At 68.8% G+C, this 226,235-nt stretch carries 216 protein-coding genes, 1 tRNA gene and 3 pseudogenes (2 of these 220 running past the window's edge); 107 read left to right on the forward strand and 113 right to left on the reverse strand.

The genetic code is table 11. The annotated features are described in order from the left end of the window. The 5 genes from sufB to NVV95_RS00785 all read left to right on the forward strand — a co-directional run. A protein-coding gene (sufB, locus tag NVV95_RS00765; RefSeq protein ID WP_259484630.1) for a Fe-S cluster assembly protein SufB crosses the window boundary here: on the forward strand, positions 1-1,315 show its 3' portion. The gene continues 104 nt to the left of window position 1, outside the view; 1,315 of the gene's 1,419 nt are visible here — the last part of the coding sequence; the start codon falls outside the window, past its left edge; its stop codon occupies positions 1,313-1,315. An 80-nt stretch (positions 1,316-1,395) separates the two neighbouring features. Then, on the forward strand, positions 1,396-2,574 hold the full coding sequence (gene sufD, locus NVV95_RS00770) for a Fe-S cluster assembly protein SufD (protein WP_259484631.1): 1,179 nt from the start codon (positions 1,396-1,398) through the stop codon (positions 2,572-2,574). After that, on the forward strand, positions 2,571-2,900 hold the full coding sequence (locus NVV95_RS00775; protein ID WP_259484632.1) for a non-heme iron oxygenase ferredoxin subunit: 330 nt from the start codon (positions 2,571-2,573) through the stop codon (positions 2,898-2,900). Before sufD ends, NVV95_RS00775 begins: the two co-directional genes overlap by 4 nt. A gap of 1 nt (position 2,901) precedes the next feature. Further along, on the forward strand, positions 2,902-3,666 hold the full coding sequence (sufC, locus tag NVV95_RS00780; RefSeq protein ID WP_259484633.1) for a Fe-S cluster assembly ATPase SufC: 765 nt from the start codon (positions 2,902-2,904) through the stop codon (positions 3,664-3,666). Between the two features lie 4 nt (positions 3,667-3,670). Further along, positions 3,671-4,000 carry a metal-sulfur cluster assembly factor gene (locus NVV95_RS00785; protein WP_173180978.1) on the forward strand — a complete coding sequence of 110 codons (330 nt, stop codon included), beginning with the start codon at positions 3,671-3,673 and terminating at the stop codon, positions 3,998-4,000. A 107-nt stretch (positions 4,001-4,107) separates the two neighbouring features. Here the strand turns inward: NVV95_RS00785 and NVV95_RS00790 are convergent, their stop codons facing one another. Further along, positions 4,108-4,692 (reverse strand): biotin transporter BioY, encoded by a 585-nt coding sequence (locus NVV95_RS00790; protein WP_259484634.1) that lies wholly within the window; start codon positions 4,690-4,692, stop codon positions 4,108-4,110. A gap of 69 nt (positions 4,693-4,761) precedes the next feature. Between NVV95_RS00790 and NVV95_RS00795 the strand changes: the two genes are divergently transcribed. Beyond that, positions 4,762-6,360, forward strand: a complete 1,599-nt coding sequence (locus NVV95_RS00795; RefSeq protein WP_259484635.1) for an ABC-F family ATP-binding cassette domain-containing protein — start codon at positions 4,762-4,764, stop codon at positions 6,358-6,360. Positions 6,361-6,376: 16 nt separating this feature from the next. Here NVV95_RS00795 and NVV95_RS00800 read toward each other — a convergent pair whose 3' ends face one another. Genes NVV95_RS00800 through NVV95_RS00810 form a run of 3 tightly spaced genes read right to left on the reverse strand, consistent with a single transcriptional unit; the run spans position 6,377 to position 7,712 of the window. Then, positions 6,377-7,225, reverse strand: a complete 849-nt coding sequence (locus NVV95_RS00800; RefSeq protein ID WP_259484636.1) for an SURF1 family cytochrome oxidase biogenesis protein — start codon at positions 7,223-7,225, stop codon at positions 6,377-6,379. Next, on the reverse strand, positions 7,222-7,428 hold the full coding sequence (locus NVV95_RS00805; RefSeq protein WP_173180972.1) for a hypothetical protein: 207 nt from the start codon (positions 7,426-7,428) through the stop codon (positions 7,222-7,224). The genes NVV95_RS00800 and NVV95_RS00805 overlap by 4 nt, the downstream gene beginning before the upstream one ends. Further along, positions 7,425-7,712 (reverse strand): DUF3099 domain-containing protein, encoded by a 288-nt coding sequence (locus tag NVV95_RS00810; RefSeq protein WP_259484637.1) that lies wholly within the window; start codon positions 7,710-7,712, stop codon positions 7,425-7,427. The genes NVV95_RS00805 and NVV95_RS00810 overlap by 4 nt, the downstream gene beginning before the upstream one ends. A gap of 114 nt (positions 7,713-7,826) precedes the next feature. Between NVV95_RS00810 and NVV95_RS00815 the strand changes: the two genes are divergently transcribed. After that, on the forward strand, positions 7,827-8,549 hold the full coding sequence (locus NVV95_RS00815) for a beta-ketoacyl-ACP reductase (RefSeq protein ID WP_259484638.1): 723 nt from the start codon (positions 7,827-7,829) through the stop codon (positions 8,547-8,549). A 1-nt stretch (position 8,550) separates the two neighbouring features. Continuing rightward, positions 8,551-9,189, forward strand: coding sequence for a phosphoserine phosphatase SerB (serB, locus tag NVV95_RS00820; RefSeq protein ID WP_259484639.1), 639 nt, complete (start codon positions 8,551-8,553; stop codon positions 9,187-9,189). Here serB and glgC read toward each other — a convergent pair. Beyond that, positions 9,186-10,430 (reverse strand): glucose-1-phosphate adenylyltransferase, encoded by a 1,245-nt coding sequence (glgC, locus tag NVV95_RS00825; RefSeq protein ID WP_259484640.1) that lies wholly within the window; start codon positions 10,428-10,430, stop codon positions 9,186-9,188. The two genes, serB and glgC, sit on opposite strands and share 4 nt — an antisense overlap. Positions 10,431-10,478: 48 nt before the next feature. Between glgC and glgA the strand changes: the two genes are divergently transcribed. The 3 genes from glgA (at position 10,479) to NVV95_RS00840 (ending at position 12,835) form a co-directional block, all read left to right on the forward strand. Next, on the forward strand, positions 10,479-11,663 hold the full coding sequence (gene glgA / locus NVV95_RS00830; RefSeq protein ID WP_259484641.1) for a glycogen synthase: 1,185 nt from the start codon (positions 10,479-10,481) through the stop codon (positions 11,661-11,663). A gap of 27 nt (positions 11,664-11,690) precedes the next feature. Continuing rightward, on the forward strand, positions 11,691-12,473 hold the full coding sequence (locus NVV95_RS00835; RefSeq protein ID WP_259484642.1) for an ABC transporter ATP-binding protein: 783 nt from the start codon (positions 11,691-11,693) through the stop codon (positions 12,471-12,473). 101 nt (positions 12,474-12,574) lie between these two features. Then, on the forward strand, positions 12,575-12,835 hold the full coding sequence (locus tag NVV95_RS00840; RefSeq protein WP_173180965.1) for a type B 50S ribosomal protein L31: 261 nt from the start codon (positions 12,575-12,577) through the stop codon (positions 12,833-12,835). A 109-nt stretch (positions 12,836-12,944) separates the two neighbouring features. Here the strand turns inward: NVV95_RS00840 and NVV95_RS00845 are convergent, their stop codons facing one another. Continuing rightward, complete coding sequence (locus tag NVV95_RS00845; RefSeq protein WP_259484643.1) at positions 12,945-13,733, reverse strand: exonuclease domain-containing protein; 789 nt, start codon at positions 13,731-13,733, stop codon at positions 12,945-12,947. Positions 13,734-13,795: 62 nt separating this feature from the next. After that, on the reverse strand, positions 13,796-15,520 hold the full coding sequence (treS, locus tag NVV95_RS00850) for a maltose alpha-D-glucosyltransferase (protein ID WP_259484644.1): 1,725 nt from the start codon (positions 15,518-15,520) through the stop codon (positions 13,796-13,798). A gap of 139 nt (positions 15,521-15,659) precedes the next feature. Between treS and NVV95_RS00855 the strand changes: the two genes are divergently transcribed. Together NVV95_RS00855 and NVV95_RS00860 are read left to right on the forward strand one after the other, a co-directional pair. After that, positions 15,660-16,649: an alpha/beta fold hydrolase gene (locus NVV95_RS00855; RefSeq protein WP_259484645.1), complete on the forward strand. Its 990-nt coding sequence runs from the start codon at positions 15,660-15,662 to the stop codon at positions 16,647-16,649. After that, positions 16,646-17,773, forward strand: a complete 1,128-nt coding sequence (locus tag NVV95_RS00860) for a glycosyltransferase family 4 protein (RefSeq protein WP_259484646.1) — start codon at positions 16,646-16,648, stop codon at positions 17,771-17,773. Before NVV95_RS00855 ends, NVV95_RS00860 begins: the two co-directional genes overlap by 4 nt. Here NVV95_RS00860 and NVV95_RS00865 read toward each other — a convergent pair. Next, positions 17,700-18,326, reverse strand: a complete 627-nt coding sequence (locus NVV95_RS00865) for a histidine phosphatase family protein (protein WP_259484647.1) — start codon at positions 18,324-18,326, stop codon at positions 17,700-17,702. The genes NVV95_RS00860 and NVV95_RS00865 overlap by 74 nt on opposite strands. A gap of 80 nt (positions 18,327-18,406) precedes the next feature. After that, entirely contained in the window at positions 18,407-19,273 is an 867-nt protein-coding gene (locus NVV95_RS00870; protein ID WP_259484648.1) for an NAD-dependent protein deacetylase, read from the reverse strand. Positions 19,274-19,408: 135 nt separating this feature from the next. Between NVV95_RS00870 and NVV95_RS00875 the strand changes: the two genes are divergently transcribed. The 3 genes from NVV95_RS00875 to NVV95_RS00885 all read left to right on the forward strand — a co-directional run bounded on the left by NVV95_RS00875 (position 19,409) and on the right by NVV95_RS00885 (position 23,121). Next, positions 19,409-20,221 (forward strand): TrmH family RNA methyltransferase, encoded by an 813-nt coding sequence (locus tag NVV95_RS00875; RefSeq protein WP_259484649.1) that lies wholly within the window; start codon positions 19,409-19,411, stop codon positions 20,219-20,221. 32 nt (positions 20,222-20,253) lie between these two features. Next, a complete protein-coding gene (locus NVV95_RS00880; protein ID WP_259484650.1) occupies positions 20,254-21,813 on the forward strand; it encodes an APC family permease in 1,560 nt (519 codons plus the stop codon). 66 nt (positions 21,814-21,879) lie between these two features. Then, positions 21,880-23,121: a D-alanyl-D-alanine carboxypeptidase family protein gene (locus NVV95_RS00885; RefSeq protein WP_259484651.1), complete on the forward strand. Its 1,242-nt coding sequence runs from the start codon at positions 21,880-21,882 to the stop codon at positions 23,119-23,121. On the opposite strand, the gene NVV95_RS00890 is transcribed toward NVV95_RS00885, so the two are convergent. Next, positions 23,118-23,987, reverse strand: coding sequence for an SGNH/GDSL hydrolase family protein (locus tag NVV95_RS00890; protein ID WP_259484652.1), 870 nt, complete (start codon positions 23,985-23,987; stop codon positions 23,118-23,120). The genes NVV95_RS00885 and NVV95_RS00890 overlap by 4 nt on opposite strands. A 93-nt stretch (positions 23,988-24,080) precedes the next feature. Here NVV95_RS00890 and NVV95_RS00895 point away from each other — a divergent pair, with 93 nt between their 5' ends. Beyond that, positions 24,081-25,901 carry a DEAD/DEAH box helicase gene (locus NVV95_RS00895; RefSeq protein ID WP_259484653.1) on the forward strand — a complete coding sequence of 607 codons (1,821 nt, stop codon included), beginning with the start codon at positions 24,081-24,083 and terminating at the stop codon, positions 25,899-25,901. A 73-nt stretch (positions 25,902-25,974) separates the two neighbouring features. After that, positions 25,975-27,429: a peptide MFS transporter gene (locus tag NVV95_RS00900; protein WP_259484654.1), complete on the forward strand. Its 1,455-nt coding sequence runs from the start codon at positions 25,975-25,977 to the stop codon at positions 27,427-27,429. 57 nt (positions 27,430-27,486) lie between these two features. On the opposite strand, the gene NVV95_RS00905 is transcribed toward NVV95_RS00900, so the two are convergent. The 3 genes from NVV95_RS00905 to NVV95_RS00915 all read right to left on the reverse strand — a co-directional run bounded on the left by NVV95_RS00905 (position 27,487) and on the right by NVV95_RS00915 (position 29,043). After that, positions 27,487-28,203, reverse strand: a complete 717-nt coding sequence (locus NVV95_RS00905) for a ferredoxin reductase (RefSeq protein WP_259484655.1) — start codon at positions 28,201-28,203, stop codon at positions 27,487-27,489. 1 nt (position 28,204) lies between these two features. After that, entirely contained in the window at positions 28,205-28,807 is a 603-nt protein-coding gene (locus NVV95_RS00910; RefSeq protein WP_259484656.1) for a sulfite oxidase-like oxidoreductase, read from the reverse strand. Between the two features lie 151 nt (positions 28,808-28,958). After that, positions 28,959-29,043, reverse strand: a tRNA-Leu gene (locus NVV95_RS00915). A 70-nt stretch (positions 29,044-29,113) separates the two neighbouring features. Here NVV95_RS00915 and NVV95_RS00920 point away from each other — a divergent pair. From NVV95_RS00920 to mshC, 3 genes are read left to right on the forward strand one after another with little or no spacing between them, the layout of a single operon-like run. After that, the gene (locus tag NVV95_RS00920; RefSeq protein WP_259484657.1) at positions 29,114-30,403 is read left to right on the forward strand and encodes a M20/M25/M40 family metallo-hydrolase; all 1,290 of its coding nucleotides are present in this window, start codon (positions 29,114-29,116) and stop codon (positions 30,401-30,403) included. Between the two features lie 31 nt (positions 30,404-30,434). Beyond that, the gene (locus tag NVV95_RS00925; RefSeq protein WP_259484658.1) at positions 30,435-31,259 is read left to right on the forward strand and encodes an undecaprenyl-diphosphate phosphatase; all 825 of its coding nucleotides are present in this window, start codon (positions 30,435-30,437) and stop codon (positions 31,257-31,259) included. Between the two features lie 59 nt (positions 31,260-31,318). Beyond that, on the forward strand, positions 31,319-32,602 hold the full coding sequence (gene mshC, locus NVV95_RS00930) for a cysteine--1-D-myo-inosityl 2-amino-2-deoxy-alpha-D-glucopyranoside ligase (protein WP_259484659.1): 1,284 nt from the start codon (positions 31,319-31,321) through the stop codon (positions 32,600-32,602). Positions 32,603-32,646: 44 nt separating this feature from the next. On the opposite strand, the gene NVV95_RS00935 is transcribed toward mshC, so the two are convergent. Continuing rightward, the gene (locus NVV95_RS00935; RefSeq protein ID WP_259484660.1) at positions 32,647-33,537 is read right to left on the reverse strand and encodes a proteasome assembly chaperone family protein; all 891 of its coding nucleotides are present in this window, start codon (positions 33,535-33,537) and stop codon (positions 32,647-32,649) included. Positions 33,538-33,646: 109 nt separating this feature from the next. Between NVV95_RS00935 and NVV95_RS00940 the strand changes: the two genes are divergently transcribed. From NVV95_RS00940 to lnt, 10 genes are all read left to right on the forward strand, one after another. Beyond that, the gene (locus NVV95_RS00940; protein WP_259484661.1) at positions 33,647-34,330 is read left to right on the forward strand and encodes an HAD family hydrolase; all 684 of its coding nucleotides are present in this window, start codon (positions 33,647-33,649) and stop codon (positions 34,328-34,330) included. Then, complete coding sequence (locus NVV95_RS00945; protein ID WP_259484662.1) at positions 34,327-35,397, forward strand: tRNA (adenine-N1)-methyltransferase; 1,071 nt, start codon at positions 34,327-34,329, stop codon at positions 35,395-35,397. The genes NVV95_RS00940 and NVV95_RS00945 overlap by 4 nt, the downstream gene beginning before the upstream one ends. A gap of 47 nt (positions 35,398-35,444) precedes the next feature. Then, positions 35,445-36,374: a hypothetical protein gene (locus NVV95_RS00950; protein ID WP_259484663.1), complete on the forward strand. Its 930-nt coding sequence runs from the start codon at positions 35,445-35,447 to the stop codon at positions 36,372-36,374. A 27-nt stretch (positions 36,375-36,401) separates the two neighbouring features. Next, complete coding sequence (locus NVV95_RS00955) at positions 36,402-37,409, forward strand: helix-turn-helix transcriptional regulator (protein WP_259484664.1); 1,008 nt, start codon at positions 36,402-36,404, stop codon at positions 37,407-37,409. After that, complete coding sequence (locus NVV95_RS00960; protein WP_259484665.1) at positions 37,409-38,449, forward strand: helix-turn-helix transcriptional regulator; 1,041 nt, start codon at positions 37,409-37,411, stop codon at positions 38,447-38,449. The genes NVV95_RS00955 and NVV95_RS00960 overlap by 1 nt, the downstream gene beginning before the upstream one ends. Before the next feature lie 9 nt (positions 38,450-38,458). Further along, entirely contained in the window at positions 38,459-38,800 is a 342-nt protein-coding gene (locus tag NVV95_RS00965) for a hypothetical protein (protein WP_259484666.1), read from the forward strand. Between the two features lie 5 nt (positions 38,801-38,805). Then, positions 38,806-39,048 (forward strand): Sec-independent protein translocase subunit TatA, encoded by a 243-nt coding sequence (gene tatA, locus NVV95_RS00970; RefSeq protein WP_259484667.1) that lies wholly within the window; start codon positions 38,806-38,808, stop codon positions 39,046-39,048. 50 nt (positions 39,049-39,098) lie between these two features. After that, a complete protein-coding gene (gene tatC, locus NVV95_RS00975; protein ID WP_259485191.1) occupies positions 39,099-39,851 on the forward strand; it encodes a twin-arginine translocase subunit TatC in 753 nt (250 codons plus the stop codon). Next, a complete protein-coding gene (locus tag NVV95_RS00980; protein WP_259484668.1) occupies positions 39,851-42,373 on the forward strand; it encodes a DEAD/DEAH box helicase in 2,523 nt (840 codons plus the stop codon). Before tatC ends, NVV95_RS00980 begins: the two co-directional genes overlap by 1 nt. 140 nt (positions 42,374-42,513) lie before the next feature. Beyond that, entirely contained in the window at positions 42,514-44,052 is a 1,539-nt protein-coding gene (lnt, locus tag NVV95_RS00985) for an apolipoprotein N-acyltransferase (RefSeq protein ID WP_259484669.1), read from the forward strand. Between the two features lie 97 nt (positions 44,053-44,149). Here lnt and NVV95_RS00990 read toward each other — a convergent pair whose 3' ends face one another. The 4 genes from NVV95_RS00990 to NVV95_RS01005 all read right to left on the reverse strand — a co-directional run bounded on the left by NVV95_RS00990 (position 44,150) and on the right by NVV95_RS01005 (position 47,260). Continuing rightward, entirely contained in the window at positions 44,150-44,515 is a 366-nt protein-coding gene (locus NVV95_RS00990) for an RNA polymerase-binding protein RbpA (protein WP_259484670.1), read from the reverse strand. A 152-nt stretch (positions 44,516-44,667) separates the two neighbouring features. Next, positions 44,668-45,471 (reverse strand): glycerophosphodiester phosphodiesterase family protein, encoded by an 804-nt coding sequence (locus NVV95_RS00995; protein ID WP_259484671.1) that lies wholly within the window; start codon positions 45,469-45,471, stop codon positions 44,668-44,670. A 68-nt stretch (positions 45,472-45,539) separates the two neighbouring features. Next, positions 45,540-46,739, reverse strand: a complete 1,200-nt coding sequence (locus NVV95_RS01000) for an SPFH domain-containing protein (protein WP_259484672.1) — start codon at positions 46,737-46,739, stop codon at positions 45,540-45,542. Next, positions 46,736-47,260, reverse strand: a complete 525-nt coding sequence (locus NVV95_RS01005) for an NfeD family protein (protein WP_259484673.1) — start codon at positions 47,258-47,260, stop codon at positions 46,736-46,738. The genes NVV95_RS01000 and NVV95_RS01005 overlap by 4 nt, the downstream gene beginning before the upstream one ends. A gap of 139 nt (positions 47,261-47,399) precedes the next feature. On the opposite strand from NVV95_RS01005, the gene NVV95_RS01010 reads away from it, so the two are divergent. Both NVV95_RS01010 and NVV95_RS01015 read left to right on the forward strand, forming a co-directional pair. Further along, positions 47,400-48,170, forward strand: a complete 771-nt coding sequence (locus NVV95_RS01010; protein WP_259484674.1) for an SDR family oxidoreductase — start codon at positions 47,400-47,402, stop codon at positions 48,168-48,170. A gap of 27 nt (positions 48,171-48,197) precedes the next feature. Next, on the forward strand, positions 48,198-48,650 hold the full coding sequence (locus tag NVV95_RS01015; RefSeq protein ID WP_259484675.1) for an NUDIX hydrolase: 453 nt from the start codon (positions 48,198-48,200) through the stop codon (positions 48,648-48,650). A gap of 15 nt (positions 48,651-48,665) precedes the next feature. Here the strand turns inward: NVV95_RS01015 and NVV95_RS01020 are convergent, their stop codons facing one another. After that, a complete protein-coding gene (locus NVV95_RS01020; protein WP_259484676.1) occupies positions 48,666-49,274 on the reverse strand; it encodes an HdeD family acid-resistance protein in 609 nt (202 codons plus the stop codon). 151 nt (positions 49,275-49,425) lie between these two features. Between NVV95_RS01020 and NVV95_RS01025 the strand changes: the two genes are divergently transcribed. Genes NVV95_RS01025 through NVV95_RS01040 form a run of 4 tightly spaced genes read left to right on the forward strand, consistent with a single transcriptional unit; the run spans position 49,426 to position 53,852 of the window. Beyond that, on the forward strand, positions 49,426-50,439 hold the full coding sequence (locus NVV95_RS01025; RefSeq protein ID WP_259484677.1) for a hypothetical protein: 1,014 nt from the start codon (positions 49,426-49,428) through the stop codon (positions 50,437-50,439). After that, the gene (locus NVV95_RS01030; RefSeq protein WP_259484678.1) at positions 50,426-51,946 is read left to right on the forward strand and encodes an efflux RND transporter periplasmic adaptor subunit; all 1,521 of its coding nucleotides are present in this window, start codon (positions 50,426-50,428) and stop codon (positions 51,944-51,946) included. The genes NVV95_RS01025 and NVV95_RS01030 overlap by 14 nt, the downstream gene beginning before the upstream one ends. After that, on the forward strand, positions 51,943-52,635 hold the full coding sequence (locus NVV95_RS01035; protein ID WP_259484679.1) for an ABC transporter ATP-binding protein: 693 nt from the start codon (positions 51,943-51,945) through the stop codon (positions 52,633-52,635). Before NVV95_RS01030 ends, NVV95_RS01035 begins: the two co-directional genes overlap by 4 nt. Then, a complete protein-coding gene (locus NVV95_RS01040; protein ID WP_259484680.1) occupies positions 52,632-53,852 on the forward strand; it encodes an ABC transporter permease in 1,221 nt (406 codons plus the stop codon). The genes NVV95_RS01035 and NVV95_RS01040 overlap by 4 nt, the downstream gene beginning before the upstream one ends. Positions 53,853-53,864: 12 nt before the next feature. On the opposite strand, the gene NVV95_RS01045 is transcribed toward NVV95_RS01040, so the two are convergent. Then, the gene (locus tag NVV95_RS01045; protein ID WP_333474046.1) at positions 53,865-54,455 is read right to left on the reverse strand and encodes an imm11 family protein; all 591 of its coding nucleotides are present in this window, start codon (positions 54,453-54,455) and stop codon (positions 53,865-53,867) included. An 849-nt stretch (positions 54,456-55,304) separates the two neighbouring features. On the opposite strand from NVV95_RS01045, the gene NVV95_RS01050 reads away from it, so the two are divergent. Next, positions 55,305-58,127 (forward strand): cell wall-binding repeat-containing protein, encoded by a 2,823-nt coding sequence (locus NVV95_RS01050; protein ID WP_259484682.1) that lies wholly within the window; start codon positions 55,305-55,307, stop codon positions 58,125-58,127. Between the two features lie 142 nt (positions 58,128-58,269). Here the strand turns inward: NVV95_RS01050 and NVV95_RS01055 are convergent, their stop codons facing one another. The 11 genes and pseudogenes from NVV95_RS01055 to hpaD form a co-directional block, all read right to left on the reverse strand. Continuing rightward, positions 58,270-59,844, reverse strand: coding sequence for a glycosyl hydrolase family 95 catalytic domain-containing protein (locus tag NVV95_RS01055; protein ID WP_259484683.1), 1,575 nt, complete (start codon positions 59,842-59,844; stop codon positions 58,270-58,272). Positions 59,845-59,886: 42 nt separating this feature from the next. Beyond that, a pseudogene (locus NVV95_RS18440) lies at positions 59,887-60,606 on the reverse strand (glycoside hydrolase N-terminal domain-containing protein); the annotation flags it as partial. Then, positions 60,603-62,846, reverse strand: a complete 2,244-nt coding sequence (locus NVV95_RS01065; protein WP_259484685.1) for a beta-glucosidase family protein — start codon at positions 62,844-62,846, stop codon at positions 60,603-60,605. The gene NVV95_RS01065 and the pseudogene NVV95_RS18440, both read right to left, overlap by 4 nt. A 119-nt stretch (positions 62,847-62,965) precedes the next feature. Further along, positions 62,966-64,036 (reverse strand): LacI family DNA-binding transcriptional regulator, encoded by a 1,071-nt coding sequence (locus NVV95_RS01070; protein ID WP_259484686.1) that lies wholly within the window; start codon positions 64,034-64,036, stop codon positions 62,966-62,968. 4 nt (positions 64,037-64,040) lie between these two features. Further along, positions 64,041-64,871, reverse strand: coding sequence for a carbohydrate ABC transporter permease (locus NVV95_RS01075; RefSeq protein ID WP_259484687.1), 831 nt, complete (start codon positions 64,869-64,871; stop codon positions 64,041-64,043). After that, a complete protein-coding gene (locus tag NVV95_RS01080; protein ID WP_259484688.1) occupies positions 64,871-65,839 on the reverse strand; it encodes a carbohydrate ABC transporter permease in 969 nt (322 codons plus the stop codon). Before NVV95_RS01080 ends, NVV95_RS01075 begins: the two co-directional genes overlap by 1 nt. 42 nt (positions 65,840-65,881) lie before the next feature. Continuing rightward, positions 65,882-67,168 carry an ABC transporter substrate-binding protein gene (locus NVV95_RS01085; RefSeq protein WP_259484689.1) on the reverse strand — a complete coding sequence of 429 codons (1,287 nt, stop codon included), beginning with the start codon at positions 67,166-67,168 and terminating at the stop codon, positions 65,882-65,884. A 423-nt stretch (positions 67,169-67,591) separates the two neighbouring features. Continuing rightward, positions 67,592-68,395: an aldolase/citrate lyase family protein gene (locus NVV95_RS01090; protein WP_259484690.1), complete on the reverse strand. Its 804-nt coding sequence runs from the start codon at positions 68,393-68,395 to the stop codon at positions 67,592-67,594. Further along, positions 68,380-69,210: a 2-oxo-hept-4-ene-1,7-dioate hydratase gene (hpaH, locus tag NVV95_RS01095; RefSeq protein ID WP_259484691.1), complete on the reverse strand. Its 831-nt coding sequence runs from the start codon at positions 69,208-69,210 to the stop codon at positions 68,380-68,382. Before hpaH ends, NVV95_RS01090 begins: the two co-directional genes overlap by 16 nt. After that, positions 69,174-69,863 (reverse strand): annotated as a pseudogene (locus NVV95_RS01100) (RraA family protein); the annotation flags it as partial. The pseudogene NVV95_RS01100 and the gene hpaH, both read right to left, overlap by 37 nt. Before the next feature lie 43 nt (positions 69,864-69,906). Beyond that, positions 69,907-70,902: a 3,4-dihydroxyphenylacetate 2,3-dioxygenase gene (hpaD, locus tag NVV95_RS01105; RefSeq protein WP_259484692.1), complete on the reverse strand. Its 996-nt coding sequence runs from the start codon at positions 70,900-70,902 to the stop codon at positions 69,907-69,909. Between hpaD and NVV95_RS01110 the strand changes: the two genes are divergently transcribed. Both NVV95_RS01110 and NVV95_RS01115 read left to right on the forward strand, forming a co-directional pair. Further along, entirely contained in the window at positions 70,889-71,950 is a 1,062-nt protein-coding gene (locus NVV95_RS01110) for a LysR family transcriptional regulator (RefSeq protein WP_259484693.1), read from the forward strand. The two genes, hpaD and NVV95_RS01110, sit on opposite strands and share 14 nt — an antisense overlap. Positions 71,951-71,999: 49 nt before the next feature. Beyond that, complete coding sequence (locus NVV95_RS01115; RefSeq protein ID WP_259484694.1) at positions 72,000-72,686, forward strand: GntR family transcriptional regulator; 687 nt, start codon at positions 72,000-72,002, stop codon at positions 72,684-72,686. Here the strand turns inward: NVV95_RS01115 and NVV95_RS01120 are convergent. Next, on the reverse strand, positions 72,629-73,984 hold the full coding sequence (locus NVV95_RS01120) for a DUF3500 domain-containing protein (RefSeq protein ID WP_259484695.1): 1,356 nt from the start codon (positions 73,982-73,984) through the stop codon (positions 72,629-72,631). The genes NVV95_RS01115 and NVV95_RS01120 overlap by 58 nt on opposite strands. Before the next feature lie 358 nt (positions 73,985-74,342). Between NVV95_RS01120 and NVV95_RS01125 the strand changes: the two genes are divergently transcribed. Genes NVV95_RS01125 through NVV95_RS01155 form a run of 7 tightly spaced genes read left to right on the forward strand, consistent with a single transcriptional unit; the run spans position 74,343 to position 80,376 of the window. Beyond that, entirely contained in the window at positions 74,343-75,083 is a 741-nt protein-coding gene (locus NVV95_RS01125; RefSeq protein WP_259484696.1) for a dienelactone hydrolase family protein, read from the forward strand. Then, the gene (locus tag NVV95_RS01130; RefSeq protein ID WP_259484697.1) at positions 75,076-76,374 is read left to right on the forward strand and encodes an FAD-dependent monooxygenase; all 1,299 of its coding nucleotides are present in this window, start codon (positions 75,076-75,078) and stop codon (positions 76,372-76,374) included. Before NVV95_RS01125 ends, NVV95_RS01130 begins: the two co-directional genes overlap by 8 nt. Further along, positions 76,371-76,811 carry a nuclear transport factor 2 family protein gene (locus tag NVV95_RS01135; RefSeq protein WP_259484698.1) on the forward strand — a complete coding sequence of 147 codons (441 nt, stop codon included), beginning with the start codon at positions 76,371-76,373 and terminating at the stop codon, positions 76,809-76,811. The genes NVV95_RS01130 and NVV95_RS01135 overlap by 4 nt, the downstream gene beginning before the upstream one ends. Next, on the forward strand, positions 76,808-77,662 hold the full coding sequence (locus tag NVV95_RS01140; protein ID WP_259484699.1) for a fumarylacetoacetate hydrolase family protein: 855 nt from the start codon (positions 76,808-76,810) through the stop codon (positions 77,660-77,662). The genes NVV95_RS01135 and NVV95_RS01140 overlap by 4 nt, the downstream gene beginning before the upstream one ends. 3 nt (positions 77,663-77,665) lie before the next feature. Next, on the forward strand, positions 77,666-78,052 hold the full coding sequence (locus NVV95_RS01145) for a RidA family protein (RefSeq protein WP_259484700.1): 387 nt from the start codon (positions 77,666-77,668) through the stop codon (positions 78,050-78,052). 23 nt (positions 78,053-78,075) lie between these two features. After that, positions 78,076-79,539, forward strand: a complete 1,464-nt coding sequence (locus NVV95_RS01150) for an NAD-dependent succinate-semialdehyde dehydrogenase (protein ID WP_259484701.1) — start codon at positions 78,076-78,078, stop codon at positions 79,537-79,539. 39 nt (positions 79,540-79,578) lie between these two features. Continuing rightward, positions 79,579-80,376 carry a siderophore-interacting protein gene (locus NVV95_RS01155; RefSeq protein WP_259484702.1) on the forward strand — a complete coding sequence of 266 codons (798 nt, stop codon included), beginning with the start codon at positions 79,579-79,581 and terminating at the stop codon, positions 80,374-80,376. A 4-nt stretch (positions 80,377-80,380) separates the two neighbouring features. Here the strand turns inward: NVV95_RS01155 and NVV95_RS01160 are convergent, their stop codons facing one another. The 5 genes from NVV95_RS01160 to NVV95_RS01180 all read right to left on the reverse strand — a co-directional run bounded on the left by NVV95_RS01160 (position 80,381) and on the right by NVV95_RS01180 (position 87,064). Next, positions 80,381-81,844, reverse strand: coding sequence for a trehalose-6-phosphate synthase (locus tag NVV95_RS01160; RefSeq protein WP_259484703.1), 1,464 nt, complete (start codon positions 81,842-81,844; stop codon positions 80,381-80,383). Further along, positions 81,844-84,177 (reverse strand): alpha/beta hydrolase family protein, encoded by a 2,334-nt coding sequence (locus NVV95_RS01165; RefSeq protein ID WP_259484704.1) that lies wholly within the window; start codon positions 84,175-84,177, stop codon positions 81,844-81,846. The genes NVV95_RS01160 and NVV95_RS01165 overlap by 1 nt, the downstream gene beginning before the upstream one ends. Beyond that, positions 84,171-85,688 carry a carboxylesterase/lipase family protein gene (locus tag NVV95_RS01170; protein ID WP_259484705.1) on the reverse strand — a complete coding sequence of 506 codons (1,518 nt, stop codon included), beginning with the start codon at positions 85,686-85,688 and terminating at the stop codon, positions 84,171-84,173. Before NVV95_RS01170 ends, NVV95_RS01165 begins: the two co-directional genes overlap by 7 nt. A 15-nt stretch (positions 85,689-85,703) precedes the next feature. Continuing rightward, positions 85,704-86,123, reverse strand: a complete 420-nt coding sequence (locus NVV95_RS01175) for a GlcG/HbpS family heme-binding protein (RefSeq protein WP_259484706.1) — start codon at positions 86,121-86,123, stop codon at positions 85,704-85,706. Positions 86,124-86,203: 80 nt separating this feature from the next. Next, complete coding sequence (locus NVV95_RS01180; protein WP_259484707.1) at positions 86,204-87,064, reverse strand: aldo/keto reductase; 861 nt, start codon at positions 87,062-87,064, stop codon at positions 86,204-86,206. Between the two features lie 301 nt (positions 87,065-87,365). Between NVV95_RS01180 and NVV95_RS01185 the strand changes: the two genes are divergently transcribed. From NVV95_RS01185 to NVV95_RS01205, 5 genes are read left to right on the forward strand one after another with little or no spacing between them, the layout of a single operon-like run. Next, the gene (locus NVV95_RS01185; protein WP_259484708.1) at positions 87,366-88,730 is read left to right on the forward strand and encodes an ABC transporter substrate-binding protein; all 1,365 of its coding nucleotides are present in this window, start codon (positions 87,366-87,368) and stop codon (positions 88,728-88,730) included. Positions 88,731-88,748: 18 nt separating this feature from the next. Continuing rightward, entirely contained in the window at positions 88,749-89,675 is a 927-nt protein-coding gene (locus tag NVV95_RS01190) for a carbohydrate ABC transporter permease (RefSeq protein ID WP_259484709.1), read from the forward strand. Further along, on the forward strand, positions 89,672-90,523 hold the full coding sequence (locus NVV95_RS01195; protein WP_259484710.1) for a carbohydrate ABC transporter permease: 852 nt from the start codon (positions 89,672-89,674) through the stop codon (positions 90,521-90,523). The genes NVV95_RS01190 and NVV95_RS01195 overlap by 4 nt, the downstream gene beginning before the upstream one ends. Next, positions 90,520-91,107, forward strand: coding sequence for a MarR family winged helix-turn-helix transcriptional regulator (locus NVV95_RS01200; RefSeq protein WP_259484711.1), 588 nt, complete (start codon positions 90,520-90,522; stop codon positions 91,105-91,107). The genes NVV95_RS01195 and NVV95_RS01200 overlap by 4 nt, the downstream gene beginning before the upstream one ends. A gap of 41 nt (positions 91,108-91,148) precedes the next feature. Beyond that, positions 91,149-91,763: a nuclear transport factor 2 family protein gene (locus NVV95_RS01205; protein ID WP_259485192.1), complete on the forward strand. Its 615-nt coding sequence runs from the start codon at positions 91,149-91,151 to the stop codon at positions 91,761-91,763. Here NVV95_RS01205 and NVV95_RS01210 read toward each other — a convergent pair. From NVV95_RS01210 to NVV95_RS01230, 5 genes are read right to left on the reverse strand one after another with little or no spacing between them, the layout of a single operon-like run. Next, entirely contained in the window at positions 91,739-92,263 is a 525-nt protein-coding gene (locus tag NVV95_RS01210; RefSeq protein WP_259484712.1) for a MarR family winged helix-turn-helix transcriptional regulator, read from the reverse strand. The genes NVV95_RS01205 and NVV95_RS01210 overlap by 25 nt on opposite strands. A gap of 18 nt (positions 92,264-92,281) precedes the next feature. Next, positions 92,282-93,286 carry a glycoside hydrolase family 43 protein gene (locus tag NVV95_RS01215; RefSeq protein ID WP_510732592.1) on the reverse strand — a complete coding sequence of 335 codons (1,005 nt, stop codon included), beginning with the start codon at positions 93,284-93,286 and terminating at the stop codon, positions 92,282-92,284. Beyond that, positions 93,279-94,244 carry a glycoside hydrolase family protein gene (locus NVV95_RS01220; RefSeq protein ID WP_259484714.1) on the reverse strand — a complete coding sequence of 322 codons (966 nt, stop codon included), beginning with the start codon at positions 94,242-94,244 and terminating at the stop codon, positions 93,279-93,281. Before NVV95_RS01220 ends, NVV95_RS01215 begins: the two co-directional genes overlap by 8 nt. A gap of 45 nt (positions 94,245-94,289) precedes the next feature. Next, positions 94,290-96,044 carry an ABC transporter ATP-binding protein gene (locus tag NVV95_RS01225; protein WP_259484715.1) on the reverse strand — a complete coding sequence of 585 codons (1,755 nt, stop codon included), beginning with the start codon at positions 96,042-96,044 and terminating at the stop codon, positions 94,290-94,292. Beyond that, positions 96,041-97,957 carry a beta-galactosidase gene (locus NVV95_RS01230; RefSeq protein ID WP_259484716.1) on the reverse strand — a complete coding sequence of 639 codons (1,917 nt, stop codon included), beginning with the start codon at positions 97,955-97,957 and terminating at the stop codon, positions 96,041-96,043. Before NVV95_RS01230 ends, NVV95_RS01225 begins: the two co-directional genes overlap by 4 nt. A 129-nt stretch (positions 97,958-98,086) precedes the next feature. Here NVV95_RS01230 and NVV95_RS01235 point away from each other — a divergent pair, with 129 nt between their 5' ends. From NVV95_RS01235 to NVV95_RS01270, 8 genes are all read left to right on the forward strand, one after another. Then, positions 98,087-99,079, forward strand: coding sequence for a LacI family DNA-binding transcriptional regulator (locus tag NVV95_RS01235; RefSeq protein WP_259484717.1), 993 nt, complete (start codon positions 98,087-98,089; stop codon positions 99,077-99,079). Between the two features lie 142 nt (positions 99,080-99,221). Next, positions 99,222-100,508, forward strand: a complete 1,287-nt coding sequence (locus tag NVV95_RS01240) for an ABC transporter substrate-binding protein (protein WP_259484718.1) — start codon at positions 99,222-99,224, stop codon at positions 100,506-100,508. 67 nt (positions 100,509-100,575) lie between these two features. Further along, entirely contained in the window at positions 100,576-101,454 is an 879-nt protein-coding gene (locus tag NVV95_RS01245; RefSeq protein WP_259484719.1) for a carbohydrate ABC transporter permease, read from the forward strand. A 77-nt stretch (positions 101,455-101,531) separates the two neighbouring features. Then, positions 101,532-102,308, forward strand: coding sequence for a carbohydrate ABC transporter permease (locus NVV95_RS01250; protein ID WP_259484720.1), 777 nt, complete (start codon positions 101,532-101,534; stop codon positions 102,306-102,308). 32 nt (positions 102,309-102,340) lie between these two features. Next, positions 102,341-103,846, forward strand: a complete 1,506-nt coding sequence (locus NVV95_RS01255) for an alpha-N-arabinofuranosidase (RefSeq protein WP_259484721.1) — start codon at positions 102,341-102,343, stop codon at positions 103,844-103,846. Between the two features lie 97 nt (positions 103,847-103,943). Further along, entirely contained in the window at positions 103,944-104,924 is a 981-nt protein-coding gene (locus tag NVV95_RS01260) for a LacI family DNA-binding transcriptional regulator (protein WP_259484722.1), read from the forward strand. A 205-nt stretch (positions 104,925-105,129) separates the two neighbouring features. Continuing rightward, complete coding sequence (locus NVV95_RS01265) at positions 105,130-106,302, forward strand: ROK family transcriptional regulator (protein WP_259484723.1); 1,173 nt, start codon at positions 105,130-105,132, stop codon at positions 106,300-106,302. Between the two features lie 115 nt (positions 106,303-106,417). Next, positions 106,418-107,437, forward strand: a complete 1,020-nt coding sequence (locus NVV95_RS01270; RefSeq protein WP_259484724.1) for an IS481 family transposase — start codon at positions 106,418-106,420, stop codon at positions 107,435-107,437. A gap of 18 nt (positions 107,438-107,455) precedes the next feature. On the opposite strand, the gene NVV95_RS01275 is transcribed toward NVV95_RS01270, so the two are convergent. The 5 genes from NVV95_RS01275 to NVV95_RS01295 form a co-directional block, all read right to left on the reverse strand. Next, positions 107,456-108,388, reverse strand: coding sequence for an SMP-30/gluconolactonase/LRE family protein (locus tag NVV95_RS01275; protein WP_259484725.1), 933 nt, complete (start codon positions 108,386-108,388; stop codon positions 107,456-107,458). Beyond that, a complete protein-coding gene (locus NVV95_RS01280; protein ID WP_259484726.1) occupies positions 108,385-109,521 on the reverse strand; it encodes a hypothetical protein in 1,137 nt (378 codons plus the stop codon). The genes NVV95_RS01275 and NVV95_RS01280 overlap by 4 nt, the downstream gene beginning before the upstream one ends. Then, positions 109,518-111,011 (reverse strand): sugar ABC transporter ATP-binding protein, encoded by a 1,494-nt coding sequence (locus tag NVV95_RS01285; RefSeq protein ID WP_259484727.1) that lies wholly within the window; start codon positions 111,009-111,011, stop codon positions 109,518-109,520. The genes NVV95_RS01280 and NVV95_RS01285 overlap by 4 nt, the downstream gene beginning before the upstream one ends. A gap of 69 nt (positions 111,012-111,080) precedes the next feature. Beyond that, positions 111,081-112,061, reverse strand: a complete 981-nt coding sequence (locus NVV95_RS01290; RefSeq protein WP_259484728.1) for a sugar ABC transporter substrate-binding protein — start codon at positions 112,059-112,061, stop codon at positions 111,081-111,083. A 65-nt stretch (positions 112,062-112,126) separates the two neighbouring features. Further along, complete coding sequence (locus NVV95_RS01295) at positions 112,127-113,140, reverse strand: ABC transporter permease (RefSeq protein WP_259484729.1); 1,014 nt, start codon at positions 113,138-113,140, stop codon at positions 112,127-112,129. Positions 113,141-113,557: 417 nt separating this feature from the next. Here NVV95_RS01295 and NVV95_RS01300 point away from each other — a divergent pair, with 417 nt between their 5' ends. Beyond that, a complete protein-coding gene (locus NVV95_RS01300) occupies positions 113,558-114,136 on the forward strand; it encodes a recombinase family protein (protein ID WP_259484730.1) in 579 nt (192 codons plus the stop codon). A gap of 237 nt (positions 114,137-114,373) precedes the next feature. Here NVV95_RS01300 and NVV95_RS01305 read toward each other — a convergent pair whose 3' ends face one another. The 8 genes from NVV95_RS01305 to NVV95_RS01340 form a co-directional block, all read right to left on the reverse strand. Next, the gene (locus tag NVV95_RS01305; protein ID WP_259484731.1) at positions 114,374-115,783 is read right to left on the reverse strand and encodes an amidase; all 1,410 of its coding nucleotides are present in this window, start codon (positions 115,781-115,783) and stop codon (positions 114,374-114,376) included. A gap of 13 nt (positions 115,784-115,796) precedes the next feature. After that, positions 115,797-116,048: a hypothetical protein gene (locus NVV95_RS01310; RefSeq protein WP_259484732.1), complete on the reverse strand. Its 252-nt coding sequence runs from the start codon at positions 116,046-116,048 to the stop codon at positions 115,797-115,799. Then, positions 116,045-116,875 carry an ATP-binding cassette domain-containing protein gene (locus NVV95_RS01315; protein WP_259484733.1) on the reverse strand — a complete coding sequence of 277 codons (831 nt, stop codon included), beginning with the start codon at positions 116,873-116,875 and terminating at the stop codon, positions 116,045-116,047. Before NVV95_RS01315 ends, NVV95_RS01310 begins: the two co-directional genes overlap by 4 nt. Further along, complete coding sequence (locus tag NVV95_RS01320) at positions 116,862-117,794, reverse strand: ABC transporter ATP-binding protein (protein WP_259484734.1); 933 nt, start codon at positions 117,792-117,794, stop codon at positions 116,862-116,864. Before NVV95_RS01320 ends, NVV95_RS01315 begins: the two co-directional genes overlap by 14 nt. Before the next feature lie 9 nt (positions 117,795-117,803). Then, positions 117,804-118,724 (reverse strand): ABC transporter permease, encoded by a 921-nt coding sequence (locus tag NVV95_RS01325; protein ID WP_259484735.1) that lies wholly within the window; start codon positions 118,722-118,724, stop codon positions 117,804-117,806. Next, positions 118,721-119,680 carry an ABC transporter permease gene (locus tag NVV95_RS01330; RefSeq protein WP_259484736.1) on the reverse strand — a complete coding sequence of 320 codons (960 nt, stop codon included), beginning with the start codon at positions 119,678-119,680 and terminating at the stop codon, positions 118,721-118,723. The genes NVV95_RS01325 and NVV95_RS01330 overlap by 4 nt, the downstream gene beginning before the upstream one ends. Beyond that, the gene (locus tag NVV95_RS01335) at positions 119,680-121,371 is read right to left on the reverse strand and encodes an ABC transporter substrate-binding protein (protein ID WP_259484737.1); all 1,692 of its coding nucleotides are present in this window, start codon (positions 121,369-121,371) and stop codon (positions 119,680-119,682) included. Before NVV95_RS01335 ends, NVV95_RS01330 begins: the two co-directional genes overlap by 1 nt. A 177-nt stretch (positions 121,372-121,548) precedes the next feature. Beyond that, positions 121,549-122,286 (reverse strand): GntR family transcriptional regulator, encoded by a 738-nt coding sequence (locus NVV95_RS01340; RefSeq protein ID WP_259484738.1) that lies wholly within the window; start codon positions 122,284-122,286, stop codon positions 121,549-121,551. Between the two features lie 302 nt (positions 122,287-122,588). Between NVV95_RS01340 and NVV95_RS01345 the strand changes: the two genes are divergently transcribed. The 3 genes from NVV95_RS01345 to NVV95_RS01355 all read left to right on the forward strand — a co-directional run bounded on the left by NVV95_RS01345 (position 122,589) and on the right by NVV95_RS01355 (position 126,515). Further along, entirely contained in the window at positions 122,589-123,233 is a 645-nt protein-coding gene (locus NVV95_RS01345) for an SHOCT domain-containing protein (protein ID WP_259484739.1), read from the forward strand. Positions 123,234-123,356: 123 nt separating this feature from the next. After that, positions 123,357-124,445 (forward strand): DUF8606 domain-containing protein, encoded by a 1,089-nt coding sequence (locus tag NVV95_RS01350; RefSeq protein WP_259484740.1) that lies wholly within the window; start codon positions 123,357-123,359, stop codon positions 124,443-124,445. 84 nt (positions 124,446-124,529) lie between these two features. Then, entirely contained in the window at positions 124,530-126,515 is a 1,986-nt protein-coding gene (locus NVV95_RS01355) for an ATP-binding protein (RefSeq protein ID WP_259484741.1), read from the forward strand. Positions 126,516-126,852: 337 nt separating this feature from the next. On the opposite strand, the gene NVV95_RS01360 is transcribed toward NVV95_RS01355, so the two are convergent. Then, positions 126,853-127,605 (reverse strand): SDR family oxidoreductase, encoded by a 753-nt coding sequence (locus tag NVV95_RS01360; RefSeq protein ID WP_259484742.1) that lies wholly within the window; start codon positions 127,603-127,605, stop codon positions 126,853-126,855. 203 nt (positions 127,606-127,808) lie between these two features. Between NVV95_RS01360 and NVV95_RS01365 the strand changes: the two genes are divergently transcribed. From NVV95_RS01365 to NVV95_RS01400, 8 genes are all read left to right on the forward strand, one after another. Then, positions 127,809-128,567 carry an SDR family oxidoreductase gene (locus NVV95_RS01365; protein ID WP_259484743.1) on the forward strand — a complete coding sequence of 253 codons (759 nt, stop codon included), beginning with the start codon at positions 127,809-127,811 and terminating at the stop codon, positions 128,565-128,567. A gap of 122 nt (positions 128,568-128,689) precedes the next feature. Then, positions 128,690-129,127 (forward strand): MerR family transcriptional regulator, encoded by a 438-nt coding sequence (locus NVV95_RS01370; protein ID WP_259484744.1) that lies wholly within the window; start codon positions 128,690-128,692, stop codon positions 129,125-129,127. A gap of 18 nt (positions 129,128-129,145) precedes the next feature. After that, complete coding sequence (locus NVV95_RS01375) at positions 129,146-130,144, forward strand: aldo/keto reductase (protein WP_259484745.1); 999 nt, start codon at positions 129,146-129,148, stop codon at positions 130,142-130,144. An 87-nt stretch (positions 130,145-130,231) separates the two neighbouring features. Beyond that, positions 130,232-130,486 (forward strand): hexameric tyrosine-coordinated heme protein, encoded by a 255-nt coding sequence (locus NVV95_RS01380; protein WP_259484746.1) that lies wholly within the window; start codon positions 130,232-130,234, stop codon positions 130,484-130,486. Between the two features lie 25 nt (positions 130,487-130,511). After that, on the forward strand, positions 130,512-130,889 hold the full coding sequence (locus NVV95_RS01385) for a DUF1622 domain-containing protein (RefSeq protein WP_259484747.1): 378 nt from the start codon (positions 130,512-130,514) through the stop codon (positions 130,887-130,889). A 53-nt stretch (positions 130,890-130,942) separates the two neighbouring features. After that, positions 130,943-131,707 carry an SDR family oxidoreductase gene (locus NVV95_RS01390; RefSeq protein ID WP_259484748.1) on the forward strand — a complete coding sequence of 255 codons (765 nt, stop codon included), beginning with the start codon at positions 130,943-130,945 and terminating at the stop codon, positions 131,705-131,707. An 8-nt stretch (positions 131,708-131,715) separates the two neighbouring features. After that, positions 131,716-132,186: a carboxymuconolactone decarboxylase family protein gene (locus NVV95_RS01395; protein WP_259484749.1), complete on the forward strand. Its 471-nt coding sequence runs from the start codon at positions 131,716-131,718 to the stop codon at positions 132,184-132,186. 58 nt (positions 132,187-132,244) lie between these two features. Further along, positions 132,245-133,582: an NAD(P)/FAD-dependent oxidoreductase gene (locus NVV95_RS01400; protein WP_259484750.1), complete on the forward strand. Its 1,338-nt coding sequence runs from the start codon at positions 132,245-132,247 to the stop codon at positions 133,580-133,582. Here the strand turns inward: NVV95_RS01400 and NVV95_RS01405 are convergent. Next, positions 133,495-134,124, reverse strand: coding sequence for a TetR/AcrR family transcriptional regulator (locus NVV95_RS01405; RefSeq protein WP_259484751.1), 630 nt, complete (start codon positions 134,122-134,124; stop codon positions 133,495-133,497). The two genes, NVV95_RS01400 and NVV95_RS01405, sit on opposite strands and share 88 nt — an antisense overlap. 129 nt (positions 134,125-134,253) lie before the next feature. Between NVV95_RS01405 and NVV95_RS01410 the strand changes: the two genes are divergently transcribed. Continuing rightward, a complete protein-coding gene (locus NVV95_RS01410; protein WP_259484752.1) occupies positions 134,254-134,979 on the forward strand; it encodes an SDR family NAD(P)-dependent oxidoreductase in 726 nt (241 codons plus the stop codon). A gap of 62 nt (positions 134,980-135,041) precedes the next feature. Here the strand turns inward: NVV95_RS01410 and NVV95_RS01415 are convergent, their stop codons facing one another. From NVV95_RS01415 to NVV95_RS01425, 3 genes are read right to left on the reverse strand one after another with little or no spacing between them, the layout of a single operon-like run. Further along, the gene (locus tag NVV95_RS01415; protein ID WP_259484753.1) at positions 135,042-135,953 is read right to left on the reverse strand and encodes a sigma factor-like helix-turn-helix DNA-binding protein; all 912 of its coding nucleotides are present in this window, start codon (positions 135,951-135,953) and stop codon (positions 135,042-135,044) included. Next, the gene (locus NVV95_RS01420) at positions 135,950-136,840 is read right to left on the reverse strand and encodes an RNA polymerase sigma-70 factor (protein ID WP_259484754.1); all 891 of its coding nucleotides are present in this window, start codon (positions 136,838-136,840) and stop codon (positions 135,950-135,952) included. Before NVV95_RS01420 ends, NVV95_RS01415 begins: the two co-directional genes overlap by 4 nt. A gap of 9 nt (positions 136,841-136,849) precedes the next feature. Continuing rightward, complete coding sequence (locus NVV95_RS01425) at positions 136,850-137,686, reverse strand: alpha/beta fold hydrolase (protein WP_259484755.1); 837 nt, start codon at positions 137,684-137,686, stop codon at positions 136,850-136,852. A 72-nt stretch (positions 137,687-137,758) separates the two neighbouring features. Between NVV95_RS01425 and NVV95_RS01430 the strand changes: the two genes are divergently transcribed. Beyond that, entirely contained in the window at positions 137,759-138,589 is an 831-nt protein-coding gene (locus NVV95_RS01430) for an SDR family oxidoreductase (protein WP_259484756.1), read from the forward strand. Here NVV95_RS01430 and NVV95_RS01435 read toward each other — a convergent pair whose 3' ends face one another. Together NVV95_RS01435 and NVV95_RS01440 are read right to left on the reverse strand one after the other, a co-directional pair. Next, on the reverse strand, positions 138,590-139,336 hold the full coding sequence (locus NVV95_RS01435; protein ID WP_259484757.1) for an SDR family oxidoreductase: 747 nt from the start codon (positions 139,334-139,336) through the stop codon (positions 138,590-138,592). Next, positions 139,333-139,761: a hypothetical protein gene (locus NVV95_RS01440; RefSeq protein WP_259484758.1), complete on the reverse strand. Its 429-nt coding sequence runs from the start codon at positions 139,759-139,761 to the stop codon at positions 139,333-139,335. The genes NVV95_RS01435 and NVV95_RS01440 overlap by 4 nt, the downstream gene beginning before the upstream one ends. Before the next feature lie 88 nt (positions 139,762-139,849). Between NVV95_RS01440 and sigJ the strand changes: the two genes are divergently transcribed. Beyond that, positions 139,850-140,752: an RNA polymerase sigma factor SigJ gene (sigJ, locus tag NVV95_RS01445; protein ID WP_259484759.1), complete on the forward strand. Its 903-nt coding sequence runs from the start codon at positions 139,850-139,852 to the stop codon at positions 140,750-140,752. A gap of 624 nt (positions 140,753-141,376) precedes the next feature. Here the strand turns inward: sigJ and NVV95_RS01450 are convergent. The 6 genes from NVV95_RS01450 to NVV95_RS01475 all read right to left on the reverse strand — a co-directional run bounded on the left by NVV95_RS01450 (position 141,377) and on the right by NVV95_RS01475 (position 146,701). Beyond that, the gene (locus NVV95_RS01450; protein WP_259484760.1) at positions 141,377-141,697 is read right to left on the reverse strand and encodes a hypothetical protein; all 321 of its coding nucleotides are present in this window, start codon (positions 141,695-141,697) and stop codon (positions 141,377-141,379) included. A 90-nt stretch (positions 141,698-141,787) separates the two neighbouring features. Beyond that, on the reverse strand, positions 141,788-142,540 hold the full coding sequence (locus NVV95_RS01455; RefSeq protein WP_259484761.1) for an alpha/beta fold hydrolase: 753 nt from the start codon (positions 142,538-142,540) through the stop codon (positions 141,788-141,790). Between the two features lie 81 nt (positions 142,541-142,621). Beyond that, positions 142,622-143,293, reverse strand: a complete 672-nt coding sequence (locus NVV95_RS01460) for a dihydrofolate reductase family protein (protein WP_259484762.1) — start codon at positions 143,291-143,293, stop codon at positions 142,622-142,624. 35 nt (positions 143,294-143,328) lie between these two features. After that, positions 143,329-144,582 carry an MFS transporter gene (locus NVV95_RS01465; protein ID WP_259484763.1) on the reverse strand — a complete coding sequence of 418 codons (1,254 nt, stop codon included), beginning with the start codon at positions 144,580-144,582 and terminating at the stop codon, positions 143,329-143,331. A gap of 7 nt (positions 144,583-144,589) precedes the next feature. Next, a complete protein-coding gene (locus tag NVV95_RS01470; RefSeq protein ID WP_259484764.1) occupies positions 144,590-145,168 on the reverse strand; it encodes an ArsR/SmtB family transcription factor in 579 nt (192 codons plus the stop codon). 57 nt (positions 145,169-145,225) lie between these two features. Further along, the gene (locus tag NVV95_RS01475; protein ID WP_259484765.1) at positions 145,226-146,701 is read right to left on the reverse strand and encodes an ArnT family glycosyltransferase; all 1,476 of its coding nucleotides are present in this window, start codon (positions 146,699-146,701) and stop codon (positions 145,226-145,228) included. A 65-nt stretch (positions 146,702-146,766) separates the two neighbouring features. Here NVV95_RS01475 and NVV95_RS01480 point away from each other — a divergent pair, with 65 nt between their 5' ends. The 3 genes from NVV95_RS01480 to NVV95_RS01490 are packed head-to-tail and all read left to right on the forward strand — an operon-like array spanning position 146,767 to position 149,129. Next, a complete protein-coding gene (locus NVV95_RS01480; RefSeq protein ID WP_259484766.1) occupies positions 146,767-148,116 on the forward strand; it encodes a heparan-alpha-glucosaminide N-acetyltransferase domain-containing protein in 1,350 nt (449 codons plus the stop codon). After that, entirely contained in the window at positions 148,113-148,382 is a 270-nt protein-coding gene (locus NVV95_RS01485; RefSeq protein WP_259484767.1) for a hypothetical protein, read from the forward strand. The genes NVV95_RS01480 and NVV95_RS01485 overlap by 4 nt, the downstream gene beginning before the upstream one ends. Positions 148,383-148,391: 9 nt before the next feature. Further along, positions 148,392-149,129 (forward strand): hypothetical protein, encoded by a 738-nt coding sequence (locus tag NVV95_RS01490; RefSeq protein WP_259484768.1) that lies wholly within the window; start codon positions 148,392-148,394, stop codon positions 149,127-149,129. 57 nt (positions 149,130-149,186) lie between these two features. Here the strand turns inward: NVV95_RS01490 and NVV95_RS01495 are convergent, their stop codons facing one another. Continuing rightward, positions 149,187-149,993: a hypothetical protein gene (locus tag NVV95_RS01495; protein WP_259484769.1), complete on the reverse strand. Its 807-nt coding sequence runs from the start codon at positions 149,991-149,993 to the stop codon at positions 149,187-149,189. Between the two features lie 84 nt (positions 149,994-150,077). Beyond that, complete coding sequence (locus NVV95_RS01500) at positions 150,078-150,560, reverse strand: GNAT family N-acetyltransferase (RefSeq protein WP_259484770.1); 483 nt, start codon at positions 150,558-150,560, stop codon at positions 150,078-150,080. Between the two features lie 57 nt (positions 150,561-150,617). On the opposite strand from NVV95_RS01500, the gene NVV95_RS01505 reads away from it, so the two are divergent. Further along, entirely contained in the window at positions 150,618-150,905 is a 288-nt protein-coding gene (locus NVV95_RS01505; RefSeq protein WP_259484771.1) for a hypothetical protein, read from the forward strand. Between the two features lie 28 nt (positions 150,906-150,933). Here the strand turns inward: NVV95_RS01505 and NVV95_RS01510 are convergent, their stop codons facing one another. The 5 genes from NVV95_RS01510 to NVV95_RS01530 all read right to left on the reverse strand — a co-directional run bounded on the left by NVV95_RS01510 (position 150,934) and on the right by NVV95_RS01530 (position 154,688). After that, positions 150,934-151,509, reverse strand: coding sequence for a GNAT family N-acetyltransferase (locus NVV95_RS01510; protein WP_259484772.1), 576 nt, complete (start codon positions 151,507-151,509; stop codon positions 150,934-150,936). Positions 151,510-151,567: 58 nt separating this feature from the next. Next, positions 151,568-152,905, reverse strand: a complete 1,338-nt coding sequence (locus NVV95_RS01515; RefSeq protein ID WP_259485193.1) for an RNA polymerase sigma factor — start codon at positions 152,903-152,905, stop codon at positions 151,568-151,570. 121 nt (positions 152,906-153,026) lie between these two features. Beyond that, on the reverse strand, positions 153,027-153,434 hold the full coding sequence (locus NVV95_RS01520; RefSeq protein WP_259484773.1) for a YciI family protein: 408 nt from the start codon (positions 153,432-153,434) through the stop codon (positions 153,027-153,029). Between the two features lie 118 nt (positions 153,435-153,552). Then, positions 153,553-154,311 (reverse strand): DNA adenine methylase, encoded by a 759-nt coding sequence (locus tag NVV95_RS01525; protein WP_259484774.1) that lies wholly within the window; start codon positions 154,309-154,311, stop codon positions 153,553-153,555. Between the two features lie 71 nt (positions 154,312-154,382). Then, a complete protein-coding gene (locus tag NVV95_RS01530; RefSeq protein WP_259484775.1) occupies positions 154,383-154,688 on the reverse strand; it encodes a hypothetical protein in 306 nt (101 codons plus the stop codon). Between the two features lie 185 nt (positions 154,689-154,873). Between NVV95_RS01530 and NVV95_RS01535 the strand changes: the two genes are divergently transcribed. Continuing rightward, positions 154,874-155,317, forward strand: coding sequence for a nitroreductase family deazaflavin-dependent oxidoreductase (locus tag NVV95_RS01535; protein ID WP_259484776.1), 444 nt, complete (start codon positions 154,874-154,876; stop codon positions 155,315-155,317). A 44-nt stretch (positions 155,318-155,361) separates the two neighbouring features. On the opposite strand, the gene dhaM is transcribed toward NVV95_RS01535, so the two are convergent. Genes dhaM through dhaK form a run of 3 tightly spaced genes read right to left on the reverse strand, consistent with a single transcriptional unit; the run spans position 155,362 to position 157,825 of the window. Further along, complete coding sequence (gene dhaM / locus NVV95_RS01540) at positions 155,362-156,099, reverse strand: dihydroxyacetone kinase phosphoryl donor subunit DhaM (protein ID WP_259484777.1); 738 nt, start codon at positions 156,097-156,099, stop codon at positions 155,362-155,364. Further along, complete coding sequence (gene dhaL / locus NVV95_RS01545; protein ID WP_259484778.1) at positions 156,099-156,818, reverse strand: dihydroxyacetone kinase subunit DhaL; 720 nt, start codon at positions 156,816-156,818, stop codon at positions 156,099-156,101. Before dhaL ends, dhaM begins: the two co-directional genes overlap by 1 nt. A gap of 5 nt (positions 156,819-156,823) precedes the next feature. After that, positions 156,824-157,825 carry a dihydroxyacetone kinase subunit DhaK gene (dhaK, locus tag NVV95_RS01550; RefSeq protein ID WP_259484779.1) on the reverse strand — a complete coding sequence of 334 codons (1,002 nt, stop codon included), beginning with the start codon at positions 157,823-157,825 and terminating at the stop codon, positions 156,824-156,826. A 231-nt stretch (positions 157,826-158,056) separates the two neighbouring features. On the opposite strand from dhaK, the gene NVV95_RS01555 reads away from it, so the two are divergent. After that, positions 158,057-158,827 carry an MIP/aquaporin family protein gene (locus tag NVV95_RS01555; RefSeq protein ID WP_375163770.1) on the forward strand — a complete coding sequence of 257 codons (771 nt, stop codon included), beginning with the start codon at positions 158,057-158,059 and terminating at the stop codon, positions 158,825-158,827. 82 nt (positions 158,828-158,909) lie between these two features. Beyond that, positions 158,910-160,424 (forward strand): glycerol kinase GlpK, encoded by a 1,515-nt coding sequence (gene glpK / locus NVV95_RS01560; RefSeq protein ID WP_259484780.1) that lies wholly within the window; start codon positions 158,910-158,912, stop codon positions 160,422-160,424. Positions 160,425-160,471: 47 nt separating this feature from the next. Here glpK and trpD read toward each other — a convergent pair whose 3' ends face one another. Continuing rightward, positions 160,472-161,524 (reverse strand): anthranilate phosphoribosyltransferase, encoded by a 1,053-nt coding sequence (gene trpD / locus NVV95_RS01565; RefSeq protein WP_259484781.1) that lies wholly within the window; start codon positions 161,522-161,524, stop codon positions 160,472-160,474. Positions 161,525-161,626: 102 nt separating this feature from the next. Here trpD and ctaE point away from each other — a divergent pair, with 102 nt between their 5' ends. The 5 genes from ctaE to NVV95_RS01590 all read left to right on the forward strand — a co-directional run bounded on the left by ctaE (position 161,627) and on the right by NVV95_RS01590 (position 167,481). After that, positions 161,627-162,256, forward strand: a complete 630-nt coding sequence (gene ctaE / locus NVV95_RS01570; RefSeq protein ID WP_173180884.1) for an aa3-type cytochrome oxidase subunit III — start codon at positions 161,627-161,629, stop codon at positions 162,254-162,256. A 57-nt stretch (positions 162,257-162,313) separates the two neighbouring features. After that, positions 162,314-163,108 (forward strand): cytochrome bc1 complex diheme cytochrome c subunit, encoded by a 795-nt coding sequence (qcrC, locus tag NVV95_RS01575; protein WP_259484782.1) that lies wholly within the window; start codon positions 162,314-162,316, stop codon positions 163,106-163,108. Positions 163,109-163,156: 48 nt separating this feature from the next. Then, on the forward strand, positions 163,157-164,227 hold the full coding sequence (qcrA, locus tag NVV95_RS01580; protein WP_259484783.1) for a cytochrome bc1 complex Rieske iron-sulfur subunit: 1,071 nt from the start codon (positions 163,157-163,159) through the stop codon (positions 164,225-164,227). Beyond that, a complete protein-coding gene (gene qcrB / locus NVV95_RS01585; protein WP_259484784.1) occupies positions 164,224-165,924 on the forward strand; it encodes a cytochrome bc1 complex cytochrome b subunit in 1,701 nt (566 codons plus the stop codon). Before qcrA ends, qcrB begins: the two co-directional genes overlap by 4 nt. Before the next feature lie 216 nt (positions 165,925-166,140). Continuing rightward, positions 166,141-167,481: a cell wall-binding repeat-containing protein gene (locus NVV95_RS01590; protein WP_259484785.1), complete on the forward strand. Its 1,341-nt coding sequence runs from the start codon at positions 166,141-166,143 to the stop codon at positions 167,479-167,481. A gap of 236 nt (positions 167,482-167,717) precedes the next feature. Here the strand turns inward: NVV95_RS01590 and NVV95_RS01595 are convergent, their stop codons facing one another. The 5 genes from NVV95_RS01595 to NVV95_RS01615 all read right to left on the reverse strand — a co-directional run bounded on the left by NVV95_RS01595 (position 167,718) and on the right by NVV95_RS01615 (position 172,838). Next, positions 167,718-168,137 (reverse strand): cytochrome c oxidase subunit 4, encoded by a 420-nt coding sequence (locus tag NVV95_RS01595; RefSeq protein WP_259484786.1) that lies wholly within the window; start codon positions 168,135-168,137, stop codon positions 167,718-167,720. A 4-nt stretch (positions 168,138-168,141) separates the two neighbouring features. Next, positions 168,142-169,890, reverse strand: coding sequence for an aa3-type cytochrome oxidase subunit I (gene ctaD, locus NVV95_RS01600; protein WP_259484787.1), 1,749 nt, complete (start codon positions 169,888-169,890; stop codon positions 168,142-168,144). A gap of 9 nt (positions 169,891-169,899) precedes the next feature. Continuing rightward, positions 169,900-170,772, reverse strand: a complete 873-nt coding sequence (gene ctaC / locus NVV95_RS01605) for an aa3-type cytochrome oxidase subunit II (RefSeq protein WP_259484788.1) — start codon at positions 170,770-170,772, stop codon at positions 169,900-169,902. A gap of 184 nt (positions 170,773-170,956) precedes the next feature. Continuing rightward, positions 170,957-171,322 (reverse strand): iron-sulfur cluster insertion protein ErpA, encoded by a 366-nt coding sequence (erpA, locus tag NVV95_RS01610; protein WP_259484789.1) that lies wholly within the window; start codon positions 171,320-171,322, stop codon positions 170,957-170,959. A gap of 61 nt (positions 171,323-171,383) precedes the next feature. Then, complete coding sequence (locus NVV95_RS01615) at positions 171,384-172,838, reverse strand: dipeptidase (RefSeq protein WP_259484790.1); 1,455 nt, start codon at positions 172,836-172,838, stop codon at positions 171,384-171,386. A 36-nt stretch (positions 172,839-172,874) separates the two neighbouring features. Between NVV95_RS01615 and NVV95_RS01620 the strand changes: the two genes are divergently transcribed. After that, positions 172,875-173,453, forward strand: coding sequence for a DUF3043 domain-containing protein (locus NVV95_RS01620; RefSeq protein ID WP_259484791.1), 579 nt, complete (start codon positions 172,875-172,877; stop codon positions 173,451-173,453). A 36-nt stretch (positions 173,454-173,489) separates the two neighbouring features. Here NVV95_RS01620 and NVV95_RS01625 read toward each other — a convergent pair whose 3' ends face one another. The 4 genes from NVV95_RS01625 to dnaE form a co-directional block, all read right to left on the reverse strand. Beyond that, positions 173,490-174,521, reverse strand: a complete 1,032-nt coding sequence (locus tag NVV95_RS01625; protein ID WP_259484792.1) for a quinone-dependent dihydroorotate dehydrogenase — start codon at positions 174,519-174,521, stop codon at positions 173,490-173,492. Continuing rightward, positions 174,518-175,009 (reverse strand): transcriptional regulator NrdR, encoded by a 492-nt coding sequence (gene nrdR, locus NVV95_RS01630; RefSeq protein ID WP_259484793.1) that lies wholly within the window; start codon positions 175,007-175,009, stop codon positions 174,518-174,520. Before nrdR ends, NVV95_RS01625 begins: the two co-directional genes overlap by 4 nt. 94 nt (positions 175,010-175,103) lie before the next feature. After that, on the reverse strand, positions 175,104-176,417 hold the full coding sequence (hisD, locus tag NVV95_RS01635; protein WP_259484794.1) for a histidinol dehydrogenase: 1,314 nt from the start codon (positions 176,415-176,417) through the stop codon (positions 175,104-175,106). A gap of 49 nt (positions 176,418-176,466) precedes the next feature. Then, on the reverse strand, positions 176,467-179,928 hold the full coding sequence (gene dnaE / locus NVV95_RS01640) for a DNA polymerase III subunit alpha (RefSeq protein WP_375163776.1): 3,462 nt from the start codon (positions 179,926-179,928) through the stop codon (positions 176,467-176,469). Between the two features lie 233 nt (positions 179,929-180,161). Here dnaE and NVV95_RS01645 point away from each other — a divergent pair, with 233 nt between their 5' ends. Genes NVV95_RS01645 through NVV95_RS01665 form a run of 5 tightly spaced genes read left to right on the forward strand, consistent with a single transcriptional unit; the run spans position 180,162 to position 184,366 of the window. Then, positions 180,162-181,016 carry a MetQ/NlpA family ABC transporter substrate-binding protein gene (locus NVV95_RS01645; RefSeq protein ID WP_259484796.1) on the forward strand — a complete coding sequence of 285 codons (855 nt, stop codon included), beginning with the start codon at positions 180,162-180,164 and terminating at the stop codon, positions 181,014-181,016. Continuing rightward, positions 181,004-182,053, forward strand: a complete 1,050-nt coding sequence (locus tag NVV95_RS01650; protein WP_259484797.1) for a methionine ABC transporter ATP-binding protein — start codon at positions 181,004-181,006, stop codon at positions 182,051-182,053. The genes NVV95_RS01645 and NVV95_RS01650 overlap by 13 nt, the downstream gene beginning before the upstream one ends. Beyond that, positions 182,050-182,718 carry a methionine ABC transporter permease gene (locus NVV95_RS01655; RefSeq protein WP_259484798.1) on the forward strand — a complete coding sequence of 223 codons (669 nt, stop codon included), beginning with the start codon at positions 182,050-182,052 and terminating at the stop codon, positions 182,716-182,718. Before NVV95_RS01650 ends, NVV95_RS01655 begins: the two co-directional genes overlap by 4 nt. Positions 182,719-182,720: 2 nt before the next feature. Continuing rightward, a complete protein-coding gene (locus NVV95_RS01660; protein WP_259484799.1) occupies positions 182,721-183,893 on the forward strand; it encodes a pyridoxal phosphate-dependent aminotransferase in 1,173 nt (390 codons plus the stop codon). Next, positions 183,893-184,366 (forward strand): S-ribosylhomocysteine lyase, encoded by a 474-nt coding sequence (locus NVV95_RS01665; RefSeq protein WP_259484800.1) that lies wholly within the window; start codon positions 183,893-183,895, stop codon positions 184,364-184,366. The genes NVV95_RS01660 and NVV95_RS01665 overlap by 1 nt, the downstream gene beginning before the upstream one ends. Positions 184,367-184,376: 10 nt before the next feature. Here the strand turns inward: NVV95_RS01665 and NVV95_RS01670 are convergent, their stop codons facing one another. The 5 genes and pseudogenes from NVV95_RS01670 to NVV95_RS18505 all read right to left on the reverse strand — a co-directional run. Beyond that, the gene (locus NVV95_RS01670) at positions 184,377-184,544 is read right to left on the reverse strand and encodes a hypothetical protein (protein WP_259484801.1); all 168 of its coding nucleotides are present in this window, start codon (positions 184,542-184,544) and stop codon (positions 184,377-184,379) included. Between the two features lie 77 nt (positions 184,545-184,621). After that, positions 184,622-185,755, reverse strand: a complete 1,134-nt coding sequence (locus tag NVV95_RS01675) for a substrate-binding domain-containing protein (protein WP_259484802.1) — start codon at positions 185,753-185,755, stop codon at positions 184,622-184,624. Positions 185,756-185,816: 61 nt separating this feature from the next. Continuing rightward, complete coding sequence (mmsB, locus tag NVV95_RS01680; RefSeq protein WP_259484803.1) at positions 185,817-187,028, reverse strand: multiple monosaccharide ABC transporter permease; 1,212 nt, start codon at positions 187,026-187,028, stop codon at positions 185,817-185,819. Then, positions 187,018-187,842, reverse strand: a complete 825-nt coding sequence (locus NVV95_RS18500; protein ID WP_445727688.1) for an ATP-binding cassette domain-containing protein — start codon at positions 187,840-187,842, stop codon at positions 187,018-187,020. The genes mmsB and NVV95_RS18500 overlap by 11 nt, the downstream gene beginning before the upstream one ends. 210 nt (positions 187,843-188,052) lie before the next feature. Continuing rightward, positions 188,053-188,511, reverse strand: a pseudogene (locus NVV95_RS18505) (ATP-binding cassette domain-containing protein); the annotation flags it as partial. Positions 188,512-188,748: 237 nt separating this feature from the next. Between NVV95_RS18505 and NVV95_RS01690 the strand changes: the two are divergent. After that, entirely contained in the window at positions 188,749-189,510 is a 762-nt protein-coding gene (locus tag NVV95_RS01690) for an SDR family NAD(P)-dependent oxidoreductase (protein ID WP_259484805.1), read from the forward strand. A gap of 4 nt (positions 189,511-189,514) precedes the next feature. On the opposite strand, the gene NVV95_RS01695 is transcribed toward NVV95_RS01690, so the two are convergent. From NVV95_RS01695 to NVV95_RS01705, 3 genes are all read right to left on the reverse strand, one after another. Continuing rightward, on the reverse strand, positions 189,515-190,552 hold the full coding sequence (locus NVV95_RS01695; RefSeq protein WP_259484806.1) for an LLM class flavin-dependent oxidoreductase: 1,038 nt from the start codon (positions 190,550-190,552) through the stop codon (positions 189,515-189,517). Between the two features lie 82 nt (positions 190,553-190,634). Beyond that, a complete protein-coding gene (locus tag NVV95_RS01700) occupies positions 190,635-191,180 on the reverse strand; it encodes an HAAS signaling domain-containing protein (RefSeq protein WP_259484807.1) in 546 nt (181 codons plus the stop codon). Next, positions 191,180-191,530 (reverse strand): PadR family transcriptional regulator, encoded by a 351-nt coding sequence (locus tag NVV95_RS01705; protein WP_259484808.1) that lies wholly within the window; start codon positions 191,528-191,530, stop codon positions 191,180-191,182. Before NVV95_RS01705 ends, NVV95_RS01700 begins: the two co-directional genes overlap by 1 nt. 170 nt (positions 191,531-191,700) lie before the next feature. On the opposite strand from NVV95_RS01705, the gene NVV95_RS01710 reads away from it, so the two are divergent. Both NVV95_RS01710 and NVV95_RS01715 read left to right on the forward strand, forming a co-directional pair. Further along, entirely contained in the window at positions 191,701-192,645 is a 945-nt protein-coding gene (locus NVV95_RS01710; RefSeq protein WP_259484809.1) for a hypothetical protein, read from the forward strand. A 103-nt stretch (positions 192,646-192,748) separates the two neighbouring features. Further along, positions 192,749-194,224 carry an FAD-dependent monooxygenase gene (locus NVV95_RS01715; RefSeq protein WP_259484810.1) on the forward strand — a complete coding sequence of 492 codons (1,476 nt, stop codon included), beginning with the start codon at positions 192,749-192,751 and terminating at the stop codon, positions 194,222-194,224. 32 nt (positions 194,225-194,256) lie between these two features. Here NVV95_RS01715 and NVV95_RS01720 read toward each other — a convergent pair whose 3' ends face one another. Beyond that, positions 194,257-196,266 carry an ABC1 kinase family protein gene (locus NVV95_RS01720; protein ID WP_259484811.1) on the reverse strand — a complete coding sequence of 670 codons (2,010 nt, stop codon included), beginning with the start codon at positions 196,264-196,266 and terminating at the stop codon, positions 194,257-194,259. A gap of 118 nt (positions 196,267-196,384) precedes the next feature. Between NVV95_RS01720 and pnuC the strand changes: the two genes are divergently transcribed. Both pnuC and pgi read left to right on the forward strand, forming a co-directional pair. After that, positions 196,385-197,053 carry a nicotinamide riboside transporter PnuC gene (gene pnuC, locus NVV95_RS01725; protein WP_259485195.1) on the forward strand — a complete coding sequence of 223 codons (669 nt, stop codon included), beginning with the start codon at positions 196,385-196,387 and terminating at the stop codon, positions 197,051-197,053. Positions 197,054-197,084: 31 nt separating this feature from the next. Further along, positions 197,085-198,827, forward strand: coding sequence for a glucose-6-phosphate isomerase (gene pgi, locus NVV95_RS01730; protein ID WP_259484812.1), 1,743 nt, complete (start codon positions 197,085-197,087; stop codon positions 198,825-198,827). Here the strand turns inward: pgi and NVV95_RS01735 are convergent. Both NVV95_RS01735 and NVV95_RS01740 read right to left on the reverse strand, forming a co-directional pair. Beyond that, a complete protein-coding gene (locus NVV95_RS01735) occupies positions 198,793-199,764 on the reverse strand; it encodes a methyltransferase family protein (RefSeq protein WP_375163777.1) in 972 nt (323 codons plus the stop codon). The two genes, pgi and NVV95_RS01735, sit on opposite strands and share 35 nt — an antisense overlap. Positions 199,765-199,790: 26 nt before the next feature. Beyond that, a complete protein-coding gene (locus tag NVV95_RS01740) occupies positions 199,791-201,266 on the reverse strand; it encodes a GntP family permease (protein WP_259484814.1) in 1,476 nt (491 codons plus the stop codon). A 189-nt stretch (positions 201,267-201,455) separates the two neighbouring features. Between NVV95_RS01740 and NVV95_RS01745 the strand changes: the two genes are divergently transcribed. Beyond that, a complete protein-coding gene (locus NVV95_RS01745; RefSeq protein ID WP_259484815.1) occupies positions 201,456-202,643 on the forward strand; it encodes a serine hydrolase domain-containing protein in 1,188 nt (395 codons plus the stop codon). Continuing rightward, positions 202,640-204,232 (forward strand): D-alanyl-D-alanine carboxypeptidase/D-alanyl-D-alanine endopeptidase, encoded by a 1,593-nt coding sequence (dacB, locus tag NVV95_RS01750; RefSeq protein ID WP_259484816.1) that lies wholly within the window; start codon positions 202,640-202,642, stop codon positions 204,230-204,232. Before NVV95_RS01745 ends, dacB begins: the two co-directional genes overlap by 4 nt. Here the strand turns inward: dacB and NVV95_RS01755 are convergent. Together NVV95_RS01755 and NVV95_RS01760 are read right to left on the reverse strand one after the other, a co-directional pair. Continuing rightward, the gene (locus NVV95_RS01755) at positions 204,226-204,900 is read right to left on the reverse strand and encodes a response regulator transcription factor (RefSeq protein ID WP_259484817.1); all 675 of its coding nucleotides are present in this window, start codon (positions 204,898-204,900) and stop codon (positions 204,226-204,228) included. The genes dacB and NVV95_RS01755 overlap by 7 nt on opposite strands. After that, on the reverse strand, positions 204,888-206,618 hold the full coding sequence (locus tag NVV95_RS01760; RefSeq protein ID WP_259484818.1) for a sensor histidine kinase: 1,731 nt from the start codon (positions 206,616-206,618) through the stop codon (positions 204,888-204,890). Before NVV95_RS01760 ends, NVV95_RS01755 begins: the two co-directional genes overlap by 13 nt. 79 nt (positions 206,619-206,697) lie before the next feature. On the opposite strand from NVV95_RS01760, the gene NVV95_RS01765 reads away from it, so the two are divergent. Both NVV95_RS01765 and NVV95_RS01770 read left to right on the forward strand, forming a co-directional pair. Beyond that, positions 206,698-207,291 (forward strand): TetR/AcrR family transcriptional regulator, encoded by a 594-nt coding sequence (locus NVV95_RS01765; protein ID WP_259484819.1) that lies wholly within the window; start codon positions 206,698-206,700, stop codon positions 207,289-207,291. A 40-nt stretch (positions 207,292-207,331) separates the two neighbouring features. Further along, entirely contained in the window at positions 207,332-208,357 is a 1,026-nt protein-coding gene (locus NVV95_RS01770) for an NADPH:quinone reductase (RefSeq protein ID WP_259484820.1), read from the forward strand. A gap of 21 nt (positions 208,358-208,378) precedes the next feature. On the opposite strand, the gene NVV95_RS01775 is transcribed toward NVV95_RS01770, so the two are convergent. Beyond that, entirely contained in the window at positions 208,379-213,232 is a 4,854-nt protein-coding gene (locus NVV95_RS01775) for a glycoside hydrolase family 3 N-terminal domain-containing protein (RefSeq protein ID WP_259484821.1), read from the reverse strand. Positions 213,233-213,249: 17 nt separating this feature from the next. Continuing rightward, positions 213,250-214,431 (reverse strand): ROK family transcriptional regulator, encoded by a 1,182-nt coding sequence (locus tag NVV95_RS01780; RefSeq protein ID WP_259484822.1) that lies wholly within the window; start codon positions 214,429-214,431, stop codon positions 213,250-213,252. A 127-nt stretch (positions 214,432-214,558) separates the two neighbouring features. On the opposite strand from NVV95_RS01780, the gene NVV95_RS01785 reads away from it, so the two are divergent. Further along, positions 214,559-215,209 (forward strand): alpha/beta hydrolase, encoded by a 651-nt coding sequence (locus NVV95_RS01785; RefSeq protein ID WP_259484823.1) that lies wholly within the window; start codon positions 214,559-214,561, stop codon positions 215,207-215,209. A gap of 69 nt (positions 215,210-215,278) precedes the next feature. Here the strand turns inward: NVV95_RS01785 and NVV95_RS01790 are convergent, their stop codons facing one another. The 4 genes from NVV95_RS01790 to NVV95_RS01805 form a co-directional block, all read right to left on the reverse strand. Further along, a complete protein-coding gene (locus NVV95_RS01790) occupies positions 215,279-215,881 on the reverse strand; it encodes a hypothetical protein (protein WP_259484824.1) in 603 nt (200 codons plus the stop codon). Between the two features lie 4 nt (positions 215,882-215,885). After that, positions 215,886-216,233: a DUF2200 domain-containing protein gene (locus tag NVV95_RS01795; protein ID WP_259484825.1), complete on the reverse strand. Its 348-nt coding sequence runs from the start codon at positions 216,231-216,233 to the stop codon at positions 215,886-215,888. 74 nt (positions 216,234-216,307) lie between these two features. Next, entirely contained in the window at positions 216,308-216,760 is a 453-nt protein-coding gene (locus tag NVV95_RS01800; RefSeq protein ID WP_259484826.1) for a DUF1801 domain-containing protein, read from the reverse strand. A gap of 100 nt (positions 216,761-216,860) precedes the next feature. Then, positions 216,861-218,711 carry a hypothetical protein gene (locus tag NVV95_RS01805; RefSeq protein WP_259485210.1) on the reverse strand — a complete coding sequence of 617 codons (1,851 nt, stop codon included), beginning with the start codon at positions 218,709-218,711 and terminating at the stop codon, positions 216,861-216,863. A 147-nt stretch (positions 218,712-218,858) separates the two neighbouring features. Here NVV95_RS01805 and NVV95_RS01810 point away from each other — a divergent pair, with 147 nt between their 5' ends. Continuing rightward, entirely contained in the window at positions 218,859-219,527 is a 669-nt protein-coding gene (locus NVV95_RS01810; protein ID WP_259485196.1) for an RraA family protein, read from the forward strand. A 27-nt stretch (positions 219,528-219,554) separates the two neighbouring features. On the opposite strand, the gene NVV95_RS01815 is transcribed toward NVV95_RS01810, so the two are convergent. The 4 genes from NVV95_RS01815 to NVV95_RS01830 are packed head-to-tail and all read right to left on the reverse strand — an operon-like array spanning position 219,555 to position 223,353. Next, on the reverse strand, positions 219,555-220,589 hold the full coding sequence (locus tag NVV95_RS01815; RefSeq protein ID WP_259484827.1) for a zinc-dependent alcohol dehydrogenase: 1,035 nt from the start codon (positions 220,587-220,589) through the stop codon (positions 219,555-219,557). Between the two features lie 59 nt (positions 220,590-220,648). Further along, positions 220,649-222,139: a cryptochrome/photolyase family protein gene (locus NVV95_RS01820; RefSeq protein WP_259484828.1), complete on the reverse strand. Its 1,491-nt coding sequence runs from the start codon at positions 222,137-222,139 to the stop codon at positions 220,649-220,651. Next, positions 222,139-223,215 (reverse strand): spore photoproduct lyase family protein, encoded by a 1,077-nt coding sequence (locus tag NVV95_RS01825; protein ID WP_259484829.1) that lies wholly within the window; start codon positions 223,213-223,215, stop codon positions 222,139-222,141. The genes NVV95_RS01820 and NVV95_RS01825 overlap by 1 nt, the downstream gene beginning before the upstream one ends. A 9-nt stretch (positions 223,216-223,224) precedes the next feature. Beyond that, positions 223,225-223,353 carry a hypothetical protein gene (locus tag NVV95_RS01830; protein WP_259484830.1) on the reverse strand — a complete coding sequence of 43 codons (129 nt, stop codon included), beginning with the start codon at positions 223,351-223,353 and terminating at the stop codon, positions 223,225-223,227. Here NVV95_RS01830 and NVV95_RS01835 point away from each other — a divergent pair. Then, entirely contained in the window at positions 223,352-223,897 is a 546-nt protein-coding gene (locus tag NVV95_RS01835; RefSeq protein ID WP_259484831.1) for a hypothetical protein, read from the forward strand. The genes NVV95_RS01830 and NVV95_RS01835 overlap by 2 nt on opposite strands. Before the next feature lie 31 nt (positions 223,898-223,928). On the opposite strand, the gene NVV95_RS01840 is transcribed toward NVV95_RS01835, so the two are convergent. Then, entirely contained in the window at positions 223,929-224,429 is a 501-nt protein-coding gene (locus tag NVV95_RS01840; RefSeq protein ID WP_259484832.1) for an SRPBCC domain-containing protein, read from the reverse strand. Positions 224,430-224,568: 139 nt separating this feature from the next. On the opposite strand from NVV95_RS01840, the gene NVV95_RS01845 reads away from it, so the two are divergent. Together NVV95_RS01845 and NVV95_RS01850 are read left to right on the forward strand one after the other, a co-directional pair. Then, complete coding sequence (locus tag NVV95_RS01845) at positions 224,569-224,754, forward strand: DUF2188 domain-containing protein (RefSeq protein WP_259484833.1); 186 nt, start codon at positions 224,569-224,571, stop codon at positions 224,752-224,754. Positions 224,755-224,826: 72 nt separating this feature from the next. Then, positions 224,827-225,147, forward strand: coding sequence for a hypothetical protein (locus tag NVV95_RS01850; RefSeq protein WP_259484834.1), 321 nt, complete (start codon positions 224,827-224,829; stop codon positions 225,145-225,147). Here NVV95_RS01850 and NVV95_RS01855 read toward each other — a convergent pair. After that, a protein-coding gene (locus NVV95_RS01855; RefSeq protein ID WP_259484835.1) for a glycoside hydrolase family 3 C-terminal domain-containing protein crosses the window boundary here: on the reverse strand, positions 225,074-226,235 show its end. Its footprint extends 1,358 nt past the window's final position; the window shows 1,162 of its 2,520 coding nt (coding positions 1,359-2,520); the start codon falls outside the window, past its right edge; the stop codon is at positions 225,074-225,076. The two genes, NVV95_RS01850 and NVV95_RS01855, sit on opposite strands and share 74 nt — an antisense overlap.

Raw genomic sequence — 226,235 nt, forward strand, 5'->3', positions numbered from 1 at the left:
CAACGAAGCGGTGGTCGAGAACATCTCGGCCCTGAAGAACGAGCCCGAATGGATGCTCAAGACGCGCCTCAAGGCGTTGCAGATCTTCGGCCGCAAGCCCATGCCCACCTGGGGCGCCGACCTCTCGGGCATCGACTTCGACAACATCAAGTACTTCGTGCGCTCCACCGAGAAGCAGGCCACCACGTGGGACGACCTGCCCGACGACATCAAGAACACCTACGAGAAGCTCGGCATCCCCGAGGCGGAGCGTCAGCGCCTCGTCTCCGGCGTGGCCGCGCAGTACGAGTCCGAGGTGGTCTACCACCAGATCCGCGAAGACCTCGAGGCCCAGGGCGTCATCTTCATGGACACCGACACGGCGCTGCGTGAGCACCCCGAGTTCTTCGACGAGTACTTCGGCTCGGTCATCCCCTCGGGCGACAACAAGTTCGCCGCGCTGAACACGGCCGTCTGGTCGGGCGGCTCGTTCGTCTACGTGCCGAAGGGTGTGCACGTCGAGATCCCGCTGCAGGCCTACTTCCGCATCAACACCGAGAACATGGGCCAGTTCGAGCGCACGCTGATCATCGCCGACGAAGGCTCCTACGTGCACTACATCGAGGGCTGCACGGCGCCGATCTACAAGAGCGACTCGCTGCACTCGGCGGTCGTCGAGATCATCGTGAAGAAGAACGCCCGCGTGCGCTACACGACCATCCAGAACTGGTCGAACAACGTCTACAACCTCGTCACCAAGCGGGCGATCGCCCACGAGGGCGCGACGATGGAGTGGATCGACGGCAACATCGGCTCCAAGGTGACGATGAAGTACCCGTCCATCTACCTCGCGGGCGAGCGCGCCAAGGGCGAGACGCTCTCGGTGGCCTTCGCGGGCCCCGGCCAGCACCAGGACGCCGGCGCGAAGATGATCCACATGGCGCCGTACACCCAGTCGTCGATCGTCTCGAAGTCGATCGCGCGGGGCGGTGGCCGCGCCGGCTACCGCGGTGAGGTGCGGGTCGACGAGAACGCCCACCACTCGGCCAACACCGTGCGCTGCGACGCGCTGCTGGTCGACACCATCTCCCGCTCCGACACCTACCCGGCCATCGACATCCGCGTCGACGACGTGCAGCTCGGGCACGAGGCCACGGTCTCGAAGGTCTCCGAGGAGCAGCTGTTCTACCTGATGTCGCGCGGCCTGCCCGAAGACGAGGCCATGGCCATGATCGTGCGCGGCTTCATCGAGCCGATCGCCCGCGAGCTGCCCATGGAGTACGCCCTCGAGCTGAACAAGCTGATCGAGATGGGCATGGAGGGCTCGGTCGGATGACCGTGCCACCCCTCGCTCACCCGGGCACCCTCGCCCACCCGACCACCGGGTCGACCCCGCCGAAAGGAAACGCAGGCTAGATGGCCCTCGCTTCACCGTCCCTCGTTCCCGTCCAGACGCGATCGGAGCGCCCGTCGTCGACCGACGTGTCCGATTTCCCCGCCGTCACCGGCCGGGAGTTCGAGTGGAAGTTCGCGCCCCTCGACCGCATCCGGCACCTGACCGAGGGAGCCCTCGACGGCGGCCCGGTCGCCTTCCAGTACTCCGAGTCGGCGGGCACCTCCGTCGAGTGGGTCGACCGCGCGACCGCCGTGGTCGGCGTGGCCGGCACTCCGGAGGACCGCGCCTCGGCGAACGCCTGGGGCGCCGTGGAGAAGGTGCTGACGATCACCGTCTCGTCCGAGGAGGCCGAGGAGCTGCTGGTGCGCCGGGAGCACTTCGACCGCTCGCCGCGGGCGGCGCACGTCGTGATCGAGGCCCTGCCGAACAGCAGCGGAACGGTCATCCTGGAGCACCGCGGTGACGCCGAGCTGAGCGAGAACGTCGAGATCGTCGTGGGGGAGGGCGCCCAGCTCACCGTCGTGACCGTGCAGGAGTGGGCCGACTCGGCCGTGCACCTCTCGAGCCACTTCGCCACCGTCGGCCGCGACGCCAACCTGCGGCACGTGATCGTGTCGCTCGGCGGCGGTGTCGTGCGGGTGAACCCGTCGATCCACCTCGCGGGCCAGGGCTCGTCGACCGACGCGTTCGGCCTCTACTTCGCCGACGCCGGCCAGTACCTCGAGCAGCGCCCGTACATCGACCACCAGGCCGCCAACACGCGCAGCCGGGTCAACTACAAGGGCGCGCTGCAGGGCGCGAAGGCCCACACCGTCTGGGTGGGCGACGTGCTGATCGGCCCCCACGCCGACGGCACCGACAGCTACGAGCAGAACCGCAACCTGGTGCTGAGCGACGGCACGCGCGCCGACAGCATCCCGAACCTCGAGATCGAGACCGGCAACATCGTCGGGGCCGGCCACGCCTCCTCGACCGGGCGCTTCGACGACGAGCAGCTGTTCTACCTGCAGTCGCGCGGCATCTCCGAGGAGGAGGCGCGTCGCCTCGTCGTGCGCGGTTTCCTCGCCGAGATCATCACGCAGATCGGCTCGCCGGCCCTCGAGGAGCGGCTGACCGCCGCGGTCGAGGCCGAGCTCGTCGAGGCCGAGGTCGTGCGGGCCGCGGCCGCCGCCCCGACGCTCGACGGTGGTGCCGCATGAGCTCCGAGAAGGTCTGCGCCCTCGACGAGGTGCCCGTGAACCAGGCCCTCCGCGTCGTGGTGGGCGGCGTCGCGATCGCCCTGGTGAAGGACTCGGCGGGGGAGTGCCACGCCATCGGCGACACCTGCACGCACGGCGACATCTCGCTGGCCGAGGGCTTCGTTGAGGACGACACACTCGAATGCTGGGCCCACGGCTCCAAGTTCTCGCTCGAGACCGGGAAGCCGCTGACGCTGCCCGCCTACGAGCCCGTTCCCGTCTTCGCGATCGAGGTCGTCGACGGGGACATCTACATCGACCCAACCGTGACGAAAGTGATTGATTAGCATGTCGGTTCTGAAGATCGAAGACCTCCACGTGAGCGTCGAGACCGAGCAGGGGACCAAGCAGATCCTCCGCGGCGTCGACCTTGCGGTCGGCGAGGGCGAGACCCACGCCATCATGGGCCCGAACGGGTCGGGCAAGTCGACGCTCGCCTATGCGATCGCCGGGCATCCGAAGTACCACGTCGAGGGCGGCTCGGTCACGCTCGACGGCGAGGAGATGCTCGACAAGTCGGTCGACGAGCGCGCTCGCGCGGGGCTGTTCCTCGCGATGCAGTACCCGGTCGAGATCCCGGGTGTGTCGGTGTCGAACTTCCTGCGCACCGCGAAGACCGCGATCGACGGCCAGGCGCCGGCCATCCGCGGCTGGATCAAGGACCTCGACTCCTCGATGACTGCGCTGCGGATGGACAAGTCGTTCCGCGAGCGCAACGTCAACGAGGGCTTTTCGGGCGGCGAGAAGAAGCGCAACGAGATCCTGCAGCTCGAGCTGCTGAAGCCCAAGTTCGCGGTGCTCGACGAGACCGACTCGGGTCTCGACGTCGACGCGCTCAAGATCGTGTCGGAAGGTGTGAACCGGGCCAAGGAGAACACCGGCCTCGGCATCCTGCTGATCACGCACTACAACCGCATTCTGCGCTACGTGAAGCCCGACTTCGTGCACGTGTTCGTCGCGGGCAAGGTCGCCGAGCAGGGCGGCCCCGAGCTCGCCGTGCGCCTCGAGAACGAGGGCTACGATCGCTTTCTCCAGGGCGCGAACGTAGGATAACGGTATGGTCACGACACTCGAACCGAAGCTCTTCGACCAGGTCGAAGAAGCTCTCAAAGACGTGATGGACCCTGAGCTCGGCGTCAACATCGTCGACCTCGGCCTCATCTACGACCTCAACTGGGACGACGAGCAGAACGCGCTCGTCATCTCGATGACGCTCACGAGCGCCGGATGCCCGTTGACCGACGTGCTCGAGGAGCAGACCGCCGAGGCGCTCGACGGCGTCGTGGAGCAGTTCCGCATCAACTGGGTGTGGATGCCGCCGTGGGGCCCCGACAAGATCACCGACGACGGCCGCGACATGATGCGCGCCCTCGGCTTCTCGATCTGACCCTGCCCGGCTCGCCCCCTCGCGTCTAACTCGCAGCGAGCCGTCAAAAAACGCCCTTGACCGTCGGTCAGAGGGCGTTTTTTGACGGCTCGACAGGAGTGAAGCGGTTACTTGCGGGAGGTGAGCTTCCAGGCCAGGGGGATGATGCCCGCGGCGAGCAGCGTCTTGACGATGCCGCCGACGATGAAGGGGTAGAGGCCCGCCTCGAGGGTCTGCGACAGCGTCAGACCGAGCGAGGCCGCGAGCCAGGGGAGACCGATCGCGAAGGTGATGAGCGTGCCGGCGGCGAAGGAGGCGACGGCGCCGAGCACGCGGCGGTCGATGCTGCGCTGCGCCAGCCAGCCGGTGAGGCCCGCCGCGACGATGAAGCCGATGATGTAGCCGCCCGTGGGGCCGGCGACGACGTGCCAGCCCGAGGTCGCCTCGCTGAACCACGGCACCCCCGCGATGCCGAGCACCGCGTAGACCGCGAGCGAGACCATGCCGCGCAGGGCTCCGAGCGTCGAGCCGACGAGCAGCACCGCGAGGGTCTGGCCGGTGATCGGCACGGGCCAGAGCGGCACGGCGATCTGGGCGAGCAGGCCGGTGAAGGCCGCTCCGCCGGCGACGAGCATGACATCGGTCAGGATGCTGCGGCTGACCAGGCGGTCGGCGAGCGTGGGGCGGCGCACGGCCGCAGTGAGGGAGGACATGGAAATATACTAGAGAGATTCCCCCTCCCCCCGCGTTGTGGCGACGCAACGAAAGAATTGGATATCTCTGTGCTCAGCGTTACTGACCTCGCGATCCGGGTCGGCGCACGAACCCTCATGGAGGACGTGTCGTTCCGAGTCGGATCCGGCGACAAGGTCGGACTGGTGGGCCGCAACGGAGCGGGCAAGACCACTCTGACGAAGGTGCTCGCAGGCGACCTGCAGCCCTCGGCCGGAGCCGTGCAGCGCTCCGGTGAACTCGGCTACCTGCCGCAGGACCCGCGCTCCGGCGACCCCGAGGAACTGGCCCGCACGCGCATCCTGAACGCCCGCGGCCTCGGCTCGCTGCTGGAGGGCATGACCGAATCGTCGCTGGCCATGGCGAGCGACGACCCGAAGGTCAGCGCGGCGGCCATGAAGAAGTACGGCAACCTCACCGAGCGCTTCGACGCGCTGGGCGGGTACGCCGCCGAGGCCGAGGCCGCCTCGATCGCGTCGAACCTCAGCCTGCCCGACCGCATCCTCGACCAGCCGCTGAAGACGCTCTCGGGTGGTCAGCGGCGCCGCATCGAGCTCGCGCGCATCCTGTTCTCCGACGCCGAGACGCTCATCCTCGACGAGCCGACGAACCACCTCGACGCCGACAGCGTCGTGTGGCTCCGCGAGTTCCTGAAGAGCTACAACGGCGGCTTCATCGTGATCAGCCACGACATCGAGCTCGTCGGCGAGACCGTGAACCGGGTGTTCTACCTCGACGGCAACCGCCAGGTGATCGACGTCTACAACATGAACTGGCGCAACTACCTCAAGCAGCGCGCCGCCGACGAGGAGCGCCGCAAGAAGGAGCGCGTCAACGTCGAGAAGAAGGCCGGGCAGCTGCAGATGCAGGCCGCCCGCTTCGGTGCGAAGGCCTCGAAGGCGGCCGCCGCGCATCAGATGGTGGCCCGCGCCGAGAAGATGCTCTCCGGGCTCGAGGAGGTGCGCGAGGCCGACCGGGTGGCGAAGCTGCGCTTCCCGACCCCCGCCCCGTGCGGCCGCACGCCGCTGATGGCCTCGAACCTCTCGAAGAGCTACGGCTCGCTCGAGATCTTCACGGCCGTCGACCTGGCGATCGACCGCGGGTCGAAGGTCGTCATCCTGGGGCTGAACGGTGCAGGCAAGACGACGCTGCTGCGCATCCTGGGCGGGGTCGATCAGCCCGACACCGGTCAGCTGGAGCCCGGTCACGGCCTGCGCGTGGGCTACTACGCCCAGGAGCACGAGACCATCGACGTCAACCGCACCGTGCTGCAGAACATGGTCTCGGCCTCGCCGAACCTCACCGAGACCGAGGCGCGCCGCGTGCTCGGCTCGTTCCTGTTCACCGGTGACGACGGGCACAAGCTCGCTGGGGTGCTCTCGGGCGGCGAGAAGACCCGGCTGGCCCTCGCCATGATCGTGGTGAGCGGCGCCAACGTGCTGCTGCTCGACGAGCCCACCAACAACCTCGACCCGGCGAGCCGCGAAGAGATCCTGGATGCCCTCGCGCACTACGAGGGAGCGGTCGTATTGGTCAGCCACGACGAGGGCGCCGTCGAGGCGCTGAACCCCGAGCGCGTGCTCATCCTGCCCGACGGGGTCGAGGACCACTGGAACAAGGACTACGCCGACCTGATCAGCCTGGCGTAGCCAGGCCGCCCGCCGCTCAGCGGGCGCGCGACTCAGAATCGAGGATCTCGTCCTCGACGTCGGCGTCGGAGCGCTTCGCCGCGCGGCGACGCTCCCGCTCGGCCGCGCGCTCCTGCTCCTCGGGGTCGTCCTCGTTCAGTCGACGGAACTCCTGCCGGACGATGTAGCCGAGCCCCACGAAGCCGAGCAGCCCGAAGCAGAACCACTGGAACGTGTACGACAGGTGGGCGCCCTCGTCGGGCGTCGGCTTCGGCATGGCCTGCGGGCGGGTGGCCGGCGCGGGGTCTTCCGACGCCATCAGACCGTAGGCGCCCGTGTAGGTCGGCAGGCCGAGCTGATCGGCGATGCGCGGCAGCTCGATCGTGGCGATCTGCCCGGCCACGGCGCCCCGGCCCGCGAGCTCGGGCTCCCCGGCCTTCAGACGGGCCACCACGGTGACGGTGCCCGTGGGCGCGGCTGGCACGACGTCGGGCACGTCCTGCGTCTGCCCGGTCGGCACCCAGCCGCGGTCGACGACGAAGACCTCGCCGTTCGCGAGCCGCAGCGGCACGAGCACGTCGAATCCGACGTCACCGCCAAGGGGGCGGTTGCGCACCAGGAGCTGGTCGTCGACGAGGTACTCGCCGGTCATCGACACGGTCAGCCACTCCTGGGAGGCGTCGTAGGAGTCGAGCGCCGGCAGCACCTCGGTGAGCGGCGTGGGGGAGGCGTCGAAGTTCGTCTCGACCCGGTTGATCTCGGCCACCGCCTCGTCGCGGCGCGCGAGCTGCCACATCGCCAGCATCACGCAGACCAGGGCGAACACGACGGTGAGCGCGAGATAGCCCGCCCAGCGCCGCGAGAGCAGGAAGCGCCACCCGGTCATACGGGAACCACCTCGAGCGGGAAGTCCCGCGCCGCCAGGAACTCGCGGAGGAACTCCTCGTGCTCGTCGCAGGCGAGCCAGACCTTCCGCCGATCCTCCGAGTGGATGCGCGGGTTGCGCCATTCGATGCGATGCGACGCCCGAGCGCGGCAGCCCGCCCGCGAGCACTCCTCGGGGGAGGGCTCGAGGCCGAGCGAGATCACGACCGGGGCCCGTCTCCGGGAACCGGGCGGTACACCTCGATCGCCGTGGGCTGCTCGTGACGCTGGATGCTCGAGGTGCCGACGTTGCCGAGCACGACCGCGAAGTAGGGGAGGAGGATGGCACCGGCCGCGCAGACGGCCAGCCACCACCCGTGCACGAACAGCATGAGCACGAGGCAGATCACGCGGATCGACATGGTGATCAGGTATTTGACCATGCGGGCGTGCCGCTCGGCATCGGGTGACGGCGGCAGGCTCGTGAGGGACTGCTGGCTGCTCTTCATGGTCACCTCAGCCTACGCTTCCCCAACTGCTTCTAAGCTGGTATCCGGCCGATTGCCCCGTCGGGTTCGCCGATCGTCTCCCGCCCCGCCCCATCCCGTGAGGACCAGCTCTCCGTGACTTCCGCCAGCACCCCCCGTACCGTCCTCGTCACCGGAGGCAACCGCGGCATCGGCTATGCCATCGCCGAGGAGTTCGTGGCCCAGGGCCACCGCGTCGCCGTGACCTCGCGCACCGGTGAGGGCGGCCCGGCCGGAGCCCTGACCGTGAAGGGCGACGTCACCGACACCGCGTCGATCGACGCCGCCTTCACCGAGGTCGAGAACGAGCTCGGCCCCGTCGAGGTGGTCGTCGCCAACGCCGGCATCACCCGCGACATGCTGCTCATGCGCATGGGCGAGGACGACTTCACGAGCGTCGTCGACACGAACCTCACGGGCGCGTTCCGCGTCGTCAAGCGGGCGTCGAAGGGGATGCTCAAGGCGCGCTTCGGCCGCATCGTGCTGATCTCGAGCGTGGTCGGCCTCTACGGCGGCCCCGGCCAGGCGAACTACAGCGCGTCGAAGGCCGCGCTCGTCGGTTTCGCCCGCTCGATCTCGCGCGAACTCGGCGCCCGCGGCATCACCGCGAACGTCGTCGCCCCCGGCTTCATCGAGACCGACATGACCGCCGAGCTGCCCGAGGCGCAGCAGGCCGAGTACAAGAAGTCGATCCCCGCGGGCCGCTACGGCTCGGCGGCCGAGGTCGCGAAGGTCGTCGCCTGGATCTCCTCCGACGACGCCGCCTACATCACCGGCGCCGTCGTGCCGGTCGATGGCGGTCTCGGCATGGGGCACTGACATGACGCCGCACCTCGTGGTGCTCGACGTCGACTCCACGCTGATCGAGAACGAGGTCATTGAGATGCTGGCCGACTGCGCCGGCAAGCACGCCGAGGTGGCGCTCATCACCGAGCGCGCCATGCACGGGGAGCTCGACTTCGCCGAGAGCCTGCGCGCCCGGGTGGCACTGCTCGAGGGCCTGAGCACCGACTGCTATCGCGAGATCGGCGAGCAGATCGTCGTCACGGAGGGCGTGCCGACGATGATCGCCGGGCTGCACGCGCAGGGCAGCCTGGTGGGCGTCGTCTCCGGCGGCTTCCACGAGCTGCTCGACCCGCTGGCCGACGGCCTGGGGCTCGACCATTGGCGGGCGAACCGCCTGCATTCGGCCGACGGCCGGCTCACGGGTGCCGTCAGCGGCCCGATCGTCGACCCGCAGAGCAAGGCGGATGCGCTCACCGAGTGGGCCGAGGCCCGCGGCATCCCGCTGGACCGCACGGTCGCCGTGGGCGACGGGGCCAACGACCTCCGCATGATGGAGATCGCCGGCCTCTCGGTGGCGTTCGACGCCAAGCCCGTCGTGCGGGCGGAGGCCGACCTGATCATGGACCGCCGAGACCTGTCGCAGCTGCTCCCGCTCCTCGGCCTGCGCGGCTAGGGCAGAACCCGCTCGCCCTTGCCAACCACGGTGATGCCCGAGTCGGTGACCGTGAAGCCCCGCTCGCGGTCGCGCTCGGGGTCGACACCGATCTGTGCCCCGGCGGTGACCACCACGTTCTTGTCGAGGATCGCGCGCCGCACCACGGCATCGGGCTCGACGTGCACCCGGTCGAACAGCACCGACTGCTGCACGAGGGCTCCGGAGTCGACCGTGGCCCACGGCCCGACGACGCTGCCCTCGACGCGGGCGCCCGAGATGAGGCAGCCGAGCGAGACGATCGACTCGACCGTGACCCCGGGGTTGCCCTTGGAGTCGCGCACGAACTTCGCCGGCGGCGAGTTGAGCTGCTGGGTGAAGATCGGCCAGCGCTCGTTGTAGAGGTTGAACACCGGCAGGGCCGAGATGAGGTCTTGGTGGGCGTCGTAGAACGACTCGATCGTGCCCACGTCGCGCCAGTAGTACCGGTCGCGATCGGTGGAGCCCGGCACCTCGTTGCGGTTGAGGTCGTAGACCGCCGCGTTCCCGCGCGCCACGAAGTCGGGGATGATGTCGCCGCCCATGTCGTGGCTCGACTCGGGACGCTCGCCGTCGCGGATGACGGCGTCGATCAGCTGGTCGGCGTCGAAGACGTAGTTGCCCATCGAGGCGAGCACCTCGTGGGGAGCGTCGTCGAGCCCGACCGGGTTCTTCGGCTTCTCGAGGAACTCCGCGATGCGGGTGGGGTTCGACGGCTCGGTCTGGATGACGCCGAACTGGTCGGCCAGCTCGATCGGCTGGCGGATGGCGGCGACCGTGGCGCCGGCGCCCGAGTCGATGTGCGCCTGGATCATCTGGCCGAAGTCCATGCGGTAGACGTGGTCGGCGCCGACCACGACGACGATGTCGGGGTTCTCGTCGCGGATGAGGTTCAGCGACTGCAGGATGGCGTCGGCCGATCCGCTGAACCAGCGCTTGCCGAGTCGCTGCTGAGCGGGCACCGACGCGATGTACGAGTTGAGCAGCCCGTCGAGGTGCCAGGTCTGCGAGACGTGGCGGTCGAGCGAGTGCGACTTGTACTGGGTCAGCACGACGATCTGACGGAGGCCGGAGTTCACGAGGTTCGACAGGGCGAAGTCGATCAACCGGTAGCCGCCGCCGAAGGGCACGCCGGGCTTGGCCCGGTCGGCGGTGAGGGGCATGAGACGCTTGCCCTCGCCACCGGCGAGGACGATGCCGAAGATCTTCTTTGATGGTGCCATGGGACAAACCCTACTGAGGTTTCGTCGCAGGCGTACTACGGTTCGACTATGCGAGTCGATGTGATCACCAAGGAGTATCCGCCCGAGATCTACGGAGGGGCCGGCGTGCACGTCGCCGAGCTCGTGAAGGGCCTGCGGGCCCATCTCGACGTGGCCGTGCGGTGCTTCGGAGCGCCGCGCGACGAGCCCGAGGTCTACGCCTACCGGGTGCCGGCCGAGCTCGCCGACGCCAACGGCTCGCTCGCGACGCTCGGCGTAGACCTGCAGATCGCCGAGGCGGTGGCGGGCACCAGCCTCGTGCACTCGCACACCTGGTACGCCAACGCCGCCGGACGCCTGGCCGCCCTGCTGCACGACGTGCCGCACGTCGTCACGGCGCACTCGCTCGAGCCGCTCCGCCCTTGGAAGGCCGAGCAGCTCGGCGGCGGCTACCGCATCTCCTCGCTGATCGAGAAGACGGCCTTCGAGTCGGCGGATGCGGTGATCGCCGTCTCGAACGGCATGCGCCGCGACATCCTGCGCTCCTACCCGGCGATCGACGAGTCCCGGGTCGTCACGGTCTACAACGGCATCGACCTCGACCGCTGGCGCCCGAATCACGACGCCGCGGTGCTCGCCGAGCACGGCATCGCCCCCGACCGGCCCACCGTGGTCTTCGTGGGCCGGATCACCCGGCAGAAGGGCCTGCCGTACCTCCTCCGCGCCCTCGCGCAGCTGCCGGCCGAGGTGCAGGTCGTGCTCTGCGCCGGCGCACCCGACACCCCGGCCATCCTCGAGGAGGTCTCGAGCGCGGTGCGAGCCCTGCAGGAGACGCGTTCAGGCATCGTTTGGATCGACGAGATCCTGCCGCAGCCCTCGCTCACCGCGATCCTCACCGCGGCGACCGTCTTCGTCTGCCCGAGCGTCTACGAACCGCTCGGTATCGTGAACCTCGAGGCGATGGCCTGCGGGCTGCCCGTGGTGGGCACCGCCACCGGCGGCATCCCCGAGGTCGTCGACGACGGGGTCACGGGCATCCTCGTGCCGATCGATCAGGCCCAGGACGGCACGGGCACCCCCACCGACCCCGACCGCTTCGTCGCCGACCTCGCCCGGGCGCTCACCGAGGTCGTCTCCGACCCGGTCCGCGCCAAGGCGATGGGGGAGGCCGGCCGGGCCCGCGCCGAGGCCGAGTTCAGCTGGGGCGCGATCGCCTCCCAGACCGCCGACATCTATCGCTCGTTGGTCAACTAGACGGCTGTCGCTGGGTAGGGTTGGAGCATGCCCAATGTGCTCGATTTCGAAGACGTTTCGGTTGTCCGCGATGGGAATCAGATCCTCAGCGGCGTGAACTGGAAAGTCGACGGCGATCAGCGCTGGGTGGTGCTCGGCCCGAACGGCGCGGGCAAGACCACGCTGCTGCAGATCGCCGCGGCGATGAACCACCCCTCCGAGGGCACCGTGCAGGTGCTCGAGGGCACGCTCGGCGAGGTCGACCTGTTCGAGCTGCGCCCGCGGGTGGGATTCGCGTCGAGCGCGATGGCCCGTCGTTTCCCGGCCAACGAGACCGTGCTGAACGTGGTGCTCACCGCCGCGTACTCCGTCACGGGCCGCTGGAACGAGTCCTACGAGGACATCGACCTCCGCCGCGCCCAGCGCGTGCTGAACGAATGGAAGCTCGATCACCTCGCCGAGCGCCTGTTCGGCTCGCTCAGCGACGGCGAGCAGAAGCGCGTTCAGATCGCCCGCTCGGTGATGACCGATCCCGAGCTGCTGCTGCTCGACGAGCCGGCCGCCAGCCTCGATCTCGGCGCCCGCGAGGAGCTGCTGCAGCTGCTCGGCGGCTACGCCTCCGCCCCCGAGGCGCCAGCCATCGTGATGGTCACGCACCACGTCGAGGAGATCCCGCGCGGCTTCACCCACGCCCTGCTGCTCGGCCGTGACGGCATCGTCGCGACCGGCCCGCTCGGCGAGGTGCTCACCGCCGAGAACCTGGGTTCTGCCTTCGGGCTGCCGATCGAGCTGACCGAGACCGACGGGCGCTACAGCGCTCGCGCGGCCTGATCGGCTGCACCGCGCATCCGGAGCTTTCTGCTAAACTGTCTAGCTGGCCCTCGCGGCCTCTGACTTCACTCTCACCCATCGCCGTAACCAAGGACAGAATCATGAAGACTGACACCCACCCCACGTACGAAGCAGTGGTCTTCCGCGACCTCGCCTCCGGTGCGACCTTCCTCACCCGCTCGACCGTGTCGTCGTCGAAGACGATCGAGTGGGAGGACGGCAACACCTACCCCGTCATCGACGTCGAGATCTCGTCGGAGTCGCACCCGTTCTACACGGGTAAGCAGCGCATCATGGACTCGGCCGGCCGTGTCGAGAAGTTCAACAACCGCTACAAGGGCTTCGGCGGCGGCAGCAAGTAGGCTGCAGCTCCCAGAACGTCAGAACCCCCGTCGACTCCGGTCGGCGGGGGTTCTTCGTGCAGCGAGCGGGTGCGTGGCCCTGTGGGGCTCCGGATGCCCGGCGGCGCGCTCAGGGCTTGAGCGGCACCTCGGGCCAGCCGCGGCGCGCGGTGTAGGACGGGTCGCGGGTGCGGCGCATGTAGTCCTCGAAAGAGTCGCACTGGGCGTCGTGCCAGGCGATCTGCTGCTCGTGCAGCTCGTGCGGGGAGAGGTCGAGCTCGGCCGCGTAGCGCTCGCCGATCGCCCGGGCCACGAGGCCGGCCGCGATGGCGTCGGCTCCGGCGTCGTGGGCGTCGACGAGGGACACGCCGTAGTGCTCGGCCGCCGCGGTGAGCGTGCGCTTGCCCTTGCGATAGCGGTCGATCTGCTTGTCGACCACCAGCGGGTCGACGACGGGCAGCGGGCCCTCGAGCGGGGCGACGCCGTGCCGGAGCGACTCGCGGTGCAGCAGCGTCAGATCGTAGGGGGCGTTGTAGACGACGAGCGAGTAGCCGTCGTCGAACGCGGCTCGCAGTGCCGCGACGATCTCGCCGACGACCTCGGCCGCCGGGCGGCCCTCGGCGCGGGCGCGCTGGGTGGTGACGCCGTGCACGGCCGTGGCCTGCTCGGGGATCTCGACCCCGGGGTCGGCCAGCCAGTCGCGGCGGAGCGCCGGGGCGCCCGAGTCGTCGAGCAGGGTGACGTTCGCGGTGACCACGCGGCTGGTGTCGACGTCGATGCCGGTGGTCTCGAGGTCGAAGACGGCGAGCCGGGAAGCCCAGGCGGGCAGGAGCGGGGTGAGCCGCGCATCCGCTTCGACCGGAACGACCGGATCGACCAGGGTGTCGATCTCGAACAGGGGCACCTCGACGATGGTCATGCAGTCAGTCTGCACGCCACCACCGACACCCCGGGTGACCGACACCCGCGAGGCGCGAGTTGCTAGCGCAGCTCCTGCTGCTCCGGCGCCTGCCGCACGTGCAGCCAGTAGAACGCCTGCGTGCCGAACGTGAGCGTCACCGTGCCGTTCTCGTCGAAGGCCGGGAACTCGGCGCGCCCGAACAGGTCGAACAGCCGCCGGCCCGCGAACTGCGGCACCGTGATCGTCGCCGAGACCGGGTTGTGCGAGAAGCTGAAGACGCAGAGCACGTCTTCGGGCCCGTCGCCGAAGTAGTCGTTCGAGCCGGAGTAGGAGCGCACGAACGCGAGCACCGACTCGTGGTCGCTCTCGACGACCTCCATCGTGCCGAGGCCGAAGGTGGGGTGCGCCTTCCGCACGTGGATGACGTTGCGCACCCAGTGCAGCAGCGAGCGCGACTGTGCCAGCTGCGACTCGACGTTGACGAGCGTGTAGTTGTACACGAGCGACTGCACGACCGGCAGGTAGAGCTTGCCGGGGTCGGCGGTGGAGAAGCCCGCGTTGCGGTCGGGCGTCCACTGCATCGGCGTGCGGGAGGAGTCGCGGTCGGGCAGCCAGATGTTGTCGCCCATGCCGATCTCGTCGCCGTAGTAGAGGAACGGCGAACCCGGCAGGGCGAACAGCAGAGCGTGGGCCAGCTCGAGCTCGGCCCGCGAGTTGTCGAGCAGGGGAGCGAGCCGGCGCCGGATGCCGATGTTCGAGCGCATGCGCGGGTCGTAGGCGTACCAGCCGTACATCGCCTGCCGGTACTCCTCCGACACCATCTCGAGGGTGAGCTCGTCGTGGTTGCGCAGGAACACACCCCAGGCGGCGCCGTCGGGGATGTCGGTCGTCTCGCTGAGCACGCGGATCAGCTCGTCGGCCTTCTGTGACCGCAGCGAGTAGTAGATGCGGGGCATCACGGGGAAGTCGAAGGCCATGTGGCATTCGGGCTCCTCGTCGGTGCCGAAGAACGCGGCGACCTCGCGCGGCCACTGGTTGGCCTCGGCCACGAGCATGCGGCCCGGGTACTCGTTCTCCATCATCTCGCGCAGACGGGCGATGTACTCGTGCGTCTTGGGCTCGCCCTCGCCGTTGCCCTCCTCCGACTCGAAGAGGTAGGGGATGGCGTCGAGGCGCAGGCCGTCGACGCCCATGTCGAGCCAGAACCGGCAGATGTCGAAGACGGCCTCTTGCACGGCCGGGTTCTCGAAGTTGAGGTCGGGCTGGTGCGAGAAGAAGCGGTGCCAGAAGAACTGCCGGCGCACGGGGTCGAAGGTCCAGTTCGAGGTCTCGGTGTCGACGAAGATGATGCGGATGTTCTCGTACTTCTCGTCGGTGTCGCTCCAGACGTAGAAGTCGCCGAACGGGCCCTCCGGGTCCTCCCGGGACTGCTGGAACCACTCGTGCTGGTCGCTGGTGTGGTTCAGCGGGAAGTCCATGATGATGCGCATGTTGCGCTCGTGCGCCTTGGTGACGAGCTCGCGGAACTCCTCCACGGTGCCGTAGTCGGGCAGCACGGCCTTGAAGTCGGAGACGTCGTAGCCACCGTCGCGCAGCGGCGACTGGAAGAACGGCGGCAGCCAGAGCGCGTCGATGCCGAGCCACTGCAGGTAGTCGAGCTTCGAGATCAGGCCCGCGATGTCGCCGAAGCCGTCGCCGTTGGAGTCGACGAACGAGCGGATCATCACCTCGTAGAAGACCGATCGCTTGTACCACTCGGGGTCGAGGGCCAGTCCGGGCATCTGGATCGGGGCGGTGAAGCTCACGGGCGTCCTTTCGGCAGGGGGTGGCCGGCGCGGCCGGTCGTGCTCCGTACTGACGTTAGTCCAAAGCTCCGCGACCGAAAGGGCGAGGTCGGGGCGAGGTGCCAGGGTCGCGGTCGGGCCCGCGTCTATGCTGGTCCGGATGACCGTCGCCTCGCCCTTCGCCGAACAGCTCGCCCACCTGCCCGTCGCCGAGCGCAGCCTGCCTCTCGCCGGCGGGGTGACCCGGTTCTGGGAGTACGGGACGGGCGCGGACGACCCCGACGACCGACGTGACGCACCGACCCTGGTGATCGTGGTGCACGGCTACCGCGGCGACCACCACGGCCTCGAACCCGTGATCGCGCAGCTCGACCGGCCCGGCTACCGGATCGTCGCTCCCGACCTGCCGGGATTCGGGGTGTCGACGCCGATGGCGGCCACGCACGACCTCGACGGCTACGAGGCCTGGCTGCAGGAGTTCGCCGCGGCCGTGCGCGCCGAGTCGCCCTCGGCCCGCGTCGTGATCATCGGGCACTCCTTCGGCTCCATCCTGGTCTCCGCCGCCCTCGCCGGCGGGCTGGCGGTCGACGACGCCGTGCTGATCAACCCGATCGCGGCGCCGGCTCTGACGGGCCCCCGCGGGGTGATGACGCGGGTCGCGATCGGCTACTACCGGCTGGGCGCCGCCGTGCCCGAGCGGCTGGGCCACGTCATCCTGTCGAGCCCGGTGATGGTGCGGGTGATCAGCGTCACCATGGCCAAGACGAAAGACCGCGCGCTCCGGCGCTGGATCCACGACCAGCACGACCGCTACTTCAGCGCCTTCGCCAATCGCACGGTCGTGCTCGACGCCTTCCGCGCCTCGGTCAGCCACGACATCAGCGAGTACGCCTCCCGCATCACGGCGCCGACCCTGCTGATCGCCGCCGATCAGGACGACATCACGCCGCTCGCCGCCCAGCACCGCCTGGCCGAGCTGATTCCGGATGCGCGGCTGGTGGTGCTCGAGGGGGTGGGGCACCTCATCCACTACGAGCGCCCGGTGGAGGCCGGCGAGGCGATCGTGGCGTTCCTCGACCGCAGCGTCGACAGGCGCGGCGACACCGACGGAGCCGACGATGGGCGCAGCGACGACGGGCGCGGCGCATGAGGCTCGCGATCGACTGCCGCTACACCCGCATCGGCCGCCACGACGGCATCAGCCGCTACACCGCCGGCGTCGTCACCGCCCTGAAGGCCCTGAAAGACGCCGGAGACCCGGCCCTCGACGGCGTGCAGCTCGCGATGATCGTCAGCGACGAGCGCCAGCTCGAGATGCTCCCCGAACTGCCCTGGGCGAAGGTCTCCGGCCCCACCAGCGTGCTCGAGCCGCTCGTCGCCCTGCAGGTGAACCGCCTGCGCCCCGACGCCGTGATCAGCCCCATGCAGACCATGGGAACGCTCGGCCGCCGCTACCGCCTGGCGCTCACCGTGCACGACCTGATCTACTACTCCAATCCCGAGCCGCCCCACGACCTGCCGGGCTTCGTGCGGGTGCTCTGGCGCCTCTACCACAAGGCTTGGTGGCCGCAGCGGCTGCTGCTGAACCGGGCGGATGCGGTGGTCACCGTGAGCGAGACCACCCGCGCCCTGATCGCGCGGCACGAGCTCACGACGAAGCCCGTCGTGGTGGCGCGGAACGCGGCCGACCTGCCCCGCGCATCCCTCGCCGGCCGGTCCGCCGACGACGCCGAGGCGCGCTCGGCCACGAAGTCGTTGGTCTACATGGGCTCGTTCATGCCCTACAAGAACGTCGAGACGCTGGTGCGGGCCGCGGCGCTGCTGCCCGGGTACACCCTGCACCTGCTCAGTCGCTCGACGCCCGCCGACGAGGAGCGCCTACGCGCGATCGCGCCCGCGGCCCGGCTCGAGTTCCACGGCGGTGTCACCGACGAGGAGTACCACGCCCTGCTGCAGCGCTCGACCGCGCTGGTGACCGCCTCGCTCGACGAGGGTTTCGGCATCCCGCTCGTCGAGGCGATGGGACATGGCACCCCGGTGGTCGTCAGCGACATCGCGGTCTTCCGCGAGATCGGGGGAGAGGCCGCACTGTTCGCCCCGGCCGAGGACGCTCAGGCCTTCGCCGCCGCGATCACGAGCCTCGAAGACGCCGAGCGGTGGCGCGAGCGCTCGATCGCGTCCCGCGCCCAGGCCGAGACGTTCAGCTGGGAAGCGTCAGCGCGAGCTCTAGCGGAGCTCGCGACCGGATGGACGGGTCGAGCTCGGCGCCGTTGAACGTCGCCATCGACACCTCGCCGTTCTCGATCACGAAGTCGTGCGCCGAGCCGTTGGCGATCAGCTGCCCCTGCGCGGGCAGCTGCTTCTCGGTGATGTAGCGCACCAGCGACCCGATCACACCGCCGTGCGAGACCACGATCAGAGAGGCGTCCGGATGCTCGTCGGCCAGCGCCTGCAGCGCCGGAAGCACGCGGGCGACGACGGCCGAGCGCTTCTCCCGACCGGGCACCGGCGCCTCGCGATCGGGGAACCGGGCCTCGATCTCCGACGCGTTCAGCCCCTCGACCTCGCCGTAGCGGCGTTCGACCAGGGCGTCGACCAGCTCGATGTCGGGGATGCCGACGAACGACCCGATGATCTCGGCCGTCTCGCGGGCCCGGCTGAGGGGGCTCGCGACGATGCCGTCCCAGTGCCGCTCGGCGAGCACCCGCCCGGTCTCGCGGGCCTGCTCCCGCCCGGTGTCGTTGAGGGGGACGTCGGTGGCGCCCTGGATGCGGCGCTCGAGGTTCCAGTCGGTCTGCCCGTGGCGCACGAAGGTGAAGGTAGTCATCGGCACCAGTCTGCCATCCCGGCCGATGGCCTTCCGGCGTTCCGGCCCTCAGGCGGGTCGACTCCGGTCGGATGCCCGCCTCACGACGCGGCGAGCAACCCCTCGAGCGCGACCAGCGTCTCGGAGGCGCCCGCGTCGACCTTCACCGTGGCTCGGTTGTCGCCCTTCGTCACTCCCCGGTTGACGATCACGATCGGCAGCCGGCGCCGCCTGGCCTGCTCGAGCAGGCGGATGCCGGAGTTCACCACGAGCGACGAACCCGCGATCACCAGCGCCTCGGAGGCGGCGACGATGGCGCTCGCCTCGGCGAACTTCTCGGTGGGCACGAACTCGCCGAAGAACACCACGTCGGGTTTCAGCACCCCGCCGCAGACGGTGCACGAGGGCACGACGAAGGCCTCGTACTCGGCCACGTCGGCGTCGCCGTCGGGAGCGATCCGGATGAGCTCGGGTTCGGTCAGCTGCGGGTTCGCCGCCGCGATGCGCTCCGACACGCTCGCGCGGGCGAAGGTCTGACCGCAACGCAGGCAGTTCACGCGGTCCATCGAGCCGTGCAGGTCGACCAGCCGCTGCGTGCCCGCGCGAGCGTGCAGACCGTCGACGTTCTGCGTCACGACCCCGGTGGCGTGGCCGTTCTCCTCCAGCCGCGCGAGCGCCCGGTGGCCCTCGTTCGGCCGCGCGGCGTCGAACATGCGCCAGCCGAGGTGGCTGCCCGCCCAGTACCGCTTGCGGAACGAGGCGCTGCCGAGGAACTGGTCGAAAGTCATCGGGTTCCGCTGCGGCGCACCCTCGCCGCGGTAGTCGGGGATGCCCGAGTCGGTGCTCACCCCGGCCCCGGTGAGCACGGCGAAACGGCGGCCGCGCAGCACCTCGGCGGCCTCGGCGACGGCGGCCTCGACGGCCTCCGGGGTCGGGCGACCGGGCGGAGACGACACCAGCGGAACCATGGAACCTCCACGCCGGCGACGGACTCCGGCCTCTGCAGTCTAAACAACGGAGTTTTCGGGAATGTTTCCGCGACTGGCAGAGTGGATGGGAATCGGCTCAGCCGACCGATGGTTCCGCCGACAGAAAGGGCACCCGTGCCCGTCATCCCGATCGAGTCGCTCGACCGACCCGAGCTCGCCGACTACCGGGGGCTCACCGACGTGGCGATGCGCCGCCTGCTCGAACCCGCCGGCGGCCTCTACCTCGCCGAGTCGGGCAAGGTGATCGAGCGGGCCGTCGCGGCCGGTCACCGACCCCGCTCGGTGCTGCTGCAGCAGAAGTGGCTCGCCGACCTCGAGTGGATCGTCGAGCGCTTCCCCGAGGTGCCCGTGTTCGTGGCCGACGACGCCCTGCTCGAGCAGCTGACCGGTTTCGCCATGCACCGCGGCGCCCTCGCGGCCATGCACCGCCCCGTGCTGCCCGACCCGCGCACCCTGCTCCAGGATGCCCGCACCGTCGTCGTGCTCGAGGACATCGTCGACCACACCAACGTCGGCGCCGCCTTCCGCTCGGCCGCCGGGCTCGGCGCGGACGCCGTGCTGATCACCCCGCGCTGCGCCGACCCGCTCTACCGCCGGAGCGTGCGGGTGAGCATGGGCACCGTGCTGCAGGTGCCCTGGACCCGCATCGGGGAGTGGAGCGAGGCCGCCCCGCTGCTGCACGACGCCGGCTTCACCATCGCCGCGCTCGCCCTCGGCGACGACTCGATTCCGCTGCCGGAGTTCACCCGCGAGCTGCCCGAGCGGGTGGCGATCGTGCTGGGCACCGAGGGCGACGGTCTGAGCCGACGCGCCCTGGCCGCCGCCGACGTGAAGGTCGAGATCCCGATGCTGCACGGTGTCGACTCACTGAACGTCGCCGCCGCGAGCGCGGTGGCCTTGTACGCGGTGTCGGCTGCGAAGCACTAGTCTTTCGCACAACGTACCGAAGGAGGCCCGTCGTGGCAGACAACAGCGCCGTTTCGACCGAGGCCCCGACGCCGTCGGGGGGCAAGGGTCTCGCCGTCGGCAAGCTCGGACTCGTCGGCTCCACCGTGATCGGCCTGGCCTCCACGGCCCCGGTCTACTCCCTCGCCGCCACCATCGGCTTCGTGGTGCTCGCCGTCGGCGCCCAGGCGCCGATCGCGATGATCCTCGCGTTCATCCCGATGTTCCTCACCGCCTACGCCTACCGGGAGCTCAACCGCGCGGTGCCCGACTGCGGCACCGCGTTCACCTGGGTCACCAAGGCCTTCGGCCCGTGGACGGGCTGGCTCGCCGGCTGGGGTGTCGCGGTCGCCGGCATCATCGTGCTGGCGAATCTCGCCCAGATCGGCAGCAAGTACCTCTGGCTGCTCACCGACAACCCCGACCTCTACGAGAACGTGCCGCTCGTGACGGCCACCGGCGTGGTCTTCATCGGCGTGATGACGTTCGTCAGCGTGCGCGGTCTCGAGATCGGGGAGCGGCTGCAGAACATCCTGCTCGCCGTGCAGTACATCGCCCTCGCGCTGTTCGTGGTGCTCGCCCTCTGGGCCGTGTTCACCGGCACCGCGCCCGCCGGGTCGACCACCCCTCAGCTCGACTGGTTCAACCCCTTCGCGTTCACCTCGCTCTCGGGCTTCACCGAGGCCATCCTGCTCTGCCTCTTCATCTACTGGGGGTGGGACACCTGCCTCGCCCTGAACGAGGAGACCAAGGACCCGGCGCGCATCCCCGGCCGGGCCGCAGTGCTCTCGACGGTCATCCTGCTCGTCACCTACGTCTCGGTCACCGTCGCGGCCATGGCCTTCGCGGGTCTCGGCACCTCGGGCATCGGCCTCGGCAACGAGGGCAACTCGGAGGACGTCTTCCTCGCCCTGAAGGACGCCGTCTTCGGCCCCTGGGCGTGGCTGCTCGTGATCGCGGTGTGCGTCTCGGCGATCTCCTCGACGCAGACGACCATCCTGCCGACCGCCCGCGGCACCCTGGCGATGGCCACCTACAAGGCGCTGCCGGCCGCGTTCGGGCGCATCTCGCCGAAGTTCCAGACCCCCCGCTTCGCCACGATCTTCATGAGCGTGGTCGCCGTGACGTTCTACGTGGGCATGACCCTCGTGAGCGAGAACATCCTCGCCGACACGATCCTCTCGATCGGGCTGGCCATCGCGTTCTACTACGCGCTGACGAGCTACGCCTGCATCTGGTACTTCCGCACCGAGATCTTCACCTCAGCACGCAACTTCCTGTTCAAGGGGCTGTTCCCGCTGATCGGCGGGCTGATGCTGACGGCCGCGTTCATCCAGTCGGCCATCGACATGTACGACCCCGACTACGGCTACACGGTCATCTTCGACATCGGCGGCGTGTTCGTGGTGGGCATCGGTTCGCTCGCCCTGGGCGTGGTGCTCATGGTCGTGTGGGCGTTCTTCCCCCGGTCGAAGGACTTCTTCGCAGGCCGGAGCCTCAACCGTCAGACCGAGGTGCTCGTGCCCGACAGCGAGCAGCTCGTGCCGCGCTCGGTCGACGGCGGGTTGATGTAGCCCGGCCGCTCGGCCTGCGACCGGAGGCTGGGCGGCGCCCATCGGCGCGCTGGCTAGGATGACCGGGTGAGTCCCGCCAGCCCCGCCGTCTACCGACGCCGACGAATCGTCGTGGCGGTGGGTCTCGTGCTGCTCGCCCTGCTCGCCACCTACTTTCCGGTCGCGCTGCTCGGGCCCGTCCCGCAGGCCGCGGCCTCGGTTCAGGATGCTCCGCCGACCGTCACCCCGGCCACCGCCCTCACGACGCCCGGTGCGGGCACGAGCGCCATCGGTCTCGTCACCGACGGGCAGGCTCAGACCCTCGGCGGCAGCGGATCCACCGACTCCCTCCCCATCGCCAGCATCACCAAGACCATCACGGCCCTCGTCGTGCTCGACGCGAAGCCGCTCGATGACGGCAGCGGCGGCCCGTCGATCACGATGACCGACGCCGATCTGGCCATCCTGCAGGCCACCCAGGCCGAGAACGGCTCGTGGGCCTCGGTGTTCCCCGGCCAGGTGCTGAGCGAGCGCGAGGTGATCGAGATCATGCTGCTCGAGTCGGCCAACAACTACAGCGTGACGCTGACGAACTGGGCGTTCGGCGACACGGCCTCCTACCTCGCGGCGGCCACCGCCTGGCTCGCCGAGCACGGTCTCGGCGGGACGGCCGTCGTCGACACCTCAGGGCTGAACCCCGGCTCCCGCAGCACGACCGCCGATCTGCTCACGCTCGCGCGCCTGGTGCTGGCCGATCCCGTGCTGTCGAGCATCGTGGGCACCGCCTCGCTCGAGCTGCCCCAGCTCGGCACGGTCGAGAACACCAACGACCTGCTGGGCCTGAACGGCATCGACGGAGTGAAGACCGGCACCACCGACGAGGCCGGGTTCTGCCTGCTCTTCTCGGCCGATTACACGGTGGGGGAGACGACCGTGCAGATCGTCGGCGTCGTGCTCGGCGCGCCCGACGAGGACACGCTGCACGCCTCGGTGCTGGCGCTGCTGCAGAGCGCCGAGGCGGGCTTCCAGACCGTGCCGCTCGTGACGGCGGGCGACGTGGTGGGTTCGTACTCCACGCCGTGGGGGGCGAGCGCCGACATCGTGGCGGAGGAGTCGGTGAGCGCGACCGTGTGGTCGTCGGCGACCGTGACCCGCAGCGCCGAGGCGGGGGAGATCGGCTCGGGCGCATCCGGAACCGAGGTGGGCACCGCGCGGTACACCGTCGAGGGCGTCACGCTCGGCAGCGGGGAGTACACCGTGCCGCTCGGGCTCGCGGGCGAGCTCGACGGGCCCGACGTGGGGTGGAAGCTGGCGAACCCGTTCCGCTAGCGAGCGGGGGCGTCGTCGGTCGGTTCGGTCGGCTCCACCGGTTCGGCGGGCTCGATCGGTTCGGTGGGCTCGATCGGCTCGGTGGGCTCGGCGTACACCGGCGAGGGGATCGGCCGCTTCGCGGTGATGTCGTCACCGCTCGAGCGATGGGTGATGCGCCGGATGACCCAGGGCACGAAGTGCACCCGCGCCCAGACCAGGTCCTCGCTCCGGGCCTCCCGCCAGCTGCGTCCGACCAGGGGTTCCGGTTCGCCGGCCTGCAGACCGTTCTCGACGTTGAGCGTGCGGAGCACCATGCGGGCCACCTCGTGATGGCCCATCGGGTTCAGGTGCAGGCGGTCGGGCGACCAGAGCCGGGTGTCCTGGATCTCCTTCAGGCCCCACTGATCGGCGACGAGCAGGTCGTAGCGGTCGGCGATCACCCGCAGGTTCTCGTTGTAGATCGCGACCTTGCCCCGGATGCCGCGGAGCACGGGGGAGAAGCGGGTGTCGACGCCGGTGAAGATCACCACGGTGGCGTCGCTCGTGCGGAGCCGGCGGATGCCCTCCTCGAAGCGGGCGGCGATGTCGTCGGGATCGGTGCGCGGGCGCAGCACGTCGTTTCCACCGGCCGAGATGGTGATCAGGTCGGGCTTCAGCTCGAGCGCCGGTTCGAGCTGCTCGGCGAGGATCTGGTTCAACAGGCGGCCGCGGATGGCGAGGTTCGCGTAGGCGAAGTCGCCGTCGGCTGTGTCGGCCAGGGTCTCGGCGACCCGGTCGGCCCAGCCGCGGTAGCCCCCGGGGCTCGCCGGCTCGGGGTCGCCGATGCCTTCCGTGAAGGAGTCGCCGAGGGCGACGTAACGCCGCCAGGGGTGGTTCTCGGGCATCGGATGGGCCTCCTCACAACAGGTGTCGCCGCAACGACGTAGACACTCTAGACCCCCGTCCGGTGTCGGTGGAGGAGGGTAAAGTCGAACATCGTGACCAATCTGCCCCTCTTCGAACCGGCCCCCGGAACGAGCGCAGCCGGTCATCTCTCGCCGTCGTTCCCGGCCCGCGCCCCGTGGGGCACCGCGGGCCGCCTGCGCGCCTGGCAGGAGGAGGCGCTGACGCTCTACTTCGAGAAGGAGCCGCGCGACTTCCTCGCCGCGGCGACCCCCGGCGCCGGCAAGACGACGTTCGCGCTGCGCCTCGCCAGTGAGCTGCTGCACCGCCGCACCGTCGACCGCGTGATCGTGGTCGCCCCCACCGAGCACCTGAAGCGCCAGTGGGCCGACGCCGCCGATCGGGCCGGCGTGCGCCTGAACCCCGGCTTCCGCAACAGCGAATCGCGCTTCGGCCGGCACTTCCACGGCGTCGCCCTCACCTACGCCCAGGTCGCCGCGCGTCCGGCCCTGCACCGCGAGCTCACCGAGGGCGCGAACACGCTCGTCATCCTCGACGAGGTGCATCACGGCGGCGACGCGCTCAGCTGGGGCGACGCGGTGCGCGAGGCGTTCGCGCCGGCGACGCGGCGGCTCGCCCTCACGGGAACACCCTTCCGCTCCGACACGGCCCCCATCCCGTTCGTGGAGTATCTGCCCGACGAGCACGGCATCCGCCTCTCGCGCAGCGACTACAGCTACGGCTACGGGCGCGCCCTGAAAGACGGGGTCGTGCGCCCGGTGCTCTTCATGGTCTACGCGGGCCACATGCGCTGGCGCACCAAGGCCGGCGACGAGATGGAGGCGCGGCTCGGCGAGGGCAACACCAAAGACATCACCTCCCAGGCCTGGCGCACGGCGCTCGATCCGAACGGGGAGTGGATCCCGCAGGTGCTGGGGGCCGCCGACAAGCGGCTGACCGAGGTGCGCCAGGGCATTCCGGATGCGGGCGGCCTCGTGATCGCGACCGACCAGACGGTGGCGCGGGCCTACGCCGCGATCCTCGAGCAGATCTCGGGGCAGCCGGTCACCGTGGTGCTCTCCGACGAGAAGGAGGCCTCCGACCGCATCGAGCAGTTCTCGAAGAGTGACCGGCGGTGGATGGTGGCGGTCCGCATGGTGTCCGAGGGTGTCGACGTGCCGCGGCTCGCCGTGGGCGTCTACGCCACGAGCGCCTCGACCCCGTTGTTCTTCGCCCAGGCTGTCGGTCGCTTCGTGCGGGCCCGCCGGCGCGGCGAGACGGCGTCGATCTTCCTGCCGAACGTGCCGTCGCTGATGGCTCTGGCCGAGAAGCTCGAGCTCGAGCGCGACCACGCGCTCGACAAGCGCGACGACGGCGAGAACCCCGAGGGCGACTTCTATAACCCCGAAGACGCCATGGTGGCCGAGGCCAACCGCAGCGAGAAGGCGTCGGAGGGACTGCTCGAGGAGTACAGCTTCCAGGCCATCAGCTCGGGGGCGACCTTCGACCGGGTGGTCTACGACGGGGGCGAGTTCGGCTTCGAAGCCGTGGTCGGCAGCGAGGAGGAGCTCGACTTCCTCGGGCTCCCCGGCCTCCTCGAGCCCGAGCAGGTGCGCGATCTGCTGCAGCACCGCCAGGCGCGCCAGCAGAAACACGCCAAGACCGGGCAGCCCAAGGCCGACACGCCCGATCAAGGGGGTGTGCCCGCACCCCTGTACCGCACGCTCAAGGAGCAGCGGAGCCTGCTGAACTCGCTCGTCGGCATCTGGGCCAAGCAATCGAACGAGCCGCACGGCCTGATCCACGCGGAGCTCCGCCGCATCTGCGGCGGCCCGGCGGTGGCCCAGGCGAGCGTGACCCAGCTGCAGGCCCGCATCGTCACGGTGCGCAAGTGGATGGGCGCCGCCAACCACTGAGCGGTCTGGGCGCGCCCGAACGTGGGGTACCCGGCGCGTCGCCGCCCGGCGCTCGGCGTGCCACTATGGCGGGATGACAGAGACCGTCCCCTCGAAGGAGCGCACCTTCTTCGGCCAGCCCTTCTCGCTCGTGCACGTCTTCGGCGTCGAGATGTGGGAGCGGTTCTCGTTCTACGGCATGCAGGGCATCCTGCTGCTGTACATGTTCTACACGGTCGCCGAAGGCGGCCTCGACATCCCCAAGACCGTCGCCGTGGGCATCATCGGCGCCTACGGCGGGTCGGTCTACCTCGCCACGATCCTCGGCGCGTGGGTGGCCGACCGGCTGCTCGGCTCGGAGCGCACGCTGTTCTTCAGCGCCATCGTCGTGATGGCGGGGCACATCGCGCTCTCGCTGCTGCCGGGGGTCATCGGGCTCGGCTCCGGGCTCATCCTGATCGCCCTGGGCTCGGGGGGAGTGAAGGCGAACGCCACCTCGGTGGTGGGCACGCTCTACTCGGAGGAGGACCCGCGCCGGGACGCCGGCTTCTCGATCTTCTACCTCGGCATCAACCTCGGCGCGTTCTTCGGCCCGCTGCTGACGGGACTCCTGCAGAGCACCGTGGGCTTCCACTGGGGCTTCGGACTCGCCGCCATGGGCATGGCGATCGGGCTGACCCAGTACGCCTTCGGCCGCCGCTCGCTGCCGGCCGAGGCCAAGGAGGTGCCGAACCCGCTGCCCACGGCGACCCGGGTGCGCATGGCGCTGATCGCGGTGGCTGCGATCGTGCTCGTCGTCGTGCTGGTGCTGGTGGGCCTGCTCACCGCCGACAACCTCGCCACCGCGGTCGCGCTCGTCACCCTCGCGGCCTCGATCGCCTACTTCGTGGTCATCCTGTCGAGCTCGCGCATCAGCGGCACCGAGCGCGAGCGCGTGGTGTCGTTCATCCCGATGTTCGTCACCAGTGTGGCGTTCTGGGCGCTGTACCAGCAGCAGTTCACCGTCGTCACGATCTACGCCAACGACCGTCTCGACCTGAACCTGTTCGGCTGGTCGATGCCGGTGGCCTGGGTGCAGTCGATCAACCCGATCTTCATCATCGTGCTGTCGGGCGTGTTCGCCGCGATCTGGACGAAGCTCGGTTCGAAGCAGCCCCCGACGCCCATCAAGTTCGCGGCGGCGGCGATCGTGATGGGCCTCGCGTTCCTGCTGTTCATCCCGTTCTCGGGCACCGGCGCGCACGGCACGCCGCTGATCGCCCTCGTCGGCATCCTGTTCGTCTTCACCGTCGCCGAGCTGCTGCTCTCACCCGTGGGGCTGGCCCTGTCGACGCGGCTCGCGCCGAAGGTGTTCCGCACGCAGATGGTGGCGCTGTTCTTCCTGTCGATCGCGCTCGGCACGGCGCTGTCGGGCATCCTGGCGAAGCTGTACGACGAGAACGACGAGCTGCCCTACTTCGGCATCTCGGGCCTCGTCGCCATCGTCGTGGGTGTGCTGCTCGTGGTCGCCACGCCGTGGGTGCGGAAGCTCATGGTCGGCGTGCGCTGACGCCGCGGAGCGGGTAGGCGGCTGTCGGGACTCGGCTGCCGGGACCCGGCTGCCGGCTCAGGCGCCGCCGAAGCGTTCGGTGCGGATCGTCATGGGGTCGACGCCCGTGGCCACCAGGGCGTCGGAGGCCAGCTCCACGAAGCGCGTGGGGCCGCAGATGTACGTCGAGGTGTCTGGCGCGTCGCCCGCGGCCCAGGCGGTGATGCGGGCGGCGTCGATGCGGCCGAGCGTGCCCGTCCAGCCCTGGGGGGCGTGCCGCGTGTACTGGAGCGTCACCTCAGCCTTCGCGGCCTCCGTGAGCTCGGCCAGCTCGTCGCGGAAGTAGACGAACTCCGGGCTCCGCACCGAGTAGAGCAGCTTCACCGGGGCGGTGTTGCCCGACGCGATGTGGGTGCGCAGGATCGAGACGAGGGGAGCGACGCCCGAGCCTCCGCCGATCATCCGGATCGGTTCGGTCTGCTCGGTACGCCAGACGAACCAGCCGCCGAGCGGGCCGATGACCTCGAGCTGGTCGCCGACGGACACCCCGCGCACGAGGTAGGGCGAGACCTCGCCGTCGGGCATCAGCTCGACGCTGACGGCGACGACCGGATCACCGGCCGCCGACGACAGCGAGTACGAGCGGGCGGCCTGGTAGCCGTCGGGGGCCGTGAGGCGGATGTCGATGTGCTGCCCCGCCAGGGCGCCCTTCCAGTCGGGCACGCGCAGCATCAGCGTGCGCGCGGTCGGGGTCTCTTCTCGGATTCCGACGACGTCGGCTACGGCCCAGTTCACCCTAGGAATCGTAGTAGTAGCGCTCTTCCTTCCAGGGGTCGCCGTAGGCGTGGTAGCCGTTGACCTCCCAGAAGCCGAGCTCTTCGGTGTCGTGCAGGGTGATGCCGTTGACCCACTTCGCGCTCTTCCAGAAGTAGAGGTGCGGCACCAGCAGCCGGGCCGGCCCGCCGTGCTCGGGGTCGAGGGGCTCGCCGCCGAACTCGAACGCCACCCAGGCCTTGCCGTCGAGGAGGTCCTCCAGGGGCACGTTCGTGGTGTAGCCGCCGAAGGAGTGCGCCATGGTGTACCCGGCGCTCGTCTCGACGTTCTCGAACAGCGTGTCGAGCGAGACGCCGCGCCAGGTGGTGTCGAACTTCGACCAGCGCGTGACGCAGTGGATGTCGGTGTCGACCGTCTCGGTCGGCAACGTCATGAACTCGTCCCAGGTCCAGCTGGTCTTCTCGCCCGACTCGTTCGTGATCGTGAACGACCACTCGCCCTGGTGGATGTTCGGGGTGGGTCCCGCGGACAGGACGGGGAAGTCCTTCGTCTCGTACTGCCCGGGCGGCAGCTTGGGGTCGGCCTCCCGCTGCTTGCCGAAGAATCCCGGCGTGATGATGCCCATGGTGGCTCCTCTCGTCTGCTGGCTACGAGCCTAGGGGCTCAGCGCTCGCGCGACTCCGACATATCGTGAACGGATGTGCGTTGACGAGAGAAGGCCCGGTCTTTCGACCGGGCCTTCAGTACTGTCTCAACCAGTTCTGTGTTTTACACGGTGTCCGAGGGGGGACTTGAACCCCCACGCCCTATACGGGCACTAGCACCTCAAGCTAGCGCGTCTGCCATTTCCGCCACCCGGACAGGTGGTGGCTTTCCGGATCTCTCCGGCGCCAAGGAAAGACATTAGCACGGATGCCGGTAGCGTTTGACCATGCTCGATCTGACGACGACCATCGCCCGCGACCTGATCCGATTCGACACCTCGAACTTCGGCGAGGGTCGGTCCCACGGCGAGACGGAGGCGGCCGAGTACCTGGCGGCCCATCTCGAACGGCTGGGGCTCACGGTGCAGTCCTTCGACGCCGCGCCCCGCCGCACGAGCATCGTCACGCGGGTCGAGGGGCGGGACCGGTCCAAGCCCGCGCTCGTGGTGCACGGCCACACCGACGTCGTGCCGGCGATCGCCGCCGACTGGTCGGTCGACCCGTTCGGCGGGGTCGTGAAGGACGGGATGCTGTGGGGCCGCGGAGCCGTCGACATGAAGAACATGGACGCGATGATCGTGACGGCGCTGGATCGCATCCTGGGTTCGGGGCGACAGCCCGAGCGCGACCTCGTGGTGGCGTTCTTCGCCGACGAGGAGGCCGGGGGAGTGCTCGGGTCGGGCTACCTGGTGCGCGAGCATCCGGAGCTCTTCGCCGGCGCGACCGAGGCCATCAGCGAGGTCGGCGGCTACTCGATCGACCTCGACGGCAAGCGTGCCTACCTCGTGCAGACGGGCGAGAAGGCCCTGATCTGGATGACGCTCGTCGCCCGCGGCACCGCCGGCCACGGCTCGCAGGTGAACGGCGAGAACGCCGTGACGCGCCTCGCCCGCGCCGTCGCGGCGATCGGCGGACGCGAGTGGCCGCTGCACCTGACCGCGACCACCCGGCAGCTGCTCGATCGCGTGGCCGAGCTGCTCGGCAGCCGGGCGCAGAACCTCAGCCCCGACGAGATCGCCATCGCCACCGGCACGGCCTCGCGGTTCATCTCGGCGACGCTGCGCACCACGGCGAATCCGACGGGGCTGACCGCGGGCTACAAGCACAATGTCATCCCCGACCGGGCCGAGGCGATGATCGACGTGCGCGTGCTGCCCGGTGAGGAGGACGCCGTGCTGGCCGAGATCCAGGAGCTGGTCGGGCCCGACATCGAGATCCTCATCTCGCACCGCGACATCGGGCTCGAGACGAGCTTCGACGGCGAGCTCGTCGACGCCATGGTCGGCTCGCTGCAGCGGCACGACCCCGGGGCCGAGGTGCTGCCGTACCTGCTCTCGGGCGGCACCGACAACAAGGCGCTGAGCCTGCTCGGCATCCGCGGCTTCGGCTTCGCGCCGCTGCAGCTGCCCGCGAGCCTCGACTTCCCGGCGATGTTCCACGGGGTGGACGAGCGGGTGCCGCTCGACGCGCTAGGGTTTGGCGCAGACGTTCTGACCGATCTCTTGCTGCGGTACTGATCCGCGAGACCACACCACCTCAAAGGGAGACATGGACTTTCTCAACGCCGTCATCCTCGGCTTCGTGCAGGGGCTGACCGAATTCCTCCCCATCTCCTCGAGCGCCCACCTGCGCATCCTGGGGGAGTTCCTGCCCGGGGCGAAGGACCCGGGAGCGGCGTTCACCGCCATCACGCAGCTCGGCACCGAGACCGCCGTGCTGGTGTTCTTCTGGCGCGACATCACGCGCATCGTCTCGCGCTGGGCCAAGTCGCTCGTGGGGCGCGTGCCGCGCAACGACCCCGACGCGCGGATGGGCTGGCTGATCATCATCGGCTCGCTGCCGATCATCGTGCTCGGCCTGCTCTTCCAGGACGCCATCGAGACCACGCTGCGCTCGCTCTGGATCGTCGCCGTGATGCTCATCGTCTTCGGCATCCTGCTCGGCGTCGCCGACTACGTGGGGGCCAAGCGCCGGCGCCTGAAAGACCTCACCGTGCCGCACGGCGTGATCTTCGGCTTCGCCCAGGCGCTCGCCTTGATCCCCGGCGTCTCGCGCTCGGGCGGCACCATCACGGCCGGGCTCTTCATGGGCTACGAGCGCCGGGCGGCCGCACGCTACTCGTTCCTGCTCGCCATCCCGGCGGTGTTCGGCAGCGGGCTCTACCAGGTCTACAAGTCGATCGGCGAGCCGAGCGTGTACGGGCCGGTCGAGACCCTCGTGGCCACCGTGATCGCGTTCGTGGTGGGCCTCGTCGTGATCGCGTTCTTCATGAGCTACATCTCCAAGCGCAGCTTCCTGCCCTTCGTGATCTACCGCATCGCCCTCGGCCTCGTGCTGATCGTGCTGCTCTCGGCGGGCCTCATCGCGGCCTGACCGCCCCGCGGCGGGTGACGGGCGACGGATGCCCGTCCCGGACCACCTAGGCTGGATCGGTGCGTTCCTGGACCCGACCCGTCATCCCCGCCCTGCCCGGCCGCGGCACCCCGCCGCGACTGCACGACGACGCGAGCGGACGGTTCCTCGACAGCGCCGACCCCGAGGCCCGGGCGACGCTCTACGTCTGCGGCATCACGCCCTACGACGCCACGCACATCGGTCACGCGGCCACCTACCTGGCCTTCGACACGCTGCTGCGCAGCTGGCTCGACGCGGGGCTCGAGACGGCCTACACGCAGAACATCACCGACGTCGACGACCCGTTGCTCGAGCGGGCCGCCGCCACCGGGGTCGACTGGCGTGAGCTGGCGGCGAGCCAGATCGAGCTGTTCCGCACCGACATGGCCGCCCTCGGCGTCGTGCCGCCCGACGACTACGTCGGGGTCACCGAGACGATCGAGAGCATCGCGCGCGCCGTCGACGAGCTGCGCTCCCGCGGCATCGCGTACGCGGTGCCGACGCCCGACGCCCTCTCGCCCGGGGCCACGGACTGGTACTTCGACATCGCCGCCGCCGAGCGGGCCACGCCCTGGGTGCTCGGCTCGGAGAGCGGGCTCGACCGGGCGACCATGAGCCGGCTGTTCGCCGAGCGCGGGGGAGACCCCGACCGGCCCGGGAAGCGCGATCCGCTCGACCCGCTGCTCTGGCGGGTGGAGCGGGCGGGCGAGCCCGCGTGGGACACCCCCTTCGAGCTGGTCGGCCGTGGGCGACCCGGATGGCACATCGAGTGCTCGGTGATCGCGCGCGAGACCCTCGGCGACACGATCTGCGTGCAGGGCGGCGGCGGCGACCTCGTCTTCCCGCACCACGAGTTCAGCGCGGCGCACGCCACGGCGCTCACCGACGAGCGCTTCGCACGGGTCAACGCGCACGGCGGGCTGGTGGCGTTCGACGGCGAGAAGATGTCGAAGTCGCTCGGCAACCTCGTGCTGGTGTCGGAGCTTCGTGCGGCGGGCGTGGAGCCGGCCGCAGTGCGGCTGGCGGTGCTCGCGCATCCGTACCGCGACGACTGGGAGTGGCACCGCGGCGACGAGCTGCTCGCCGCGGAGCGCCTGGCCGGCTGGCGGGCGGCCGCCGCGCGCGATGCCGACGAGGCCCCCGGGGGCGACGCCGACGAGGCGCTGCCGCTGCTCGAGCGCGTGCGGGCGCGCCTGCACGACGACCTCGACACCCCCGGCGCCCTGGAGGCGTTCGACACCTGGTTCGACGAGCCGCACCCGGCGGCGGCCACCGCCCTCGCGGCCGACACCCTCGACGCCCTGCTGGGCATCCGCCTCTAGGCCTCGGAGCTCTGGGCCTCAGTGCTCCAGGCCCCGGAGCAGGGTCAGTCGCGGCGCCAGGGCTCGTCGGGTCGGGAGTCGCCGCCCGCGCGGCCGTCACCGCGCTTGCGCAGGTAGCGCTCGAACTCCTGCGCGATCGCCTCGCCGCTCGCCTCGGGCGAGTCGACGGTGTCGCGCGCCTGCTCGAGCTGCTGGATGTAGGCCGCCATGTCCTCGTCCTCACCCGCGAGGGCGTCGATGCCCGTCTCCCAGGCGCTCGACTCGTCGACCAGCTCGCCGCGGTTGACCGAGACGCCGATGAGCTCCTCGATCTTCTCGATCAGGGCGAGCGTGGCCTTCGGCGACGGCGCGTTGTGCACGTAGTGCGGCACCGACGCCCACACCGACACCGTGGGGATGCCCGCGTTCTCGGTGGCCTCGGCGATGGCGCTGAGGATGCCCACCGGCCCCTCGTAGCTGGAGCGCTCGACGTCGAGCTCGCTGCGGACGACGGGGTTCTCGCTCGTGGAGAACACCGAGATGGGGCGGGTGTGCGGCACGTCGGCGAGCATCGCCCCGAGCAGGATGACACCCGTGATGTCTTCCGCGATCGCCGTCGACATCACCTCGGCGACGAAGCGCCGCCAGTTGCGCGAGGGCTCGGTGCCGAGCAGCAGGTAGAGCTGCGGCCCCTCGGCCGGCGCCGTCGAGTCGGTCGGCCCGAAGATCGAGGCGCCCGGCCAGACGAGCACGCGCTTGCCGTCGTCGTCGACCGTGACGTTCGGCCGGTTGAACTGGAAGTCGAAGTACTCCTCGGCGTCGACGTCGGCGATCTGCACGACGTCGAGCTGCTCCTTCAGCACGTTCAGGGCTCCGGTCGCGGCCTCTCCGGCGTCGTTCCATCCTTCGAACGCGACCAGGAGAAGTCGTCCACGCTGGAATCCGTTGTCTGTCACCGTGATGGGTACCTCACTGCCTTCCGGACCTCCGCACGGTGCGGGTGCCGTGCATCAAGGATAGGCGGTCGCCGGGATTCCCGAGGCGGGGCCCGTAGACTGTTCGCCCGTGACTGAATCCACCTCCGCCACCCGGCCCCGCCCCACGGCCCTCCTCTGGGACATGGACGGCACGATCGTCGACACCGAGCCGTACTGGATGCGCGCCCAGGAGGAGCTCGTCTCCTCCTTCGGCGGAAGCTGGACGCACGAGGCCGCCATGACGCTCGTGGGCTCGGGCCTCGACCGCACCGCCCGCATCCTGCAGGAGCACGGCGTCGAGATGGAGTCTCAGCCGATCATCGAGCTGCTCTCCACCCGCGTGATGGAGCAGATCAGCGAGCGGATGCCCTGGCGACCCGGTGCCCTGGAGCTGCTCACCGAGGCGCACGAGGCAGGCGTGCCGATGGCCCTCGTCACGATGTCGATAGGGCGGATGGCGCAGCACGTCGCCGACCACATCCCGTTCCCCGCGTTCTCCACCGTGGTCTCGGCCGACGTCGTGACGATGTCGAAGCCGCACCCCGAGGCCTACCTCACCGCCGCCGAGCGCCTCGGTGTCGACATCGCCGGCGCCGTCGCGATCGAGGACTCGCCCACCGGGGTGGCCTCGGCCGTCGCCTCCGGGGCCACCGTGATCGGCGTCGAGCACCTGCTGCCACTCGAGGGCACCGACGCCCACGTGGTCTGGCCGTCGCTCGCCGGCCGTGGCCTCGACGACGTCTCCGCCCAGCTCGAGGCGGCCGCCGCGTGAGCGCCCAGTACAGCGGGCCGTTCCGCGAGGGCGACCGGGTGCAGCTCACCGGGCCCAAGAACAAGCTGAACTCGATCACGCTCGAATCGGGCAAGGTGTTCCACTCGCACCGTGGCTACATCGACCACGACGCCCTGATCGGCCTGCCCGACGGCTCGGTCGTCGAGAACTCCGTCGGCGTCGAGCACCTCGCGCTCCGCCCGCTGCTCACCGACTTCGTGATGTCGATGCCGCGCGGCGCCGCCATCATCTACCCGAAGGACGCCGCCCAGATCCTCGGGCAGGCCGACGTCTTCCCCGGCGCCACGGTGGTCGAGGCGGGGGTCGGCTCCGGCGCGCTCTCGCTCTGGCTGCTGCGCGCCATCGGGCCCGGCGGCCGGCTGTCGAGCTTCGAACGGCGCGAGGAGTTCGCCGACGTCGCCCGGGGCAACGTCGCGGCGTACTTCGGCCGCGACCCCGAGGAGTGGACGGTGACGGTCGGCGATCTCGTCGAGGCGCTGCCGGCCGCGCATCCGGAGCACTCGGTCGACCGGGTCGTGCTCGACATGCTCGCCCCGTGGGAGGGCGTCGACGTCGTCGCCGACGCCCTGAAGCCCGGCGGGGTCGTGCTCTGCTACGTCGCCACGGTCACGCAGCTCTCCCGCACGGTCGAGGCGCTGCGCGACACCGGCCTGTTCACGAACCCGGTGCCGAACGAGACGATGATCCGCGGCTGGCACGTCGAGGGTCTCGCCGTCAGGCCCGACCACCGGATGATCGGGCACACCGGTTTCCTGGTCAGCGCCCGACGGCTCGCCCCGGGCGCGGTGCTGCCCGAGCTGAAGCGCCGCCCCTCGAAGACCGACTTCTCCGACGAGGACATGGACGCCTGGACCCCGGGCGCCCTCGGCGAGCGGGGGATCAGCCCGAAGAGCCTGCGGAAGCGGGTGCGGGCCGCCACGGCCACGGCGGATGCGGCGCTGGCGCGCGAGGCCCGCGAGGGCACGGCCCCGGGCCGCACCGACGGCGCGGCCGCAGGTGCCGCCAAGGGTGCGGCCGAGAGCGCTCCGCAGGATGAAATAGGATGATCTCGCTCACCGGGCCGTCGGCTCGTCGAACGCAGGAAAGAGGATCCGTGCGCAAGCTCCCCGCGCTCATTCTGTCGGCAGGTCTCCTGCTCTCGCTCGCCGCGTGCTCGACCGGCGCGAACGCCGCCGACGGCTGCTCCGACATTACCGCGCCCGGCCAGGCCAGCGAGTCCGTCTCCGTCACCGGCGACGTCGGCGGCACCCAGACGGTCTCGTTCCCCTCGCCGCTCGTCGCCGACTCGGCAGAGCTGTCGACCGTCGTCTCGAACGACGACCCCGACGCGGCCGTCGCCGGCTTCGGCGGCATCGTCAACACCAGCTACTCCATCTACGACGGCCAGACCGGCGCCGCCGTGGGCTCGCCCTCGACCGGCCTGATCGCCGTCTCCGACACCCTCCCGCAGGGTCTCCAGGACGCCCTGGCCTGCGCCTCGGCCGGCGAGCGGGTCGCCCTGGTGCTCCCGAACGAAGACGCAGCGACAATCGTCCAGGGCGCACCCGGCTCGGTCGTCATGGTGTTCGACGTCGAGCGCACCTACCCGCACAGCGCGAGCGGCACCCCGCAGCCGGCGCAGTCGGGCTTCCCGGCCGTCGTGCGCGACGAGACCGGCCGCCCGGGCATCACGGTCACCTCCACCGAGGCTCCGGATGCCGCGGAGTCCGCCCTCCTCATCAAGGGCGACGGCGACACCGTGGCCGAGGGCGACGCCCTGCTCGTGCAGGTCACCTCGGTCAGCTACGCCGAGCCGCGCCGCGCCTCGGTGAACACCTGGGAGGAGGGCTCGCCTCAGCTCTGGCTGGCCTCCGACGACACCACGAAGACCACCGGATCGAAGCAGCCCGCCGGCATCGGGCAGTTCCTGATCGGCCAGCCGGTCGGGTCTCAGGTGCTCGTGGTGCTGCCGACCGACGACGGCAGCTCGGCCACCGCGTGGGTCGTCGACGTCCTCGGCGTCGTCCCGCCCGCCGCGGGCTGATCGGCCCGCACGGCCTAGACTGGACGGGTGCCCTCGCGTAGCAAGACCCCGCCTTCGGTGCCGGTCGAGGAGCGCCTGTTCAGCCTCGTGCTCGCGCTCCTCGCGACCGAGGCCGGCCTGACCAAGGGCGAGATCCTGTCCACGGTGCAGGGCTACCGTCAGCGGTACTCGGCGAACGGCGACAACGCGAGCCTGGAGCGCCAGTTCGAGCGCGACAAGGACGACATCCGCGAGCTCGGCGTGCCGCTCGAGGCGATCGACACCCCGGGCGAGCCGGGCAACAACCAGTCGCTGCGCTACCGCATCCCGCGCACGGCCTACGAGCTGCCGGCCGACATCAGCTTCTCCGACGCCGAGACCACCCTGCTGAACCTCGCCGCCATGGCGTGGCGGGAGGGGTCGCTGTCGCGGGAGTCCCGCCGGGCGCTGCTGAAGCTGCGCTCGATCGGCGTCGAGACGAGCGATCCCGTGCTCGGCTACGCCCCGCGCATCCGCACCCGCGACGCCGCCTTCGAGCCCCTCAACGACGCCCTCTCGCGCGGGGTGGGCGCGTCGTTCGCCTACCTCAAGCCCGGTGACGCGGCGGCGCGCCTGCGCACCGTCACCCCGCTAGCCCTCGTGCAGCACCAGGGCCGCTGGCACCTCAAGGCGATCGACACCGGTGTCGGCGAGCCCCGCACCTTCCTGCTGTCGCGCATCACCGGCCCCGTCAAGCTCGGCCGCACCCCGGTCGACGTGCCGCCCGGGGACTACGCGGCGATCGCCCTCGCCGAGCTCGACGCCATCTGGGAGGCCAACGTGGCCGAGCTCGAGGTCGTCGCGGGCAGCGACGCCCAGGTGCGCCTCGGCCGCAGGCGTGGGGCGACGAGCCCGGGGGAGGGCCGCCTGCTGCTGCACTTCACCGACCTCAACCTGCTCGCCGACGAGCTCGCCGGCTTCGGCCCCGAGGTGCTCGTGATCGGCCCGGAGCATCTGCGCCACGCGGTCGTCGAGCGGCTCGAGCAAGCGGTCCGCACCCACGAGGAGGCCGTCTGATGGCGCGCGACGCCCAGCCCTTCGCCTTCGCGCAGGACAAGCTGACCTTCCTGCTGTCCCTCGTGCCCTATCTGATCGACCTCGGCCGGGTCTCCGTCGCCGAGGCGGCCGCGCACTTCCAGGTCAGCGAGAAGCAGATCCGCGACGCGGTCACTCTCATCGCGGTCTCCGGCGTGCCCGGCGAGACCACCCAGTACCAGCACGGCGACCTCTTCGACATCTCCTGGGACGACTTCGACGAGCGCGACGAGATCGTGATCACCCACATGGTCGCCCTCGACGACTCGCCCCGCTTCTCGGCCCGCGAGGCCGCCGCGCTGATCGCCGGGCTGCAGTACCTCCAGTCGCTTCCCGAGAACGTCGACAGCGGCGTCTACTCGTCGCTGATGGACAAGCTCGCCCGCGGCGCCTCCGAGCGTCCGAGCCAGGTGGCGATCGCCGGCTCCGACACCACCGCGTCGCTCGCCGAGGTGCGTGACGCGGTCGCCCGCCGGCTGCAGATCTCCTTCGACTATCTCTCGGCCCGTGGCTCGCGCGAGCGGCGCACCGTCGATCCGCTGCGCATCGACTCCGACGACGAGAACTGGTACCTCCGCGCCTGGGACCACGCCCGCAGCGCCGTGCGCACCTTCCGGCTCGACCGCATGACGGGCATCACCGTCACCGACATCCCCGTCTCGGGCAGTCACGACGACGTGCCGCTCGGCGACCGCCTGTTCGTCGGCGGCGACGACGACCTCCTGGTGACCATCGAGCTCGACCCCTCGGCCATGGCGCTCCTCGGCGAGTTCGTCTCGAGCGTCGACGAGACCGCGCCGGCCGACGGGGGCGTCGGCGAGAGCGATGACGCGGGCGGGGCGGATGCTCGGCAGCCCGCTCCCGGGCGGGTGCGCACGCGCATCCGCGTCGCCCACGTGCACAGCCTGAAGCGTCTCGTCACCGCGATGCCGTCGGCGGTCACGATCGTCGACCCGCCCGAGGCCAGGGCCGCGGTCGTCGACTGGGCGGGCGCCGCGCTCGACCGGTACCGGACGGCCTAGGCTTACGACATGGCGTGGTGGGCGTGGCTGATCATCTGGACCGTGCTGGTGCTCGGTCTGTTCGGCATGCTCGCCCTGGTCGGCCTGCGGCTGTGGCGGAAGTCCCGCGCGACCCTCGCGGCGCTCGAGGAGCTGACCGAGAAGGTCGCTCGGCTGGCCGAGAACGTCGAGCAGCTGCAGCCCGAGCAGCCGACGGAGCGCGCCATCCTGACCGGCTACGCCGAGATCGCCCGGCGTCACGACATCCGGCGCGACCGTCGCTCCGAATACCGTGAGGACCGCCGAGCGGCCCGACTGGCCCGAGGTAAACTGCTCATCAGGCCCGACACCGTACCGACCCTAAGGAAGTAAGACCGATGCTCGGAAACGCATTCACCGGATGGCACCTCATCGCCATCCTGGTCGTCATCCTGCTGCTGTTCGGTGCGACCCGCCTCCCCGCCCTCTCGAAGAGCCTCGGCCAGTCGATGCGCATCTTCAAGAACGAGACGCGGGCCATGAAAGACGAGAACGCGGCCGAGAAGTCCGCCACCTCGAACCCCGCCGACCCCGGCTACCAGGCGGGAACGACGAGCACCACTGAGCCTCCGAAGTCGTAGGAGCCGTGGCCGCAGCATCTCCGCGGCCGACGCGCTCCCGTGACGGGCGGATGTCTCTCGGCGCCCACCTGATCGAGCTGCGCAAGCGGCTGTTCCTCGCCGCCCTCGGGCTGGTGATCGGCATGGTCGTCGGCTGGATCGTCTCCGACGTCGTCCTCCAGGCGCTCATCCACCCGATCACCGAGATCGCGGCCGAGCAGGGGCGCGACGCCTCGCTGAACTTCACCGACATCTCCTCCGCGTTCGACCTGCGCATCCAGATCGCCTTCACCGTCGGCGTCGTCATCTCCTCACCGGTCTGGCTCTATCAGCTCTGGGCGTTCGTGATGCCGGGGCTGAAGAAGAGCGAGAAGCGCTACGCGATCGGCTTCCTCGCCTCGGCGGTGCCGCTGTTCCTCGCCGGGTGCGCGGCCGGCTGGTACGTGCTGCCGCACATGGTGGTGCTGCTCACGGGCTTCGCTCCCGAGGGCACGACCGCGCTGCTCACGGCGCGGTCGTACTTCGACTTCGTGCTGAAGCTCGTGCTGGTGATCGGGGTGGCCTTCGTGCTGCCCGTGTTCCTCGTGCTGCTGAACGTCGCCGGGGTGCTCTCGGCGGTCGCGATCCTCAAGTCCTGGCGCATCGCCATCCTCGCCATCACGGTGTTCACCGCGATCGCGACCCCGGCGGCCGACGTGATGTCGATGTTCCTGCTCGCCGTGCCGATGGTGCTGCTCTACTTCACCGCAGCGGGCATAGCCTGGTTGCACGACCGGCGCGTGCGCCGGGCGCAGCAGAGCTACGATGTGGAATGGGCGGTCTGATGGCAGGCAAGCAGAACACCCGGGCCACGGCGACGGCCGACGCGGGCGGGCCGAGCCCGTCGGAGCGCTTCGCCGCGAGCCGCCGGCGGGCCGGGCATCCGCTCGTCGACCAGTTCAGGGCGGGGCTCGGCTTCGATCTCGACCCCTTCCAGATCGAGGCCGCCGGTGCGCTCGAAGACGGGCGGAGCGTGCTGGTCGCCGCCCCCACCGGCGCCGGCAAGACCGTGGTCGCCGAGTTCGCGGCGTACGTGGCGATGCAGTCGGTGCGCGACAAGATCTTCTACACCGCCCCCATGAAGGCGCTGTCGAACCAGAAGTTCAACGAGTTCGTCGCCGAGTACGGGCCCGACGAGGTGGGCCTGCTCACCGGCGACACCAACATCAACGCGGATGCCCGGATCGTCGTCATGACGACCGAGGTGCTGCGGAACATGCTCTACGCCGACTCGGCGCTGCTGACGAACCTGCGCTTCGTCGTGATGGACGAGGTGCACTACCTCGCCGACCGGTTCCGCGGGGCGGTGTGGGAGGAGGTCATCATCCACCTGCCGCAGAGCGTGAAGCTGGTGTCGCTGTCGGCGACCGTCTCGAACGCCGAGGAGTTCGGCGACTGGCTGCAGGCCGTGCGCGGCGACACCGAGGTGATCGTGTCGGAGGAGCGGCCGGTGCCGCTGGATCAGCACGCGCTGGTGAAGACGAAGCTGATCGACCTGTTCGACTCCAGCGGGCGCGCCGCGACGAACCGGGTGAACCCCGAGCTGGCGCAGCTCGTGCGCGGGGGAGCGTCGTACGGCAACGACCGGAGGAGCGGGCCCGGGGCCTACCGCGGGGGCGGCGGAGGGGGTGGCGGTCGCGGGCGCGGTGGGCGCGGCGGGCGCTTCAACGGGCCCTCGCACGGCCTCGAGCGCATGGACCGGCCCGAGGTGATCGCTCTGCTCGACGAGCACCGGCTGCTGCCGGCGATCTTCTTCGTGTTCAGCCGGCTCGGCTGCGACCAGGCCGTGAAGCAGGTGCTGCGCGCGGGCGTGCGGCTGACGACGGCCGACGAGCGCGACGAGATCCGCCAGATCGTCGACGAGCGCTGCCGCACCCTGCTCGACGAGGACCTCGCGGTGCTCGGCTACTGGGAGTGGACCGAGGGGCTGCAGCGCGGTGTCGCCGCGCACCACGCCGGAATGCTGCCCGCCTTCAAGGAGGTGGTCGAGGAGCTGTACCAGAAGAAGCTGGTCAAGGTCGTCTTCGCCACCGAGACACTGGCGCTCGGCATCAACATGCCCGCGCGCACGGTCGTGCTCGAGAAGCTCGAGAAGTTCAACGGCGAGGCCCGCGTGCCGATCACGGCGGGGGAGTACACCCAGCTCACCGGGCGCGCGGGGCGGCGCGGCATCGACGTCGAGGGCCACTCGGTCATCCAGTGGCGCGACGGCCTCGACCCGCAGGAGGTGGCCTCGCTCGCCTCGCGGCGCACGTACCCGCTGAACTCCAGCTTCCGGCCCACCTACAACATGGCGGTCAACCTGATCGACCAGTTCGGGCGGCCCCGCACCCGCGAGATCCTCGAGTCGTCGTTCGCGCAGTTCCAGGCCGACCGCGCCGTCGTCGACCTCGCGCGCAAGGTGCGCCAGCAGGAGGAGTCGCTGAAGGGCTACGAGGAGGCGATGACCTGCCATCTCGGGGACTTCCGCGAGTACGCCAAGATCCGCCGCGAGCTCACCGACCTCGAGCGCTCGGGTGCCGGGAAGGCCGACACGCTCTCCCGCGGCGACCGGGAGAAGCGGCAGCGCCACATCGCCTCCTTGCGGCGGCAGCTGCGCGCGCATCCGGTGCACGGCTGCAAAGACCGGGAGTCGCACGCCCGCTGGGCCGAGCGCTGGTTCACCCTGAAGCGCGACACCGACAAGCTGACGCAGCAGATCCAGACGCGCACGAACGTCATCGCCAAGGTCTTCGACCGGGTCACCGACGTGCTGCTCGGAATGGGCTACCTGCGGCGGGACGAGCACGGTGCCACTCTGCTCACCGATCACGGCAAGACGCTGAAGCGCATCTACGGGGAGCGCGACCTGCTGGTGGCCGAGTGTATCCGGCGTCGGGTGTGGCACGACCTCGACCACGCGGCGCTGGCCGCCATGGCCTGCGCGCTGGTGTTCGAGCCGCGCCGCGAGGAGGCTGAAGGCAACGACCGCAACCTGCCCCGGGGCGCCTTCCGCGAGGCGCTCGACAAGACGCAGACCCTGTGGGCCCAGATCGACGACGTCGAGCGCGAGCACCGGCTGCCGGGCAGCAAGCCCGTTTCGACGGGGCTCTCGGCCGCCATGCACCGCTGGGCCCGGGGCGCCTCGCTCGACGACGTGCTGTTCGAGGCCGACCTGGCCGCCGGCGACTTCGTGCGCTGGTCGAAGCAGACTATCGACCTGCTCGACCAGCTGCAGGGCACGGCGGATGCGCGGCTCGCGACCCTCGCACGCTCGGCCATCGACGCGGTGCGCCGGGGCATCGTCGCCTACTCGTCGGTGGCGTGAGGGCGGCCGTGACGCGAACGATCGATCCTGTGCCGCCTGCGGGCAGGGGTGTGCCCGGCGCGGGGGGTGGCGCGCCCGGCGCGAGCCCGTCGCCCCGCCCGAGCGCTCTGGAGATTTCCCGCTCGTCCCGCCTGCCTGCCGTGCTCGTGGTGCCGCCCGCGCGGCCTCTCCTCCCGCTCTGGCTCGCCGTCGTCGCCGCCATCGGCGCGGGCTTCACCATGGACGCCGGCTTCCCCGACCAGAACCTCTGGCCGCTCACCCTCGTCGGCACCGGCGTCATGCTCGCCGCCCTGATCGGCCGTCGCTGGAGCGGGGCCCTGCTCGTCGGAATCGTCGGCGGCTCGGCGTTCTGGGGCGCGCACATCATCTGGCTGACGCTCTACCTGGGCCCCATCCCGTGGCTCGGGCTGACCCTGTTCGAGGCGGGGTACTTCGCCCTCGGCGCCATCGCGATCGCCCTGGTCTACCGCCGGGCCGACCGCGTCTGGCCGAGCCGCTGGGGTCGCCTCGGGCTCGTGCCCATCGTGATCGCCGGCCTCTGGACCCTCCGCGAGGGCATCAACGCGATCTTCCCCTACGGCGGCTTCTCCTGGGCCCGCGTGGCGATGTCGCAGAGCGACAGCCCGTTCACCTCGCTGATCGCCTGGGTCGGCATGGCCGGCCTCAGTTTCCTGCTGGTCTGGCTCGTCGCCTTCACCGTGCAGCTCTGCCGCGAGGGCCGGTGGGCGGCGGATGCCCTGAGCCGCCCCGCGCGCGTGCTCGCCGTCGTGACGGCCACCGTTGCCCTCCTCGCGGTGCCGGCGTGGGCCGCCCCCACCTCGGGCACCTCGCGCATCGGCGGAGTGCAGGGCGACTCCGACGCCGGACTCTTCGCGGTGCACGAGCGCGGCGACATCTTGAACGACCACGTCTCGGCGTCGCGCTTCCTCGAGGGGCAGGACCCCGACATCGTCGTCTGGCCCGAGAACGGCTCCGACATCGACCCGACCACGAACTCCCTCGCCGCCGGCACCCTCGACGCCGTGAGCCGGGAGCTCGGCGACGTGCCCCTCGTGGTGGGCACCATCCAGGTGCGCGGCGACAAGGTCTACAACACCTCGCTGCTCTGGCAGAACGGACAGGCGACCGACCACTACGACAAGCGGCACCCCGTGCCCTTCGCCGAGTGGATGCCCAACCGCGCCTTCTTCCGCAGCCTCGCGCCCGACCTCGTCGACCTCGTCACCCGCGACTACGAGTTCGGCACCACCGACCTCACCTTCGACATCGACGGGCTGCGCGCGGGCATCTCGATCTGCTTCGACATCACCGACGATGCCGTGATGCGGGCGATGTCGGCCGAGGGCGCGCAGGTCGTGCTGGCGCAGACCAACAACGCCGACTTCGGACAGACCGACGAGAACCTCCAGCAGCTCGCCATCGCCCGCCTGCGCGCCGTCGAGTTCGGGCGCAGCGTCGTCAACATCTCGACCGTGGGCACCTCGGCGATCATCGGGCCCGACGGGCAGAACATCACGACGATCCCGGCCTACCAGCCCGGCGCCATGATCGCCGACGTCCCCCTCGCGACGACGCAGACGCCGGCCGCGCTCCTGGGCTTCCAGCTCGAGTGGCTCGTCGGCGGCCTCGGCCTCGCCGGCCTCGCGGTCGCGCTGTGGGCAGGCCGCCGCCGCGCCTGACGCCTCGCCGGGAGGTCGGGCGGGTACAGAAACGCCGCCCGGGCGGATGCCGAGCGGCGTTCGTGCGTGCGGGCGCGGGGCCCGCGGGGTGGCGGTGCTAGGCGCCGATCTTCTGCGTGCCGCGACGGGCGCGCAGGTACTGCAGGCGCTCCTCGAGCAGCTCCTCGAGCTCGGCGCGGGTGCGCCGTTCGAGCAGCATGTCCCAGTGCGAACGCGGCGTCTTGGCGTCGCTGTGGTCGATGACGACGGGCTCAGAGCCCACCATCAGCGTGGCTTCGTGGCTGCAGAACTTGCATTCCCAGGCCTCGGGGGCCTCCGCCTCGGCCGAGAACACCATGTCGGTGTCACGGCCACATGTCGCGCAACGGTACGTGTACGTCGCTCGGGGCGAGAAAACGACGCCCTCTTCGCTCTGCAGGCTTTGTGCGCCCAGACGCATTCCGCGCAAACTGCGATCTGCCATTGTGTGGTCTCCTCTCGCGGTGCTTATTCGTTATAACGGCGTGCGAGGCGGAATCCTTTCCGTGGGCGGGTATTGCCAGAGGTCTCCCAGTCAACTCCGCCATTCCCCTTTCGGGGGTCATCGCCTTCCGGGCGTGTCGAGCACCGGATGCTCTACCGACGCGGCCCGGCACCGCCCCCGTGCCGGCGGAACTCGGCCGCCAGCGGCAGCATGAGGTCGACGCGGTCGGTGACGATGCCGTCGACGCCGCGCTCCAGCAGCAGCCGGGCCTCGTCGACGTCGTTGATCGTCCAGACGTGCACCTCGACCCCGGCCGCGTGCAGCCGCCGGACGGTGCGCGCCGTCACGGTCTCGAAGCGCCCGACCCGTCGGGGGATCTGCACGGCGTCGACCCGGCGCAGGAACCACCGCGCCAGGGGAGTGAGCCCCAGTTTCGCCGCGATGAGGGCGGGCACGAACTCCTGCGCCGAGGCCGACGCTGCGACCCCCGGCAGCAGGACGGTCGCCGACCTCCGCCGGGCGCTCGAGAACGACGTCAGCAGCACGCGCTCCCGCGCACCCGCCGCCTCGATCGCGGCCGCCGCCGGAGCCGCGGCCGCCTCGGCCTTGACGTCGATGTTGAAGCGGCTCGTCGGCAGCGCGACCAACAGCTCGGCCAGCGTCGAGAGGCGCTGCCCGGCGCCGAGGTCGATGGCGACGAGCTGCTCGAGCGTGAGGGCGGACACGTCTTCGTCGCGGCCGGCGACGCGGTCGAGGGTGGGGTCGTGCGCGGCCACCGCGATGCCGTCGGCGGTGGCGTGCACGTCGGTCTCGAGGTATTCGGCCCCGGCCCCGACCGCGGCCTCGAAGGCGGCCAAGGTGTTCTCGGGCACGTCGACCGCCAGCCCGCGGTGGGCGAGCACCCGGGGGAATGCCCCGGAGAAGTACTCGCTTCTCGATGCGCGCCGTCGAGCCATCAGCGGGGGCTCGGAAGAGTGTCGACGTCGTGGATCACGGGCGGGTGCGGTCTGTGCTCGCCGGGGCGTCAGAGAGCGGCAGGGCCGGCCCCGTCCCCGGACGTCTCGCCCGGAGACGGGGCGGCAGGGGAGGGGGAGACGGGCGGAGTCGGCGCCGACGGTGAGCCGTCGCCGATGCCCGCGCCGGCCGGGCGGCCCGCGGCGCTGGCGTCGGCCGCGTTGCGGGCCGCCGCCGTCGCGTCGCGCACGGCGGCCTGGGCGTCGGCAAGCGCCGACGACGCCGTGCCCCCGGCCGCGTCGCCGCCGATCAGCCCACCGCTCTTCGCCGCCTCGCTGGGGCCGGGGCGCGGCCCGCCGGCGAGCGAGGCCGCGACCGACCCGCCCTTGTCTCCGAAGGCCTGCCCGATGCCCTTCAGCGCCTCGGTCAGCTCGCTCGGGATGACCCACAGCTTGTTCGCGCTGCCCTCGGCCAGCTTCGGCAGCGTCTGCAGGTACTGGTAGGCCAGCAGCATGTTGTCGGGCTCGCCCCGGTGGATGGCGCCGAACACCGTGGTGATCGCCTCCGCCTCACCCTGCGCCCGCAGCACCTGCGCCTTGGCGTCACCCTCGGCCCGCAGGATCTGCGACTGCCGCGCACCCTCCGCCTCGAGGATGGAGGACTGCTTGGTTCCCTCGGCGGTGAGGATGACCGCGCGACGCTCCCGCTCGGCGCGCATCTGCTTCTCCATCGAGTCCTGGATCGAGGCGGGCGGGTCGATCGCCTTCAGCTCGACCCTCGACACCCGGATGCCCCACTTGCCGGTCGCCTCGTCGAGCACGATGCGCAGCTGACCGTTGATCTCGTCGCGGCTGGTGAGAGCCTCCTCGAGGTTCAGTCCACCGACCACGTTGCGGAGGGTCGTGGTGGCGAGCTGCTCGACGGCGCCGAGGTAGTTCGCGATCTCGTAGGTCGCGGCCCGAGCATCCGTCACCTGGAAGAAGACGACCGTGTCGATCGAGACGACCAGGTTGTCTTCGGTGATCACCGGCTGGGGCGGGAAGGAGACGACCTGCTCGCGCAGATCGATCAGCGGCCGCAGCCGGTCGATGAAGGGCACCAGGATGTTCAGCCCGGGCATGAGCGTCTTGTGGTAGCGGCCCAGCCGCTCCACCACGCCGGCCCGCGCCTGGGGGATGATGCGCACGGAGCGCGCCAGCACCACCAGCGCGAACAGGACGACGATCGCGATGACGACGAACAGCACGATCTGACCCACGGAGTCGTTCACGGTGTCGCTTCCTTCCGGTTGCCGGGCGCGAGCCCGTCGGGGGGAGTGAGGGGTGCACTGGCCGAGGCCGGTACGACGACGGCGGTGGCACCGTCGATGGAGGTGACGAGCACACGCTCGCCGCGCTCGAGCTCCCGCTGCTCGACGAGGGGCGAAACCCGCGCCGTCCAGGTGTCGCCATTGGAGAGCTTCACATGGCCGGCCGTCGGAGTCAGTCGGTCGAGCACGTGGCCCTCGAGACCGAGCAGGGCGTCGACGTTGCTCTTCGCCGGATCGCCGCCGCGCTTCAGCCGCTTCAGCAGCGGCGGCCGCAGCAGCAGCAGGAGCAGCAGCGAGACCGCCGCCGCCACCACGATCTGAGCCCACCACGGCGCTCCGACCACACCGGCCACGAGGCCTCCGAGACTGCCGATGGCGATCATGAGGAAGGTGAACTCGAGCGTGAACATCTCGATCACGATGAACAGCAGGATGAGGCCCAGCCAGACGATCCAGGCGTAGCTGTCGAGGAATTCGAGCATCTGCGGTCTCCTCCCGTTTGCGACCTGTGCGGTCTCGATCGGTGTCTCCGACGCTATCAGGCACGGGCGACAACCGGTCGGACGCCCGGTGAGTTGGTAGTCTCGACGGGTTCGCCACCCCTCGTACCAAGGAGCCCCCGTGTCCAACCCCCTCGCCCCCGGATCGCTCGACGGCAAGCGCGTTCTCGTCACCGGCTCGTCCCGCGGCATCGGCGCCGACACCATCGGCTACTTCGCCGAGGCGGGCGCCTCGGTCGTCATCAACTACCGCAACAAGGAGGCGCGCGCGGTGAAGCTCGCGAACTCCATCCGCGAGAACGGCGGCACCGCGATCGTCGCCGGCGCCGACCTCACCGACCCTGACTCGGTCGCCGCCCTGTTCGACCAGGTGCAGGCCGAGCTCGGCGGGCTCGACGTGCTGGTGCTGAACGCCTCGGGCGGCATGGAGAGCGGCATGGCCGAAGACTACGCCATGAGCCTCAACCGCGACGCGCAGGTCAGCGTGCTGACCTCGGCGCTGCCGCTGCTCGCCCCCGGGTCGCGCGTCGTGTTCGTCACGAGCCACCAGGCGCACTTCATCCGCACCACGCCGACCATGCCCGAGTACGAGCAGGTCGCCCTCTCCAAGCGTGCGGGCGAGGACGCCCTGCGCGACCTCATCCCGCGCCTCGACGAGGCCGGCGTCGAGTTCGTGGTCGTCTCGGGTGACATGATCGAGGGCACCATCACCGCCACCCTGCTCGAGCGCATGAACCCCGGCGCGATCGGCGCGCGCAAGGAGGCCGCCGGCCGCCTCTACAACGTGAGCGAGTTCGCCGCCGAGGTCGCCGCCGCCGCGGTCGACCCGATCCCGGCCGACCACACCCGGCTCGTCGGCGACGTGAGCGACTTCGAGCAGAACGGCGTCTGAGCCGTGGGTGGGGCAGCGGATGCCGCGGTGCCGGAGGGCACGGTCATCCTGAAGTCGCGGGTGCTCGTGACCGATAGTTCGGGTGCAGCCCTGCTGTTCTTCACGAGGGCGGATGCTCCCGCGAACCCCACCCGCTGGCTCACCCCGGGCGGCCATCTCGAACCGGGGGAGACCCACGCCGAGGCCGCCGTGCGCGAGCTCTTCGAGGAGACGGGACTGGTCGTCACCGAGGCGGAGCTGGGCGACCCCGTGTGGGCGCACGACTTCGAGGCGGAGCCGGCCACGGGCATCCGTCGCCCCTATCACGAGGAGTGGTACCGCCTGCGCACCGAGCGGTTCGACCCGGTCGACACGAACTGGACCGATGACGAGCGCGTCGACGTGGAGGAGTGGCGCTGGTTCGCGCCGGCCGAGCTGGCCGCGACGACGGATGCGCTGGAGCCCGCCGGGCTGGCGGCGCTGGTCGAGCGACTCAGCTAACCCGGCGGGCGGTTCTCACACCGTCGTCCTGGGGGCCTTGCCGAGCGTGATCGCGGTGATCGCCGCGAAGACGCCGGTGATGATCAGGCTGATGCCGGTGAACAGCACCAGGATGCCGATCGACTCGAGCGGCAGGAAGATGACGACGATCCCGGCGACCACCGAGACGACACCGAGGATCGTGCCGAACCACTGCGAGGAGTCCCTCGCGGTCTCCATGACGGCCAGGACGCCCTCGATGATCCACGAGAAGCCGATCACGAAGGCCAGCGCGACGAGCGAGACCACCGGGTTGCGGATGGCGACGACCCCCGCGACGATCAGCAGCACACCGAGGATGATGCCGAGCGCCCGGATGCCGCCGGTGAGATCGCGGCTGACGATGCCCTGCACGATGCGCATGAGGCCGATGATCCAGAAGTAGATCGCGAACAGCAGGGCGATGGTGTAGACGATGGCGTCGGGGTTGTTGAACGCCAGCACCAGCACGACGACGCCGAGCAGGATCGAGAGCACGGCACGGACCCAGAGGCCGGCCTTCAGCCACTTCGCGACGCTGCCGCCGATGTCGCCCGGGAAGAGCAGGAAGCCGGCGCTGGGCCCGGCGGTGGTCGGTGCGGTCATGGATTCCCCCTGGTCGGTGCGCGCACTGCCGGCGCGCCTGCGGTAAATCTAGCGGACCCTTGGCGCGGGGTGGGAGAAACCCGAGAGCGACCGCGCGCCCCGCGCCGATGCCCTAGCTTGTCTCTGAGGATTCATCAGCTTAGGAGACGCCATGGACCGAGCATCTGCCCGCCGCACTCTCTCGCCCGTGCTCGTGACGGCGCTCCTCGGGGCTCTCGCCGCGGGGCTCGCGGGCTGCGCAGGCGGGCCGCCCGGCACCGTCGGGCCGACCTCGGCCGAGTCGCCGCTGACGCCGTACTACGACGCGCTCTACGGGAACAGCTCCGAGGAGGAGCTGCAGCAGCGCAACGACACGGTGCAGACGACCGCCGCCGCATGCATGAAGGAGCAGGGGTTCCCGTACGAGCCCGACCCCGGCTCCGGCATCTCGGTGCAGGACGCACCGTCGGGCGGGGCGGACTGGGGCTCTCGGGAGTTCGCCGAGCAGTACGGCTACGGCGTCGTGAGCAGCCCGTACGCGCCGACCACGGGCGACGAGGAGTGGGTCGATCCGAATGCGGGGTACCTGGCGACCCTCAGCGAAGGGGAGCGGGCGGCCTGGGAGCAGGCGCTGTACGGGCAGCCCGTCGAACCGGCGAGCGGGGCGGTGCCCGTTTGGGACTGGACCACCGCCGGGTGCATGGGTAAGGCCTTCCACGAGGCGGACCTCGCGTCCGGCGCCGCCGTGGGCGACCCCGAGTTCCAGGGCCTCGTCGACGAGCTGAACGGGCTGTCCGACGAGGCGGCCTCGGTGGATGCGGTGGTGACGGCCGAGCGCGCCTGGAGCGACTGCCTCGCTTCCGCCGGGCATCCGGGGTACGAGCACCGGGCTGACCCCTCGGCCGACTTCTCCGAGCGCTTCTCCGCCCTCACCCGGCCCGACGATCCCGGAGACCAGGCGGCCGGAGACCAGGCGACCGGAGGCGACCACCCCGACGTCGACCAGAGCGCCCTCGACGCGCTGCAGGACGAGGAGATCGCGACAGCGGTCGCCGACTTCGACTGCGCGCAGTCGTCCCGCCACGACGAGTTGCTCGCCGCCGAGCAGCACCGCGTCGAGCAGGCGTTCGTCGACCGCAACCGGGCCGCCCTCGACGCACTGGTGGCGAAGCATGGGCGAAACTGACGTCGCCCCTCCGGGACGCCGAGCGCGGATCGTGCTGCGTGGCCCGCGACTCGTGGTCGCGCTGGCCGCCGTCGCCCTTCTCTCCTTGATCGCCGGCGTCGGAGCGGCCCGGTTCGTCGTCTCGCCGGCCGAGCTCGCCGCGCGGGCCACCGCGCCCGAGGCCGGTCCGATCTTCGCGCCCGTCGAGGAGCGGGTGATCGAGAACCGGGTCACCGCGCGGGCCGACGTCGGATTCGCGGACGCCGTCGACGTGACGATCGACACCTCCGGTCTCGGCGGTCCGGCCGTGGTCACCGGTCACGTGCCCGAGGCCGGCGCGCAGCTCACCGCCGGCGGAGTGGCGCTCGAGGTCGCCGGGCGCCCGGTGCTCGCCCTGCCCGGTGCGCTGCCGGCCTATCGCACGCTCCGCGCCGGTCTCTCCGGCCCCGACGTGCTGCAGCTCAAGGCCGCGCTGGCCGGGCTCGGCATCGACGCGGGCGACACCACCTCGTCCGACTACGACGCCGCGACCTCCGCAGGCGTCTCCGAGCTCTACCGCCGGGCGGGCTACGCACCGCCGTCACCGGCACCGGATGCGGCGGCGACGCTGCGGGCCGCCCGGTCCGCCGAGCGCGCGGCCGAATCCGCGGTCGTCGAGGCCCGCGCCGCCCTCGGGCGCGCGGCGGCTCCGGCGCCGGCCGCGGCGCAGCTGGAGGCCGAGAACGCGGTGCGCGAAGCCCAGCGCACCCTCGACGAGGCCGTGGCCGACGCCGAGCCCACCGGCGTGATCGAGCGCCACCGCGACGAACTGGCCCTCGCGATCGCGCGCCGCGACGCCGCGGCCGCTCCCGGCGACACCTCCGCCGCGAGCGCGGCCGTCGACGTCGCCCTCGCCCAGCTCGACCAGGCCCAGCGCGATCGCGTCGACGCCGAGACGGATGCTCTGACCGCCCTCCCGGCCGCCGAGGTCGTTTTCCTGCCCACGCTGCCGCGCCGGGTCGACAGTGTCCGTGCCGAGCGTGGGTCGCCGGTCTCGGGCTCGACCATGAGCGTCTCCGGAGCGGTCCTCCATCTCGTCGGCACGCTGACCGAGCAGGACGCCGCGCTGGTGAAGCCAGGCATGGCGGCCACCTACAGCGCGGCCGACGGCACGACTCGGCCGGCCACCGTGACGTCCGTCACCGCCAAGGCACCGGCCGCGGGGGAGAAGGCGGTGAAGGCGTTCACGATGACGCTCGACCCGGGCGAGTTGGAGCCCGACGTCGCCGAACGGCTGCGGGGCGCCAACGTGCGGGTCGACGTCCCGGTCGAGGCGACCGCCGGGGCGGTGCTGGCCGTTCCGGTGGCGGCGCTCAGCGCAGGGCCGGGCGGCGAGAGCCGGGTCGAGCTCGAGGTCGAGCATCCGGATGCCCCACTCGCCACCGAGCTCGTGACGGTCACCACCGGGCTGTCGGCCGGCGGCTACGCCGAGGTGCGGAGCACCGACGACCGCCTGGTCGCGGGCGCCCGCGTGGTGGTCGGGCGATGACCGGCACCGACGCGTTGATCGAGCTCCGGGGCGTGACCCGCAGCTTCAGCACGGGCGGGCGCACCCTCGAGGTGCTGCGGGGTGTCGACCTCACGGTCGCCCGAGGAGACTTCGTGGCGATCACGGGGTCGTCGGGGGCCGGGAAGTCGACGATGCTGAACATCCTGGGGCTGCTCGACCGGCCGACGGCGGGGGAGTACCTCTTCGACGGCCGACCGACCGCGGGGCTCGACGATCGCGAGCGGTCGGGGGTGCGCGGGGGCGGCGTGGGATTCGTCTTCCAGTCGTTCCATCTGCTCTCCGCCCGCACCGTGCTCGAGAACGTGCTGCTCGCCTTCGTCTACGGCGAGACGGGGGAGCGGCCGCTGCCGGCGGGTGAGCGTCGCGCCCGCGCCGAGGAGGCGCTGCGGCGGGTGGGGCTCGGGTCACGGCTGCACGCGCATCCGGGAACCCTGTCGGGCGGGGAACGGCAGCGGGTCGCGATCGCGCGGGCGATCTGCACCCGTCCGAGACTGCTGCTCGCCGACGAACCCACCGGCAACCTCGACCGGCAGAACTCCGACGGGGTGCTGGCGCTCATCGACGAGCTGAACGCCGACGGGCTGACGGTCGTCGTGATCACGCACGACGACACCGTCGCCGGGCGGGCGCACCGCCATCAGGTGCTCGAGGCCGGGCGGCTCGGGTGAGGCTCGGGCTGCTGCGCGACATCGGGGGAGAGGCGCTCGCCAGCGTCGGCGCCCGCCCCGGGCGGCTGCTGCTCGGAATTCTCGGCACCCTGGTCGGCATCGGCGCCCTGGTGATGACGACGGGGCTCGGTCAGACCGCGTCGGGGCAGCTCGCCTCGCGCTTCGACGAGGTCGCCGCCACGCACGCCGAGGTCGAACCCGCGACGGCGAGCGGCGCCGACGGCACCGAGCGGGCCGTCGCCACGCTGCCCGACGATTCGCTCGCGCGGGTCAGCGGCCTGGCCGGGGTCACCGCCGCCGCCCTGCTCGCACCGATCGACCTCGACGGGCGCACGATCGCGACGGTCCCCCTCGTCGACCCGTCCCGGCCGCCGTCGACGCCACCGGCCGTGGTGGCCGCATCCGGTGACCTGCTCGGGGCGGTGGGCGGGCGGCTGCAGCGGGGGCGGATGTTCGACAGCGGTCACGAGCAGCGCCACGATCGCGTGGTGGTGCTCGGAGCCGCCGCGGCCGAGTCGCTGGGCGTGACGTCGATCGACGCGCGCCCGACCCTGTTCATCGGCGGGCACGCCTATGCGGTGATCGGCATCCTCGCCGCGAGCGAGACCCGGAGGTCGCTGGAGTCGTCCGTGATCCTGCCGCTCGCCACCGCCCGGGCCGAGTTCCCGGGCGTGACGGCGTCGACGCTCGCGCTGGGGGTGGAGCTCGGGGCGGGAGCGCTCGTGGCGCATCAGGCGCCGATCGCGCTCGCTCCGTCGTTGCCTGAGGTATACTCGGTTTCAGCGCCGGGGGAGCCGTCGACGTTCCAGACCGGGCTGCAGGGCGACCTCGACCTGGTCTTCCTGGCGATCGGGTTGATCACGCTGCTCGCGGGCGCCCTGGGCATCGCCGGCACGACCCTCGGCGGCGTCACCGAGCGCACCGGCGAGATCGGGCTGCGGCGGGCGCTCGGCGCGACCCGCGGCGAGATCGCCGGGCAGTTCGTGGCCGAGTCGGCGGCCGTCGGCGTGCTGGGCGGGCTGATGGGTTCGGCGGCCGGCGTGTTCGTGGTCGTCGGCGTGTCGGCGGCGCAGGGCTGGACGCCGGTGCTCGATCTGGCGTTGGCGTTCGGGGCGGTCGGTGTCGGCGGTCTCGTGGGACTGCTGGCCGGGCTGCTTCCGTCGCACCGGGCGGCGCGCATCGAGCCGGCGGAGGCGCTGCGGACGACCGCGACCTGACGCTCAAGCCGATCACTCGACGAACTGCGTGAGTGTGTCGAGGTCGAGTCCGGTGAAACGCGCACTCTCCAGCTTATTGGCGAACGATTCGCGCACGATCAGCACTTCGGGAAGGTAGCGGGGCCTGAAAGCCATGATGTCGACGGCTATCGCATCGCTGTCGATGACGAGACGATCGGCACGCTGGATGCGCGGCGCATGCGGATTGAATTCAATGATCGACTTTTCCTGGTCTATGACGTCCAGGACGGTCTGGACATTTGCCACCATGTAGTCGTAGGAGGCGAGACGTCCGCGACCGTCGTAAATTCGGGCAGGCAGGTACTCTGCTTGCACGGCATGCGCGTCGAGAAAATTGCGCAATCGACCACTGATCACAACGAATTGATTGACGCTGTAGCAGTAGTCCGCGAGTCGGCGTCGGTGGGGATAACGCGGGTCCATGTGGAACTCCACCCTGTCGCTGTGCGCGGGAAATGGGACGGCTTCTGCGATGCTTTCCCACACGCTGTTCGGAGCGCTCGGGAAACGGGTGAGGAGCGTGCAATATCGCGGGTGAGGATTCGGTCGCCACACTCGGAAGGGCTGGTGAGGTTCTGTCACGGGCGCACCTAACCTTCCCCTTCTTGGCAATGACGGTTCCTCAGCTTATCTAATTCTTGATGCGATTTCCAGTGGTTGAAGAGGCGCTGATAATGCACATTATGTCAATAACAAAGCGGCCTCTTCGCATCGGATGCGAACTGGCCGGTTCCCTTGACCGTGGACACGATTTTCTGTGTGGGCGTTAGTTCAACTGCTCGACTGTCGCTGCCGCGATCACTGCAAGGGATTCAGCCATGCAATCGCAGAAGGACCCCTCAGCAGACAGTGGCCGCAACGCGCAGGTAGTTGACGGCTAGAGACCGGCCCTAGTCGGCCTCGACCTCTTTCTCGACGAAACCGTCCCTTAGATTTCTGCATCATTCATCTGACCGTGACCGGCCCGAATGTATTCTCCGTAGTCGATCCCGCACGTCCAGGACCCGTGATCCTCGAAGAGGAGCTCGAAATGCTGGTGCGAGATATCCGAAAGCCCCGCGTTGGGGTTGATTGTGGATGCCGTTAGCGGAGGAGACGACGGCGAATGGTGAAAATCTTTCCAACTTCGTTCAGGCCTCAATTGCCGTGAGACGTTAGAACAACAAGTCGGTGAGCGGGGAATCCCCCGATTCTCCTGGCGAGGAACAGCAGATCCGCGTGATCCCGGCTCGATCCCGATTCCCATTCACACACTCAAGGGGTGCAACGGTGCACAAGAAAATCCAGAGAGCTGCGGCTCTACTTTTCGGCTCGGCGACATTTGTCGCCTTGCTGACGGTACCAGTGGCGGCACACGCCTACAACCCAGGCGACGGCACACTCTATGCACCGAGCCCAGCAGAGCTCGCCACGCAGAACAAGACGAACTCGGTGCTGTATCCCAAGGCGGCGCAGCTGCCCAACGGCCGCCTGATCGCGGCCTTCGAACGCAGTCTGGGCAATCCGGTCGGACAGACCATGCCGCTCTACTCGAGCGACGACTACGGCTCGTCGTGGCAGAAGCTCTCCGATCTGGCGTCCCCCGCCGCCATGACCGAGGGAACTGACCGGGAAGCCAGCTTCGCGAAATACACCAGCAACTGGACCAACCCCTACCTGTACACGCTCCCGACCGACGTGGGCGATCTCAAGGCGGGAACGCTGCTCCTGGCGAGCCTGGTCTCCGGTGCAGACCAGTACTACGCCGAGCAGAAGGCCCTGAATCCCGACTGGACCCCGGTGCGCGACGGCGACCGGGAGAACGCCGCGATCGCCCTGTATGCGAGCACTGACGGAAACGGCGAGCAGTGGCAGTTCCTCAACATCATCGCCGAGGGCGGTTGGACCGGTTCCTACGGGACGCTCGAGAACATGGCGACGGAGAACGTGTACCAGCAGAACGATCCCGTGTGGGAGCCGTACCTGATGGAGTACGAAGGTCAGCTCGTCGCGTATTACACCGATGAGGTCGACTACACGGGATTCGACCCGGAGACCGGTGTGCTCCAGCGCGATCCGAACTGGCAGACCCACCCCGACACCGTCAACCAGATCCTCGCACATCGACTGTGGGACGGAACAGCGAGTGGAACCTGGAGTGAGCCGATCGCCGACGAGGTGGGATCCCCGACGGTCGACAAGACGGGCACCACGATCCTCGGAGGCGGTCGTCCCGGAATGACCAACGTCGTTCCGACGACCGACGGCAAGTGGCTGCTGACCGCCGAGTTCGGCGTCACCAAGATCAGCGATGACCCCCTGCGATTCTGGGATGCGCCCTACTTCCAGCTCAACGGAGCCCGAGCGTCGAACAACCCGGTCCTCGTGAAGGTGCCGAACCCGACCGACCCGACGAAGTGGAGCTTGATCTTCAACGACGGCGACACCGGGTCCAACATCCTCGTGAACGAGTCGGGCCGGAGCGACGGGCAGTGGCTGCCCTACCAGACCTCTCTTCCGGCGGGCTACAGCCGGAACTTGACGTTCGTTCCGCAGACCGGCCGGGTGGTCGTGCTTCGTGGAGGCTGGGGCGGCTCGCCGATCTCTTACTCCGAGGTCGACCTCGGTCATTCTCAGGGCGCGTACTACTCCGTGGTCAACCGCAAGACAGGACAGGTGCTCAGCACGGAGTTCAACAAGACCCAGGATCCGATCTACACGGGTGACACCCCTGACATCGTCTCCCGGCCCGATGTTCCCGGAAACGACACCCAGCGCTGGCACCTCACCGCCAAGGGTACGAACGTGACCTTGCTCAACAAGGGCGGCGGCCGGGCTGCCGGACTCTGGCAGGGCTCCGCTTCTGCCGGCGCATCGCTCAGCCAATGGGTGGATGACGGAGGCAGCGACAAAGTCTGGACCCTGGTTCCGACCGACGACGGCTTCTACCGTTTCCAGTCGTCGAAGAACGAGTCGCTGTACATGACCGGATCAGACGCGGACGGGCGCATCACGGTTCAGCAGGCGGCAGCTCAAGGAGACCTCTCTCAGGACTGGCAGCTCATCCAGGAGGCACCCGCCGCCGCCGATCTCGTCGACCTCTACCGGGCACCCGGACTCGCGACGCTGACCGCAGAAACCCTGCAGCTCAGCGCCCCGGCGAGCGACCCCGCCGGGACACCGCTGCACGCGATTGTGTCCGGGCACGTCTACGCCTACCAGGCCGACGGTTCAGTGAGAAACCTGGGTACTGCTTCATTCGACGCCGATCAGCGATCCTCGCTGACGGTGGATCCTGCAGATGTACCCGCTGGAAGCCGGATCGCTGTCGTCTTCGACTCCGGCCCCCTGGTGTGGGACACCCTGGTGGCGCCCGCCGCTCCACTCGTCGACCGTATCGCCGGCGCCGACCGGTACGAGGTGTCGGTCAACACCGCGAAGGCCGGATTCCCCGACGGGGCCAGCACGGTCTACGTGGCCTCCGGCGAGGGCTTCCCCGACGCGCTGTCGGCAGCTCCGGCGGCGACCCTGGCCGGGGGCCCGATCCTGTTGACTACGGGTCGGAATCTGCCCGCCGCCGTGCGTGACGAGGTCGCCCGCCTGGCACCTGACGCCATCGTGATCGTCGGAGGATCGGATTCCGTCAGCACAGCCGTGCAGGACACCCTGGCGGAAATAGCGCCAGTCTCCCGGATCGGCGGAGCTGATCGTTTCGAGACGTCGAGGAACGTCGCAGACTCGACCTTCGCCGAGGGCGCGGACGTTGCCGTGATCTCGACGGGCGCGTCGTTCCCTGACGCGCTTTCGGCTGGGTCGGCCGTTTCGGGTCGCGGGCCCGTCATCCTCGTCGACGGCTCGAAGAGCGGACTCGACGAGGCCACGCGTGCGCTCCTGACGAGACTCGGAATCTCGTCGGTCGTGATCGCCGGCGGACCGTCGTCGGTCTCGCCAGGAATCGAGTCGGACGCAGCGGAGATGGCGACGACCGTCCGTCTGGGCGGGGCCGACCGGTACGACACGGCACGTCAGATCAACGCCTACTTCATCCAGAAGGCCGATCGTGTCGTCCTCGCGACCGGCGAGAAGTTCCCGGATGCTCTGTCCGGTTCAGCATTCGCGCCGACCGTGGATGCCCCGCTGTTCACTGTGCCGAGTACGTGCATCCCGTCGGCGACGTTGTCGCAGATCGCCGCACTCGGCGCCTCGTCGATAACCCTGTTGGGCGGGCCGGCCGCACTCAGTCCGGCGGTGGAGAATCTCACTCCCTGCGCCTAAGGGGATGCACCCCTGGGAGTCGTCCTCTTGGTGGAGAGGGCGGCTCCCAGGTCTTCGAGTCGCCCGCGTCGTCGACATCCTGGGTCGACCCCGTTCGCGGCGACCCGGCTCACCCTGGCGGTGCCCGGCAAGAGCGGATGGGTCAGGCGGGCGCGAAGCGGTAGTCGAACCGAAGATCGTGTTCGACTGTCTGTGCCGGGAGGACGCGAACGGGAATCCCGTCGACGATCACGTCGCGCGGAAACTCGATCTGCGGAACGACACGATCGTTGCCTCCGCCACGCACACTGATCGTCGCGGTGATGTGCTCGAGAGTCCAGGTCATCTCGGTGATCACGATGCCACCTCGTCCGGTGAGGCCTCTCACCGAACCGGTCGGCCACTGCTCCGGGAGCGCGGGGAGGAGCCTGACCGACTCCCGAGACGTCGACAGGAGCATCTCGGCGACGAGGGCCGGGAGCCCGCCACACGCATCGATGTTGAAGATCGAGCCCTGATCGTGTCGGGAGATCGCGTTCGGTTCGAAGTGATCCCGCGCCAGCCACAGCGCGCATCGGTAGGCGTTCTCCGTGTCGCCTAGCCGCGCAGCCGCGATGCCGATCGAACTGAGTCCGAAGGCCATCTCCTGATTGCCGGGCGGACCTGACGGCGCCGCGGCGCGCCAGTCCGCCTTCTGGGCGATCGTGGTTCGAGCCGCATCCTCGATCCGGATGCCTGTTGCGGAATCGCCGTCGGAGTACCAGAACGGGTAGAGGTGCGACACATGCCGATGCGCGATGCGGTCGGGCACATCCGCGGCGGCCCACTCGGCGAGCGCGCCGTCTGACGCGACCCTGTACGGAGCCAGCCGTCCCGCTAGCGCCGCCCATCTCTCGAGCGTCTCCGGTTCTCCGGCCACGTGGGCGAATTCGTCCGCGATCCGCACAGCGTCACGCAGGAGCGCGATGTCCATCGTCGCGTCGACGGAGAGCGGGGTCGTGGCGCCACCGGGGGTGTTCTCCGGGGAGAAGGACGGCACGAAGTGAGCCACCCCGTCGATGTCGACGGTGATGGCGTCCAGGAATTCGAGCACTCCCGCGGCGAACGGCCAGGCGAAGTCGCGCACGAACTGGGTGTCGCCGGTCGCGCTGTAGTAGTCGTAAGCGGAACGCAGCGCCCAGGCTCCGCTGCCGTACCAGAACCAGTGGGGGTACTCGGTGCTGTGGTGGTTCGCGAAACCGTGACCGGATATGTGTGTGGGAAGGAAGTACCCGGGACAGTCGAAGACGCGCGCCGCGTTGTCGCGGTACTGGGCGAGGAAGCGGTGATGGAGCCGGAACAGGCCGAGAAGCAGTTCCGGGGTACCGGTGTTGTACAAACCGGCCATCGAGCCGAGCTGGACGTTGCCGTTGAGTGTGTAGGCACCCGACCACGCCGGTGCCCACGAGCCCTGCCAGACGCCGACGAGATTGGGTGGCAGCTCACCGGATGAGCTGATAACGGCGCTGCGACCCGCGGCGAACGCGAACTCGACGACGCCGCGCTCAGCGGCCGCATCGCCGGCGCGTGCCGACTCGACGAGACCCTCGATGCCGACCTCGTCGTCGATGCCGCTGTGCAGGTCGAGGGCGCACGCTCCGAAGAGCTCCGAGTGGCTGTTCCGGCTGCGTCTCAGCGTCATCGGAAGGTCGGGCAGTGGGGAACTCCGGGCCACCACTGCGGAGATGACGATCGTCACAGGATGCTCCCGATCGGTGTGCACCCGCAACCGCTCACCGTCGGTCACCTCGGCGACCGCATCCATCAGAGCGAAGGTGGTGACCACACCGACCGGACGTGAGCCGTCGACCGGCGGGGTCCGCGGGGTGACTCGAACGGTCAGAGCCGTCGGTGTCACGTCGACCTGGGCATCGACATCGTCACGGAAATCGATGACGTCGACGTTCCCGACCTCCGTGGAGCGATCGTCGCTCTGACCGGCCTGAAGAGTCCACTGCGTGGGGGACTCCGAGGTGATGGTGACCGTGATCGTGTCGTGGCACCGATCGGGAAGACACGTGATCGCGGATGCTCCGCGTTCTGCGACCCACCCGAGAGCGATCGAGCCGCTCGAGAAGTCGCCCGAGCGACGGTAGGTGCCGGGAGCTCCGACGTCGGCCTGTTCGACCAGGAGAGCTGCGACCGGCACGAACGGGTCCAGTGGCATGATGTCTCGAAAGACGCCGGTAGCACGGGCGCGCTCCTCGACGAGAGCGGAGGCGGTGACCTCATCGCCGGCGAGGACGAGAGACCGTAGCGTCGGCATGAGGTCGGCCAGCCGTGGACCCCGGGGCACGGGGTCCAGCAGCGGGAGGAAGAACTCCTCGTGGGCCACGGTCAGCTGATGCCGGCGAGGCGTTCCGTGAACGACGACCCCGAGCGAGCCTGTTCCGGCCACCACTCCGTCTTGCCAGGTCTCGGCCGTGCTCGTGCTCACGAAGCCCTGCCGCGGTCCGGTCACAGCGACGACTTCGTGATGACGACGGGCGCGGTCATCACCCGGTTGTGGTCGACATGCCGAACCGGTCCGACGACCTCGACGTCGAGCTCGATGCCGGGTTCGAGCGCGTTGTCGGCGACGGTCAGAACGATCGCGCCGGGTTCGATCCGCCGGCGCAGGTCGCGTCCGGTGAAGCTCGTGAGATCGGCGTGGACAGTGAAGACCGCGTTCGCCGACTCGCGCGCCGCGAGCTCGACCCGGGCGAATCCGATGAGCTGACGCACGGGTCGAGTGACGGTCGCAACGGGGTCCGACAGGTACAACTGCACGACGGTGGCCCCGTCCCGGTCCCCTGCGTTCGTCACCCTCACCGTGACGTCGAGCGAGCCGTCCACGCTCGGCAGCACGGAGGACGTGCTCTCGACGGCCGTCCGGAACTCGCTGTAGCCGAGTCCGTGGCCGAACGCGAAGGCAGGGGTGGGGTCGAGGTTGCTCACGCCCTCGCTCCGGAGGGCGAGCGGTGGAGCCAGGTAGGTGCCCGGCTGGCTCGAGGCCGCTCCTGGTATCTGCACGGGCAGGCGACCCGAAGGGTTTACCCGGCCACTCAGCACACCGGCGATCGCACCGCCGGCCTCCTCCCCCGGGAAGAACGCCTGCACTGCGGCCATCGCGTTCGCCGAATGACCGCCGATCGCGTACGGCCGTCCGGAGAGCACGATCAGGGCCGTCCGTTCGCCTGCTGCGGCGAGCACCGACTGCGCGAACTCCTGCTGCAGACCGGGCAGCGTGAGATCGAGAGCGTCACAGCCCTCCCCGGACGTACCGTGACCGAACATCCCGGACCGGTCGCCGACGACCAACACGGTGAACTCCGCCCATTCGGCCAGGCTGACCGCCTCGGAGATACCCTCGGCCGACCCCCCCGTGATGCCGACCCCACCGGCGTGCCGCACCTGGGAGCCGGGGAACTCCGAGCGCACCGCATCGAGGATTGTGGGCGCGACCACACCGATCCCGAGGTCGGGGTGGTTGGGCATGACGTGATTCGGAAAGGAGTAGCAACCGAAGAAGCACCCCGGGTCATCGGCACCCGGCCCGACCACCGCTATCCGGGTAGGTGCGTGGCGCAGCGGGAGTCCGGACCGGGTATTGCTGAGGAGCACGAGCGACTGTTCGGCCATCTGCCGGGCGATGTGCCGGTTGCCCGGAGAGTCGAGGTCGATGGGCCCTTCGGGATCGGACGGCAGCCACCCCTCGTCGAGCAGCCCGAGCTCGGCCTTCTGGGCGAGCACGCGGTGCACGGCCCGGTCGATGAGCTCGCCGGAATCAGCAACGGCGTCGATCAGCTCTGCCGTGTATCCGAGCGTGTGCGGTAGTTCCACGTCGATGCCGGCTCGGAGCGTCTGCTCGCCGGCATCGACGTTGCCCGACGCGGTGCGGTGCATCGTCGCCACGAACGGAATCGACCAGTAGTCCGACACGACCGTTCCGGTGAACCCCCAGGTCTCCCGCAGCAGGGTCGTCAACAGGTCACGGTCGACCGCGGAGGGAACGCCGTCGAGCTCCGTGTACGAGTTCATCACCGATCGGGCTCCTGCTTTCACGACCGCTTTTTCGAAGGGCACGAGAGTGACATCGGCGAGCTCGCGCGGCCCGATCGACACGGGCGCGTGGTTCCGCGCCCCGCGGGAGGCGGAGTAGCCGGCGAAGTGCTTCAAGGTGGCGACGACGCCCTGCGACTGCAGTCCTTGCACGTACGCGGCGGCGAGTTCACCGACGAGGTACGGGTCCTCGCCCAGGGTCTCCTCGACCCGCCCCCATCGATAGTCGCGAACCACGTCGAGCACGGGCGAAAGACCCTGATGAATGCCGACGGAGGCCAGGTCACGGCCGATGGCAGCCGCCATCTCTCGCACCAGCGTCGGATTGAAGGTCGCCGCCCAGGCGATCGACGTCGGGTAGACGGTCGCCTTCCAGGCCGTGAAGCCGGTGAGGCACTCCTCGTGAGCGACGGCAGGAATACCGAAGCGGTTCGCTGACACCACCTGGCGCTGCAGTGCAGCCAGGCGGCGCATCCCCTCGGCCGGTTCGACCGGGGCGGTTCCGAACGGCCGCGTGAGCTGTCCGATACCGCTCTCGATCGCCGTATCGAAGGGCTCAGCCTGCAATTGCGTCTCCTGCATCGGGGCGACGTCGCCACTGGCGTTCGCGGCGTCCGGCCAGGTCGATCCGAGCTGCTGGAGTTTCTCCTGCAGGGTCATTTGCGCGGCGAGGATCCGAGCTCTTTCCAAGGGGGCGAGTCCTGGGTCGCGCCAGGCGATGGCAGGGCGCGCTGCGGTGTCAGTCATCTGAAAGTCCGATCGTGGGGAGTGTGGAAACGTCAAGGGCGCGGTGGTGCGGTCGAGTCGCGGACCACGAGGTGGGTGGCCAGCTCGATCCGCTTGGCGGGGAGCGGATCTCCCCCGGCGAGCCGCATCACGGAGGAGACCGCATTGCGGCCGATGTCGGCTATCGGCTGGTGCACTGTGGTCAACGGCGGAGTCGACGTTCGTGCGAGATAGGTGTCGTCGAACCCCACGACGCTCAGGTCGCGCGGCACCTGCAACCCGCAGCGACGGGCGGCCTCAAGCACCCCCATCGCGGAGATGTCGCTTCCGGCGAAGATCGCGGTCGGCGGCAGTTCCGCTCCGAGCAACCGCTCGGCGGCATCACGCCCGTGCTCGAACGTGTACGAGTGCCGCAGCACCGCATCGAGATCGGCCGGCAGTCCGGCATCGGTCATCGCGGCCGCCCAGCCGTGGGCGCGGATCACATCGCAGGTGGCCCGCGGTGGTCCGCCGACATAGGCCACCCGGTTGTGACCGAGCGAGATGAGGTACTGCGTGGCCTCGTATGCACCGGCCCAGTTAGTCGCACCGATACTGGGGGTCGACTTCCGCGGGCGGTCGATGGGGTCGACCAGCACCATCGGGAGGCCCACGGCGCGGAGAGCGTTCTCTCGGTCCGCCGAGAACGCGCTGGTGACTTCGATCACACCGACGCGGCCCGCCCTCACGAGCGACTGTGCCCACGCGGCACGCGGAAGGTTCTGAATGCTCTCGATCGACCTCATGAGGAGCCCGGCACCGAGACTGCCGGCAATCTCCATCGCTCCGCCCATGAACAAGGAGAGGTAAGGGTTCGCGACATCTGCTGGTTCGACGAGAACCTCGATCGTCGGCTCGCCGACCGAACGGAGCGACCCTCTCCGTTCGAACACGCTGACGTAGCCGAGCGAGTCTGCGACCGCTTCCACTCGAGCTCGAGTGTCCTCACCGATGCCGCGCCGGCCGTTGATCACCTTCGAGACAGTTCCGATCGACACGTTCGCCGTACGCGCGACGTCGTCGATGGTTACGCGGCGGCTCGCCGGATCCATGGGGTAGGTGCCAAGAACGTCATCGTCACTCATGCGTTCACTTCCCCCCCACGCCCATCAACCCGGCGACGAGAGATCGCCTGGCAAACAAGTACACGACGAAGATCGGGATGATTGTCAGAATGACCGCCGACATCAGCCCCGGGATGTTCACGCTGTACTGCTGACGGAAGCTGCTGAGGCCGACCGTCGCCACCATCACCTCGGGCGAGCGGGTGAGGATGAGCGGCAGGAGGAATCCGTTCCAGGCGTTGAGAGCCGAGTACACGATGATGGTCGCGATGCCACCCCGCGACAGTGGCACCACGAGCGTGAAGAATGTGCGGATGGGGCCGGCGCCGTCCATCGAGATCGCCTCGTAGAGTTCGTTGTTGATCTCCCGCATGCTCCCGGTGAGAATCAGGGTTGTCAGTGGTATGACGAAGGCGGCGGTGGGCAGGATCACGCCGAGCAACGAGTCATACAAGCCGATCGAGTTGATCAGGTAATACAGCGGGATGACGACGACCTGAGCGGGGATGGCCAGCCCGATGAGGAGAAGGCGGAAGACCGTCTTGACCCCTCGACTGCGGCTCCTCACGATGGCATATGCCAGCGGCGGCACCAGAACAAGCACGATGGCCACCGTGCCGACCGTTATGATCGCCGCATTGAGCAGGTAGTGCCCGAACCCTAGTTCGAACGACAAACCGAAGTTCTCCAGCGTGAACTCAGTGGGTGGGGCCAGCGGCCCCCCGCTCGTGTACGCGGCGCGGCTCTCCAGAGCGGCGCGCACCATCAGATAGACGGGGAGCAGGATGATCAGCAGCCACGCGACGGCGAAGCTTCCGCCGATCCAGTTCGGGCGTGCGAGAGTGCGGGTCGCCATCAGATGCCCTCCTGCGAGCTGTCCATCTTGTCGTAGCCGGTGAGACGCACCATCACGAGCGACACGATCGCGCAGAGTACGACGAGCACGAGGGCGATGACGCTGCCGTAACCGAGGTCGAACGAAATGAAGGCTTGTTGATACATGTAGAACGGCAGGATGGCCGTGCCGTTGCTGGGACCGCCCCGGGTGAGTATGAGGATGATGTCGAACGCTGTGAAAGTTCCCACCACGATCAGGATGGTCGTCGTGACGATCGTGTTGCGCAGCTGGGGAAGCGTGATCGAGAAGAACTGGCGAGCCCGTCCGGCACCGTCGATCTGTGCCGCCTGATAGAGCACTGCCGGAATGCCTCGCGCCGCGCCCTGGAAGATGAGCGTGTAAAGCGGCGATGCACCCCAGAGATAGATGAAGACGATCACCGCGATTGCCGACCATTGCCGACCCAGCAGGTTTCCGTCGCCGAAGAGCCACGGAAGAGCGGCCGGCAGTCCGAAGTTCGGGTCGAGCAGCGAACCCCAGAGCACGCTGACCGCCGCCGTCGACATCAGCAGCGGAATGAAGTACAGAGCCACGACGACTGCTCTCCAGCGCTGCCGTCCTGCCGCCCACACGCCGGTCAGCACACCGAGAGGGATCTGCGTGACCACTGCCAGCACGACGAGCGCCAGAGTAACGCCGATGCTCTGAGCGATGCCCGGATCGGAGAACAATCGTTCCCAGTTGGCGGTGCCAACGAACACCGGCGGCGCGACTCGGATGCCGTTGTACTTCGTGAACGACAGATAGACGGCGAACACCAGCGGCAGCAGTGCGAAGACGCTGAAGTACAACACGGCGGGGACCGACCATAAGAAGCCGGGGCGGCCCGTCAGACGCGGGCCGCCCGTTCTCCTGATGTCTCCGCGCTCCTCAAAAGACGCCGCGCTGCGCGTCTGAACATGTTCACGAGTCACGACTCGGCTCATCTTGATGCCTTTCGAGGATGCGGGAGACGGATGCTTCCGCGACTACTGGCCCGCAGGCGCCGTGAGCGCCTGCATCTGGGTGATCCACGCAGCGGAGTCCAGCGATCCGTTGAAATAACCGGCCACCGCATCCTGCAAGCCGGTCTTGCTCGCCGTCGGAACGGTCTGGTCCCACGAGAGCTGGAAGGAGGGAGCGTTCTGCACGAGATCGAAGACGAAGGTGAGGTACTCCTTCTTCTGAGCGTCGATCGTGGTGTCGGCGGCGATGAAGTCGCCTGCACTGACGGTCGGCGGAAGATTGCCCAGGGCGAGTTCGTCCTTCACGAAGTCGTCGCTGTAGAGCTCTTTCAGGAAGTCGCGCGCCACCTCGGGGTAGCGCGTGTCGGCAGCCACGTTGTAGTAGTTGCTCAGGTTTCCGGCGATCTCGCCGGCCTTGCCCTCGCCGCCGTCGAGGCTGGGGAAGGCGATCCATCCGAGATCTTCGGCCGCGAAGGTGGGGTCGGCGGCGGCGAGCGTGGCGTAGTTCCAGGTGCCCATCAGCTCGTAGGCAGCCTTCCCTTGGCTGAGCAGGGCGGTCGTGCCCTGGTTCGAGTACCCGACCGAGTCGAAGGTCGCGCCGAACGCCCCGTCGCCGATGAGGCCGGAAAGGTCGTCGAGCGCCTTCTTGCTGCCGTCGCTGGCCCACACCTCGGCATCGCCCGCCAAGCCCTTCGCGACCTGCTCGTTGCCGATCTGCCGGGCGAACGCGTACTGGAACCACATCTGGGTGGGCCACTTGTCAGCACCGGCCAGGGCGACGGGAATGACCCCCGAGTCGGCGAGCGTGGCCGATTGGGAGACCAGGTCGTCCCAGCTGGCTGCGGGCTCCAGGCCCGCGTCGGCCAGCACCGACTTGTTGTAGAACAAGAACGTCGGCGCGACCCCGCGCATGGGGATGCCGTAGGACACACCGTCGATCACCTCGCCGTCGAACACCGACGGGAGAAAGGAGCTCTTCAGCTCGGGCACCTGCGCGATGAAATCGTCAAGAGGGAGAATCGCCCCGGCATCGACGAGCTGCTGGATGTCGGCGGCCCCCCAGCTCATGAAGATGTCAGGAGCGTTGGCTGTCCCCAGCGACGTGCGCACGGCGGTCGGGTAGGTGTCGTCGCCGGGGAGGCTGTCCACGACGACCTTGACGTCGGATGTCTCGTTGAAACGATCAGCGGCCGCCTGCTCGGCCGAGGCCGCCGCATCGCCGTAGACGGCGATGTGCAGCTCATTGTCTGGACGGGATTCGTTAGCGCCTCCGCCGGACCCGCCGCTGCAGGCGCTGGTCAGTAGAGCCACCGCAGCAACGGCGGCCACCCCACTGGTGCGCAGAAAAGTTTTCCTTCGGTTCATCATTGAACGCCTCTCATCACGTGCCTCGTCGGTGATGCACTGAACTGTTGCGGGCCTCGAGTCAGGTCCGGCAATGAGAAATTAGCAACTCGCATCAGGGAAAACGACACTCTCACTAACGAAAAACTTTCCGGCTTTCGTGTGGTGGTTCGTGTAGCGGGTCTCAACGGAGCTGGTTGATCGATTCCGTTGGTTGACTCCTTGATTGACGTCGCGCGAACCACCGGCGGGATCGAATCAGTGCGTCGCTAACGCGCTGCGGCCTCCATCGGGCGCTCAATCTGAAGTTTACGAACACGCGAAGCGCCGTCGAGATCATCATCCTCGACCTCCGCCGACTTCAGCGACGTAGCGCGGCCTGACGCATCCTTAGTACGATTCGCGTTCATTACTCGGGGTGTGGATTGCGTATTGGCCCACAAGCGTTTCAGTGCTTCTAGCCAGAAGCGCGACATCGGCCCCTACAAGAATGAACGTGGCCCCGGCGTTGAGGTAAGCCTCTGCCACCGCGATATCGAATGCGTTCACACCTACGGGCTTGCCCATTCGTCTTGTTGCTTCGAAGGTTCGTTTCACAGCGTCCACGACGTCTGGATGGGTCTGGTTCCCCAGCAGTCCCATCGACGCGGCAAGGTCAGACGGCCCAACGAACACCCCGTCGACCCCGTCGACCGCGGCGATCGCCGCCGCCTCGGCGACGCCGGCCGCGGTCTCGATCTGCACGAACAGAGCCACGTGCCGGTCGGCCTCGAGCAGGTACTCGTCGACCCGGTTCCACCGCGCCGACCGTGCCAGCGCCGACCCGACGCCCCGCACGCCACGGGGCGGGTAGCGCACGGCCCGCACCACCGCCTCGGCCTCGGCGGCCGAGGAGATCATCGGTACCAGGAGGTTCTGGGCACCGAGGTCGAGCACCTGCTTGATTACGACGGCATCGGCGGAGGGCACTCGCACCACGGGCGTCACCGGGTAGGCGGCCACCGCCTGCAGCTGGGCGAGCGTCGACGCGAGGTCGTTCGGCCCGTGCTCCTGATCGATCAGCAGCCAGTCGATGCCCGAGCCGGCGACGATCTCCGCCACGAGCGAGCTGCCCGAGCACACCCAGATGCCAGCAAGCGGAGCGGATGTCGCGGCGAGCGCATCCCGGAGCGTCGGTTTCAGACGAAGCGACACGAGATCGTCCCCAGTTCGCGGTAATCGGCGAGCACGGTATCGCCCTTTTCCACCCACATCGGCCGCGTGAACGACCCGCCGAGCACGATCTCCCCCGCTTCGAGCCGATCGCCGTGCTGAGCGAGCTTGTTCGCGAGCCACGCCACTCCGGTAGCCGGATGATTGAGCACCGCCGCCGCGACGCCCGACTCCTCGATCGTCTCGTTGCGGTAGAGCAGGGCCGACACCCAGCGGAGGTCGACCGCATCGACCGCGACCGGGTTGCCGCCGTAGACCAGCCCACCGAACGCCGCGTTGTCACTGATCGTGTCCACGATCGTGCGGCCCGGCATCTCGATGCGCGACGACAGGATCTCGAGCGCCGGCACCACGTAGTCGGTGGCCCGCAGCACGTCGAAGACCGTGACATCCGGCCCCGTAAGGGGGGACCCCAGCACGAACGCCAACTCCACCTCGATACGCACGTTCGAGAACCGGGAGTGTTCGATCAGGCTGCCGTTCTCGAACACGGCGTCGGCGAAGATCGCCCCGTAATCGGGCTCGGTGATGTCGGTGGCCGCCTGCATCACCTTCGACGTCAGGCCGATCTTGCGCCCCACCAGTCGGCGGCCAGCAGCGACGCCGCGTCGGCGCCACTCATTCTGCACCGCGTAGGAGTCGTCGATGGTCATGCCCGGGTGCCGCGCTGTGAGCAGCGGCACGGTCGTGCGGTCGCGCTCGGCGGCGGCGAGCTCGTCAGCGATGGCAGTGATGGTCTCGGCAGGCAGAGCACCCACGGTCACTCCTCCCGCTCTCGCTCGAAGTGGGAGCGCCATTCCGCGTTCATCGGAAAGAGGCCCTCGAGCGCGGCCCCCTCCTCGATGCGGGCGGCGACCCAGGCGTCTTCGTGCTCCTGCGCCAGCGCGGCATCCGCGACCTCGTCGGCGAGCGCCGGCGGAATCACGATTACCCCGTCGGCGTCGCCCACCAGGATGTCGCCGGGCTCCACCGTGGTGCCCCCGCAGGCGATCGTCACGTCGAGATCCCACGGCACGTGCTTGCGCCCGAGCACGGCCGGATGCGCGCCGTTCGAATAGAGCGGGAGACCGACGGCGGCGACCGCATCACGGTCGCGGATGCCACCGTCCGTCACGATCCCGGCGGCACCGCGGGCCGCTGCACGGAGAGCGAGGATATCGCCGAGCGTGCCCGACCCGGCCTCACCCCGCGCCTCGATCACGATCACCTCGCCCGGACCGACCTCGTCGAAGGCACGCTTCTGCGCGTTGTAGCCGCCGCCGTGGCTCTGGAACAGGTCTTCCCGCCCGGGCACGAACCGCAGCGTCTTCGCGGTGCCGACGAGCTTCCGCTCCGGATGTAGCGGCCGCACCCCGTCGATGGTGACGAGATTGAGGCCTCGCTTGCGCAGCTGGGCGGACAGCCCCGCCACGGGCACGGCCTCGAGCTTGGCGCGCAGCTCGGCGCTCAGGCCGCCGACGACACCGCCCTCGATGGGGCCCGTGGATGTGCGATCAGTGGACACCGAGGTACTCCTCCAGCGTCGCCGGGTTCGCGTGCAGCAGCGGCTCGCGCAACACCTCACCGGGGAATTCGCTGGCCTCGAAGAACCAGCGCCGCGAGGCCGGCATGCCCCAGAGCTGCGCCCGCCGCGGGTTGCTCACGTCCCACCGGATCGGCACCTCCTCCAGGTCGATGAACTGGTAGTGGGTGGTGAACAGCTCGACGCGGTGCTGGTCGGGGTCGCGCAGATAGAGGAACAGCGCGTTGCTGATGCCGTGCCGGCCGGGACCCCGGTCGATCTCCTCACCGAAACCGAGTGCCCCCGCGACATCCGCCGCGTGCAAGAGCGCTGAGGCATCCGGCACCGTGTAGGCGAAGTGGTGCAGGCGCGGACCGTGGCCGTTGGTGAACACAAGGTCGTGGGTGTTGCCCTTCACCTCCATCCAGGTTCCCCAGAGCTCGTCGGTGCCGTCTTCCGCCGTGTACTCCGACATGCGCATCCCGAGCCCGGTCCAGAAACCGGTGGCGGACTGCACGTCGTAGGTCACCACCTGGAAGTGGTCGATGCGCTGCGGGGCGCCCGAGACGAACTGGTCGAAGTTCTGCATCCTGCGTTCGACGAGGTCCATCGACGAGGTGAGCTCCAGGTGCGTGCCGACCGGGTCGGTGAACTGGAGGGTCGGGCCCTGATGGGGTTTCTCGACGCGCTGGTGGTCGATGCCGATTGAGGCGAAGTACTTCTCCGCGGCCACGATGTCGGCGTCGGCGCGCACACGCAGGCCGACTCGAAGCGCCTTGGCCTCGTCGGCGCGCTCGAGCACGAGACTGTGGTGAGCCGACTCCTCCAGCCCTCGGAGGTAGACCGCGTCATCCGTCTGCTCCGTGACGACGAGCCCGACCACATCGCGGTAGAAGTCGCGGCTCGCCTCCAGATCGGTCACGGCGAGCGAGACGTGACTCGCGCGGGTCAGCGCGAAGGGCGGGTCGTAGTTGGTGATCGGCAGCATCGGCGGCTCCAGACTGTTCGGGACTGCCCTGTCAGGTTGCCAGCCGCAAGTCGCGAGCAGAACTACCGATTTGCTTCCATTCCATAGCCTGAAGCTATACCTGGCTCGCAGAACTAGAGTCAACTCTATGGAGCTCCGACACCTGCGCTACTTCACCGCCGTCGTCGAAGCCGGCTCCCTCACGGCAGCGGCCGCCCGCCTGCACATCTCGCAGCCCCCCCTGAGCGTGGCGATCGCGAAACTCGAGGCCGAACTCGGCGTGACCCTGCTCGTTCGCACCCCCCGCGGGGTGGAGCCGACGAGCGCAGGGCGCTATCTGCTCGATGCGTCATCCCGGGTGCTGGGCGAGGTCGACGACATCGTGTCGGCCCTCGGCCGTTTCGGCGCGGGCACGGCCGGTTCACTCACGATGGCGGCCGTGCCCGCCCTGACCTGGCACCGGATGCCCGTCGTGCTGCGGGCATATGCCGCAGAGGCGCCCGAGGTGGAGATCCGCCTCGTCGATCCCCCGCCCTGGGCGGCGATCGACATGCTCGAGCAGCGCACCGCCGACCTCGCCGCCGTCATGGTCTCTGACGCCGAGCGTTTCGCCGACCGGCACCGCGGCTCATTGCAGATCATGGACTGGGGCGACATCCCGCTGGTCGCGGCGCTCCCTCCCGAGCACTCCGACGCGCCCGACCCGCTGCCGCTACGCGCCTTCGACGGCGAGGTGGTGTTGCTCCCCCGCCGCACGGCCGCAGTGCCGAGCCTGCCAGAGGCGATCGAGAAGGCCTTCCGCGCGCACGGTGTCGTGCCCTCATCGATCCGCACCGTCGAGACCATCCAGAGCTGCATCCCGCTAATCGAAGCCGGCATCGCGCGGGCGATCCTCCCCGATCCGGATAGCGCGAGCCTCGCGCGATTCGACCTGGTGGTTCGCCGGCTCCAACCAGCGCCGGATCCGCTCCGGGCTCTTCTGCTCGCCCGCGCTGACGCCGGGCAGAACGTCGTCGTCGCGCGTCTGATCGATCGACTTTCCGCGCCGCCGCCGAATCCTGTGCGATAACGTATAGGATCGAAGTCGCATCGTCGCAGCTCGTCGAAAGGGGCAGATCGTGGCCGTCAGCAAAGCCGACCAGGCCTATCAGATCCTGAAGCAGCGCATAATGGACGGCACCTACGGACCCGGCAACCGGCTCGTGATCGACCAACTGGGCCGCGAGTACAACATCAGCTCGGTGCCCTGGCGCGAATCGCTCCGCCGTCTCGAAGCCGAGGGCTGGGTCGACTTCGTGCAGAACGCCGGCGCCGTGGTGAAGAGCTTCGACACCGGTTCCTGGCAGCGCACCATGCGCCTGCTCGCCCGCCTGAACGCCCTCGCCACCGCACTGTCGGCGGAGAACCTCACACCCGACGACATCGCCGCGGCCCGGTCGCTCAACCGCGAGATGGGTGACGCGCTCGCCAACTTCGACCCCCGCCGCTTCGGCGCGCTCAACCGCGAGTTCCACGGCCTGCTCTGCTCGCGCTGCGACGACGAGCGGCTCAACGACATGGTGAACACCGAGTGGGCCCGACTCGAGCTGGTGCGCCGCTCGGCCTTCTGGTACGCACCGGGCCGCGCACTCGCCTCGCTCGCCGAGCACGACGCCATCCTGGATCTCATCGAGGGTGGCGCCGGCGCCGAGATGATCGAGACGGCGTCGCGCCGGCACGACATCAACACCCTTGAAGCGGTGACCAGCTACGACGCGGAGCTGTCCGCGTCCGGTTCGCCGGCAGAGACCCGCTCCTTCGACTGAGCACCGGTCGCGGCTGCAGCCTGGGCCAGATAGGCGCGCCCGTAGTCGTTGCCATTCGGCAGGCGCAGCGTGGTGTGCACGTGGAAACGGGCCGGCAGCCGGTTGCTCAGCCAGACCCCGGCGTGGTGGTCGAGCTCGGCGATGATCACCGGGCTCTGAATGCGCAGGTAGAACGGCTGCGAGCCGTCGGTGGCGCCGTACCAGGCGAACCAGGTCTCGTCGAGGTGCGCGTCGTAGTCGCCGAGCGTCGCCGCCCGCTGTGGTTCGACGAGCAGCAGTAGGAAGTCGTCGACGATCCGCCGGAGCAACCCCTGCTGGTGCGCGGAGAGCTCGGTCACACGGATGCCCTCATAGGGCACCACGCGGTTGTCGCGGAACGCCCCCACCACGTGCCGTTCGTCGGCCGGATGCAGCCGCCCCTCGGGCATCGCCTCATCGAGTACCGACCCGTAGACGACCGCGTGAGCCCGCTGACCGTCGTCGAACGACTCGGCCAGCTCGATCGCGAGTCTCTCACGCCCCTCGAACAGCGGCGGGCGCACCCCCTCCGACAGCGCGGGCTCCGCACCGAGGAACACGGGCGCGACGACGTGCCGCCCCGCCACCGTGATGAAATGCACGGCCACGTGGTGCCCGAAGAGCTGCCACCCCCACGCACTCCCCTCGGAGGGCGTGCCGAAGATGGAGAACCAGTAGCTCCGCTCGTTCAGGATGGCGGGCAGATCGACGAGGTCGCCGAGAAAGCCGTTGAGGGCCATGGCCTCCCGCACTCGCTCGAAGCCCTCGGGGCTGAGGGATGCGCGCAGAAGCTCGAACACCGCATCCACCTTCTGCGGCTCGAGGTTCTCAAGTCGGAGACCCACCCGGTAGACCACGAACTCCGGATTGCTCCAGGCGCGCCACTCCGGCGCATCGACGGGGTAGCCGATCTGGTCTCCCTCCTCGGGGTCGAGTTCGGCGAGGAGCCGTCGGGCGGCCTCGAGCACCGCACCCTCGGGCGAGAGCGGCGCGGCCGGCAGGCTGTACAGCCCGTCTCGCACCACCCCGTCGCTCGTGACTCCGACGAAGGGCTCGCGGTACAGGCCGTCCCAGTAGTCGAGCAGGTCACGGAGGAACGGGGCGGACTGCTTGTCCGCCGTGAACTCCTCGTAGTCCATGCCTCGGCCACCGGCGAGCACCGGGTCGTCATGGTCGTAGAGATAGCCGAGGTAACTCTCCTGCGGCAGCTCGACGGGCCCGGCCTGACCGGTGACCCGGGCGGTGGAGAAGTAGTCGTCGATCTCGGTGTCGTCGGCCATAGTCAGATGGGCAGGTCGAGGCGCCAGCCAAACGACGTGCCTAACCGCGTCCGAGGCTCGGCACACATGCCTACGCCGCCGGTGCAAGGATCGGCTCCTGTATCAGTGCGGCTCGTCTTCGTCATGGTGTTAAACTCCCGCTTCTTGGTACGTAGCGCAAAATATTATCGTGTACGAAATCCTATGTGGAAGCAACTTCGATCACCAAAAGAAGTTTTGTAGGCAACATTTGCGGCCTGCAAAACTAATGGTCAAGGCCAGTATCGGACGATCAGACTCATTTCGAGCTTCCTACACGGACTTACCGAATTTCGGGATTCAGCTTGTGATCGTGTGTGATTTTCCATACGATCACCCCATGCCCCGCGACGTGCAGTACGCCCATGACGGCACCCGTATGCGCGGACTCCTTTTCTCCACCCCTGGGGTGAGCGGCTCCCCGACGATCGTGCTGGTGCACGATGCATTCGGTCTGAACGGCCACACGCTCGAGACGGCCGAGCGCTACGCGGCCCTGGGCTTCACGGTCTTCGCCGCCGATGTCTGGGGCGACCGTCTCACGCCCCAGGCGGAGTCCGAGATCGGCCCCCTGATCGGCGGCATGGTCGGTGACCGCGCACGCTGGATAAGCAGGATCGCAGCCGCGCACGAGGCCGCGGCCGCGCAACCGGAGGTCGACGCATCCGCTCTCGTCACCATCGGGTACTGCTTCGGCGGATCGTCGGCGCTCGAATACCTGCGCACCGGCGGGCGCACACGGGGCGTCGTCAGCATCCACGGCGGACTCGACCTGCTGGCACCCGACTGGAGCGGTGCGCGGACCGATGCGCGCGTGCTCGTGTGCACGGGCGCCGACGACCCAATGGCCACCCGCGAGCAACGTGCCGCACTCGAGACCGCGATGACCGGGGCGGGCCTCGACTGGGAGACCGACCTCTACAGCGACACGAAGCACGCCTTCACGAACCCCTCATCCAGCCACTCGCCCATGCCCCACGTCGTGGCCTACAACCCCCGGAGCGCCGCGCGCGCCTGGGAGTCGACCACCCGCCTCCTCGGCGAACTGTTTCCCGAAATCAAGGAGAAGAACCATGCCTGACACCGACATCGACGTCGCCATCATCGGAGCAGGGCCGGCTGGCCTCGCCGCCGCCCTGCGGCTGCACCAGAGGGGATTCCGCCCGAAGATCTACGAGTCGGTCGAAGAGCTCAAGCCACTCGGCGTCGGCATCGACGTGAAGGTCTACGGCTCGAAGGAGCTCGACGAGCTCGGCCTGCTCGAGGAGTTCCGGGCGATCTCCGTCGACGCCCAGGAGTCGATCTTCTTCAACAAGTACGGCCAGGAGATCTACGCCGAGCTCTGCGGCGTGCACATGGGCTACCTCTACGAGCAGCGCTTCGTGCACCGCGGCTACCTGCAGATGCTGCTCTACCGCACCGTTCTCGAGCGACTCGGCGACGACGCCGTCATCAAGGGGCAGCGCTTTCTGGGGTACACGCAGGATGCCGACGGCGTGACCCTCGACCTGCAGAACCGCGACGGCAGCTCGAGCACGGCCCGCGCCGACCTCGTGATCGCCGCCGACGGCATCAACTCCACCACCCGTCGCCAGATGCACCCCGAGAGCTCGGAGCCCGTCTACTCGGGCATCACCATGTGGCGGGGAACCACCCTCATGAAGCCGTTCAAGACCGGCGGCACCATCCTGCACATCGGGGCGCCGCAGATCTCCAGCATGATCGTGTACCCGATCGCCGACGACTTTGAGGGCTCGGGTCTCACCCTGGTGAACTGGGTGGTCGAGGCGACCCGCGACCAGTCCGTCGAGGACTGGAACCAGCTCGGCAGCGTCGACGAGATCATCCACTACTACGACGACACCCACATCGAGTTCCTCGACTTGCAGCAGATGCTGCGCGACGCACGGGAGGTCTACCTCTTCCCGCTCATCCGGCACGACCCGCTCGACAGCTGGATCGACGGCCGGGTCGTGATGATCGGCGACGCCGCCCACGCCATGTACCCGCGCGGCGGGAACGGTGCGTGCCAGGCGATCGTCGACGGCGGCGCCCTGGCCGAGAAGCTCGCCACCATCGACGACGTGGACGAGGCACTGCAGGCGTTCCAGGACCAGCGGCTCAAGGCCGTCAACGGCATCGTGATGGCGCACCGCGGCGAGGGTTACGAGGTCATACGCCGCATGGTCGAGGAGCGCACCGGCGGCGAGCGCATCGGCGACATCGAAGACGTGCTGCCGCTGGCCGAGGCCGACGAGATCTTCAGCAAGTACCACAAGCTCGTGGGCCAGGAGCGGCCGGGCCGCGACGCCGGCGAGGCCACCGGCTTCCGCACCTGGGATCTCGCGGAGAGCGAGGCGGGAACCCGATGAGCGACGCGGATGTCGCGGCGGTGCTCGAGACGGAGGCGCGTCGCATCCGGGCCCTGATCGACGGCGACGTGGCGGCTCTCGACGAGCTCTACGACGACAGCCTCGTGCACATCCACGCCCCCGGACTCGTACAGAACAAGATTCAGCTGCTCGAGCACGTGGCCGTGCGCCGGGCGTATCTCGACATCACCCGGGGCGAGCTGACCGTTCGGGTCTTCGGAGACGTGGCCGTCGTGACGGGGCCGATGCTCAACCGGCTCCGCACCGCCGAGGGCGGCGAGCGCACGGTGGACGGGGTCGTCACGCAGGTGCTCCGACGAAACGGAGCCGATTGGCGGTTCGTGAGCTTTCAGATGACCCCCATCGCGGAGCAGGCCTGGGGCGCCCTGCCCTCCGAGCAGAGAACCCCCGAGCCCGCAGAGGGGCAGAAAGCATGAAGCTCGCCCGCTACCGCACCGCCGACGGCCCGATCCGGCTCGGCCGGGTCGACGGCGACCAGATCACCGACATCTCGGATGTCGCGGGCGTCGGCACCTCGCTCCGCGCCATCCTGCCCGAACTCGACTCGCTCCGCGACGCCATCCTCGCCTCCGACGGAGCGGTGCTCCCGCTCAGCGACGTGGTGCTCGAGGCACCGATCGACGACCCGCAGAAGTATCTCGGCATCGGCATGAACTACAAGGAGCACGCGGAGGAGGCGCGGGCCGCCGGCATCCCCACCCCCACCAGCCAGCTCTGGTTCAACAAGCAGGTCTCTTGCATCGGCGCACCGAGCAGCGAGATCGTGAAGCCCGACATCTCCGACGCCCTCGACTACGAGGTGGAGCTCGCCGTGGTGATCGCCCGGAGGTGCAAGCACGTCGCGGTGGAGGATGCGCGCTCGGTGATCGCCGGCTACCTCGTGGCGAACGACGTCTCGGTGCGCGACTGGCTGCAGAAGCGCTCCCCCACGTTCACGCTCGGCAAGTCGTTCGACACACACGGGCCGATCGGGCCGTGGCTGACGACGGATGACGAGATCGCCGATCCGCTCGCCCTGCGCATGCGCCTCAGCGTGAACGGCGAGGAGCGGCAGAACTGGGTCACCGACGACATGATCTACGACATCTACGAGCAGATCGCCTACCTCACGCAGGTGATGACGCTCATGCCGGGCGACATCCTCGCCACCGGCACCCCGGCCGGCATCGGAGCGCCGACGGGCAACTTCTTGAAGGTCGGCGATGTGGTGCGAGCCGAGATCGAGGGGCTCGGCGCGATCGAGAACCGCGTCGTCGCGGAGGGCTGAGCGGTGCCTCCCCGCGAGAGCATCGAGCTGCCCGGCTTCGGGCACGCCAACCCGATCCCGGCGGCGTCGCGCATCAGCCCGTTCCTCTTCTCCGGCGTGCTGACCGGCCGCGATCCGTCGACCCGTGAGTTGCCCGAGACGCTCGACGAGCAATGCGTCAACGTGTTCCACCACGTGCGCGCCTTGATGTCGGCGGCGGGTGGCTCCCCCGACGACATCGTGAAGCTCACCTTCTGGCTCGCCGACTACCGCGACCGAGCAGCCCTCAACCGGGAGTGGCTCGCTCTGTTCCCGGATGCCGCGAGCCGCCCCGCGCGCCAGGCGATGGCCGCGCAGCTCGACGGCGGGTCGCTCATCCAGTGCGATCTGGTGGCCGTGCTCGATTCCTGAACCTGAACCCGGAAAGACCCGTCATGACCGCAACCGACGAACGCGAACTGCTCGCCCGCATCCCGAACCGTCTGCTGATCGATGGTTCGTGGGTCGAGGCGTCGACCGGCGGCACCCTCGACGTGCTCGACCCGGCGACCGGTGAGGTGCTGGCATCCATCGCTGACGCCTCGCCCGCCGACGGCCTCCGGGCCCTCGACGCGGCGGTGGCGGCTCAGGATGCCTGGGCCGCCACCGCGCCGCGGGTGCGCGCCGAGATCCTCCGGCGCACCTTCGACCTGCTGCAGGAGCACCGCGACGACGTGGCCCTGCTCATGACCCTGGAGATGGGCAAGCCGTTCGCGGAGGCGCTCGGCGAGGTCTCGTCCGGCGGCGAGTTTCTGCGCTGGTTCAGCGAAGAGGCGGTGCGGATCGGCGGCCGATACGGCTCCAACCCCGAGGGCACGGGGCAGATGGTGGTGTCGCAGCGACCCGTCGGGCCCTGTTACCTCATCACCCCCTGGAATTTTCCGCTCGCGATGGCGACCCGCAAGATCGCGCCCGCCCTGGCCGCGGGCTGCACCGTGGTGATCAAGCCCGCCGAGCTCACACCGCTCACAACGCTCCTGCTCGCCACCCTCTTCGAGCGGGCCGGGCTGCCCGCCGGGGTACTCAACGTGATCACCACCTCGGCGTCGGCCGAGGTCTCCGCTCCGATCATCTCCGACCCGCGCCTGCGTAAGCTCTCCTTCACCGGGTCGACCCCGGTCGGCCGGGCTCTCATCACACAGGCCGCCGAGAACGTGCTGCGCACCTCGATGGAGCTCGGGGGAAATGCGCCTTTCGTCGTGTTCGACGACGCCGACCTCGACAAGGCCGTCGCGGGGGCCCTCGCCGCCAAGTTCCGCAACACGGGGCAGGCCTGCACCGCGGCGAACCGCTTCATCGTGCACTCCTCCGTGGGCGGCGAGTTCGCCACGCGATTGGCGGCCGCGGTGACCGCGATGCGGATCGGCCGCGGCACCGAGGAGGGTGTCGCCGTCGGCCCGCTCATCAACGACAAGGCGGTCGACAAGGCCGACGAGCTGGTGCAGGATGCGGTGTCCCGCGGCGCCACGGTCATCGCCGGCGGTCACAGGATCGACGGGCCGGGTAGCTTCTACGCGCCGACCGTTGTCACCGGGGTGCCGCTCGGCAGCGACATCCTGCGCGATGAGATCTTCGGGCCGGTGGTGTCGATCGTGGAGTTCACCGAAGAGGCCGAGGCCGTGCGCCTCGCCAATGACACCGAGTACGGGCTGGTGTCGTACGTGTTCACCGAGAACCTCGCGCGCGGCCAGCGGATGATCGACCGACTCGACACCGGGATGATGGGCCTAAACGTGGGAGTGCTCTCGAACGCCGCCGCACCGTTCGGCGGCGTCAAGCAGTCGGGGATCGGCCGCGAGGGCGGGGCTGAGGGGATTCACGAGTACCTGTCGACGAAGTACACGCTCATCCCGAACTGAAGCACGAGGTCGGGGTCCCGGCCGATCGAGAGGAACGCTATGACCACGACGCTCACCGTGACGGGAACGACCTGGGTCACACCGACCATCCGCCGCGTCCACCTGCACTCCGCCGATCTGTCGGCATTCGCCGAGTCGGTCTTCACAGACCGCTACGTGAAACTGATCTTTCCGCGGCCCGGGGTGAACTACCCCGACCCGATCGACGTGCGAGCACTCCGGGGCACCATGCCTCCGGAACAGCTGCCGGAGGTGCGCACCTACACCGCGCTGAGCCCCGACGTCGACGCCGGAACCATGGCGATCGACTTCGTGGTGCATGGCGACGAGGGGGTCGCCGGGAGATGGGCCGCCCGCGCCCGAGAAGGCGACGGCCTCATGGTCAGCGGACCCGGCGGAGCCTACCGACCCGACCCCGATGCGGATTGGCATCTGCTGGTCGGCGACGAGTCGGCGCTCCCCGCCGTGCTCGCGGCGTTGGACGCCCTCGACACCGACGCCGCCGTCTCGCTCGTCGCCCTGGTGGAGTCGCCGGAACACGAGCCCGCTATCGCTCGACGCCGGAACGTGGATGTGCGTTTCGTGCACCGGAGCACCACACCCGGGCCCGGCGCCCTCGAGGCCGCCGTGCGCGCGGTGCCGTGGCGTGACGGCATCGTGCAGGCGTTCGTGCACGGCGAAGCGGATGAGGTGATGCACCGCATCCGCCCTTATCTGAAGAATGAGCGGGGCCTCCCGCGGGAGCGGTTGTCGATCTCCGGGTACTGGAGAGAAGGCCGCACCGAGGAGGGCTTCCGGGCATGGAAGTCGGAACTGGCGGCCGCTGAACGGTCGTGACCGGCTAGTTCGCCCGCGCTCCCTCGTCGGCTTCCGCTCCGGCGACGCCATCCAGTTGCGCCGCGAACCACTCTGCCGGAGACCAGGTGCGCACACCGTGACGCATGCGCCCGAGACGTTCCTGCCGGGCGTCTTTCGGCACGAGGAGTGCCTCGTGCATCGCCCGGGCCGTCGCTGTGACATCGAGCGCATCGACGACCGCTGCATCGTGGGGGAAGAGCTCCGCGACGCCACTGGTTCGAGAGAAGACGAACGCGGCAGAACGCTCGTTGAGCTCGATCGCCTCCCAGGTGGTGATGCTCATGGATTCGACAGTGGGGGTCGCGACGAACACGTCGGCGATGCGCATGAGCGCGAGCGAGCGCGCGTAGTCGACCCCTGAAGCGAAGTCGACGGGCAGCCAATCGGATGTGCCGAACTCCGCGTTGATCAGATCGGCCAGGTGTTTGGCCGCGGCGAGTACTGAACCGCCCGCGATGTCCTCTCCCCCGGGAAACACGGCGTTGAGGTGCACGACCCGCTCCCGCCATTGCGGGTAAAGCGAGAGCATCTCCCGGTAGGCCGCCAACCCGCCCAGGAGGTTCGCCGGCCGCTCGGCCCGCTCCGCCCGAGCGATGATCCGCAGCGACGCGCTATCGCGCGCGAGCTCGTCGACGAGGGTCTCCGTTGCGGGCGCAAGGGCTTTTCCGGCGATCTCTGCGCTGTCGATGGGAAGCCGGTAGGCCGCACTTCGCGGAACCGTGCCGGAGCACCGGTCGCGCATCGCGTCGTAGAATCGCCGAACGCTGCCCGAGGACAGGAAGCCCACGTCGGCGGGAGCCGACAGCGCATCCACGATCACGTCGTCGAGCCAGCGCGGGAGTCGGCGGAGCGCTTCCGAGGTGCCCCACGGCGCGAAGGTGAAGAACGCGACGGAGAGATCGGGGCGCGAGCGCCGGAGAAGACCGGGCACGAGAAGGAGCGCCAGTTCACGCACCATCACCCGCGCCCCGGATGCCGCATGGTCGTCGACATAGCGGGCGAACGCCTCGTTGACGGCGCAGAACGCCGACCAATCGGCTGTGCTCGGTGTGACGACAGAAGCGGCGGCCTCGTTCTCGGCGAGGGAGAACAACGGCCACAGGGTGGCCGTGAGCACCCGGCGGTGTCCGGCGAGGATCTCGGCGTCGAGGTTCAGGAGCGCGAAATCGGTGGTGACCGAGCCGATTCTGTCGACCGTCCTCTCGGCGAGCACGGCAGCGGCTTCGTGGTCGTCGGTCGAGGCCGGGGGAAACACCCACAGGGCGGTTCCCGCCGCGAGTGCCGCGGCAGACATCCCGGGGCCCAGCGCGTTCTTGGCCGGCACGAATTGCGGGTCGCCCCCCGACGCGGGAACGAGCGCCGCCGGGCCGTCGAAAGCCGCGATCACCACCTGGTATCGCTGCCCGTCGCTCGCCCTGTCGTGCTGCCGGGTGAGTTCTACCGGCATCACGATGCCCTCGGCGCGCGACGGATGCCGTCGAGAACGACCGGGCTGTGAACGCTCGCGCCGGTCGATTCGTTCTTGCTGAAGTGTCGCAGGAAGTCCCAGATGATGGGCACGTGAGACGCGGTCTGCGCGTGCGGCAGCCCTACGCCGGCCGCGAAACGCGCACGCGCTACTCCATCGTGGTCGAGAAAGTCTCCGAAGAGCCAGTCGAGGTCTTCGAAGTCGGCGGTGAACGTGCGATCGAAGTCGATACCGAAAGCGCGCTTCACCGGGTCAGGTGACGACTCTGCGATGGCGCGAGTCTGAGCAAGGCTGATGGCGCGGTAGGCGGGCAGCTTGACGATGTGCTCCATCCAGATGTCGAAGTTCCGCAGGTGGTCCGCGGCCGCCAAGGGAAATCGGTCTCCGCCGTCGAGCGTGCCGCCGACCGCGATGAACGGAAGTCCGTGGTCCGTGTTGCGTGCGTACGACGCGGGATCCTGATACCAGCGACCTTTGGCGAAGAGGTTGCCGCTCGGGCTCGGAGAGACGGCGGCGAGAACGTCCGGGTACACGCATGCGAGCACGCCCGTCGCGTCGGAGCCGGCGGAATAGCCCACGGCGTACACGCGGCCGAGGTCCACCGGATATCCGCGGCGCAGGAGGTCGTCGAGGATGCGCGGGAACTCCTGCTCGACGTCCTCGTTGGACGGTCCACCGTTCCACGGCAGCACTGCGATGAACTTCTGGATGCCGGCGAGTGCCGGGAATCCGCGCGTCTCCGTGCGATTGATGGGTTCCCTCCCACCATGCGACACGTACACGAGTGCGTAGCGTTGGGTGGAGTCCAGATCGGTGGGGGTGAAGACCGCGTAAGCCCGATCGGTGCCGATCTCGAAGGCTTCTTTGCGCACGCCACGGGCCGCCCAGTGAGCGATGACATCAGCGCCGAGCTCATCGTCGGGGTACCGGTCGTAGATCTCCTGCATGCGCACGAGATTCTTGCCTGCCCGGGATGCGGCGAAGGCCTCTTCATCGAATTCGGGATGAGCCCACGCAGACGGGGAACCGCCTGGAGGAGGCCCGACCGGCATGAACTGAGCCCCGGGGTTTCCCTTGAGCAGGTGCACCGCGGCCGAAGCCACCGTCTCGGCCGCCCCCTGGGCATACGAAGACGACAGCGCCTCGTAGGTGATCCGCTGGTAGGCGGCCGCTTCGGGGAGGTACTTCGCGGCGCCGTCAGCCATCGTGACGACCAGTATCGGCTCGCCGGTGACCGCTGATCGAATCGTCTGCCCGGTTCGGACGGACAGCTCGGGTTGCACGCAGAGCAGACGCACCCCGCCTATCCGCAGAACGGCCAGGGGCACGTCGCGCGGCTCGTCCGGGGTGAAACGGTGAGTCCGCGTGGGTGCGATCTTCTCGCGAGGCAGAGCTTGCTGTCCGGGAACGGTGACGACCGCGCGATCCACCACGGTGGGGAGCGAACGTCGAGCGACGCGGCCCTCCGTCATGCAGCGCGCCACCTCCGCCCGCATGAGGTGGGCGATGCGGCGCACCTCGCTGTACGGATCACTCCGCACAGCAGACGGGTCGACACGCGGGGCTTGATCGCCGGCGGCGCCCGGGAGGAAGAAGGCCGTGCTCCCCGGGAACTCGTCTTCGATCAGTGCGCAGAAGACACCAGCGAGGTCGCCGCTGACGAGAAGTCCGCCGTCGTCGCCGCGTGCACCATTCATCACGGATGGCTGCACCGCGACATTGACGAGCACGGCGATCGGCGTGCCGTCGAATCCGCGGAGGGTCAGGACATCCAGTCGGGGATCGGTCGGGCTCGACTCATTCATGCCCAGACCCCATCCGTCGGACGTCTCCACATCGCGGTTGACCCCAACCGGGCAATCGCCCCGCGCGGTCTCGACTCGAGCGGCTCTCAGCTGCACGACGGCGATGCGGGCGGCATCGGCGCACGCGGCGACCAGACGATCCTCGAACGCGTCGTTGCGGAGCTCGGCTGACCTCTCGGTGGACGTGCTGGCCGGGTGCACATGCGGAGCACTGAACGTGTGGCTGGCGACCACGATGACCTGATCGTGCGGAGCACCCGTCTCAGCGCTGACCGCCTGCTTCGCCCGCTCTAGGGTGCGATCGGGCACGGAGGTGACGTCGAGTGTCGTGAGCACCGTGCGGCCATGTCCACCATCGAAGAGCACCACGCGAGCGACGAGAGGATCGAGGATCGTCGTGAAGCCGTCGTGGGGCAGAATGCCCTCGAGATTGACGACAGATCGACCTCCGCCGACCCTCAAGGAAGACGAATCCCGCAGATCCTCCGCATCCTGCGTGTTCACCATGAGCGCTGGGTGGCGAAGAAGCGGCGGAAGAAATCGACGTGGTCGCTCGGAGCAATGAGCATCGGTGACCAGACCGGGCCGAGCTCGAACGTCACCGGTGCGTCACCGACGGGAGGCCAGACTGGCAGGCCGACACCGTTGGGGTCTCCCGAGGCGATGAAGTCGACGAGGTAGTCGACCATGATCGACGAGATCTCCCGGTCGACGGTCTGATAGTCAAGGTTCTCGACCTGCAGATTCCCGAGGAAGTAAGGCATCTCCGACCCGTGGTACGCGCCCCGCTCGGCACCGGCATCGCTCGGCGGACGGTGCGTCCAGTAGTAGGTGTAGAACGGGGCCCTCACTGTGCGTTGCCACTCCTGGGCCAAGAGCCAGGTCGAGATCCGGGTGCCCTCCTGCAAGGCCCGGTTGTGCGACGCGCGCGCCGTCTCGTCGTCATCGGCCGGGTAGAGGGCCAGAAACTCGTCCACCTGGTCGCCATAGCGAGCCGACGCATACGCGAGATATTCCGCGAGCGTGATCGTCGGGCGCGGTTTCGCACCCGACTCGTCGAGATTGTTGCCGCACAGTACCCGAACAGGATTCTGTGTACCCGACGCCACCACGTCCCAGTACGAGCTCGGCAGCACCCAGCCATCGACCGTCGGGCGAAACAGCGGCGGCCCGGGGGTGCCGGGAACGCTCGGGTCAGTGAGCATGGTCGGAGTCCTCAGCCGATCGGTGGGGAGTGCCCGCAGCTGTGCCACCGTCTCTGCGCCGAGGGACGCGGCGAAGGCCGCACCATCGTTCTCCGCCTGTGCGAGTTCGCGATGTGAGGGACTGAGCGTTGCGATCGCCGGGTCTCGAGGAAAGAGTGCGGCGCTCTCGACGATGACCTGATGGAACAGGCCACGGGCGAGCGGTGAATACGTCAGCATCAGCGTCGATGCGCCCCCACCGGATTGACCCGCGACGGTGACCCGATCGGGGTCGCCACCGAACTGCCCGATGTTGCGTTGCACCCAGCGGAGTGCAGAGATCTGGTCGAGAAGGCCGTAGTTCCCGGATGCACCATGGCCGCTCTCGTCACTGAGCTCGGGGTGGGCGAGAAATCCGAAGGCGCCGGTGCGGTAGTTGAACGTGACGACGGTGACGCCCTTGGAGGCGAGCGTCGAGCCGTCGAAATACGGGTCGGAGCCGTGTCCGAAAGCGAACCGGCCGCCGTAGATCCACACCAGCACGGGGCGCGGGGCGTCGCTGGGCTCGACGCTCGTCCAGACGTTCACGTGGAGACAGTCTTCGTCTTGAGCGAGCCCGGCCGCCTCTTCCTCCTGCGGGGGAACAGGGCCGAACGTATCGGCGGTGCGCACCTCGGTCCAGGGCGTGACCGGCCCGGCTGGGCGCCAGCGCGCTTCGCCTGCGGTCGACGCCCCGAATGGGATCCCCTTGTAGACCGCAACACCGGGGAGACGCGCGGGTACTCCCAGAACGGGGCCGGATTCGGTCGTGACGGGAGTGTTCAATCTGGTCATGATGCGTGCGTCCTGTCAGGCGGAGATGTCGTCGAAGCCCAGAGTGCGCAGAACACCCTGGATGATGGTGTCCTCCAGCTCTGGAGCGCCGGACATGCCGACACCGCCGATGACCTTGCCCTCGCGGAGAATGGGCATGCCCCCGTCGCCGGGCACGATGGGATACTGACCGAGCTGGGACAGTGCGGACAACACGATCGGGCGCGTCTGCTGCCAGTCGTCGAGGGTTCGGGAGGGCTTCCGCATGATGGCGGCCGTGTACGCCTTCGCGAGCGAGAGCCGGAGCGTGAGGCCGGTCTTCTCCTCGCTGCGGCGCGCCACGAGTGCATCACCATGCTCGTCGGCGACAGCGATCCCGACCTCGTAGCCGTGCTCCCGCGCAGCGGCGGCGCAGGCGGCGAGGATCTGTTCGGCTTCTTCGGTGGTGAGAGACATGGGTTCTCCTGACTGGTGTTCTAGGGGCGGTGTGGATGACGGGGTTCGGAGCGCACCGGCGGGTGCCTTCTGCAGGGCGCTCAGAACTCTTCGTGAGTCCGCGGGTCGTGTCCGACCCGCATCTGCGGGAATGCCGACGTGATCTCCGCCACTTCGGCAGCGGTGAGCGCGAAACCGAACACGTCGCGGTTCTCCCGCTGGCGTTCGGGAGAGGCTGAACGGGGAAGGGGGATGACCGCTTGTTCGAGGTGCCAACGGAGCACGATCTGTGCCGGTGTCACTCCATGACGCCGGGCCAGCTCGCTCAGCACCGGTGATGAGAGAACCCCGGTACCTCGGCCCAACGGGCTGTACGCCATGGTTCGAATGCCGTGAGCTCGATGCCACTCCCTGATCGCGTCCTGGCTGAAACCCGGATGCACCTCGATCTGGTTGACCGTGGGGAGTTCACCCGTCTCGAGCTCGAGACGCTCGAGATGCTCCGGGAGGAAATTCGAGGTCCCGATGCTCCTGATCAACCCCTGATCACGCAGCCGGATCATCGTGCTGAAGGAATCGGCGTACTTGCCGACCGCCGGGAGCGGCCAATGGATCAGATAAAGGTCGACGTAGTCGAGCCCCAATCGCTCCAGCGACTCGTGCACCGCGCGCTCGGTGTCGCGCCCACCCTGATCGGCGCCACGCAGCTTCGTGATCACCTTCACGTCAGCGCGCGGAAGGCCTGCGTGCCGGAGACCGTCTCCGACGCCGACTTCGTTTCCGTACGCCGACCCGGTGTCGATGAGTCTGTACCCGCACGCGACTGCGCTGGCTACGGCCTGTGCCGTCTCATCGACACCCATCGGTGCGGTACCGAGCCCGACGGAATCGACGACGAAACCGTCGGACAACACCACCTCGGTCGCGTTGGCCGTGCGGTCGGCTCGCTCGTTGACGCCCATGGGGCCTCCTTGCCTCGTGTGCCGGCGGTTTCTGAAGAACTCGCGGCGTTTCGATGAGCATAGCCGGGACAATTAGTTTTGTCACCTACTGGTGTTGACTTCTGAATGTGCCATTGAGTCGCGAGAAGCCGTGACCAAATCGTCACCTCGATCTCGCTTATCGTCCGGATTTACTGACAAGTCGGCTGATCGAAGCGGCGAGGAGTCGATGCGGGAGGTAGTTTCTCGTCGGACAGGTATTGATTTCTTGACAAACCTATGGGACCTTCTGTTCACGACATCGAATGCTGCACGATACTGAGTGAAGATCGAAGCAATCGATCGTCGTTACCTAACCCCTGCTCAACGAAGACAGATTGGTTGCACGATGATGCGTATCCGAACCGGTGGGGTCGCAGCCCTCACCATCCTCGCTTTAGGAGTGAGCCTCACGGCATGCTCCGCGGGCTCGAGCGAGGGAACAGACTCCGGCGACCCGCCCACGGGACTGACCCTCACGCTCTGGCACCCGGCGTTCGACTCCCCCGAACTTCTCGATCTCTATCACGCCTGGGAAGAGGAGTCGGGCAACAAGCTCGACATCTTCGACGTTCCTCCGCCCGAGCTCATGAATGTCATCCAGACGAAGTGGGCGGCCGGCGAGAAGCCGGACATCCTCGGTTGGCTCGGCGACCCGGCTCCGATGCTTGCACTCAACCCGCTTCAGAACCTCCAAGACCTCAGCGACATGACGTTCGTCAAGACCGCCGATGCCGTCGCGTTGAACGGTGGAACCTTCGACGATAAGGTCTACTCGGCTCAGCTCGGCCCTCTGGCCGTCACCGGCGTGTACTACAACAAGAAGGTGTTCGCCGACGCCGGGCTCGAAGCGCCCCAGAGCTATGACGATCTCGCGTCCATCTGCTCGACGCTCCTCGGCTCCACCCCCGGCGTCACTCCGATCTATGAAGCCGGCACCACAGGGGCGGTCATGAATCTCGCCTCGAGCAACTACATCGCCGAGAGCAACGTCGACTCCGCTTTCTCCGACGCCATCGCCGACGGTAGCGAGAAGATCAACGACCCCGACGGTCCGATCGTCAAGGGGTTCGAGGCCTACGCCGGGCTGCGCGATCAGGGCTGCTTCAACGACGACGCCACGACCGGCACGGAGGAAGCGCAGGCCAAGGGTCTGATGGACGGTTCCGTGGCGATGTTCGCCAGCGACACGAACGCCGTCAGCCGGCTCGACGCGCTTGCCGATGCAGCCACGGTGGATGCGACAGTCGGTTTCGTCGCGGTTTCCGCAACCTCACCCGTCGCCAACAGCCACGGCAACCCGTCGGGCACGCTGTACCTGCCGAAGACCGGCGACAGCGCCAAAGAGGCAGCCGCGCGCGACTTCATCAACTTCGTCACCGGGCCTGCCTACCAGGACTACCTCGATGCCGCGAAGATCATCCCCACCTTCAGTGGGGTCACCACCCCGGAGCTCCAGGGCCTCATGCAGGACATCGACAAGGCCTCAACCGACGGCACGGCGACGTACTGGGTCGGCCTCCCGGGCTTCGGTGGTGGCCTCAGTGGCGAGGTGCAGAAGCTTCTCGCCGGCCAGTCCACCCCTCAGCAGGCAGCCGACTCCGTGCAGACGCTGTACGAGCAGGCCAAAGCCGCAATCGGCGAGTGACCTAGGTAGACATCCACAATGACTAGCACAACCCGACAGGGTCGCCGCGGCGCGTTCAACGCTCCGCGGCGACCCCGCCGCTTCCATCCCACCTGGCACTTCTGGTTCGCACTCCCGGCGATCATCCTCGTGCTGGCGTTCTTCCTGGTCCCGTTCCTGGCGAATGCCGGCTTCGCATTCACTCAGTGGACGGCCTACAGCAGCGACATCACCTGGAACGGCTTCGAGAACTTCCGAACGCTCGCCGACCTGGGGGTTCTCGGGCACGCCGTGCTCATCACGCTCGTCTACGCGGCGGTTTCGATGCTCGTTCAGAACGTCGGGGGTCTCTTCCTCGCAAACGCCTTGCAGGAGCCCACCCGGGTGAACAACGTCTTCCGAGCGGTCTTCTTCATCCCGGTTCTCGTCTCAGGTCTCGCCGCCGGCTACATCTGGGCGGCTCTTCTCGCCGCGCAAGGCCCCCTCAACCAGTTCCTCTCCGCAATCCTGCCCGGCGGCTTCGTGTACTCCTGGCTGGGGAACCCCGTCAGCGCCCTCGTCGCCGTCGCGTTCGTCGATGCGTGGAAATGGGTGGGGTTGGCCATGACCGTCTACATCGCGGGCCTGAACGCCATCCCCAAGCAGCTCTTCGAAGCTGCAGCGCTCGATGGCGCCGGTCCCTGGCGACGTTTCTGGAAGGTGAAGGTGCCTCTGCTTGCACCGGCCTTCTCCTTCAACGTCGTGATCGGCATCGTGGGGGCACTGAGCTCTCTCGACATCATCTTCGCGGCCACTGGCGGCGGCCCCGGAGACGCGACCACCGTCCTGCAAGTGGCGTCCTACCGCCAGTACGGTCAGGGCCTGTTCGGAACAGCCAGCGCCCTCAGCCTCGTCATCGCGGTCATCGGTGTCGTCATCGCCATCCCGCTGATCTCCGCACTTCGTCGCCGGGAGGTACGACTGTGAGCACCACGTCACCCATGCAGGCATCCCGCCTGCAGCAGACACTCAAGTACATCTTCCTCGGGATCTTCGCGGTTCCGTGGGTGGCCGTCCCCCTCTGGATGCTCCTCGTGAACTCCTTCAAGACGGAGGGCGAATCGTCGGTACTGTCACTCGCTCTGCCCACCGAATGGGCAGCCGTCGAGAACTACACCAAGGTCTTCACCGAGGGCAACTACTTCGTCGGACTCGGGAACAGTCTTCTGATCGCCATTCCGGTCGTGGTCGTCGTGCTCATTCTCGGGTCGATGGCCGCCTGGGCCTACGCACGGTCGAATGCCATGGGCCTCCGTGTCACATTCTTCATCTCGGCCATGTCGATCATGCTGCCGCCGGCCATCATCCCGACGATCTTCATTCTCACGAAGATCGGGCTGCAGGGAACGACCTGGGGATACATGCTCGTGCTCACCGCCACTAAGGTCGGTGTCATCATCTTCCTCGCCGTCGGGTTCGTCCGCACGCTTCCGACCGATTACGAGGAGGCCGCGCAGTTGGACGGCGCCGGACGGCTCCGCACCTACTGGCACGTGATTCTTCCTCTCATGCGCCCCGTGCTGTTCACCGGGGCGGTCATGCTGGTCATCGGAGTCTGGAACGACTTCCTGTTCGCGCTGTTCCTGCTTGCCGGCAAGGCGAATGCCACCCTGCCACTGACCCTCTACTCATTCGCCCTCGCGCCAACGGGTGCCGTGCGCTGGAACCTCGTCTTCGCGAGTGTCGTGATGACCAGCATCCCGCTGTTCATCGCCTACGTCGTCCTTCAGCGCCGCGTGCTGTCCGGCCTGACCGAGGGGGGGACGACCGGATGAGCGGACTCGACGCAGATCGCCCGAATCAGGATGGCCTCCCGGACGATCCCGAGGGTTCCGCGGCCACTCGACGGAAGCCAGTCCCTGAGGTCGTCTCCGCGGGGAACGGCACGACTGCGGCTCGGCTCTCGCACCTGTTCCCCGCAGTCTGGCGCACCGTGACCCGCGCCTCCCGAGCCGCCGAGTCGATGCCGTCCGTCGAATCGCAGGTGACCATCCTGCGCCGCCTCGTGGCCCTCGGGGAGTCCACACCCGCTCAACTCGCGGATGAGTTGCGGCTGGCCCGGCCCACGGTCAGCAACCTGCTCAAACGGTTGGAGAAGGACGGCCTGGTCGTCAGAGCACGCTCCCTCGAGGATGCGCGCTCCATCCTGGTTGTCTCCACCGAACGCGGGCGATCGGTGCTCAATGAGTTCCGGCGCGATCGACTGGTGATTCTCAACGACGCCCTCGGGCGATTGTCGAGAAAAGATCGCGAGATCATCGAGGGTGCGTTGCCCGCCCTGGAGAATCTGCTCGAAGAACTCGAACTCATCGATCACGAGCACGCAGAGTCCGATCAAGAATCCGCCGAATCGGCCTAAGGAGTCCCTTGTCCAACCCCCTCTCACTGGCGCCTTCGTCAGTGACACATCAAGAACTGTCGGCCCTCGTCAAACGAGAGCGGATGGCCCGCGATACCGCCGCTTGGGATGAATTGTCGACACTGTACTGGCCGGGCGCCGCGGTTCGGGTGACCTGGTTCGATGGCACCATCGAGGAGTTCGTCGACATCTCCCGCGATCAGGAGCAGCGGGGGCGTGGACGCGGAATCCATGCCATCACGCCGGTCCGCGTCAACGCCTCCGGCGATCGAGCAACCGTCGAGAGCGCGGGTCAGATCCTCATCCGGCCCACCATCGACGGCATCCAGTGCGACGTCACCAGCTGGTGCCGCTTCTTCTCCCGGTTCGAGCGCCGCGACGGCCACTGGCGGATGGGCTCCTTCGACTCCATCTACTGCAAGGACAGGATCGATACGGTCAGCCCCGGTGTTCAGCTCGATCTCGACCAGGAGACGCTGGCGAGCGGACGGGCGTCCTATCGGCACCTGCGCTATCTGAATCTCCGCGCGGGGTACACCGTGCCGGACGACCTGCCCGGGGACGATCGGCTCGACCTGCTCGAGAAGTTCTATGCGGATGCCCACTCGTGGCTCACGACGGACACCCGGGACTACTCCTCGACTTCTGTGAGGTAGGCCGCAGGGCTCTGCTGACTCACCGTCACCTGCTCGAGCTTCTCGGTGAGCTGGCGCAGCGAGGGAAGCACGGCGAGCGCCCAGCGGCGATCCGGTTCACTCAACCCCTCGAGAGCCACAGCCACCAGGTCGTCCCTCTGCCTGAGGAATGTCGTGGTCATCTCGACTGCGGCGGGGGTGGCGTCCAGGATGACCGCACGGCCATCGGACTCGCTCGGACGCCGTGTGAGGAGCCCCTCGGCGACCATCACCTTGACGAGGTTGCTGATCGTCGGCCGGGCAAGGCCCAGCTCTGACGCGAGGGCCACGAAGGTGAGCGGGCCCTTGGCCACCAGCTTGCCGATTACCTCCGCCTGCGCGGTGGGCAGGGGAGGAAGACTCGCCATCGTGCGGGCGCTCCGGACGATGGAGCGTTGCAGGGCGATGATGGTGACGGCCAGTTCACGAGCCCCGTCCGAAAGCCCTCGACCGACGATCGCGAGATCCTCAGGCTCGCTCACGGTGCGCCCTCGTCTTCGTCACGCTCGAGCTCCTCCGTCGCATCCGATGGCGGGCGTCTTCACCGGCGTCGCCTGTGTCCACATTACAAGTGAGTTCGCCACGTGTTCCCACTCCGCTCGGGCGAGGTGCAGAATGCCGCCGTGCTTCGTGCCGGGCCGGATCACGACGCGGGCAGGGTCGACAGAACGCCAGTCGCCCGTGAGGAGATCATCCGTCTCGAGTGCGAAGTAGCCCTGCGGGGATTCGGCGTATTGGTCGAGGTAGAGATACCACCGAGCGACCCGATGATCGCGAACGATGATGGGTGCCTCCACGCGATCGTAGGTCTCGGCGGCGATTCTCGACGCGAGCGTGCGGAAGTCGTTCGAGAACAGCGTGGAACCGACCTCGTGGTAGACACCCGGCGACGAGGAACCGATCTCTTCGGCCTTTCCGAAACGATGGACCCGGCCGCCCTCGATCAGGATCGTCGTATCGATCACGTCACGTCCCGAATCGATGAAGATCTCCGCGGGCGAGAAGGTCACGAAGTCACGGGTGCGAGCAGAGAGAATCCGGCTGTACGCCTCACCCTGATGGGACGGATCCTGGCTCGAGTAGAGCTTCGACGACCAGAACACGAGGTGCTCTCCCGTCTCGGGGTCGAGGATGGACTCCGGGGCCCACGCCATCCCGGCTTCCGGCGGTGCGATCTCCACGAGTCGCGGGCCGGACCACGTGACGAGGTCGGCGGAATCCCACAGCACCAGCGAGCGACTGCCCGATCGAACCCAGGTCCCCCAGTCACCCTCGCCGGATTCGACGTTCAGATCTGTGGCCAGAATATGGAATCCGCCCATGGCGTCGCGAACCAGCACGGGGTCGCGTACCCCCCGGGTGCCGACGTCACTGGCCAGAACTGGTTCCCCGCCGCGCAGAGGGCGCCAGCGAAGAGGGTCGTCGCCGTCGCTCAGGGAGAAGTAGATCTTCTCTCCCCCGGGTTCGTCCCGAAAATGCACGAAGAGGTATCCGTACTCATTCATCGCCGAGCCGCCCGAGCTGATCGGGCGCGGTCAAGAACGGCCCCGCGATCAGCTCATCGCGATCGCAGGTCAGCCGGCCTTCTTCCACTCGCAGGCGGGCGACTTGGATCGACGATCGCCGATGCTCGTACAGCCTGTCATCGACCGGCATCCCTGGTTCCCGACCGGGATGGGTGAAGTAGAACACGTAACCGGACTGACCGTCGACCACCACATCGGCGTGGTAACCCACGCCACCGTCGTCGGTACGTGCTCCTGGTTCATCGAGGATGCGATCGTGTTGAGCCCAGGTCACGAGATCAGTCGAGCGGAACACCCGAAGGCCCCGCCACTCATCCGTGAGCATCCAGTAGTACCCGCCGAGTCGGAAGACGTTCGGCCCTTCATGAGGGCACGTCTCGATGGTCGGTCCGTCGACGGCCCAGGTGCGGAGATCGTCGCTGGAGGCCCGATAGGTATGGGATCCGTCCGCTTCATCCTTGTACCACATGAGGTATCGACCATCCTCGGCGCGGATGATGCCGGCATCGATGACCCGATCGGAACTCAGACACAGGGTCGACCGAAAGCTCCGGGTGTGCAGGTCGGCGCTGGTGTAGTGACGTATGGCGCGTGGTTTGTCGGACCAGGCGGTCGGCACACCGTCGATGACCGTCACGAACATGTGGAAGAGATCACCGTCGTCGACGACCTCCGGGGCCCAGAAGGTGTGGCGACCGGGTTCGGTGCACAGACCCTCCGCGATCCCGCGATGGAGCCAGGTCACTCCGCCGTCGACACTCGTCGCGATTCCGATGTCGGTGCCGTGCACCCAGCCGAAGCCCCCGATCGGCGGAGACCACGCGCGCCGATTGGTGTAGAACATCCACCACTCCCGCCGCACTCGATTCCAGATCACCGTGGGATCGGCGGCGCCGTCGAGAAGTGGGTCGCGGCACAGGGGGCTGGGAACGGTCATCATCGGGCTCCTTTTCGGCTGAGGTCGTTGTCGTGGCGAGGGGATTCAGGGCGACGTGCCGGTCTGGAGCGCCCAAAGACGCGCGTATTGGCATCCGGCGGAGACCAACTGGTCGTGAGTGCCACGTTCGACGATCGTCCCGCGGTCCAGCACCACGATGGTGTCTGCGCGGCGGACGGTCGACAAGCGGTGGGCGACGACGAGGGTCGTCCTGTTCTGCATCAGCGTGTCGAGAGCGGTCTGCACCTTGGCCTCGGATTCGGAGTCGAGCGCGCTCGTCGCCTCATCCAAGAGCAGGATCAGGGGGTTCCGGATGAGAGCGCGAGCGATCGATAACCGCTGCCGCTGCCCTCCGGAGAGCCGAGCGCCGCGCTCGCCCACCATGGTGTCCAGGCCTCGGGGAAGTTGATCGACGATCTCCAGTGCGTTAGCGTCGCGGAGCGCCTGGATCACTGCGCTGTCGTCGACACTGTCGAGTCCGTAGGTGACATTGTCCCTGATCGATCCCTCGAACATGACGGACTCTTGGGGCACGACGGATACGTCACGTCGCACGGTGCGGAGATCGAGCTCCTGCATGTCTCTGCCATCGAGCAGCACCTGGCCGGACGACGGGCGCACGAACCCCAGGACGGTGTTCATCAGCGTCGACTTTCCCGAACCGGAACGTCCCACGAGAGCAACCGTCTCGCCGGGCGAGATCACCAGATCGATGGCTTTGACCGCCGGCGGCTCGTCGCCGTATCTCACGCTGACGTTCCGCAGCTCGATCCGGCCGGTGACGGATGCGACGACGTGCTTTCCCTCGTTGAATTCGAGATCGGGCTCCTGCATGATCTCAGCGAGAGACTTCACCGATTCGGTGCCCCGCGCAAGGAGGGGGTAGAGGTTCAACACCGAGGTCACGGTGCCGGTCAGCATGGCGAAGTAGGTGCTCAGGAGCACGACCTGTCCCGGCGTGATCGTCGCCCAACCCATCACGGCGACGAGCCCAGCCAGACAGAGGCAGCCGAGCGAGAGCAACTGTAGCGCCACCCAGCTGATGGCTCCGAAGCCACCGTTGAGCATGTCCAGCCGGAGGCCCTGAACCCTCACCCCCTCGGCGACTTCCGAGACACGGTCTCGAGCGATGTGCTCGAGACCGTGTGCCCGCGTGATCGGCAGGAGCGTCGCCATTTCACCGATTCGAGAGGAGAAGCGTTCCATCTCCACCCGGAACTCCTGGTTTCGGAGGGAAGACCTCCGCCGCATGGCCCACCACACCCCCACCCCGGCAGGAACCGACAGAGCGAACACGGGCAAGAACTGGGGAACGGTGACGGCGGTCATGGTGACGGCACCGATGAACACGAACACCGCCGAGAGCCCGGGATTTCCCGCCTGCAGGAACATCAGCTCGAGGTTCTCGACATCACGAACCACTTTGCTCTGGATGACCGACGCGCTCGATCGCGCGTGAAAGCCGATCGAGAGCGTCTGAAGCCGGTCGGCGAGCGCGTTGCGGAGGTTCGCGGCCATTCCTCGAACCGAACTCATGTAGAGCCGGGTGAAAGCCAGATGGGTGGGGTAGTTCTGCAGCACCAACGCCGCTCCCGCAAGAGCGAGCCAGCCGATCTCGGTTGCCGAGCGCCCGTCCACGACGACATCGATCATCGCCGCAGTGATCACCGGCAGCAGCCACAGCGGCGAGTCCTTAACGATGAAGACGGCGATCGCGATCACCAGTCGGGTGCGAAAAGGGCGCAGCTCGTGCAGAAGGGAGGACAGCGGGCGATCAGCGTCGATCGAGCGCCTCGTCACATCTCGGCGCCCCGAAGGTGCACGACTTCGAAGGGGCCGAGTGTGACCGGGCCCACGGGGAGGGCGATCTCCACCGACCCCTCCCCCTGGTTGATCACGGTGATGCCCTGCGCCGTACGCACTGCCTCGATGATCGGGGCGGCGCCGGCCAGCACGGACTCGACGCGTGCAACCTCCAGGGCGCGGCGGAGAGTCCATTCGATGCCCTCGGCGTCGAAGAACGTCGTGAGATGGAATGAGACGCCCAGACCGAATCGGTTGACCACGACCGCCGGCGCTCCGGTGTCGAGGAGAGCCAGGATCTCGCCGTCCGCGACGACGAAGTCCTCGATCAGGATCGTCGGCTCGAGAATAGACCCGTCACTCGTGTGCACCGTGCGTCCATCCGTCGGCTCGATACCGGAGAAGTCGATCGGCTCTCCCCCCAGAACACCGGCGAGCTGCACGCTGTAGCCTCCCGCGCGGAAGTGATCCCTCGTGTCGACAACGTCGACAAAGGCGGTGGTGAGGAGCACGCCCCCACCATCGACGAACGTCTCGAGCGAGCGAGCTCCCGCCTCGCCCAGGAGATAGAGTGCGGGCGCGACGACCATCGCGAAGGTGGAGAGGTCATCGGTCGGGCGAACGAAACTGACCTGGACGTTCTGGTCGTGGAGCGCTTTGTACCAGGCGAAGACCACCGAGTAGTAGTCGATGTCGGCAGGCAGATCGGGCTGGCGCAGCGCCCACCAGTTCTCCCAGTCGAACACGATCGCGACGTCGCCGCGCGGAGGATCCGACCAGACTCTGTTCTCGAGAGAGCATCCCAACTCCACCACCTCGCGCCACGTCCGCGAGCGCACGCCGGAGTGCGGGACCATGGCGGAGTGGAACTTCTCTTGGCCGGCACGCGACTGTCGCCACTGGAAGAAGAGCACACCGTCAGACCCGCGGGCGATCGCCTGCTCGCTCCACGCAGCCATCTGGCCCGGCTTCTTCGCGGCGTTGTTCGACCTCCATTGCACGGAGTTCGGGGCCTGTTCCATCAACAGCCACGGCACCCCCGGTTTCAGAGACCGCATCAGGTCACGCGCGAAGGCCGCGTGCCGGAATGCTTCAAGATCTCGAGGATCGGGGTAGTTGTCGTCTGAGACGAAGTCGACTTCATCTGCCCAGTCCCAGTAGTTGAGATCTGGAAACGGCCCCATGAAATTGGTGGTGATGGGCTGTGATGCCCCCGCCGCGCGGATGATGTCGCGCTCCATGGTGTACAGCGACAGGATCGAATCCGATGTGAAGCGACGGAAATCTAGCACAGCACAGGGATTCTGAGTGGTGGGCGCTTTTCGGGGCGGGTCGACTTCGGCGAACGAACCGTAGCTCTGAGACCAGAAGCTCGTTCCCCAGGCGGTGTTGAGCTGCTCGATGTCGACGTAGCGGGCCTCGAGCCAGACACGGAACGCCGAGGCCGCGTGCATCGAGTAATCGGCGCGGACGTGGCAGGCGTACTCGTTGTTCACGTGCCACATGACGACCGCCGGATGATTCGCGTAACGCCGGGCGATCTCGGTGACCAGCTCGCCCGCGAGTCGGCGGTAATCAGGCGATGTCGGAGCGTAGTGCTGGCGACTCCCCAGCCCGAGCACCTCTCCCGAGTCGGTGACCGGCAAAACGTCGGGGTATGCACGCACCAGCCACGGCGGGGGCGACGCGGTCGCGGTCGCGAGGTCGACCGCGATCCCGTTCGCGTGCAGCTTGTCGAGAATGCGATCAAGCCACTCGAAGTCGAAGACCCCTTCGGCCGGCTGGAGTCGGGCCCAGGAGAAGATGCCCACGCTGACGAGGTTCACACCCGCCTGTGCCATGAGCGAGACGTCCTCGTCCCACACCGAATCGGGCCACTGTTCGGGGTTGTAGTCTCCACCGAAATACATGTCGTCCCTTCGCGGCCTCGCGCCGGTTATTGAATGTTATCGATAGACATCGTAGTTCTGCGATGCATCTCCGCGCCAGTTGAACCTCGTCCGCTGGGCTGGCGACGCGCGTCCGCGATAATGAACTCCATGCCCCACAATGTGACCATCGAGGACATCGCCGCGGAAGCCGGCGTCTCGAGGCAAACCGTCAGCCGGGCCATGAACGGCATGCCGCGAATCAGCGAGAAGACCCGGGCCCGAGTGCTCGAGGTGAGCGAACGCTTGGGCTACCGCCCGAGTCGCTTCGCATCCAACCTGGCTCGCGTCGCCAAAGCCAAGACGGTCGGGCTGGTGGTCGACTCACTTCGTAACCCGTACTACTCCGAGCTCGCCGCCGAGCTGCTGGATGCCGCCTCACTCAACGGCTGGCAGCTCACGATCTCCTCGCACGAGAACGAACCGGTTCTGCCGATGGTCGCACGGCTGGCCGGCGAGGTCGACGCCGTCGTGGGCTACTTCGGCGAAGACAACGAAGAAGAACTCCTCGCCGCAGCTCGGGGCGTGCCGGTCGTGCTGCTCGGCCGCACGGCCACCGTACCCGGGTTGCACTCGGTCGACATCGACTTCGATTCCGGATTCGTCGCACTCATCGACGAGCTGAGACGGCGAGGCGCAGCCCGTTTCGGAATGCTGGAAAGCCACATCCACGGCACAGAGTACGCACCCAGTTCCCGGCGGCTGGCCTACGAGCGCTCGACCGAGCATCCGTCATCGAGCGCTGTCATCGTGTGCGAGGCCGAGATGCAGTCGGTCGATGCCGGCGAAGCCGGAATGCACGCTCTGCTCGATCGCTACCCTGACACGGACACCGTCATCGCATTCAGCGATCTGATGGCCATGGGAGCCCTGCGGGCCGCTCACAGCAGGGGTATCGATATTCCGAGCCGGCTGAAAGTCGTCGGCATCGACGGGCTGTCGCTCGGCGCGGTCACCAGTCCGGCGCTCACCAGCCTTGCGATCGTGGGGAGTCCGATCATCGAACAAGTCGCCGAGGTCGTGCGCGCCGCCTTACAACCCGGCGCGGTCGGCGAGCAGCACCGGCGGGCCATACCGGCACCTCTCTGGCGCGAATCCGCCTGAGCCTCCGATCCGGATCTGAGCTGGGTAATTCTTGCGGTTGCGTGAGCGCTCACGCAATGCATATACTCGACCCGTCGTGAGGCTGAGAATGACCCTGAGGCTCTCGTAGGTTCATCGCACCCACCGATCGACGACTCCATCTGTGAGGAAAACACTCGACCAAGAGAGGTCTTCAATGAAGAAGAGGACGATCCGTATCGCATCGATTGCGATCGCGGCGGCAATCGGCGTGAGCTTGTCCGCGTGCTCCAGCAGCACCGGCTCCACCGGTTCTGACCAGACCCTGACCATCTACGGATGGAAAGGAAACGAGGCCCAGCCGGCAGGCGTGCCCGAGATCAATGCCGCCTTCGAGGCAGCCAACCCGGGAGTCACGGTGAACTACGAGTTCATCGATGCCGGTGCCACGATAGCCCAGCGACTCCAGCCGGAGTTGTTGGCCGGAACCGGTCCCGACGTGTTCATGGTCACCAGCTCGGAGATCACGCAGTACCAGGGCAACGGGTACCTGACAGACCTGAGCGACGAGCCCTGGGTTTCGACGATCTCCGACCAGGTCAAGCCCTTCGTCGAGGCCGACGGCGCGACCTACGCGGTACCGCTCGGAATCATCCCCATCGGCCTGTGGGCCAACATGGATGTGTTGGGACAGGCCGGCATCACGACGTTCCCCACCACGTACTCCGAGCTGATCGGCGACCTGGAAACACTGAAAGCGGCCGGGATCACGGGGCTGTCCGTGCCCAACAAGGGCGCCTACACGGCCGATGCCCTCCTGAACGGCATCGCCAGCACTCTCGTCTACCGCGATAACCCGCAGTGGGACGCCAACTTCATGAGCGGCTCGACGGACTTCAGCGACTGGAAGCCCTCCGTCGATCAGCTCGTGGCACTGGGCGACGACGGCCTCGTCGACTGGAAGTCCTCGCTCGGCGTCGACGAATGGGGACAGGGCCTGCAGGACTTCAAGGCCGGCAAGTCCGCCTTCCTCTACCAGGGTGGATGGAACCTGGCCGACTTCCAGACGGCCATCCCTTCGGTTCAGTTCGGACCGTGGCCCGCTTCGAACGAAGGTCCGCAGTGGGCCACCATGTTCGCCGGGGTGAACTGGGCCGTCAACGCCGCAAGCGACAAGCAGGAGCTGGCGAAGAAGTACCTGGCCTTCTGGGCGGACTCGGAGAACGATCAGGAGTTCCTCGAGGCAGAGGCGTCGTACTCTCCGTTCGATGGCGGCACGTCGCCCACGAACGACGCGACCACTCTGATCGCCGACGCCGTCGGCGCCGGTGACTACCGGCTGCTCGCCGCGACGACGTGGTTCCCCCAGACGAACGAGGACGAGTTCGGTCAGGACCTCCAGAGCCTCTTCCTCGGCCAGACCACCACCGATGATCTCCTCTCGAAGTGGGACTCGTTCCGCGAGAAGTAAGAACGTCTCCCTTTCCCCGATGCGGTCCCCGGTCCTCGGGCCGGGGACCGCACAAGTGAGGTAATCAATGCTGACTCGCCGCCCACTCGTCGCGCTGTCCTTCGCGCTCCCCGCGCTGCTGTTGTACTCCGTGATCGTCATCTACCCACTGTTCAGCGGTGCGTATCTGAGTCTCACCGACAGCAGCGGCGGACCCAAGGCCGACTTCGTCGGTCTCGACAACTACGTGCGCCTCTTCGGTGACGGAGATGTCTGGGACGCCCTTCGCGTGACCCTGCTCTACGCCGTCGTCGTCGTGGTGTTCCAGAATCTGTTCGGACTCCTCCTCGCACGCGGGCTCTACAACCGTCCTCGTGCGCGAAAGATAGTAACCGCCTTCGTGTTGCTTCCGAGCCTGGTCGCGCCCGTCATGGCAGCGTTCATCTTCTCCTACATCTTCGCGCCGGAGGGAGCCCTCAATTCCTTCCTCGGAGCGATCGGCCTCGACTCCCTACAGCGCGTGTGGCTGGGCGACCCCTCAACAGCCCTGTTCGCGGTGGCTGCCGTGAACATCTGGGGGTTCGCCGGCTACTCCGGCATCATCTATCTCGCCGGCTACAGCGCGATCGACAAAGATGTCCTCAATGCGGCGGCCATCGACGGCGCCAGCGGGTTCAGCAGGTTCCGCTACATCGAGTGGCCCCTCATCACCCCGGCTCTGACGGTCAACCTCGCCCTCAACGTCATCGGTGCGCTTCGAGTGTTCGAGCTCCCGCTCGTCATGACGAACGGAGGGCCCGCCAATTCGACTACGACGATCACCATGCTGATCTACCGCAATCTCTTCGGTTCAGCAGGTGGGTTCGCCTATGCGACCGCCCTCGCCGTGTTCTTCCTCCTTCTCGTCGTCGTCGTCGCAGTGACGATGACGACCCTGCTTCGCGCTCGCGAACGGAGAATGTTTTGAAATCACACGCTGAAGCCGCCCGCGCCCCACGGGTGTCCCATCTCGTTCTGCGGAGGCTGGGTGACCTCGGGCTCATCGTGGGAATCGCCGCACTGGTCATCCCGTTCATAATCGCCCTCGTGATCGCACTCCGGCCGGCTGCGGATGTCGCCGCCGACCCCCTGGGTTTTCCGACGACGCTCACTCTGGACAACTTCTTCCGAACCGCTCAACAACTGAACTACGGCCGGAGTCTTCTTAACTCGACGATCTTCACGGTGGGTTCCTCGATCGTGATTGTGATCGTCGGAGCGATGGTCAGTTATCCCATCGCACGACTCGCACGCGGATGGACCAACTCGCTGTATCGGTATTTCATTCTCGGCCTGACCATCCCGATCTTCGTGCTCCTGGCACCGCTCTATCTGCTGTTCCGCGATCTGCACCTTCTGAACACGCACATCGGCACGATCTTGATCTATTCGGCGATGAACCTTCCGATCGCCGTGTTCTTCTTCTCCAGCTTCATGCGAAGTGTTCCGGTCGAGTTGGAAGAGGCTGCCGCCCTCGATGGTTCGGGGCCGTACCGAACGTTCTTCACGATCGTCTTCCCTTTGATGAGACCGATCGTCGCAACGCTCGCCGTGACTCTCGTGCTGAGCCTCTGGAACGACCTCATCGTGCCGCTGATCTTCATGCAGGGCACCGACAACAGAACCGTGATGTCGAACGCTTTCGCCCTGATCGACCCCCGTAAGGCCGACCCGACCACTCTGTTCCCGGCGGCCCTCCTGGGTGTGGCGCCACTCATCATCGTCTTCTTCATCCTGCAACGGCAGATCGTCGACGGCATCGCCGCCGGTGCCGTCAAGTAGTCACGTCACGCATTAAGGACACTTCTTTCCGCATGCTCACCGCATCCATCGTCGTCGACCGCCGTTTCACGTCGGGCACCGTGCCTCGACGCCTCTTCGGAGGTTTCATCGAGCAGGCGGGTCGTGGCGTCTACCACGGCCTCTTCGAACCGGAACATCCCCTGGCTGACTCTCACGGATTCCGTCGCGACGTGATCGAACTCATCCGCGAGCTCGGAGTCACGACGGTTCGCTATCCCGGCGGAAATTACGTCAGCGGGCATCGCTGGGAGGACGGCACGGGGCCCGTGGATCTGCGTCCGTCCCGGCTCGACCTTGCCTGGCATGCGACAGAACCGAACACCTTCGGTCTCGACGAGTTCATCACCTGGAGCAGCGAGGCGGGAGTCGAACCCATGCTCGCCCTGAATCTGGGCACCCGGGGAGTACTCGAAGCCCTCGACATGCTCGAGTACTGCAACGGAGCCGGCGGCACGTTCCAAGCCGACCGACGGAGGGCCAACGGCTTCGAGAAGCCCTTCGACGTGAGGATGTGGTGCCTCGGAAACGAGCCCGACGGCCACTGGCAACTCGGCCACACCGACGCGGCACACTACGGTCTGATCGCACGTCAGACGGCCAGCGCCATGCGGATGTTCGACCCGACACTCGAACTCGTGGTCGCCGGGAGCTCGGGCACGGAGATGGCCACCTACGGCAGCTGGGAGCGAACCGTGCTCGAGGCGAGCTACGACGATGTCGACTTCATCTCCGCGCACCAGTACTACTACGAGCGCGATGGCGATCTCGCCAGCTACCTCGCCTCATCGACCGACTTCGACGCCTACATCCGAAGCGTCATCGCCACCATCGACCACGTCAGGAGCGTGAAGCGCAGCAGTCGGATCGTGAACGTGTCCGTCGACGAATGGGGGGTCTGGTATCAGCCCGACCATGTGGACGAGGTGCCGGCGGGACTCTGGCCGGTCGGAGGACACCGTCTCGAAGACTTCTACTCCACGGCAGATGCTGTCGTCTACGGGTCGATGCTGATCACCCTTCTCAAACACGTCGATCGAGTACGTTCTGCCAGCATCGCTCAGCTGGTCAACGTGATCGCCCCGATCATGACGGTCGATGGAGGCGAAGCGTGGAAGCAGACGATCTTCCATCCCTTCGCGCAAGCGAGTGCGTCGATCGGCGACATGGTGCTTCAGACCCTGGTCACGAGCACGCCGATGACGGCGGATCGATTCGGAGAGGTCCCCGCGGTCGATGCGGTCGCCACATTCGATGACGATGCGGGCGTGCTCAGGATCTTCGTGGTGAACCGTTCTCACGAACCTGCGGAGTTCGCCGCCGACCTAAGCTCGTTCGGTCAGGTCTTCGAAGGCGAGATGGCCGTGCTCGCGAGTGATGAGCCGCGCCGCAAGGGCGCGGGAGGCGAGCTCGATCCCAGGCCGCGCGTCAGCCCGCTTCGCCCCACGCACGGACAACTGGCGGTCACACTGGCCCCCGTCTCGTGGAGCACGCTCACCGTGCAGTTCGGGGCACGCTGAAAGCCTGATCCGCGATCTCATCGGCAATGATGGGTGCATGCAAACACGTTCCGCAGGGCGCAGCCACCCGCCCACCGGGCCTGCAACCATACGATCAGTGGCCACTCACGCCGGTGTATCGACGCAAACGGTCGTGCGCTATCTGCGGAATTTCGAGGGGATCCGCCCCGCAACGCGCGAGAAGGTTCGGCAGGCCCTCGAACAACTGGACTACCGCCCTAACCCGATCGCCCGTGCCCTACGAACAAATACGGGCAATCGAATACTCCTGTTCCTCCACGAGATCAGCGAGGCCGGGCCGAGCAGTATCGCCCTCGCCGCGACCACGAGAGCCCGCGAGTTCGGTTTCATCGTCGAAGTCATCCCTCTGGAGTCCACCGACGCCGCCGCAATCAGATCCATCGTCGATACCGTCGACCAGGCATATACCGCCGGCGTCCTGGCTTTCGCTCCGACGCCCGCGCTGGAAGAGTTGTTCTCACTGATCCGATTCACGGCGCCCGTCCTCGTGGAGAGAAACGGAAACGGCTTCGATGCCGACACGCTCCACGACGACGTCGAGCCGGCGATGGACCTGCTTGTCGCGCATCTCCACCATCTCGGACACCGCCGATTGTTTCTCATCAACGGTCCGGAACAGTGGTACTCCGCCCAGAGACGGCGCGAGGGAGCCCGCCGCGCGGCGAAGAACCTCGGTCTGGAGATCGTGGGCGAAGAGTTCGGCGACTGGTCGGCACGGTCGGGATCGGAGATCGCCGCCGGCGATCTCCGAGACGCAACGGCCGTCATCGCGGCCAACGACGAGATGGCCATCGGAGCGATCTCCTCGTTGGCGGCACGCGGTTTCCGGGTCCCATCCGACATCAGCATCGTGGGGTTCGACGACATCCGACTAGCGGCCTACACGAACCCGCCGCTTACGACGATCCGGATCGACTTCTCCGCTTCCGGGCGCCTTGCCATCGACCGCCTACTTTCTCTGATCTCCCCCGACGTGCCTCGAGGTGTCGGTGAGGCCATCGGTCGAGCGTTCGTGCCGCGCCAATCGAGTGGGCCGGCAGCGAGCGATCATCCCTGACACCGTCGAAGCGGTCAAGATCGATACCGGGTCGAAATTGATGCGATTTTGGGCAATCACATAGCCATACGCTCGGAAGTGCTCCTTCCCCCGCAAAGGATCGAAGTCGACATATCCGGATCGCTCGGGATCTCGGGGCATCCGTCGTCACGGACGCTAAACTCGATCGCGGTCTGATCGATGATGCGGTGGGCGAGGGATGTCGATGTCTGAACGATGGGGTACAGACATCCGCGACTACAACCGGGGCCGCATCCTCGCCTATCTCGAGCGCTCGGCCGCCGCTACGCGCACCGAGCTGGCCTCCGTCACCGGACTCTCGCGTGCCACCGTCACGTCGATCATCGCTGAGCTCATCCGCGACGGCACCATCCAGTCCGTCGCCTTCGCCGGCGGCGCCGGCACGACATCAGGCGCGGGCCGGCGGCCGCAGTTCGTGGGCCTGGTGCGGGAGGCGGGCTTCGGTCTGGCGATCGAGATCGGTCACGAGCGCATCCAGGTCGTCCACGCGCGCGCCGACGGGCACGTCGTCTCCCACGAGTCCGCGCACCTCGCCCCCTCCGACGATTCGGCCGACGCCGTGCGGGCGACCCGTGCCCTGACCGCATCGCTGCTCAAACGAGACGGGCTCGACCTGGCGGCGTGCCTCGGCACGGTCGTCAGCATCCCCGAGCCGCTCGACCGCAACGGCGACGTCGCGCGGGCCCGGCAGGACACCCGGTGGCGGGGCACGAACCCGAGGGTTCTGCTCGGCGAGGCGCTCGGCAACGACGTCTGGGTCGAGAACGACGCGAATCTGGCCGTCATCGGGGAGATGGTGTTCGGTGTGGGGGCCGGCGTCGAAGACCTCTTCTACGTGAAGATCGCCCACGGCATCGGCATGGGGCTCGTGCTCAACGGTCACCTGGTGCGAGGCGCGAACGGCCTGGCGGGCGAGATCGGCCACACGCAGGTGCGCGACGACGGCTTGGCCTGCGTCTGCGGCAATCGCGGATGCCTCTACACGCTCGTCACCGGCCAGTTCCTCTCGCACCACCTACAGCCGGTCACCCGCAATCCCGAGTTGGGGCTCGCCGAGGTGTCTCTGATGGGGCGTCGATCCGATCCGGGGGCCCGTCGTATCCTCCAGGATGCCGGGTTCGAGGTGGGGCACTCGCTCGCGAACCTGGCGAACGCGCTGAACCCGCGCATGATCGTGGTGGGCGGCATCCTCGCCGAGAGCGGGCCGTGGATGCACGACGGCATCGCGCAGGGGATCGGGCGCTACGCAGAGCCTCAGATCGCCGACTCGCTGTCGATTCAGAAGTCCGCTCTGTCGAACCGGGGCGAGTTGATGGGCGCCGTCGCCATGGCGGTCGGCATCGCGCCGATCACCTAGGTGTGATGTCCAGGGACGTTGTTTCGTGACACGTCGTGGATGTGCGAACGGGCGAAGGCCTCCGGTTGTGAAGTGGAGCTGTTCAAGGAACCGCTTCACTGACCAGGAGGCCTTCGTGTCCCACGCTAATGCGGCTTTAACGCCGCGTGCTCGTCTGAAACTCGCAATCCTGATTGTCGATTCCGGTTGGCCTCCGACGGTCGCGGCGAAGATGTTCATGGTCTCGACGGTGACCGCCCGCAAATGGGCTGCTCGCTATCGTGCAGCCCGCAAATGGGCTGCTCGCTATCGTGCCGAGGGCGCTGGGGGGATGGTGGATCGGTCGAGTCGGCCGCACTCGATGCCGGCCAAGACCCCACCGGAGCTGGTGAAGAGCATCGTCCGGCTGCGGTGGCGGCACCGACTCGGCCCGGTCCAGATCAGCGGGCAGTTGGGCGTTCCCGCCTCGACCGTTCACGCGGTCCTCGTCCGCTGCCGGACCAATCGTCTCTCCCGCATCGACGAGCTCGTCGGGGAACCCGTGCGCCGCTACGAGCACCCCTATCCGGGCGCGATGATCCACGTCGATGTCACCAAGTTCGGCAACATCCCCGACGGCGGCGGACACCGGTTCGTCGGCCGTCAGCAGGGCTACCAGAACCAGATCGCCACGGCCGGACTGCCTCGCGGCAAGGACTACAAGCCCCGCACCGGGAAGTCGTTCCTGCACACCGTGATCGACGACCACTCTCGCGTCGCCTATGTCGAGATCTGTTCCGACGAGACCGCTACCACCGCAGTCGGCGTGCTCCGACGAGCATTCACCTGGTTCGCCGACCGCGGCGTGACCGTCGAACGGGTCCTCTCCGAAAACGGCTCCGCCTACCGTTCCTTCGCCTGGCGAGACGCCTGCGCAGACCTCGGAATCACCCCGAAACGCACCCGCCCCTACCAACCTCAGACCAACGGCAAGATCGAACGCTTCCACCGCACCCTGGCCGACGGTTGGGCCTACGCCCGCTTCTATGGTTCAGAAACCGAACGCCGACAAGCACTCCCGGGCTGGCTGCACTTCTACAATCAACACAGATTCCACTCCGCAATCGGAGCCCCACCCACCAGCAGACTCAACAATCTGCCTGGGCAGTACACCTAGGGCGCGGCACCCGCCGGCTCAGCGCAGCGGCTGCACCGCCAGCGGGCTGCCGGGGAAGTCCCACGCGAGGCTCACGACCCGGCCGGTCTCCGCCTGGGTCACGAACAGCGTGCTGAAGTCGGGCCCGCCGAAACAGACGTTCGTCAGGTCGCGGTCGTCCATCGGGATCTCCCGCTCGACGCTGCCGAGAGCACCGACCACGAACAGCCGCCCCGACCCGGTCCCCGCGACGATCAGCCGGCCACGGGCGTCGAAACACATCCCGTCCGGGAACGACTGCTCGCCGAGGCGGGCGTAGATCGACCAGTCGCCGACGCGTCCGGGCGCGATCAGGTCGGCCACGAGGATGTCCCCCGTGCCCGTCTCCCCGACCACCAGTCGATCGCCCTCGGGCGTGATCGCGATCCCGTTGGGAAAGACAAGGTCGTCCCGCACGATGGTCACGACACCGTCGGCTCCGACGTATCGAACGGCACCGGGCGGCGACGCGGAGGCGGGCGCCGAGCCGGCGGCGTCGCGCGGGGCCCAGGCCGGATCGGTGAACCAAATCCCGCCGAAGCCATCCAGCACGAGATCGTTGGGCCCGTTCAAGGGCTGTCCGTCACAGCTGTCGGCCACGGTAGAGACGACCCCGGCCGGGTCGACCGACTGGATGAGGGCCGGCTGACCGCCCAGCCCGGCGATCATCCCGGTCGAGGCGTTCGGCCCCCAGTTCCCGCCGTTGTTGCAGAAGTAGAGGGTGCCGTCAGCGCCGAATGCCGCGCCGTTGGGCGAACCACCCGGCCGCACCCAGACCTCGCGCTCACCGTCGATGGTGCGGGAGACCACGCCTCCCGCAAGCTCCACCGTGTAGAGCACTCCGGCCGCGTCGAAGCACGGCCCTTCGGGGTAGGTGAATCCCGTCGACACGACCGTCACGTGAGGGGCATCCGGCCCGCCCGCATCCGTCATCGCAGCTCACCCGCCTTGTAGTCGCGCAGCGCCCGCGCCATCACGCCGTCCGCCATCAGCTCATCAGCCAGGATGTCGACCCAGTGGTACATCGAGACCCCATCGGCACCGGAGCGGGCCACCGCCGCGAGCGCGTCGCGCACCTCGGTCGGCGGCAGGTCGCTGCGTCGCCCCAGCCCGAGGTGCGGCGGCGCGGTATAGGTGGCCGTGGTCTGCAGCGACGCCAGCAACGTGCCCTGCACACGGGGCCGCAGGTCGGCGAGCACCCGTTCGACCCATGGGTCGGGCTCGTACCCGAGGATCTGGTGGTAGACCATCGTCTCTATGTGCTCGGCGATGCCGGAGAGGGCGCCCAGATCCTGCCCACAGATCTCCCGGGCCACGTCGCCGCGGTCGGCGAGCGGGAACGCGAGGCCGTTGATCAAGATCTCGGTTCCGGGACGCACCCGCTCCGCCGCATCCTTGATCGCCTGCACGTTGCGCTCGACGACCGAGCACTTCCAGGCGGTCCACTCGGCTCGGAGCTCGTGCTGCAGCGTGCGGTTGCGCCGCGCGGCCGGACCCTCGCCGAGATCGTGGCCGGTCTCCGCCTCGAACCGCCGCACCGCATCCGGAGCGAACGAGTACTCGGGAATCTCCGACCGCTCCACGACCCGCGTCCAGCTCTCCCAGAAACCCGGAAAGCGGATGAAGTTGAGGAACAGACCGTCGGGCTGGAGGTCGCCGACCACCTCACTCATCACGGCGATTCGGCGCTCGAGGTAGTCCTGGCTGTGCGGACTCACACCGAGGTACCAATCGTAAGGCACCATCGGCTCGTCGTCGGCATCCCGGGGGTTGAGATCGGGGTGGGCCGCGTTCTCCGACGGCCGGAAGTAGACGGCACTCGTCTCGAAGGTGCGGATGCCGCGCTCCCGCAGCGCATCGCGGAACCGGTGGTCGTCGTAAGCGTCCGCCGACGGCAGCACCTGCTCGACATCGCTCGTCGGCACCGGATCGCGCCGGTTCTGCAGGATCACCCAGTCGACACCGTGCGACCTCAGGCGATCGGCGGCCTGCACCTCGCTCAGTCCATATCGGGTGTTCCACTCGAATCCATAGCACTTGACCCCGATGATGGGACTGTCGGTCACGACGTGGGCACCTTTCCGGTGCTGATGACGGTGAGCAGCGTGGCGCGATCGATCTCGTCCGCGCCGATCTCGCGAACGAGCGACCCGCCGACGAGCACGAGCACGCGGTCGGCGAGTTCGAGCATCTCGTCGAGGTCGTCCGAGATGAGGAGGATGCCGCATCCGTCGACCGCGAGGTCGAGGATCTGGCGATGCAGTTCGGCCTTGGCGCCGATGTCGACGCCGGCGGTCGGCTGGTCGAGCAGCAGCACCGTGGGGTTGGCCGCCACGGTGCGGGCGAGCAGCACCTTCTGGGCGTTGCCGCCGCTCAGGTTGCCGACGATGGTGCCGGGGCGGTTGGGCTTGATCTGGAACTTCTTCATCAGGCCGTCGACCAGGCGGTCGCGACGCCGGCGACGCACGAAGCCGGCGGTCGTCAGCGAGCGGTCGAGCGCGGTGAGCTGCAGATTGGAACGGATGCTTGAGCTCAGCACGAGCCCGTTCTGCTTGCGGTCTTCCGGCAGCATGAGCAGTCCCGCGGCGGCCGACGACCCGGGCGACCGCCGTGGCAGCGACCTCTCGGCCACGCTGACCTGCCCGCTCGACTTCACGTCGCCGACGATGGCGCGCGCCAGCCGGGTTCGACCCGAACCCACGAGCCCGGCGAGCGCCACGATCTCGCCCTTGTTGATGTTGAACGACACCGGCGGGCGGCCGGAGACGCCCAGCGCATCCACCACCAGCGCTTTCTGCGGCCGGATGCGGGTGCCCTGATCGCTCTCGGCCCGCTCGGCGATCGAGCCCTCGCTGTCGTCGACCAGGAGCCGCGCCAGCGAGTCCGTCGTGCACTCCGCGACATCGAGCGAGGAGATCACCTCGCCGTCGCGCATCACGGTGACCACATCGGCGACATCGATGACCTCGTCGAGGAAGTGGCTGATGTAGACGATGCCCACACCCTTGGCCGTGAGCGACCGCATGATCGCGAAGAGGTGCGCCCTCTCATCCGGGGCCAATCGGGCCGTCGGCTCGTCCATCACGAGGTAGCGCGCGTTGCGGGCCAGGGCGCGCACGATCTCGGTGAGCTGCTGGTCGGCCACCCCGAGTGAGCTGACCGGCCGGTCGAGCGGGAGGGAGATGCCGAAGCGTTCCGCCTCCTCGGCCGAGCGCTTGCGCAGCTTGCGGTGCGGCAGCAGACCGAACTGGGCCTTCGGCTCCCGCCCGAGCGCGATGTTATGGGCGACGTCGAGCTCGGGGATGAGCGCGAAGTCCTGATAGATCACGGCGACGCCGCTCTCGAGCGCCGTGCCCGGGCTCGAGAGCGGCACGGCGGCGCCGTCGATCTCGACGTCGCCCCCGTAGTCGGGGAAGACCCCTCCGAGCACCTTCATGAGGGTGCTCTTGCCGGCTCCGTTGTGGCCGATCAGGGCGTGCACGGTGCCCGGCTCGACCGCGAAGTCGACGCCGTGCAGCACCTCCACCGGCCCGAACGACTTTCGGATTCCCGTCATCTTCAGCACGTGTCACTGCTTCCCGTAGTCACTGATGATCTTTCGTGGCGTCGCCTGGGGCGACGGCCGTCACTCGCCCCAGGCGGCCGCGATGTCGTCGACGTTCGCAGAGGTGATGACGGGCATGTCGATGAAGGCCTGGGGCTGCGGAACCGCATCCTCGTCGCCGTTCAGCCAATCGACCGCGTACTGGATGGCCTGCTTGCCCTGGGGCGCCGGGTCCTGGTCGACGGTGCCGAACACGAAGCCGTCCTGGATGGCCTTCTTGACGTCGGCCGGGTAATCGCCGAGCACGAACGTCACATCGGTGCGGCCGCTCTCCGCCGCGTTCTTCGCGCCGCTGACGCTCTCCGGACCCTGGCTGACGATCGCGTCGAGCTGGCCGGAGGGGTACTTGCTCAGCATGTCCTGGATCACGCCGAGGGCCTCGGCGTTGTCCCAGTTCGCGGTCTGCTCGGCGACGATCTCGATGCCCGGGTAGTCGGCGAGACCCTCCTCGAGACCCTGCTTGCGCTGGATCTGCGCCGAGGTGCCGAGCGCTCCCATCACGTAGCCGACCTTGGCGTTCTCGCCCACGGCCTCGACCAGCAGCTCGGCCTGGTGGCGGCCGAACTCCACGTCGTCGACGCCGACGTAGGTGATGACCTCGGCGCCGGTCGACGTGTCGGCCATGGTGTTGACCGCCATCACCGGGATGCCGGCGCTGTTGGCCTGGCGGATGGCGGGCACGATGCCCTGGGGATCGCTCGGGCTGATCAGGATCATGTCGACCTGAGCCGTCACGAAGTCCTGCACCACCGACACCTGGGTGGCGAGGTCGCCGTTGCCACTGCGGATGTCCAGATCGGCTCCCAGTTCATCAGCGGTGGCTTCGGCGTTCGAGATGAGGTTCGAGTAGAAGGGAACGGAGGTGTCCCAGATCATGTAGCCGATCTTCATCCCGCCGTCGGCGGATCCGGAGTCGGTGCTGCCCGAGGAGCAGGCGGCGAGGGATGCTGCGGCGAGGGTCGTGGCGATGACCGCTGCGACCGCGCGTGCTTTCTTGTGCATGAGTGCCTCTTTCTTGTGTGTCATGTCCACTTCGACATGGGTTCAGGGGTGTGTGGAGCGGGGAACTATCGCAGTTGGCGTCGCTTGCGCTGGTAACTATCGACGCCGACGGCGAGCAGGATCACGATGCCGGTGACGGCCGGCTGCCAGTAGGGCGAGACGCCGTTGAGGTTCAGGGCGTTCGCGACCACGCCGAGCAGCAGGGTGCCGAGCACGGCGGAACTGACCTTGCCGACCCCGCCGGCGAGCGGCACGCCGCCGACGACCACGGCCGCGATGGAGGAGAGGGGCCATCCGGTCGCGCTGTTCGGCTGGCCGATACCGGTCTGACCGAGAAGCACGATGCCGGCGACGGCCGCGAGAACGGCGCCGATCACGTAGGTGACGATGATGACGAGCGTGACGTTGACGCCCGCGAGCCGCGCCGCGTCCTTGTTGCCGCCCACCGCGTAGATGTACTGCCCGAACTTCGTGAACGTCAGCAGCGCGAAGACGAGGAGGGCGACGACGATGAAGATTGCAGTGGCGATCGGCAGCGGGCCGATCCGGCCGAGGCCGATCTGGGTGAACGACTCGGGCACTCCGTAGACCGGCTGAGCCTCGGTGGCCACGAAGAGAAGCCCGGTCACGAGCACCTGGGTGCCGAGGGTCACGACGAACGGGTTCATGCCGATCACGGCGATGCAGAACCCGTTGAGCAGGCCCACCACCGCGCCGACGGCGAGAGCGACCAGGATTCCGAGCGCGGGGTTCGTGTTGACGATGAGCACGGCCGCGACCACCGAGGACATCGCCCCGACCGCGCCGACCGAGAGGTCGAAGCCGCCCACGATGATCATGAGCAGCATGCCGCACGCCACGATGCCGATGATCGAGTTCTGCTGCAGCACGTTGGCGATGTTGCCCCAATTGCCGAACGCCGGAGTCGTGGCCAGCAGCACGATCACCAGCAGAACGAAGATGGCGAGGATGGCGAGGCTGGCGAGGCGCTGCCGCACCTTCGCGAAGCCGAAGCCGCCGCCTCCGCTGGGGAAGCTCTCGCGGGCCCGTGTGCCTCCGGGGGTTGCTGATCTGGCCATTGACCTGGGCTCCGTTCGTTGCTCCATTGCGTCTTGTGAGGTCTCCGCAATGGTGACAACCAACATTCCTTACTGTCAAACATCAAACCGATTAACCAGCCAATTCAAATACGGATTAGGCAGATTGGCTTAGACCCCTGGCGTTTAGGCGATGAGCCAGCGCGTATGCGCGAAGTTACTGAAGGTGTTCAACTTGAGTTTGAGCAGAATGCGATCTCACGTGTGAATCAAAGTCTCGATAGCCTCCGTCGCCGCAGATACGTCTCGAAGCTAAAGGATTCTGAGACACCCGGGGTGGGCCCGGCCAACTACTCCCCTACCGCGGAATCTCGGCACCGCTCGGTGTCTCACAAAGTCATCTCATGTGCCTGCGCGTCTTAGGGCTGATCAAGAGGCTTTACGAGACATGATTGCTGCATGAGGCTTCTTGGCTACACACGTGTGAGCACCGCCGGCCAGGACCCGCAGCTCCAGATCGATTCACTCCTCTCTATCGGCGTACAGAAACGGGACATCTTCGCCGACGTCACATCCGGAAGCAAGACCGCCACATCACGACCGGGGATGCAGCGCCTCCTCGAGTACGCCGAGGCCGGCGATACCGTCGTCGTCTGGCGCGTCGACCGACTCGGTCGGTCCCTGATCGATGTGCTGAATACCGTGAACGGGCTCCGCGACGCGGGCATCAACGTGCGATCCATCTCGGACGGCATCGATCCGGCGACTTCGACGGGCCGGCTGATGCTCAACATGCTCGCCACTTTGGCCGAGTACGAGCGAGAGCTCATCGTCGAACGCGTCAACGCCGGCATCGCCGTTGCTCGAGAAGCCGGCACCCAATTCGGACGCCCGAAGTCCGACCCCGGTGTCGTCGGCGAAAAGCTCGCGATCGTCGCCCAGGCTCGATCCGCAGGCAAGACCGCGGCCGAGGCAGCGGAACTAGTCGGTTGGAGCCGGGCTACTCTCTACCGCAACCAAAGCGCGCAATCACGCTGACCGCGGCGACCCGTGTCTCACAAGACTGCTCGAGCACGTGAACCACCGCGACAGCTTTGAAGACATAGCTGCGAGACACCGCCGTCGCGCACTGAAGCCATTCAGACGCTGCCCGCCAAAACATTCACGAGACGCCTCGCATCCCTAGAGTTGAGAGACGCCGCACTGCCACGCGCTACTACGCCGTCCTCTGATCGAGATCGTGAGCCCTGCCTCGGCACAGGCCCCGCAGAAGCGCTATGCGGAAACGACTGATGACAGGGGTGCGGTCCGGAGGTGCCAGTCGGTGACACGTTGGAACGCGTCTCCGGCACGCAGCACGAGTGCCTCCTCGAATGGTCGTCCTGCGATCTGCATTCCCAGGGGCAGTCCCGCGGCGGTGAACCCATTGGGTACGGTCATCACGGGGTTGCCGACGACATCCCAGTAGGACGTGTTGACTGCTGCCACGAAACTCGGGAGGTCGTGGAGTTCGTCCAGACCGGTCGCGCCGACGTTGTTCGTCGGCGTGATCACGAGGTCGACATCCTCGAACACGCGAGCGAGCTTCTGCTGCGACACCCGGCGAACCCGCTGTGCCTGGACGTAGTCCGCGGCCGTGTAATAGATGCTTCGTGCGATCATGTCGCGAGTGGCGGCGAAGTAGTCGCCCCATGCTCGTTCCGCGTCGGGTGCGTGGTATCCCAGAAGCTCCCCGCCTGTGGTGACGTACAACGCAGCGAGCGTCTCCTCGTACAACGGCAGCGACACGTCCACCACGGTCGCACCGAGGGCACGCAGATGCTCGACCGCCACCGCCAGAGCGATCGGCACAGTCGGATCCTGGTCAGTCCAGGCCGTGAGCAAGTCGACGCCGACCCGCACACCGGCGAGGTCGCCCGTGAGCGCCGCCGCGTAGTCCGGCACCGGTTCGACACGCTCGGAGACCGAGTTCACGTCTGCGGGGTCGAAACCTGCAAGCGCTTGCAGGAGGTGTGCGCAGTCCTCCGCGCTCCGAGCCATCGGCCCGATGTGGTCGAGGGACCAGACCGCGGGCACGCAGCCGGCCTTCGACACTCGACCGAAGGTCGGCACGAGTCCCGTGATGCCACAGAATGCCGCCGGAATACGGATGCTTCCCCCCGTGTCGGTTCCGATGGCGGCGAGGAACATACCGGCCATCACGCCGTTGCCGCTTCCCGAGCTCGATCCACCGGTGTACCTCTCCGTGTTCCACGGGTTGCGCGGGAGGGGAAATGGTTTCGTGAGGTCGGGCAGCCCGACAGCGAACTCCCACGTCGTGGTCTTGCCCATGACGATTCCGCCAGCGGCTCGAAGTCGCGCCACGGCGGAGGCATCGGCGCGACCGTTCCACTCCGGATCGTGGACGACGCTCTGAGCCGTCGTCGGTCCTTCGACCGTCGTCAGGATGTCCTTGATCCCGAGAGGGATTCCGTGCAGGGGGCCGACGTCTGCCCCGGCCGCGAGCAGCTCGTCGGCGACTTCGGCAGCCTCTAGTGCCGTCTCGGAATACCGCGCGAGGAAGGTTCCGAGATCGGCGTCATAAAGGTCAGCTTCGGCGATCGCGTGCTCGACCAGTTCGACGCTGGTGGTCGAGCCGTCTCGCAGCGCTGCAGCAGCGGCGGACAGGGTGAGAGGTGTGGTCACGATTTCTCCAGTGTTAGGGACGAGCACGGAACACCAGCGCCGGCTCGGCGTAGCGTGCTTCTGGGACGGCATAGAGCATCCGCACGGCGGCACGCGCCGGGGCGAACCCGGCGATCAGGCCGGAGATCTCCTCCTCTGAGGGTGAGATGCGTGCAAGTGCGAGCATCGTGCGCACGGCGCTCTCCGGATCAATGAACGGCTCGGCGTTCGCGACTGCTGATCCGGCCTCGGGTCCGACGCTCGAGTCAGATGTTCCGTGTTTCATTGCGTGCTCCGATCGATGGTGGGGTCAGGGGCAGGAAGGGTCGGATCCAGAACGGCGTCCAAGAGCGTGCGGGTCACGGCGCTGCGCGGGTGGGTGAAGAGGTCGTCGACATCGCCCTGCTCGACGAGCTTTCCCTTGTCGAGCACCCCCGCGCGGTTGCACATGTATTCCACGAGAGAGAGGTCGTGGGTGATGAGGAGCATCGTCAGTCCGCGTTCGGCCTGGAGATCCTTGAGCAGGTTCAGGATCTGCGCCTGCACGGAGACGTCGAGAGCTGCTGTCGGTTCATCGAGGAGGAGGAAATCCGGTTCGGTCGCGAGTGCCCGGCAGATGCCGAGCCGCTGACGTTGACCGCCGGACAGCTCGTGGATGTAACGGTCGTAGTGAGCCTCGGTGAGCCCGACGCGTTCGAGCAGTTCGACTACCCGGCTCCGGGTGCGATCGGACTCGACGACACCGTGGCGGACGATAGAGAACGCGATCTGGTCGCCGACGGACCGGCGTGGGTTGAAAGTGGATCCGGAGTCCTGGAACACGATCTGCATCCGCTTGCGGAAACGTCTGAGCTCGGTGCCCGCCATGCGGGTGACATCCACCCCGCCGAGGGTGACCACGCCACCGGTCGGCTTCTCGAGCGCCATGACCATCCGGCCGGTTGTCGTCTTGCCCGAGCCGGATTCACCAATCAGCCCCCACGTCTCACCGCGTTCGATCTCGAAGCTGATCTCGTCGACAGCGACGAAATCGACGTGCTTACCCAAGCCCTTCTTCGCGGGATACGACTTGTGGAGGTCGCGAACCTCCAGGAAGGTGTCAGACGGTTGCATAATCGGCCCTCTCTGCGAACGCCGACTCCTCGACGAAGACCGGAAGCCGCCTCTGCGAACGCGGCACTGCGCGTTCCGTCTCGGACAGACGCAACCGTGGGACGGCATTCATGAGCCCCTGCGTGTACGGCTGCCGGGGGAACGAGATGATCTCTCCGGCCTCCCCCTGCTCCACGATCCGTCCCTTGCGCATCACGGCCACGGTGGTGCACATGTGGGCCACGACACCGAAGTCATGCGTCACCATGAGCATCGAGGTGCCGAGGTTCTTATTGATGTCGAGAAGCAGATCCAGGATCTGCTGCTGCACGGTGGCGTCGAGGGCTGTGGTGGGCTCGTCGGCGATCAGCAGCTGGGGCCGGCAGGCGAGCGCGATCGCGATGACCACGCGCTGGCGTTGACCGCCGCTCAGCTCATGAGGGTAGGAACGCATCCGCCTGGCCGCATCCGGGAGGGCGACGATATCGAGAGAGTCGAGTGCGATTCGCGCAGCCGTCGCCTTGTCCACGTGTTGATGCAGACGGATGACCTCGATCAGCTGGTCGCCGATCCGGAAGGATGGGTCGAGGGCGCTGAGGGCGTTCTGCGAGACGAGTCCGATTCTTCCGCCTCGCACATCCCGCATCTGGCGCTCGGTCTTGGTCAACAGATCCTCGCCCTGGAAGCGAACTTCTCCGGAGGTGATCTTGGCGCGGCGGCTCCCGATGAGTCCGAGGATGCAGAGGGCTGTGACGCTTTTCCCTGAACCGGATTCACCGACGAGGCCGAGTATGCCGCCTTTCTCGACAGTCAGGTCGACGTGGTCGACGGCGCGGACGGTTCCGCTGTCGGTCGCGAACTCGACACTCAGGTCGCGGATCTCGAGCACGGGTGCGGTAGCCGGCGATCCGGTCTTCGCGGGAGGTGTGGGGGTGGTCATGCTGGTCGCCTAACTCGTTTGCTTGCGAGGATCGAGAGCATCTCGGAGGCCGTCGCCAATGAGGTTGAACGCGAGCGAGACGATGAGGATGACCGTCCCGGGAATCGCGGCCAGGTACACATAGCCCTCGAGGAGCACTTTGCCGCCGTCGGAGGTCATGATTCCCCAGTCGGGTGTCGGGGGGACGACGCCGATGCCGAGGAAGCTGAGCCCGGCAGTCACAACGATCGTGAGCCCGCAGAGCGTGGTGGCGTAGACGACGAGAGGCGAGACCACGTTCGGAAGCAGCTCGCGCCAGAGGATCTGCGGAACGGTCGCCCCGGCGGCCCGCGCCGCCTCCACGTAGTCCTTGCCGGTCTCCTGCACGGTGGCGGTGTAGGCCACCCGAGCCAGATAGGGCACGAGCGTGATGCCGACCGCGATCATGACGTTGCCGAGGCCGGCGCCGAAGACCGCAGCGATGGCGATGGCGAGGAGTACGAGCGGAAAGGCGAAGATCACGTCGAGGATGCGCATCAGCACCTCGCCCACCCGTCCTTTCGCGTATCCGGCGAGAAGACCGATCGTGAGTGCGATCGGGAACACCACGACCACCGGGACCACCCCCGCCACCAGCGAGTTGCGGCCGCCGTAGAGGATGCGGGAGAGCACGTCTCGCCCCTGCCCGTCGAGACCGAGTGGGTGGCCCGGGGTGCCGATTCCCTGGAGCCGTTCGCTAGCGCTCCCCTCGGTGGGGCTGTACGGCGTCAGGAAGGGAGCCAGCATGGCCGCCAGAACCACGAGCACGAGCACGATGAGGGCGACGACGGCCGCCTTGTCGCGCACGTAAGCACGCACGGCGAGGCGGAACCTGCTCGGACCTTCGTGCTCCATGCCGCCGGACACGGGCGGCATCTCGACGCGGCGCGCCTTCTGAAGTGTGGCGGTCACGCTACTGCCTGCTTTCGGGATCGGGGGTCCAGGACTCCGACCGAGATGTCGGCAAGGAGGTTCACCGCCACGAACACCACGGCGATGAAGAGGACACCGGCTTGAATCGTCGGCATGTCACGCTGCGAGATCGAGGTGTAGAGCTGACCCCCCAATCCCGGCCAGCCGAACACCACCTCGACGAAGATGACTCCGCCGAGGAGGTAGCCCACCTGCAGGCCGATGACCGTGACGATCTGAGGCAGGGCGTTGCGGAGCGCGTGCCGCCAGAGGATGGTGCTTTCCGGAAGCCCGGATGCCCGGAGGGTGCGTACGTAGTCCTGCTCGAGGACTTCGAGGGTCACGCTGCGCGTCATCCGCGCGATGACGGCGAGGGGGACGAGTGCTGCGGCCACCGCGGGCAGGACGAGATGGAGCAGGAGGTCGGGGAGACCGCCGGGCTCCCGCGAGTCGTACATCCCCGAGGTCGGGAACCAGCCAAGCGTCAACCCGAAGAAGCCGATCAGCAGAAGAGCCATCCAGTAGACCGGAACGCTCGCGCCCGTCATCGAGATGAACATCGAGGCCCGGTCGAAGACGCTGTACTGCTTCTTCGCGGCGAGCAGTCCCAGCGGCACTCCCACACCCACGCAGATGATGAGAGCCGCGCCGGCGAGGATGAGTGTGTTCATGAACCGCGGGAGGACGATGTCGATCACAGGTGAGTTGACGATGAGCGATGTGCCCAGGTCGCCTCGCAGCAGCCCGCCGAGGTAGTCCATGAACTGCACCACGATCGGTTTGTCGAGACCCAGCGCCTGGCGCACCTCGGCGATCGCCGCCGGTGTGGCGTTCTGCCCGAGGATGACCCGCGCCGGGTCTCCCGGCACGAGTTGGACCAAGAGGAACACCACCACACTCACCCCGAGGAGCACCAGGAGGGTCGAGACGACCCTCCTGGTGATGAGAGCGGTCATCAGTCGAGGCTCACGTTCGTGAGGTCGTACCACTCCTCGCTCGCCGAGACGAAGCCGCGCACGTTCGGCGCCAGGATGTAGGGAGCCTTGTCGTTCACGATCGGTGCGAACACCGCGTCCTCGGTAGCGATCTCGTTGGCCTGCTTCCACAGCTCCGTCGCCGCCGCGTCATCCGTCGCCGAGATCGCCTGGCCCATCACCGCGTCGAGCTCGGGATTGGAGTAATAGCCGACGTTCGGCCCGTTCGGAGCGATGAGCGAAGACGAGGTCTGCGTGTAGAGCCAGTAGGGCGACGTCATCCCCCAGGACAGCTGTGCGAGCCCCACGTCATCGGGTGTGCCCTGGAAGTAGGTGCCCAGGTACGAGGTCCACTCCGTGGCATCGATCTTCACGTCGATACCCACCTCGGCGAGGTTCTGCTGGATGTACTCCGCCATCGGTACCGGGACGATCTGTCCCGAGCCATCGGTGGAGGTGGTGAGGGTGGTCGTGAAGCCGTCTGGATATCCCGCTTCAGCGAGAAGCGCTTTCGCTTCCTCGAGGTTGCGGGTGTAGGCATCGGTGCGTTCGACATAGGCGTCGTTGGCCGGTGCCTGGATGTCGTAGGCCGGGTTCGCGGTGCCTTGCAGCAGATCCTCCGCCATGCCCTCGCGGTCGATCGCGAGATTGATCGCCTGCCGAACGAGCTTGTTCTTCGTGTACTCGTTGTCGAAGTTGAACCGCAGGAACCAGACGTGCGGCGGGGTCCCCTCGGAGAGCTGGTAGCCCTCGTCGACGAGACCGGCGACGCTGTCCGGGCTCGGAACAGCGATGATGTCGACATCCCCGCTTCGAAGGGCGGCCACCCGGGCCGAAGCGTCAGGCAAGGGTCGGAAGACCACTCTGTCGAGCTCAGGAACGTCGCCCCAATAATCGTCGTTGCGTTCCAGCGTGATGCGTTCGCCTCGCACACGGTCGACGAACTTGAACGGTCCGCTTCCCACCGGGTTGTCCCCGATGCCCTCGTCGCCGTACTTCTCCAGCGCGGCGGGGCTGATGATGCCACCACCACCGATACCAGCCAGCAGTCGAAGGAACGGCGAGAAGGGCTGGGCCATCGTCAGCGTCAGCGTCTGGCCGTCGGATGACACGTCGGCGAGGTTCTGCCACAGGTAGACCGAGCTGCCGGCCGCCTGCGGAGAGTACTGGGGTGAAGCCGGGTCCCACATGCGACGCACGTTGTACTCGACGGCGGCCGCATCCACGGGCGTACCGTCGGTGAAGTTCGCGTCGCGGATCGTGAAGGTGTAGACGAGTCCGTCAGGTGACACCGTCCACGAACTCGCAAGACCGGGCTTGAGTTCGGTCACCGGAGCTTCTTCCGATGACTTGCTCAGGTCTTCGGTCACGAGGGTGTCGTAGATCTGGTAGTCGACGCGCCAGGTCACCCAGCCGGCCGGGGACTGCGGATCGAGTGCGCCCGCCTCGGACTCCATCCCGATGACGAGGGTCTGCCCTCCCGAAGTCGATGCCGCGGAGCCGGGGGCGCAGGCGGACAGCCCCAGGACGACGGCCACCCCTACGGCGGTGGTGGTGAGCAGCTTCTTGCTCGACGAGAGTCGGTTAGCTCGTTGCCTCATGCGAATGGTCCTCAATAATCCGGTTACGCCCGCTGAAGAACTCAGGCATCTGCAAGCCCGGTAGTTGGGCATGCCGGAAGGTTATGGTCAGACACATTTCGAGCGACGGTCGTCACCGTTACGCCGCAATTACGCCGCCGCACCAGGGACCAGTCGGCTAATTCGCGCGGCTCTCCGGAACGAAAAGCAGCGATCCGCCGGTTTCACCGGTCGACATGCACACGAAACGCCGACCCTCGGACCGGCGGACTAGGGCAGTCTGGCCCCAAAACCACTTCCTCGCGATGCTTCACTGAAGAGCGCGAAACGGTCACCCCGGCTGCGCCCGAACGCGACGTCGAACGGAATACCCTCTTCGTCGCGGATGACCTGCTCGAAGGCAAGCACCGGCGAGCCTGGGCTGCACTCGAGGTGCATCGCAACGGACTCGTCGGCAACCATTGCCTCTATAAGGAAACTCGACGATCCGATTGTGAGCCCGGCTCGCTCCAGCAACTCATACCAATGCCAGTGCAACGGTATGTCGCGGAGGGCCTCCGCTTGAGGAAACCGGACGTAGTTGGTCCCCAGCGACCACGGTTGCCCTTCACCGAAGATGAGGTAGTCGACGAGCAATCCGGGCGCGCCCGGCTCCTGCTCGAGCTTTCGCGCGACAGGGGGTGGCAACGGCACCACTTCGCGGCGCAGCTCTCGCACGACGAGACGATGGAGGTTTCCGTTGACGCCCTGAGCCTCAAGGAGCGGCATCGCCTCTCGGCGAATGACGACAAAGGTGCCAGTGCCCTGCAGTCGGTCGATCAGCCCCTCGTCCCGCAGCAGCCCGAGCGCATCCCTCACCGTCTGTCGGGGACTGCTGTAGTGCGTCATGAGCTCAGTCTCGCTGGGCAATCGACCGTCGCGAAATGCGCCGCTCAGCACCTCAGAACGAAGGGCGTCGCGCAGATGGCGAGTTTTGTCGAGGCGTGAGAATCGGCCGGGTGGGATCATGACACCACTTTTCCACGCTGATTAGCCCTCACGCTGCCGCGGCACCGCAGATATCTTTCGGAGGCACGAAAGTGGCAACGGAGAACGACATTGATTCGTTGCGCAAAAAGCTCCCGCCGCGCAACGAATTTCTCGCGCCGCAGCTCAGAACTGTCGCGCAACCAGAGCGTCTCGTATCCGCAGGGTTGCGAAACGATGAGACGCTAAGAATTCGCAGCATGCGCACAAACGACTGAGGGTCAATCGCGGGCAGAGTTGGCTACTCCTCCACAGGTGTCGGTGCGCATAGATAGAGTTGCGCCATGGTGGGATACGGACGAGTCGTGGGTGGCGACTACCTGAACGCGGCGGTGTCGACTCCGATTGGGAGCACGGTAGTTGTGCAAGCAGGCTTTAAATTCCGCAAGCTCGTTCCTGAGAACGTTGCGGAATGGGACGAGGTCGTGCCCGATGGAAAAGGCAACGTGGTTAGTGCCGTTGGGAAGGCTGTCGCAGGCGCCGTAATCCCAGGCAAGCTCGGAAAGGCCGCTTCTGCCGCATTCGGCGCCACGATCGATTCCATCGGCCCCACGCACGTTGTGGACATCAGCTGGTCCGACGGCAAACGGTCGCTCATCAAATTGCCGGATGCAATGTTCAAGCACCTGGAGCTCGTGCTTCGATCTCAGCGAGCTGAGCCCGTCGAGCCGGCGCCGGGCACTGACGTCGCACCGCCGGCTGTTGAGAAGCTCACGGTTACCGAGCAAGCATTCTCTCTTGTGTCCGGCATCGTTCGGGACCGCTTTCCTGCGCGTCCTGCCCAATCGCTCGTGTCCGCCAAGCCGACGCCACAGGTGCAGCTCGACGTCACAGAGCAACTCACTAAGCTCGCTTCTCTCCGCGACGCCGGAATCCTCACAGATGAGGAGTTCACGGCGAAAAAGGCAGAACTGCTCGCACGCCTCTGACCACATCGTCGGCCGCGCCATCTCGCTAGCTCGGTACCCAAAACGCATATCCAAAGAGGCTGACCCCATGATCGAATTGCGAAGCACCACGCTTGCCGACGTCGACACAACCGAGCTCGTCTAATGGGCATCGAAATGGGGCTGTGGCGAGCAGACGGCGACGCTCTAACTCGCATCGTGCCCACAGCGGTGGGCTTGGAAGCACAACTAGAGTCCTACATCGAATCGGACCCAATGATCCTGGGCGAGGCGATGCTCGTCATCGGACGCCAGGTACCCACCGCGCATGGCGGCTACATCGACCTCCTCGCGATCGATGAGACCGCCGCAGCCCATGTGATCGAACTCAAGCGCGACAAGACCCCCCGGGATGTGACTGCCCAGGCGCTCGACTACGGCTCATGGGTCGCCACACTCGGCCGCGCCGACATCCTCAACATATTTGCGAACTACCAGCCCGGCGTCGCGCTGGAAGAAGCCTTCGACGCCCAGTTCGGCGGCACACTGCCGGAAGACGTCAACGCCACCCAGGTGCTGACGATCGTTGCAGCGTCAGTAGACGCCGCAACCGAACGCATCGTCCGCTTCCTCAACGAAGACTTCGGCGTGCCCATCAACGTCGTCTTCTTCCGCCACTTCCACGATAACGGCTCCTCCTATTTGGCCCGGACGTGGCTCGTCGAACACGACCCACAGACATCGACCGCCGTCACGCACTCACGGAGGGCGAAGTCCCGGGAACCCTGGAACGGACAGGACTGGTACGTCTCGTTCGGAGAATCTTCCGATGGTCGCCAATGGCACGATGGCGCCACCTACGGATTCGTTTCGGGCGGCGGTGACAAGTGGTTTTCCAGAACGCTCAAGAACCTCACCCCCGGGTCGCGCGTCTTTGCGTGCATTCCCAAGGTCGGATACGTGGGCGTGGGAACCGTTCTGGGCGAGGCCAAGCGATTTGATCAGACCACGGTTCTCAATGCGGGGGCTGAGACCTCACTGATCGGTCTTCCATTGCAAGGCAACTATCGGCGCGATGGTGACGAGGACGACGACATTGCTGAGTGGGCCGTCCCAGTCGAATGGACACACACCGTTCCTCGCGAAAAGGGCTTCTGGAAGCCAGGGATGTTCGCGAATCAGAACACCGCAGCAAAGATGCGGAACCAGTTCACCATCGACCAGGTGTCAGAAGCCTTTGGTCTGGACGCATGAACCAACCACTTGTTGCTGGGGCCGAGGCCATCACAATACAGAGAGCACCTGTCGCGTGTAGCGGCGCGCGTGTGAGGATGAGCCGTGCCTGAAGTTCACGTCTCCGCGGGTCAGCCGCTTCTCGAGTCCTACACGAAGACACCCGGTGTAGGGGTCTGCGAGCTCGTCTGGAACGCCTTCGATGAAGATGCTCGGAACGTTCATATCAACGTTGAGCGCAGCGAACTCGGAGCAGTCGAGCAAATCTTCATCAAGGATGATGGGCGCGGAATGACAGCGGAACGGGCAAACCTCGCGTTCTCCCGAGTCGGCGACAGCTGGAAGCGCATGCCGGGCACTCAAACCGAAGATGGGCGTGCGGTGCACGGCAAGCTCGGCCGTGGGCGCTATGCAGCTTTCTCCCTTGGCTCCAGCGTGGAGTGGAAGTCCACCAGCGAATCTGTCGAAAGCACTCTCGCGAGTATCTCGATCTCGGGTTCACGGGGCGCGTTAGATAAGTTCGATATCGAGCAACTTGATGCGTCGGCTGAGGAAACAGGCACGACGGTCCGGATCGTCGGCGTCCCCCTGGCCGCAGCGCGTGAGTTTGACGAAGCCAATGCCCTGCGTGAACAGATCTTGTTCGAATTCGCGTTGCAGCTCGAGCGGCACCCAGACTTCCACATCTACTTCCTAGGTGAGGAGATCAAACCGTCGGAGGTGATCGACAAGCGCACAGAGGTGCTCCTCCCGGTCCCTGATGAGATCGCAGGTGAAGCGAATCTCACGATCATCGATTGGAAACTTACAAACGTAGAGCGTCGCCTCTATCTCTGTTCTGAAGACGGAGCCATTATCGACGAGATGCCGCCGCGCGTGCAGGCCGTGGGTGCAGAGTTCACGGCCTATGTGAGCTGGCATGGGTTCCGTGCCGACTCGGGAATCATGGTCGATTTAGACGACGAATCCCCCGCCTCGAAAGTCATTGAGGCGGCAAAGAACGCTCTACGTGAACATTTGTCCGACGCCGGCCGCAAACGCGAAGCAGAAACGATCGAGCGGTGGCGCTCCGAAGGCGTTTACCCGTACAAGAGCGCGCCAGCGAACGAACAGGAGCGCGCCACCCAGGACACGTTCAAATTTGTCGCAATGGCCGCAGCACGAACCGTGGATGAATCGAAGGCGCTCAAGTCGAAGGCTCTGGCGCTAAGTCTGCTAAAGGAGACGTTCGAGACTGACCCAGAAGCGTTGCTGCCCATCCTGCGAAAGTTCTCGCAGCTGCCTCAGTCGCGCATTGATGAGCTGAAAGAGGTGCTGGAACATACGACGCTTTCACAATTGATTTCTCTTGGACACGAAGTGGGCAGCCGCGTTGACTTCTTGTCCGGACTGAATGCGCTCCTCTTCGACAAGCAGATCAAGCGTCGCATGCTCGAGCGCCGGCAGTTGCATCGTATTCTCGCCCATGAAACATGGCTCTTTGGCGAGGGTTGGGCGATCACGGGTGATGACGAGCGACTCACCGAAGTCTTAAAGAAGTACCTCGACAAGCTCGGGCTCGACGTTGAGCTTGCGAACGGGCCGCCTCTTCTTCGCGAGGATGGTTCGGACGCCATTCCTGACTTAGTCCTCGGTCGGCAGTTGGAAACGCGCGAGAACTTCTTCTCACACCTCGTCATCGAACTAAAGCGTCCAAACCATCGCCTCACCGATGATGATGTGACCCAGATCCGGAGCTATGCCAGCGCCATCACGAACGACGAGCGCTTCGATCAGCCGAACTCGCACTGGGATTTCTGGCTGATTGGTAACGAGATGAAGGACACCGTGGAGGAAGCCCGTAACCAGGCCAACCTCCCACCGGGCGTCGTACAAAACAGCAAAAAATACACCATCACTGTCCGCACTTGGGCGGAGATCATCGGAGACGCTGAACACCGTTTGAAATTTGTGCAGGAGTCCTTGAAATACGAGTCAGACCGGGATCAAGGCCTGGTCAGCATGCGGGATAAATATAGCGAGTACCTACCCCAGGCGGCTCTCGATTCGGAAAATGGCACTTCACCGGAGGAGGAGTCAGAAGTCGCCTGACCCCAGCGAGGGTAATGCGAACTGCCCCAAACCGACGTCTCTGTTAGCTCCCGGTTACCGGACTCTATTCGGATTTGGCATTTGGGACGCGCGGTTCGGCGCGTCCCGCGTTCGGGCGACGCGTTCGGTGAGCGATCCCTTATCGAGACGGTTGCAAAAGGGTGTTGCAGATAAGGCACCTCTGCAGGCAACTAAGTCGGGCGGGGTAAACGGGCATCCCAGCATCGACGCGGCCGACGCGGCGGGCCAGCGCCGCGTCGGCCGGGCAGTGCATCACGCATCTATGTGAGTCCCGGCCCCCGATCAATTGCAGTTCAGGTGTCTCTCATTCGACGCGTCACCGAGCCGAAGCGGCGATCCAGTCCTCGAAGCGGGTGTCGAAGATGGTGGCGTCGGGGCCGGGGAGGAGCATACGGTCGGTGAGTCGTTGCCCGAAGTAGGTGGCTTCGGGATCGGTCACGATCGTGCGGTGATCGGCGAGAGCGGCAAGGCCACGTCGCACGAAATCGTCGATACCGAATTCTTCGGGTCCCGCGATCTCGATGGTGCCGTTCAGGGGCTCACCCACGGTGACTTGGGCCACAGCCGTCGCAACGTCATCCGCGGCCAGAGGGCGGATGAGTGCGTGCGACAGATGGACCTCATCACCGACCGTGCCGGCGCCAGCGATCCCCGTGACGAACTCGAAGAACTGGGTGGCGTGCACGAGGGAGTAGGGGATGCCGCTGGCTTTGAGGATGCGCTCCTGCGCAACCTTGGCGCGCTGATAGCCGCTATCGACCATCCGGTCTGAGCCCACCACGGAGACGGCGACGTAGTGGTTAAGGCTCGCGGCCTTTGCGGCCTCGACGATGTTCGTCGTGCTCATGGTAAAAAAATTCATTACGTCGTCATCGGCGAATGACGGCGAGTTCGAGACGTCGAGCACGGTGTTGGCGCCCGCGAGCACCTCGGCGAGGCCTTCACCGGTGAGAGTGTTCACTCCCAAGCGAGGGGCCGCCGCCACTGCATCGTGGCCGTGCGTTGCGAGCCGCTGGATGACCTTGGAGCCGATGAGGCCGGTGCCTCCGATGACAACGATTCTGCTCATGGGGCGATCCTTTCGATACTGCGGTGGGGCGCTTCCTCACCCGTCTGATCGCTATGACCGGCCGGCAGGCCTTTCTGTGACGGATCGCCGAATATGCGCCGTTGAGGCATCGCGCTGCCGTGGTTTGAGATCGTTGTCACGATTTGGCTGCTCGCCCGGTCAGTACTGGTTAAGAGACCACCTAGGGAACCAGGGAGAACGTCATGCGAGTAGTTGTCGTCGGGGGAACCGGCTACGTGGGAAGGCGAGTTGTCGAGGCGGTGCAGCATCTCGGGCACGCCGTGGTGTCGGCCTCGCCGAGCAATGGTGTCAACACGGTTACGGGCCGGGGCATTGATCGTGCGCTGGAAAGGGCGGATGTCGTGATCGACGTCACGAACCCGACGAGCACCGACGCGGTCGCGGCGCGGGAGTTCTTCCAGGCGTCGACCAGACGACTGCTCAAGGCCGAGCGGGAGGTCGGGGTGAAGCACCACGTCGTGCTCTCCCTGGTGGGCGCGGACTCGTCGGCCAACGACGGTTACTTCTCCGCGAAGGCCGCCCAGGAGTCGATGGTCGAAGCAGGCAGCATCCCGTTCTCGATTTTGCGCGCGACGCAGTTCTTCGAGTTTGCGCGCACGATTGCGGCTTGGAACACCCACGAAGACACCGTGCGTCTGCCCGGCACCGAGGTTGAGCCCATCGCCGTGCACGACGTCGTCGCCGCCCTGGTGGAGGTCGCCTCCTCGGCCGCGCGCAACACCGTCGTCGACATCGCCGGCCCAGAACGCATGTCCTTGGACGGCTTCGTGCGTCAAGTGCTGCTGAAAGACCACGACACCCGGTACGTCGTGCAGGATGCCAGCGCCCTTCCCCATGGGTTCAACGTCGGGGGGCGCCTTCTCGTCCCTGCTGGTTCAGACAGGATGATCGCCCCCACCACGCTCGGCCAATGGCTCGACACCTCGAATGGACGCCGCTAATGCCGGCGGTGGTCATCGTCGGTGGGGCCCATCTTTCTCCGACACGGAGTAATGGTGCGTTCCGTGTTTTGGGTGTTCGTCGGGCTTGACCTGGAGCGCACTCCAGGTTGCACGATGAGTTCATGGCAGCCGTGATCTTACCCACGATCGACGCCGAGGTACCCGCCGGTGGCCTCTCGATCGGCGCCGTCTCCGAGGCGACCGGTCTCTCGATCGATACGCTCCGCTATTACGAGAAGGCGGGGCTGCTCCTGGACCCGGCGCCGCGCGACCCGGGCGGCCGGCGCCGCTACGGTCACGACGACCTCGACTGGATCGCCGGCCTGATCATGCTCCGCGAGACCGGCATGAGCATCGCCGACGTGCGGCGCATGGCCGAACTCAGCCGCGTGCCCGACACGGAAGCTGAACGCCTCGTCGTGCTTGAAGCGCACCGGGAGCGTGTGCTCGCCGAGCTGGAACACACCCGGGCCCACCTCACGGCACTAGAGAAGAAGATTTCCGCGTACACCGCCGTGATCGCCCTTACCGCCGACCATGACGACGATCCCGCATCCTGAACCCCGAAAAGGACAACCATGACCTCCCCCACTCCGCTGCCGACCGCCCGCCTCGGCGACGGCTTCACCGTCTCCGCGATCGGCCTCGGCGCCATGGGCATGAGTGCCTATTACGGCGCCAGCGACGAACAGGAGTCGATCGCGACGCTCCGGCACGCCGTCGACATTGGCGTCACCTTCATCGATACCGCCGAGGCATACGGGCCGTTCGAGAACGAGAAACTCATTGCCCGCGCCCTCGGAGGCCGCCGCGACGAGGTCACCCTCGCCACGAAGGCCTCCGCCGAGACGGATGACGACGGCACGATCCATGGCCGCAACGGCACGCCCGCCTACATCCGCAAGGCTGCCGAACGCTCGCTCCGCCACCTCGGCACCGACGTGATCGACCTCTACTACCTGCACCGTGTCGACCCCCAGGTGCCGATCGAGGAGAGCGTCGGCGCGATGTCCGAGCTCGTCGCCGAGGGCAAGGTGCGCCACATCGGACTCTCCGAAGCCTCAGCCGCCACCATCCGGCGGGCGCACGCCGTTCATCCGCTCGCCGCTGTGCAGTCGGAGTTCTCGCTGTTCGCCCGCGACGTGCTGCACAACGAGGAAAAGGCGACGCTGGATGAGCTCGGCATCGGGCTGGTCGCATTTTCACCGCTTGGCCGTGGATTCCTCACCGGTGACATCCGTTCGGTCGACGATCTTGACCCCGAGGATGCCCGGTTGGGGCTGCCCCGTTTCCAGCCGCAGGCGATCGCCGCGAACCTGGCACTCGTCGACCGGGTGAACGCGATCGCGGCCGAGAAGGGCGCCACGAATGCGCAGATCGCTCTCGCCTGGCTGCTCGCCCAGGGTGTGGTACCCATCCCGGGCACCCGCCGCCGCACCAGGCTCGACGAGAACACCGCCGCTGCTGGGGTGCGACTGGACGCATCCGACCTCGCCCGCCTGGCCGAGGCTCTGCCCGACGACGAGATCGTGGGTACTCGCGACTACGTGCACCACGAGGTCGGCGTCGATCGCTGATCAACCGGAATCACGTCACAGGGCCTGGTGCAGGTCGGTCTTAGCTGGGGAACGCTCGGACCTTCCGGGCCGATGAACGGAGCAGCCATGAACCGCGTCCCTGAATCCGAACTCGTCCTCGTGCCGGGCGGAACCCTGATCACCCCGACCCCCGAGGAAGGGCGAGCCCTTTCCATCACCATGGCCCGGCACAGCATCCACAACATCCAGCCCGACCTCGACGTGCTGAAGGGCGGCCGCCCGAACTACTCGACCACCCCCGACAGCCTGATCGCCGTCAGTCAGGTCATCGCCATCGAGTTCCAGACGGTGGCCGCCGCAAACAACTACTGGCGCAACTGAGCTACCACCGGATCACCGTGTCCTGATGGAGTTCTCACAGATCATCGCGGGCACAGGCCTCGTGCTGGACGCGAGCGGAGTCGTCGTCATCGCCGTCGGCTCCGCTCTTGCGGCAATCCGCGCTGCCGCGGATGCGGCGCACAAACGCCCGGATCTCTACCACCGTTTTCGCCGCCGGCTCGGCCGTTCCATCCTTCTCGGACTCGAACTCCTGGTCGCAGCCGACATCATCCGCACCGTGGCCGTCGCCCCGACGCTCCGGAGTGTCATCGTGCTGGGCATCATCGTCATCATCCCCACGTTCCTCAGCTTCTCGCTGGAGCTGGAAGTCACCGGTTCCTGGCCATGGCAGAAACGAACTCTCGCGACACGTGTCACAGACCAGCCAGAAGCCCGGTCATAGCTTGTGACGGCCGCGGAACACACCGCGGGCCGCGCCGAGCGGAAGAAGCACTCATGTCCAGGATCGTCGTCATCGGAGGCACCGGCCTCATCGGCTCCAAAGTCGTCACCAAGCTCACCGAGCACGGCCACACCGCCGTCTCCGCGTCGCCCAACTCGGGAGTGAACACCCTCTCCGGCGAAGGCCTCGCCGATGTGCTCGCCGGCGCCGACACCGTGCTCGACGTCTCGAACTCGCCCTCGTTCGCTGACGACGACGTGATGAACTTCTTCACCACCGCCACCACGAACACCCTCGCCGCCGCGAAGACCGCCGGCCTCAACCACTACGTCGCGCTCTCTGTCGTCGGCGCCGACCGGATGGTCGACAGCGGCTACATGCGCGCCAAAGTCGCGCAGGAGAACCTCATCAAGGCCAGCGGCATCCCCTACTCGCTCGTGCATGCCACCCAGTTCTTCGAGTTCGTCACCGCCATCGCCGGCAGCGCCACCGTCGGCGACGAGGTGCACCTCTCGCATGCTCTCATCCAGCCCATGGCCGCCGAGGACGTCGCCACCGCTGTCGCCCGCACCACCGCCGGCGCACCCCTGAACGCCACCATCGAGGTCGCTGGCCCCGAAGAGCTGGGCCTGGACGACCTCATCCGCACTGGCCTCGCGTTCCGTGGCGACCCCCGCATCGTGGTCGCCGACCCCGAGGCCACCTACTTCGGCGAGAAGCTCACAGAACGGATGCTCCTCCCCGGACCCGACGCGACCGTCTTTACCACCCGCTTCGCCGACTGGCTGCCCGCCAACCCGGCGCCGGCCGCGAAGTAGCACCAGCGATGACCCACCTCGGGCACCTCGATTCGGCGGTCCCCGCCGCCTACCAGTCGCTTCTGGCGGCCGGTAAGGCGGCGGGCTTCGCCGCCCTCGACTCCGGCCTCGACATGCTGCTCATCGAACTCGTGAGGATTCGCTCCTCTCAGCTGAACGGGTGCGCGTTCTGCCTCAGGATGCACACCCGCGACTCGATCGCCCACGGGGAGACCGCCGACCGACTCGCGGTGCTGCCCGCCTGGCGGGACAGCGGCTACTTCTCCCCCACCGAGCGCGCGGCCCTCGCAGTGGCCGAGGAGATCACCCTCATCGCAGACGTGCAGAACGACCGCCGCCCGGCCACCAGCGATGACACTGACTCCGACGCGCCGGAACCATTGACACCTGAGCAGCTGGCCGCAGTGCGCTGGCTCACCATCGTGATCAACGCCTTCAACCGCATCGCTATCACCAGCCACTACGACGTCTCACCCTGACCGACCCCCAGCCAGGCCACCGTCGCCACCACTCGATGCACCGGAGAGAGAACAGATCATGACCGAACCCCTCGTCATCATCGGCGGTGGCCTGGCCTCGGGCGGCGCCGTGCGCGCCATCCGAGACGGCGGACACGACGGCGACATCGTCGTCATCAGTACCGAACCGCACCACCCCTACGAACGGCCACCACTGTCGAGGGACTACCTGCGACGCGAGGCGACCCGCTCCAGCGTCTTCACCCTCGCCCCCGGCTGGTATGCCGAGAACCACGTCGACGTGCGAACAGCATCGACCGTGGTCGCACTCGATGTCCACAGCCACCGCCTGACCGTGGCCGATGGCCAGGACCTGAAGTACTCGAAACTGCTACTGGCGACCGGCTCCTCACCACGCTCCGCCGGGCTGCCCGGTGAAGACCTCCTCGGGGTGCTCTCGCTGCGAACACTGGAGAACTCGGACCTGTTGCACGCGACCCTGCAGGAGGCGGTCCGCGACGGCGGCGGCCGACTCGTCGTGATCGGTGACGGGTGGATCGGACTGGAAGTCGCCGCCTCCGCTCGCACGATGGGCCTGGAGGTGACCGTACTCGGACACGGAAGCCAGCCCCTCGGCAAAGTACTCGGCGAGACGATGGGCGCGTTCTACGCCGACGTGCACACCGCACACGGTGTCATTTTCCGCCGTCAAGTGGTCGTGGCGTCGATCGACGGAATCGACGGACGAGTCCACGGCGTCACCCTGGGTGACGGCAGCGTCATCGCCGCGGATGTGGTCCTCGTCGCCGTCGGAGCTGCCCCGAACACTGGCCTTGCCGTCTCGGCCGGCATCGCCGTGCGCGCCCGCGAGCTCGGCGGCGGCATCGCCGTGAACGGATGCCTGACCACCAGCGCACCCGACGTGTACGCCGCCGGAGACGTCGCGAGCATCCCCTCGATCGTCTACGACAGACCACTCCGGGTCGAGCACTGGGACACCGCCCTCCGCTCCGGCCCCCACGCCGGGGCAGCAATGATCGGCTCGGATACGCTCTACGATCACCTCCCCTACTTCTACAGCGACCAGTACGACGTCGGCATGGAATACACCGGCTTCACCGCCGGACCGGGCGACTACGACGACGTCGTGATCAGCGGCTCACTCCAATCACGCGAGTTCGTCGCGTTCTGGACCTCCCAGGGACGCGTACGCGCCGGGATGGCGGTCAACAGCTGGGACCGCATCCCCGAGATCGACGCCCTCATCAGATCCCGCACCCGCGCCGCGCCCGACGAACTCGAACGCTTCCACGAACGGCCCGCCCGACCTCAGAACTGGTCCACACCAACCGCGGGAGGTACAGGTAGCGGTGAGGCGTGCACAGGCAGCAGCCCATCCCAGAAGAGCACGAAATAGCGGCGCCAAAGCTCTGGCTGCGTGGCCGCGCGAGGCGCGGCAGTCTGGTAGATGCCACTGATCAAGAGGGAAATATCAGCGCCCGTCACATCAGGGCGAATGTCTCCAGCCTTCACCGCAGTGTTGGTGAGGTCACGGACCAGCACATTGAAATCCTCGATTGCGCGACTCACTCGTACATTGTCTACCGACGCACCGGCAACGACCTCGCAGAAAGCTCGATCGTTGGCCTGCAACTGAATGGCTTCGGCCACGAACTCACGCAGAGCATCTGTGCCGGTAAGGGACATCTGCAATTCGCGGCCTTGAGCGAGCAACCGCTCGAGCACCGCGCAGACGACATCGGCGACCAAGTCGTCTTTCGCCGCGTAGTGCCTGAATACGGTTCCCTTTCCCACACCAGCGCGGGCCGCGATCTCGGCGACGGACACGTCGATACCGCCCAGAGCGAGCAACTCCCCCGCCGCTTCAACCAGCCGCTCTCGGTTCCGTCGGGCATCGCTTCGCAGCGCATCGGGCGGACCAACTGCAATTTCACTCATGACTCAATCCTAACCTGACCATTCGGTCCGTTTAAGGTACGTTTAACCTGACCGCATGGTCCGTTTAGGGCGCAGCGGAGACATCAGGAGATGAATCAAATGACAGAACGAGCCAACGGATCGGGATCTTTGACCGGCAAGGTCGCACTTGTGACGGGCGCCTCGTCTGGTATCGGCGAGGCGATCGCGCTGTCCCTGTCTGGAGCTGGAGCGCTGGTGGCTGTGGGGGCTCGACGGTTCGACCTCCTGAAGGACCTCGCTGATCGAGCCCCCGGGGAGGTGCTGCCCGTGCAACTCGACGTCGGTGACCAAGATTCCGTCCGCGCAGCGATAGCCGCAACGATCCAAAGGTTCGGTCGACTCGACATCCTCGTCAACAACGCGGGGATCATGCTAACCGGGATTGTTGACGGAGCAGACACGGCCGAGTGGGACGCAATGATCCGCACCAACCTGCTGGGCACGATGTATGTCACTCACGCAGCACTCCCACATCTACTTTCCAGTCGCGGGACAGTGGTGCAGACGTCGTCGACGTCGGGGCGGATCGCCTCCGCCGGCGGCGCCGTAAACGCGGCCTCCAAGTTCGGCGTCACCGCCTTCTCTGAGGCGCTTCGTCAGGAGGTCACGGCGCAGGGAGTCAGGGTGGTGGTCGTCGCCCCGGGATTCACGGATACCGATCTCGCCAGCCATATCTCCGACCCTGTCTCGCGCGACATGGCCGCCCAACTGAAGACGATGATGCGCACACTGCAGCCCGACGACATTGCAGCGGCCGTCCTCTACGCAGTCTCACAGCCCGAGCACGTGTCGGTAAACGAGATTCTCATCCGCCCGACCGATCAGCAGCAGTGATCTGCTGATTGCTCTGAGCTGTCTCGGCTGATGGGCCGGGACAGCTCGAGGCGCCATGTAGGTTATGCCGGGTTCCAGTGGCGTAGCTTGTCGGGATTGACGACGACCCAGAGATCGACAATCTGCCCTGATTTCAGGTTCGCGCTCAAAACAGCGACCACCCGTTCGGCCTGGCGGAAAACCAGGCCCGCATGACCGTTGACGGATCTCTCACTCGCTGTCGTCTCGCAGGCACCGGTGAAGTGCTGGGTGAGAAGGCGTGCGACTTGATCGATTCCCTGCACAGGCGTTTCTGCTGCGTCAACTTTTCCCCCACCGTCGATGACGATCGTGATCTCGGGGTGCAGCACCGCCTTGATGCGTTCCTCGTCGCCAGTCTCGCAACCGGCGAGCAGCTCGAGTACGATCGCGCGATGCCGATTCCGCGGCACCCTGTCGGCCTTGCGTTGCTGGATTAGGTGCCGCGCGGCGTGGGCGAGTTGTCTGGTGCTGTCCGGTGTTCGTCCGACGACGTCAGCGATTCCGTCGAAGGGAACACCGAAAACGTCATGCAGGATGAACGCGACGCGCTGCTCCGGCGCGAGCGTTTCGAGGACGACCAGCAGCAGCATATTCAATGACTCGTCGAGAGACACTCGGTCGAGCCGACCATCTGCATCCGGTTCGCCGTCGAGCCCGCCCTCACTGTGGGGATGTGGGATCGGTTCGGGTAGCCACTCCCCGACGTAGTGCTCACGTTCCGTTCGAGCCTGTCTGAGGTGGTCGAAGCAGGTTCGGGCGAGGATCTCGGTCAGCCATTCTCGTCGGGACTCGATCCGAGCGCGTTCGCCGCCGGACACGGCCGCCCAGAGGGTCATGGTCGCGTCGACGACGTTCTCGGCCTCGGCTGAGGAACCGAGCATGCGGAACGCGATGTCGAGAAGCCTCGATCGCTCGCCGGCTAGATCGTCATCGCTTGGAACCGGAGCGTTCACGCGATCGGAGACGCAACGTGGGCGAGCTTGTCCGGGTTCATGATCCACAGCACCTGGTGGATGCTGTCGGCCCCGACGGTCACGGTCAGAGCGGTGGTGATGGCACCGTTCTCGGTCAGGGTCACGGCGGGCTGGCCGTTGAGCTCCACCCAACCGATCTCCTTGCCCTCCCAGAAATGGGACGAGAACGCGGCAACGAACTTCGCCACCCGGCCGCGGCCGATGATCGGGATGCGGGCAGCGAGCTTCACACCATTGCCGTCGGAGTAGCTGACGACATCGGAGGCGAACAGTTCCTCCAGCGCCGTCACATCGCCGCGCTGTGCCGCCTGCAGGAACGCAGCCAGGAGGCGGCGTTGCTCGCTCGACTCCACGGGCACCCGCCGTTCCCCCGCCAGCCGTTTGCGTGCTCGGCTCACCAGCTGCCGGGTGGCAGGCTCCTTCAACTGTACGATGTGCGCAATCTGCGGGTAGGGGTAGTCAAAGGCTTCGCGCAGGATGTAGGCGGCGCGCTCGGTGGGGGTGAGCTTTTCCAGCAGCAGGAGCATGGCGAAGCCGAGGGCTTCGCCGCGCTCGGCGCCGAGCTCTGGGTCGTCGCTGGTGTTAACCGGCTCCGGCAGCCATGGACCGATGTAGGTCTCGCGGCGGGCGCGCGCCGACTGCAGCACGTTGATCGACAGGCGGGTCGTCGCGGTCGCCAGGAACGCTGTCGGGTCCAGCACGACGCTGCGATCGCAGGTCTGCCAGCGTACCCAGACATCCTGCACGATGTCCTCCGCATCCGAGGAAGTGCCGAGCATGCGGTAGGCGATGCCGAACAGTCGGCGGCGCACCGACGCGAAGATCGAGGCCGCATCCTCGAGCTCGGTCGTCGATTCAGTCGTCATCGGTGAGCCTCAGTTTGCGAGGAAGTCGAGTAGTACCGAGTTGATCTCGGTCGCGTGAGTCCAGAGTAGACCGTGCGGTGCCCCCTCGATCTCGATGTAGCGGGCCTGGGGAAGGAGCTTGGCGAAGAGTCTGCCCGTCGAGTCGATCGGCAGGATGTTGTCCGCCGTCCCATGGACGATCAGCGTCGGGACGGTGATCGCCGGGATGTCGTCACGGAAGTCAGTGAACCACGTCAGAGGTGCTGCTGCGGACGCCACCGCGCCGCTCTGCGCCGCGACGTCCCAGCTGTGCCGCACGGCCTCCTCGCTGATGCGGCTGCCGAGGTTCTCGTCGAGGTTGTAGAAGTTCTTGTAGAACTCGGTGAAGTAAGCGTATCGATCCGTTTTAACGCTGTCGACGATGCCTTCGAAGAACTCGATCGGTGCTGCGCCTCCCGGGTTGTCCTCGGTCTTCAGAAGGAACGGCTCCAACGACGCGAGGAAAGCGACTTTGCTGACTCGAGCCGACCCGAAGTTCTTCAGGTACCGGGCGACCTCACCGGTTCCCATAGAGAACCCGATCAGAACTGCGTCGCTGACATCCAGCGTCGTGAGGACTGTGTCGAGATCGGCCGCGAACGTGTCGTAGTCGAATCCTTCGGTGGGCTGGCTCGACTGGCCGAATCCACGCCGGTCGTAGGTAATCACCCGGTAGCCAGCTTCGAGCAGCACAGCGGTCTGCTTCTCCCAAGAGTGCCCGTCCAGGGGGAACCCGTGGATCAATACGACCGGCTGCCCCGACCCGTGATCCTCGTAGTAGAGATTGATCGACGCGGTGTTCTCCGTACCGACGGTGACGTGCGACATAGCTGTTCCTCTCAGCAACCGGGACGATCAGTTCGGCCCTCTGCTAACTACGACCACGCGGCCGGATGATCTGTGACCGGTTGTCACAAATACGTGGTGGATGCGGTCATAGCTGATCAGACGCCGCCGACCGGCAGCGCACAAGAGAGGGTCGTCATGAGAATCGTCGTCGTCGGAGGAACAGGTCTCATCGGCTCGAAAGTCGTCGCGCAGCTCGCCGCCGCGGGACACGACGTGCTCGCCGCTTCGCGGGCCACCGGCATCAATTCCTATACCGCTCAAGGGCTGGAAGACGCCCTCGAGGGCGCCGAGACCGTCGTCGACCTGTCGAACTCGTCGAACACCGATCAAGCAGGCGCGCTCGACTTCTTCTACGCCTCCACCCTGAATCTCCTCACCTACGGCCAAGCCGCCGGAGTACAGCACCACGTCGCCCTCTCCGTCGTGGGCACCGACCGGCTCGCCCAGACCGAGCGCGGCTATTTCTTCGCCAAAGACGCCCAGGAGACACTGATCCGACGCTCGTCGTCGCCGTACTCCCTCGTGCACGCGACCCAGTTCTTCGAATTCGTCCGCAGCATCGGCGACTCCGCATCCCACGGCAACAGCGTGCGCCTCGCGGAGGCGCTCGTGCAACCGATCGCTGGAGACGACGTCGCCACCGCGGTGACCCAGACCGCTCTCGGCGCACCCACGAACACGACGACAGAATTCACAGGACCCGAAGTCTTCGCGATGGCGGACCTGGTGAAACTCGAACTGCGTGCCCGTCGCGACCCCCGTGAGGTGGTGGCCGATCCGCTCGCCCGCTATTTCGGGAACACCCTGGCGCGGGACGAGCTCCTTCCCGCCCCAACCGCCCACCGCTTCACCACCCGCTTCGAAGACTGGCTGGTCAGCTGATCAGCAGTCCCGGCTCTCCAACCATTGCGCGAATGTCTCGCGGCCTCGGCGAGTGCCGGGTGCTGGTAGAAGCGACCCGTCTCGCATTCCTCGCCCCCACCGGCCGGGAAGAGGTATCTGAATCACCGGTTTACGGTTTCCTTCCGCTCGGAGAAGGCGTTTCACGAGGTCAGCCATACGTTCTTCCTGCGGACCGGCCAGATCGGGCTCGAGCCCGCGAGGGTCGCCTGCGGCGATTGAGACGAGCTCGTCAGCGACCTCTGCTGCAGCTATGGGCTGCGATCGAATGGTGGGGACGACCTGGAAGGGTCCGACTTTGCCGTGCTGAACGAGCTGTTGGGTGAACTCGTGGAATTGGGTGGTGCGAAGGAGTGACCAACCACCGCTCTCTGCATGAAGCATCTTCTCTTGCACGGCTTTGCCGGCGTAGTAGTTGGCGTTCACCTTGGCAGCGCCGACGATCGAGAGGGCGATGTGATGCTTGACGCCGACAGCGCGTTCGGCTCTGAGGAGGTTACTAGTCACAGTGCCGAAGAAGTGCACGGATTCTCTTGTCGCAAGGCTGCTGGTCGCTGAGACGTCAATGACGACGTCGACGCCTTGCAACGCGGCCGTGAGGCCGGTGCCGGTGATGAGGTCGGTGCCGGTGGCGCGTGTGAGAATGACGGTTTCGTGCCCGGCCGTGGTGGTGGCGACGACGACGTGTTTTCCAACGGTGCCGGTTCCACCGGCGATTGCAATTTTCATCGGGCTTGGTCCTTTCCGGGTGTGTTGCGGTGTCGCGGGGGCAGGGCGAGGAGGATGCCGAGGGCGGCACTGAGGCCGAGGCTGACGACGTTGCCGATGATGTCGACGGCCGAGCCTTCCAGGTGCATCAGGTGGTAGCCGTAGTGGAGCACACCGAATACCGCCCATCCCACGCCGGCGATCCGTCCGGGCAGGGCACTGCGGTGTATCGCAGCGATCAGGCTGGCCGCGGAGAGCGCGAGGTAGAAGCTTCCGACATCGCGGATGAGGTGCTCGTTGTACGGTCCGTCGACGTCGATCCAATGCAGTCCGAAACCCGGGAACGAGTCATAGAACTCGGTCGGGAAGAACTGCGCCCAGATGCCGACGTAGAGGCCGATGAGGACGGTGAGTGCCAGCAGAACCCGGCGAAATGGAGTGTTCACACCTATCAGGACGACCCAGCACCTGTAAGTGTGAGGCGGGTGCTCACATTCCGGCCTTGCGCATCGTCTCTAATGGAAGGAGGTCCTCGTGCCAGATGAGAAAAGGTCCACGGTAGATGACGAAGTGATTGGAGAGCGCCGGCACCTCGTCTCGTTGGCGTACCGGATGCTTGGCACGATCGCCGAGGCTGAGGACGCGGTGCAAGAGACCTACACCCGGTGGTACCGGATGAGTCAGACCGAGCGCGACGCGATCAACGTTCCACGCGGATGGCTGACACGTGTAGCCAGCAGAGTGTGTCTCGACGTCCTGTCGTCCGCACGTGTCCGGCGCGAGCAATATGTGGGGCCCTGGCTGCCGGAACCGGTGCCATCGACCGCCTTTGGCACGACCGAAGGTGACCCGCTCGAGCACGTCACTCTCGATGAATCCATCAGTACCGCCCTGCTAGTGGTGCTGGAGTCGATGACCCCGGCAGAGCGCGTGGTGTTCGTGCTTCACGACGTGTTCGCTCTCCCCTTCAGCGACATCGGGGGGATCGTCGGCCGGACCCCAGCAGCGTGCCGTCAACTCGCGACGGCGGCCCGTCGACGCGTCGACCAAAGCCGGGCACGGCAGGTGCCCCGGACAGAGCACGACGCTGTCGTTCGCGCTTTCGCAGCGGCGAGCCGTGGTGGTGACTTGAATGCGTTAGTCAAGATTCTCGACCCGGACGTCGTTCTGCGATCGGACGGCGGAGGAATCGTCACGGCCGCCCGAAACCCGATATTCGGTGCAGATCGAGTGGCGCGCTTTCTTCTCGGCGTGCAGCAGAAGAACGACCGGACGGAAGTCCTCGAGCAGGAAACTCCAGACGGTTTGGGCTTCGCGATCTGGGAAGAAGGACACATCGCCGGCGTCGTCACCCTCGAGGTCATTGGTGGACTTATCGCCAATGTCAGAATGGTGCTCAACCCCCAGAAACTGTCGCTCTGGGCGGACCCCGTCTGACCCATTATCGACCGGCACCTCACACTTCGTACAGGTCCAGCTTCGACCGCCCGCGCGAGCATCTGCCTACTGGTTCTCTCGTACTCTCGGGGTGTGTCCTATATAGCCCGTGGCATCGAGGATGACCATTATTGGGTCGTTCAGGAGCTCGATGGCGCCCTGGTGGAGACGCCATGGCGGGTCGAGCGGGAGGCAGGTAGTTACCGCCTGAGTCACGCGGATGATAGCCGCGAGACAGCTCGAGGGTTTGCGTTGGGCGAATTCGCAACACCGGAGTCGGCGGTGGAGGCACTGCGACGCCTGCTGCAGCTCTGACGTCGGGACGTCTCAATCTCTTCAAGAGCTGCCGCGCGCGGTGCGCTTGCCCTCGATGATCTGGGCTAGTTGGTGGGGTCGTTTCCGACCGCGCCGGTTGGTCCGCGGCGTTGTCGCGGTCGCGTGCTTCGAGCCAGAGCTGGTGCCGGCGGAGTGCGCTTTGCACGGCGGATCAGATGACCCAGTGGAGGGCGAGGAGCAGGATGGCTGCGAGCACGAGGTAGATGTGCAGGCTGGTGAGGATGCCGGGCCAGGGGCTGGAGATCATGGGGTTCTTTCTGCTCGAGTTGGTTGACGCGTAGGTGTCAATTAGTTAGTGGTGAGGGTGCCGTCGGTGAAACCAACGTCGATGTGGAGGTGTGTGCAGGTGTCGTCGAACTGCGTGAAGTGCGTCGTGGCCATCGTGGTTCCGGCTTCGACGCGGCATTCGACTTGGCCGACGCGGGCGCCGTCGGGCATGACGGGGTCGAGGGCGCTGATGAGTCGCAGCGAGTTCCCGTCCGCGCCGGTGAGTCCCTGCCCATTGAGTCGGTAGAAATCGACGGCCAGCCCACCACCCTCGAAATAGTGCGATGCGCCACCTCGGTCGGAATGCTTCTCGATGACGACGAAGACGAAGGCCAGCACCACTGAGACCGACAGGATTCGCCGGTCACGAATCTGCCGGGGCAGCGACAAAGACGGCGGTGCCGGTCGCAGCCCGGCGCGCGGCCGACACCGTCACCGGGCCGTCTCGCGCACCGCTTCCAGGATGAGCTCGGCGACCGCTCCGGGCTGCGACACCGTCACCGCGTGCGAGGCGTCGATCTCGACGGCGTGCGACGAGGCGCGCTCGGCCATGTAGCGCTGCGACTCGGCCGGCACGGCGAGATCCTGCCTCGTCACGAGCGTCCACGACGGAATGGTCTTCCAGCCTGCCCGACTCGCGGCGTCCTCCAGCGCGGCGGCCGCGATGGGGCGCTGCGTGGCCGCCATCAGGGCCGTCTCAGCCTCGGGCACATCGGCGGCGAACACCTCGCGGAAGCGGTGCTGCTGGATGTAGAGGTCGTCGCCGCTCACCGCTCCCGCCACGAACGGGATCGGCGTCAGAGCCGGACCGAGCTCTCCCCCGGGGAACTTCCCGGCGAGCTCCCCGGTGCTCTCCCCCGGCTCCAGGATGAAGCTCGCGACGTAGACGAGCGCCCGCACGTTCGGGGCACCCTCGGTCGCCTCGCTCGCCACGGATCCTCCGTAGGAGTGGCCCGCGACGACGACCGGGCCGTCGATGCCGTCGATCACGGTGCGGAGGTACTGCGCGTCGTCGGCGAGTCCGCGGAGCGGGTTGGCGACGGCGACGACCGGGAGACCCTCGGCCTGCAGACGGCTGATAACGCCGTTCCAGCTGGCGGACTCGGCGAATGCCCCGTGCACGAGCACGACAGTGGGCTTGTCATCCGACGGGGTGAAGGCGTCGGGCGTGGGGATGGCGGACATGATGACTCCCTGTCGGTGAGATGTCTGCAATATATTGCATTGTGTATCTCAACGACAAGAGTCGCGCAGTATTCCCATCCGTCAGCTCCCGGTCCGTGGCCTCCGCGTGAAGACGTAGTGCACGGCCCCCGACGGCGACGCAGTCACCTCGACCTCGAAGCGCTCCTCCAGCCCCTCGAGCCCGTCCCAGACCCGCACCCCACGGCCCAGAACGATCGGCACCACCACGATGTGCAGGTGATCGACGAGGTCGGCCGCCAGGAAGTTCCGCACGATCGTCGGCCCGCCGCCGAGACGCACGTCGAGCCCGCCGGCGACCGAGGCCGCCAGCTCGAGCGCCTCCGCCGGCGGCAGCTCACGGAAGAGGAACGTCGTCTCCCCCACCACGAGGTCGGGCCGCGCGTGGTGTGTCAGCACCACGACCGGCGTGTGGAACGGCGGCTCCTCTCCCCACCAGCCGCGCCAGGACTCGTCCTCCCACGGGCCGAGCTGCGGCCCGAACTTCCGCCGGCCCATGATCTCCGCGCCGATCCCGACGTTCGTGGCGGCCGCGAAGGCGTCGTCGACGCCGTGGGTGCCCCCGCCGACGGCCTCCGACTCGTGCCCGGTCATCTTCACGAAGGCATTCGTGGGCAGGAACCACTGCATCAAGCGGTGCCCGGCGTGACCGAACGGCGTTTCGAACGACTGCCCCTCCCCCGTGGCGAACCCGTCGATCGACACCGCGAAGTTGTGCACCCTGAGCCTGACCATACGGTCACGCTAGCAGTATGTGAACACCGTTCACATCACCGGCTCGACCGCTCCTGCCGCCGGGCGGGCAGGTACAGCACCGCTCCGATCACACTGGAGGCCCCGGCGACCACGAAGGCCGTCCCGGTGCCGAACGCCTCGGCGAACGGGGTGAGCAGCAGCAGCCCCAGACTGTAGCTGCCGCCGGCGACCATCGAGTTCATCGACAGCACGACCGCCCGGTTCGCGCCCGTCGCCTGCCGATGCAGCAGCGCCGCGTGCATCGGCCCGCCGGCTCCGTGAGTCAGGTAGGCGAGCCAGAACGCGGCGACCAGCCCGAGCGGTCCGGCCACCAGCCCCATCGTCACCACCATCAGTCCGTTCAGGATGCGCGCCGCGATCGCCGTGGCCGAGACGCCGATGCGCCGGCTGACCAGCCCCGCGGCCGCGGAACCCACGGCGAACAGCGCCCACGCCGCGGCCGCCGCCGGCCCGAACAGGGCACCGGCCTCATCCTCGCCTCCGAGCAGGGCGGAGAGCCGCACCGGCGTCAGCGCCTCGAACGCGATCATCGCGACGCTCCAGAACACCTCGACGAGCACCAGCGACCGCAGCACGGGTGCCGTGCGGAGCATCCTGAACCCCTGGCCGACCACCCGGACGGCGTCGGTGACCCCGTGCCGGCGCCCCTCGACCGGGCGGCCCGGTCTCGCCGGCTCGCGCACGAGGGCGGCCACCAGCACGGTGTGCCCGACCATGGCCACGGTCGCGACCACGAACGGGAGCACGAGCGCCGACCAGCCGGTCACGGGGTGCCAGGCGATCAGGGCGCCACCCGCGAGGGCTCCCCCCGCGATGGCGACGCCGAGGGCGGTGGCGGCGCGACTCAGTCCGCGCTCGATGGGCGCCGTCGAGTCGGCGGCGTGGGCGGTGTCGACGAACCAGGCCTCGAGCGGGCCCGAGTCGAGCGCGCGGAACACCCCCTGCAGCACGAGGGCGGCGGCGAACATCCAGAAGCCCGTCGCGGTGACGAAGAGCAGCGACGACGCGACGGCCAGCACCCCCGCGACGATGAGGAGGGGGCGGCGACCGAGGGTGTCGGCCAGCCCGCCGGTCGGCAGCTCGAGCGCCAGCACGACGAATCCCTGCACGGCGAGGAGCGTGCCGACCTCGGCGAGACCGAGTCCGCGTTCGAGCGGGAGCAGCACGGTCAGCCCGAACACGAGGCCGACGGGCAGCCACCGCGTCACGGTGAGCAGCACGAGCCGGCGTTCGGCGGCCGCGACTGTGAGGGGCAGACGGCTGGTCATGTCGACCTCAGCGCTCGGTGTCGAGCGGGCTGGCGTGGCGGAAGACGAGGATGCGACGCGCGTCCGGGTCCCCGTCGCCGAGCGACCGGTACCGCGCGAGAACGGCGGACAGCTCGTCGCGCAGCGCCGCGGCCTGGGCCGGGGTGACCGTGACCACGGCGTCGCTCTGCCCCAGCACGTCGACCCACTCGGCGGGCCACGCCGCCGCCTCGCCGTGCCAGCGCTCGGCTCGGGCGGCGAACTGGCGGAGGTAGTCGCGCTGCAGCCAATCGAGGGCCGCACGGGCGTCGGGATCATCGGCGAAGTCGGACTCAGCCCAGGAGTGGGAGTCGGTAGCGGCACGCCAGAGCCGGCGCTTGCCGACCCCCTCCCCCGTGTCGGCGACGAGGCCGACCGACTCGAGGGCGCGAAGGTGGTAGCTGGTCGCGCCGGTGTTCGTCTGCAGCCGGCCTGCGAGTTCGGTCGCCGTGGAGGGGCCGTCGACCCGGAGGCTCGACAGCAGTCGCGAGCGCAGTGGATGGGCCAGCACCCGCACGGCCCGATCGTCGAGCCGGATGCCGGTGGGGTCGCCTACAGGGTCGCTCATGGCTCGATCCTGTCATGCAGAGGAAGTGTGCACAAGTTCTGTGCACGGCCATGCTCGCTACCTCGCGGGGGCCTCATCGAGGATATAGAGCGTCACGTCGTCGAGCTCGAGCACCTCGTCGTCATCGGCATCGGCCCCGATCACCGCTTCGACTCCCGGATCGACCGGGAACCGCTCCGACTCGCGGGTCGCGACCGCCACGATGTCGGGGTCATTCGGGTCGGTCGTCCAGTGGCCGTCGAGATAGGTGGTGTACTCCCACGGCGCCATCCCCCCGACCAGCACGTCGCCGTCGGGTACCCCCTCGGCCTCGAGCGCCGGCAGCACGAGCGCCATGCCCGTGGCGCGCTCGTTCGCGATGACCACCGAGACCCAGAGCGCCGAGCCGATCGCGAGCACGACGAGCGCGGCGGCCAGCAAGCGGAGCAGCCTCACCCGGGACGCGAGCAGCACCGAGACCCCGATACCTGCCAGCACGCACGCCGGCCACACCCAGGCGTAGTAGTAGTGCGAGAGCATCACCCGCGACGCGAACAGGTGGAACGCCAGCAGCAGCACCATGCCCGCAGCGACATAGAGCGTGAGGGCCGGTGGCCGCAGCCAGAACGCGGCGAGCAGCCCGACGACGAGCACCACGGTCGCGGCGATTCCCATGCCGTCGACGGAATACAAGAGGTTCGTCCACCACGGCGGCCTGGTTGTCGCGACGCCCGCCACGACCACCAGGTGCCCGGCGGCGTTGTGCTCCGATTGCATCTGCAGCATGTACGAGACGGCCGAGCGGATGCCCATCGGCAGGTAGAGCAGAGCGGCGACCACCCCGAACACGGCGAGGAACACGAGCGAGCCGAGCAGCGCATCCACCACCCGTCGGGCGAGCAGGGGCAGCAGCAGGATCGCGGGGATCATCACGGCCGTCGACACCTTCGACGTCACCGAGAGGGCCATCGCTACCGCCGACACGACGAGCCACAGCCAGGGCAGCCAGGGGCGGCTCCCGGATGCGCGTTCCGCCCTCGCCCGCAGCCGGAACCACTGCCAGGCCGCCGCGAACGCGCAGATCGCGAAGAACGCCATGAACGGCTCGAGCACGGCGAAGCGGTCGAGCCTCGGACCGCTGGTCACGCCGTGCGGCATCAGCATCCACGCACCGGCGGCGAACAGGGCGCCGGCCCAGCCGATCTCGCGCTTCAGCCACAGGTAGATGATGACTCCGGCGGCCAGCACGGTGAGGGCCACGGCGATGCGCCCGGCGAGAGCCCCCTGGCCGAGCACGAGCTGCGCCAGGCCGATCAGCAGCTTCGCGGTCGGCGGATGCTCGCGGTTGGCCGAGAAGTCGCCGTGCACGTACGACCAGCCGGCGTCGACGTAGATGGGCTCGTCGGAGTTGTAGTTGGCGGCGCCGAGGTTCCAGAAGGCCTGGAACACGGCCCAGCCGAAGACCACGGCCACCGCGCCGAGCCGCACGCCGGGCCGGCCGAGAATTCTGGGGGCGCTCCCCTCGCCGGGGTCGGTCACGGCGGCGCGGGTCACGTCGTAATCCTAACCGACCGCTCAGACAAGTCGACAGAACCTCATTAACGCGGTAGGTTGCCTAAGTGACCGACGACCACACCCGCACCGCGGGAGCCCTTTCGGAACCGCGGCCTGCGCTCGCCGAGCCTCCGGCTGCCCGGCGCGGGCCGCGGCCGCGATTCGCGAGCCTCGACCTCGTGCGGGGGCTGATGCTCGTCGCCACGGTGCTGCTCGGAAGTCTGCTGGCGGCACCCGAGTGGGTGGATCACGCCGTCTGGGCGTCCGTGCATCCGGCCGACGTGCTCTTCCCCGTGTTCGTGACGCTGAGCGGCTGCGGCCTCGCGTTCGCCCTCCGGCGCGGAGTGCGGTTCGGGGTGCTCCTGCGGCGGACGCTGGTGCTGCTGGCGGCCGGGCTGCTCTACAGCGCCGTCGTCTCCTGGTCGTGGGACGTGGCCACCTGGCGCGTGACCGGTGTGCTGCAGATCTACGCCGCGGTCGTCGTCGTGCTCGGACTGCTGCACCTGGTGACGCGGAGCTGGTGGGGGTGGGCGGTGGTGACGGCGCTGTTCGCCGTCGCCGACACGGTGCTGCTCTCGGGGTGGGCGGAGCGCTGCGTGGGCGGTGTGCTCACCCGCGAGTGCAACCCGTCGGGGGCGATCGACACCCTCGTGTTCTCCGCCGCGCACATCTACCAGCACGGCGGCGCCGGCCACGACCCGGAGGGCCTCGTCGCGGTACTGGGCGCGCTCGTCAGCGCCTCGGCAGGGGTGACCGTCGGGCACCTGCTCCTGGCGGCGCGCCGCACCCCGCGCGAGCGCCCGCCCGGCGCCACGGCGGCGCGCCCGTCGGGTGTCACGGCGGCGCGCCCGTCGGGTGTCACGGCGGCGCGCCCGTCCGATGTCACGGCGGCGCCCGCGTCCGGTGTCGCCGTTGAGCGCCCGGCCGGAGTCTTCGTCGAGCGCCCGGCCGGGGTCACGGCAGCGGTGATCCCGCTCGTCGCCGTCGCTGCGGCCTTCCTCGCCGCAGCAGTGGCGCTCACCTGGGCGCCGACACTCATCGGCGCCCAGCCGGTGCCGATGATGAAGCGCCTCTGGACGTCTCCGTTCGCGCTCACCCTGGCCTCCGCCACCACGATCGCCCTGCTGCTCGGCCACCTGCTCGTCGACCGCCCGGCCACCGGTCGGGTGCTCCGCGGCGTCACCTATCCGCTGCTCGCGCTCGGGCGCAACAGTCTGCTCGTCTACTTCGGTTCGCACGTGCTGATGAGCGTGCTGAACCGTCCCCTGCCCGACGGGCCGAGCCCCGGCCAGATCATCGCGTCGACCGTCGCGGTGGCCGGACACGTCCAGCTCAGCTACACCGCCGTTCTCTTGCTGTTCTGGGTGCTGCTGACGAGCCTCCTCCACCGCCACCGCCTCTACCTCCGCCCGTGACGCGACACGCCCTCTCCGCCTCAGCCTCCCCCACCCTCCTCGGCCGCCTCCTCGGGTGGCTCGTCACCGGCGCCGCGACGGTCTCGGCGGTGCTGGGTGGCCTGGCGCTCGCACCGAGTGCGTCCGATCCGCCCAGGGGAACGGTCGTCGTCGTGGTGCCGCATCCCGACGACGAGTTCCAGGCCTGGTCGCTGCTCGACGGGTACACAGTCTTCGTCGTGCTCACCCGGGGTGAGCAGACTCAGTACTGCGACCCTGCCGAGTAGGCGAGGTCGGTGCAGCCGGGCCTCGAGCCGCCCGCGGATCCGGTTCCGGCAGGTCGCTGGTCGCCGGAGTGCGTCGATGCCCGGCGGAACTCGCTGCTGAGCTACCTCGGCGAGATGTCGGTGACGGATGCACGCATCCCCGGAGACTTCGCGCCACCGGTGCGCACGCCACCGCTCCCGGCCGCGCCCGGCGAGACGTGCCGCATCGACGGCGCCGACCGCTGCACGTCCGAGGACTCCACGGCCGAGGTGTGGATCGACCGGCAGGTTCGTGGCGCGGTCGTGCTCTTCGATCTGGGCGACGGGGACCTCACGGAGGACGAAGCGGCCTGGGGTATCCGCACCACACTCGATCAGCGCGGCGCACTGGGTCTCGACACGACCCTGCCGGTCGTCGCTCTGATCGGCGCGTACGCCGCGGAACCGGAGGCCGCCGCCGGCGGGTCGTGCTACCCGTACACGCACCCCGACCACCTCGCGCTGCACCGCGCGCTGTGGGACGTCGACTTCCACGCCGGGCTGCAGGCCGCTGCGACCTGCGCCGGCGACCCGCACCGAACGATCGCCGCGACCGTGAGCGACACCGCCGTCGACACGGCGTTCCGCATCGGGCGGGGAGGTGAGCGGCTCGGCGCGCACGTCAGGAACTACGGCTGGCTGTGGCCCGACTACTACCGCGTCGCACGGGACAATCAATCCGACCTGTTCGCCCAGCACCAGTACTTCTGGGTGCGGTTCGACGAGTGACCACATTGGCGGGCCGCACTCCTTGGGCCGGCGCGGGACCACGCCGGTCGGCCGAGGTCAGCGGCGGGCCGATGCCCAGGCGCGGTCGCTCTCGGGCGAGCGGAGGTAGTCGAAGAAGGCGGCCTTCGCGTCGGCCAGGGTGTGGTGCTGGCCGACCTCCTCGTCGACGAAGGTGTAGCCGGCGTCCACGTGGGACAGGGTCCAGCCGTGGCGGCGGGCGACCGCGTTCATCCAGATGTCCTCGAGGAAGAGGTACTGGAGGGGCAGCGCGGTGAAGAAGCGCCGGTCGTCGACGATCGAGGCGTCGAGCACGCAGCCGCCGGTGCCCACGTAGGTGGCGTCGTCCCCGGTGGCCGGGGTGCGGTCCCAGTAGCCGGTGCCCTGCGCCCAGGCCCAGACGCCCCGCACGCTCGTCGGGGTGGCGGCGTCGAGCAGCGTCGACACGAAGTCGTCCGCGATGTCCTGGTCGTCGTCGAGCAGGATGACCGGCCCTCCGAAGCCCGTGCGCCGAAGCCGGGCGAGCAGATAGAAGCGGGCCAGGCCGCCGACGTTGATCGGGCTCTGCACGAGTTCGACGCTCGCCAGGGCGCCCTCGGGCGAGCGGCGCCGGAGCACCTCGGCGTAGCGGGACCGGTCGCGACGCTGGTTGTTCCAGAGCATCAGGCGCACCGGCCGGTCGCTCCGCTGGGCGGCGAGGCCGTCGAGCACACGCTCGAGGCGGTCGGGCCGGTTCCACAGGCACATCACCACGGGAACCGCGTCGGGCGCAGGCGTCCCGACGATCCGGCGCGCCGGCACCAGCCCGCGGGAACCGAGGTCCATGAGCACAGCACGGGCGAACAGCCCCAGTCGACGTCGGATCATCGCCCCCATCCTCCCGCACCGCCTCCCCCCTTCGCGAATCCCCGAGCGCCCATCGCACAGATGCCGGCGGTGCGGGCGCGCCCGTCAGAGTTCGCGCTGGAGGAAGAACGTGCGCTCGTCGCGCTCGAACGCGCCGACGAAGCCGTGCCGACGGTAGAACCGCAGGGCGTCGGCGTCCGGCTCGTCGGCCGCCAGCTCGACGGATCCGGCACCGAGATGCCGCGCATCCTGAAGCACCTGCGCGAGCAGCGCCGACCCGACACCCCCGCCGCGCCGAGCGGGCACCACGTACAACTCGTCGAGGAGCCCGACCGCCCCGTCGTACCAGACGTTCGAGTGCCAGGTCACGAGCGCCACCCCGACTGCCGACCCGTCGGGGCCCTCGGCGAGATACGCGGTCGTCCCCCCGACTGCCGGGCCCACAGCGAGCAGGATGCGCAACCGCTCCTCGAGCACGGCGACGCCCGGGGTCGGCACGTCGAACTCGGCGTTGAAGTCGTGCAGCAGCCGCGCCACGACCCCCGCCTGGTCGACACCGGCCCGCCCCACCACACCCTCGAAGTCCATGCCCCAGGGTAGGCGCGCGGAGTAGGCAGCCGGAAGCGCAGGCCGTAGCATCGTGTCGTGACCCACCGGACCCGCTCGCTCCTGATCGCCCTGCGCGTGGCCTACGGGGCCTGCGCCGGAGCCTTCGTGCTGGCGGTGGTCGTCGCCTTCTCGGCCGCCGTGACGACGGTGACGAACGACGCGGAGGGCGGCTTCAGCATCTCGTTCGACGTACCCGACGACTCCCCCGCGCTCATCCCGGTCTACTGGCTGGCGCTCGCCGCCTTCGCCTTCGCCGCAGCAGGTGCGCTCCTCACGGTCTTCGCCCGGGTCTCGTCCCCCACCTACTCCCTCGACGACCACTGAGAGCATCCGCCGCACGCCCGTGCGGTGGTCACCCGCGCAGATCGAGCCGCATGAGCACCCGCGGGAACCCGTTCAGCACCGACGTCGTCTCCGCCGCCTGCACGAAGCCCGCCCGCTCGAACAGCGACCGGGTGCCCACGTACGCCATGGTCAGGTCGACCTTCGCGCCCCGGTTGTCCACGGGGTAGGCCTCGATCATCGGCGCCCCGTTGCCCCGGGCGAACTCGACGGCGCCGGTGACGAGGTGGTGGGCGAGACCCTGCCCGCGGTGTCCCGGCCGCACCCGCACGCACCAGAGCGACCAGACGGGCAGCTCGTCGACGTGCGGTATGCGGCGGTTGCGCGCGAAGCTCGTGTCGGTTCGCGGATGCACGGCCGCCCATCCCACGACCTCGCCGTCCTCATAGGCGAGCACCCCGGGCGGCACGTCCTGGCCGACGAGCTCGCGCACGAGCTCACCCCTCGCCGGTCCGCGCAGCGCGGCGTTCTGAGCGGACGGGATGCGGTAGCTGAGGCACCAGCACACCGTCGCGTCAGGCCGCTTCGGCCCCACCATCGTCGCGACGTCGTCGAAGTCGGTCGCCGGTCGCACCTCGATCGTCATGCCGTCAGGGTGCCATCGCTGGTGCGCTCGGGCAAGACCTGGTCGCGAAGCGCTCGTCTCAGCCTGAGGGCAGCGCGGCCACCTTGGCGAGCAGCACCGCGCGCGCCTGCTCGTTGTGCGTCAGCCCTGCCGCCGTGACGAGTTCCGACCTCGCTTCCTGCACCCGGCCGAGCTGCGTCAGCAGTTCGCCGCGCACGCTCGGCAGCAGGTGGGATCCGGTCAGCGCCCCCGTGGCGGCGAGCTCGTCCACGAGCCGGAGCGCCGAGGCCGGACCCACGGCCATCGACACCGCCACCGCCTTGTTCAGCTCGACCACGGGGTTCGGCGTCAGCGCTCCGAGCGCCTCGTACAGCAGCACGATCCGCTCCCAATCGGTCGCGGCGACGTCGGGAGCGACCGCATGACATTCCGCGATCGCGGCCTGGATGGCGTACGGCCCACGTCCCCGGCCGCGCCGCCGGGCGAGCTCGTCCGAGCGGGCGAGCGCCGCCCGGCCGCGTGCGGTCCCGCCCCGGTCCCAGCGCCGCCGGTCCTGGTCCGCGAGCAGCACCGCGGATCCGTCGGCCGCGGCGCGGGCCGGAAAGCGCACCGCCTGCAGCTCCATGAGGGCGAGCAATGCGTGCACCTCCGGCTCGCGGGGCAGCAGCCCGGCCAGCACCCGGCCGAGGCGCACCGCCTCGTCGGCGAGCTCGGGCCGCATCCACCGGTCGCCGCTCGTGGCCGAGTACCCCTCGGTGAAGATCAGGTACAACACGGCGAGCACGGCCGAGAGCCGCTCGCGCCACTCCGTCGGGTCGGGCGCCTCGAACGGCACCTTCGCGGCGGCGAGCGTCTTCTTGGCGCGCACGATCCGCTGCTGAACGGTGGCCACGGGCACGAGGTACAGCCGCGCGATCTCCTCGCTCGTCAGTCCCGCGACGACCCGCAGGGTCAGCGCCACCTGGGCGTCCCGCCCCAGCACCGGATGGCACGCGATGAAGACGAGCCCGAGCACCTCGTCCCCGACGAGATCGTCGGGGCGGGCATCCGACGACCCGACATGCCCGGCGACCGGTGCCCTCGAGACGGCCGGACCCGACGAGCCCGACCCCGAGAAGCCCCCAGGCCCCGCCGAAGCCGCCGACCCCGACCCCGCCGACGATCCCGGCCCCTGCGCCAGCCCCTGGGCCAGTGCCGCGTAGCGCTCCTCGCGGCCGCTCTCCCGCCGGAGGGCATCGATCGCCCGCCGTTTGGCCACCGCCGTCAGCCACGCCCCGGGGTTTCGCGGCGACCCCTCGGCCGGCCACTGCACGAGCGCCTGGGCGAGGGCCTCCTGGGCGGCGTCCTCGGCGAGACCGAAGTCGCCGAAAGCACGGGCGAGCCCGGCGGTGATGCGCGCCCCCTCGATGCGCCACACGGCCTCGACGGCCCGCCGCGCGCCAGCGACGCCGGCATCCGAGCCGCCGCCACCTGTGCCACCACCCGCGGCACCGGCCCCCGCGGCCCCACCGCCCAAGGCGTCGCCGCCACCCCCGGCATCAGCCACGCCACTCCTTCTCCTTCTGGATGAACCCGTTGTCCGAGAAGTCCGCGAAGTCGCTCTCGTCGGTGATCCGCCGCACCTCGAGCTTCGACCCGGCACCGAGCGGGGCCCGCTTCGCCCACTCCAGCGCCTCCTCCTTCGAGGCGACCTGCACGATCCAGAAGCCGTTGAACAGTTCGTGCACCTCGCCGTAGGGGCCGTCGGTCACGGTCGGAGCGTCGCCCGAGAAGTCGACGACGAAGCCCTCCTTCGCATCCGACAGCCCGTCGCCGCCGATCAGCACCCCCGCGGTGATCATGGATTCGTTGTAGGCGCCCATGGCGTTGATGATCGCCTCGAAATAGAGACTTTTCGAGGCCTCGAGGGCCTCGGCGGTGGTGCGCATGATGAGCATGTACTTCATGGGTGTCTCCTTCGGTGGGCTGTCGTCGCGAGGCACATCGGTGCACCTCCTACTATCGCGTCGAACGGCGCGCGACGAAATCGACAACCCGCGCGAAAAACATTCCGCGGTCCCGAACTCAGCGCTGCAGAGCCCGTCTGAGGGCGGCGCTGCCGAGCAGCGTGACGTCGTCGGCGGGCTGCGCGACCACGGCGAGCTCGCCTGACGCCTCGACGAGCGGATGCGCGGGCGCCAGCACCGCGGCCCCCCTCGCCACTGCCGAGCCGACGAGGCTCCGCAGCTCCCGGCCCAGCCGCCCGTCCGCCCCGGCGGCGGCCGAGGCCTGCGCCTGCGCCTGCGCGGCGTCCACCCACAGCAGATCGTCCTCCCGAAGGTCCCCGAGCAGCTCGAACGGCGGCTTGGCCACGATCGTCACGTCGCGCTCGCCGAGCAGCCGGGCGAGCATCCGCAGCCCCGCCTCGTCGACGGGGACGGTGTCGCGGCCGTACTCGACCACGGGGTCGCCGGCGCCGTCGACCCCGGCCACGGCCGACGTGACGACGCGGGGCTGGTCGCCCCGGGCATCCGGCCTGGCCGTGCCCCGCAGGTACACGTAGCGTGCCGCGCGCTCGGCCGGCGACAGCGCCGCGGCCGCGACCGGCTCGAGGTCGCGATCGCGCACCCCCGCGAAGAACGCGGGCGAATGCCGCTCGGCGACCCAGCGCAGTGAACGGATCAGGGATTCGACATCGCTCTGCACCACCCGCCAGACCTCGACGACGGCCGGGTTCTGCCCGACCAGGGTCGCCGTGACCTCAGGATGCTCGGCCAGCACGGCGATCGCCGTGGCGCCGCCGTCGAGGAACGGCTCGGCGTAACCGTCGAGCGACGGCGGCACGAGCGGCAGCGCGAAGCCCGCCAGGCGCCGCGCCGAGCCGCCCTCGAGGAACGGCGCCGGCGGCCGTCGGATCAGCGGCGCGGCTCGTCGAAGTAGGAGAAACCGATGGCGTTGCGCTCGCGTGCCGCCTCGGCGCGCTCTTCGCGGAGGCGCTCGGAGCGCTCACGCCGCTCCTTCAGCACCTCGGGGTCGACGTCGAGCTTGCGCACGGTGACGCCGCCCTTCGACGCCGGGCTGGTCTTCGCCGTCTTGGCGGACGGACGGGTGCTCGACCCGCCTGTGGACGAGCCGCCACGCACCGGGGTCGTCGGGGTCGCGCCCGTGCCGCGGCACCGCTCGTGCAGCTTGTTCTCGTGCTGGATCAGGGTCTGCGACACGAAACCCACCGCCACAGATTTACCGCAGACCGGGCATTTCGCTGTCGCACCGCTTGCCATCAGTTGATCAGATCCTCTCGAACGTTCATGGTGACCCCCGCGTGCCCCTTCTTCTATGGTCGCACGGAACGGGCCGTCGATCACCCCCGGGCCCTCGACCACCCCGACGGACGTACGATCGACACATGCCTCTCATCGGAGAATACGAACCGGGAACCAGCGACTGGGCGCGTCGACAGCTCGAGACCTACGAGGGCTCGGGCGGCACGGAGGGGACGACCCTCCGGGGCATGCCCGTCATCATCCTCACCACCGTCGGGGCCAAGTCCGGCAAGCTCCGCAAGACGCCCCTGATGCGCGTCGAGCACGACGGCGAGTACGCGGTGGTCGCCTCCCTCGGCGGCGCACCGAAGCATCCGGTCTGGTACTTCAACATCGTCGCGCAGCCGCACGTCGAGCTGCAGGACCGCACCGAGAAGCACGACTACCTCGCCCGCGAGGTCACCGGCGAGGAGAAGGCGCTCTGGTGGCGCCGGGCGGTCGAGGCCTACCCCGACTACGCCGACTACCAGACGAAGACCGACCGCGAGATCCCGGTCTTCGTGCTGAGCCGGTTCGACGCGGAGTAGGCGCTACTCCTCGGCGACGCGGCTGCTCCTCGCCGACGCGGCTGCTACTCCTCGCCGAATCCCGACTCGACGAGGTCGGCCAGCGCGTCCACCGCGTCACCCGCCGCCGGGTCGGTGCTCGCGATCTCGACGGTCGCGCCCTTGACGAGGCCCATCGACATGATGCCGAGCAGGCTCTTCGCGTCCTTGCCGTTCACCGTGACCTTCTGGCCGAAGGTGCTGGCGAGCTTCACGAACTCGGCGGCCGGGCGCGCGTGCAACCCGTCGCGGTTGACGATGGTCACGGTGCGCGACGGGGTTCCGGATGCGGTGGCCGGCTCCTCGAAGACCGGCACCGCCGCGTTCGCCCCGGCTCCGGCGTCCGACTCCTGCGCGGGCTCGGCGAGCTCGCCGGCGGCCGAGCGGGCGGCGGTCACGACCTCGTCGAGCGTCGCACCCGACTCGGCCGCGACGGCGGCGGCGACCCCGCCCTCGACGAGAGGGGCGTCGACGATGCGCACGCGCGACTGCACCTCCTCGTCGAGGAAGTCGAGCGCGGTCTCGGCCGTCAGGATGGCGGAGCCCAGATCGCAGAGCACGGCGACACCGTGGCCGGAGTCGGCCTCGGAGACGGCGGCGCTGACCTTGTCGAAGCTGGTGCCGATGCCGCCGTCGTCGGTGCCGCCCGCGGCGACCAGCGTGGTGGAGCCCGCCATCTGACCGGCGAGCTCGACGAGACCCTCGGCGATCTTCGTGCTGTGCGAGACGAAGACGAGGCCGACCTTGCCCGGGGTGCCGGCCATCAGGCGGCTCCCCCGGTGGTGCCGTCGGTGCCGGTGCCGCCGGCGCCGTCGGTGCCGGTGCCGGTGCCCGTGCCGCCGGCACCGGCCGCGGCATCCGCCGCCGCGCGCAGGATCAGCGACGACGACTGCGCCCCCGGGTCGCGGTGCCCGATCGCCCGCTCGCCGAGGTAGCTCGCCCGACCCTTCCGGGCCACCAGCGGCTCGGTCGCCTCGGCACCCTTCTCGGCGGCGTCGGCCGCCGCCGCCAGGATCTCGGCCGGCGTGCGCCCCTCGGCCTGAGCGGCCACGGCGGCGTCGACGGCGGGCGTCCACGCGTCGATCATCGTCTTGTCGCCCGGCTCGGCCTTGCCGCGCAGCACCACGCCGTCGCGCGCCGCGGTCAGGAACGCCACCAGCGCGGCCCCGTCGAGCTGCTCGTCCTTGCCGACCACGCCGGCCCCCTTGAGATAGGCGGTGCCGAGCAGCGGGCCGGAGGCTCCGCCGACGGTCGAGATGAGCGTGGTGGCGACGAGCTTCAGGGCGTCACCCGGAACCGCGTCGGCCGGCAGCGAGTCGAGCTTCGCGATCACGGCCGTGAAGCCGCGGTCGAGGTTCTCCCCGTGGTCGCCGTCGCCGATCTCGCGGTCGAGCGTGACGAGCTCCACCCGGTGGTCGTGCACCACCTGTGCGGTCCGCCGGATCCAGTCCGTCGTCCAGTCGATGCCCAGAGCGTCAGCCATGCCCTCTACCTTCCCCAGCGCAGAGCAGCCGTCTGCACCGGTGCGTCCCACAGTCCGGTCAGTTCCTCGTCGAGCTTCAGCACGCTGATCGACACGCCCTGCATCTCGAGCGACGTCACGAAGTTGCCCACCAGCGAGCGGGTCACCGTGATGCCCTTCTCAGCCAACACCTCCGCGGCGTGCTTGAACACGATGTAGAGCTCGACCTGCGGGGTGCCGCCCATGCCGTTCACGAGCAGCAGCACCTCGTCGCCCGAGGCGAAGGGCAGGTCCTCCAGGATGGGCCCGAGCAGGCGGTCGACGATCGCGTCGGCCGGCTCCAGCTTGATGCGCTCCCGGCCCGGCTCCCCGTGGATGCCGATGCCGATCTCGATCTCGTCGTCGGCGAGCACGAAGCTCGGCTCGCCGGCGTGCGGCACGACGCACGGTGTGAGGGCGACACCCATGGTGCGTACCTGGCTGTTGACCTTGGTGGCGACGGCGGCCACGGCGTCGAGGTCGTCGCCGCGCTCGGCGGCGGCTCCGGCGATCTTCTCCACCAGCACGGTGCCGGCGACGCCGCGACGGCCGGCGGTGTAGAGCGAGTCCTTGACCGCGACGTCGTCGTCGACGATCACGGTGCGCACCTCGATGTCCTCGGCCGAGGCGAGGTCGGCGGCGGTCTCGAAGTTCAGCACGTCTCCGGTGTAGTTCTTCACGATGTGCAGCACACCCTTGCCCGCGTCGACGGCCTTCGTCGCCGCGAGGATCGGGTCGGGCGTCGGGGAGGTGAAGACCGGGCCGGGTACGGCGGCGTCGAGCATCCCGAAGCCCACGAAGCCGCCGTGCAGGGGCTCGTGCCCGCTGCCGCCGCCCGACACCAGGCCGACCTTGCCGGCCACCGGGGCGTCTTTGCGGGCGATGTAGATGGGGTCGTGCGACACGGTGACGATGTCGCCGTGCGCGGCCTCGAAACCGACGACGGCCTCGTCGACGACGTTCTTCGGATCGTTGATGAGCTTCTTCATTGAAATTCCCTCCGGTCACCGTGCATCGGTGCGACGGGAGCCAGCGCCTGGCTGCCCGAGACGAATCTACGCCGTCGGCGCCGGGCTCCGGTAGGTGCAGGGCGCACGGTGACCGTGGGCGACACGGGACACTCCGGCATGTACCTGGCAACTTCCTGGGGATACTGTTGGCTCAATCCGTTCACCCCGGAGGCCGCAGTGGGCGGCCGCTCAGTGCGAAGGAAGGTCATCGTGGACAATCTCGGTATCGATTTCTTGTCGGAGCTGGTGGGCACGGCGATGCTCGTGCTCCTCGGCTGCGGCGTCGTGGCGAACGTCGCCCTGGTGCGCACCAAAGGCTTCAACGGCGGGTTCCTGATGGTGAACATCGGCTGGGGCCTCGCGGTCTTCGCCGGTGTGATCGTGTCGTACGCCTCCGGAGCACACCTGAACCCGGCCGTCACCCTCGGGCTCGTGGCCAATGGCGCGACGTCGTTCGGCTCGGCGGCGACCCCGGTCGACGTCAACTTCCTGTCGGTGATCGCGTACATCGGTGCGCAGCTGATCGGTGCGATCATCGGTGCGGTGTTCGTGTGGCTGGCGTACAAGCAGCACTTCGACGAGGAGCCCGAGCCGGCGAACAAGCTCGGCGTGTTCTCGACCGGCCCGGCCATCCGCTCGTATGGCTGGAACCTCGTCACCGAGATCGTCGGCACCTTCGTGCTGGTGTTCGTCGTGATCGGCTTCGGCGGCGGACGACAGGGCGACGGCGGTTTGGCGGCACTCGGAGCCCTTCCGGTCGCGCTGCTCGTGATCGGCATCGGCGCCTCGCTCGGTGGCCCGACCGGCTACGCCATCAACCCCGCGCGTGACCTCGGCCCGCGCATCGCGCACGCGATCCTCCCGATCAAGGGCAAGGGAACCTCCGACTGGTCCTACTCCTGGGTGCCGATCGTCGGACCGATCATCGGCGGTATCCTCGCCGGCCTCCTCGCGATCCCCCTCCTGCCGATCCTCACGTAGCACCCAGCGGGCCGGGCCACGATGACGTGGACCGGCCCGCTGTCTCTTTCCAGCACCAGTCGTCTCACACAAAGGAGTTGTTATGACGGACTACATCATCGCGATCGACCAGGGAACCACGAGCACCCGGGCGATCGTCTTCGACCACTCGGGCTCGATCGTCTCCACGGGCCAGCTCGAGCACGACCAGATCTTCCCCAAGGCCGGCTGGGTCGAGCACGACCCGAAGCAGATCTGGGACAACACCCGCGAGGTGATCGGTCAGGCCCTCTCGAAGGCCAACATCACCCGCCACAACGTCAAAGCTGTCGGCATCACCAACCAGCGCGAGACCGCGGTGGTGTGGGACAAGAACACCGGCGAGCCCGTCTACAACGCGATCGTCTGGCAGGACACCCGCACCCAGGCCATCGTCGACCGCCTCTCGGAGGACGGCGGGGCCGAGCGCTTCAAGGACACGGTCGGCCTGCCCCTGTCGACGTACTTCGCCGGCACCAAGATCGTCTGGATCCTCGAGAACGTCGAGGGCGCCCGCGAGCGCGCCAAGTCCGGCGACCTGCTCTTCGGCACCACCGACACCTGGGTGCTCTGGAACCTCACCGGCGGCGTCGACGGCGGCGTGCACGCGACCGACGTCACCAACGCCTCCCGCACGCTCTTCATGGACCTCGAGACCCTGGAGTGGCGCGACGACATCCTCGACGTGTTCGGGGTGCCGAAGTCGATGCTCCCGGCGATCAAGAGCTCCTCGGAGATCTACGGGACCGTGCACACCTCCTCGCTGCTGCGCGAGGTGCCGGTCGCGGGCATCCTGGGCGACCAGCAGGCCGCCACCTTCGGCCAGGCCGCGTTCGACGCCGGCGAGGCCAAGAACACCTACGGCACCGGCAACTTCCTCATCTTCAACACGGGCACCGAGATCGTGAAGTCGAAGAACGGGCTGCTCACGACCCTCGGTTACAAGCTGGGCGACGCCGAACCGCACTACGCGCTCGAGGGCTCGATCGCGGTCACCGGCTCGCTCGTGCAGTGGCTGCGCGACAACCTCGGCCTGATCAAGTCCGCCCCCGAGATCGAGGAGCTCGCCAAGACGGTCGAGGACAACGGCGGCGCCTACTTCGTGCCGGCGTTCTCCGGCCTGTTCGCTCCCTACTGGCGATCGGATGCCCGGGGTGCCCTCGTGGGTCTGACCCGCTACGTCAACAAGGGCCACATCGCCCGTGCGGCACTCGAGGCGACCGCCTTCCAGACCAAGGAGGTGCTCGACGCGGTCAACGCCGACTCGGGGGTGCCGCTGACGGAGCTGAAGGTCGACGGAGGCATGATCGCCAACAACCTGCTGATGCAGTTCCAGGCCGACATCCTCGACGTGCCCGTCGTGCGTCCGGTCGTGGCCGAGACGACGGCGCTCGGTGCGGCGTACGCGGCCGGGCTCGCCGTGGGCTACTGGGCCGACCTCGACGAGCTGCGCGCCAACTGGCAGGAGGACTCGCGCTGGACGCCCGACCTCGACTCGGCCGAGCGCGACCGGCAGTACCGCAACTGGAAGAAGGCCGTCACCAAGACGATGGACTGGGTGGACGAGGACGTGCAGTAAGGGCTCTGCCCTCGGCCGTGTAGGGCTCCCCCTGCCAGGCCTGCCGTTCAGGCGCGGGTGGCCGCGATCCAGTCGTCGAGCTTCTGGGTCGCGGCCCCCGTGTCGATGGCGGCGGCGGCGATGGTCATCTTCTCGGCCAGCCGCTCCACCATCCCCCGGTCAACCTCGGCCGGATCGGTGGCCAGCTCGAACGCCACGAGACCGGCCGCGGCGTTCAGCAGCACCGTGTCGCGTACCGGCCCGCCGTCGCCGGCGAGCGTGCGCCGCACGATCTCGGCGTTGTGCGCGGCGTCGCCCCCGCGCAGCTCGTCGATGGTCGAGGTGCGGATGCCCAGATCCCTCGGATTGAGGTCGTGCTCCTTCACCGACCCGCGCGAGACCTCCCAGATGTGGCTGTGGCCCGTCGTGGTCAGCTCGTCGAGACCGTCGTCGCCCCGGAAGACCAGCGCCGTGGCGCCCCGGGTCTGGAAGACTCCGGTGATCAGCGGTACGCGGTCGAGGTGGGCGACACCCACGGCCGACGCCTCGGCGCGGGCGGGGTTGCAGAGCGGGCCGAGGAAGTTGAAGACCGTGGGAACGCCGAGTTCGGCGCGCACCGCTCCGGCGTTCTTGAACCCGGGGTGGAACTTCGCGGCGTAGGCGAAGGAGATGCCGGTCTCCATCAGCACGGCGGCCACCCGCTCCGGCTCGAGCTCGAGATCGATGCCGAGGGCGCGCAGCACGTCGGAGGAGCCGCTCAGCGAACTCGCCGCCTTGTTGCCGTGCTTGATGACAGGGACACCGCTCGCCGCCGCGACGATCGACGCCATGGTCGAGACGTTCACGGTGCCGTAGCTGTCGCCTCCGGTGCCCACGATGTCGAGCGCGAACGGGTCGACCTCCAGTGGCAGCGCGTGGTCGAGGATCGCGTCGCGGAAGCCGACGATCTCGTCGACCGTCTCCCCCTTGGCTCTCAGCGCGACCAGGAATCCTGCCAGCTGGGCCTCAGTCACCTCTCCTAGCATGATCCTGTCCATCGACCAGGTGGCCTGCGAGATCGAGAGATCCTGCCCGGTCAGCAGGCGTGCGATGGTCGAGGGCCAGGTGAGCGTTTCAGCCATGGGAGCGATCCTACGGGCCGCTCCGAACGGGACACGCCGGTGGAGGGGCCGGATGGTGCGCCAAATGCAAAACCGCGCCCCGATATCGGACATAATGGAACAGTGACGAGCAGCTCATTGACCCATTCTCAGAGTGCCCCCGTGGTGCAGCGCCCCAACACCGTGGCGGTCGGCACCATCGTGTGGCTCGGCAGCGAGGTCATGTTCTTCGCGGGCCTCTTCGCCATCTACTTCACGCTGCGCTCCACGAACCCGGGCGCCTGGGCCGAGCAGGCCGGCGTGCTGAACGTCCCGTTCGCGGCCGTCAACACGATCATCCTGGTGATCTCGTCGTTCTGGTGCCAGTTCGCCGTCTGGGCCGCCGAGCGCGGCCAGGTCAAGCGCACCAGCTGGGCCCCCAAAGACTGGGGCCTCACCGAGTGGCTCTTCCTCACCTACGCCTTCGGCGCCGTCTTCGTCAGCGGCCAGGTGCTCGAGTACGCCACCCTCGTCTCCGAGGGCATCACGATCGACGGCAACGCCTACGGCTCGGCCTTCTACCTCACCACCGGCTTCCACGCCCTGCACGTCACGGGCGGCCTCATCGCCATGCTGCTCATGCTCGGTCGCGTGTTCGCCGTCAAGAACTTCGGTCACAAGGAGGCGACGTCGATCATCGTCGTCTCGTACTACTGGCACTTCGTCGACGTGGTCTGGATCGGCCTCTTCTTCGTCATCTACGTGCTGAAGTAGCGCTCCACCCAGATCGACCCGATGCAGCACCCGCAGTACCGAAAGAGAGTTGAGAGAATGGCCCGCAGGAGCAGGAAAGCAAACAGGCGCCACCCCCTGGCGACCGTTCTGCTGATCGCTATCGGCCTCGTCGTCACGGGCGGCGGCTACGCCGCGTTCAGCAGCACCACCGCTGCCACCGCCGAGACCGACACGTCGAGCCAGCAGGTCATCGACGAGGGCGAGAAGCTGTTCGCCTCCAACTGCGCCACCTGCCACGGCATGAGCCTGCAGGGCACCGACGACGGCCCGAGCCTGATCGGCGTCGGCGCGGCCTCGGTCGACTTCCAGGTCGGCACCGGCCGCATGCCGCTCGCCATGCAGGGCCCGCAGGCCATGCAGAAACCCGTGCAGTTCACCGACGAGCAGACCGCCGCCATGGCCGCCTACGTCGCCTCCATCTCCCCCGGCCCGGCCGTGCCCGACGAGAGCCTTCTGCAGGCCGACGGCGACGCCGCGAACGGCGGCGAGCTGTTCCGCATCAACTGCGCCATGTGCCACAACGTCGCCGGCGCCGGCGGTGCGCTCACCGAGGGCAAGTACGCTCCCGAGCTCACCGGGGTGCTCGCCTCGCACATCTACGAGGCCATGCTCACCGGCCCGCAGAACATGCCCGTCTTCAACGACGACAACCTGACGCCCGAAGACAAGCGCGACATCATCACCTACCTGAAGTACGTCGAGAACAACCCGTCGCCCGGCGGCTTCGAGCTCGGCAACCTCGGTCCGGTCGCGGAGGGCCTCTTCGCCTGGATCTTCGGCCTCGGCGCGATCATCGGTCTCATGGTCTGGCTCACCGCCAAGTCCAACTGATCCGCGTGACCACAGCAATCACCAGCAGCAGCTCGAAAGGGATACACAATGGCACATGACGAGGTGAGCGGCATCGACTCAGCCGCCTCCGATTCGTCGGCCGTCGAGACGAGTCATCGCACTCCGGCGGGTACAGCGGTCATTGGCTCCGACGTGGAGAACCCCGGCGAGCCGCCGCACCGCGCGCGCGTCACCGATCTCGACCCGGCGAAGGCCAAGCACGCCGACCGCACGGTCTACACGCTGTTCTACCTCTCGATCGCGGGCAGCATCTTCGCCCTCGCGGCCTACATGGCCTTCCCGATCGAAGACGGCGACCCCGTCGCGCTGCGGCTGAACACCCTCTTCATCGGCCTCGGTTCGGCCCTCGCGCTCTTCGGCATCGGCCTCGCGGCCGTGCACTGGGGCAAGGCGCTGATGGTCGACAAGGAGGGCATCGACATCCGTCACCCCGTTCGGGGCACCGACGAGACGCGTGCCCGAGCGGTCGAGATCTTCGACCAGGCCGACAAGGAGTCGGGCTTCGGTCGACGCACCCTCATCCGGAACAGCCTGATCGGCGCCATCATCGCCTTCCCGCTGCCCGGCCTCGTGCTCTTCCGCGGCCTCGGCCCGCAGAACCAAGACCCCGTCGAACTGCTCAGCCACACCATGTGGAAGAAGGGCTCGCGGCTCACGCTCGACCCGAGCGGCATCCCGGTCAAGGCGTCCGACATCACGATCGGATCGGTGTTCCACATCATCCCCGAGGGCCTGAACGAGCGCGAAGACCTGCTCGAGCAGAAGGCGAAGGCCGCGGTGCTGCTCATGCGCCTCGACCCCTCCGACCTCAATATCAGCCCGGAGCGCGAGGGCTGGTCGTACGACGGCATCGTCGCGTACTCCAAGATCTGCACGCACGTCGGATGCCCGGTGGCACTCTACGAGCAGCAGACCCATCACCTCCTCTGCCCCTGCCACCAGTCGACCTTCGACGTGGTGAACGAGGCCAAGGTGATCTTCGGCCCGGCCAAGCGGCCGCTGCCCCAGCTGCCCATCGAGGTCGACTCGGAGGGCTACCTCGTGGCTCAGAGCGACTTCCACGAGCCCGTCGGACCTAGTTTCTGGGAGCGTTCATGACCAGCATCATCGAGAGGCCAGAGGCTGAGGCCCCGGCCACTCCGAAGAAGGGCGGCGGCATCACCGGCGCCGCCGCGAACTACCTCGACGAGCGCACCAGCATCTCGGCGGTCGTCAAGGAGTTCGGTCGCAAGATCTTCCCCGACCACTGGTCGTTCATGCTCGGCGAGGTGGCGCTCTACAGCTTCGTCGTCATCATCCTCTCGGGCACCTTCCTGACGTTCTTCTTCCAGGCCTCGATGGTCGAGACGCACTACGAGGGCGCCTTCGTGCCGCTCAAGGGCGTCGAGATGTCGGCCGCCATGGACTCGGCGCTGCACATCTCGTTCGACGTGCGCGGTGGCCTCCTGGTCCGTCAGATCCACCACTGGGCGGCGCTGCTGTTCATCGCGTCCATCGGCCTGCACATGCTGCGCGTGTTCTTCACGGGCGCGTTCCGCAAGCCGCGTGAGCTGAACTGGATGATCGGCTTCGTGCTGTTCGTGCTGGCGATGGCCGAGGGCTTCACCGGGTACTCGCTCCCCGACGACCTGCTCTCGGGCAACGGCCTCCGCATCATCGACGGCCTGATCAAGGGCATGCCGGTCATCGGCACCTGGACGTCGTTCCTGCTGTTCGGCGGCGAGTTCCCGGGCACCTCGATCGTGGGCCGCCTCTACACGCTGCACATCCTGCTGCTGCCGGCCATCCTGGTCGCATTCCTGGCGCTGCACCTGGTGTTCGTCGTGGTACACAAGCACACCCAGTTCGCCGGCCCCGGCCGCACCGAGAAGAACGTGATCGGCTACCCGATCCTCCCCGTCTACGCGGCGAAGGCCGGTGGCTTCTTCTTCCTGGTGTTCGGTGTCATCGCGCTGATGGCGTCGTTCTTCACGATCAACCCGATCTGGAACTACGGACCGTACGACCCCTCCCCCGTGTCGGCCGGTACCCAGCCCGACTGGTACATCGGCTTCGCCGACGGCGCCCTGCGGCTCATCCCGCCGGGACTGGAGTTCGTGTGGCTCAACCACACCTGGTCGTTCAACATCATCATCCCCGTGATCGCGCTGGTGCTGCTGCTCTTGTTCGTCTTCATCTACCCCTTCGTCGAGGGCTGGGTCACGGGCGACAAGCGCGAGCACCACATCCTCGACCGCCCGCGCAACGCCCCCACCCGCACCGCCATCGGCGCGGCCGGCGTCACCTTCTACGCGGCGCTCTGGGCGGCGGCCTCCTCCGACCTCATGGCGACGCACTTCCAGCTCTCCATCGAGGGTGTCATCCACGTCGTCCAGGCGTGGGCGGTGCTCGGCCCGTTCATCGCGTACTTCATCACGAAGCGCGTGTGCATCGGCCTGATGAAGAAGGACCGCGAGATCGTGCTGCACGGCTACGAGTCGGGCCGCATCGTCCGCCTCCCGGGCGGCGAATACATCGAGGTGCACGAGCAGCTCGACGACTACGAGCGCTGGAAGCTGGTCGACTACGAGTCGTTCGAGCCGATCATGCTGCGCCCCAACTCGCGCGGCAAGATCACCCCGACGATGCGCCTGCGCTCGGCCATGTCGAACTGGTTCTTCGAGGACCGCATCGCCCCGGCCTCCCGCACCGAGCTCGAGGCGGCCCACGGCCACGGCCACGCCGACGCCGTCACCTCCGGCACCCCGGCCCGCGGCCAGCTCGAAGACCCGACCGGCGGCAACACGCACCACTGACGCCCGCTGCCCGCTGGCTCCCGCCCGCGCCGCCGCACCGCCCAGCGCCCGTCCCTCCCCAGGGGCGGGCGCTTCGCGTTGCCGTGACCATTGCGCGGTGTGCACCGGCGCTCGTGCTGCTCACCCGGAAGACCGAGTGAGTATCGATTGCTCGTACCACTCCGCGCCTGTGGTGGGTGACGCTAGCGTCATAACTCTCTACAGAAGGCACTCGACATGATTCAGATATCTCCCAGCCCCGCAACACGGCGCGCGCCGCTTGTCGCGCTGATGACAGTGGCGGCGATAGCGATCGGCAGCGTGTTCGCGACACCGCTCACGGCCTCGGCCACTCCGGCCACCACGCCGGTTCCGGCCGGCACACCTGACGTGGGCCTGACCTACTGCGCACCAGCGATCGTCGAGCTCGGCAGCGCAGTCGACTTCGACGCCTCCGATTCCGAGCAGACGAGCGGCTTCACTGTGACCATCAGTGAGGGTTCGCTGCCCGACGGGCTCACGATCCGACCCGTCACTGGTCTCGCGTATCGCATCTCCGGTACGGCTGCAAAGCTCGGCGCGTTCCGGTACACCATGCACTTCACCAACGGGATTCACTCGGGCGACCGCACGTGCGCCGTCGACGTCGTCCCGGTCGGCTCCAAGGTCGAGCGCATCGCCGGCGACGACCGGTATGCCACCGGCCTCGCCGTCGCCGGCAGAGTCGATCCCGACACCGCTCCGCTCGTCTACGTCGCAAGCGGCGAGAACTACCCCGACGCCCTGAGCGCGGCCGCGATCGCCGCACAGCGCGGCGCTCCGCTCATTCTGACCCCGCGTTCGAGTATCCCTGAATCCGTCTACGGCGCCATCTACAAGTACGCGCCGAGAGACATTGTCGTGGTAGGAGGCACCAACGCCGTTTCCACGAGTGTGGAGACACTCCTGCGGGCGATCCCGAGCGTCTCGAGCATCACGCGCATCGGCGGAGCGGATCGCTTCGAGGTGTCCCGCAACCTCATCACCCATCCGACTTTCGGCGCCAAGCCGTCCGCGGCCGTCTCCGTGGTCACTGGAAATCGCTTCCCTGACGCGCTCAGCGCGACTCCTCCGTCGGGCCGCGACACCATCCCGGTCCTCCTGGTCAACGGTGACGCCAGCTCGCTGACGGCGAACGAGAAATCCCTGCTGACGACCAGAGAGGTGACGTCCGCGACGCTGTTCGGCGGAGAAGACACCGTCTCCACGGGCATCGCGAATGACATCAAGAAGATCGCCGCGACCGTGAACCGCATCGACGGCAGCGACCGGTTCGTCACCTCGGCGAACGTCGCGAAGTCCGCCTATCCAGGTCACATCGACACTGTGTACCTTGCAACGGGTGAGAACTTCCCCGACGCACTCTCCGGCGGCGTTCTCGCTGCCATCGAGAAAGCGCCGATCCTCCTGACGCGCAGAACGTGCATGGCCTCCGAAGTGGCCGACGAAGTACGGGCACTCACGCCGAAGCGGATCGTGCTCCTCGGTGGCCAGAACGTCCTCGACGCGACGCTGGAGAACCTGCCGGTCTGCAGCTGATAAGACCACCAGACGAAGAGCCTGCTCGCCCCTCGATGGCCGAGCAGGCTCTTTGCTGTGCGGCCGCCACCCCCGTGAGGCGGAAGCAGGCGGCCGTCGTACCGCTGGACAACCTGGGACTCACCGCCGTTCCAAAGCACCACGCATCGGCCGTGGACGCCAGATGGCGAATGCCCTCCCTGGCACGCAGAAGGCCCGCCCCCGGAGGGGCGGGCCTTCGTAGCGTGGGTGGGACGTCAGCGGGCGAAGTAGCCGCGGTAGTACTCGTAGGTCCAGCCGACGACGGCCACGAGCACGAGGGCGCCGGCCAGGAAGCAGATCCAGAAGCCGACCGCGAGGCCGAGCATCAGGAGGGCGCCGCCACCCGCGAGGATGATGGGCCACCAGCTCCAGGGGCTGTAGAAGCCGATCTCGGGGTCGCCGTCGTCGATGTTGGCGTCGAGGCGGTCTTCCGGGAGCTCCGCGCCCTGGGCCTTGTGCACGCGGCTCAGGTAGAAGGCGAGGAACGCCGACAGCACGGCCGTGAGGCTGATCGCCACGGTGCCGACCCACTCGAGCTGGCCGTCGTACCAGATCAGTGACCACACGGTGTAGGCCGTGGCGGCCAGCACCATGAAGACGGTCAGGATCCAGAAGAGGTTGGTATTGGCTCTCATGGGTCTACTTCACCTTGTCGTTCACGATGTCGTACGTGGGGGCGTCGGGGGCGTCTTTCGCCGGGCCCACACCGACCGGGATGCCGGCCTCGGGGTGGTTGAGGTCGAACGCCGGCGACTCCGAACGGATGCGCGGGATCGAGGTGAAGTTGTGCCGCGGGGGCGGGCACGACGTCGCCCACTCGAGTGAGCGGCCGTAGCCCCAGGGGTCGTTCACCGTGACCTTCGGCGCCTTGCGGGCCGTGATGTACACGTTCAGGAAGAACGGGATGAGCGAGGCGGCGAGGATGAACGATCCGATGGTGGAGAGCTGGTTCATCCAGGTGAAGCCGTCTTCGGGCTGGTAGGTCGCGTACCGTCGCGGCATACCCATGACGCCCAGCCAGTGCTGGATGAGGAACGTCGTGTGGAAGCCGATGAACAGCAGCCAGAAGTGCCAGTGGCCGAGACGCTCGTTGAGCATCTTGCCCGTCCACTTGGGCCACCAGAAGTAGAAGCCTGAGAACATCGCGAACACCACGGTGCCGAACACCACGTAGTGGAAGTGCGCCACCACGAAGTAGGTGTCGGAGACGTGGAAGTCGAGCGGCGGGGAGGCGAGGATGACACCCGTGAGGCCACCGAAGGTGAAGGTGATCAGGAAGCCGATCGCCCAGACCATCGGGGTCTCGAACGTCACCGAGCCGCGCCACATGGTGCCGACCCAGTTGAAGATCTTCACACCCGTCGGCACCGCGATGAGCATCGTCATCAGGGCGAAGAACGGCAGCAGCACCGAGCCGGTGACGTACATGTGGTGCGCCCAGACCGTGACCGACAGGGCGGCGATCGAGATCGTCGCGTAGATCAGGGTCTTGTAGCCGAAGATCGGCTTACGGCTGAACACCGGGAAGACCTCGGACACGATGCCGAAGAACGGCAGCGCGATGATGTACACCTCGGGGTGACCGAAGAACCAGAACAGGTGCTGCCAGAGCAGCACGCCGCCGTTGGCCGCGTCGTAGATGTGGGCCCCGAAGACGCGGTCGGCGCCGAGGGCGAAGAGCGCGGCGGCGAGCACCGGGAAGGCCATCAGCACGAGGATCGACGTCACCAGGATGTTCCAGGTGAAGATCGGCATGCGGAACATGGTCATGCCGGGGGCGCGCATCGTGATGATCGTGGTGATGAAGTTCACGCCACCGAGGATGGTGCCGAAGCCCGACAGGCCGAGGCCGAAGACCCAGAGGTTTCCGCCGTCACCCGGTGTGAACGTCGTCGACGACAGCGGCGCGTAGGCGAACCAGCCGAACGAGGCGGCGCCCTGCGGGGTGAGGAAGCCGGAGACCGCGATCAGCGAGCCGAACAGGAACAGCCAGAACGCGAAGGCGTTCAGCCGCGGGAACGCCACGTCGGGCGCGCCGATCTGCAGCGGCATGATCACGTTGGCGAAGCCCGCGAACAGCGGCGTCGCGAACATGAGCAGCATGATCGTGCCGTGCATGGTGAAGAGCTGGTTGTACTGGTCTTTCGTCTGCAGCAGCTCGAGACCGGGCTCGAACAGCTGGGCGCGGATGACCAGGGCCATCACGCCACCCAGGCAGAAGAAAAGGAACGACGCGATCAGGTACATGTACCCGATGGTCTTGTGGTCGGTGGAGGTGATCCACTTGACCAGGATGTTGCCCTTGCGCCCGACCGTCTTGGACGGCGTCGGGGTGGGCGCCGGGAGACCGGCGCCGCCTGCGGGCGCAACGTCGATGGTTGCAGTCATGACGCGTTCCTACTCTTCTTCGTGCGCGGGCTCGCCGATGCCCGGGAGGTTCTGGTTGCGGTCGTACTCGTGACCGAGCTGGCCCTCGTTGCCGGCGGCACGGAGGGACTCGATGTAGCTGTCGTACTCCTGCTGCGAGACGACCTTGACGTTGAAGAGCATCATCGAGTGGTACTCGCCGCACAGCTCGGCGCATTTGCCGGTGTACGTGCCCTCCTTCTCGGGGGTGACGTACATGTAGTTCGTCTTGCCGGGCAGCATGTCCTTCTTGTAGAGGAAGTCGATGACCCAGAAGGAGTGGATGACGTCGCGCGACTCGAGCTGGATCTCGATCTGCTTGCCCACGGGCAGGTAGAGGGTCGGGATCTCGGACTCGACGAGGTTGCCGTTGTCGTCGTCAGGGTCGTCCTGACCCTGGACACCGGCGTAGTAGACGTCGTCGTTGGTGTAGTTGAAGTCCCACGCCCACTGCTTGCCGAACACCTGGATGGTGTAGTCGGGCTTCTCGTAGGCCTGCTCGATCGCGCTCTGATCGCGGGCGGTGAAGGCGAAGAAGCCGAGCACCAGGATGAGCGGCACGACCGTGTAGAAGATCTCGATCGGCATGTTGTAGCGCAGCTGCGCGGGCAGACCGGTCTGGCCCTTGCGGCGACGGTAGACGACGATCGCCCAGATCGTGAGACCCCAGGTGAGCACACCCACGATGAGGAGCACGATCCACGACGTGACCCAGAGGCCGATGACGCGGTCGACGTTGTTCGTGGTGCCGGGCTCGGTGGGAAGCCAGCCTTGGAGCTGGTCCTGCGTGCAGCCGGCGAGAACAACGGACATTAGCGCCGCGATAGGGATCGCGGCCCATCGGAGACGTCGGTTAGAGCGCACCAGAGACCTTTCGGGAAGCTACACCATCAGTGTATTTGACCTTCTCCTAGCCTACTGTGTCGATTTACCGGTCGGAGCCACAGCCACCCCGCACCGAGGGGTGCTAGGGCGCGAAAAAGGGGCCGTCCCGGTATGGAACGGCCCCTTCTCGGATGCGCGTGGATCTGTGCGCCCGGCGTGGCGACTAGTGGAACGAGTCTCCGCAGGCGCAGCTGCCCGAGGCGTTCGGGTTGTCGATGGTGAAGCCCTGCTTCTGGATGGTGTCTTCGAAGTCGATGGTGGCGCCCTCGAGGTAGGGGACGCTCATCTTGTCGACGATGACCTCGACGCCGTCGAAGTCGACCGCCGCGTCGCCGTCGAGCATGCGCTCGTCGAAGTACAGCTGGTAGATCAGCCCCGAGCAGCCGCCGGGCTGCACGGCCACGCGCAGGCGCAGGTCGTCACGACCCTCTTGCTCGAGCAGGTTCTTGACCTTGGTGGCGGCGGTGTCGGTGAGACCGACCTTGTGCGCCGGCGCCTCGACGTCAGTCGTCAGGATCGTGTCGCTCATGTGCACTCCTTAGTGATCGGAAGTATGGGGAAAGTCTAACTGCGGAAACCCGAGGGGCGGCTCAGGAATTCCCGCCGCGCCCGTCGAGCCTCAGCAGCAGCAGCGCCTCGGTCTGGATGGCCCGCTTGAACACGCCGAGATGCAGCGACTCGTTCGGGCTGTGCGCCCGCGTGTTCGGGTCTTCGACCCCGGTGACCAGGATCTGGGCGGAGGGGAACACCCGGGCGAGGTCGGAGATGAACGGGATCGACCCGCCGATGCCGGCCTCGACGGGCTCGGCACCCCAGGCGTCGCGCATCGCGTCTTTCGCGGCGGTGACGGCCCAGCCCGAGGTGTCAACGAGGAACGGGTCGCCCGTGTCGACGTCGTCGATGGCGATGTGCGCACCGAACGGCACGTGAGCGTGGATGTGGCGCTCGATGGCCTCGAAGGCCTGCTGGGCGGGCTGGCCCGGCGCGATGCGGGCGCTGATGCGCACCGACACGCTCGGGATGAGCGTGTTGGACGCGTTGGCGACCGAGGGCGCGTCGATGCCCGTGACCGTGACGGTCGGCTTCGCCCAGAGGCGCGACAGCACCGAGCCGCTGCCGAGCGGCGTGACGCCCTCGAGCAGCCCCGCGTCGTCGCGCAGCGTCTCCTCGCTGTAGGCGGGAGCGTCGATCTCGCGGCCTTCGAGCCCCTCGACCGCGACCGCGCCCGAGTCGTCGTGGAAGGACGCGAGCAGGCGCACCGCGGCGATCATCGCGTCGGGTGCCGCCCCGCCGAACATGCCGGAGTGCGAGGCGTGCGCCAGCGTCGACACCGTGAGCCGGAAGGTCACGTTGCCGCGCAGGCTCACGGTGAGGGAGGGCGTCTCCGCATCCCAGTTGTCGGAGTCGGCCACCACGATGACGTCGGCCGCGAGCTTCTCGCGGTGCGCCTCGAGGAAGTTCGCGAAGGAGCGGGAGCCGAACTCCTCCTCCCCCTCGATGAAGAGCACGAGGCCGAGGTCGAAGTCGGGGCCGGCGACCTCGGTGAGGGCGCGGATGGCCGACAGGTGCGACTCGACCCCCGCCTTGTCATCTGCCGCGCCGCGCCCGTAGAGGCGGTCGCCCCGCACGGTGGGCTCGAACGGCGGCGACTCCCACTCCTCGTCGCGCCCGGGGGGTTGCACGTCGTGGTGCGCGTAGAGCAGCACGGTGGGCCGGCCGTTGCGGGCGGCCCTGGTGGCCAGCACGGCCGGCTGGCCGAGCTCGCCCGGCTGCCCGTCGCCGCCCGCCATCGGCGCGCGGAGGATCTCGACCGACTCGAACACGCCCGTGGCCCGCGCGTGCCCCGCGACGGCCTCGGCGCTGGCGGCCACGTGGGCCGGGTCGAACGCCGACCAGGAGACGGACGGGATGCGCACCAGCGCACTCAGTTCGGCGATGCTCGCGGGGAGCGCGAGCCGCACCGCCTCGACGACGGCGGCCTCGCGGTCGGTGAGTTCGGCGGGCCGGGCATTCTGAGGCAATGAGGAGTCTGGAGCGTCTGTCATGAAGGTAATCTTAAGAGACCGACGAACGAGGACACCGTGGCCAGAAAAAGCAGTGCAGCAGAACCCGTGATCGAGGCTCCTGTGGAGGAGCAGACCGGATCGGGCAAGGGGCACGCGACGCCGACCCGCAAGGAGCGCGAAGCGGCCAACAAGCGACCGCTGGTTCCGAACGACCGCAAAGAAGCGACGAAAGACGCCCGCCGCCGCCAGCAGGAGCTGCGCGAGCGCGCCCGCGTCGGCATGGCGAACGGCGACGAGAAGTACCTGCCGCTGCGCGACAAGGGCCCGCAGCGCCGGTACGTGCGCGACTACATCGACGCCCGGTTCAACCTCGGCGAGTTCATCATCCCGGCGATGTTCGTGGTCATCCTGCTGACCCTCGTGCCCGCCCCCGAGCTGCAGGCCGGCGTGATGCTCGGCCTCTACGCCTTCGTGCTGATCGTCATCGCCGACTGCGTGTTCGTGAACTTCCGGCTGATGAAGAAGCTCCGCGCCAAGTTCGGCCCCGAGAACGTCGAGCGCGGCCTGCGCTGGTACGCCACGATGCGCGCCCTGCAGTTCCGTCGCCTGCGTCTGCCGAAGCCGCAGGTCAAGCGCGGCGAGTTCCCCAAGTAGGGCGCACCCGGCACGACCCGGGCCGGCGCGACGGGCTCAGGCCCGCGACAGGCCGCGATTGATCTCGCGCGCCCAGAGCGGCCCGCGGTACAGGAACGCGGTGTACCCCTGCACGAGCGTCGCCCCGGCGTCGAGCCGGGCCCGCACGTCGGCCGCGGTCTCCACTCCCCCGACCGAGATGACGCACATCGTCGCCGGCACGACCGAGCGGATGCTCCGCAGCACCTCGAGCGAGCGCGCCGCCAGCGGCGCCCCCGACAGCCCGCCGGCCCCCGCGGCCTCGACCACGGCCGATGGGGTGCGAAGGCCCGACCGCGAGATGGTGGTGTTGGTGGCGATGATGCCGTCGAGCCCCAGCTCCACGGCGAGCGAGGCGATCTTCGCCACCTCGTCGTCGGTGAGGTCGGGCGCGATCTTGACGAGCAGCGGGGTCGAACTCGCCTCGCCCTTCACGGCCGAGAGCAGCGGTCGCAGCCGGTCGAGCTCCTGCAGGCCGCGGAGACCGGGCGTGTTGGGCGAGCTCACGTTCACGACCAGGTAGTCGGCCATGGGCGCAAGCGCCCGCGTGCTCTCGAGGTAGTCGTCGACCGCGTCGTCGACGTCGACGACCCGGCTCTTGCCGATGTTGACCCCGATGACGGGCCGCGGATGCTCGGCGGAGCGCACCCGCGCCAGCCGCAGCGCCGCCGCAGCCGCCCCGTGGTTGTTGAAGCCCATGCGGTTGATCACGGCCCGGTCGGCGATCAGCCGGAACAGCCGCGGCCGGGGATTGCCCGGCTGGGCCCTGGACGTGATGGTACCGACCTCGACGTGGCCGAAGCCCAGGGCGCCGAAGCCCCGGATGCCCTTCGCGTCTTTGTCGAAGCCGGCCGCGAGGCCGAACGGCGTGGGGAAGCGCAGGCCCAGGGCCTCGACCGAGATGTCGGAGGCCGGCCGGGTGAACCGGCCCACGAGCTTCTCGAGCCCCACCCGCGGGATGGCCTCGATGACCGAGAACGCGAGGTGGTGGGCGGTCTCCGGATCGAGCTTCGACAGCACGTGCCGGAAGAGCAGGCCGTAAGCGCTCACTCGCCCGTGCGAGCGACGTCGCCCCCGGCCGCGGCGGCCTGCTCGTGCTCCACCCGGAGCAGGGTGATGGCCGCCTCGAAGTCGTCGAGGGAGTCGAAGCCCTGGTAGACGCTGGCGAAGCGCAGGTAGGCCACCTCGTCGAGCTCGCGCAGCGGCTGCAGGATGGCCAGACCGATGTCGTTCGCCTCGATCTGCGCGGCGCCGCTCAGCCGCACCGTCTCCTCGACGCGCTGCGCGAGCACCGCGAGGTCGCTGTCGGTGACCGGGCGGCCCTGGCAGGCCTTGCGCACACCGCTCACGATCTTCTCGCGGCTGAACGGCTCGACCACGCCCGAGCGCTTGATCACGCTGAGAGAGGCGGTCTCGGTGGTGCTGAAGCGTCGGCCGCAGTCGGGGCACTGACGGCGGCGGCGGATGGCGAGGCCGTCGTCGGTCGTGCGCGAGTCGACCACGCGGGAGTCGGGGTAGCGGCAGTAAGGGCAGTACATGGCCCCTCCAGGGTACCGGCTCGCACGGGCATCCGGCCGTCACCGCGCACGCCTGGGGAGAACATCGCCCGCCCCCGGCGCGGTGCAGGAGTGGTTACTCCGACCGGGTGAACCGCGCCGTGACGGCCTCGCCGTGAGCCGGCAGGTTCTCGGCCTCGGCCAGGGCGACGATGCGATCGGCGACCTCGCGCAGCGCGGTCGACGAGTAGCGGATGACCTGCTGCGGCCGGAGGAAGGTGTACGCCCCGAGCCCCGACGAGAACCGCGACTGCCCGCCCGTCGGCAGCACGTGGTTCGACCCAGCGAGGTAGTCGCCGAGGCTCACCGGGGAGTAGGCGCCCACGAAGATGGCGCCGGCGTTCGTCAGGAGGGCGAGCACCGCATCCGGATCGGCCACCTGCACCTCGAGGTGCTCGGGGCCGTAGGCGTTGCTGAAGGACGCGGCCAGCTCGATCGAGTCGACCAGCACCACGGCGGACTGCGGTCCGTCGAGGGCGACGGCCACGCGCTCGGCGTGCTTCGTCGACGCGGCCACGGCGTCCAGCTGCGCGAGCACGGCGTCGGCCAACGCCGGCGAATCGGTGACGAGCACCGCCGCGGCGAGCTCGTCGTGCTCGGCCTGGCTCACCAGGTCGGCGGCGACGAAGGCCGGGTCGGCGGTGCCGTCGGCGACGATCAGGATCTCGGTGGGACCCGCCTCCGAGTCGATGCCGACCACGCCGCGCACCACCCGCTTCGCGGCCGCGACGTAGACGTTGCCCGGGCCGGTGATGACCTGCACCGGGTCGAGCCCGATCTCGTCGACGCCGTGGGCGAGGGCGCCGATCGCACCCGCTCCCCCGATGGCGTAGACCTCGGTGACGCCGAGCAGCCCGGCCGCGGCGAGGATCGTCGGGTGCACGCGCCCACCGAACTCGCGCTGCGGCGGGGAGGCGATGGCGATCGATCCGACGCCGGCGAGCTGGGCCGGCACGGTGTTCATCACGACGCTCGAGGGGTAGACGGCCTTGCCGCCCGGCACGTAGAGCCCCACGCGGTCGACCGGCTGCCAGCGCTGCTGCACGAGGGCGCCGTCGGCCAGCTCGGTGGTCCGGGCATCCGGGATCTGGGCCGCGGTGGCCTGGCGCACCCGCACGATCGCCTCGTCGAGGGCGGCGCGCACGGCGGGGTCGAGCCCGGCGACCGCTTCGTCGATGTGCTGCTGCGGCACCCGCACGTGCTCGGGTTCGACGCCGTCGAAGCGGCGGGCCTGGTCGCGGAGGGCGACGAGACCGTCGTTCCGCACGGCCTCGACGAGGGCCGCGGCGGCCTCGTGGGCCACCGAGACGTCGGTGTCGGCGCGCGGAACGAGCTGCACGAACTCGGATCGGGTGGGGGTCTGGCCGCGGAGGTCAATCGTTCGGATCATGGCCCTGCCAGCCTACCGGCGAGCGGACGACCCGGAACGGCCCGGGCCGCTACACGAGACAGTTCGGCCCGAGCAGCGACTTCAGCTCGCCGTACAGATCGGCCGTGACGCGCACCTGGTAGGGCACCTCGAACACCCGCACGTTGTCGCTCTTCATCAGCCTGAGGCGCACCTCGGTGTCGCCGGCGTGCCGGATGAGCACGTCGTTCAGCGCCTGCACCGTGTCGGTGGTGGCCCGCGTCTCGGCGAGCGAGATGTGCAGCGGCCCCGAGCCGCCCACCTGCGACAGCGCCGGCTGGAACAGGCTGTAGGCGTGCAGGTTCATGCCGTCGTCGCGCATCGAGACCCGGCCGCGCACCACCACGATGGCGTCGTTGGTGAGCGCCGGCCCGAACTCCTGGTAGGTCTTGCCCATGAACATCGCGGTGATCTCGCCGCCGAAGTCCTCGACCGTGATCATGCCGTACTGGTTGCCCGACTGCTTGGCCACGCGGTGCTGAACACTCGTGATGAGCCCGGCCACCGTGACCTGGTCGCCGTCGTTCACGTGGTCCGACTCGAGCAGGTCCAGGATGCCCGTGGACGCGTGCTTCGCCAGCTCGGCCTCGAGGCCGGCCAACGGGTGGTCGCTGACGTAGAGGCCGAGCATGTCGCGCTCGAACGCGAGCTTGTCGCGCTTCGCCCACTCGGGGCGCACCGGGATGTCGTGGACCTCCTCCGGCGCGTCCCACAGCGAGTCGAAGTCGAAGCCCACCTGGCCGTTGGCCTCGTTGCGCTTCTGCGACACGGCGTTGTCGATCAGGCCCTCGTGCACCTCGATCAGCGAGCGCCGGGTGTTGCCGAGGGAGTCGAACGCACCCGCCTTGATCAGCGACTCGATCGTGCGCTTGTTCGTCGCGCCCAGCGGGATCTTCTTCAGGAAGTCGCCGAAGGAGGTGAAGGCCCCCTTCTCCTCGCGGGCCTGCTTGATCAGCTCGACGACGTTCATGCCCACGTTCCGCACCGCACCCATGCCGAAGCGGATGTCGGTGCCGACGGCGGTGAAGAAGCCGATCGACTCGTTGACGTCGGGCGGCAGCACCTTGATGCCCATGCGGCGGCACTCGGAGAGGTACACCGCCATCTTGTCCTTCGAGTCGCCGACGCTCGTGAGGAGGGCGGCCATGTACTCGGCGGGGTAGTGGATCTTGAGATAGGCGGTCCAGTACGAGATGACACCGTAGGCGGCCGAGTGCGCCTTGTTGAAGGCGTAGTCGGAGAAGGGCAGCAGGATGTCCCACAGCGTCTTGACGGCGGCCTCGGAGTAACCGTTGTCGTGCATCCCCTTGGAGAAGCCCTCGTACTGCTTGTCGAGCTCGCTCTTCTTCTTCTTGCCCATCGCGCGGCGCAGCAGGTCGGCCTGGGCGAGCGTGAAGCCGGCCAGCTTCTGCGCGATCGACATCACCTGCTCCTGGTAGACGATCAGGCCGTAGGTGCCGCCGAGCACCTCGCGCAGGGGCTCCTCGAGCTCGGGGTGGATCGGGGTGATCGGCTGGATGCCGTTCTTGCGGAGCGCGTAGTTCGTGTGCGAATCGGCGCCCATCGGGCCCGGGCGGTAGAGGGCGAGCACCGCCGAGATGTCTTCGAAGTTGTCGGGCTTCATCAGCCGGAGAAGCCCTCGCATGGGCCCGCCGTCGAGCTGGAAGACGCCGAGCGTATCGCCGCGGGCGAGCAGTTCGTAGGACGGCTTGTCGTCGAGCGACAGGTCTTCGAGCACGAGGTCCTCGCCCCGGTTCGCGCGGATGTTGTCGAGCGCGTCGTCGATGATGGTGAGGTTTCTGAGCCCCAGGAAGTCCATCTTGATCAGGCCGAGCGACTCGGCGGCCGGGTAGTCGAACTGCGTGACGATCTGACCGTCCTGCTCCCGCTTCATGATCGGGATGATGTCGATCAGCGGGTCGCTCGACATGATGACGCCGGCCGCGTGAACGCCCCATTGGCGCTTGAGATTCTCGATGCCGAGGGCCGTGTCGAAGACCGTGCGGGCCTCCGGGTCCATCTCGATCACCGTGCGGATGTCGACGGCCTCCTTGTAGCGCGGGTGCGCCTTGTCGAAGATGCCGCTGAGCGGGATGTCCTTGCCCATGATGGGCGGGGGCATCGCCTTGGTGAGCTTCTCCCCCATGCTGAAGGGGAAGCCGAGCACCCGACCGGAGTCTTTGAGGGCTTGCTTCGCCTTGATCGTGCCGTAGGTGACGATCTGCGCAACGCGCTCGTCGCCGTACTTCTCGGTGACGTACTTGATGACCTCGCCGCGGCGCCGGTCGTCGAAGTCGACGTCGAAGTCGGGCATGGAGACGCGGTCGGGGTTGAGGAATCGCTCGAAGATCAGCCCGTGCACCAAGGGGTCGAGGTCGGTGATCTTCATGGCGTAGGCCGCCATCGAGCCGGCACCGGAGCCACGACCCGGGCCGACGCGGATGCCGTTGCGCTTGGACCAGTTGATGAAGTCGGCGACGACGAGGAAGTAGCCGGGGAACCCCATGCCCTTGATGACGCCGACCTCGTAGTCGGCGCGCTCGCGCACCTCCTGCGAGATGCCGTTCGGGTACCGCTCCTTGAGGCCGGCCTCGACCTCCTTCTCGAACCAGGTCGCCTCGGTCTCGCCCTCGGGCACCGGATAGCGCGGCATGTAGTTGGCGTTCGTGTCGAAGGCCACCTCGCACCGCTCGGCGATGAGCAGCGTGTTGTCGCAGGCGTCGGGGTAGTCGCGGAAGAGCTGCCGCATCTCGGCGGCCGACTTCAGGTAGAACTCGTCGGCGTCGAACTTGAACCGGTTCGGGTCGGACAGGGTCGAGCCCGACTGCACGCAGAGCAGCGCCGCGTGGCTCGTGGCGTCGTGGGCGTGGGTGTAGTGCAGGTCGTTCGTGGCGACGAGCTTGAGGTCGAGCTGCTTCGCCAGCCGCAGCAGGTCGGGCATGATGCGGCGCTCGATGTCGAGTCCGTGGTCCATGATCTCGGCGAAGAAGTTCTCGCGGCCGAAGATGTCGCGGAAGTCGCTCGCCGCCTTGACGGCCTCGTCGTACTGGCCGAGTCGCAGTCTCGTCTGGATCTCGCCGGACGGGCATCCGGTCGTCGCGATCAGGCCCTTGCCGTACTGGCTGAGGAGCTCCCGGTCCATGCGGGGCTTGAAGTAGTAGCCCTCAATGCTCGCCTTCGACGAGAGCCGGAACAGGTTGTGCATGCCCTCGGTCGACTCGCTGAGCAGCGTCATGTGGGTGTAGGCGCCCGCGCCCGACACGTCGTCTCCCCCGCCGTTGCCCCAGCGGATGCGCGTCTTGTCGGTGCGGTGGGTGCCGGGCGTGAGGTAGGCCTCGGTGCCGATGATCGGCTTGATGCCGGCCTCGGTGGCGGTCTTCCAGAAGTCGTAGGCGCCGAAGACGTTGCCGTGGTCGGTGACCGCGACGGCGGGCATGCCCTGCTCTTTCGCCGCCTCGATCAGGGGTTTCACGCGGGCCGCGCCATCCAGCATCGAGTATTCGCTGTGGACGTGCAGGTGCACGAAGGAGTCGTTCGAGGGCACTGATTCTCCGGCTGTCTCGGCGTGGGTTCCAAGTCTAAACGCCGCCCGCCCCGACCCGTCGGCGTGTCGCGGAGCACGTGTCGGGGCCGACTGTTGCGATATGTGACCCGCCGACTTCGGCAGGCGCTTACCGGCTGGCTAGCCTGGCTCCGCGGCTGCCGTACGCCGCAGAAGAGGTCATCATGAGAGCCGTTCGAATCGCCCTGCTGGGGGCGGCCACCGCCGCACTGCTGATCGGCACGACCGCGTGCAGCGCCGGCTCGAGCGGGAGCGAGCCGTCCGGCAGCACCGACGCAGCCGGGAAGACGGACATCTCGATCGGCTTCAACCCCGGCCCGTACAAGGAGATGTTCGACGGCGGCATCCTGCCGATCCTCGAGGTGGAGGGCTACACCGTCCAGGAGCAGGACTTCACCGACGGCATCGTGACGAACGTCGCGGTCGACCAGGGCGAGATCGACGCCAACATCATCCAGCACCCGGTGTACATGAACTTCGTGAACGGGCAGGAGGGCCTGAACAACGTGGCGCTCGTGCAGGTGCCGACGCCCCGGATGGGGCTGTTCGGCGGCAAGTCGACCTCCCTCGACGACGTGAAGCAGGGGGCGACCGTCACCGTGCCGAACGCCCCGTCGAACCTGTACCGGGGACTGCTCATCCTGCGCGACGCCGGACTGATCGACTTCGACGACGTCGAGGACCCCAACACCGCCGACCTGTCGATCATCACTGACAACCCGCACGAGCTGCAGATCACCCCGATCGAGAACGCGCAGCAGGTGCCCTCGCTGCAGGACGTCGACTACGCCACCATCCAGGGCAACTTCATCGTCGCCGGCGGCCTCGACTACGACGACGCGCTCGCCGTGGAGGACCAGCCCGTGGAGTTCTCGAACGTGGTGACGGTGCGCGAGGCCGACGTCGACTCCGACTGGGCCAAGGCCATCAAGGCCGCCTACGAGTCGCCCGAGTTCATCGACTACATCACCTCCGACCCGCAGTACGACGGGTACAACCTGCCCGAATGGTTCAATTGAGCCCTGCACCGGCCGCCGAGGGCGGAATCGTCTTCGAGGGCGTCTCGAAGACCTTCTCCCCCGACCGGAGATCGACGACGACCGCGCTGAAGGACGTGCACCTGGAGGTGCCGGCCGGCAGCGTGTTCGGGGTCATCGGCTACAGCGGCGCCGGGAAGTCGACGCTCATCCGGCTCGTCAACGGCCTCGAGCGGCCGAGCTCGGGCCGGGTGCTGGTGGACGGCATCGACATGGGTGCGCTGCGCGGCAAGAACCTGCGCGCGGCGCAGAAGCGCACCGGCATGATCTTCCAGCAGTTCAACCTGCTCGACACCGTGCGCGTGCGCGACAACGTGGCCATGCCGCTGCGCCTCGACGGGGTCGGCGCCGAGGCGGCCAGGGCCCGCGCCGACGAGGTGCTCGACTTCGTCGGACTCTCGGGCAAGGCGGGCAGCTTCGCGGGAGACCTGTCGGGCGGCCAGAAGCAGCGGGTCGGCATCGCGAGGGCCCTGGTTCGGAACCCCCGCATCCTGCTCTCCGACGAGGCGACCAGCGCGCTGGACCCGACGACGACCGCGCAGATCATCGACCTCTTGCGCAGCATCAACCGCGAGTACGGCACGACCGTGCTCGTGGTGACCCATGAGATGGACGTCATCAAGGATCTCGCCGACCGCGTCGCCGTGATGGCCGACGGCGGCATCGTAGAGGAGGGCCCGGTGCTCGACGTGTTCGTGCACCCCCGGTCTCCGATCACCCGGGACTTCGTGACCACCGTGGTGCCGCAGGGTCTGCCGCCGCGCGTCGTGGAGCACCTCGGCTCCGAGGGTCTGTGGCGGATGCTCCTCGTCGACGACGAGGTGACCCAGCCCCTGCTCTCGGACCTCATCACCACCTACGGCGTCTCGGTCAACATGCTGCACGCCGACATGACCTCCATCCAGGAGCACACCATCGGACAGCTGATCGTCAAGGTGACCGGCCCCGCCGAGCGGGTCGCGGCCGCCCGGGCCTTCCTGACCGAGCGGGTCGTGCAGCTCGAGGAGGTGCAGTCGTGACCGACGGGAAGTGGACCCTGATCACCCCCGAGCTCTTCCTGAAAGCGCTCGGCGAGACCCTGCAGATGCTCGGCGTCTCGCTCGTGCTCGGTTCGGTGCTCGGCGTCGTGATCGGCGCGGTGCTCGCTCTCACCCGCGCCGGCGGGGTGCTCGAGAACCGGCCGATCAGTCTCGGGCTCGCCGTGGTGGTGAACCTCGTGCGCTCGCTTCCGTTCATCATCCTGCTCGTCGCCATCCTCCCGTTCACGCGCCTGCTGGTGGGCACCAGCATCGGCGTCTGGGCTGCCATCGTGCCGCTCACCGTGATGATCGCGCCCTACATCGGCCGACTTGTGGAGAACTCGCTGCTCGAGGTGCCCCGTGGAGTGATCGAGGCGGCGCGATCGATGGGCGCCTCGCCGCTGCAGGTGTTCTGGCGCTTCATGCTGCCCGAGGCGCGCGGATCGCTCATCCTCGCGGTCACGATCGCCTCGGTCGGCCTGCTCGACGCGACCGCGATGGCGGGCACCGTCGGTGCGGGCGGCATCGGCGACCTCGCGCTCTCCTACGGCTACCAGCGCTACGACGGCTTCGCCATGGCGATCACCGTCGTGACCCTGATCGTGCTGGTGCAGGGCATCCAGTTGCTCGGCACGGTCGTCGCGCGCCGCTACCGGAGGCGCTGACCGTGGTCGACTTCACCCCCGCCGCGCGGGTGCAGGCGCTGCCGCCGAACTTCTGGGGCGTGATGGATCGCGAGATCCTGCGACTCTCGGCCGAGCCGGGCCCGCGCATGATCGACGTCTCGAAGGGCAACCCCGACCTGCCCACGCCCGAGCACATCGTGGCGGCGATGCAGCGCGAGGTCGCCGAGCCGGCCAACCACCGCTACCCGGCCTACGTGGGGCGGGCGGCGTTCCGGCACGCCGTGGCGAAGCGGTATCGCGACGACCACGGCGTCGAGATCGATCCGGATGCGCAGGTCGCGGTCTTCCACGGATCGCACGAGGCCATCATGGCCGCGGTGCTCTCGCACGTCGATCCGGGCGAGACCGTCGTGCTGCCCGATCCGGGCTATCCGATGTACACCTCGGCCACCGATCTTGCCGGCGGGCGGATCACGCCGCTGCCGCTCCTCGAACCCGGGTACCAGCCCGACTTCGCGGCCCTCTCGTCGCTGACCCGGGCATCCCTTCTGCTGCTGAACTACCCGAACAACCCCACCGGCGCGCTCGCGACCCCCGCGGCCTTCGCCGGGGCGATCGAGTTCGCGCACCGCACGGGGGCGGCGTTCGTGCACGACTTCGCCTACAGCTCGCTCGGCTTCGACGGGCGTGCGCCGCTCTCGGCCTTGGCGGTCGACCGCACGCTCGAGGTGACAGTCGAGGCGCGGACGCTGTCGAAGACCTACAGCATGGCGGGCTGGCGGATCGGCTTCGCCGTGGGCAACACCTCGCTGATCACGGCGATGAAGTCGTACCTGGCGCAGGCCTTCAGCACCATGTTCGGCGCCTCGCAGGAGGCGGCCGCGGTCGCGCTCGACGGCTCCCAGGAGGCAGCCCGGGAGCTGGTGCAGGTGTACCAGCGCCGCCGTGACCTCGTGGTGGCCGGACTGCGGCGCATCGGGTGGGCGGTGTCGGCGCCGGAGGGTACGTTCTTCGTGTGGGTGCGTCTGCCCGGCGAGCACCAGGACGCGATGGAGTTCGCCGCGCGGCTGCGCTCCGACGCGCGGGTGGCCGTGGCGCCCGGCGAGGGCTTCGGGCCCCGCGGGGCCGGGCACATCCGCATCGGTCTCGTCAGCGACGAGGCCACCCTGAACGAACTGATCGAACGCCTCGACGCGTTCACGAGGAGGACCTGATGGCCGAGATCGAGAGCTTCACCCTGGACCACACCGCCGTGCTGGCACCCTACGTGCGCCGCATCGGGGTCGAGCACGGGCCGGGCGGCGGCACCATCACCAACTTCGACGTTCGGCTGACCCAGCCGAACGTGCAGGAGATCCCGACCGCGGGCATCCACACCCTCGAGCACATGCTCGCCGGGCTGCTGCGCGACCGCATCGACGGCGTTATCGACATCTCGCCGTTCGGCTGCCGCACCGGGTTCCACCTGCTGATGTGGGGCGAGCCCGAGGTGGCCGACGTGGTCGCGGCGCTGACCTCGAGCCTGCGGTTCATCGCCGACGAGGCCGTCGAGTCCGACGTGCCGGCCGTCTCGGCACTGGAGTGCGGCAACTACCGCGACCACTCGCTGCACACCGCGCGGGAGTGGGCGAAGGTCGTGCTCGACGCGGGCATCAGCCTCGACGCCTTCCGCCGCGTCGGCGTCTAGCGCTCCCGCGTCACGACGGCTCCTGCGGGTCGGCCTCGTCGGCGATCGCGGCGACGAGAGCCGCGCCCCGCCCGAACGACCCGGTGCGAAAGACCGCGCGGGCGCCGTCGCCGACCACCCGCCAGTCCTCGGTGCCGGCGGACCGGCGAAACTCGCGCGGAGAGATCGCATCCGTCATCGTCCCGTCGTATCGCGCCCGCGCCCCCGGGGGAAGACCCGGGGGCGCGACGAGCGGGATCCGGAGAGAGCGGCGGCCTACAGCCCGAGCTCCTGCGCCGTGTAGAAGCCGCTGTCGACCAGCACCTCCTGCACGTTGTCCTTCGTGACGTTCACCACCGGCGAGAGTGTCGTCGGCACCTCGATCGCGTTGTTGTCGGTCGTGGTGTCGGGCTCCGGCCAGTCGCCGCCGTCGAGCACGTCGGAGACGATCGTCACCGCGCCGTTCGCCAGGGTGATGACGTCGATCCAGGCCGAGCTGTACTGCTCCCCCGCCAGGATCGACTTGATCGAGTCGAGCTCGCCGTCGCCACCGGGCAGCACCGGCCAGGCATCGGTGCCCGGCTGGATGCCCGAGGACTTCAGCGCCGCGATGACCCCGCGGGTCATGCCGTCGAACGGCACCCACACCGCGTCGAGCTTCGTGCCGTCGGAGTACGTCGAGGTGATGATGTTCTCCATCCGGCTCTGGGCGCCCTCGCCGGTCCAGTTCAGCGTCGAGGACTGGTCGAAGGTGCTCTGCCCCGAGGGGATGGTGAGCACGCCCTCGTCCACGTAGGGCTGGAGGGTCTCCTCGTAGCCGGCCCACATGTCGTAGGCCACCGAGTCGGTGGGGCTGCCGTTGACGATCTCGATCGAGAACGGTCCCTTCTCTCCGGTGGGGTTCCCGTCGGCGTCCTCCACACCGAGGGCCGAGAGGATCGAGTGGCCGCTCGCCGCACCGTACGCCTTGTAGTCGAACGTCGTGTAGTAGTCGACGGCGTCGGTGTCGGAGAGCAGCCGCGTGTACGACAGGATCGGGATGTCGGCCGCCTTGGCGTCGGCGAGCGGACCGCCGAGAGACTGCACGTCGACCGCCACGACGATGAGGGCGTTCACGCCCTGGGTGATCATGTCCTCCATCTGCTGCACCTGGGTAGGCGCGTCGTCGTTGGCGAACTGAACCGCGGTGTCGTAGCCGCGCTCCTCGAAGCCCTTCGTCATCGTGTCGGCCTCGATCTGCCAGCGCACGCTCTGCACGCCGGGCATCAGGATGCCCACGGTGCCGCCCGAGGCGCCCGCTCCGTCGTCGGCGCTGCAGCCGGTGAGCCCCACGGCGAGCGTGGCGGTCGCCACGGCCAGCCCCAGGAGCGTCCTGATCGTGGATCGTCGTCCACCTGATGTGAGTGCCATGGTGCTGTCCTCATTTCTCTTGGTTGTCCGGAGTTCTCGGAGGTCGGGGCTCGTCGTCGCCTCAGCGGCGGATGCGCCGGCCCTTGTTCCAGATGTCGAAGGCCACGAACAGCAGCACGACGACGCCGAGCACCGTCTGCTGCCACTGGGTGCCGAGGCCCATGATCGACATGCCGTTGTTGATGATGCCGATGGTGAGTCCACCGACGAGCGCACCGGCGATCGACCCCGTGCCGCCCGCGACGGCGGCGCCGCCCACGAACGCCGCGGCGATCGCCTCGAGCTCGAGCCCGGTGCCGCCGCCCGAGGTGGCGAGGTTCAGTCGCGCCGTGATGATCACGCCGGCGAGGGCGGCGAGCACGCCCATGTTGACGAACAGGAAGAAGTCGATCCGACGGTCCTTCACGCCCGACAACTGGGCGGTCTGCCGGTTGCTGCCGACGGCGTAGATGTGCCGGCCGATCACGGTGCGGGTCATCAGCACCGTGTAGCCGACCCCGAGCACCACGAGGATGATCAGCACGACCGGCAGCCCGCGGAAGCTGGCCAGCGAGTAGCTCAGCCAGAGGATCGCGGCCGAGACCACGACCAGTCCCGCGATGAAGTACACCGGGTTGCCCGGCTTCTCGCCGTGCCGCGTGCGGCGGCGACGCGAGACGATCTGCCAGCCGACGATGCCCGCCACGATCAGCACGCCGATGGCCAGGGTGAGCAGGTCGGGCCCCGACTCGGCACCCGTGCTGACGTACCCCGCCCCCAGGAAGACGAACGGCTCGGGCAGGTTGCCGATGTTCCGTGCCCCGATCAGGGCGATGGTGAGCCCGCGGAAGATGAGCATGCCGGCGAGGGTGACGATGAACGACGGCACCTTCGCGTAGGCCACCCAGAAGCCCTGGAAGGCCCCCGCCAGCCCACCGACCACGAGGCTCAGGATGAGCGCGATCCACCAGGGGACCTCGTACTGCACCATCAGGATCGCCGCGGCGGCTCCCGCGAAGCCCGCGATGGAGCCGACCGACAGGTCGATGTGCCCGCCGATGATCACCATCACCATGCCGATGGCGAGGATCAGGATGTAGCCGTTCTGCACGACCAGGTTGGAGATGTTCTGGTCGCGGAGCAGGATGCCCTTCGTGGTGAACGCGAACACCACCACCACCAGCACGAGCGCCACCGCCATGCTGTAACGGTTGAGGAACCGCGCACCCCGGGCGAACAGCGTCTCCCCCGGCTGGGCCGTCGTCGGCCTCGTCGTCGTTCCGCTAGTCGTCATCGCGTGTCCTCTCGAGGGTCATCAGCTCCATGAGCTTCTCGGGCGTGGCCTGGTCGATCGGGAGCTCCCCGGTGATCTCGCCCTCGCGCATGGCGACGATGCGGTCGCACACACCGAGCAGTTCGGGCAGCTCCGACGAGATGAAGACCACCGACTTCCCGCTGGCGGCGAGCTCTTGGATGATCGTGTAGATCTCGAATTTGGCGCCCACGTCGATGCCGCGGGTCGGCTCGTCGAGGATGAGAACCCGGGGGTCGGTGAAGATCCACCGGCTCAGCACGACCTTCTGCTGGTTGCCGCCCGAGAGCTGACCGACGGGGGCGAAGATGGAGGGCGTCTTGATGCGCATCGACCCCTTGAAGGCGTTCGCGGCGCCGATCTCCGCGTCCTCGTCGACGAATCCCCGACGACGCAGCCGCGGCAGGCTCGGCAGTGCGATGTTCTGCACGACGTCGTCGTCCAGGTGCAGACCGAGCGTCTTGCGGTCCTCGGTCACGTACGCGATGCCGGCGTCGATCGCCTTGCTGACGGTCGAGACGTCCCGCTTCACCCCGTCGACGAACACGTCACCCGAGAACCCCGAGCCGTAGGAGCGGCCGAACACGCTGAGCGCGAGCTCCGTGCGCCCGGCTCCCATCAGCCCGCAGATACCGACGATCTCGCCGGCGCGCGCGACCAGATGGGCGTCGCGCACCCGCCGCCTCGAGGGGTCGGCCGCATCCTGAACCGACCACGCCTCGACGCGGAGCACCTCGTCGCCGACGGTCTTCGGCAGCCGCTCGGGGAAGAGGTGGTTGATGTCGCGCCCGACCATGCCGCGGATGATCCGCGCCTGGGTGATCTCGGACTTCGGCAGCGTCTCGACCACGGCTCCGTCCCTGATCACCGTGACCCGGTCGGCGATCCGTTCGATCTCGTTGAGCTTGTGGCTGATGATGATGGAGGCGATGCCGCGCTGCTTGAGGTCGGCGATCAGCCCCAGCAGGTGCTCCGACTCCTCGTCGGTCAGCGCCGAGGTCGGCTCGTCCAGGATCAGGATGCGCACGTCCTTGCTGAAAGCCTTGGCGATCTCGACCAGCTGCTGCTTGCCGACGCTCAGGTCGCCGACGAGGGTCGACGGATTCTCGTGCAGGCCGACCATGGCGAGGAGCGCCGCTGCCCGGCGGCGCGTCTCCTCCCAGTCGATCAGCCCGAGCCGGCCGCGCACCTCGTTGCCGAGGTGGATGTTCTCGGCGATCGACATCGTGGACGTCAGCGCGAGCTCCTGGTGGATGATCACGATGCCGCGGTCCTCGCTCTGCGCGATCCCGGACATCTCGACGACCTCGCCGTCGAGCAGGATCTCACCGCTGAAGCTGCCGTGGGGATAGACGCCGCTGAGCACCTTCATCAGCGTCGACTTGCCCGCACCGTTCTCGCCGCAGACCGCCAGCACCTCGTCGCGGCGGAGGTCGATCGTCACGCCGTCGAGCGCCTTGATGCCCTGGAAGTCCTTCGTGATGCCGCGCATCACGAGTAGGTCTGTCGGCTCCATCGCCTCTGCTTCCCCCGGGTAGCTGTCCCGTATGGATGAACATGAACAGTCTCACTGAACACAAAGACGGCGGCGAAGTCAACCCTGAGTTCGAACGTTCATCGCCACTTGACGCAGTGTGTCATGCTGGAAAGAGGGACGATGTCGTCGGGCATCCGTCGTCGCCATCACGGTCGAGGAGGCCACATGACTGAAGCCACACGCACTGCCGTCGTCACGGGCGCCGCCGGCGGGATCGGGCGGGCCATCGCCGTCGCCTTCGCCCGGCGGGGCGTCTCGGTGGTGGTCGCCGACATCCGGCCCGACGCCGCGGAGCGCACCGCACGCGAGATCGCCGAGGAGACCGGCGCCGAGACCCTCGGCGTGGCCGCGGACGTCACGGACTCCGCCTCCGTGGGAGAGCTCGTGCGAGCATCCGTCGCCCGGTTCTCGCGGATCGACCACCTCGTGAACTGCGCGGGCATGTCGCTGAACGGCCCCAGCATCGAGCACAGCGACGAGGCCTGGACGAAGGTGCTCGACCTGAACCTCTCGGGCACCTTCTACGTCTGCCGCGGCTTCGCGCCGTCGCTGATCGAGACGGAGGGCACGATCGTGAACATCTCGTCGATCGCGGCCTTTTCGGCGACGCGGCCCGAGGTGCACGTCGGCTACGACGCGACCAAGGCGGCCATCGCCGCCCTGACCCGCACGCTCGCGGTCGAGTGGGCACCCCACGGCGTGCGCGTCAACGCCGTGGCGCCGGGCTACACCAACACCGAGCTGCTGAAGGACGTCGGCTCGGCCGACCCCGCGACCATGGACGCCTGGATCGCCCAGACCCCGCAGCGCCGGCTGATGGAGCCGTCCGACATCGCCGAGGTCGTGGTGTTCCTCTCGTCGCCGGAGTCGCGGGCGATCACCGCGCAGACGATCCTCGCCGACGGCGGGTACACCGCCGCGAAGTGACCCGTCAGCGCCAGCCGAGTGCCGGCGCCACCTCCGTGAGGACCGACTCGATCACGTGGGCGTTGTACTCGACGCCGAGTTGGTTCGGCACCGTGAGCAGCAGGGTGTCGGCCTCGGCGATCGCCTCGTCCTCGGCCAGCTGCTTCACCAGGCGCTCGGGCTCGGCCGCGTAGCTGCGACCGAAGATCGCCCGCATGCTGGCGTCGATGTTGCCGATCTGGTCCTCGCTGTCGCCGCTGCCGCCGAAGTATGCGCGGTCGAGGTCGTTCGTGATCGCGAAGATGCTTCGGCTCACCGACACGCGCGGCTGGAAGCCGTGCCCCGCCTCGTCCCACGCGGCCCGGAACTCGCGGATCTGCTCGGCCTGCTGCACGTGGAACGGCTGTCCGGTCTCGTCGACCTTGAGGGTCGATGACTGCAGGTTCATCCCGAGCCCGGCGGCCCAGCGCGCGGTCGCGTTCGAGGCCGCACCCCACCAGATGCGCTTCCGTAGCCCCTCGGAGTAGGGCTCGATGCGCAGCAGCCCGGGCGGGTTCGGGAACATCGGCCGCGGGTTCGGCTGGGCGAAGCCCTCCCCCTTCAGCACCTCGAGCAGCACCTCGGTGTGGCGACGGGCGAGGTCGGCGTCGTCCTCCCCCTCGACCGGGCGGTAGCCGAAGTGGCGCCAGCCCTCGATGACCTGCTCGGGTGACCCCCGGCTGATGCCGAGCTGCAGTCGCCCGCCCGAGATGAGGTCGGCCGAGCCGGCGTCCTCCGCCATGTAGAAGGGGTTCTCGTAGCGCATGTCGATCACGCCGGTGCCGATCTCGATGGTCGAGGTGCGGGCACCGACGGCCGCGAGCAGCGGGAAGGGCGAGGCGAGCTGGCGTGCGAAGTGGTGCACCCGGAAGTAGGCGCCGTCGGCACCGAGCTCCTCGGCCGCGACCGCGAGGTCGATCGACTGCAGCAGCGTGTCGGCGGCGGTGCGGGTCTTCGACTGGGGGGACGGCGTCCAGTGCCCGAAGGAGAGGAAGCCGATGCTCTTGCGGTTCGTTGCGGTCACGCGGGGTACAACAGCGACGAGCGGATGCGCATTCCGCACCCGCTCGTCCGCCCTCCGGCCGGCACTGCCATCGGCACCCCGGTCACGGGCGCCGCGCGACCTCGCCCCAGTGGCTGCGCAGTGCCGAGCTGACGAAGATGTTCACGAGGAGCGGCACGACGGCGAACAGCGCCAGCCCGACCAGTCCGAGGTCGGTGACCCTCAGCAGCATCAGCGCCAGCGCGCCGACGACCGCGCCGCCGATCGAGGCGAGGATCGCGTTCCGCCTCGTCGCAGCCGACCAGCGGTCGCCGATGCCGATCATCACGAGGCCGGCGATCCAGCCGGCCACGGGCACGACGAACCAGCCGGCCGTCAGCACCACCGCGGTGAGCGTCGGGTAGGTCTTCGAGACCGGCAGGGTGTCGCTCGCGTCACGGTTCTCGGCGAGGGCGTCGGCCGCGATCGCCCGCGGGTCGCCGAGGGCGGCCAGGCGCTCGGCCGTTCGGGCGTCGTCGAGCCCGCTCAGCTCACCGCTCACGTCGTCGACGATCTCAGCTCGGAGGGCGGCGGGCGCGGAGGCCAGCGCCGTCTCGAGCTCGCGCAGGTAGCGCCGGGCGGCCGCGCTCAGGGGTTCGGTGGTGCTCATCATGGTCGTCCTTCGGTGTGGGGTGGATGGGGGGCCGTCACCGCATCCACAGCGGCGGCGAAGGGCTGCCACTGCAGACGGAACAGCTCGAGCTGGGCCGTCCCCGTCGCGGTGAGGGTGTAGTACTTGCGCGGCCGGGCGGAGTCGGGCGAATCGGCATGATCGACGATGAGACCCTGGGCGCGGAGCCGGGCGAGCAACGGGTAGAGGGTGCCGATGCTGCCGATCAGCCCGAGCGAGATGAGCCGCTCGGAGATCTTCCAGCCGTAAGCGGGCGCCTGCTGCAGGAGTCCGAGCACGCAGTACTCGACGACCCCCTTGCGCAGCTGGGCACCCACGTCACTTGTCATGCATCACACGATATGCGGCAATGCATGACAGCGTGCTGGGAATCCCGCGCTGTCCGGAAAAGGGCATCGGATGCCGAGCGAGTTGCGCGGCTGTCCCTTTGAAGCCAGCATGAGCCGACACGGCACCCGAGCCGGGCATACCGGACGGGCAGCGGAGCCACGGGGGACGCATGGACGACGACACACTGCTGGCCGTGATCCTGCGAGGCCGCCCGGCCACGGTCGAGGAGGTAGCCACCCTCGCGAACCTGCCGGCCGACGAGGCCCGGGCCCGCACGGGTCGCCTGCGCGAGCGCGGTCTGATCGGGGGGCGGGACGACGAGCTGCTCTACGTCAATCCGGCGTCGTGGGCGGCGGAGACGGTGGCCGAGCGGTCGGCCGAGCTGCGTCAGCGGGCCGCGACCGCGCTGTCCGACATGGAGTCGCTCGTCGCGGAACTGCCCGGCCTCCTCAGGCACTGGGCGGTCGGCGAGGCGTCGGGAGACCCCGTGCCGGTCGCCATCCGGCACGGGCGGCACGCCTCGGAGGACCTCTGGTACGACACGGCGGCGCACGACTCGGGCTCCCTCGACGCCCTGCTGCCCGAGGTCGACCGCTTCCTCGAGCCCGAGCCGGAGCGCGCGGCCCGCTTCGGCCGGGCGATGGCCGGGAAGGACCGGGTGCGGGTGATCCTGCCCACCTGGGCCGGCGACGACCCGCTCGCGCAGAAGCGGATCGCCGCCTACGGAAACGAGGAGGTCGGTGTCGATTTCCGGCTGCTCGACTCGCCGCCGAGCTGGTTCTGGGTCGACGGCGATCAGCTCGCGCTGCCGTTCGAGTGGGGCGAGGGGCGGCCCACGAGCGTGCTGGGCGTTCGCAACCCGGCGCTGGCGGCCCTGGCGGCCCAGTACTTCGAGCTCCTCTGGCAGCGGGCGACCCCCGCCGAGCCGGCCGAGCACAGCTGGGCGCCCCTGCTCGTGCTGATGCGCCAGGGGGTCACGCTCGAGGCGGCCTCACGCCGGCTCGGCGTCAACCCGCGCACCGGCCGCCGCCGCATCTCCGCGGCGATGGACCACTACGGTGTGGCGACCTTGTTCGCCCTGGGTGTCGCCTTCGGCGCCGACTCCCCCCGCTGACCCAGCACCTCGCACCTCGCATTTCCAGGATACGGGTGGGCACGGGGCTTGCCGCAAGGCCCGGGGCGCCGGGCAGAATGGCCCACCGAACGAAGGAGGACGGATGCACGACGTCATCATCGCCGGAGGGGGCCCGGCGGGCCTGATGCTCGCGGCCGAGCTGCGGCTGCACGACGTGGACGTTCTGGTGCTCGAGCGGGAGGCGCAGCCGAACCCCGCGGTGCGCTCGCTCGGCCTGCACGCCCGGAGCGTCGAGGTGCTCGCTCTGCGCGGGCTGCTCGACCGGTTCCTCGAGCACGGGCAGCGCTACCCGGCGGCCGGTCGCGGTTTCGCGGGGCTGGAGGGCCCGGCCGTCGAACTCGACTCCGACCACGACTACGTGCTCGGCATCCCCCAGCCCACGACCGACCGGCTGCTCGCCGAGCGGGCGGCCGAGCTCGGCGCCGAGCTGCGTCGCGGGGTCTCGCTCGACGCCTTCGAGCAGGATGCGGACGGCGTCGACGTGGTGCTCGACGGCGGCGCCCGGCTGCGCGCCCGCTGGCTGGTCGGCTGCGACGGCGGGCGCAGCACGGTGCGGCGGCTGGCCGGCATCGGCTTCCCGGGCGAGGCGGCCTCGACCGAGTGGCTGCTCGGCGAGGTGGAGCTCGACGGCTCGGTCACGCCCGAGGAGGTCGCCCGCATCGCGGCCGAGGTGCGACGCGTGCACCGCGGATTCGGCATCGGCCCCGCCGGCGGCGGCCTGCACCGCGCCGTCGTGCCCGCCGCCTCCCTCGCCGAGGACCGCTCCGTGCCGCCCACGCTCGAGGAGTTCCGCACCCAGCTGCGCGCCTATGCAGGCACCGATTTCGGGGTGGGCTCCCCGCGATCGATCACCCGCTTCACCGACGCCACGCGCCTCGCGGAGCGCTACCGAGCGGGTCGGGTGCTGCTCGCGGGCGACGCCGCGCACGTGCATCCGCCGCTCGGGGGCCAGGGCCTGAACCTCGGCCTGCAGGACGCCTTCGACCTCGGCTGGCGGCTCGCGGCCGACGTCGCCGGCTGGGCGCCGGCCGGCCTCGTCGACGGCTACGAGGCCGAGCGCCGACCGGTCGCTGAGCAGGTGCTGCGGCTGACCCGGGCTCAGAGCGAGCTGCTCTCCCCCGAACCCGGCCCGCAGGCGGTGCGGCAGCTGGTGGGCGAGCTGATGCAGCTCGAGCCGGTCGCCCGGGCCCTCGCCGAGCGGATCAGCGGCCTGGGCATCCGCTACGCACCCCCGGCCGGCGACGACCGCGACGACGACCCGTTCGACCTGGTGGGGCGACGGATGCGCGACCTCCCCCTCGGCGACGGCCGACGCCTCTTCGACCTCACCCACGGCGGGCGCGGGCTGCTGCTCGACGGCACCGGCACGCTCGAGGCCGAGGGCTGGACCGAGCGGGTCGACCGCGTGACGGTGGCCGGCGACGACGGGTCGGCGCTGCCGGCGCCCGCCGTGCTGCTGCGGCCCGACGGTCGCGTCGCCTGGGCCGGCGACGACACGGCGTCGCTCGTCCGGGCGCTCGAGCGGTGGTTCGCCGCCCCGACCGGCGCACCGCTCTAGCGGCTGGTTCGGCGTCCCGACCGTCACCCCGCCTAACGGCGCCGGCGGATGACGATCTGCCGCACGACCCGGAGCAGCCCCAGGAACCCGAGGAAGCCGATGAAGGCGCCGAACAGGTCGAACAGCCGCAGCCCGTCGGTGAGCAGCGGCCCGCCGTCGGTGACGATCAGCACGAGCGCGATGACGACGGCCGCGATGGCGATCAGCGTTCCGACGAGCTCCGAGGCGATGGACTGCACGAAGCCCTGACCGGCCTCGTCGCTGAACGCCTTCAGCTTGAGGGAGAAGGTGCCCTTCTCGACACCGGTCAGCAGCGCATCCAGCCGGCCGGGCAGGGCGCGCAGTCGTGCGGCACCGACCGCGGCCCGCGCCTGCACGCTGGTGACGGTGCGCCGGATCGACTGGTCGCGGCGCAGCAGCTTCGGCACCATCGGCAGCGCCTGCTCGAACATGTCGAAGCCGGGGTCGAGCACCTTCAGGCAGCCCTCGAGGGTCGCGAAGCTGCGGAACGCCGAGGCGAGGTCGCCCGGGAGTGCGATGTGGTGCTGCCGGATGACGTCGAGCAGGCGGGTGAAGATCGACTGACTGCCCTTGGGGCGAAAGCGCTCGGTGGTGATCACCACCCCCACGTCGTGGCGCAGGGCGTCGAGGTCGGCGTCGGCCGGCACGTCGACGATGAGCAGCAGGGCCTCGGTCGCGGCGATGTCGTCCTCGCTGACCGCCGCGAGCATCAGCGCGGTGAGGTAGCTGCGCTGGCTGCGCTCGATGATGCCGACCGCACCGAAGTCGATCAGGCCGAGCGCGCCGTCGGGCGTGAGGATGACGTTGCCCGGGTGCAGGTCGGCATGGAACACGCCGTGCACCAGGATCTGCTCGAGCACCGCCATCATCAGACCGTTCGCGAGCGCCTGCCTGGCCTCGGTGCTGAGGGTGGCGAGTTCGTCGGCCGCACCGCTCAGCGGCACGCCGGTGACGAGGTCCATCGTGAGCACCCGGGCACCCGAGGCGGCCGGGTAGACGTGCGGCACCGCGATGGTGACGTCGTGCCCGTGCCCGTCGTCGGCGGAGCCGTGCTCGAGGGTGCTCCGGATCATCTCGACGTTCGTCGCCTCGATGCGGTAGTCGAGCTCGTCGAGCAGGGTGGAGGTGAAGCCGCGGGCCACCGACTCCAGTCGCAGGTCGTGCCCCGCCTGGGTGCGCTCCTCCGCGCGCCGGGCGAGGCGCACGATGATGTCGACGTCGGCCTCCACCTGCGCCCGGGCGGCCGGCCGCTGCACCTTCACCACCACGGCGGTGCCGTCGAGCAGCACACCCCGGTGCACCTGGGCGACGGATGCTGCCGCCAACGGCTCGGGGTCGACCGACGCGAACACGGTGTCGAGCGGGGCGCCGAGGGCCTCCTCGATCACCGGCCGGATGGTCTCCCACGGCAGGGTCGTCGCCCCCGACTGCAGGGAGGCGAGCGCCGAGAGGTAGGGCTCGGGCACGAGGTCGCGGCGGGTCGAGAGCACCTGACCGAGCTTGACGAAGGTCACCCCCGACTCGTTGATCGTGGCGACCAGGGCCCGTGCCCGCTGCTCGCTGGTCGTGAGCTCGTGCTGCACGTGCGAGTGGCCGTGGAACAGCCAGCCGGCGCCGTGCCGGGTGGCGATGCCCACGATGGCGAGGTAGCGGCGGGTGCGCTTGCGCCGGCGGATGGCCGCGCGCACCGTGTCGATCGGATTGGGCAGCGGCCGGGTCGGCACGATCGCCTCGAGCGCGACCAGCACGCCCACACCGAGCGCGAAGACCCAGGCCACCGCCAGCAGCACCACGGCGAGCACCGTGAGGGCGACACGCACGTCGCGCGTCTGGCCGTCGGGCAGCAGCCCGCTCTCGTCGACCAGCCAGGACGCGAACGGCAGCCCGGTCGCGAAGACGAGCAGGCCGACGACGATGCTGCGCGGCCAGCCGACGGGGGTGTCGAGGAGGCGCCGCGCGACGAAGCCCACCAGCACGGCGGAGGCGACGGCCAGCAGAACGGTCAGTACGTCGGTGAGCATGCGTCGGATCCCCCTGCCGGCCGGGTGCGGCCCGGACTCTGCTGCTCAGGGTAGCGAACGGGTCGAGGTCGCCGCACGGATGGGGAATGCGCGAGCATCCGTCGCCGTTCTAGGGCTCGTGAACGTGATCGAGTGGCTCTTCGACGCCCAGCTGCACATCGGCGACCAGACCGTGCTGTGGCGCGAGGTGGTCGGCAACGTGTTCGGCCTCGCCAGCGCGCTCGGCGGGATGCGGCGCAGGGTCTGGGCCTGGCCCGTGGGCATCGTCGGCAACGTGCTGCTGTTCACGGTGTTCCTCGGCGCCGTCTTCGGCACGCCGAACCCCGTGAACCTGCTCGGGCAGGCGGGGCGGCAGGTGATGTTCATCATCGTGTCGATCTACGGCTGGTACCAGTGGCGGAAGGCCCGCGGCGAGACGGGAGCCGCGGTGGTGCCCCGGTGGGCGAGCGGCCGCACGCGCATCCTGCTCGCCGTCGGACTCGTCGGCGGGACCGCGCTGCTCACGCCCGTCTTCACCGCCCTGGGCTCGTACGAGCCGGTGTGGTCGGACGCCTGGGTGTTCGTCGGCTCGCTGCTCGCCACCTACGGCATGGCGAAGGGCTGGACCGAGTTCTGGCTGATCTGGGTCGCCGTGGACGTGGTGGGCGTGCCCCTGCTGATCGGCGCCGGCTACTACGCCTCGGCGTTCATGTACCTCTTCTACGGCGTGTTCACCCTGATCGGCTTCGTCGTCTGGGCGCGTGCCCGCAGCGGCAGTAGATTCGAGAGCAAGCGCGTTCCGGCCTAGTCGGCGCGACGGACGATCCCCAGGAGAGAACATGGCCGAATCGGCGCCCCTCGACCCGACCTCAACCGACGCGTGGAAGGCCCTCCAGGCCACCGCCGACGGCTTCGAGCCCGACCTGCGGGGCTGGTTCGCCGCCGAGCCCGATCGCGCCGAGCGGTACACCTTCCAGGCCGCCGACCTGACGGTCGACCTGTCGAAGAACCTGCTCACCGACGACATCCTCGCCCGGCTGCTCGAGCTGGCCGACGACGCGGGGGTCGCCGAGCGCTACCGCGCCATGATCTCGGGTGAGCACATCAACGTCACCGAAGACCGGGCCGTGCTGCACACCGCCCTGCGGCGACCGGATGGCGGGACCGCCGATGGTGCGGGCCTCGAGCCGCCGGCCGGCTTCGTGGTCGACGGCGCCGACATCGACGCCGAGGTGCACGCCACCCTCGACAAGGTCTACGCCTTCGCCGACCGCGTGCGCGACGGTTCCTGGACGGGTGTCACCGGCAGGCGGATCGCCACCGTGGTGAACATCGGCATCGGCGGCTCCGACCTCGGGCCCGTGATGGTCTATGAGGCGCTGAAGCCCTACGTGCTCGACGGCCTCGAGGTGCGGTTCGTGTCGAACATCGACCCGTCCGACATCTACGAGAAGACCGCCGACCTCGACCCCGAGACCACGCTCTTCATCGTCGCCTCGAAGACCTTCGGCACCCTCGAGACGCTGACCAACGCCCGCCTGGCGCGTCAGTGGCTGTGGGAGCGCCTCGGCGCATCCGGAGCCATCGAGAACACCGACGAGGCCCGCACGGGTGCCGTCGCCAAGCACTTCGTGGCCGTGTCGACCGCGCTCGACAAGGTCGCCGCCTTCGGCATCGACCCCGAGAACGCGTTCGGCTTCTGGGACTGGGTGGGCGGCCGCTACTCGGTCGACTCGGCCATCGGCACCTCGGTGGCGATCGCGATCGGGCCCGACGGGTTCCGCGACTTCCTCTCCGGCTTCCACGCCATCGACGAGCACATGCGCACCACCCCGCTCGAGCGGAACGCGCCTGTGCTGATGGGCATGCTGAACGTCTGGTACACGAACTTCCTCGGCGCCCAGAGCCACGCGGTGCTGCCCTACGCGCAGTACCTGCACCGCTTCCCGGCGTACCTGCAGCAGCTCACCATGGAGTCGAACGGCAAGAGCGTGCGCTGGGACGGCTCCCCCGTCACCACCGACACCGGCGAGATCTTCTGGGGCGAGCCGGGCACGAACGGTCAGCACGCGTTCTACCAGCTGATCCACCAGGGCACGCGGCTGATCCCGGCCGACTTCATCGCGGTGGCGAACCCGGCGCGCGGGCTGCGCGACGAGGTCGGCGACGGCGCGGCGGTCGCGCCCGGTGCCGACGTGCACGCGCTGTTCCTCGCGAACTTCTTCGCGCAGACCAAGGCGCTCGCCTTCGGCAAGACGGCCGAGGAGGTGCGGGCCGAGGGCACCGCCGAGTCGGTCGTGCCGGCGCGGGTGTTCAGCGGCAACCGGCCGACGACGTCGATCCTCGCGCCGGCGCTCACGCCCAGCGTGGTCGGCCAGCTGATCGCCCTCTACGAGCACATCGTGTTCACCGAGGGGACCATCTGGGGCATCGACTCGTTCGACCAGTGGGGCGTGGAGCTGGGCAAGCAGCTGGCGCTGCAGATCGCTCCGGCGGTCGACGGGGACAGTGCTGCGCTGGAGGCGCAGGACTCTTCGACGAAGTCGCTCATCGCGAAGTATCTGGCGCTGCGGTCGGAGTAGGTGGCGGTTCGGGGTTCCTCGGGAGCCAGCAGCGCACGGCGGCGCGGTAGCGGGTGAAGGCGGCGCCGAAGCGCTGCTCGAGGTCGGCCTCTTCGAAGGGGCGGATGGCGTAGTTCCAGACGAGCGAGCCGGCGAGGGCGTACACGACCACGAGCCACGACGACAGCACCAGCCCGACCGCCACGCCCTGGGCGATGCCCGCGACCGCCATCGGGTTGCGCACCCAGCGGTACGGGCCGGCGATCACCAGACGGTTCGTCGACGCGCTGGGCAGCGGCGTGCCGTCGCCGAGGGTCGACATCGTGACGGCCGACCAGATGCCCAGGGCGCTGGCGAGCACGAGCAGCACGACGCCCGCGCCGGTCACGACCGCCTCCGCCGGCGGAGAGAGCGGCGCGGTGAGCTGCCAGCGATCCTCGAGGGCCGCGATCACGAGCGGCACGGCGGCGAGCCCGACGCCCCAGAACACGACGATCTGGCCGAAGGTCGTGGCGACGTTCCGCGCGCTGCCGGGGCGGCTCGGAGCCGGGCGGAACGCGAACGGCCCGCGCACGAGCCACTCGGTGGGCACACGCCCGAGCAGCAGCAGGCAGGCCGCGAGGAGCGACCCCGCCGACGCCGCGATCATCGCCACGACACCCCAGCCGGCCAACCCCGTGACCGTGGCGTAGACCGCCAGCCCGATGGTGACGAGCATCGTCCAGCCCGTGGCGACGACGACCGCCGGCCGCAGCCCGAGGGCGGCCACCGCCGACGCCACCACGAACAGCGGGATGTCCAGTACGGCCAGGACGACCGGATCGAGCGCCCCGAGAGTCGCCTCCCGCACCCACGGCACGGTGAACACCGTGAGCCACCAGGCCACACCCGCGGTCGCCTGCAGGGCGAAGTAGATCCGGGCCCAGGTGCGAGCCCGGTCTCCGGCGACCCGGCTCACGGCAGATCGGCTCACGGGACCTCGACTCACGGCAGGACGAGCGAGACGAGCAGCGTCATGCCGAGTGCGATCACCGACGCGAGCGAGACCCCCACCGTCACCGTCTTCAGGGTGCCGCGCACCGACTGGTCGAGGAAGGTCTGCAGCAGCCAGAACGTGTTCGACGTGACGTGGATGCAGAACAGCGCCCCCGAACCGGCCGCGAGGGCGACGAGCAGCGGGTCGAGCCCCATGGTGGAGGCCACCGGCGCGATGATGCCCGCGGCGGTGATGGCCGAGAGGGTGACCGATCCGACAGCGATGTGCAGCACCGCCGCCATCGCCCAAACGAGCAACAGCGGCGCGAACGAGGTGGCCGAGAAGTACCCCTGCAGCACCGCCCCGAGGTCGCCCTTCGCGATCACGGCGGCCAGGGAACCGCCGATGCCGGTGAGCAGGAAGATCTGGCCGCCGTCCTGAAAGCCCTTCACCACGGCCTTCTCGATGCGCTTCGTGCCCACGGCCGCGCGCCCGATCACACCCGTGGCGATGACGGCCAGCAGCAGCGCGATCACCGGCGACCCGAGGAACTGCATCGCGGGCACCTCGACCTCGGCCACCGAGAGCACCGCCTGCGCGGCGATCAGCAGCAGGGCCACCAGCATCGGGGCGAACAGCAGCAGCAGCGGCTGCTCGCGCTCCGCGCGGTCGACGGGGCGGATGCTCGCCGGCCCCCGAGGCACCCCGCCGACGCGGGTTCGCACCGACCCCGTCTCGGTGCTCACCAGCAGCGGGTCGTGGCCGACGGCAGCGGATCCGGCGGCCGACGCGGTCGTGACCGCGCTCGCCTCCACCGCCTCGACGTCGTCGCGCACCACGACCTGCTCGTCGCGCTCGGGGTTCCAGAAGCCCAGGCGGAAGAACAGCGACATCAGCAGGATGGTCAGCACCACGGTCGGAGCGACGACCGCGAAGCCGCCGAGCATCATCACGCCGAGCGGCACCCCCAGCAGGCCCGCGAGGGCGACGGCGGCGAAGCCGGGCACCATCATCACGATGCCCATCTCGAGCCCGACGGCGAAGGTCACCCCCACGATGCCGGTGCCGACCCGGCCGAGCCGGGGCGCGATGCGCCGGGCGAGCGGCGCCGCGATCACGATCAGCACGTCGACGAAGATGGTCTGCAGATAGGTCGCGAGCGACAGCCCGAGCGCGTACGGGATGCCCCGCCGGCCGAAGACCCGCATCAGGCTCTCGACCAGCCGTGTGATGGCCCCGAGCTCGTTCAGCATCGCGCCGATCAGCACCCCCCAGCCGATCAGGATGCCCGCCTCCATCATCACGTCGCCGAAGCCCTGGGTCATCGTCGAGACGGTGTCGACGGGCCCGAGCCCGGTGAGCAGGCCGATCGCCGCGGCGCCGAGGGCGAGCGCGATGACCGGATTCACGCGGAAGCGCACGATCGTCACCACGACGGCGACGATGACGAGCGCGACGACGCCCAGGGTGTACCACTCGGGCATGGCGGGCCTCTCCGCTGACGGCGCGCGCCGTGCGCGACCCGTCACAGGATAGGGGCAACCGCGGGCGGGCGGGACCTCCCCTTCGGGTGACGGCCCGATACGGGACCCAGGTCTATTGCCCTGCACCGGCCCCGGCTGGGAGCGTGAAGGGCGCCACGCGGGTGGCCGACGACGGCGGGAGAGACGCCCATGAAGACCAGACCGATCGGGGCGGCGGTCGTCGCCGTCACCGCCCTGCTGCTCGCCGGCTGCGCCTCCGGCGGTTCCGGCGGCTCCGGCGGCACCGACGCCGCCCCGTCCGGCGCCTCCTCCCCCGTCGCCACCCGGCCGGCGGCCCCGGAGGGAGAACTCCCCGCAGAGCTGCAGAGCGCCCTGCAGAAGGTCGTCGACGACACGATGGCCGAGTACGAGGTGCCCGGCGCGGCGGTCGGCGTCTGGGTGCCCGGCGAGGGCTCCTGGACCTCGGCGACGGGCCTCGCCGACGTGGAGAAGGAGCTCCCGGTCTCGACCGACATGGTCTGGCCCATCCGCAGCGTGACGAAGTCCTACACCGTCACGCTGCTGCTGCAGCTGGTCGACGAGGGCCGGGCGAGCCTCGACGACACGATCGACCAGTACCTCGACGGGGTCACCGACGGCGACACGATCACCCTGCGGCAACTGGCCGGCATGACCAGCGGCAACGCCGACTACACGAACAAGGCGTTCCAGGACGTCTTCGCCGAGGATCCGACCCGCATCTTCACGCTGGACGAGCTGAACTCGTTCGCGCTCGGGCAGCCGGCCCGGTCCGCTCCGGGCACCGACCGCGTCTACACGAATTCCAACATCAACTTCCTGGGCGCGGTGATCGAGAAGATCACGGGCGAGCCCTTCAGTGAGGTGCTCCAGGAGCGCGTCCTGGACCCGCTCGGTCAGACCGGCACGGAGTACATCGTCGACACGACGACCTGGGCGGCCCCCCACCCGACCGGCTACATCGTCGACGACGGTGTGCCGGAGCCCCAGCAGGAGAACTCCTCGGTGCTGCAGGCCGCCGGATCGATGTTCTCGACGCTCGACGACGGGCGGGTGTGGGCCGACACCCTCGGCGACGGCACGCTGGTGTCGGCCGGCTCGCAGTCGGCGCGCGAGGAGGGCGGCCCGCTCGACGCCGGCCCGCCGTACGACCTGTACGCCCTCGGCATCGGCGAGACCGACGGCTGGTGGGGCCACAACGGCGAGGGTCTCGGCTTCACCGCGGCCACCTTCCACGACCCGCAGAGCGGGGCGAGCATCGTGGTCTACATGAACGAGTCGAACAACCCCGACGCGCATCCCGCGGACCAGACGTTCCGCCGGCTCGCCGAGGTGCTCGCGAACGGGGTGTCGTCGTGAGGCGCGTCGCCCTGCGCTCGGCCGCCGTGCTCGCGGTGGTCGCCACCGCCTCGGTGACCACCGCCTGCGTGGGCGGCCCCGCCGCCCCGTCGCCGAGCGCGAGCGGCTCGGTGCCCGGCCTGCCGGCCGCCGCCCTCGAGGTGATGCAGCAGCCCCAGTACGCCGAGGGCCGCTGGCTCGTCTCGGTGCAGGACATCGACTCGGGCGAGGTGCTGATCGACCACGACGGCGACACGATGGCCGAACCCGGCTCGTTCGTGAAGACCTACAGTGCCGGTGCCGCCTGGGTGAAGTGGGGGCCCGACCACACCGTGACCACGCCGGTGAAGCAGAACGGCACCCTCACCGGGGGCACCCTCACCGGCGACCTCGTGCTCGTCGGCCAGGGCGACCTCACCCTCGGTGGCCGCACGCAGCCCGGCGGCACCGTCGACTACACCAACCTCGACCACAACGACGCGAACCCGCTCCCCGGGGCCACCCTCACCACGGAGGACCCGTTGACGGGGTTGGACGACCTCGCCGCGCAGGTGCGGGCCTCCGGTATCACGGCCGTCACCGGCGACGTCGTGGTCGATGACCGACTCTTCCAGGGCGAGCTGGCCGACAAGCCGATCTCGCCCATCATCGTGAACCAGAACCTCCTCGACATCCTGGTCACCCCGGGTGCCGCCGCCGGAGACCCTGCCTCGGTCGCGCTCACCCCGGCCGTGGCTCCGTGGACGATCCGCAACGAGGTGACCACGGTCGCGGCCGGCGAGAAGGCCGCGCTGAAGGGCCCGAAGGTCGACCCGGCCGACCCCACGACGATCGTCATGGCCGGCACCATCGCCGCCGACAGCACCCCGTCGCTGAAGGTCTGGGAGTTCGACGACCCCGCCACCTTCGCCCGCACCGCCTTCATCGAGGCTCTGCAGCGCGCCGGCGTCACCGTCTCCGCCGATCCCGTCGCCGTCAACCCGTCGGGTTCGCTGCCGGATGAGGCGGCCGTCACCGCCCTGCCCGCGGTGGCGGAGCTCGAATCGCTCCCGCTCGGCGAGGAGGTGACCTACGTGATGAAGATCAGTTACAACCGGGGGGCCCAGACGCTGATCTGCCTGCTCTCCGCCGCGGTCGGCGACCCGAGCTGCGAATCGGGATTGCCCGAGGCGCAGAAGATCTGGGCCGGGGCCGGCCTCGACACGCTCGGTGCGTCGCTCGTCGACGGCTCGGGGCTCGAGGGCAACTTCATCACGCCGAAGAACGCCGTCGACATCCAGACGATCATGGCCGACCGACCCGACGCGGAGCGCTGGCGCGCGACGCTGCCGATCCTCGGGGTCGACGGGTCGCTCGCCGACGTCCAGGTCGACAGCCCGGCGGCCGGCAAGGTCTTCGCCAAGACGGGCACGCTCCTCGCGGGCGACAGCTTCAACGGTCGCTACCGACTGGTGACGAAGACGCTCGGCGGGGTGATGCACACCGAGGGCGGGCGGCATCTGGCGTTCACGGTCATGGTGAACCAGGGCTTCTACGACGAGCTCGACGGCGTCTTCGAGGCCAATGACGACGTCGGCGCGGTCGCGGCGGCTATCCAGCAGGCCTACTGAGCCCCCGGCCGGCCCCCCGCGTCGGAGAGGAAGCGGACGACCGCCAGCACGCGCCGGTGGTCGTCGGGGTCGACCGGGAGGGCGAAGGCGTCGTAGATCCTGGAGGTGTGCTGCACGACCGCCTTCTCGCTCAGGCCGAGCCGCGCGGCGATGCGGGCGTTGCTCCTGCCCTCGGCCATCAGTCCGAGCACCTCGAGCTGACGCGGGGTGAGCGCGCCGAGTGCCGGCCCACCCGCCTTTCCCGCACGGGTGAGCAGCACCGCGACCACCTCCGGGTCGAGGGCGGTGCCGCCGTCGCGCACGCGCCGGAGATCGGCCGTGAAGGTGCCGATGTCGGCGATGCGCTGCTTCAGCAGGTACCCCACCCCGCCCTCCCCCGGCGCGAGGAGCTCGTCCGCATAGCGGCGCTGCACGTGCTGCGAGAGCACCACCACCGCCGTGCCCGGGTGGCGGCGGCGGATGCGCACGGCCGCCTGCAGGCCCTCGTCCGTGTGCGTCGGCGGCATCCGGATGTCGGTGATCACGAGGTCGGGCGCCAGCTGGGCGACGTCGGCCTCGAGCTCGACGGCCGTACCCACCGCGGCGAGCACCTCGATCCCGTCGCCCTCCAGCACCCGCGACAGGCCCTCGCGGAGCAGCAGTTCGTCCTCGGCGATCACGACCCGCACGGCAGCTCCGCTCGCAGCCGGGTTCCCGACCCGGGATCGGAGGTGACCTCGAACGACCCGCCCAGGGCGTCCACCCGGTCGGCGAGACCCTTCAGGCCGCCGCCCTCCTCGACCCTCGCTCCCCCGATCCCGTCGTCGACGACGGCGATCTCGATCAGGTCGTCGCGCTGCACCAGCCGCACCGAGACCGACCCGGCGCCGGAGTGCTTGACGGCGTTGCTCAGCGACTCGGCGACGATGAGGTAGGCGGTGCGGGCGGTGGCGGGCGGCAGGGCGGTGTCGTCGACGTCGCTGTGCAGCGTGGCCCGGATGTCGACGCGGTCGACGAGATCCTCCGCGGCGGCGGCGAGGCCCCGCTCGATCAGCGCCGACGGGAGAACCGCGTGCACGAGGTGCCGGAGGTCGGCCGCCGCCTCGTCGATGCGCCGCCGCAGGGTCAGGGCCGCCTCGGCGGTCACGGCGGGGGTGCCCTCGGCGATCGCGAGCTGCTGCGCCTCGAGGGCGAGCAGCACGAGCTGCACCTGCAGCCCGTCGTGGAGGTCGCGAGCGATCCGTGCGCGCTCCCGGTCGGCGGCCTCGACCAGGCGCACGCGGGACCGCCCGAGCTCGGCGTTCGTCGCCGACAGCGCGGCGGTCAACCGCTCGCGGTCGAGAGCGAGGGCGAGCACCCGGGCCGCGCGGCGCACCGCCTCCGGTTCGCCGATCATCCGCCCGTCGTAGTCGATGGCGCCGACCAGCCGCGTCTGCACCCGCACCTCCTCCCGGTACCGGTGCTCGGCGACGGCGCCGAGCACGGTTCCGCCGGAGTCGACGAAGCCCTGGTGGGCGTCCGACCAGTACGACACCCGCAGCGAGTCGTCGCCGAGGGCCCGCGCGAGAGCCTGCTCGACCGCCGACCGCGAGGTGTCGGCGAGGCCGAGCCAGGCGCTCAGCGCATCCGCCTCGACCGTCTGCGGGAAGCCGCCCGCGAGCACGCCCGTCAGGAAGGCGATCGGGATGCCCGCCGTGATGGCGAGCTGGGCCGCGGCGACACCCACGGCGTCGGCCCCGAGCAGCGGCAGCAGGGTGCCGGAGACCGGGATGAGCAGCACCGCGAGGATGCCGTAGAGGTAGAGCGGCAGGAGCACCCGGCGGTTCCGCGGGTCGGTCGATCGCAGCCGGCGGATCAGCAGCACCGCCGCCATCACGACGACCACGAGGCCGAGCAGTCGCTGAGCCGTGAAGGCCGCGTCGATCAGCGCGACCTCGTCGGGCGGGAGGATGTACTGCGGCGCCTGGAGCGCGATCGAGTTGACGTAGCCGAGCACGACGGCGGTGACCGCGAGGCGCCCCCGCAGGCGACCCGACGGGAATGCGAGCAGAAGGTGCACGGTGACGGCGAGGATGGTCGTGCCGAACACGGCGCTGACGGCCTCGAGCAGCGGCTGACCGAGGTTGCCGACCCCCGCGGCGACCATCGCCAGCGAACCGATCAGCAGCAGGGCGCCGAAGAACCCGGTGGGGCGCCGCCACCAGGCTGCTATGCCCGCGCCCGCCCAGGTCCAGAACAGGAGCGTGAACACCGGCACGACCCACCCCGGCACGCCGGGAGCGGCTCCCACCACGAGCTGCACCACCCCGAGCGCGAGGGCGAAGAGCGCGATCAGCAGCAGCGCCGCCCGCAGGGGGCCAGGACGGCTGGGCACCGGACGCGGCACCGGCGGCGGCGCGCCCGTCACCGTCTCCGCCTCCGCGGCCGTCCGAGATCCGTCCCGTGCACACTCCATCGTGGCACGGCGGGTCGGGTAGCGTGGAGGGATGGGACGCTCGCGCAGCTTCGACGAGGCGATGCTCCTCGACGCCGCGATCGAGGTGTTCTGGGTTCGGGGATACCGGGCGACGTCGCTGGCCGAGGTGTCGGCGGCCTCGGGAGTCGCCAACGGCAGCCTCTACCAGGCCTTCGGCAGCAAGCGTGAGCTCTTCCTCGCCGCGTACCGCCGCTACTGCGCGCAGCGGGCCGCAGTGGTCGAGTCGGTGTTCACGGTGCCCTACGACGGCGTGCAGACCACCGTGGGCGCGTACTTCGACGCGATCGTCGACGACTGCCTGTCGCACCCGGATCGCCGCGGCTGCCTCATGCTCAACACCGTCTCCGAGCTCGGCACCGACCCCGACGTCGCCCGCATCAGCTCCCGCACCGTCGACGCCATGGGGGCGTCGGTTGCCCGTGCGCTCGGTGAGGTGGCGCCGCCCTCCGTCGACGACGCCGAGCTCGCGCTCTCGGCGGCCCAGATCGTGGCGCTCTCGCAGGCGCTGATCCAGCTCTCGCGCATGGGCCGCGACGCGGAGGAGCTGCGCCGGATGGGCAGCCGCGCCGCCGCCTCCGCCGAACGGGTGCTGCAGGCCGCCTGAGCGGGAATGCTCCGGCCCCGTCGCGGGGTTGGATGGTGGCATGAGATCGATCGTGTACTCCGAGACCGGCCCCTCCGACGTCCTTCGCCTCGAGGAGCGCTCCGTTCCCGAACCCGGCCCTGGGGAGGTGCGCGTGCGGGTCGTGGTGTCGGCGGTGAACCCGACCGATTGGAAGAACCGCAGCGGAGGCGGCGCGGCCGTCGCCGCTCTGCAGACGCCGAACCAGGACGGAGCGGGCGTCGTCGACGCGGTCGGCCCCGGGGTCACGGCGTTCGCGCCGGGCGACCGGGTCTGGTCCTTCCTCTCGGCCTACCAGCGGTCGAGCGGCACCGCGCAGGAGTTCACCGTGCTGCCCGTGGAGCGGGTCGTGCCGCTGCCCGAGAACGCCTCGTTCGACGCCGGCGCCTCGATGGGCGTGCCTGCGATGACGGCCCACCGCGCCCTCACCGTGCACGACGGCGGTCCGTCGCGCCTGGCACCCGGTGCGCTGACCGGCCGCACGGTGCTGGTCGCGGGCGGGGCCGGTGCCGTCGGCCATGCCGCCATCCAGCTCGCCCACTGGGCCGGCGCCACGGTGATCACCACCATCTCCTCCGACGCCAAGGCCGCGCTGGCCACGGCCGCCGGGGCCGACGTCGTGGTGAACTACCGCACCGACGACGCCGCCGACCGCATCCGCGAGGCCGCACCCGACGGCGTCGACCTCGTGGTCGAGGTCTCCCCCGCCCGCAACGCCGCACTGAACGCCCAGGTGCTGGCGAACCACGGCAGCATCGCGGTCTACGCGAACGACGGCGGCGACGAGGTGACCCTCGACGTGCGCGGCCACTTCGCCATCAACGCGCGCTACCAGTTCCTGCTGCTCTACACGGTGGGTCAGGATGCCCTGTCCGCCGCCGCGGAAGACATCACCGCCGCGCTGGCCGACGGTGCGCTCGGAGTGGGCGAGGAGAACGGTCTCCCGCTCACCCGCTTCCCGCTGGAGCGCACCGCCGACGCCCACGACGCCGTGGAGAACGGCGTCGTGGGCAAGGTGCTCATCGACGTGGCGCCCGAGGGCCGCTAGCCGCGCGGCGCCCGAGGGCCGCTAGCCGCGCGGCGCCCGGGGGCCGCCGGCCAGGCGCCGGCGTCGCGTCAGCAGCAGTCCCACTCCGGCCCCCAGGGCGAGCAGCGCGGCCAGGATGACGGCGGCCGCCTGGCTGCCGGTCGAGGCCAGGCCGCCACCGGGGGCCGAGCCGTCGCCGGGTCCGGTGCCGGGCCCGCCCGCTCCGGGGCCGGGGTCGGTGCCCTGGCCGGGGTCGGTGCCGGGACCGGTGCCCGGGTCGGGCGTGCCCGGCTCCTCGCCCGGGCCCTCGCCCGGGTCGACGACGGTCGCCCCGAACACCGACGCCAGCAGCGTCACCGCCTGAACCGGGTCGCCGCTCATCAGCACGTGCTCGGCATCGGCCGTCACCGCGGCCGAGGCGTCACCCGTCGCGGCCCGTCCGGCCACGATCGCGGCCTGCGCGAGGTCGCGCACCACCGACACCACCGGATCGGCGGCGGTGAAGGCCGCCGTACCGCTCAGGGTCGCCGCCGCTTCGGCAGCGCCCTGCGCCACCGCGGCACGCGCCTCGTCGGAGTCGGTCACCGCACCCTGGTCGGTCCACACCGGCAGGGCGACCAGCGCCTCGACGGCGGCCCGGGAGGCGGAGTCGGCGGGCAGCGAGGCGGCCAGCCCGGCCAGACGCTCCCGCGGAGCATCCGTTCGCTCACCCCAGCCGTAGGCGTACAGCGGCTGGTACCCGTCGTCGCCCACGTTGATCGGAACCTGCTCGGCGCTCGCGGGCCAGCTCAGCGGCAGCCGCCCGGTGAAGGGCACGTCGCCGAAGAGCGTGTCGGCGACGCCGGCTCCCTCGCTGCCCGGCAGGAACGACGCCACCAGGCCGTCGATCTCGCCGAGCTGGTCGGTGACGAGCTGGGTGCGGCCGGCGACCACGAGCACAACGCAGTCCATCGCGGCGCAGACGCGGTCGATGCTCGTGCGGTCGGCCTCGGTCAGCGAGAGGCTGTGCCCGTTGTTGCCGACGTCGCCCTGGCCCTCGGCGTAGGGCGTCTCGCCCACGACCACCACGCCGACGTCGCTGCCGGCCATCGGGGCCGAGGCGTCCTCCGAGAAGGTGACCGCCGCATCCGGGGCCACCTCGCGAAGGCCCTCGAGGATGCTCGTCCCGCTCGTCGCCGTCGGGCCTGAGCCGCCCTGCCACGAGATCGTCCAGCCGCCCATCTGGTTGCCCAGGTCGTCGGCGTTCGAGCCGGCGACGTAGAGCGAGGCGTCCTTCGGCAGCGGGAGCACGTCGTCGTTCTTCAGCAGCACCTGCGACTCGGCGGCCGCCTGCCGGGCGTCGGCCCGGTGGTCGGCCCCGCCGAAGGCGTCGGCCAGGCTCCGGTCGGAGAACGGGTTCTCGAACAGCCCCAGCTCGAACTTCTGCGTCAGGATGCGGCGCACGGCGTCATCGACCCGGCTCTGCTCGATGGTGTGCGACGTGGTCACCGCGTCGGTGACGCTGGTGATGAAGGCGCCGAAGTTGTACGGCGCCATCGCCATGTCGAGCCCGGAGTTGACCGACCGCACGACCTTCTCGGCGTAGGTCCCGCCCGGCAGCTTGTCGATGCCCTCCCAGTCGCTGATCAGGAAGCCGTCGAAACCGAGCTCGCCCTTCAGGAGGGTCGTGTTGAGGGCGGTGTTCTCGTGCATCCGGATGTCGCCCGACCCGGCGATGTCGACCCCCGAGTACGACGGCATGATGCTGCCGACCCCGGCGGCGATCGCCGGAAGGTAGGGGTCGACGTGCGTCGTCATGAAGTCCTCGAGCGAGGGCGAGACCGTCAGGCCCTGGTCGATCGGATAGCCGTTGCCGGCCTTCGAGGCGTCGTACTCGGTGCCGCCGTCGCCGACCCAGTGCTTCGCGGTCGCGAGCACCTCGTCGGCGGCCGACTTGTCGCCCGGGTCCTCGCCCTGGAGGCCCACGATGCCGGCCTCCGAGAACGCCGTCACCAGCGCCGGGTCCTCACCGAACGACTCGTAGCTGCGGCCCCAGCGCTCGTCGCGGGTGACGCACAGGCAGGGCGCGAACGCCCAGTTGACGCCCGTGGTCTTCGTCTCGATCGCGGTGTCCTCGGCCAGGGTCTGCACCAGGGCGGGGTCGCGGGTGGCGCCGAGCCCGATGTTGTGCGGGAAGATCGTCGCGTCGAGCACGTTGCTGTGCCCGTGCACGGCGTCGGCGCCGTAGAGCAGCGGGATCTGGAGCGCCGTCGAGAGCGCCTGGGCCTGGAAGCCGTCGACCATGTCGGCCCACGCCTCCGGGGTGTTCTCGGCCGGTGTCGAACCGCCGCCCGAGAGGATCGAGCCGAGCCCGAGGTCGGCGATCTGGTTCGGCGAGGTGAGTCCGAGCCGCTCGGCCTGGGCCATCTGGCCGACCTTCTCCGCGAGGCTCATCCGGCCCATCAGGTCGTCGACGCGGGTGGCCGTCGGCAGGGACTCGTCGAGGTAGGGCAGGCCGTAGGCGTTCACCACCACCTTCGGGGCCTCGGGGGGCAGCTGGGCGCCGTCGGCGTCGAGCACCACCGGCACCGAGCGGGCCTGGTCGCCCGAGGCACCGGCGGCCAGCGCCGTCACCTCGAAGCTCCTCGTCTCACCCGAGGCGGTCCCGGCCGGGAACTCGAGGGTCCCGCCGAAGGTCGCGACGTGCGTCCCGATCTCGGCCGTTCCGGTACCCGGGCTGTAGTCCACCTGCACCGCCGCGTCCAGTGGTTCGCCGTTCGAGGTCGAGACGGTCACCCCGACCTCGGCGGTGTCGCCGGGGTTCAGCAGGTACACGGACTCCGACGTTCCGACGGTGAGGTTCGCCGCCTGCTCCGGAGTGCCGTAGAGCTGTACGTCGTCGACCGCCCAGCCGGTGCTCGTCGGCTTGCCCGGCGTGAACGTCACGGCGAAGCCCCAGGCGCTCGTCAGGTCGAGCGACCCGTTCTGCGTCTCGGCGCTGCCCGGCTGGTAGGAGCCGATGGAGAACGCGCTGAACGGCAGCTCCACGAGCTTCCAGCGGCTCGTCGAGCTGCCCCAGTTGTCCTTGAAGGTGGCGGTCCAGAGCTCGGAGTGCTCGCCGTCGGGGCCGCCGTCCTTCAGCTCGACCTTGATGTCGTCGCCGGCGGTCGGCGAGGCCGGGTTCGAGGCCTGCGAGGCGTACCACCAGAAGCGGATGCCGCGGTAGCTGCTCCAGTCCTGCGAGGAGGCGAGGTTGTCGCTGAACCCGGCGTAACCACCGGACGGGATCAGGTAGTCACCCGAGAGCACCCGGTTGTCGGGCACGTCACCGCGCTCCTGCGCGGTCACGTCCAGGCTGACGAGCCCCTCCGCGGAGCCCCAGGTGAAGAAGCCCACGGGGTTCGTCGAGGTGCCGAGCGGCACGTCGCTCTGGAAGTCCTCGAGGGTCGTGACGCGCTCGAAGAGGGCGATGTCGTCGAAGGTCCACGTGCCCGCACCGAGACCGGTGAGTGTCACCGCGAAACCGGTCGAGGCGGAGGGGTCGAAGCGGGCCGGGTCGTCGGGAGAGCCCTTGACCCTGAGCTCCGTGAAGAGCACGCCGATCCAGCGCCAGCCGGTGCTGTCGTCGACGACGGTGCGGTCGAAGAGGCGGCCGTCGGACTTGACCTCGTAGCCCAGGGTGCGGCCGCTGCCGGTGCCGAGGAACCAGAAGCCGAAGCCGTCGGCGGCCGACCAGTCGGTGGCCGCGGTGTCGTTCGTGAAGCCGAACCAGTCCGACGCCGTGGGCTCGCCCGACACCGTCGCCACGAGCACCTGGTTGTCGGGGGCCGCCCCGGGAACCGTCGCGTCGCCCGTGGTGCTGAGCACCGGCTTCACGGCGTCGGTGCTGGCCCAGGTGGTGAAGCCGGCGGGAACCCCCGACCCGAAGTCGTGCAGCACGGTGCGGGGGCCGTCGTTCGGCAACTCACCGGTGGGGCGGATGCTCACCACGACGGTGTCCCGCGAGCCGATCGTGACCCCGTCCGACGGCTCCGACAGGGCGAGCGTGAAGGTGCGCACCGGCGTCAGTGCACCGTGGGACACCGTCGGCACGGTGACCGCCACCGTGCTGTCCCCGGCCGGGATGGTGAGCGTCTGGTCGACGGCCGTGAAGTCGGTGCCGGCCACCGCGCTGCCGTCGGTGCTGGTGACCCGCACGGTCTGGTCGCTCTCGGCCGGGCTGTTCAGCGTCACGTCGACGACGGCGTCGGAGCCCGCGCCCACGTCGACGGCCTGGCGGTCGAAGCCGGCCGACGGCACGGCCGCCGTGCCGTGCACCGCGAAGGTGTAGACGGAGTAGCCGTACCAGTGCAGCACCGGCGCCTCCCAGGTGGCGGCGGTGCGCTTCAGCATCGCGAGTCGCACGTAGCGGGCCTGGGCGGGAGCGTCGAAGACGATCTCCTCGGTGCCGCCGGCGCCCGCGGTCTCCGAGGCGGCGGTGCTCCAGCTCGCCTCGTCCTCCGGCGCGGACGTCGCGACCTGCACGTCGTAGGCGGCCGCGAAGGCGGCCTCCCAGGTGATCGAGACGCCGCTGACGGTCGCCACCGAGCCGAGGTCGCTCGTCAGGCTCGCGGTGAAGGTGGTGTCCTCGTCGGGGCCGTTGCCGCTCGCCCACCGGGTGGAATCGTCGCCGTCGGTGGCGTTCGAGGCGGGGAAGTTCCCGTCCTGGTCGTTCTGCGACGCCGAGGCGGTGGTCGTGCCCGAGCGGGCGAGGTCGGGCTCCGCCGCTCCGGCGGCGGCTCCACCTCCGGCGACGAGCCCGGCGCCGACGAGCGCCGTGATCAGCGCGGCCGCGAGGTGCCGGCGGCCGGGCCGGGGCCACGAGGGCCGACGTCGGGATTCGGGGACAACGGCGGACCTCTGGCCGGTTGCGGGCACTGTCACTCCTTCGAGACCTACGACACCCGTTCGTCACGGAGCGGATGCTCCAGTACAGCCGGTGAATTCGTCCGGTCCCAGGACGAAAGAACGAACGGGTGCACCGATGACGGCGAGCCAGAGCCTGGCATCGCGATTCCGGATGCCCAGGCCGCCGACACCGTGCGGTCGACGATGCCCGCCAGCTCGGCCCGGGCGCCGAGGGCCGCCACCCGCACCTCGACCCGCGACTCCCCCGCCGGCGAGAACCGCGCCACGGCCTCGCGCACCCCGTCGACCAGTGCTCCGCCGGCCGCACCGAAACGGCCCCCCAGCACCACCACGGAGGTGTCGACGAAGGAGCACAGCTGCGCGATCGCGCGCCCGACCCGGAGCCCGGCGAGGTGCTCGTCGGGCAGACTCGCCGCAACCACGGTCTCCAGGCAGCCGTGACCGCCGCAGCGGCAGAGCAGACCTCCGGGCTCCACCTGGATGTGGCCCATCTCGCCACCGGCCCCGCGGGCGCCGGCCAGCAGTCGGCCACCCGCCACGAGCCCCGCGCCGATGCCGTCGCCGAGCTTGACGTAGAGCATGTCGTCGAGGGCCGTGCCGCCGTGCATCCGCTCGCCCCACGCCCCGAAGTTGGCATCGTTGTCGGCGACGATCGGCCCCGAGAACCCCGGAGGACGCACGGCCTCGGCGGTCGCGCCGCTCCACCCCGGCAGAGCGGACGGCGCGCGCACGGCCCCGCTCGGTCGCAGCACCGGGAACGGGAACGACACGCCGAGGGCCGCCACGTCGGCCATCCGCGCCCCGGCCGCCGGCAGCATGCGCGCGATCAGCCGGTGCAGGGCGCGCACGGTGGGCGCCACGCCGTCGTCGACCGCGAGCTCGACGCTGGACTCGGCGAGCACCCCGCCCGCGAGCTCGGACACGGCGACGGTGACGTGGCGGTGGCCGATGTCGCACGCCAGCACGACCCCGGGCTGCCGGGCGAGCTCCAGCACGGCGGTCGGCCGGCCCCGCCCCGAGGCCCGACCCGCCTCGAGCCGGCGCTCGACGACCACGCCGAGCTCGATCAGCTCCGCCACCGTCTGGGCGACCACGCTGCGCGAGAGACCCGTGTGATCGGCGATCGCGCGCCGGGTCGTGCGCTCCGCGCGGCGGATGAAGTCGAGGAGGCCGGCCCGTCCCGGCCCACCTGTCGCTGAAGCTGTCACCGTGCATCCCCTTCGATGACCGACGTCCCACCCACGACGCGACCCTCGAACAGGGGTCATCGTCGACTCGTCACAGTGAAGCACACCCGAGGCGCGCGCGGCACCCCCGGTCGGCTAGCGTGATCGGATGCCCCAGAACCACATCGTCGTGCTGCCCGGAGGCGGCTACCGCATGCTCGCCGACCACGAGGCGGAGCCCGTGGCCGAGTGGCTGCGCGGCGTGGGGGTCGCGGCGAGCGTCTTCCGGTACCCGCTGCTGACCGAGCATCCGGTGCCCCTGGAGGCGGTGCGCGCCGAGATCAGGCGGGTGCGCGCCGCCGGGGCGGAGCGCGTCGGAGTGCTCGGTTTCAGCGCCGGCGGCCACGCCGCGGGGCTCGCCGCCCTGGCGCCCGAGGAGGGCGAGCCAGGAGGCGTCGCCGACCTCGCGGTGCTCTGCTACCCCGTCGTCTCGATGGTCACGCCGAGCCACAGCGGCTCGCGCGACATCCTGCTCGGCGCCCGGCCGTCGGACGAGCTGCGCCGGGCCACCTCGCTCGAACTGCTCGTCACCCCCGACTCGCCGCCGGTGTTCGTCTGGCACACCGCCGACGACGAGACGGTCGACGTGCGACCCGTGTACGACCTGGCGCGCTCGCTCGCGACGGCCGGCGTGCCGCACGCCGTGCACGTCTACCCCTCGGGGCGCCACGGCCTCGGGCTCGCCGAGGGCTCCGGCCTGCCCGCGCGCTGGACCGACGAGGCGGCCGCGTGGCTGCGCGACCTCGGCTGGGCCGACTGAGCCGACTGAGCCGACTGAGCCGACTGAGCCGACCGACCCGGTCGACCCGACCCCCAGGGGGCCCGACCGTCAGAGGCGGGGCGCGGGCATCCGGCGTACGGCGAGGCGGGTGCGACGTCGGCGCACGCTGAACACGATCGCCAGGGCGGGCAGCGTCACGAAGGCCGTCCAGAAGACCACGACGGCCACGATCCAGACGGTGCGGGTGGTGCTGACGCCCTGCTCGGCGTCGGCCACCGTGGCAGGTGTGACGGGTGCGACCGAGCCGACCGGCCCGTGCGCGATCGCGACGGGCGGGTCGCCCTGCACCACGAGGAAGTCGAGGCGGGCCGGGTGCTCCGGGTCGGGCGGGAAGCCCCAGTGCTCGTCGCCGCCGAGGGTCACGGTCGTGCCGGCGCCGCCCCGGGCATCCGGAACCACCACCTCGTAGAGGCCCGTGTTCACCGGCAGGCCCGAGTTCGTCTCGACGTCGACGAGGGAACCGGTGAGCACGGCGCTGCGGTCGACGACGTCGCGCTGCTGGGCGAGGCGCTCGGCCGCGGCGTCCTGCGCGCCGCCGAGCGCGGAGAGGGCGATCAGACCGGGCACGAGGAGAAGCACGAAGGCGAGCCAGAACGGCCACCCGGGCGGAGGACGGCGCGCGGGGCGGGTGGGAGGGAACGGCGGGGTCATGCGGTCAGCCCCGGAGGATCGAGGTCATCTTCTTGCCCCGGGCGACCTCGTCGACCAGCTTGTCCAGCCAGCGGATGCGCTGCATGAGCGGGTCGTCGATCTGCTCGACCCGGATACCGCAGATCAGCCCGGTGATGAGCGGGGCGTTCGGATTCATCGCGGGCGCCTCGGCGAAGAACGTCTCGAAATCGGTCTGCTCGGCGAGGGCGCGGTCGATCCCGTTCTGGTCGTACCCGGTGAGCCAGCGGATCACCTCGTCGACCTCCGCCTTGTCGTGCCCCGTGCGCTCGGCCTTGGCGACGTAGTGCGGATAGACGGCCGCGACCGGCGTCGTGAAGATCCGGTGCGCCATGCTGTCCCCCTGTCATCCGACCCGTCGCACCCTGCGACGGTGACCTCCAGGGTAGGGCAGCCCTCCACCCGGGGTCAGCCCGCCGCCGTCACGATCAGCTCACGGATGCGCGCGGCCGCCTCCTCGTCGAGCCGCTCCAGCGCATAGGAGGTGGGCCAGAACCCCGCGGGGTCGCCGAGCGCGGAGTTCTCGCTGAAGCCGAGGGTCGAGTAGCGGGCCTTGTCCATCAGGCCGCTGCGGAAGAAAACGACGACCTTGCCCGCGCTCGCCCACCCGGGCTGCCCGTAGTACAGCTTCGGCTGCAGCGCCGGGGCGGCCTCGGCCACGAGGGCGTGCAGGCGTTCGGCCATCGCCCGGTCGGGGGCAGGCATCTCGGCGATCCTGCCCTCGACCGCTGCGGCATCGGCGGCGGCCTTCTCGGCGGCCTTCCCGCTCTTGGCCTCGGCCCGCAGCTCCGCGGCCCGGCTCTTCATCGCGGCGCGCTCCTCGGCCGAGAAGCCGCCGTCCGATCCCCCTGCTGCGCTCATCGCGCACCGCCTTTCCTGGTCGTGGCCCCACGCTAGCGGTGCACCGGCGCTGCCGCTTCTCGATTCCTGATCACTCGGGCCGGGCTCGTCGCTGCTTCGGTCAGAGTCCGCCGTCGATCTGGGGTGCGCCGCACGCCGTCCAGAGGCGCACGCGCGCACCGTCGATGTCGTTGGCGGCCACGAAGTCGGCGAGCGGCTGCGCGTTCTCGAAGCTGATCGTGCCCGCGAGGTCGTAGAAGGCCAGCACCGTCGAGAAGTCGGCGGCGAGGTCGGCGGGCGGCGTCGCCGTGATGCCGTGCAGCCCGGCCGCGAACGCCGCCGCCCAGCTGAACGGGTCGGCGGCACCGGGCAGGGCGGCCGCCGCGATACCGGCCTGCTCGGAGAACTGGGTGCAGAAGTCGCCCTCCTCCTCGGGCAGCGGCTCGGGATCGGCCGAGGGCGCCGGGTCGGGCTGCTTCGGCTCGTGGTAGGTCACCCAGACGAAGCCGTCGCCGGCCAGGTTCAGCATGCCGATACCGCCCGTCACCTCGGTGACCTCGGCGCGGATGGTCGCGACGATCGGATCGATCACCGCGTTCAGCACGGTGGCCGCCGGCTCCTGGAGGAGGCCGGGCAGCTTCGCGAGGATCTCCCCCTTCAGCGTCTCCACCTGCCGCGCGGCGAAGTCGAGGAACTCGCCGACCTCCTGCCGGGGCACCGTCACGCTCACCCGGGCGATGCGCGTGATCTCTGGCCCCTTCGCGGTCTCGGCGTCCTCCCGGCCGGTCGTGAAGCCCATCGAGACGGAACGGTCGTCGGCGACTCGGGACGAGGCGGAGTCCAGGACGATCAGGCCGTCGCCGCTCGTCAGCGTCCAGTCGGCGGGGTCACCGGCCCGGATCAGCGGCGGGATCTCGGCACCGCTCGCGGTCGCGCAGTCGACGAGCGCTTTCGGCCAGTCGTCGGAGAGCTTGTTCGCCTCGGCCCGGAAGGTGCCCGTCACGTCGGCGGCCGGGTCGATCGCGAACGCGGTGTGGTCGGCGGGCGCCGCCGTGACGGTGAGGCGCTGGCCGGTGAAGAAGCTCAGCACCTCCGACGCGACGCCGAGCCCGGTGAGCGCCACGCGCAGCACGTTCAGGGCCGGTGCGGTCACCGAGGAGATCAGGCCGCTGACCACGCCTTGGGCCAGATCGATCGCGCCCCCGATCACGGCGCCGGCGAGCAGCCCGAACGGCCCGAGCTCCTCGATGCCCGAGATCGCCTGCGGAACGACCCTGAGCACGTCGAAGACCTTCTGCACCGCCGAGGAGAGGAAGCCGGTGAGGGTGCTGCAGGGGGCGTCGAGCACTCCGGCCGTCACCGCCGCCGGCGCCGGCGCGCGCTGCAGGGCGGCCGTGACGGCCGACGCCGGCCCGCGCTCCCCGGCCGAGGCCCCCGGCGTCGTCGCCTCCTCGCCGAACGACCCGTCCTCGGCGGCGGCCGTCAGGAAGTCCTGCACGAACAGCGCGACCACGACCATCGGGAACACGATCGACTGCGGGTGCGTCCAGTCGATGCCCTCCGGGTCGTCGTAGAGCGGTCGCACGAGCTCGGCTCCCGGATGCTCGCCCGGCAGCTCCGCGCTGCTGATCCACGCCGCCAGCAGGTAGCTCGCGCTCGGGTAGCCCGGCTCGGCCGGCACGAGCGCGTCGAGCTCGGCACCCGACACGCCCGCGCCGAGGGACGCCTCGGTGATCATCCGCTCGGCCTGGATCGCCGTGAGCGTCAGGGCGGCGGACGCCTCGACCGCGACCGTCTCGTCGTCGACCAGCGCGAGCCCGGCGTCCTCCAGCTGGTCGCGGGTGAGGGCGATCCCGGAGGCACCAGCGTCGGCGTCGGCGTCGGACGCCCGGGGCGTCGGCGGCGAGCCGATGCAGGCGCTCAGCAGGCCGATGACGACCACGGCGACGAGAACGGACCGGACGCGGCGCATGAGGACCTTCCGTCATGCCGAGCGGAGAGGATTCGAGGGGACGAGCACGAGAGGCGGCGGTGCAGGGGGTCGAGCAGCCCCAGGGTAGACCTCGGTGCGGGTGGTGTCCAGAGACGAACCCTGCCCGGCGTCGACGCCTTCGACGGGCTGAGCACCGCGCACGTCGCCGACGCGCTCGTGCGGGTGGGGTCGCCCGTGCGGTGTGCGCCGCCGAGCATCCGGCCGCTCGTGCTCGGGCACCGCGTCGTGGGCCCGGCCCGGCCCGTGCGGCACTCGGGCAGCGTCGATGTGTTCCTCGAGGCGCTGGAGCGCGCGGGGCCCGGCGAGGTGCTCGTGGTCGACAACGGCGGGCGCGACGACGAGGCGTGCGTCGGCGACCTGATGGCGCTCGAGGTGGCCGAGGCCGGTCTCGCGGCGATCGTGATCTGGGGCCTGCACCGCGACAGCGCCGAGCTGCGCGAGATCGGCCTGCCCGTGTTCAGCGCCGGCAGCCTGCCGACGGGGCCACTGCGGCTCGATCCACAGCATCCGGAGGCCCTCGAGTCGGCCCGCCTCGGCGAGCACCTGGTCACCGGCGACGATCTCGTGCTGGCCGACGACGACGGGGTCGTGCTGGTGCCGAGATCGGGCGCCGCCGAGGTCGCGACGGTTGCGGCGGGCGTCCGTGACACCGAGCGGGCCCAGGCCGAGCGGATGCGCGCGGGCACGTCCCTGCGCGAGCAGACCCGCTTCGGCGCCTATCTCGACGAGCGCTCCCGCACGGGGATCACCTTCCGGCAGCACCTGCGCAGACTCGGCGGCGCCATCGAGGAGTAGGCGGTAGGCGTCGTCAGCGAGCCCGCCTCAGCGCATCGTCGTGAGGTCGAGCAGCACCTTGGGTCGCCGCCGCTCCCCCGACGTCAGCGCGGCGAAGGCCGCCTCCGCCTCGTGCCAGGGCACCACCCGGTCGACCAGCTGCGCCGCCGGGAAGCCGGGCGCGGCGATCAGCTCGGCCATCCGCCCGTAGTGGTCGAGGCCGTGGAAGATGCCGTGCAGGGTGAGACCCTTCATGGTGAACGGTGCGGGATCGAAGTCGGGCACCCCGCCGGCCACGACACCGACGAGAGCCGCCCGACCGCCCGGCCGGAGGATGGTGCCGAGCATCCCCACCCCGCTCGCCCGGCCGGCCGCCTCGATGGCGACGGTGTAGTCGCCGGCGACAACCGCATCGGCCCGCAGCGCCCGTTCGGCGCCGAGCTCGAGGGCGAGCTCGAGCCCGGCGTCGCTCGAGCCGATCGCGTCGACGTGCGGGGTGATGCGGCGGGCCACCGCCAGGGTCAGCAGGCCGAGCGTTCCGGTGCCGAGCACCGCCACCCGGTCGTCGAAGCGGATGCCCGTGGTGACGACCGCGTTCACCGCCGTGACCCCGGGCTCGATCAGCACCGCCTCCGCGAGCGACGCTCCCTGGGGCAGCCGCGTGACCGAGGTGGACGGCATCGAGACGTACCGCGCCGCCGCACCCTGCCGGCCCACCAGCCCCACCTCCTGACGGTGCTCGCAGCCGTCGCGGAACCCGGCCTGGCACGGGCCGCAGGCCCCGCAGACGACGACGGTCTGGCCGACGACCCGGTCGCCGGGAGCCACGGTCTCCACCCCGTCGGCGACGGCCACCACGGTGCCGGTGAACTCGTGGCCGAAGATCAGCGGGTAGGCGGCGAGCCCTTCGCGGATGAAGTAGCTCTCGCGCCGCAGCAGGTCGAGGTCGGTGCCGCAGATGCCGAGGAACGCGACTTCGACGAGCACCTCACCGGGACGTTCGGGCGGCACGGGAGCGGTGCCGGGCGTCACCCGACCCGGGGTCAGTTCGAGCACGGGCATCTCGCCGGTGGGCCAGGTCATGCGGGCATCTCCTTCGATCGTGCTCCGTCGCACTGTGAGCCGAGGCTACCGGCCTCAGGTCACCACCGCTCGCGGTGCCGCTCCTGGTCGACCACGGCGTCGCGGTCGGCGAGCCGGCGCAGCCCGGCGAGCGGCTGCGCCATGCGGTGGTTGCGCTGCAGCCGCGGCTCGACCCGGTCGAGGAACGCCCAGTACCCGGCCGTGAACGGGCAGGCGTTCTCACCGAGCCGCACCTTCGGGTCGAAGACGCAGCCGCCGCAGTAGTCGGACATCTTGTTGATGTAGGCGCCGCCCGAGGCGTAGGGCTTGGTGGCGACGATGCCGCCGTCGGCGTGCTGCGACATGCCGATGACATTGGCCGGCATCACCCAGGGCGTGCCGTCGACGAACATGTCGACGAACCAGTCGTTCAGCGCCACCGGGTCGTAGCCGTGCTGGAGCGCCCAGTTGCCGAGCACCATCAGCCGCTGGATGTGGTGCGCCCAGCCGTGCCGGCGCATGCCGTCGATGGTCTCGTGCAAGCAGTTCGCCTCGACGGCGGCCGGGTCGAGCTCGCGGAAGGCCTGCGGCAGCGGCTCGTGCGCCCCCAGAGCGTTGCTGCCGGTGCGGTAGCCCTCGCCCAGGTGCCAGTAGAGGTGCCAGACGTAGTCGCGCCAGCCGACGATCTGGCGGGTGAAGCCCTCGACGCTCGCGAGCGGCGCATTGCCGGCGTGGTACTCGGCGACGACGGTCTCGACCACGTGCCGCGGGTCGAGCAGGCCGAGGTTCATCGGTGCGCTCAGCAGGGAGTGCGCCATCGTCCAGTCCCCGTCGAGCATGGCGTCTTCGAACGGGCCGAAGTCGTTCAGTCGCGACTCGACGAAGTCGGCAAGCGCCCGCTCGGCCTCGGCGTGGGTGGCGGCGAACCGGCGGGGCCCGTCGTCACCCACCAGGGTGACGTGACCGTCGCGCTGCCAGGCGTCGAGGTCGGCGCGCACCTCCTGGTCGATCTCGTCCTCCTCAGGCCACCACGGGTCGGGCAGGCCCAGGCGGGCGGCGTTCTTCGGCGGCGGGGTGCGGTTGTCGTGGTCGTAGTTGAAGCGGCCGCCCTCGGGCTGGTCGCCGCGCATCAGCAGGCCGGTGCGCTCGCGCACGGTGCGGTAGAAGTCCTCCATCAGCAGCCGCTTGCCCTGACGGGTGGCCGCCCAGTCGGCGAAGTCGGCCTCGGAGGTGACGAAGCCGCGGCTCGGCAGCACCACGACGCCGCGGCGGCGCACGAAGCGGCGGACGGCCCAGCTCGTGGGGTCGATGACCTCGAGGTCGTCGCGGCCGTCGACCACCTCCGAGTAGCGCTCGACCCGGTGGTACTCCACGCGGTCGCCGAGCTCGGCCGCGCGGTGGCGCATCGCCGAGAGCAGCAGGTGCGCCTTGGCCCGGTGCATCGGGCGGCGCCCGAACACCGACCGGGCCTCGACGATCATCATCGGCCCGCCGTCGTCGAACAGCGGCCCCAGCTGCCCGGCGAACACCCAGCGGGTGCGCCCGCCGGCCCGCCCCTCGTCGCCCGCCATCAGAACGCGTACCGGATGCGGCAGGACGGGAGCTTCTCAGCGACGAGCGCCCGGAACCGGGCCACGGCGTCGGCCTTCAGCCCGCGGCGGTAGCGCACGTTCACGGCGCCGTTCTCGGAGAGCTTCTGCTCCTGCAGCTCAGGGCGCCAGAGCAGCTGCTCGGCCTTCGGGTGCCAGCCGAGGTTCACCTCGTGCAGCCGCTCGTTGTGGGTGAGCAGGATGACCTCGGCCGCGAGCTGCGCCTTCGCCCGCTCGTGCAGCGTGTCGTCGATGCGCTCGAGCAGGGCGCCCCAGTCGGCCTGCCAGGTGGGGGTGAGGATGACCGGGGAGAAGTTCAGGTGCACCTCGAAGCCGGCGTCGACGAAGTCGTTCACCGCGGCGATGCGCTCGGCGACCGGGGTGGTGCGGATGTCGGTGACCTTCGCCGTCTCGTCGGGCATGACCGAGAAGCGGATGCGCGTGCGGCCCATCGGGTCCCACTCCAGCAGCTCGCGGTTGACGTACTTGGTGGCGAACGAGGCCTTCGCCGTGGGCGACATGCGGAACAGCTCGCAGAGCTCGCGCACGTTCTCGGACAGCAGCGCATCGGCCGAGCAGTCGCTGTTCTCGCCGATGTCGTAGACCCACGCCTCGGGGTCGCACTGGTTCGGTTCTGTCTTCGCACCCTGTTTATGGATGTGCCGGGCCACGTGGGCCGTGATCTGCTCGATGTTGGCGAACACCGTGACGGGGTTGCTGTAGCCCTTGCGGCGCGGCACGTAGCAGTACGCGCACGCCATGGCGCAGCCGTTCGCGGTCGACGGCGCGATGAAGTCGGCCGAGCGGCCGTTCGGCCGCGTGGTGAGCGACTTCTTGACACCGAGCACGAGCGCCTCGGTCTTGATGCGCACCCAGCGGGCGACGTTCGCCTCATCGCCGTGCACCTCGGGGATCTGCCAGTGCGAGGCGACCGGCACGATCTCGGCACCCGGCCACCGGTCGACCACGTCGCGACCGCGCGGGAGCTCGAGCGCGGCCGGCTCGGCGTAGATGCGCCGGATGTCGACGAGCGGCGCGGTGCGCACGGCGGAGGTCATGACCTCTTTCTACCCGGCACCACCGACATCCGCGCGGACCATGCGCCCCGCGGCCACCGGCGTCAACCCGCTCGCGTCGACACCGGGAGCGACGAGGGTGAGGAGTTCACCGACCGCACGACCGGAAGGCACGACCATGTCCGAACGCAACACCCTCGTCCGATCCCTGCACGACCTCGGGCTCGCCGCCTGGTTCGGCGGCACCCTGATGGGCGCGGTGGGCCTGAACGGCGCCACCGCGAAGGCGCACGACCCGGCCGAGCGCCTGGCGCTCTCCTCGCTCGGCTGGGCGAAGTGGGCCCCCGTGCAGCTCACCGCCCTCGCGGCCCACGCCATCGGCGGAGCCGGGCTCATCCTCGGCAACAAGGGCCGGCTCGCGGCTCAGCCCGAGGCGCGCACGAACACCAACGTCAAGCTGACCATCACGCTCGTCGCCGCCGGCGCCAGCCTGTACTCGGGCCTCCTCGGCGCCAAGATGGGCAAGAGTGCCCACGAGGGCACCGAGGGCGTCACCGAGCCGTCGCCCGACGCATCGACGTCCCTGAAAGCGGCGCAGACGAAGCAGCGTGCGCTGCAGTGGCTCATCCCGGCGCTGACCGGAACGCTGATCGTGATGGCCGCCCAGCAGGGCGAGCAGCAACGGCCAGCCGCCGGGTGGCTGCACCGGCTGACGAAGCGCTGACCCGCGTGAGTCGCGCGGCACCGGTGGCGGGTCAGGCCGCGAAGAGGTCGCGGTAGTAGGCGGACTGACCGGGGTGGTAGTCGGCGAAGTCGACCGACTCAACCTCGCCGCCCGCGAGGGCCACGCCGAGTCGGTCGAGGTAGTACTCCCAGCCGGGGCCGATGTCCGCCATGGCGGCGGGGTCGTCGACGAGGTGGGCGAACGTCAGCACGGTGCCCGGCGCCGCCTCGGTGAGAGAGAGCTCGAGGCGCCAGCCCTCGCCGAGGCTCACGGCCAGCCGCGACCGCGGCTCGCAGGCGGTGATCGTCGCGGGCTCCGCCTCGACGTCCGCCCCCTCGGAGGTCATCGCGAAGTCGACGGTGCCGGTGGCCGGGTCGCCCGACCAGGTGCCGATCCACCGCTCGAGGCTGGCCGGCTCGGTGACGGCGGCCCAGACCACGTCGACCGCATCCGGGAAGGCGCGCTCGAGCACCAGGGCGTCGAGCCCGTCGCGGGTCTCGCGGCGGCCGGTGGGGGTGTGCGCAGCGCTCATGCGTCGATCATCGCGAGTGCGCGGCGGGATGTCCAGGGCGGCGCCCGGCGTGCGGGGGGGGTGCACACGGTTCCGACGACGGTCGGAAGACGCGCTCCGCCCGGCGCGGTAGACAGGAGGCTCCGACGAAGGAGGAACCATGTCGCAGGAGGACGTCGAGACGTATCACCAGGACGGATCCTGGTACAACCGCGAGGCCGGGGAGTCGCGCAACGTCAGCGGGCCGTTCCGCACCAAGGAGGAGGCCGTCGAGGCCGGGCGCCGCTACGGCGGCCGGCGGCGCGGCGAGCACCACGAGCACCACGGCTCCGACCACCACGAGTGACCGCGGCGGCCAGCCGAGCCGCCCAGGCCGCGACGGCCGCGCCGTGAACATCACCACCGAACGGAGAACACCATGTCCCTTCCCAGCGACCCCGATCAGAACGGCTTCGAGTTCGCGGGTGTGCCCGACTCGCCCGACCCCGCGGGCGCCATCCTCGAGGAGGGCATCCCCGACCAGGAGGGCAGTCTCGACCAGGAGGGCAGCCCCGACGAGGAGGGCGGCAGCGCCGACGACGGCGCCGACGAGCCCGACACACCCGACGACGCCGAGCCCGACGCCGCGGGTGCACCGGGCGACGCCCGGCCCGACTGGCCCGACTTCAGCTCCGAGATCCTCGAGCCCGACGAGTCCCAGCCCTTCGGAGCCAGGACACCGGACGACCTGCGCGACTGACCGCGTTCACGATCCGGAGGAGCGCCAGGGTGCGGCGCCTGCCGAGCAGCCCGTCGGTCACCGTGGGCAGCATGCGGAAGGTCAGCTGCGCCACGACCTCCCCGGCCGCGAAGTGCACCCCGGGAGCGTCCGGCGCGCCGACGGTCTTCACGGCCTGCGAGTGCACGAGCCGCAGCAGCAGGCGCCCCACGCGGGAGCCCCCCATGTCGCCGAGCGCCGTGTCGAGGGTGAAGCGGCCGGGGCGCGCGGTGCGGTTGGGCGGGAGGGGGCGGCCGAGCATCCGCTCGAAGTCGGCGCGGGGGAAGCCGAGCACCCGTGACGGTGCGAGGTAGGCCGCGGGCAGCCGGGCCGGGGCGGGGGCGACCGCCGAGGCTCGGACCGCCTCACCCGGCGGGGTGACCGGAAGCCGGTGCACCACGTCGCGGGACGACCGCGCGAGCCGCAGCTCGAACGGCCCCGGCGAGAGCTGCCAGGCGGAGGCCGCGGGGTTCCACCACGAGAAGGCCCGGCGATCGAGAGTCAGCGTCAGCACCTCGCTCGCCCCCGGCTCGAGGGCCGTCTTGGCGAAGCCGCGCAGCTCCTGCTCGGGCCGGAAGGTCTCGGTCGAGCCGTCGTGCAGGTAGAGCTGCACGACGTCGGAACCGGCGCGCTCCCCCGTGTTCGTCACGGTCAGCCGCACCGTCAGGTCATCGCCGAGCTGCTGCACCGTCGGCTCGCTCCACGCGAAGCTCGTGTACGAGAGGCCGTGGCCGAAGCAGAAGGCGACGCGCTCGCCCGCGGTGTCGAACCAGCGGTAGCCGAGGTAGACGCTCTCGCGGTACTCGGCCGTGGCGGGGCCGTTCGGCAGGTGGGCGAGCGGATGATCGCGGTACCGCTCGGGGAAGGTCTCCGCCAGGCGCCCGCCCGGTTCGGCGAGCCCGAGCAGCACGTCGGCGAGGGCGCTGCCGCCCGCCTGGCCCCCGAGGTACCCCTCGACAATCGCCGCGACCCGCTCCCGCCACGGCAGCTCGACCGGCGAGCCGTTCTGGAGCACCACGACCGTGCGCGGGTTCGCCGCACCGACCGTCTCGACCAGCCGGTCGTGATCG

This window comes from Herbiconiux gentiana (assembly GCF_024978135.1).
GTDB classification, from domain to species: Bacteria; Actinomycetota; Actinomycetes; order Actinomycetales; family Microbacteriaceae; genus Herbiconiux; species Herbiconiux gentiana.

Bases quoted from the DNA above. Each gene is read 5' to 3' on its own strand.
- sufD (WP_259484631.1), top strand. From the start codon at position 1,396: ATGGCCCTCGCTTCACCGTCCCTCGTTCCCGTCCAGACGCGATCGGAG.
- NVV95_RS00775 (WP_259484632.1), top strand. From the start codon at position 2,571: ATGAGCTCCGAGAAGGTCTGCGCCCTCGACGAGGTGCCCGTGAACCAG.
- sufC (WP_259484633.1), top strand. From the start codon at position 2,902: ATGTCGGTTCTGAAGATCGAAGACCTCCACGTGAGCGTCGAGACCGAG.
- NVV95_RS00785 (WP_173180978.1), top strand. From the start codon at position 3,671: ATGGTCACGACACTCGAACCGAAGCTCTTCGACCAGGTCGAAGAAGCT.
- NVV95_RS00790 (WP_259484634.1), bottom strand. From the start codon at position 4,692: ATGTCCTCCCTCACTGCGGCCGTGCGCCGCCCCACGCTCGCCGACCGC.
- NVV95_RS00800 (WP_259484636.1), bottom strand. From the start codon at position 7,225: ATGACCGGGTGGCGCTTCCTGCTCTCGCGGCGCTGGGCGGGCTATCTC.
- NVV95_RS00810 (WP_259484637.1), bottom strand. From the start codon at position 7,712: ATGAAGAGCAGCCAGCAGTCCCTCACGAGCCTGCCGCCGTCACCCGAT.
- serB (WP_259484639.1), top strand. From the start codon at position 8,551: ATGACGCCGCACCTCGTGGTGCTCGACGTCGACTCCACGCTGATCGAG.
- glgC (WP_259484640.1), bottom strand. From the start codon at position 10,430: ATGGCACCATCAAAGAAGATCTTCGGCATCGTCCTCGCCGGTGGCGAG.
- glgA (WP_259484641.1), top strand. From the start codon at position 10,479: ATGCGAGTCGATGTGATCACCAAGGAGTATCCGCCCGAGATCTACGGA.
- NVV95_RS00835 (WP_259484642.1), top strand. From the start codon at position 11,691: ATGCCCAATGTGCTCGATTTCGAAGACGTTTCGGTTGTCCGCGATGGG.
- NVV95_RS00840 (WP_173180965.1), top strand. From the start codon at position 12,575: ATGAAGACTGACACCCACCCCACGTACGAAGCAGTGGTCTTCCGCGAC.
- NVV95_RS00845 (WP_259484643.1), bottom strand. From the start codon at position 13,733: ATGACCATCGTCGAGGTGCCCCTGTTCGAGATCGACACCCTGGTCGAT.
- NVV95_RS00855 (WP_259484645.1), top strand. From the start codon at position 15,660: ATGACCGTCGCCTCGCCCTTCGCCGAACAGCTCGCCCACCTGCCCGTC.
- NVV95_RS00860 (WP_259484646.1), top strand. From the start codon at position 16,646: ATGAGGCTCGCGATCGACTGCCGCTACACCCGCATCGGCCGCCACGAC.
- NVV95_RS00865 (WP_259484647.1), bottom strand. From the start codon at position 18,326: ATGACTACCTTCACCTTCGTGCGCCACGGGCAGACCGACTGGAACCTC.
- NVV95_RS00870 (WP_259484648.1), bottom strand. From the start codon at position 19,273: ATGGTTCCGCTGGTGTCGTCTCCGCCCGGTCGCCCGACCCCGGAGGCC.
- NVV95_RS00890 (WP_259484652.1), bottom strand. From the start codon at position 23,987: ATGCCCGAGAACCACCCCTGGCGGCGTTACGTCGCCCTCGGCGACTCC.
- NVV95_RS00900 (WP_259484654.1), top strand. From the start codon at position 25,975: ATGACAGAGACCGTCCCCTCGAAGGAGCGCACCTTCTTCGGCCAGCCC.
- NVV95_RS00910 (WP_259484656.1), bottom strand. From the start codon at position 28,807: ATGGGCATCATCACGCCGGGATTCTTCGGCAAGCAGCGGGAGGCCGAC.
- NVV95_RS00920 (WP_259484657.1), top strand. From the start codon at position 29,114: ATGCTCGATCTGACGACGACCATCGCCCGCGACCTGATCCGATTCGAC.
- NVV95_RS00925 (WP_259484658.1), top strand. From the start codon at position 30,435: ATGGACTTTCTCAACGCCGTCATCCTCGGCTTCGTGCAGGGGCTGACC.
- NVV95_RS00960 (WP_259484665.1), top strand. From the start codon at position 37,409: ATGGCGCGCGACGCCCAGCCCTTCGCCTTCGCGCAGGACAAGCTGACC.
- NVV95_RS00965 (WP_259484666.1), top strand. From the start codon at position 38,459: ATGGCGTGGTGGGCGTGGCTGATCATCTGGACCGTGCTGGTGCTCGGT.
- tatA (WP_259484667.1), top strand. From the start codon at position 38,806: ATGCTCGGAAACGCATTCACCGGATGGCACCTCATCGCCATCCTGGTC.
- tatC (WP_259485191.1), top strand. From the start codon at position 39,099: ATGTCTCTCGGCGCCCACCTGATCGAGCTGCGCAAGCGGCTGTTCCTC.
- NVV95_RS00980 (WP_259484668.1), top strand. From the start codon at position 39,851: ATGGCAGGCAAGCAGAACACCCGGGCCACGGCGACGGCCGACGCGGGC.
- NVV95_RS00990 (WP_259484670.1), bottom strand. From the start codon at position 44,515: ATGGCAGATCGCAGTTTGCGCGGAATGCGTCTGGGCGCACAAAGCCTG.
- NVV95_RS00995 (WP_259484671.1), bottom strand. From the start codon at position 45,471: ATGGCTCGACGGCGCGCATCGAGAAGCGAGTACTTCTCCGGGGCATTC.
- NVV95_RS01005 (WP_259484673.1), bottom strand. From the start codon at position 47,260: ATGCTCGAATTCCTCGACAGCTACGCCTGGATCGTCTGGCTGGGCCTC.
- NVV95_RS01020 (WP_259484676.1), bottom strand. From the start codon at position 49,274: ATGACCGCACCGACCACCGCCGGGCCCAGCGCCGGCTTCCTGCTCTTC.
- NVV95_RS01025 (WP_259484677.1), top strand. From the start codon at position 49,426: ATGGACCGAGCATCTGCCCGCCGCACTCTCTCGCCCGTGCTCGTGACG.
- NVV95_RS01030 (WP_259484678.1), top strand. From the start codon at position 50,426: ATGGGCGAAACTGACGTCGCCCCTCCGGGACGCCGAGCGCGGATCGTG.
- NVV95_RS01035 (WP_259484679.1), top strand. From the start codon at position 51,943: ATGACCGGCACCGACGCGTTGATCGAGCTCCGGGGCGTGACCCGCAGC.
- NVV95_RS01065 (WP_259484685.1), bottom strand. From the start codon at position 62,846: ATGACCCTGCAGGAGAAACTCCAGCAGCTCGGATCGACCTGGCCGGAC.
- NVV95_RS01070 (WP_259484686.1), bottom strand. From the start codon at position 64,036: ATGAGTGACGATGACGTTCTTGGCACCTACCCCATGGATCCGGCGAGC.
- NVV95_RS01075 (WP_259484687.1), bottom strand. From the start codon at position 64,871: ATGGCGACCCGCACTCTCGCACGCCCGAACTGGATCGGCGGAAGCTTC.
- NVV95_RS01080 (WP_259484688.1), bottom strand. From the start codon at position 65,839: ATGAGCCGAGTCGTGACTCGTGAACATGTTCAGACGCGCAGCGCGGCG.
- hpaH (WP_259484691.1), bottom strand. From the start codon at position 69,210: ATGGCGCTCCCACTTCGAGCGAGAGCGGGAGGAGTGACCGTGGGTGCT.
- hpaD (WP_259484692.1), bottom strand. From the start codon at position 70,902: ATGCTGCCGATCACCAACTACGACCCGCCCTTCGCGCTGACCCGCGCG.
- NVV95_RS01120 (WP_259484695.1), bottom strand. From the start codon at position 73,984: ATGGCCGACGACACCGAGATCGACGACTACTTCTCCACCGCCCGGGTC.
- NVV95_RS01125 (WP_259484696.1), top strand. From the start codon at position 74,343: ATGCCCCGCGACGTGCAGTACGCCCATGACGGCACCCGTATGCGCGGA.
- NVV95_RS01130 (WP_259484697.1), top strand. From the start codon at position 75,076: ATGCCTGACACCGACATCGACGTCGCCATCATCGGAGCAGGGCCGGCT.
- NVV95_RS01135 (WP_259484698.1), top strand. From the start codon at position 76,371: ATGAGCGACGCGGATGTCGCGGCGGTGCTCGAGACGGAGGCGCGTCGC.
- NVV95_RS01140 (WP_259484699.1), top strand. From the start codon at position 76,808: ATGAAGCTCGCCCGCTACCGCACCGCCGACGGCCCGATCCGGCTCGGC.
- NVV95_RS01150 (WP_259484701.1), top strand. From the start codon at position 78,076: ATGACCGCAACCGACGAACGCGAACTGCTCGCCCGCATCCCGAACCGT.
- NVV95_RS01155 (WP_259484702.1), top strand. From the start codon at position 79,579: ATGACCACGACGCTCACCGTGACGGGAACGACCTGGGTCACACCGACC.
- NVV95_RS01160 (WP_259484703.1), bottom strand. From the start codon at position 81,844: ATGCCGGTAGAACTCACCCGGCAGCACGACAGGGCGAGCGACGGGCAG.
- NVV95_RS01165 (WP_259484704.1), bottom strand. From the start codon at position 84,177: ATGGTGAACACGCAGGATGCGGAGGATCTGCGGGATTCGTCTTCCTTG.
- NVV95_RS01170 (WP_259484705.1), bottom strand. From the start codon at position 85,688: ATGACCAGATTGAACACTCCCGTCACGACCGAATCCGGCCCCGTTCTG.
- NVV95_RS01175 (WP_259484706.1), bottom strand. From the start codon at position 86,123: ATGTCTCTCACCACCGAAGAAGCCGAACAGATCCTCGCCGCCTGCGCC.
- NVV95_RS01180 (WP_259484707.1), bottom strand. From the start codon at position 87,064: ATGGGCGTCAACGAGCGAGCCGACCGCACGGCCAACGCGACCGAGGTG.
- NVV95_RS01190 (WP_259484709.1), top strand. From the start codon at position 88,749: ATGACTAGCACAACCCGACAGGGTCGCCGCGGCGCGTTCAACGCTCCG.
- NVV95_RS01200 (WP_259484711.1), top strand. From the start codon at position 90,520: ATGAGCGGACTCGACGCAGATCGCCCGAATCAGGATGGCCTCCCGGAC.
- NVV95_RS01215 (WP_510732592.1), bottom strand. From the start codon at position 93,286: ATGAATGAGTACGGATACCTCTTCGTGCATTTTCGGGACGAACCCGGG.
- NVV95_RS01220 (WP_259484714.1), bottom strand. From the start codon at position 94,244: ATGACCGTTCCCAGCCCCCTGTGCCGCGACCCACTTCTCGACGGCGCC.
- NVV95_RS01230 (WP_259484716.1), bottom strand. From the start codon at position 97,957: ATGTATTTCGGTGGAGACTACAACCCCGAACAGTGGCCCGATTCGGTG.
- NVV95_RS01235 (WP_259484717.1), top strand. From the start codon at position 98,087: ATGCCCCACAATGTGACCATCGAGGACATCGCCGCGGAAGCCGGCGTC.
- NVV95_RS01245 (WP_259484719.1), top strand. From the start codon at position 100,576: ATGCTGACTCGCCGCCCACTCGTCGCGCTGTCCTTCGCGCTCCCCGCG.
- NVV95_RS01255 (WP_259484721.1), top strand. From the start codon at position 102,341: ATGCTCACCGCATCCATCGTCGTCGACCGCCGTTTCACGTCGGGCACC.
- NVV95_RS01265 (WP_259484723.1), top strand. From the start codon at position 105,130: ATGTCTGAACGATGGGGTACAGACATCCGCGACTACAACCGGGGCCGC.
- NVV95_RS01275 (WP_259484725.1), bottom strand. From the start codon at position 108,388: ATGACGGATGCGGGCGGGCCGGATGCCCCTCACGTGACGGTCGTGTCG.
- NVV95_RS01285 (WP_259484727.1), bottom strand. From the start codon at position 111,011: ATGACGGGAATCCGAAAGTCGTTCGGGCCGGTGGAGGTGCTGCACGGC.
- NVV95_RS01290 (WP_259484728.1), bottom strand. From the start codon at position 112,061: ATGCACAAGAAAGCACGCGCGGTCGCAGCGGTCATCGCCACGACCCTC.
- NVV95_RS01295 (WP_259484729.1), bottom strand. From the start codon at position 113,140: ATGGCCAGATCAGCAACCCCCGGAGGCACACGGGCCCGCGAGAGCTTC.
- NVV95_RS01300 (WP_259484730.1), top strand. From the start codon at position 113,558: ATGAGGCTTCTTGGCTACACACGTGTGAGCACCGCCGGCCAGGACCCG.
- NVV95_RS01310 (WP_259484732.1), bottom strand. From the start codon at position 116,048: ATGAAACACGGAACATCTGACTCGAGCGTCGGACCCGAGGCCGGATCA.
- NVV95_RS01315 (WP_259484733.1), bottom strand. From the start codon at position 116,875: ATGCAACCGTCTGACACCTTCCTGGAGGTTCGCGACCTCCACAAGTCG.
- NVV95_RS01320 (WP_259484734.1), bottom strand. From the start codon at position 117,794: ATGACCACCCCCACACCTCCCGCGAAGACCGGATCGCCGGCTACCGCA.
- NVV95_RS01330 (WP_259484736.1), bottom strand. From the start codon at position 119,680: ATGACCGCTCTCATCACCAGGAGGGTCGTCTCGACCCTCCTGGTGCTC.
- NVV95_RS01335 (WP_259484737.1), bottom strand. From the start codon at position 121,371: ATGCCCAACTACCGGGCTTGCAGATGCCTGAGTTCTTCAGCGGGCGTA.
- NVV95_RS01340 (WP_259484738.1), bottom strand. From the start codon at position 122,286: ATGATCCCACCCGGCCGATTCTCACGCCTCGACAAAACTCGCCATCTG.
- NVV95_RS01345 (WP_259484739.1), top strand. From the start codon at position 122,589: ATGGTGGGATACGGACGAGTCGTGGGTGGCGACTACCTGAACGCGGCG.
- NVV95_RS01350 (WP_259484740.1), top strand. From the start codon at position 123,357: ATGGGCATCGAAATGGGGCTGTGGCGAGCAGACGGCGACGCTCTAACT.
- NVV95_RS01360 (WP_259484742.1), bottom strand. From the start codon at position 127,605: ATGAGCAGAATCGTTGTCATCGGAGGCACCGGCCTCATCGGCTCCAAG.
- NVV95_RS01365 (WP_259484743.1), top strand. From the start codon at position 127,809: ATGCGAGTAGTTGTCGTCGGGGGAACCGGCTACGTGGGAAGGCGAGTT.
- NVV95_RS01370 (WP_259484744.1), top strand. From the start codon at position 128,690: ATGGCAGCCGTGATCTTACCCACGATCGACGCCGAGGTACCCGCCGGT.
- NVV95_RS01375 (WP_259484745.1), top strand. From the start codon at position 129,146: ATGACCTCCCCCACTCCGCTGCCGACCGCCCGCCTCGGCGACGGCTTC.
- NVV95_RS01380 (WP_259484746.1), top strand. From the start codon at position 130,232: ATGAACCGCGTCCCTGAATCCGAACTCGTCCTCGTGCCGGGCGGAACC.
- NVV95_RS01385 (WP_259484747.1), top strand. From the start codon at position 130,512: ATGGAGTTCTCACAGATCATCGCGGGCACAGGCCTCGTGCTGGACGCG.
- NVV95_RS01390 (WP_259484748.1), top strand. From the start codon at position 130,943: ATGTCCAGGATCGTCGTCATCGGAGGCACCGGCCTCATCGGCTCCAAA.
- NVV95_RS01395 (WP_259484749.1), top strand. From the start codon at position 131,716: ATGACCCACCTCGGGCACCTCGATTCGGCGGTCCCCGCCGCCTACCAG.
- NVV95_RS01400 (WP_259484750.1), top strand. From the start codon at position 132,245: ATGACCGAACCCCTCGTCATCATCGGCGGTGGCCTGGCCTCGGGCGGC.
- NVV95_RS01405 (WP_259484751.1), bottom strand. From the start codon at position 134,124: ATGAGTGAAATTGCAGTTGGTCCGCCCGATGCGCTGCGAAGCGATGCC.
- NVV95_RS01420 (WP_259484754.1), bottom strand. From the start codon at position 136,840: ATGACGACTGAATCGACGACCGAGCTCGAGGATGCGGCCTCGATCTTC.
- NVV95_RS01425 (WP_259484755.1), bottom strand. From the start codon at position 137,686: ATGTCGCACGTCACCGTCGGTACGGAGAACACCGCGTCGATCAATCTC.
- NVV95_RS01435 (WP_259484757.1), bottom strand. From the start codon at position 139,336: ATGAAAATTGCAATCGCCGGTGGAACCGGCACCGTTGGAAAACACGTC.
- NVV95_RS01455 (WP_259484761.1), bottom strand. From the start codon at position 142,540: ATGTCCGCCATCCCCACGCCCGACGCCTTCACCCCGTCGGATGACAAG.
- NVV95_RS01460 (WP_259484762.1), bottom strand. From the start codon at position 143,293: ATGGTCAGGCTCAGGGTGCACAACTTCGCGGTGTCGATCGACGGGTTC.
- NVV95_RS01465 (WP_259484763.1), bottom strand. From the start codon at position 144,582: ATGACCAGCCGTCTGCCCCTCACAGTCGCGGCCGCCGAACGCCGGCTC.
- NVV95_RS01470 (WP_259484764.1), bottom strand. From the start codon at position 145,168: ATGAGCGACCCTGTAGGCGACCCCACCGGCATCCGGCTCGACGATCGG.
- NVV95_RS01495 (WP_259484769.1), bottom strand. From the start codon at position 149,993: ATGATCCGACGTCGACTGGGGCTGTTCGCCCGTGCTGTGCTCATGGAC.
- NVV95_RS01500 (WP_259484770.1), bottom strand. From the start codon at position 150,560: ATGGACTTCGAGGGTGTGGTGGGGCGGGCCGGTGTCGACCAGGCGGGG.
- NVV95_RS01510 (WP_259484772.1), bottom strand. From the start codon at position 151,509: ATGACGATCGAGGTGCGACCGGCGACCGACTTCGACGACGTCGCGACG.
- NVV95_RS01520 (WP_259484773.1), bottom strand. From the start codon at position 153,434: ATGAAGTACATGCTCATCATGCGCACCACCGCCGAGGCCCTCGAGGCC.
- NVV95_RS01535 (WP_259484776.1), top strand. From the start codon at position 154,874: ATGCCTCTCATCGGAGAATACGAACCGGGAACCAGCGACTGGGCGCGT.
- dhaM (WP_259484777.1), bottom strand. From the start codon at position 156,099: ATGGCCGGCACCCCGGGCAAGGTCGGCCTCGTCTTCGTCTCGCACAGC.
- dhaL (WP_259484778.1), bottom strand. From the start codon at position 156,818: ATGGCTGACGCTCTGGGCATCGACTGGACGACGGACTGGATCCGGCGG.
- dhaK (WP_259484779.1), bottom strand. From the start codon at position 157,825: ATGAAGAAGCTCATCAACGATCCGAAGAACGTCGTCGACGAGGCCGTC.
- glpK (WP_259484780.1), top strand. From the start codon at position 158,910: ATGACGGACTACATCATCGCGATCGACCAGGGAACCACGAGCACCCGG.
- trpD (WP_259484781.1), bottom strand. From the start codon at position 161,524: ATGGCTGAAACGCTCACCTGGCCCTCGACCATCGCACGCCTGCTGACC.
- qcrC (WP_259484782.1), top strand. From the start codon at position 162,314: ATGGCCCGCAGGAGCAGGAAAGCAAACAGGCGCCACCCCCTGGCGACC.
- qcrA (WP_259484783.1), top strand. From the start codon at position 163,157: ATGGCACATGACGAGGTGAGCGGCATCGACTCAGCCGCCTCCGATTCG.
- qcrB (WP_259484784.1), top strand. From the start codon at position 164,224: ATGACCAGCATCATCGAGAGGCCAGAGGCTGAGGCCCCGGCCACTCCG.
- NVV95_RS01590 (WP_259484785.1), top strand. From the start codon at position 166,141: ATGATTCAGATATCTCCCAGCCCCGCAACACGGCGCGCGCCGCTTGTC.
- NVV95_RS01595 (WP_259484786.1), bottom strand. From the start codon at position 168,137: ATGAGAGCCAATACCAACCTCTTCTGGATCCTGACCGTCTTCATGGTG.
- ctaD (WP_259484787.1), bottom strand. From the start codon at position 169,890: ATGACTGCAACCATCGACGTTGCGCCCGCAGGCGGCGCCGGTCTCCCG.
- erpA (WP_259484789.1), bottom strand. From the start codon at position 171,322: ATGAGCGACACGATCCTGACGACTGACGTCGAGGCGCCGGCGCACAAG.
- NVV95_RS01615 (WP_259484790.1), bottom strand. From the start codon at position 172,838: ATGACAGACGCTCCAGACTCCTCATTGCCTCAGAATGCCCGGCCCGCC.
- nrdR (WP_259484793.1), bottom strand. From the start codon at position 175,009: ATGTACTGCCCTTACTGCCGCTACCCCGACTCCCGCGTGGTCGACTCG.
- hisD (WP_259484794.1), bottom strand. From the start codon at position 176,417: ATGATCCGAACGATTGACCTCCGCGGCCAGACCCCCACCCGATCCGAG.
- dnaE (WP_375163776.1), bottom strand. From the start codon at position 179,928: ATGCTGGATGGCGCGGCCCGCGTGAAACCCCTGATCGAGGCGGCGAAA.
- NVV95_RS01645 (WP_259484796.1), top strand. From the start codon at position 180,162: ATGAGAGCCGTTCGAATCGCCCTGCTGGGGGCGGCCACCGCCGCACTG.
- NVV95_RS01650 (WP_259484797.1), top strand. From the start codon at position 181,004: ATGGTTCAATTGAGCCCTGCACCGGCCGCCGAGGGCGGAATCGTCTTC.
- NVV95_RS01665 (WP_259484800.1), top strand. From the start codon at position 183,893: ATGGCCGAGATCGAGAGCTTCACCCTGGACCACACCGCCGTGCTGGCA.
- NVV95_RS01670 (WP_259484801.1), bottom strand. From the start codon at position 184,544: ATGACGGATGCGATCTCTCCGCGCGAGTTTCGCCGGTCCGCCGGCACC.
- NVV95_RS01675 (WP_259484802.1), bottom strand. From the start codon at position 185,755: ATGGCACTCACATCAGGTGGACGACGATCCACGATCAGGACGCTCCTG.
- mmsB (WP_259484803.1), bottom strand. From the start codon at position 187,028: ATGACGACTAGCGGAACGACGACGAGGCCGACGACGGCCCAGCCGGGG.
- NVV95_RS18500 (WP_445727688.1), bottom strand. From the start codon at position 187,842: ATGGTCGGGCGCGACATCAACCACCTCTTCCCCGAGCGGCTGCCGAAG.
- NVV95_RS01690 (WP_259484805.1), top strand. From the start codon at position 188,749: ATGACTGAAGCCACACGCACTGCCGTCGTCACGGGCGCCGCCGGCGGG.
- NVV95_RS01700 (WP_259484807.1), bottom strand. From the start codon at position 191,180: ATGAGCACCACCGAACCCCTGAGCGCGGCCGCCCGGCGCTACCTGCGC.
- NVV95_RS01705 (WP_259484808.1), bottom strand. From the start codon at position 191,530: ATGACAAGTGACGTGGGTGCCCAGCTGCGCAAGGGGGTCGTCGAGTAC.
- NVV95_RS01710 (WP_259484809.1), top strand. From the start codon at position 191,701: ATGGACGACGACACACTGCTGGCCGTGATCCTGCGAGGCCGCCCGGCC.
- NVV95_RS01715 (WP_259484810.1), top strand. From the start codon at position 192,749: ATGCACGACGTCATCATCGCCGGAGGGGGCCCGGCGGGCCTGATGCTC.
- NVV95_RS01720 (WP_259484811.1), bottom strand. From the start codon at position 196,266: ATGCTCACCGACGTACTGACCGTTCTGCTGGCCGTCGCCTCCGCCGTG.
- pgi (WP_259484812.1), top strand. From the start codon at position 197,085: ATGGCCGAATCGGCGCCCCTCGACCCGACCTCAACCGACGCGTGGAAG.
- NVV95_RS01740 (WP_259484814.1), bottom strand. From the start codon at position 201,266: ATGCCCGAGTGGTACACCCTGGGCGTCGTCGCGCTCGTCATCGTCGCC.
- NVV95_RS01745 (WP_259484815.1), top strand. From the start codon at position 201,456: ATGAAGACCAGACCGATCGGGGCGGCGGTCGTCGCCGTCACCGCCCTG.
- NVV95_RS01765 (WP_259484819.1), top strand. From the start codon at position 206,698: ATGGGACGCTCGCGCAGCTTCGACGAGGCGATGCTCCTCGACGCCGCG.
- NVV95_RS01770 (WP_259484820.1), top strand. From the start codon at position 207,332: ATGAGATCGATCGTGTACTCCGAGACCGGCCCCTCCGACGTCCTTCGC.
- NVV95_RS01785 (WP_259484823.1), top strand. From the start codon at position 214,559: ATGCCCCAGAACCACATCGTCGTGCTGCCCGGAGGCGGCTACCGCATG.
- NVV95_RS01790 (WP_259484824.1), bottom strand. From the start codon at position 215,881: ATGACCCCGCCGTTCCCTCCCACCCGCCCCGCGCGCCGTCCTCCGCCC.
- NVV95_RS01795 (WP_259484825.1), bottom strand. From the start codon at position 216,233: ATGGCGCACCGGATCTTCACGACGCCGGTCGCGGCCGTCTATCCGCAC.
- NVV95_RS01800 (WP_259484826.1), bottom strand. From the start codon at position 216,760: ATGAGCGCAGCAGGGGGATCGGACGGCGGCTTCTCGGCCGAGGAGCGC.
- NVV95_RS01805 (WP_259485210.1), bottom strand. From the start codon at position 218,711: ATGCGCCGCGTCCGGTCCGTTCTCGTCGCCGTGGTCGTCATCGGCCTG.
- NVV95_RS01815 (WP_259484827.1), bottom strand. From the start codon at position 220,589: ATGACCTGGCCCACCGGCGAGATGCCCGTGCTCGAACTGACCCCGGGT.
- NVV95_RS01820 (WP_259484828.1), bottom strand. From the start codon at position 222,139: ATGGCGGGCGACGAGGGGCGGGCCGGCGGGCGCACCCGCTGGGTGTTC.
- NVV95_RS01825 (WP_259484829.1), bottom strand. From the start codon at position 223,215: ATGACCTCCGCCGTGCGCACCGCGCCGCTCGTCGACATCCGGCGCATC.
- NVV95_RS01835 (WP_259484831.1), top strand. From the start codon at position 223,352: ATGTCCGAACGCAACACCCTCGTCCGATCCCTGCACGACCTCGGGCTC.
- NVV95_RS01830 (WP_259484830.1), bottom strand. From the start codon at position 223,353: ATGGTCGTGCCTTCCGGTCGTGCGGTCGGTGAACTCCTCACCCTCGTC.
- NVV95_RS01840 (WP_259484832.1), bottom strand. From the start codon at position 224,429: ATGAGCGCTGCGCACACCCCCACCGGCCGCCGCGAGACCCGCGACGGG.
- NVV95_RS01845 (WP_259484833.1), top strand. From the start codon at position 224,569: ATGTCGCAGGAGGACGTCGAGACGTATCACCAGGACGGATCCTGGTAC.
- NVV95_RS01850 (WP_259484834.1), top strand. From the start codon at position 224,827: ATGTCCCTTCCCAGCGACCCCGATCAGAACGGCTTCGAGTTCGCGGGT.